The following is a 228,449-nucleotide window of genomic DNA, read 5'->3' as shown; positions in this document are numbered from 1 at the left end:
ACCGCGGGCGGCGCCGAACCCGGCGCGGAGCGGATCATCCAGTCGGACGCCACCTCGGTGGCGTTCCTGCGGTCCGGCTCCTACCGGCTGCGGGTCCGCGCGACCGGCAGGCCCGCGATGGCGGTGCCGCGGTGAGCGAACGCAGCATCGGCGCCGAGGACATCGACGCGCTCACTCTGGGCGCCAAGCTCTCCTGTTCCGGGTCCGGCATCGACTGCATGGACACCTTCGCCGACTGGGTGCGTGAGGTGCTGCACGAGCACGGCCCGGTCCGGCTGGTGACCCCCGACGAACTCGACCCCTCGCTGCGCTGCGCCGCGTTCGGCATGATCGGCTCCGGCATGGCGATCACGGAGCTTCCGGCGGCGGGCGATGAACCGGAACTGCTGTTACGCGCGGTCCGGCAGCGGCTGGGCATCGACCTCGGCGCGGTGACGGCGCTCAACGTCGCGTCCGTGAACGCCTTCTGCCCCATCGTGGTCGCCGCCGTCAGCGGACTGCCTTTGGTGGACTGCGACGGCATGGGCCGGATCTTCCCGATGATGGACCAGACTTCCTACGCCATGGCGAAGCTGCCGATCGGCCCGCTGGCCTCGGTCAGCCGCGCCGGGGACATCTTCACCCTGGAGGCCACCGCGCACCGCGCCGAACAGCTGCTGCGCGCCACCATGCAGGTCTGCGGCGGCTGGATGCTCACCGCCACCTACCCGACCACTGTGGACACGCTGCCCGGGGTTGGCATCATCGGCTCCTTCGCCAAGGCGCTGGCGATGGGGGAGGCGCTGCTGGGTGCCGCCGACTTCGACACCGCCATCCGCAGGCTCTCCGCCAGCACCGGGGTGCGCAGGGCCAGCCTCGGCCGCGGCCGGGTGCTGGAGGTCCGCCACCACCCCAAAGCCGGCGAGGCGGGCCTGCCCGCCGCGCCGATGAGCGTGATCGTCGCCGCCGAAGGACAGCAGCCCCGGCTGATCAGGTTGGAGGCGCACAACGACCTGCTGATCGCCATGGTGGACGGGGCGATCGCGGCGGCGGTGCCGGACCTGATCTCCTTCGTGGACCCGCAGGATGTGCGGGTGATCGACCTGGAACACATCTCGGTGGGCGACCTGGTGGACGTGGTCGTGGTGCCCGCCCCGCCCATCTGGTACACCGAGGCCGGCCTGCGATTGGTCGGGCCGCACGCCTTCGGCTTCCCGATCAGGCATCCAGCGGTGGAGGTCAATGGATGACCCGCTCGGCACGCACCGACCTGCTCACGGTCGGGGAGCTCATCCGGCACGGCCCGCTGGCCCGTGCCACCGGCGTGATGACCGACCATGTGGACCGTCCGGTCGCGCGGGTGAGCCTCATCGCCGACCTGGAACAGCTCCGCTCGGTGCCCCCGCACACCGCCGCCGTGCTCTACGGCGCCGCCGCGACCGGCGGCTGGGCGGTGGAGGCGGCGCTGCGGATCGCCTGGGAGCGCAACCTGTCCTGCCTCATCGGCTCCTCGGATGTGGTGATCACCAGCTCCTGCACCGAACTGGCCGCGCGGCTGCGGATACCCCTGTTCCTGGTGGACGGTGAACCTGCCGAGCACGCCCTGGAGCTGGCCGTCGCGGTGGCCCACCCCGACGCCACCCGCGCCGACCTCGTCGCCCGCTGCGCACGGCTGATCAGCAGTGAGACCACCGTTCGCGGCATCGTGGGCGTCCTCAACGACCAACTCCCCGGCGTTGGCGTGGCACTGGTGGGGGAGGACAAGCAGTTCCTGGCGGGCCGCGCCGCCGTGTTGCAGGGCGTCCCGCCCGCGGGCGGCGGCGAGGTGAAGGTGCCGGTCACCACCGCCGACGGCCGCCGCTGGGCGGTGTTGGTCGGCAGGCTCACGGCTCAATCACTGGCCTGGGCAGGCACCGTCGAGGTGGTGCTGCGCCTGGCAAGGGCACCGCTGGCGATGAGCGTGCTCGGGCCCGCGCTGTCCCTGGGACGCAAAGCCGCCACCGAACAGTTGGTGCTGGAATCCCTGATCGGCGGCGAGGCACAGGAAACCGCCCGCCCCGCCGAAGCACCCGCGGAACACGCGATGGTCGAATTCGCCATGGAGTCCGCGGTGGACCTGGGCTGGCAACTCGGCGGCCCACTGCTGGCCGTGGCCCTGGTGGCGGGCCGCTCGGCGGCCACGATGGACGCCGAGGTGCTCAGCGCCGGCGTCACCGCCTGCTGGCAGCAGGCCTTCGGCGACCGACCGCTGGTCAAACGCGGCAACGCCTGGATCAGCTGGTGGAGCGGCGAGAACGCCAACGTCGACCGGGTCAGCACCGAGCTTGCCCACCGGCTCGGCGCGGCAGGCACCCCGTTCCCGCTGGTCGCGGGCGTGGGGACGGTGGTGGACGAGGTCACCGGCCTGGCGCGTTCGGTGTGGGAGGCGCACGAGGCGGCCACCGCGGCCGTGGACGAGGCCGCCGTGGCGGGGATGCGGCACCACGTGAAGAACTTCGCCGACCTCGGCCCGCTCAGCGTGCTGGCCCGGCTCCCGCACGAGGACCTGCGGGCCGCGGCGTCGATGGCGTTGAAGGAACTGCTCGAATCCCCCGACGCCGCGGTGCTGGTCCGCACCCTGGTCGCGTTCTTCGACGCGGGAGGCTCCACCGGCGCCGCCGCGAAACTGCTCGGCGTGCACCGCAACACCGTGCTCGGCCGTCTGGAACGCATCCGCAGCCACGGCGTCGACCCCGAAAACCCCCGCACCCGCCTTGCCCTGCACGTCGCGGGCTATGTCCTCACGCAGGTAAACCCGTAAGTGGTAACCGACCTCTGACTTCGGTTGCCACTCACCCTGGGCTGCGCACAGGGGCAGAAGCTCGGTAGCCCCTACCGCGTATAAACCGTGCGAGCTGCGTGTTCGGTGATCTGACGGTCGGCGAGGTCGGCCGCCACCGCGTCGGCGTCGCGTTCGGCGGGTGGGCCGAAGCCGCCGCCTCCGCCGACCTGGCAGCGCAGCACGTCGCCTGACTTGAGCGGGATGCCGTTGGCCTTGAGCAGGCGGCGTTCGTCGGGGCGACCGGGGTTGATGATCACCTCGGGCGGGGTGGCGTCGGCGCCGCCGAACAGGCCCCAGGCGGGTGTCACGGAGCGCTCGAACCACAGCGAGACGGTGCAGTCGTGCAGCGACACGTACTCACGGATCACGCCGTTGCCGCCGCGCCAGCGGCCGGCGCCGCCCGAGTCGGGGCGCAGCCGGTATTCGGTGACGCGGAACGGGAAGCGCTTCTCGAACACCTCGACGGGCACGTCCTTCAGCGAGCCGTTGACGCTGTTGATGAGGGCGCTCTCGCCGTCGGAGCCCTCCCAGGCGCCCCAGCCGCCGAGGACGGCCTCCAGGTTGATGTACTCGCGGTTGTAGCGGGGGTCGGTGCCCGCGAACAGCACCACCATGGAGTCGCCGTAGCTCGCGGCCGCCGCCCGGTCGGGCATGGCGGGCGCCAGCGCTTTGACGATCAGGTCGATGAGCAGGCCGAGGTGGGAGAAGTACCACTGGCAGGCCGCAGGGGGACGGGCTCCGAACACCGAACCGTCGCGCACCTGCACGGTCAGCGGACGGAAGGAGCCGCCGTTGCCGGGCAGGTCGGGGCTCACCAGCAGCTTGTACCCGACCCGGCAGGCCGAGATGGCCTGCGCGATCCCGCAGTTCACCGGGCCGACGGTCTGGTCGGCGGATTCGGTGATGTCGAAGTCGATGTCCTCACCCGATACCGTGATCCGCAGCTTGATCGGCACCGGCTCGGCCAGCGTGATGCCGTCGTTGTCGAGGAAGCCCTCCGCGCGGTACTCGCCGTCGGGGATGGCCGCGATCACCGACCGCTCCAGCCGCTCGGTCTGCGCGAAGATCTCATCGCGCGCCGCGCGCAGGGTATCCGCGCCGAAGCGCCGCACGATCTCCGCCAGCCGCTGCTGGCCCATCTTGATGCAGGCGATCATGGCGTGCATGTCCCCGGAGGTGGGGTAGGGGAACCGCACGTTGGTGGCGATCGTGTCGATCACGCTCGCCACGTCGGTGCCTGCGTCGACCAGCTTCTGCGGGCCAAGCCGCAGGCCCTCCTGGAAGATGTTCACCGAGTCCATCGACCCGCCGGGGTCCTTGGAGCCCACGTCGATCCAGTGCGCCCGGCAGGCTGTGAAACCCACCAGTTCGCCGTCGACGAAGACGGGACCGAAGATCGTCACGTCGTTGAGGTGAGTGCCGCCGAGGTAGCTGTCGTTGAGAATCCACACATCACCTGGTTGCCACACCTCGCGGCCGAAGCGCTCCTCGGTGGCCAGCGTGCAGGTCTCCAGGTTGCCAAGGAAGATCGGCAGGCCCGCCGACTGGCCGAGCACCTGGTGCTCGTCGTCCAGCAGCGCGACGACGCAGTCCCCGCACTCGTAGATGATCGGCGTGTACGCCGAGCGGATCAGCGTCACGTTCATGTCCTGCGCCGCCGAGTTCAGGGCGTTGCGGATGATCTCCACGGTGATCGGGTTGACGTATCGCGACCGCTGCTGCGTCAGAGTGGACGTCGACATGGCCTTACTCCCCCTCGGTGCGGTCCGCGCGGATGAGCAGGGCGCCCAGGGTGTCCACCGCGACCCGGTAGCCGGGCGGCACGACGGTGGTCGCGGTCTTCTCCACCACGATCGCCGGGCCGCGGAAGTGGTGCCCCGGCGCCAGTTGCCCGCGGTTCACCACGATCGTCTGGGCTTCGGCGCCGTCGAAGACCACGGCGGCCTTGCGGTGCGGGAAGTCCTGGCCCGCGGCCTGCGCGGGCGGCAGCGGCACCGCCTGTTCCCGCTGCCCGTGCACGGTGGCCCGCAGCGCGACGAACTCCACCGGGGCACCGGGGTTGCCGTGGCCGTGGCGCTGCTCGTGCAGTCGGTCGAAGCGGCGGGTGATCACGTCCAGGAAGTCCGGCCGCAGCGGCTCGTCGCTGTCGATCACCGGCACCGTCAGCGGGTACTCCTGCTGCGCGTACCGCATGTCCACCGCGAGCGCGACCGTCCGCGCCTCCATCGGCACCCGCTGGTCGTCCAAAGAGGACAGTGCTTGCCGCTCCAAGGCGGCCAGCGCGGCGGCGAACCGCTCGGTGTCCACATCGGACTGGTCGACGAAGTAGTTCTCGGTGAAGTCCTTGCGGGCACCCGCCTGCAGCATCCCCCACGCGGAGAAGGCGCCGGGGTGGCTGGGCACGATGACCTCGCGGATGCCCAGTTCCTCGGCCAGGAACACCGCGTGCATCGGGCCCGCGCCGCCGAAGGCCACCAGCGTGTAGTCGCGTGGCTCGATGCCGCGCTGCACGGTGATGGTGCGGATCGCCTGCGCCATCTTGGCGTTCGCCACCGCGCAGATGCCCTCGGCCATCTCGGTCCGGCTCAGCGCCAGTGTGGCGGCCAACTCGTCCACGGCGGTGTTCGCGCGGTCGGGTCGCAGCGTGACCTCGCCGCCCGCGAACCACTCAGGGTCCACCCGGCCCAGCACCAGGTTGGCGTCGGTGACGGTGGGTTCGGTGCCGCCGCGGTCGTAGCAGGCCGGTCCTGGGTCCGCGCCCGCCGACCGAGGTCCGACTCGCAGCCCGCCTGCCTCCAGCCAGGCGACTGAGCCGCCGCCCGCGCCGATGGTCTCGATGTTCACCATGCTGGCCAGCACAGGGAGGCCCTCGAACTCGGCCTCGGTTGCCACGTCCGGTTCGCCGTCCACGATGAGCGAGACGTCGAAGGACGTGCCGCCCATGTCCATGCAGATGAGGTTCGCCCTGCCCAGTTGGTCGGCCAGCGCCGCGCCGCCCATGGTGCCGCCGACCGGCCCGGACAGCAGTGTCTGTAGCGGCCGTTCCCGGGCCGAGCTCGCGGTGAGGATGCCGCCGGAGGACTGCATGACGTGCACGGTCGTGTCCATCCCCCGCTCGTCGAAGCGCTCGCGGAGGCGGCCGAGGTAGCGGCGGATGACGGGGGAGATGTAGGCCTCCAGCACGGCGGAGGAGGTCCGCTCGTACTCCCGCCACTCGTTGGCGGTCTGGTGCGACAGCGTCACGGTGAAGTCGGTGCCCAACTCCGCCAGCAGGATCTCCCTGGTGACCAACTCGTGGGCGGGGTTGGCGAAACTGAACAGGTAGCTGACCGCGACGGCGCCGAAGCCCTCGTCGCGGGCCCGGCGCGCGGCGGCGCGGACCGCCTCGGTGTTCAGCGGGGTGATCTCGCGGCCCTCGGCGTCCAGTCGCCCGCCGATCTCCACGATGTCGCGCAGCGGCAGCAGCGGGCTGGGCTTGCGATAGTGCAGGTCGTACAGCTTGCGCCGCGGCCCCCGCGCGATGTGGTAGACGTCCCCGGCGCCCTGTCCGGCAAGCAGCAGCACGCGGGCTCCGCGGCGCTGCAGGAGGGCGTTGACGCCCTGGGTGGTGCCGTGGACCAGGAAGGCGATGTCGCCGAAGTCGCCGACCATTCCGCCCAACGCGCCCAGCACCCCGTCGGTGAGGTCGTGCGGGGTTGTCGACGATTTGCCCGCGACGAACTCCCCGGAGGATTCGTCGTGGACGACGACGTCGGTGAACGTCCCTCCGATGTCCATGGCGACCCGTAACGGCGGCATGGTGGACGCCCCCTATGCGTGTTGTGCTGCAAGCCCTCGTCTTTCGACGCTAGGGACAACAGACAACCCCACAGTTGTGCTCGACACACAGGACCGCACCACCCCCTGGGCAGCCGGCACCCGGACACGCCGTTCGGATCAACCTGATGGCCCGCGGCCGTGCGGTGCGATATGGGCGTGTTTTGGCCACACTGGACCCATGGAACCGGTGTGGGCGCTGCGGCAGATCGCATTCCACTTGGAACGTTCTCGCGAACCGACGTATCGGGTGCAGGCCTTCCGCAAGGCCGCGGCCGTGGTAGAGGAGTTGGACCGCGCGGACCTGGAACGTCTGGCGGAAACGGGACGGCTCACCGACCTGACCGGGATCGGCAAGGTGACCGCTGCCGTGATCGCCGAGGCGCTGCGCGGCGAGGAACCCGCGTACCTGAACAAGGTGCTGACCGCGGGCGCCGCCCCGGTGGCGGGCGGCGCGGCCCTGCGAGCGGCGCTCAAGGGGGACTGCCACACGCACTCGACCTGGTCCGATGGCGGCAGCCCGATCGAGGAGATGGCCGAGGCCGCCAGGGCACTCGGCCATGAATGGGTGGCGCTGACCGACCACTCGCCGCGGCTCACCATCGCCCGCGGCCTCACCGCGGACCGCCTGCGCGAGCAGTTGGCGGTCGTCGCGGAGATCAACGAGCGGATGGCGCCGTTCCGCATCCTCACCGGCATCGAGGTCGACATCCTGGACGACGGCTCGCTCGACCAGGAGGAGTCGCTGCTGGCGCAACTGGACGTGGTGGTGGCCAGCGTGCACTCCAAACTGCGGATGGAGCGCCCGGCGATGACCAGGCGGATGTGCAAGGCGGTGGCGAACCCGCATGTGGACGTGCTCGGCCACTGCACAGGACGCATCGTGGTGGGCCGCGGCCGAGCGCAGTCCACCTTCGACGCCGAGAAGGTGTTCACCGCCTGCCGCGAGCACGACACGGCGGTCGAGATCAACAGCCGCCCGGAACGCCTTGACCCGCCGATGAAGCTGCTGCAACTGGCCGCGGACCTGGACTGCACGTTCGCGATCGACTCCGACGCGCACGCACCTGGGCAGTTGGACTGGCTGCCGTATGGCTGCGAGCGCGCCGAGAAATGCGGGATCACCGCCGATCGGATCATCAATACCCTCGGTTTGGCGGATTTCCTCGCGCGCAAATAGCTGGCCGCGCATCGAATTAGTTGTTTGCGGAAGCTTCAAAACACTGTTTGGGCATACCTCCTAGAGGGTGTTCTCGGTCAAGCGCTTTCCGTTTTGCTTGCAATGGATCTCCTGCTGCGGCAGTGTCGGTTCCGCTGGGGCGAGCCTGCGTCTGTGGGCGCGCATTTCCGAAACCTTTTTGGGAAGGCTTGATTTTTCATGTCCAAACTGCGTTTTGCTTCTGTTCTGGGTCTGGCGGCCGTGCTGGCGGGCACGATCATGACCGGTCAGGCCTCCGCTGGTGAGCAGGCCGCCAGGTCGTGGCGGAACGTCTCCACCGGCTTCTGCCTGGACTCCAACGCCGCCCAGCAGGTCTACACGCTGGGCTGCAACGGCGGCAACTACCAGAACTGGGAGCGCAGCGGGGAGAGACTCGTCAACGTCTCGACCGGCTTCTGCCTGGACAGCAACGCCAATGGTCAGGTCTACACCCTGGGCTGCAACGGCGGTAACTACCAGAACTGGCAGCGCGTCGGGCAGACGTTCCGCAACCGGGCCACCGGTTTCTGTCTGGATTCCAACGCTGCCCAGCAGGTCTACACGCTGGGCTGTAACGGCGGCAATTACCAGAACTGGGTCTGACGTTCGACCTGCCTTGTATCCGGTAAGATTTTCATATTCCTAGAGGCCATTTCCGGATTACGGTGAGTGCGAAAAGCACCACATTCGGCGGCGCGGTCGGGGCACCCGACCGTGCCGCTCGACCACACCTGGGGCCGCACGTGACAAAGCCAATCCGCGTGCTTCGAACATATGTTCGCGTCAGTGGGGTATTCTTGGCGGTGTGACGGTGGCGTTGCAGGGGTCGCTCTTCGACGAGCTGGAGGCGATGAGCCTGCGGCCGGTGGCGGACGTTCGGCGCACGGTGCTGGGCAGCGGCGCGTGGATCGATCTGCTGCCCGGCTGGCTCGGCGGCGCGGACGCCCTGTTCGACCTGCTGGCCGAGATCGTGCCCTGGCGCGACGAGCGGCGGCGCATGTACGACCGGGTGGTGGACGTTCCCCGGCTGCTGTGCTTCTACCGCGACGGTGACGAATTGCCGCACCCGATCCTGGCCCAGGCACGACGAAAGCTGACCGAGCACTACGCGGGCGAACTCGGTGAACCGTTCGTCACCGCGGGGCTCTGCTACTACCGCGACGGCAACGACAGCGTCGCCTGGCACGGCGACACCATCGGCCGGGGGAGCACCGAGGACACCATGGTCGCCATCCTCTCCGTCGGCGCCCCGCGAGCGCTGTGCCTGCGACCGAGGGGCGGCGGAGAGGTCGTCCGGCTCGCGCTCGGTCACGGCGACCTCATCGTGATGGGCGGCTCCTGCCAGCGCACCTGGGAGCACGCGGTGCCCAAGACCGGCAAGCCGGTTGGCCCGCGCATCAGCATCCAGTTCCGCCCTCGCGGCGTGCGCTGACCCGTGGCCCAGCCCGAACCGAGCAAGCCTGTGCATCAGCATCCAGTTCCAGCCCCGTGATATGCGCTGACGCAGCCACGGGCGGGCCTGCCCGAATCGGGCAGGCCCGAGTCACGTCAGATCAAGCGGCGCACGATGCCCAGCGGCAGGTGGCGGATCGCGAAGGAGAGCGGACGCCAGGGCCACTCCGGCACGTAGGCGTGCACCGGCTCCTTCTCGATGGCGGCGACCAGCGCGCGGCAGCCGGTCTCGGTGTCCACCATCAGCGGCGTCTTCTTCACCCGCTCGTTCATCTCCGAGGCGATGTAGCCGGGGTAGATCGTGGACACCTTGATCCTGGTGTTGTAGACGTCCGCGCGGATGCCCTCGGCGAGGGTGTTCAGCCCGGCCTTGGTCGCCGCGTAGGTGGTGACGTTGCCCTTCATCCCGCGCATCGAACTCACCGAGGAGATCACCGCGAGGTGCCCGACACCCTCCTTGCGGAAGATCTCCATCGCTGCCTCGCATTGCGCCAGCGCCGCGACGAAGTTGGTCTGCGCGGTCTGGACGTTCGCGTGGAAGGCACCGGTGCCGATCGGCTGCCCCTTGCCGAGGCCCGCGTTGACGACGACCCGGTCCAGGTGGCCAAGCTCCTCGCGGAACTCGCCGAACACGGTGAACACCGAATCGTGGTCGTTGACGTCCAGCGCCCGCACCGAGACCGCGATGCCGGGGTGCCTGCCGGTCAGCTCCTCGGCGAGCTTGTCCAGCCGGTCGGTGCGGCGGGCGCACAGCGCGAGGTTGCGACCCTTGGCGGCGAACAGCCGCGCCATACCCTCCCCGAGCCCGGAGCTTGCCCCGGTGATCAGGATGTTCTTCCGTTCGGTCACAGCGGTTTCCCTTCGCCACGCAAAGACATGAAGCGACGCCATGGGACGCGGCCCGGTCCCATGGCGTCGCCCTCGGCCGACAAGCCGTTGCGCGTCGTCTTGTCGGCGAGGCTTTCCCGCTGCGCTAGGTGGTCAGCGGGACGTTGTAGTACTCCCGTGGCCTGCCGCGGGAGTCGAACAGGCCCAGCAGGTTCTGCGCGGTCATCTCGATGAACCGGTAGCTGAACAGCGCCACCGGGATCGACACCGCCAGCAGCACCGCCGCGGTCACCGGGAACGCCCACGGCGAGACCGTCGGCGGCAGCACATTCAGCGAGCCGATCACCCGCAGCACCGGCTCGTGCCAGAGGTAGAGGCTGTAGCTGGCCAACCCGACGGCGATCATCGGTCTGGTGCGCAGGAACCACGGTTCGGCCGCGGTGCTCAGCGCCGACGCCGACACCAGCAGCATCGACGCCATCCCGAACAAGGTGTGCGCGAACGCATCCGGCAGTCCGTTCAGGCGCAGGAAGAAGGTGCCGACGAACAATCCAAGGCCGAACAGGCCCACCGGAATCCGCAGTGCGGCGTGCCGGTAGCGGACGCCTGCGGCGTACACGACCGCGAGCAGCATGCCGAAGGCGAAGACATCCACCTTGGCGGGCGGGCCGAACCACACCGACCAGGCGTCATACGGCGCCTTGAGCACATACAGTGCCCACAGCTTGTATGCCCAACCCAGCACCATCAGCACGGCGATGCCGCCCACCAGCAGCGCCAGCCGCGGTCCTCGGTCGGTGAAGCGGCGGCACAGCCGCTGGATCACCGCGCCGAACACCGCGACCAGCAAGTACAGGTAGACCTCAACGCCGAGCGACCAGGCCGGGCCGTCGGTATAGAAGATCTTGTCGTCGCTCCACACGTGGGTGAAGGTCAGGTGCAGCACCAGATCTCGCCAGTCGCCGGGCAGCACCGGGTTGGTCAGCGCCCACACCACCAGCACCACCAGGAAGTACAGCGGGATGATGCGAACCGCCCGGCGCAGCAGGAACACCCGCGCACTGCGGTGGCTGATCTGCCCGAGCGCCGCCTGTGCGTAGGGCAGCGTGACCAGCAGACCGGACATCACGAAGAACAGGTCCACGAACAGGTCCGCCGACATCAGCACCGGATGCCAGAACGAGTTCTGCAGCGGCCACGTCCAGTCGGGGTGCCGGTTGTACTGGTAGGAGTGGAAGATCACCACCACCAGCGCGCCGAGCGCGCGATAGGTGTCGAAGTAGTGCTGTCTGCCGGTGCCCGCCCTGCCCGTCATGGGGTGGCCTCCCGACTCGCCCGCGGCGTGACCACCCAGTTGCGTTCACCGCTGAGTTCCTTGAGGTGCGCCACCCGGCTGATCACGTTCTTCATCTCGGTGTAGAAGAACGTGGCGAACACCAGGTAGCCCAGGAACCACAGCCGTTTGCGGCGGATCTCCGGCACCGCGAGCCGCCAGGCGAACAGCACCATGGTCGGACCGACGGACAGCGTGTAGAGCGAGGTCAGCAGGAAGGTGGGAATCCACCAGTCCATCTGCGTCAGGCCCTGCGAGTAGATCAGGAACGCGATCACCGGCAGGATCTGGAGTGACAGCCAGGGATAGATCTCCCGCCAGCCCAACAGGAACGCCACCCCGACCTTGTTGCGCACCGTGAGTTCGGGGGAGCGCATCGCCGCTGCCAGGTAGCGGCGGGACACCTGGAACCAGCCCTGCGCCCACCGCATCCGCTGCGACCACAGGCTGCGCAGGGTGGCGGGCGCCAGTTCGCGGGAGAGCAGCGCGGGATCGTAGACCAGCTTGCGCCCGGCCAGCAGCGCCCGGAACGAGGAGTCGATGTCCTCGGTGAGCATCCGCGAGTGCATCCGCGTCTCGTGCAGCACCGAGGTGCGCCAGAACCCGTTGGAGCCGCCGAACAGCCCGAACCGGTGCAGCTTGGACCGCCCGGTGTGGCTCACCGCGTAGATCGCCTCGAACTCCACCGCCACCGCCCGCGCGGTCAGCGACGCCTGGCCGTTGCGGATCACGCAGTGCCCCTGCACGACATCCGCGCCGCCACCCAGCCAGTGCCAGGCCCGCCGGTAGGCGTCCGGGCTGGGGTGGTGGTCGGCGTCGAACAGTCCGACGAACTCGCCGTCGACCACCTGGAGGGCGGCGTTGACGTTCTGCGCCTTGGAGGTCGAGTGCGGGACCTTCAGCACCACCAGCCCCGGGTTGGCCCTGGCCAGCGCCGCAAGCTCCTCCTCCACCGGCATGGCGTAGGGCGTGTTGTAGGCCAGCACGATCTGGAACCGGCCCGGATAGTCCTGCGCCAGGAACGAGCGCACGGTGTCGACGATGGTGGCGGCCTCGTTGGGCAGGTAGGCCGCGATCACCGCCGACGCGGGCGGATAAGGCCCGTGGGGTTTGGCGGGTGGGCGGGGGAACTCCAGCGCGTGCAGGCCCTCCGCCCATAGGAACACCGAGGTGATCACCAACGAGATGGTGACCAGCAGGTACGCCGGGCCCGCCAGGTCCACGCCGACCTCGTACAGCGCCACTAGCACACCGAAGGGCACCACGACGCCGATCAGGAAGGTCAGCAGGCCCTGCACCCAGGTGCGGAGGCTGCGGGGCAGCCGCATCCTGCGCCGTTGCGGCTCGCCTGCCCGCCACCGCCGGGGGACCAGGTCCAGCTGTACGGCGGCGCGTTCGGTGGCCCGCATCGCCCGGTGCATGAGGTCCAGCGGCTGGCTGCGCTCGGGGTCGTCGTCGGCGCTGGTCCAGCCGCATACCGGGGTGAGCCGCACCCGGTCGCCGTAGAGGGTGAGGTCCAACCTGCTCAGCATGATCAGCATGCCGCGCAGCCGCTCGGTGACCCGCCACTGCGCGGTGCCGCGCAGCAGCAGCGCCAGCCCGCCGCGGCCGTCCAAGCCGATCAGCTCGTGCGGACCAAGCTCGCCGCGCAGCTTCTCCACGGCTCGGCTCAGTGCCTGGTTGAGCCCGGCGGCGCCGTAGCGGTTGACCAGCTGGTCGTGCTCGGCGAAGTGGAGCACGGCGACCACCGCGGGTCTGCGGGAGCGCTGTCTGTGGCCGAGCACCTGGTTGGCGTCCTCGACCCACTCGTACCACTCCGACACACCGGGTCTTGGCGGGATCGGGGGGACGGGCGAGAACCAGTTCCATCGGTTGGGTACCCCGCGTAGCGGAGTCTTGGTCGGCTGCACAGACGTGTCAGTCATCGATCAGAGGCGTCCAGACGGAGTAGCAGTACAGGGTGGACCCGTATATCGCTATCCAATTGCAGGAAATGCGGCAACATGTTCGCGGTCACCTGAGGAAAATGTTGCCAGCGCGGCCACAAATCGATAACGCGCAGCTGTGGCGCTGTGCTAACCGTTGATTGAAACCTGATATTAAAATTCCCGCCAGAAATTGTTAACTGCGCGGTTGTGGTGACAAATACTTCTCGCGGAATTGTGCGAAATTGCGAAAAGCTCAGCCGCGGCCGGTGAGTCTGCCGATCAGGGTGGGCGCGAGGCGGTGCAGCCGCCAGGTGAACCGGGCCGCGGCGGGGGTGACCACCAGCGCCTTGTTCCGGTCCACGCCCCGCAGCGCTTGGGCGGCGAGCGCGTCGGCGGTGAGCAGCCTGCCCTGGATCGCCTTGGCGGTCTTGCGGATGTCCTCGGCCGACTTGGCGTCGGCGACCCCGTCGTTGTTGCGGTCCAGGATCGGCGTGTCCACGAACCCGGGGCACAGCGCGGTGACCTTCACGCCGTGCTTGGCGGCTTCGGCCCGCAGCGACAGGCTCAGTGCCACCACGGCGTGTTTGGTCGCCACATAGGGCCCGCCCATCGGCGGGGCGATCAGTCCGAGAAACGAGGCCGTGTTCACGATGTGTCCGGCGCCCCGCTCTTTCATGAGCGGATAAGCATGGTGAATTCCATTCACAACACCGAGCAGGTTGATCTCGATCGCCCGCTGCCAGTGTTCCAGCGAAATATCCTCGAACGCCCCGCCCATGCCGATACCGGCATTGTTGAACAACAGGTCGATTCGTCCGTGCCGGGCGTGCACCGACTTCACCAGCAGGCCGACCGCCTCGGCGTCCCGCACGTCCACCGCGGCCGCGGACGCGCCAGGCAGGCCGTCGGCGACCGCCTGCGCGGCCTCGCCGTTGATGTCCGCCGCGACCACCGTGTCGCCGCGTTCGGCCAGTGCGCTCGCCAGCGCCTTCCCGATTCCCGATGCGGCTCCGGTGACGATCGCGATGCGGTTGTTCATTCGTTCTCCGGGAGACGCGTCATCTGGGCAGCGAGGTCGGCATCGTGGTGCTCTGCGTGGGCGCGGGTGCCGAACTGCTCGGCGGCGGCGCGGGCTTGCTGCTGGGTGGGGGAACCGTACTGCTCGGCGGCGCGGGCTGCGAGGACGGGGGCGGCGGCTGGGTGCTCGGCGGCGCCGGGCTGGGCTGGGTGCTCGGCGGCGCGGGCTGTGACGACGGGGGAGAGGTCGGGGGAGACGGCGGGGAGGTCGGGGGCTGCGACGGCGGGGAGGACGGGGGAGTGCTCGGGGGAGCGGGCGTGTTGCTGGGCGGAGTGGGGGACGTGCTCGGCGGGTTCGGCTTGCTGCTCGGGGGAGCGGGCGCCGGGCCGATGCTGGGCGGCACCGGGCCGGGCTTCGGCGGCTGCACCGGCAGCGCGATGCCCGGCGCGACGTCGGTCTTGTGCACGCCGGAGGCGTAGGAATCGGCCCAGGTCAGCACCGTCCGCACGTATTCGGACGAGTGGTTGTAGCGGAACACCGCGGCGCCGCGCTGGCGGGCGTCGCTCAGGTTGAGTCCGCCCGAGCACAGGTACTTGCCCGCCGCCAGGGTGGCGTCGAAGACGTTGTGCGGGCTGGCGGTGCCATCGCCGTTGCCGTCGGAGGCGTAGCCGCGCCAGGTGCCCGGGATGAACTGCATGGGGCCGACCGCGCGGTCCCAGCGGGAGTCGCCGTCGAAGCGGCCGCCGTCGGTGTCGGCGATCGCGGCGAAGCCGTTGCCGTTGAGGGCGGGACCGATGATCGGCGTCACGGTGTTGCCCGCGGTGTCGGTCCGCCCGCCGCGGGCGTGGCCGGACTCGATCCGCCCGATGCTCGCCAGCAGCGACCAGGGCAGCCGACAGTGCGGCATCGCCTCGGCCATGGCCTTCTCGGCGCGGACGTAGGCCTCCAGCATCGGGCCGGGGATGCCCAGCGGCCCGTTGGGCAGCGCGGCCATCGGCGAGACCACCGTGGCCTGGCCGTCGGGGGTCTTCGGTGCGATGGGCACGTCGACGAAGGGCATCGGGGAGGCGTAGGCATAGCCGTACCCGGACCGCTCGGCGTTGGGGCCGGGCTTGGCCAGTGGAGACGAACCGATAGAGTTCTCCACCACGGCGTCGGCCGCGGCGATGCCGGAGACCAGCATCAGCGTGCCCGCGGTCGCGGCGGCGCCGCGTATCCGTCGGGCGATCTGTTGCTTCCGGTGCTTACCGGTGTGGCCCGTGCCTTTGCGCTGAAGCCGGTGTTTCCCCGCCACGTTCAGCCCCTTTACTGCATTGTTGCGAGCAACCAACCGCTATGCTGGGGCGGTCAAGTAGTCACACTGCCTGATTTATCACTCGATGTCATCAGCCGGAAACATACAAAATTGCACAGCGCGACTATGTTGAGGTGCGAACTACTTGGCATCGTCGCAGGTGAGGGCATCCGCGTTGTGCGCCGTTTACAACGGGTTCCCCGCCCGTACTCACTTCGGTGATGAGAACCGCGGCGTTTCTCGACCCGTCTGGGCGTTTTCACTGCTCCTATTGTGTGGGGTGTTTCACGGCAGTAACGTACCCCCGAGTAACCGGAAGCCAATTCCGGTTATCGCCATGCTTATCCAGGAAATGCCTTCCTTGGGTGCCCAATCTTTGAAAACGCTGTACTTCCAGGAGGTGGACGCCTAGCCATGAAGGCATCGTCAGCCGGTCGTACGACGCGCCGGGTCTTGGCCATCGGCCTGGTGATCGGCATGACCAGTGTGGTGCTGGGCTCCTCGTCCACGGCCGCCGTTCCCGGCCGAGGCGCGGCGACGCTGAACAGCACCTGCCGACTCCCCGACGGCGCGCCCTTGACGGTGCCCGCAGAGGTGGCCGCGACCTTCCCCGGGGCCGCGGCCACCGGTAAAGCGATCGAGGCCGCCGACGCCGAGGTCACCCTCACGCTGAGTGCGGACGCGGTGAAGGCTCTCCGGGCGAAGAACGCCACCACGGTCGAGGGCAAGGTCAAGGCGACCCTGGGCATCGAGCAGAGCGGCACCGCGCAGGAAGCACCGGTCTCCGACCTGGTGGTCAAGCCGACCCCGCTGCCCGAGTCCGGTGAGCTGAAGCTGACCGGCAAGACCGCCTTCCCTTCGGTCACCCCGGCGCAGCCCGGCAATGTCACCTACCACCTGACCTCGGTCACGCCCGAGCTCACCGCCGACACCGGCTCGTTGAGCTGCGCGAAGGCCACCGGCAAGCAGCAGTTGGCCGTGGTGCCCGCGAGCGGTCCCGCCCAACCGGCGCCCCCGGCCGCGGCGGCCGCCGCTCCTCTGGTCGTGTCGTACTGGGTGGACGGCAACACCACGATCAAGAAGATGAAGTCCGACCTGAAGCTGGCCCGCGGCCGCTTCGACGGCGAGGTCGACCTCGGCAAGGGCACGATCAAGGGCAAGCTGACCACCCCGCCGTCCAAGGGCTACTTCGTCGCCTTCGGCTTCGTCCCCAACACCGCCACCGTCAACATCGAGCAGATCGGCGAGTCCGACGGCAAGGTCGTCAACGGCACCATCGACCTGAAGATGAACCTGAAGATGACGCTCAGCGACGTCAAGGTCGACGGGGTGGACGCCAAGGTCGGCACGAACTGCACGACCGCGACGCCGATCGCGGTGCACCTGAAGTTTCCCAACCTGCCGCTGCTGCCCAACCAGGTGGCCAAGGGCGAGACCATGATCGAGATCCCGCCCTTCAGCGGCTGCGGCGCCACCGAGGAGATGGACCCCCTGTTCACCGGCCTGACCTCCGGTCCAGGCAACCGCCTCGTGGTCGAGTTGCGGCTGCGCTGCGCCAACAACGTCAACTGTCCCCCGGAGTAGCCATGACGACCTTGCTCAAGCCCGTCGTCGGGTCGATGCGCGAATTCGGGAGGATGTTCGCCCTCGCTCTCGACGTGGTCCTGGCGATCCCGAAGCGCCCGTTCCAGTTCCGCGAGTTCATGCAGCAGTTCTGGTTCATCGCGAGCGTTTCGATCCTGCCCGCTGCCCTGGTGTCGATCCCGTTCGGCGCGGTCATCGCCCTCCAGTTGGCCAACCTGACCAACCAGATCGGCGCCTCCTCCTTCAACGGCGCGATCAGCGTGCTCGGTGTGATCCAGCAGGCCAGCCCGCTGGTGACCGCGCTGGTGGTGGCGGGTGCGGGCGGCTCGGCCATGTGCGCCGACATCGGCTCGCGCACCATCCGCGAGGAGATCGCCGCCATGGAGGTGCTGGGCGTCTCGCCCATCCACCGGCTGATCGTGCCCAGGGTGCTGGCCTGCATGGGCGCTGCGATCATGCTCAACGGCCTGGTCAGCGTGGTCGGCGTGAGCGGCGGCTACGTGGTGAACGTGTTGGTCCAGGGCGGCACGCCGGGTGCCTTCATGGCCAGCTTCTCCGCCCTCGCCCAGCTTCCCGACCTGATCGTCAGCGAGATCAAGGCGATGATCTTCGGCTTCCTGGCGGGCGTGGTGGCCTGTTACCGCGGCCTGAATCCCAGGGGCGGTGCCAAGGGCGTCGGCGATGTCGTGAACCAATCCGTGGTGATCACCTTCCTGCTGCTGTTCTTCGTGAACGGCGTGATCACCGTGCTGTACCTGCAGCTCATCCCGGCGAAGGGAACGTGAGTCGTGGTAACCCTGCGAGATCGGCTGAGAGGCCCGGGAGACAGCCTTGAGCGGCTGGGCGACCAGCTTCTCTTCTACCTCCGCGCCCTGGCGGCGGCGCCGATCACCATCTCCCGCTATTTCCGCGAGGTGATCCGGCTGCTGGCCGAGGTCAGCTTCGGCACCGGAGCGCTGGCGGTGATCGGCGGCACCATCGGCGTGATGGTCGGCCTGTGCGTGTTCACCGGCACCGTGGTGGGCCTACAGGGCTTCAGCGCCCTGGAACAGGTCGGCGCCGCGGCGTTCTCGGGCTTCATCTCCGCCTTCGTCAACACCCGTGAGATCGCGCCGCTGGTGGCGGGCCTCGCGCTGTCCTCGACGGTCGGCTCCGGCTTCACCGCCCAGCTTGGCGCCATGCGGATCTCCGAGGAGATCGACGCGCTCGAGGTGATGGGCGTGCGCAGCCTGCCCTACCTGGTCACCACGCGGATCATCGCGGGCTTCATCGCGATCATCCCGCTGTACGTGGTCGGCCTGCTGATCTCCTACTTCGCCGCCCGGTTCATCACGGTGGAGTTCTATGGGCAGTCGGCGGGCACCTACGACCACTACTTCAACCTCTTCCTGCCCGCGGGCGACGTGCTGTGGTCGTTCGCGAAGGTGCTGGTCTTCAGCGTGGCGATCATCCTCACGCACTGCTTCTACGGTTACCGCGCCACCGGCGGACCCGCCGGGGTCGGCATCGCGGTCGGCCGGGCGGTGCGCACCTCGATCGTGGTGACCGCGATGCTGAACTTCCTGCTCAGCCTGGCCATCTGGGGTTCGACGATGACGGTGAAGGTGGCCGGATGAACAGGTTCGGCAAACAACTCGTCGGCCTGCTGTTCGTCGCGCTGGCCGTGCTGGGAACGTGGTTCTCCTTCGCCGTGTACAACCGCACCTTCAGCACCGAGTCAAAGGTCGTCGTGCGCGCCGACTCGGCGGGCAACCAGCTGGAGATCGGTTCGGACGTCAAGGCCCGCGGGCTGGTCATCGGCCGTGTCGCCGAGATCCGCAGCCGCGGCGACAACGCCGAGATCACCCTCGCGATGGAGCCGGAGCAGTTGGCGGCGGTGCCGCGCAACGTCACCGTCCGGCTGCTGCCCAAGTCGCTGTTCGGCCAGCGCTACGTGAACTTGGTGATGCCCGAGCGCGCCGACCGCGGCTACCTGCGCGAGGGCGATGTGATCACCCAGGACCGCAGCAGCACCTCCATCGAGGTGGAGAAGGTGCTGACGAACCTGATGCCGCTGCTCCAGGCGGTACAGCCGGAGAAGCTGTCCAGCACCCTCGGCGCGATCTCGCAGGCGCTGGACGACCGCGGCAAGCCCTTCGGCGAAACCCTGGTGCAGATCAATGCCCTGCTGGGTGAGCTGAACCCGAGGATGCCGGAGTTCCAGAACGCGGTCAGCTCGCTGGCCGACGTCTCCGACAACTACAACGAGGTCATCCCGGAGTTGGTGCAGGCGCTGGACGACCTGGGCACCACCACCCGCACGGTGGCCGAGCAGCGGGAGAGCCTCAAGGCCATGATCGCCACCTCCACCACGGCGTCCAACGACCTGGAGACCTTCCTGAGGTCCAACCAGAACAACTTCATCAGCCTGACCGACACCAGCAGACCGACGCTGGAGTTGCTCGCCAAGTACTCGCCGACGTTCCCCTGCGTGCTGGAGGCGGTCAACAAGATGCGGCCCGCCATGGACCGGGTGCTCGGCAAGGGCACCAGCGAGCCGGGTGTGCACGTGGAGATCACGGTGCGGCCCGCGAAGCCCAAGTACGTGCCCGGCCGCGACACCCCCGTCTACAACCGGAAGGGCAGCCCGATGTGCTGGGGCGTGCCCAACTCCCAGGGCGAGAACCAGTTCATCTCCGAGCTCCTCGGCCCCGCCACCGGTGTTGACCCCAGCGAGGTGCCGGAGTGGAGCAGCCTGCTGGCCGGACCGGCGTTCCGCGGCGCGGAGGTGACGCTCAAGTGAAAAGCCTGGCAGGACCCATCTTCAAGTCGATCATCTTCGTGGCGATCACCGGTTTGGCGACCGTACTGCTCGGCATGACGATCGCCAGCAGGGGCGCGAGCGACACCAACAGCTACCGCGCGGTGTTCACCGACGTCACCTCCGTCAACCCCGGTGACGAGATCCGGATGGCCGGTGTCCGCATCGGCCACGTCGAGGAGATCGAGCTGGTGGACCGGCGGCTGGCGCAGGTCACCTTCGCGGTGGACGCGGGACGCAAGCTGTCCGACTCGGTGACCGCCACCGTCAAGTTCCGCAACCTGATCGGCCAGCGCTACATCGCGCTGGACCAGGGCACCGGCGACCCGAACAGGACGCTGCCCCGCAACGGGCTGATCCCGCTGGACCGCACCAAGGCCGCGGTCGACCTCACCGCCCTGTTCAACGGCTTCAAGCCGCTGTTCCGGGCGCTGAACCCGGAGGACGTGAACAAGCTGTCCTTCGAGATCGTGCAGGTGCTCCAGGGCGAGGGCGGCACGGTGGCCAGCCTGATCCGGCACACCGGCTCGCTGACCTCCACGCTGGCCGCCAAGGACAAGGTGATCGGCGAGGTCATCGACAACCTGAACAAGGTGTTGGGCACCCTCAACTCGCGCAGCGACCAGCTCTCCGACCTCGTCATCACCGTGCAACAGCTGGTCAGCGGGCTTGCCGCGGACTCGGCGGCCATCGGCGGCGCGATCGACGGCATGGCCGAGCTGAGCACCAGCACGGCCGGGCTGCTCCAGCAGGGCCGCGAGCCGCTCAAGCGCGACATCCAGGCGCTGGGCGACCTGTCCCGCAACCTCGTCCAGGGCACCCCGGTGTTCGAGCAGTTCGTGAACAACCTGCCGGTCAAATACGAGTCCATCGGCAGGCTGGTGTCCTACGGCTCCTGGTTCAACTTCTACCTGTGCTCGGCCACCGCCGACGTCCAGCCCGCGCCGGGCGGACCGCCGGTGGGCCTGCCCGTCACCCAGCAGAGGTGCAAGCGATGAAGCCGTTCCGCGAACGAAACCCGGTGTGGGTGGGCACCATCGGTGCCCTGGTGATGGCTGTCGTGGTGGCGGGTGCGTTCTTCTTCGAGGAGCTGCCGCTCATCGGCGGCGGCACCACCTATACCGCCTACTTCGGCGAGGCCGCCGGCATCAAGCCCGGCTCGGAGGTCCGCGTCGCGGGCATCAAGGTCGGCGAGGTGTCCAAGGTCGAGCTTGACCCGGCGAAGAAGAGCGTGAAGGTCAGCTTCCACGCCAAGGACACCTGGCTCGGCGACCGGACCACCGCCGCCATCAAGATCAAGACGTTGCTCGGGCAGAAGAACCTGGTGCTGGAGCCTGCGGGCACCAAGGAGATGGACCCGGACATCCCGATCCCCAGGGATCGCACCGTCTCGCCGTACGACGTCAACGACGCCTTCGCCGACCTGTCCAAGACCGTACAGGAGATCGACACCGGTCAGCTGGCGGAGAGTTTCAAGACGCTCAGCGGCATGATGCAGGCGTCCACGCCCGAGGAGTTCCGGGCCGCCCTGGACGGCGTCGCGGCGATCTCCAAGGCGCTGGCCTCCCGCGACGAGGAGCTGGCGAGGCTGCTGGCCAACACCTCCAAGATCAGCCAGCTGATGGCCGACCGGACCGAGACGTTCGACCGGCTGATCAAGGACAGCACCGTCCTGCTGGAGGAGTTCCGCAAGCGCAAGGAGGCCATCAGCGCGCTGCTCGACGGCACCCGCGCGTTGTCGGCCGAGCTCAAGGGCCTTGTCGCGGACAACAAGGAGCAGCTCGGTCCCACCCTGGACCAGCTCCAGCGGGTCACCGAGGTGCTGGTGCGCAACCAGGCCAAGCTCGACGAGAGCCTGCGGTTGGCCGGGCCGTTCTACCGGATGCTCGGCAACACCGTGGGCAACGGCAAGTGGATCGACGCATACATCTGCGGCCTCACGGCACCCGCCGACGGCAGCCCCGGATGTATCCCACCGAAGGGCGGGAGGTAGCCCCATGCGCCGCAACGTGCGCCTGAACGTGCTCCGTGGCGTGGCGGTGGCTGCCGTGGCAGCCCTCGTCGTGACCGGCGGCTGGATCGTGTTCCGGCCCGACAGCCCGACCAAGGTCACCGCCTACTTCAAGGAGGCGGTGGGCCTTTACCCCGGCTCCGACGTCCGCGTGCTCGGCGTCGCCATCGGCGTGGTGGACGCCGTCGAGCCGCAGGGCCGTCAGGTCAGGGTGGAGATGTCGCTGGACCCCGAGTACGCCGTGCCCGCCAACGCCAACGCCATGGTCGTTACGCCAAGCCTGGTCAGCGACCGTTACATCCAGCTCGCCCCGCTGTATGAGAGCGGGCCGAAGATGAGCGACGGCGCCAGGATCCCGCAGGAGCGCACCGCCGTCCCGGTGGAGCTGGACGAGCTGCTCAAGAGCATCGACCAGCTCAACACCGCGCTGGGCCCACAGGGCGCCAACGCCGACGGCGCCCTGAGCGAACTGCTGGAGGCCAGCGCCAAGAACCTCGACGGCAGCGGCAAGAAGATGGGCGACATGATCCGCGAGCTCGGCCAGCTCACCAGGACCATGAACGGCTCGCAGGACGACCTGTTCACGACCGTGGACAACCTCCAGAAGTTCACCACCATGCTCGCGGTGAACGACCGCGAGGTGAACAAGGTCAGCCAGCAGCTTGCCGACGTGAGCGAGCACCTGGCGTCCGAGCGGGACAACTTCGCCGCCGCCCTGGCCGAACTGGCCGACGCGCTGGCCACCGTGCAGGAGTTCGTCAAGACCCACCGCGGCCAGATCAAGTCCAATGTGGACAACCTGGCGCGGATCGCGGAGATGCTGGGCAAGCAGCGCAAGTCCCTCGCCGAGGCACTGGACGTCGCGCCGCTGGCCATCACCAACGTGCTCGATGCCTACGACCCCATCAACCGGCGGCTGGACGGCCGCGGCAACCTGCGCGAGTTCAGCTCGGGCAATGGGAACAACGCCGCCGCGCCGCTGATCCTGCCCTCGACGGGAGGCCGCTGATGAGGCTCCGCAAGGGCGCGCTTATCGCCGTGGTTGCCGCTTTGACCGCGGGCTGCGGCGCCTCGGACGGGTTCACCAGCGTCTACGACGTGACGCTTCCCGGCGGCGCGGACGTGGGGGACAACCCGATCAACATCACCGCGCACTTCCACGACGTGCTTGACCTGGTGCCGCAGGCGGGCGTGAAGGTCAACGACGTCGCGGTCGGCAGGGTGGAGAAGGTGGAGCTGGCCGAGGACGGCCGCAGCGCCATCGTCACCATGGCGGTCCACCGCGACGTGCGGCTGCCGAGCAACGCCGTCGCCCGGCTGCGGCAGTCCAGCATCCTCGGCGAGAAGTTCGTCGAGCTGGACAAGCCCGCGGTCGGCAAGGAGTTCGGCCAGCTTGCCAACGGGGCGGACATCCCGCTGGACCGCACCAACCGCAACCCGCAGATCGAAGAGGTCTTCGGCGCGCTGTCCATGCTGCTCAACGGCGGAGGGCTGGCGCAGCTTCAGGACATCAGCCAGGAGTTGGACGCCGCGCTGGGCGGCAACGAGGCGGAGATCAAGTCGCTGATCTCCCGCGCGAACGAGTTCTCCGCGGGCATCGACGCCCACAAGGGCGAGATCTCCAGGGCCATCGACAGCATCAACCGGCTGTCGGTGACCATGGCCCAGCGCAACGATCAGTTCGCGGGCGCCATCGACAACCTGGGCCCCGGCATGAAGGTGCTGGCCGAGCAGCGCGAGGCGCTGGTGCGGATGATCCAGGCGCTGGACCGGCTGGGCGATGTCGCGGTGGACACGGTGAACAAGACCAAGGACGACCTGGTCGCCGACCTCAAGGCCCTGGAGCCGACGCTGCGTGAACTCGCCAAGGCGGGCCAGAACCTGCCGCAGGCGATGGAGATGCTGCTGACGTTCCCGTTCCCGGACTCGGCGCTCGACGCCATCAAGGGTGACTACATGAACTCCTTCGTCCGGCTGAACGCCCAGACCTCCGGACCGGGGGCCAACCCCGCCGCCGCGCCGGACCCGGCCAAGGCCCCCACCCTGCCGCTGCCCTCGGCGGGCACCCGGAAGGAGGGCTGATGGTCACCAGGCTGGTCCGCATCCAGATCGCGCTGTTCGTGATCATCGCGCTGCTCGGCGTGAGCTTCGTCGGCGTGAAGTACGCGGGTCTTGACGAGATCTTCGGCGGCAACAGCTACCTCGCCAAGGTCCGTCTCGCCGACTCCGGCGGCGTCTTCACCAACGCCGAGGTCACCTACCGCGGCTATCAGGTCGGCCGCATCGGCAAGCTCAGCCTCGTCAACGACGGCGTCGAGGTCGAGATGAAGATCCGCAAGGACGCGCCGAAGATCCCGACCGACACCGACGCCGTGGTCACCAACCGCTCTGCGGTCGGCGAGCAGTACATCGATCTGCGGCCGCGCACCGACAAGGGCCCGTACCTGGCCGAGGGCACCGTCATCCCGCGCCGCGACACGACGCTGCCGATTCCGATCGAGAACGTGCTGCTCAACCTGAACAAGCTGGTCGAGTCGGTGCCCCAGGACGCGCTGCGCACCGTGGTGGACGAGCTGTACGAGATGACCGACGGCACCGGGCCGGACCTGCAGATGCTGCTGGACACCACCGGCCGGTTCACCCAGGCGGCGACCGACCACCTGCCGCAGACCACGAAGCTCGTCGTCGACGCGAACACGGTGCTGAACACGCAGAAGGAGCAGTCGCAGGCGATCGCGACGTTCGCCAACAACGCCAAGCTCATCTCCGAGCAGCTTGAGCGCTCCGACGGCGACATCCGCAAGCTGATCACCACGGTGCCGCCAGCCGCGACCCAGGTGTCCGCGGTGCTCAGGGAGACCGGCCCCAACCTCGGCATCATGATCGCCAACCTGGTCACCACCTCCAAGATCATGGTGACCCGCCAGGCAGGCCTGGAGCAGTTGCTCGTGGTGGCTCCGGCGGTGGTGGGCTTCGCGCCGACGATCATCAAGAACGGCCGGGCCCAGCTGGGCCTCGCGGTGACGTTCTTCGACCCGCTGCCCTGCGTCAGCGGCTACGAGGGCACCACCTACCGCAACGGTTTGGACGTCGCGCCCGTTCCGCTGAACGCCAATGCCCGCTGCACGCTGCCATCGGGCAATCCCTCGAACGTGCGTGGTTCGCAGAACGCGCCCAAGGGCGGACCCGCGCCCGACGTGCAGCTACCGAGAACACCGTCCACCATGCGCGGTCTGCTCGGACTGCCGGAAGCGGGGTGACCAGCCAAGATGACTGAGACGGCGACAGTGGCGAAGACAGCGACAGAGGACAGGCCCGTGACCGAGGAATCGCCCGCGACAGAGCAGCGCACGAGCGGGCGGCCGCTCGGCGCGGTGATCGCGGTGATCGTCGCCGCGTTGTTCGCAGCGGGCGCGGGCGCGTACTGGTACACCGGCGCGACCGACGACTCCACCGAGTACGCGGTGGCCCGCAACGAGGTGCAGCGGGTCGGTTCGCAGAGCATCGCGGTGTTCAACACCCTGGACTACCGCAAGGTGGACGAGGGCATCGAGCGTTGGCTGAGCGTGTCCTCCGGGCCGCTGCACGAGGAACTTTCGCAGTCCAAGGACGGCAGCAAGAAGCAGGTCGAGCAGGCCAAGGCGGTCACCGAGGCCAAGGTGCTGGACTCCGCGGTCACCGAACTGGACACCCGCCAGGGCAGCGCGAAGATCATCGCCTCGGTCGAGCAGAAGGTCAGCGTGGAGGGCCAGGAGCCCGCCACCAAACGGAACCGGTTCTTCGCCGAGCTCACCCGCACCGATCAGGGCTGGAAGCTGGTCGCCATCGGCCAGGTCCCGCTGAGCCCGGTCTGAGGAGTCCCACCATGCGCAAGCTCAACCTGATCCTCATCGTCGCGGCCGTGGTGCTGGCGGGCCTCGGTGGCTGGTTCACCGTGGAGGGCGTGAGCGCCCGTGCCGCCGCCGGTGACAACAAGGCGCTCGTGGACACCGCGCGGACCGCCGAGGTCAGCGGCCAGGTCCGGGAGGGCCTGGAGAAGGTCTTCTCCTACCGCTTCGACGACACCCAGGCGACCGAGAACGCCGCCAAGGACGTGCTCCGCGGCTCGGCCTCCGAGCAGTACAAGGGCCTGATGGACCCGGTCCGCAAGCTGGCCGCCGAGCAGAAGCTGGTGCAGCGCTCCAAGGTCGCCATCGCCGGGGTGTCCATGCTGGAGGGTGACCGGGCCCGCCTGCTGGTGTTCCTCGACCAGGCCGCCGTCCGCGGCGACACGAACACCGATATCGGCGGCGCCGCCCAACTCACCGTCTCCGCCCACTTCGAGGACGGTCGCTGGCGCATCACCGAGCTTCAGCCGTACTGACCCGACCGATTGTCACCAGAATTCCACTCCCCACCGTGTTTCGCTCACCCGACTTCCATAGCGCGAAGCCGCGGCACTGCGAAGCTTTTCGGCCCCTGACCACCACGGATAACGTGGCTTTCGGGGAGCTGATGCGCTTTCACCGGCGCAATTCTTAGGGGAGTGGTGAATGCTTCCGCGGAACCTGCGCGCCGAAGACACTGCGCGTCATGACATCGCCGAGAACGAGCCCGTTGCGGTGATCGGCATCGGTGCCTGGCTGCCCTGCGGCGTCGGTTCCGCGGACGAACTGTGGGAATGGCTGCGCGCCTGCCGAACGGTCAGCCAGTGGCGCCCGGTCACCACGGTCGGCAGGACCCAGCGCCGGATGATGCCCGAGATCGTCCGGCTTGCCATGGAGCAGGCGGGCTTCACCGCCGACGTCCTCCAAGCCGAGCGCACCGCGATGCTCGGCTGCGGCCTGGACGGCGCCTCGCCGCTGCTCGCCGTGCACGACGCGGTCGGCATGCTCCGCACCGACGACGCCGACCTCGCCGTCGCGGGCGGGGTCGCGGGCGACGGGTGCGGGGCGCTGGTGCTCAAGCGGCTGACGGCGGCGCGCCGGGACGGCAACCGGGTGCTGGCCGTGATCCGCGCCGCCGGGGTGCGGGCACTCGACGCCGACGGGCTGCCCGAGCTTTACCGCGAGGCCGACATCGACCCCCGCCGGCTCGACTACCTGGAGTCCCACGGTGCCGAGGTCCTCGCGGGGGCCCAGGTCACCGGCACGGTGTTCGGGCACGAGCGGGCAGCCGACCAGCCGCTGCTGCTGGGCACTACCCCGCGCGGCGCAGGCTCGCTGCTGGGCCTGCTGAAGGTCGTGCTCGCCTTGGCCCACGGCCAGCTTCCACCGCCGCAGGCCGATCAGGTCCAGGGCTGGCCGCGTTACGCGGGCGTCGCGCGGGCCGGGGTGTCCTGCCTGGACTCCGGCGTCCACCTGGTGGCCGAGGAATGGTCGCTGTCGACTGAGGACGGCTCCGACGACTCCGATCCGCAGCTGTTCATGCTGTCGGCCGAGTCCGCCAAGGGGTTGAGCCTTCAGGCGGCGCACCTGTGCTCCTGGCTCGATTCCCCGATCGGGCGGGCGCACTCGCTGCGGGACATCGCGGGCACCCTCGCGGGCCGCCAGGACCACCTTCCGGTACGGGCGGCCATCGTCGCCGACGACCGGCACCAACTCGCCGCGGGCCTGCGCTCGCTCGCCGAGCGGGAGCCCGCCCCGGTCGTCCTCACCGGCCAGGCCCGACCGACGCACCGCGGCACCGTGTTCGTGTATTCCGGCTACGGCTCGCACTACCCGGCCATGGGCCGCAGGCTGATGGCGGGCGCTCCCGCGTTCCGAGCAGCGGTGGATGAACTGGAGCCGACGTTCCTGTCGGAGGCGGGTTTCTCGCTGCGGCGGGCCCTGCGCAGCGAGGACGTGCCGTTCACGGTGTCGGTCAACCAGCCGCTGCTGTTCGGCATCCAACTCGCCCTGACCGGGCTGTGGCGAGCGCACGGCATCACGCCCGCCGCCGTGGTGGGGCACTCGATGGGCGAGATCACCGCGGCGGTGGTGGCGGGCGGTCTCAGCCTGACCGACGCTTTGCGCGTCGTGCTCACCCGCGCCACCCTGCTGTCCGAGTTGGACCGGGCGGGCACGGGCGCGATGGCGGTGGTCGGGTTGTCGGCAGCCGAGTTGTCGGAGCTGGACCGGCAGTTCCCCGGCATCTCGGTGGCTGTCTACTCGTCCCCGACCTCCTGCACGGTCAGCGGCGACGCCGTGAACGTGGCGGCCCTGGTGGCACACGCCGAGGCGCTGGGCCGCACTGCGAGACATCTCCAGGTCGGCGGCGCGGGTCATTCCCAGGCCGTCGGCCCGTTGGCCGCACGGCTGCGTGCCGAACTGCCCTCGCTCGCCCCGCGCAGGCCGGTCCTGCCCTACTACACCAGCGTGTTGGACGACCCCTGGGAGGAGCCCTCCTTCGACGCCGCCTACTGGGCGGCGAACCTGCGTCGACCGGTCCGCTTCACCCACGCGTTGGCCGCCGCCATGGACGACGGCTTCAGCACCTTCATCGAGGTGTCCCCGAACCCCATCGCCGTTCCGGCCATCGAGCAGACCGCGGCCTATCTCGACATCGGCGGCGTCGTGGCACTGCCGACGCTGCGCCGCACCAGTGCCACCGTCTCCACGTTCCTGTCCAGTCTCGCCACGCTGCACACCCAGGGCATCGCCTAGGGCGTGCCGGTCCGGTAGATACCTGCGAGCCAGACCTCCAGCAGCACGTCGACCACGTTGTCCTCGGCCACCGCGGGGGCGGCTTCGGCGAAGGTGGCGGACAGCACCCGCTCGTTCATGGAGTTCAACACGATCGCCAGATCCCGGGCAGGGACACCCGCCGGAGCCGCGCCGCGGGCGCGTTCGGCTTCGATCGCCGCGGTGGTTTCCTGCACCCAGCCCTCCATCACCGACGCCCACAGGGCGCGGACCTCCGCGTTCGTGGCCACCGCCTGCGCGGCGGCGAGGGCGACGGCGCGGTGGGAGCGGAAGGTGCTGAAGTAGGCGGCGATGCACCGCCGCCAGGTCGAGCGGGGATCGGTCTCCAGGTCGGCCAGCACGTCCTCGCTCGCCGCGGCGGCCTCGGCGACCACGCGGTCCAGCAGCGTCAGCAGGACAGCGTCCTTGGAGGGGAAGTAGAAGTAGAACGTCGGCCGCGAGATCCCGGCGCCGCGGGCCAGGTCGTCGATGGAAATGGACGCCAGTGAGCGGGTCGCCAGTAGCTCTTCGGCGGTGGCGAGGATGGCCAGTTCCCGGTCATCGCCCGACGGGCGCAGGCCGCGTCGGCCGCGGGTGAGGGCAGTGTCCGGAAGAGCCACGCCAGCGAGGCTACCGGCCTGGCAACCCGGAGTCGACAGTGTGTTGACTTATTCAACACCGTGTCGATAGCGTCTGGTTCGCACGGTCGGGAGAGCGGAGACGCGCATGTCGGTGGAACACGTTGACGTTCTGATCATCGGGGCAGGGCTGTCCGGAATCGGGTCCGCCTGCCACCTCAAGCGCGAGTGTCCGGACAAGACCTTCGCGATCCTCGAGGCAAGGGACGCCATCGGCGGCACCTGGGACCTGTTCCGCTACCCGGGCATCCGCTCCGACTCCGACATGTTCACCCTCGGCTACTCCTTCCAGCCCTGGATCGAGGCCAAGGCCATCGCCGACGGTCCGTCCATCCTGGACTACATCAACCGGACCGCCCGGGAGTACGGCGTCGACAAGGCCGTCCGGTTCGGGCACAAGGCGATCGGCGCCGAATGGTCCTCCGAGGACGCGCGCTGGACCGTCGAGGTGCGGCGCACCGACAGCGACGAGACCGTCAAGCTGACCTGCTCCTACCTGTTCATCTGCTCCGGCTACTACCGGTACGACAAGGGGTACACGCCCGAGTTCGCGGGCACCGACCGTTTCACCGGGCAAATCGTGCACCCCCAGCACTGGCCCGAGGACCTCGACTACAGCGGCAAGCGAGTCGTGGTGATCGGCAGCGGCGCGACCGCCGTGACGCTGGTGCCCGCCATGGCCACCGAGGCTGAGCACGTGACGATGTTGCAGCGCTCGCCCACCTACATCCTGTCCCGGCCCTCCACCGACGGGCTGGCCGACCTGCTGCGCAAATGGCTGCCCGCGAAGGTCGCCTATCCGGTAGTGCGGTGGAAGAACGTGCTGGGGCAGCTGTTGGCTTTCCAGGTCAGCCGGAAGCAGCCCGGCCTGGTGCGCAACCTCCTGCGCCGGGCCATCGTCGCCCAGATGCCCGCCGGGTACGACGTGGACCGCCACTTCTCGCCCCGGTACAACCCCTGGGACCAGCGCCTGTGCCTGGTGCCCGACGGCGACCTGTTCAGGGTGCTGCGGCGCGGACAGGCCTCGGTGGTGACCGACCAGATCGACACCTTCACCGAGAACGGCATCCGGCTCGCCTCCGGCACCGAGCTACCGGCGGACGTCATCGTCACAGCCACCGGCCTGAACGTGCTGGCCATGGGCGGCATGACACTCAAGGTGGACGACAAGCCGGTCGACCTCGCCGACACGGTGTCCTACAAGGGCATGATGCTCAGCGGCGTGCCCAACATGACGCTGATGCTGGGCTACACCAACGCGTCCTGGACGCTGAAGGGCGACCTGGTCGCCCAGTACTTCTGCAGGCTGCTCCAGCACATGGACCGCGAGGGCAAGCAGGTCTTCACCCCGCTGGCACCGGACCCGTCGATGCCCACCGAACCGTTCCTCGACCTCAAGTCGGGTTACGTTCTGCGCAGTATCGACAAACTGCCCAGGCAGGGACAATCGCGTCCATGGCGGTTGCACCAGAACTACCCGAAGGACGTGCTGTTGCTCCGGCACGGCAAGCTCGACGACGAGGGCATCCGCTTCTCCGCCGCGCCGCGAACCGCACCCAGCAGGGTGTGATCAGGCGAGCCGCGCTGCTGCTCGCCGCGGCACTGGCCGCGGGCTGCACGACCCCCGAACCGACTGTGACCTTCAGCAGGGTCGACCTGCCCGCCGCCCCCGTCATGCTGACGGCCGACGGTGACGCGCTGTTGATCGGCGTCCGCGAGAACGGTGCTCCCGGGCTGCTGCGGCGCTCCTCGGATGGGGCGGTCACGGAGATTCCCGCGCAGGCCGCCACACCCTATGGGCGCCTGGCGCAGTGGTATTCGATCGCCGCCCAGGACGGACGCATCCTCGCGATCGGCGGTGAACGCGGCGGCGCGCACGGCAATGTCCGGTGGAGCGTGTGGACCGGCTCGCAGGCGGGGATCGCTGAGAAACCGCAGGGCTTTAGCACCTTCGGCGGCTGGGGCGCGGGCGAGCTGGTCGACGCGGTGCTCACCGAACCCGAGCCCGCGCTGATCGGTAGCTGGGAAAGCGCCCAGGCGGGCCTCGACATCGCCGTGTGGACCGCCGACGACGACCAGTGGCAGCGCCAGAATTCCGCGGGCACCGCTCTGGAGAACTCCCGGAGCTCCCTCAACTTCCCGATGGCCGCCGCGGCCGCCAAGGACGGTGCCCTGATCGCAGGCTGGCAGCTGGTCTCCGATGCCGACGGCACCCGCCAGGTGCCGGTGGTGTGGAGCTTCAACGGCACCTGGACCAGGACCGCGCTGCCCGACGCCGGTCGTTCCGCCGCCGCGGTCTCGGTTCGCTGCTGGGCATCGGTGTGCGGCGTCGCGGGCCGCGTCGACGGCTCACTCGCGCTTTGGCGCCTGGCCGACCGCGCCTGGTCACGGGTGGACGCCCCGAAGATCCCGGTGGGGGACAAGGACAAACTCGCACCCCCGCTCGAGGTGGACGGCCGACTGGTGCAGGCCATTTCCGACGGCGGCACGATCAAGCTCGGCAACCGCACCGTGACCGGACCGAAGGGCACGGTCACTGCGGCCACCAGACTCGGCGACACCGTCTACCTGCTGGCGGGGGAGGGCGAGGACCGGTCGCTGTGGAGCGGCCCGGTCGGCTGAGCCCGGAAGCATCAGCGATGGCGCCTGGCTACCGCTGCGGCGGAATTCCGCAATGGTGATGACAAGATGATTACCCGCGAGTAGCTTCGAGTGCGTGTCAATTCGGCGGACCTTTCCATGGTGTTCTGTCTCAAAACCGCCGATAGCAAGCGGTATATCACGGGAAAATCACAGTCGTACGTTCACCAACAGGGAGAAACCAGATGATCCGCGCATTCGCGGCCGCATCAGTGCTGGTTCTGGGGCTGTTCACGCCTGCTGTCGCGCAGGTGGAGAATCCGGCTCCGCCAGGTGCGAACAACTGGTCGTGCAAACCTTCGCCCGAACATCCGAGACCGGTGGTGCTCGTGCACGGCACGTTCGAGAACCGGTTCGACAACTGGTTCGCGATCTCCCCGGCACTGGCGCGGCAGGGCTACTGCGTTTTCGCTCTTGACTACGGCGCGCCGCCCGGATCGCCGATCCAGGGCCTTGGGCCGATGGCGGAATCCGCGAAGCAGATCGCGGCGTTCATCGACCGGGTGCTCGCGGCCACCGGCGCCGGTCAGGTCGACATCGTCGGTCACTCCCAGGGTGGCATGCTGCCCCGCTACTACCTCAAGTTCCTCGGCGGCACCCCCAAGGTCCATCGGCTCGTCGGGCTGGCGCCGGACAACCACGGAACGACCTGGGGTGCGATCGGCTGGCTGTTCACCCAGTTCCCCGGCGCGTCCGGCAAGGTCTGCCCGTCCTGCGTCGAGCAACTCCGCGATTCGGAGTTCATCCGGCGCCTCAACGAGGGCGGCGAGACCCAGCCCGGGGTGCGGTACACGGTGATCGCCACCAAGTACGACGAGTTCGCCACCCCGTACACCACCGCGTTCCTGACCGGCCCGGACGTCGAGAACATCACGCTCCAGGACCACAACCCGGCGGCGCTGGTGGGCCATCTGACGATGCTCGCCGAGCCCACCACGATCCGCCTGGTGATCGCCGCGCTCGACAAGGATTGACCCCGGGCGCATCGCCGACCTAGTCTCCAGTCGTTCATTTTAATGAACGATCTGGAGGCGCTGGTGCATTCGGATGTGGTGATCGTGGGGGCGGGTGTCATCGGCGCGGCCTGCGCCGAGGCCTGCACTGCCCGCGGCCTGCGCGTCACCGTGCTGGACCGCGGCGGCCCCGCCTCCGGGGCCACCGCGGCGGGGGAGGGCAACGTCCTGCTCTCCGATAAGGCGCCCGGCCCGGAACTCACGCTCGCGCAGGCCTCCCGCCGCCGCTGGCCCGCGCTGCTCGCGACGCTCCGCGAGGAACTCGGCGCGGACGCCGCAGACATCGAATGGGACGGCAAAGGCGGCCTTGTCGTGGCCACCACGGAACAGGGCGCCGAGTCGCTGGGCGACTTCGCGAGCACGCAGCGCACCTCCGGCGTGGACGCCTGCCCACTGCCCCTCGACGCCGTCCCCGACTTCGAACCCCACCTGACCCGCGAACTCACCGCGGCGGTGCACTACCCGGAGGACGCCCAACTCCAACCCGTCCTGGCGGCCACCGCCATGTTGGCGGCGGTGCGCCGCCGCGGCGGCTCGGTGCGCTCCGGGGTGACCGTGACGGGCCTGCGGCGATCCGCCGCCGGGGTCCGCGCCGTGGTTACCAGTGAGGGCGAAGTGCCCTGCGCCGCCGTGATCAACGCCTGCGGCCCATGGTCAGGGGAGTTCTCCTCGCTCGCGGGCGCACCCATCACCGTCCTGCCGCGGCGCGGAATAGTGCTGGTCACCGCCCCGCTACCGGAGGTGGTGCGGCACAAGGTCTACGACGCGGACTACGTCGGCGCTGTCGGCAGCGGCGAGGCGGATTTGCAGACCTCGGCGGTGGTGGAGTCCACCCGCGCGGGCACCGTGTTGATCGGCTCCAGCAGGCAGCGCGTCGGCTTCGACGAGACGATCGCCGTCGTGGTGCTCCGTGAACTTGCCGCCAAGGCTGTCACGCTGTTCCCGCTGCTCGCCGGGGTGCCGGTGATGCGCGCCTACGGCGGTTTCCGGCCCTATGCGCCCGACCACCTGCCGGTGATCGGCCCCGACCCCCGCCTGCGGGGCCTGTGGCACGCCACCGGTCACGAGGGCGCGGGCATCGGCCTCGCTCCCGCGACCGGCGTGTTGATCGCCGAGCTCATCACCGGCACCGCGCCGCACGTCGATCCAACGCCGTTCCGGGTGGACCGCCCGGCCGTGCTGGGAGGTGCCGCATGAGGGTCACTGTGGACGGACAGCCGATGGCGGCGACGCCCGGTCAGACGGTGGGGGCGCTGCTGATCGCGGCAGGCCGCCGATCTTGGCGGACAACCCGCCACCACGGCAGGCCGCGGGGCCTCTTCTGCGGCATCGGCGTGTGCTTCGACTGCCTCGTCGTCGTCAACGGCGTGCCCGATGTGCGGGCCTGCCAGCGGGTGCTGGCCGACGGCGACGAGATCCGCACCCAGCACGGGGCGGAGCTTCCGTCGTGAAGCACGTCGTGGTGGTGGGCGCCGGGCCCGCCGGGATGAACGCTGCGGCCAGTGCCGCGAAAGCCGGCGCCCGGGTGTCCCTTGTGGACGCGGGCGCGCAGTTGGGCGGGCAGTTTCACCGCAGGCCACCGGGAACGCCTGGCCCCGAAGTCGACCTGGCCGGCGTGCGGTACCTGCCCGACACCACGGTGTGGGCGGTGGAACCCGGCCCCAGGTTGCACCTGCGCACCGGCCCCGCCGACTCGCCGTCGCGAATTGCACAGGTGTTCGATGCGGACGCGCTAATCTTGGCCACGGGCGCACATGACCGAACACTGCCGTTCCCCGGCTGGGATCTGCCTGGTGTCTACACCGCCGGTGCAGCGCAGACCCTCGCCAAAGAACAGCAGGTCGCGGTGGGCGACCGGGTGCTTGTGGTCGGCACCGGGCCGTTCCTGCTGCCGGTCGCCGAATCGCTGATCGGCGTCGGCGCCACCGTGGTAGGGGTGTTGGAGGCGGGTTCACCGCTGGGCTGGCTTAAGGCCCCGCGGGCGATGCTGGCTGGTCGGGCCAAGGTCGCTGAGCTGATCGGGTACCTGGCTCTGCTGCGACGCCACCGCGTGCCGTTTCGCCTGCGGCACACGGTGATCGCCGCACACGGCCACGACGGGGTCACCGAGGTGACCACGGCGCGGCTGGACCGCGACTGGAACGTGGTGCGCGGCAGCGAGCGGCGGCTGTCGGTCGACGCGGTGTGCGTCGGGTTCGGCTTCACCCCGCGCACCGAGTTGGCGGTGGCTGCGGGCTGCGCGCTGCGCGACGGCTTCGTGCAGACCGGTCCCGCGCTGGCTACCAGCGTGCCCGGTGTGTTCGCCGCGGGCGAGATCACCGGCATCGGTGGCGCCGACCTCGCCGCCGCGGAGGGCGAACTCGCGGGGCTGGCCGCCGTGGTCGGCCCGGCGCTCGCCCTGAGCGGCCGGCCCGACCTGGCCCGCGCCGTCCAGCGTGGACGCACCTTCGCCGCGGGCCTGGCCGCCGCGCACCCGGTGCGGCCCGGGTGGCGAGGCTGGCTGCGCGAGGACACCATCATCTGCCGCTGCGAAGAGGTCGACTACGGCGCGCTGCGCCGCGCCGTCGAACAGCACCACCCCCAGGACGCCCGCGCCTTGAAGCTGACCAGCCGCGTTGGGCTCGGCCTGTGCCAGGGCCGCGTCTGCGGCCGCAACGTCGCCGAGTTGACCGCCATCCCCGAATCGTTTCGCCGCCCGATCGCGAGCCCGCTGCGGCTGGGCGAACTGGCCACCACCCCTGTGACACCGGAGGAGAACCCGCAATGAGCAGAGAGCGCCTCGAGGGCGTCATCGTCGCGACCGCGCTGCCCTACGCCGAGGACGCGGCGGCGCCCGCGGGCCTGCGCCCGGACTTGGACCGGTTCGCCGAGCACTGCCGCTGGCTGATCGACAACGGCTGCCGCGGCGTCGGACCCAACGGCTCCCTCGGCGAGTACTCCTCGCTGACCGACGCCGAGCGCCGCGCCGTGGCCCGCACCGCGCTGGAGGCGGTCGGCGACGACGGCGTGGTGGTGATCGGCGTGCACGGCGTCGGCGCCCACCAGGCGCGGCACTGGGCGGAACTGGCCGCCGAGGACGGCGCCGACGGCGTGCTGTGCCTGCCGCCGACCATGTACCGCGCCAACCCCGGCGAGGTCGTGCACCACTTCGAGCAGGTCGCCGAGGCGGGACTGCCGATCATGGTCTACAACAACCCGATCGACACCAAGGTCGACCTCACGCCAGAACTCCTCGCCGAGATCGCCCAGATCGACAACGTGGTCGCCATCAAGGAGTTCAGCGGCGACGTCCGCCGCGTGCTGGAGATCCGCGAGGCCGCCCCCGACTTGGCCGTGGTCGCGGGCGCCGACGACGTGGTGCTGGAGTCCCTGCTGATGGGCGCCACCGGCTGGTTCGCGGGTTTCCCCAACGTCTTCCCCGCCGAATCCGCGCTGCTGTACCAACTCGCGCTGGACGGCAAGCTCGCCGAGGCGCGGGCGCTGTACGAGCCGCTGGTCGCCGCATTCCGCTGGGACTCGCGGGTCGAGTTCGTGCAGGCCATCAAGCACGGCATGGACATGGTCGGCCGCTTCGGCGGCCCGTGCCGCCCGCCGCGCGGCCCACTGTCGAAGGAGAAGCTGGCCAGGCTCACCGACGACATGCACCGCGCCATCGACTCACTGCGGGCGGCCTGACATGCGGGCCAGCCGGTACTTCAGCGCCGTCGACTCGCACACCGAGGGCATGCCCACCCGCGTCATCACCGGCGGTGTCGGTGTGATCCCCGGCGCCACCATGGCCGAACGCCGCGAGTACTTCGTGCAGAAGCTGGACCACCTCCGCGAACTGCTGATGAACGAGCCGCGCGGCCACGGCGCGATGAGCGGCGCCATCCTCCAGCCGCCCACCCGACCCGACGCCGACTGGGGCGTGCTCTACATCGAGGTCTCCGGCTGCCTGCCCATGTGCGGCCACGGCACCATCGGCGTGGCCACCGTGTTGGTGGAGACCGGCATGGTGGAGGTGACCGAACCCGTCACCCTGGTCCGCCTGGACACCCCGGCGGGCCTGGTCGTCGCCGAAGTCGCGGTCGAAGATGGCCGGGCGAAGCACGTGACCATCCAGAACGTGCCCTCCTACGCCCACGAACTGGATGTCACGGTGGACGTTCCCGGCTACGGCGCCGTCCGCTATGACATCGCCTACGGCGGCAACTTCTACGCGATCCTCCCGTTGGCGCAGCTGGACATCCCGTTCGAGCTCGCCAACAAGAACGAGATCCTGCGGGCCGGTCTGTCCATCCTGGACGCCATCAACGCCCAGCGCCGCCCGGTGCACGTCACGGACCCGTCCATCGCGGGCTGCAAGCACGTGCAGTTCACCGCACCGGGCCGCGACGGCAGCCACTCCCGCAACGCGATGGCCATCCACCCCGGCTGGTTCGACCGGTCGCCCTGCGGCACCGGCACCTGCGCCCGCATGGCGCAACTCCACGCCCGGGGTGAGCTCGCGCTGGGGGAGGCGTTCGTCAACGAGTCCTTCATCGGCACCCGCTTCACCGGCCGCCTGATCCGCGCCGCACGGCTCGGTGACCGCGACGCCGTGATCCCCACCGTCACCGGCCGTGCCTGGATCACCGGCATGGCCCAGTACCTGCTCGACCAAACCGACCCGTTCCCCAGGGGGTTCGTCCTGTGACCCGCATCGTCTCCACCTCCCCGCAGCGACCGTCCGAGGTGCTCGCCGACGTGCCCGCCACGACCGGCGAGCAGGTCAACGCGGCGGTCGCCACGGCCCGCAAGGCCCAACGAGACTGGGCGCGGCAGGCGCCCGCCGTCCGCGCCGCCGCGTTGAACGCCGTGGCGGATGCCTTCGCGGGGGCGGACCTCGCCGACCTGGTGGTGCGGGAGGTCGGCAAACCGCGCGCCGAGGCAGTCGGGGAGGTCGCGCGCTGCGTGGCGATCCTGCGGTACTACGCCCAACAGGCCTTCGACCCCATCGGCGAAACCTACGCGGGCGGTTTGACGTTCACCCAGTACCGCCCGCGCGGAGTGGCGGGACTGATCACGCCGTGGAACTTCCCGCTGGCGATCCCCGTCTGGAAGGCAGCGCCCGCGCTCGCCTGCGGCAACGCTGTGGTCGTCAAGCCCTCGCCGGAGTCCACCGCCTGCGCGCTGCGCGTGGGGCAGCTGTTCGCCGAGCACCTGCCCGAGGGCCTGCTGACCGTGCTGCCAGGCGCCGCCGAGACCGGCAGGGCCCTCCTGTCCACAGTGGACCTGGTGTCCTTCACCGGCTCCGCGGCGGTCGGCAACCAGGTCGCCGTTGCCGCCGCGGAGCGTGGTATCCCGGCGCAGTGCGAGATGGGCGGCCTGTCCGCCTCGATCGTCTTGCCCGACGCCGACATCGAGAAGGCCGCGACCACCGTAGCCGCCGCCGCGATGGGCTTCGCGGGCCAGAAGTGCACCGCCACCAAGCGCATCCTCGTCGTCGGCGACGCATCCGCGTTCACCGAAGCCCTGGTCACCAGCGTGCGAGGCCTCGGCTACGGCGACCCCGCCAACGACGGCGTCTCGGTCGGCCCGGTGATCAACACCCCATCATGCAACCGCATCCTCGCGGCGGCCCGCGAGGAAGGCGAGATCCTCACCGGAGGCCCCGACGATGGCCTGTTCGTCCGCCCGATCGTGGTGTCCGGACTGGCGCCGGACGCCCGGCTCAACACCGAGGAGGTGTTCGGGCCCATCTGCGCGCTGCGCTCGGTGTCCACGGTGGAGGAAGCGCTGGCCATCGCCAACAGCGGACAGTACGGCCTGGTCACCTCGCTGTTCACCCGCGACCTCGACGCTGTCCTGTCCTATGTGGAGGGCTGCGAGTCGGGCATGGTGAAGGTCAACGCGCCCACCACCGGCGTGGACTTCCACCTGCCGTTCGGCGGTGAGAAGAAATCCGGCTACGGCGGCCGCGAGCAGGGCAAAGCGGCCATGCGCTTCTACACCTCACCGCGAACGGTGCAGATCGGCCCCGGCTTATGAGCGTCTTCCGCCGCAAGCCGATTGACGACATCGAGGAGCCCCCCGAGACCGGCCTGAAGCGGGAGATGGGCACCTGGCAGCTCACCGCCCTGAGCTTGGGCGGCCTGGTCGGGGCAGGCGTGTTCTCCCTGACCGGCGTGGTCGCCAACCAGTTGGCGGGCCCCGGCGTGCTGCTGTCATTCCTGATCGCGGTGCTGGCCAGCGCCGCCGCCGCGCTCTGCTACGCCGAGTTCACCAGCATGATCCCCAAGGCGGGCTCCGCCTACACCTACGCCTACGCGGTGCTGGGCGAGGTCGTCGGCTGGCTGATCGGCTGGGATCTGCTGCTGGAGTACACCGCGATCGTCGCCGTGGTCGCCATCGGCGTGTCCGGCTACCTGGCCTACCTGGTCGCCCAACTCGGCCTCGACCTCCCGCTGTGGATGCTCGGCGCCCCCGGCACCGGCGCGGGCCACAAGGTCGACCTGTTCGCGGTGCTGCTGTGCCTGCTGCTGGCGTGGATTCTCAACCGCGGCACCAAGTCCTCGGCGCGGGTGGAGACCGGCCTGGTCGTGATGAAGATCGTGCTGGTGCTGGTCGTGGTGGGGGCGGGCGCGTTCCACATCAAGGCGGGCAACTACTCCCCGTTCCTGCCCTACGGCCTGAGCGGCGCGATCACCGGCGCCGCAACCGCGTTCTTCGCCGTCTACGGCTACGACGCCATGAGCGCCGCCGCCGAGGAGACCACCGAGGCCCGCAAGGCGATGCCCCGCGCGATCATCTACTCCCTGGGCATCGCCACGGTGATCTACGTGCTGGTGTGCGTGGTGCTGCTGGGCATGCAGCACTACTCGCAGATCAACCTGCAAAGCCCGTTCTCCTCGGCGCTGGCCTCGGTGGGCTTGCCGTCGCTGGCGATCGTGGTCGCGGTGGGTGCGGTGCTGGGCATCATGACGTCGATGTTCGCCAACATGCTCGCGGTGACCAGGGTGTGGTTCGCGATGAGCCGCGACGGCCTGCTGCCGCGCTGGTTCGCCAAAACCCACCCGATCCGACGGGTGCCGCACCGGGTGACCTGGATCGTCGGCGTCGGCTCGGCGGTGATCGCCGGAGCGCTGCCGATCCGCCAGGCGGCGGAGCTGACCAACATCGGCATCCTCGCCGCGTTCATGGTGGTGTCCATCGCCGTGGTGGTGCTGCGCCGCACCCGCCCCGACCTGGAACGCGGCTTCCGCTGCCCTTGGGTGCCGTTCATCCCGCTGGTCGGCGTGGGCTTCTCGGTGTGGCTGGTCAGCCAGCTCACGGCCACCACGTGGTGGCGCTTCCTGTCCTGGCTGGCCCTGGGCCTCGTCGTGTACTGGGCCTACGGCTACCGCCGGTCCCTGCTGGCGCGATCAGCCCCGGCGAAGCACCTGCAACCGGATTCCGCGTGACATGAGCGTGCCGCCCGCTTGGGGTCCGGGTGCAGATCGGGTCGGTGGTGGATGACCCAGGGGCTGAACACGATGTTGGTACGACTCTCCGCCAAGGTCGGCGTCGGCGGTGGTCTTGCGAGTGGTCATCCAGCCCGGCGGGTAGAGCCGCAGCTTGAGCGAGCAATGATTGCTTACTGCAAGAGCGTTGATGTGCTCACCGAGTGTAGTAGAACCCGTGGGTCAGGGGCGGCGGGATTCGACTACCCAGGCGGCGATTTGGGCTCGGTTGGTGAAGCCCAGCTTCGTCAGGATGTGGTCGACGTGGGTCTCCGCCGTGCGGCGGGCGATGACCAGGTGGTCGGCGATTTCGCGGTTGGTCATGCCGCGGGCGACCAGCTCCGCGATCTCCGCCTCCCGCTTGGTCAGCGGGTCGTCGCCGCGTTGGGGGGCGGCGACCTCCGTTGGGGTCTCCGAGGTGCCGAGGGCGTATTGCACGGCCTCGCTGATGGTGAAGGCGAAGCCGACCAGGAACTCCTTGGTGGCCTGGTCCGGGCCCAACTCGGTGGTGACCTTGGTGATGTCGCGTTGCATCGGCTCGATGAACGCGCCATAGCTGGTGGGTTCCGCACCCAGGGAGCGCCACACGGTGGTGGCGGCGCCGAGCAGCCGGGCGGCACGCACCGGTTGGTTGGTGTGCGTGGCACAGCCCGCCATGACCGTCAGCGAGAACGCGATCACGGCGCGGTCCTCGATGTTGGGCTGCAAACGCAGCAGCTCCAGACCCGCGTCCGTGGCCTCCTGCATGTCGCCGAAGAGGTACTCCGCCGCGCTGCGTGACCACAGCGCCCAGCACCGCCAGAACACCTCGCCGTGTGCGACATAGGTGTCCACGCACTCGCGCAGCACCTCGAGGCCCCGGTCGAGGTGGCCAGCCAGGCTCAGCGCGAGGCCGTAGTTGAACGTCGCCCACAGCTCGGCGGGCAGGTCGCCCTGGTTGCGGAACATGCCCGCCGCGCGGTCGAACAGCTCGGCGGCCAGCGGGCCGTCGTTGCCCATCAGCGCGGCGTAGGCCCGTACGTGGTGCACATAGGCCTGCGCGTTCTCGTCGCCGGACGCCTTGGCTGCCGCGTCCGCCTTGGCCAGCGACGACTCGTAGGCACCGTGGTCGCCTTGGACCAGCGCCAGGAAAGCGGCGTTCCAGTGGGCGGTGGCGATGTCATCGGCATCCGGGCGGGCGACTTCCAGGAGCTTGCCCAGCCAGATGCGGCCCTCGGTGAGGCCGCGCATCAGCCAGAACTCCTTGATATTCCGCACGATCCGCAGTCCGACCACGGCTTCATCGGGGCTGCTGGTGCAGAAGTCCAGCGCGCCACGCAGGTTCGCCTGTTCGCGCCTGATGCGGTTGATCCACTCGATCTGGTTGGGGCCGAACCAGGCCTCTTCGAAGCGGGTGGTCACCCCGAGAACCCAGTCGCGGTGGCGCAGCTTCATGCGGGGCAGGTCGTCGGCGTCGCGCAGCCTGTCCTCGCCGTATTGGCGGACCGTTTCCAGCATCCGGTACCGCGCCACGCCGTGGTGTTCCTCGCGGAGCAGGATCGACTTGTCGATCAGGCCGTCGATCACGTCCAGCACGCTGTACCGGTCCAGGTCCTCGCCGGAGCAGACCTCCTCGGCGGCGTCCAGGTCGAAGCTGCCGGAGAACACCGATGCCCGCGCCCACAGCAGGCGTTCCTGCTCGGTGCACAGCTCGTGGCTCCAGTCGATCAGCGACCGGAACGTCTCGTGCCTGCTCGGTCCCCACTTCGAGCCGCGGCTGAGCAGGGTGAACCGCTCCTTGAGCCGGTCGGCGAGTTGCCGCACCGACAGCGAACGCAACCGCACCGCGGCCAGTTCGATGGCCAGTGGGAGGCCTTCGAGGTGCCTGACCAGCCGGATGACGTCCTCACGGTTGTCGTCGGTGACCGTGAACGACGGGACGACGGCGGTGGCGCGGTCCACGAACAGCTGCACCGAGTCGTACTGCTCCAGGCCTGCCACGGCCTCGCGGGGCTCGGGCACCGGCAGCGGCGGGACCGGCAGCACCCGCTCGCCCGCCACGCCGAGGGACTGGCGGCTGGTGGCCAGCACGACCAGGTCGGGGCAGGCGGACACTAGGGCGTCCACGAAGCGTGCGCAGTGCTCGACGAGGTGCTCGCAGTTGTCCAGCACGAGCAGCAGACGCTGGGTGCGGAGGATGTCGATGAGCAGGTCGATCTGCGGGCGCGTCGAACGGTCGCCGAGGCCGAGGCAGTCCGCGACGGTCGCGACCAGCAGTTCCGGCTCGCGCAACTCGGCGAGACCGACGAAGACGACGCCGTCGGGGAACGAGGGGCGGGCGGCGGCCGCCACCTGGAGGGCCAGTCTGGTTTTGCCGACCCCACCGGGGCCGGTCAGCGTCACCACCGAGGCCGCGCCCAGCAGCCTTCTCACCTCGGCGATCTGGCTGCGCCGTCCGACATAGGTCGTCAGCTCAGCAGGCAGCGAGTCCATCGGAGTGCGCTCCGCGGCCACGCCGGACGCCATCAACACCACCACCAGCCATGTTCGGAGCACCATTGTGACGCATTTGGGACCGTGCTTGTTCCACAGCCGCGCCGATCTCCGCACGGGGTAGAAAGGACGCTGTGGCGATCTTGGAAACCGACCGGCTGCGGCTGGTCCCCCTCAAGCCGGCTGCCGATGGTGCGACGCTGCACGCGGCGTTCTCCGACCCTGACGTCATGCGATTCTGGCACCGTCCGATTTGTACCGCGGTGCGAGAGACGGTGGACTTTCTCACCGAAACCATTGCACACGGCGATCGTTTGTGGACGGTACGTTCCGATATTCCGCTGGGAATGGTCGGGCTGATCGACGCAAGTGTGACAGGCCTCCAGTGGCTGCTGCGCCGGGATGCCTGGGGCCACGGCTACGCGACCGAGGCGATGTCGGCGTTGATCACGCACGCGTTCGGGACGCTGGAGTTGGATCGCGTCGAGGCGTGGGTCGATGCGCGCAACGAGCGATCGCTCGGGGTGGCGCGGCGGGTCGGCCTGACCGAGCGCGGCCGGTTCCCGAAGCGGTACCCGCATGCCGAGCAGGCCGCCGAAACGGTGGTGCTCGGCAGGTCGCGGGTGCCGGAGCCGACGATGGTGCTCAACGTGATCGTGGAACTGCCGGTGCGCGAGGTCGCCTCGACCGTCGAGTACCTGGTTCGGGCGTTGGGCTGCCGGGAGGCGTTCAACCAGGGCGACATCGCAGGGATCACCCTCAACCCCTGGCACGCGGGGCCGCAGTTCTACCTGGTCGCCGCCGGCGAGCCGGTGCACCCGGTCGAACTGAGCTTGGAGACGGTGTCGGAACTGGACACGCTGTACCGGCGGGCGGTCGTGGCGGGCGCCGTGCTGGACGGCCCGCCCGAGGTCAGGCCGTGGGGGAGACGGGAGTTCACGCTGCGCCTCCCCGACGGCCACGGCCTCACGGTGAGCACGCCGTCCTGAGCGGTCAGTCGACGGCCATCTCGCCCAGCAGCGCCCAGTCGTCCTGGGGGACCGAGAAGTTCACGATCCGCGGGGTCTCCGCGAGGTGCGGCGGCAGGGTCCGCTGGGCCTGCTTGAAGTGCTCGGAGTTGACGTGGTCCGCGCCTGCCTGGTCATCCCGGAAGGCCTCGACCAGCACGTACTCCGTCGGGTCGTCGATGCTGCGTGACCAGTCGAACCACAGGCAGCCCGGCTCGTCGCGGGTCGCCTGGGTGAACTCCCTGGCGATCTCCGGCCACCGGTCCGCGTGCTCGGGCTTGATGCGGAACTTGGCGGTAATGAAGATCATCTATCCCCCTGTCGAACTGGGCTCTACCGCGGTCGACACTAGTCGCACAGTGACCGGACCGATCGGGTCAGCCCGCGCGAGTGCAGGGTGTCGCGCCGCTGTTCGTGCAGCACCTCCACGGTCGCCATCGCCAGGTGCGTCGGGCAGGTGGGCGAGTGCCTGGCGTCGGCCGAGGACGCGATGCCGCGCAGGATCAGCTCGTTGACGCGGTCGATCTCCTGCCGGATCACCGCAAGGTCGGGCCGCTGGGTGGGCCGCTCGGCGGGATGCGACCACCACCGCTCGTGCAGGCCGCGCTGCACAAGTTTGTTGCCCTCGATCTGGTCCCGGAAGATCCGCGCCGTGGCCTCCGGGTCGGTGCCCAGCTGGAGGGCGCGGGTGCGGACGGTGTCCAGCACCTGCTGCTCGCGCACCGGGTCGTCGATCGGTGCCCCGGAATGCCATTTCGACGCGGCCACCAGATCCGCGGTGGCCAGCCGCCGATCCGACAGCGATGCCAGCTGTGACAGCGGGGTCGAGGCCGATGCCACTCCGCCGACCATGGTGAGTGCCGTGGTCACGGCGATGATCAGTGCTCGCACGGTGAGTCCTTTCCGGCCGTGCCATGATCGTGCGCATGGCGGAGGTCCAATGGGGCAGCGCCGCGGCTCGGGGCGTGCTGGCCACCACTATTCTGGGCTCTGGCATGGCCATGCTCGACGGGACCGTGGTGAACGTGGCCCTGCCCAAGATCGGCGCCGAACTCGGCGCGTCGGTGGCGGGACTTCAGTGGATCCTGGACGGCTACCTGTTGCCCTTGGCCGCCCTTATTCTCATCGCCGGTTCGCTCGGTGACCGTTACGGCAGGCGCCGCGTGTTCGTGCTCGGCGTGGTGTGGTTCGGCGCCGCGTCCGTCCTGTGTGGTCTGGCGCAGTCGATCGAGATGCTGGTCGCGGCGCGGGTCTTGCAGGGCATCGGCGGCGCGCTGCTCACCCCCGGTTCGCTGGCCATCCTCCAGTCGGCGTTCCGCCGCGAGGACCGGGCCCGCGCCATCGGCGCCTGGTCCGGGCTGGGCGGTCTCGCCGCGGCGGCCGGTCCGCTGGTCGGCGGGCTGCTGGTGCAGCTGTGGTCGTGGCGGCTGGCGTTCCTGGTGAACGTACCGGTCGCGATCGTGTGCGTGTGGCTGGCGCGGCGGCATGTGCCGGAGTCCTGCGACGACTTGCGCGACGGCCGCCCGGCCATCCTCGACTCGGTGCTGTGCGCGCTCGGCCTGGCCGGTGTCACCGCCGCGCTGGTGGAGGCACCGGCCCGCGGTGCGGCCGACCCCATCGTGTTGGTGGGGGCGGTCGTGGGAGTTGTCGCGCTCGCCGCGTTCGTGCGGATGCAGGTCCGCTCGCGCGACCCGCTGGTGCCGCCGGGCCTATTCGCCGACCGCACCTTCCTGGTGGCCAACCTGCTGACGTTCGTGGTGTACGCGGCGCTGGGCGGCGTCTTCATGCTGTTCGTGCTCCAGCTTCAGGTCTCGCTCGGCTACTCGCCCGTGGCCGCGGGCCTGGCCGGGTTGCCGATCACGCTGATCCTGCTGCTCCTGTCCTCCCGTTCGGGCAAGCTCGCCCAGCGCATCGGCCCTCGGTGGCCGCTGGTGATCGGTCCGATGGTGATCGCGGCGGGCATGGTGCTGCTGACGCGGGTGCGGCCCGGCGCGTCCTATCTGGTCGATGTGCTGCCCGCCGTGGTGGTGTTCGGCCTCGGGTTGGTGGCCGTGGTGGCCCCGGTGACCGCGACCGTGCTCGCCGCGGCGCCCGACCGGTTCGCGGGAGTGGCCTCGGGCGTGAACAACGCGATCTCGCGGACCGGCAACCTGCTCGCGGTGGCGGTGCTGCCCCCGCTGGCGGGGCTGTCCGGCGCCGCCTACGCCGATCCGGTCGCCCTCACCGAGGGCTGGCGCATGGTGATGTGGGTGTGCGCCGGGCTCACCGTGGTGGGTGGGCTGCTCGCGTTGAACGTGCGCGGCAACGTGCTTGCCGAACCGGACGTGCCCGTTCAGGAGGAGTCACCGCATCCCGGCGACTGCCTGCACTGCGGAGTGGAAGGCCCACCGACGCACGTCGTACCGCACCGACACGCGGCGGTGGAGTGAGCTTGAGCCACGGACAAAGCCGCTCCGAAGCTAGGCGTGGCGGGGGCCGGTGGAGGTGCCATTCCTGGCTATCGCGATGCCTGCTTGCTCGGAGCGGTCTTCGAAGACCAATCCGGTTTCCTGCTGCCAGCGGCGGAGCACTGCCTGCTCGCCGGGGCGTTCGGTGTCGTCCAGGATGACCGTCGCCGCCGCTGCCAGGCGGTCCTTGAGCACCGGCAGCGCCGGGTACCGGGCCAGGCCGTGGCCTTCCGCGTAGGCCGGTGGGCCGTCCACCAGCAGCAGGTCGATCCGATCCCCGCCGAAGGCCTCGTCGAGCCCCGCTTTGAGGGTTGTGTCGTCATACCAGGCCAGACCCGCCGCCTTCGGATGCTCGGCCAGGGGAGCATGGATCACCGTTACTTGGCCGAGGTGCTCCTGGTCGAGTTGTGCCGTGACCCATTCCGCCCAGTCCGGGTCGTGTTCCACCGCGGCCAGGCGGAAGTCCGCGGGTGCGGGGCGTTGGTGGAGCAGGCGGGCCAGCAGCACCGTGCTCACCCCGCTGCCCAGCTCAAGAATTCGGCTACGTCCATTCAGGACGATGTCGTTGCAGACCGCGGCCAGCCCGGTCGGCCGCATCGCTCCCGCGCCCCACGGCAGGTACGGGCCTGGCAGCGCGGCCAGTGCCTGCCTGGCCGCAGCGTCGGTGAACTCGCGTCCGCTCACGGCACCGACCCTACGTGCCCTGTCTTTCCGGCGGGTTAAGCCGCTTCTCCTGGTGAGTGGCGGTAGAAATCGACGTCCGCAGCGGGCAGGGGAGTGTTGCCGAGGATGAGGTCGGCCGCCTTCTCCGCGACCATCATCACCGGCGCGTAGATGTTGCCGTTGGTGACATACGGCAGCACCGAGGCGTCCACCACGCGCAGGCCGTCCACGCCGTGCACCCGCATCGAGGATGGGTCGACCACCGACATCGCGTCCAAGCCCATCCGCGCCGTGCAGGACGGGTGGTAGGCGGTCTCGCCGTCGCGGGCCACCCAGTCGAGGATCTCCGCGTCGGTGCGGACGCCGGGGCCGGGGGACAGTTCGCCGCCGTCGAACTCGGCGAACGCGGGCTGCGCGAGGATCTCCCGCGCGACGTGGATGGCCTCCACCCACTCGCGGCGGTCCTGCTCGGTGGACAGGTAGTTGAACCGCAGTGCCGGGTGTTGCCGCGGATCGGCCGACCGGATCTTCACGGTGCCGCGGGCATCGGAGTACATCGGCCCGATGTGCACCTGGTAGCCGTGCTCGGCGCCGACCGGCGTGCCGTCGTAGCGGACCGCGATGGGCAGGAAGTGGAACATCAGGTTCGGATACGCCACCTCCGCGTTGCCGCGCACGAACCCGCCCGCCTCGAAGTGGTTCGTCGCGGCGGGCCCGGCGCGACCGAGCAGCCACTTGAGGCCGATCAGCGGGCGGTTGCGCAGCTTCAGCGCCGGGTTGAAGGAGATCGGCCGGGTGCAGGCGTGTTGGACGTAGACCTCCAGGTGGTCCTGAAGGTTCTCGCCGACGCCGGGGGAGGCGTGCACGACGTCGATGCCGAGCGGGCGCAATTCGTCGGGGTTGCCGATGCCCGAAAGCTGGAGAAGCTGCGGGGTGTTGATCGCGCCGCCGCACAGGATGACCTCACCGCCGCGCACCGTGCGCGGCGCTCCGCCGAAACGGCTGTACTCCACGCCCACCGCCCTGGTGCCCTCGAACAGCACGCGGTGCGCCAGCGAGAAGCAGCGGACCGTCAGGTTGGGCCGCGACTTCACCGGGTGCACATAGGCCCGCGCCGCCGACCAGCGTCGGCCGTTGCGGATGTTGCGGTCGAACCGCGCGAAGCCCTCCTGCCGGTAGCCGTTGACGTCCTCGGTGAGGTGGTGGCCCGCCTGTTTCACCGCATCGAAGAACGCGCCGAACAGGGGATTGGCGGCCGGGCCGCGTTCCAGCGTCAGCGGACCGCCGGTGCCGCGCCACTCGTCGCCGCCTGCCAGGCAGTTCTCCATGCGCCGGAAGTAGGGCAGGCAGTGCGCGTAGGCCCACTCCGCCATGCCGGGATCGGCCGCCCAGCGCTGGTAGTCCATGGGGTTGCCGCGCTGGAAGATCATGCCGTTGATGGAGCTTGAGCCGCCCAGCACCTTGCCCCGGCCCTGGGTGATCCGGCGGTTGTGCATGTGCGGCTCGGGCTCCGAGACGTACTTCCAGTCATAGAACCGGTTGCCGATCACCATGGTCAGGGCTGCGGGCATGTGGATGAACAGGTCCCAGATCCAGTCCGGCCGCCCGGCCTCCAGCACGAGCACGCTCGTCGCGGGATCGGCCGACAGCCGGTTCGCCAACGCGCACCCCGCCGAGCCGCCGCCCACGATGATGTAGTCGAACCGCTGGTCCATGACGTCCTCCAGCTTAGGTATTGACTCCCAGCCCGCCCTGACTGTTGCATATAGCGACATGCGAATCAAATAGCGCAACAAACTTGGGAGGTGGGATGTCGGAGTTCGTGTTGACGCTGACCTGCCCCGAGCGGTTGGGGATCGTGCACAACGTGTCCGGGTTCCTTCTCGAGCACTCCTGCGACATCCTGGACAGCAGGCAGTTCGACTCCCGCCAGAGCGACCGGCTCTACCTGCGCGTCCGATTCGCCTCCCGCGGTGAGCCGGTGAGCATCGACCGGCTGCGCGCGGACTTCGCCCGCGTCGCGACCGCCTACGGCATGGAGTGGCAGCTGCACGACGCCGCCGAGCGGCCACGGGTCCTGCTGATGGTGTCCAGGCTGGGCCACTGCCTCAACGACCTGCTCTACCGGTGGCACACCGAGCAACTGTGGATCGACATCCCCGCGATCGTGTCCAACCACCCCGACTTCGAGCCGCTGGCCCGCTCCTACGGCATCCCGTTCGTGCACATCCCCGTCACCGCCGACACCAAACCGCAGGCTGAGGCCCGCCTGCTGGACCTCGTCGAACGGCACGACGTCGAGTTGGTGGTGCTGGCCCGCTACATGCAGGTGCTGTCCGACGAGCTGTGCACGAAGCTGGAAGGCCGCGTGATCAACATCCATCACTCGTTCCTGCCCAGCTTCAAAGGCGCCAAGCCCTATCACCAGGCCTTCGACCGCGGGGTGAAGGTCGTCGGCGCCACCGCGCACTATGTGACGCCCGATCTGGACGAGGGGCCGATCATCGAGCAGGAGGTGATCAGGGTGGATCACTCGCAGGTTCCGCGGGATCTCGCCGTGATCGGCCGCGACGCGGAATGCCTCGCGCTCGCCCGTGCGGTCCAATGGCATGTGGAGCGGCGCGTGCTGCTCGACGGCAACCGCACCGTCGTCTTCCGCTAGAAGGGACCACCATGCCCAACCTCCACGTGGACGGCCGCTGGGTGGCCGCGGCGGCAGGCGGCCGACGGGACGTCATCAACCCCTTCGACCAGCGGGTGATCGCCAAGGTCGATGAGGCCTCCGCCGAGGACGCCAACGCCGCGGTCGCCGCTGCCCGCCGTGCGTTCGACGGCGGCGAGTGGCCACAGTGGACGGCTCGGCGACGCGCGGACCTGCTGCGGCGCATCGCCGACCTGCTGGCCGCCGACCGCGCCAACGTGGCCCGCTGGGAAACCATCGACACCGGCAAGACCCTGGTCGAAAGCGGCATCGACGTCGACGACGTGGTCGCCGTGTTCCGCTACTACGCGGGCCTGGCCGAAGGAGACCCCGGCCGCCTTGTCGACGCGGGCGACCCCGCGGTGGTCAGCCGCATCGTGTACGAGCCGGTCGGCGTGTGCGCGTTGATCGCGCCGTGGAACTACCCGCTGCTGCAAGCCTCGTGGAAGGTCGCGCCCGCGCTCGCGGCGGGCTGCACCATGGTGCTCAAGCCCAGTGAGCTCACGCCGATGACGACAATCAGGCTGGTCGAACTCATCGAGCAGGCGGGCGCCCCGCCCGGGGTGGTGAACCTCATTCTCGGCGCGGGCACCGAAGTCGGCGCGGCGCTGGTGGAAAGCCCCGAGGTGGACCTGGTGTCGTTCACCGGCGGCCTGTCCACCGGCAAGGCGATCATGCGTTCGGCCGCGGAGACGGTGAAGAAGGTGGCGCTCGAACTCGGCGGCAAGAACCCCAACCTGGTCTTCGCCGACGCCGACTTCGACGCCGCCGTGGACTACGCGCTGACCGGCGTGTTCCTGCACGCGGGCCAGGTCTGCTCGGCGGGCACCCGGCTGATCGTGCAGGACAGCCTGCACGACGACTTCGTCGCCGAGCTTGTCCGCCGCGCCGAGACGATCCGGCTGGGCAACGGCCTCGACCCGGAAAGCCGCAGCGGCCCACTGGTGTCGGCCGAACACCGCACCAAGATCGAGCGCTACGTCGAGATCGGCCGCGGCGAAGGCGCCAAGCTGCTCACCGGCGGAGCCCGCCCCACCGACCCCGCCCTGCGGGACGGCTTCTTCTACCTCCCGACCATCTTCGCCGACTGCGACCGCGCCATGCGGATCGTGCGGGAGGAGACCTTCGGCCCCATCCTCACCGTGGAACGCTTCGGCACCGAGGACGAGGCCGTCGAACTCGGCAACGACACCGACTACGGCCTCGCGGGCGCGGTGTGGACCACCGACCGGGCCCGCGCCGAACGGGTGGCGCGCCGCCTGCGCCACGGCACGGTGTGGATCAACGACTTCGGCCCCTACCTGCCGCAAGCCGAATGGGGCGGCTTCAAACGCTCCGGTGTCGGCCGCGAACTAGGCCCGTCAGGACTGGCCGAATACCGCGAGGCCAAGCACATTTACCAGAACACCGATCCCCGTCCCCAGCACTGGTTCGCGTGAGGAGCAAGCACATGAACGAGGTACGCGGCGTCGTGGCCAAGGCCAAAGGCGAGCCCGTCACCATCGAGACCGTCATCGTGCCCGACCCCGGCCCCGGCGAAGTGCTGGTCCGCGTGCAGACCTGCGGGGTGTGCCACACCGACCTGCACTACCGCGAGGGCGGCATCAACGACGAGTTCCCCTTCCTGCTCGGCCACGAAGCGGCGGGCACCGTGGAAACCGTCGGCGACGGCGTGACCGAAGTGGAGCCCGGCGACTTCGTGGTGCTCAACTGGCGCGCGGTCTGCGGCACCTGCCGGGCCTGTCTGCGCGGCCGACCCTGGTACTGCTTCAACACCCACAACGCCACCCAACCCATGACGCTGGCAGACGGCACCCCACTCACCGCAGCCCTGGGCATCGGCGCCTTCGCCGAAAAGACCCTGGTCGCCGCCGGCCAGTGCACCAAGGTCGACCCCGAGGCCTCCCCGGCCGCGGTGGGCCTGCTGGGCTGCGGCGTGATGGCCGGTCTCGGCGCCGCGGTCAACACCGGCGGCGTGACCCGCGGCGACTCGGTCGCCGTGATCGGCTGCGGCGGCGTCGGCAACGCCGCGATCGCGGGCGCCGCCCTGGCAGGCGCCACCACCATCATCGCCGTGGACATCGACGACCGGAAACTGGAGTGGGCCAAGGGCTTGGGCGCCACCCACACCGTGAACTCCGCGGGCACCGACCCCGTTGAGGCCATCCGCTCCCACACCGGAGGCTTCGGCGCCGACGTCGTGATCGAGGCTGTCGGCCGCCCCGAGACCTACGAGGCAGCCTTCTACGCCCGCGACCTGGCGGGCACGGTGGTGCTGGTCGGCGTGCCGACCCCCGACATGCGGGTGGACCTGCCGATGATCGATATCTTCGGCCGCGGCGGCGCACTGAAGTCGTCCTGGTACGGCGACTGCCTGCCCTCCCGCGACTTCCCCATGCTGGTCGACCTCTACCGCCAGGGCCGCCTCGACCTGGAGGCGTTCGTCTCGGAGACCATCGCCCTCGACAACGTGGAAGCGGCCTTCGACCGCATGCACCGCGGCGAGGTGCTGCGCTCGGTGGTGGTCCTGTGAGCGTCAACCTCGTCGTCACCTCCGGCACCTTCAGCCTGGACGGCGGCACCTGGGACGTGGACAACAACGTCTGGCTGGTCGGCGACGACGCCGAGGTGCTGGTGATCGACCCTGCCCACGACGCCGAAGCCATCGTGAAGGCGGTGGACGGCCGCCGCGTCCCCGCCATCGTGTGCACGCACGGCCACAACGACCACATCAACGCGGCCCGAGCCTTGTCGGAGGCGGTCGACGCGCCGGTCCTGCTGCACCCCGCCGACGAGGTGCTCTGGCGGCAGGTCTATCCGGAGTGGACGTTCCAGCCGCTGCACGACGGCGAACTGGTCGCCGCTGGCGGCCTCGCCCTCCGAGTCCTGCACACCCCAGGCCACTCACCCGGCTCGGTGTGCCTGTACGCCCCGGAGCTGGAGGCGGTTTTCACCGGCGACACCCTCTTCGCGGGCGGCCCCGGCGCCACCGGCCGCTCCTACAGCGATTTCCCCACGATCGTCCACTCCATCAGCCGCCGCCTACTCGACCTGCCCCCGACCACCGTCGTCCACACCGGCCACGGCGACTCGACACGCATCGCCGCGGAATCCCCACACCTGGACGACTGGATAGCCCGCGGCCACTGACGCCTGGTTGGTCCTCAGACAACCACTACTTCCAGCATCGATTCGAGACCCGCGAAGTCATCGCCATTTCGGGTGTACAGCGGCAATCCGCGGGATGAAGCGATAGCGGCGATCATCAGATCGGGACGACGGGGGCGGGGGCTGCGATTGGCTGAAATGGTGAGTGCGACGAGCGTTCCGTAGCGCGCCGCCGCATCACCATCGAACGGCAGCGCTTCGAAGTCGACGATCGCCGCGCCCAACTTCTCGGTTCGCGCTGCTCGGGCGGACGCGTCTTTGGCCATGGCTACACCCTGATGCAACTCTGCCAAGGTGATCGCGGAGATCTCGGGTATAGCAGGCAGCGCGCTCGGATCGAGTTGATCCAGATCGATGTAGGTGCACGTGTCGAGCACGCCGGACTCGTGTCGCTCAACCACGATCGGTTCCCCATGGGTCGTCGGCGTCAAGGCGGTCTTCACTACCGAAGAATTCATCCGCCTCGTGGCGAAGGCGCACATAGTCAACTCGTGGCAGTCTCCGGTGACGCTCCACGAGTTCCTCGGCGCTCAATCGCCTTCGGCGGGGGAGGGGGCGCAACTCGGCGACCTCGATGCCGTTGCGGGTGACGTGGTAGGTCTCGCCTGCCTCCACGGCATCCATGACGGCAGCGGAGTTGTTGCGTAACTCCCGCTGAGTGATAACGCGCATGAGCGTCAATGTAGCGCCGTGTAGCGCGTCGTGCTACGGACCCTTTCTGGGTCATTTCGGGCCGAAGTAGCCGATGCGGTAGCTGATTTCGTCGGCGCCCTTGGTGAGGGTGGTTGCGGTCGTGGGGAAGGAGTCGGGGGTGAGGCGGTAGGCGGGGCCGGAGACGCTGACGGCGGCCACGACGGTGCCGTCGGCGCCGCGGATGGGGGCGGCCACGGCGTTGAGGCCGATCTCCAGTTCCTCGTTGGTGCAGCCCCAGCCTCGGTCGCGGATGACCTCCAACTCCGCCAGCAGCTTGGAGCGGCTGGTGATCGTGTTGGAGGTGTAGCGCTCCAGGGTGTCCATGGCGCGGTCGCGGTCCTCGTCGGGCGCCCAGGCCAGCAGGACCTTGCCGCTGGAGGTGGCGTGCAGAGGAGTGCGCTGGCCGATCCAGTTGCGGGTGGTCACCGCGGCGGAGCCGTAGACCTGGGCGATGTTGGTGGCCTGGCCCGAATCCAGGATCGCGATGTTGATGGTCTCGTCCAGTTCCTCGGCCAGGCGCCTGCATATCGGCTCGCTTTCGCGGGCCAGGTCGAGTCGGGCGGTGGTGACACCGGCAAGGCGGACGATGCCGAAGCCGAGGCGGTACTTGCCGCGTTCGCCGATCTGCTCGACCAGCTGGCGGCTTTCCAGGGCGCCGATGAGGCGGAACGCGGTCGATTTGTGCACACCCAGCATCGCGGCGATCTCCGTGACGCCCGCTTCGCCGCGGGCGGCGAGGATGTCGAGGATCTCCAAGGCGCGGTCCACCGACTGGACCTGGACCGCTGGTGCTTCCGGCCGTTCGTTCCTCATTCCGCAACTTTAGCCAAGGAAAGCAATTTCCCCTGGTCGGGCCCTTGACTCCGGTGTGTCCGGGAAGTCACTCTGTTGCGTATAGCACTGCGTGTTGTGTATTGCACAACGGAGGTGGTTATGGTTCCGGTTTGTGCTCTGGGTGACATCCCGGTCGGGGAGGCGGTGTGTACCGAGACCGAGCCGCCGATCGCGGTGTTCAATGTGGACGGAACCCTGTACGCGGTCGATGACACCTGCACGCACCAGGATGCGTCGCTGGCCGACGGCTGGCTGGACGGGTGTCTGGTCGAATGTCCGCTGCACGCCTCGTGTTTCGACCTGCGCACCGGGCGGCCGACCGGGCCGCCCGCGAAGACTCCCGTGCGCACGCATGAGGTCGTCGTACAGGACGGGTACGTCTACGTCCGCGTCGCCGTCACCGAGGTGGCCTGATGGTGATCACCGTCGTGGGGGCGTCGCTGGCGGGGCTGTCCGCCGCGAACGCGTTGCGCGGGCAGGGATTCGACGGCCGCCTCATTGTCGTCGGCGCGGAGCCCCACTTGCCCTACGACCGGCCGCCGCTGTCGAAGGACTTCCTGGCGGGCAAGGCATCGGAGCAGGACCTCGCGCTCACCACGGGCGCGGAAGACGTCGAGTGGCGGCTGGGCCGCACGGCCGTCGCGCTGGAGGCGGCAGGCCGAGCCGTGCTGCTTGACGACGGCGAACGCCTGGTCTCCGACCGCGTCGTCCTGGCCACTGGTGCCCGCGCCCGCCCATGGCCGGGAACCCCACCCGAGGGCGTGCACACCCTGCGCACGCTCGACGATGCCATCAGGCTGCGGGCCGATCTGCGGGCGGGCGGCAGGCTGGTGGTGATCGGCGCCGGGTTCATCGGCGCCGAGGTGGCCTCCACGGCGCGGGGGCTCGGTCTCGACGTGACCGTCGTCGAGGCGCTCGCCGTCCCAATGGCGGGTCCGCTCGGCCCGGAGATGGGCCGGGTCTGCGCCGGGCTGCACGCCGACCACGGCGTACGGCTCCTCACCGGCGCCCAGGTCGACGCGCTGCTCGGCGACACCCGGGTCCGCGCGGTGCGCCTGTCAGACGGCCGCGAACTGCCCGCCGACACGGTCGTGGTCGGGGTGGGCGCGATCCCGTGCGTCGGGTGGCTTTCCGGTTCGGGGCTGGCCATCGACAACGGCGTGCGCACCGACGCGCACGGCGCGACCACGCTGCCGAACGTGGTCGCCGTCGGCGACTGCGCGGTCGCGCACAACCCCTACGCGGGCGCCGTGATCCGCTTGGAGCACTGGACGAACGCGGCCAGGCAGCCCGAACTCGCCGCGGCCGTCCTGCTGGGCCGCCCGCCGCGGGCGAAGCAGGCGCCGCCGTACTTTTGGTCCGACCAGTACGGGGTGCGGTTGCAGTTCGCCGGGTTCCGCAGGCCGGGCGACAAAGTCGACATCGTCGAAGGCGACACCCAGTCGCGGTCCTTCGTCGCCGCCTATCGCCGCGGCGAACAGCTGGTCGCGGTGCTCGCCGTCAACCGCCCCAAGTCCTTCGGCCGCATGCGCCGTGAACTGGCCGACCCCGTTCCCGAAGCAGCCTGAGAGGTCCCGCCATGACGATCAGCACGGAGCTGCCGCCGAGCCTCATCGCCACCCTCCCCGGCGGGCACTACACCGATCCCGAGATCTTCCGCCGGGAACAGGAACGCGTCTTCGAGCAGCTGTGGATCGCCGCCGCCCGCACGGCCGACATCCCGAGCGCGGGCAGCTTCAAGACGGTGGAGGTCGGCAGGGAGAGCGTGATCCTGGTGCGCGGCCGCGACGGCGGGCTGCGCGCCTTCCTCAACGTGTGTCGTCACCGCGGCGCGAAGCTGTGCACGGAGGAGACCGGCGAGGTCCGGCGCAACCTGCAATGCCCTTATCACGCCTGGACCTACGGACTGGACGGCGCGCTGGTCGCGGCCCCGAACCTGACCAAGATGCCCGACATCGACCGCAAGGCCTACGGCCTGGTGCCGGTGCACCTCAAGGAATGGCTGGGCTACGCCTGGGTCTGCCTCGCCGACGAACCGCCGTCCTTCGAGGAAACCGTGGTGGGCGCATGCACGGCGCGGCTGGGGGAGCGGGAGCTGATCGAGGGCTGGGAACTCGACCGGCTCGACGTCGGCCGACGGATCGTCTACGACGTCAAGGCGAACTGGAAGCTGATCATCGAGAACTTCATGGAGTGCTACCACTGCGCCACGATCCACCCCGAGCTCACCGAGGTGCTCCCGGAGTTCGCCGACGGCTACGCCGCGCAGTACTACGTCGGCCACGGCGCCGAGTTCGCGCCCGAGGTCGAAGGCTTCACCGTGGACGGCAGCGCGGGCTTCGACAAGCTACACGGCGTCGGTGATGACCAGGACCGCCGGTACTACGCGATCACGGTGAACCCGCAGGTGTTCATCAACCTGGTGCCCGACCACGTGATCTTCCACCGCATGTACCCGATGGCCGCCGACCGCACGATCGTCGAATGCGACTGGCTGTACAGCAGGGAGGTGGTGGCGAGCGGACGCGACGTCTCGCGGTCGGTGGAGCTGTTCCATCGGGTGAACGAGCAGGACTTCGACGCCTGCGAACGCTGCCAGCCCGCCATGTCCTCCCGCGCCTACCGCGACGGCGGGGTGCTGGTGCCCAGCGAACACCACATCACCGAGTTCCACCGCTGGTTGACGGACCGCCTCGGATAAGCGGCCACGGGTTCTCAACCAAACGGTTGACAAAGCTCGACGTCCCTCCTACCGTTGTATTCAACCAACAGGTTGTGAATGACGGCAGGAGGTGCGCGGTGGTCGAGGACCGGCTTTCCCGAGTGTTCGCGGCGCTGGCGGATCCGACGCGGCGGGACATCGTCGCCAGGCTCACGGCAGGCGACGCCACGGTCGGCGAACTTGCCGAGCCCTACGACGTGTCGGTGCAGGCCGTCTCCAAACACCTCAAGGTGCTGGAGGACGCGGGGCTGGTCACCCGCAGCCGCGATGCGCAGCGCAGGCCCTGCCACCTCGAAGCGGAGGTGTTCGACCTGATGACCAAGTGGATCGAGCGGTACCGCAAGCAGGCCGAGGAACGGTTCAGCCGCCTCGACGCCGTGCTCGCGGCCATGGACGAGCAGGACAAGCCGAAAAAGCGAGGAGCAGCGTCATGAGCACCACCACCAGGAAAGAGACCCGGATCGAGGCGGACCCGAACCTGCCGACGATCACCATCACCCGCGAATTCGACGCCCCGCCCGAGCGCGTGTTCCGGGCCTGGACCGACCCCGACCTATACACCGCGTGGGTCGGCCCGCACAGCGTCACCACCCGCATCGACCGGTGGGACGCCACGACCGGCGGCAGCTACCGCTTCACCAACAGCCGCGACGGGGAGGACGTCGCCTCCTTCTACGGCTCCTTCCACGAGGTGCGCCCCAACGAGCGGCTGGTGCAGACCTTCACCTGGGAGGGCATGCCCGACGGCGTCTCGCTGGAGACGATCACCTTCGTCGACCTCGGCGACGGACGCACCAGGATCGAGACCCTGTCCGTGGTGGACAACATGGAGACCCGCGACGCCATCATGTCCAGTGGCATGGAGGTGGGCGTCCAGGAGGGCTACGACAAGTTGGATGCACTGCTGGCCGACTGATTCGGCCTGATCCGGCGTGAGTGGGCGGCCTGGCGGTCGCCCGCTCACCCGGTGCTCCCTCCCAGGAATAGGCACGATCGGGCAAGCGTTTTCTCCGCTCGAGGGGAAGGGGCACCATGCCGGTGGATCTCACCGGGAAGATCGCACCATTAACCAATTCACCCCAGGCCGTCATGATGCCGCCGGGGGTGCGCATGCTGTCGCCCTAGGCGAACATCATGCCTTCCTGGGAAATGTCGGATCGGAAACGCCTATGCGAATGCCTGCGATCGAGGCGAGGTTTATGGTGCCGCGCCGGGCGGGGACAGCCCCGCCGGTCAGTTGACCTGCCGTTCCTGTCCCGCCCAGAAGGGCTCTCGCAGCCTGAACTTCTGGATCTTGCCGGTGGCGGTGCGGGGGAGCGCGTCCAGGAACTCCACCCGCTTCGGGCACTTGTACCCGGCGAGGTTGTCCCGGCAGAACGTGATCAACTGCTCGGCCGTGACCTCGCTGCCGTCGGTGACGACCAGCGCGGTGACCATCTCGCCCCACTTCTCGTCGGGAATGCCGATCACGGCCACCTCGCGGACCGCCGGGTGGGAGTTGAGCGCGTCCTCCACCTCGATGGACGACACGTTCTCACCGCCGGTGATGATCACGTCCTTCTTGCGGTCCGAGATGGACAGATAGCCCTCGGTGAAGGTGCCGCCGTCGCCGGTGTGGAACCAGTTGCCCTCCTGGACCCGCGCGGTCTCCTCGGGGTTGTCCCAGTACCCCTCGAGGTTGTGGTTGGACTGCGCCAGCACCTCGCCTTCGGGGTCGAGGGCGATCCGCACGCCCAGCGCAGGAGCGCCCGCCCGGCCGAGCAGCCGGGCCTGCTCGTTCGGGTCGCGGTCGGCCCACTCCGAGCGCATGCGGTTGATCGTGAGCAACGGGGAGGTCTCGGTGAGGCCGTAGAGCTGGATGAACTCCCAGCCCAGTTCCTCCCGCACCCGCTCGATGGTGCGCGTCGGCGGCGGTGCGCCCGCCACGATGATCCGCACCTTGTCCCGCCCCGGCACGGGACCGTCCCAGGTCTTCGCGGCGTCCAGTGCCGCGGTCACCACGGCGGGCGCGGCGCACAGCATGGTGACGCCGTGCCGGTCGATGCGACGCAGGATCTCGGCGCCGTCGATCTTGCGCAGTACGATCTGCCTGCCGCCCAGCCCGGTCAGCGCGTACGGCATGCCCCAGCCGTTGCAGTGGAACATCGGCAGCGTGTGCAGCAGCACGTCGTTGTCGCTGACCGTGGTGTGCAGCGCGAACACGGTGGCGTTGAGCCATAGGTTGCGGTGGGTGAGCTGCACGCCCTTGGGCCGCGCTGTGGTGCCGGAGGTGTAGTTGAGGGTGGCGGTCGCCGACTCGTCCCCCGCCCAGGGCGTCGGCTCGGCGGTCGAGCCGAACACCTGCTCGTCGCTCTCGCCCAGCAGCAGGGTGTGCTTCGCCGACACCGTGTCCAGCAGGTGCCGTAGTTCCGGATCGACCAACAGCACGTCGGCGCCCGAATGCTCCACGATGTAGCGCACCTCGGCGGGGGCGAGGCGGAAGTTCACCGGCACCAGGATGCGGCCCCAAACCGAGACACCGAAGAACGAGGTCAGCATGCGGGCTGCGTTGTGCGACACGATCGCCACCCGCCCGCCGACCGGGACGCCAAGGTCGTCCAGCCACGCGGCCTGTGCCCTCGCCCGGCGCGCGACCTCGCGGTAGGTCAGCTCGCCCCAGGACTCCGCGGGCTGGTCGGGTTCGTCCACGACGCCGATGCGGTCCGGATAGACCAGCTCCGCGCGGTCGAGGAAGTCACGGACTCCCAGATCGAAGAACACAGTGCGGCTCCCATCCTCGTTGCCGATCCCACCTCATGATCGCGCACGGCGGGGCGGTCCCAAGAGGTCAGCCCCGACCCTCCCACAGCAGCCGCTCCTCGGCGTGCTCGTCGGTGGTGGTTTTGGAGACGGCGTCGAATCGCATCTCCGTGCGGTCGCCTTGTTCAAAGGCAGGCCAGCCGGGATCGCCGCCGATGGCGAAATCGACCCAGGCGGTGTGCATGACATCGGCGAGTTCCTGCGGCGGCGCGTCGCCCACCAGCGGCGCGTAGCGCGGGCTGTCCAGGTTGTCGAAGACGAAGGCGACTTCCAGCGCGTGGCAGGAGCCGAGCCTGCCGCCGAGGACAGGCGAGGGCCAGGTGAATTCGTACAGGTAGCTGGTTCCCCGGTGCGCCTCCGCCAGCCGAACGGCCGGGATGCGCCAGTAGCCGTCGGTGATCACGGCACTCATCAGGTCGCCGGTTGTCGCGTCCGGCCGGTTCGCGCGGTAGACCTCCAGCGCGTTGGCGGGCAGGCCGTATCCCGCGATCGTGGCATCGAGCGCGGACTGGTCGAGGTGGTCGATGATCCCGCCGGGCACCACGAACAGCCGGTACTCGTCGGCGGTGGTGCCGACGACGAGGTCGATGTCCGCCGAAGCGCCCGCGGCGATGAGCTCCAAAGGATGCGCGGGCAGGGTTTCGCCGTCCACGATCGGCGCGAAGGGCAGTGCCTCCCCCTCCCAGTGCGCCGGGTTGACGGCCATCTCCATGCGCAGCTGCGTCTGCGCGGCCAGCAGGAGGTCCATCGGCACCGCGGCGATGGCCTCCCGGCTCGGCGCCACGCCCAGGATCTCGGCGGTGCGCTCGCCGACCCGGCGCGCGAAGGCGGGAGAGATCACCGTCGACGCCGCGCCGGACTGCGCGATGGCACGCCGGAACAACCCGCGGGCGCTGGGCATCGCCAGCAGCGTGCCGATGCTCATCCCGCCCGCCGACTCACCGAAGACCGTGACGTTGTCGGGATCGCCGCCGAACGCGGCGACGTTGTCCCGCACCCACCGCAGGGCGGCGATCTGGTCGAGCAGGCCCAGGTTGGGCGTGCCGCCGCCGAACCACAGGAAGCCGTCGGCGCCGAGCCGGTAATTGATGACCACCGTCACCACGCCGTCACGCGCGAATCGGGTGCCGTCGTAACCGTCGATGGAGTTGGAGCCCGAGATGAACGCACCGCCGTGCACGTACACCATCACCGGCAGCGAGGCAGTGGTGTCCGGTGTCCAGACGTTGAGGTTCAGGTAGTCGTCGCCGGGAATGATCACGTTGTGCAGCAGCTGGTCCATCGGCGGCGGGTACTGAAGCTGCGGCGCAGTCGGGCCGTACTCGCCCACGTCCCGCACCGAGGTCCACGGCTCGACGGGGCGCGGCGGCTGGAAGCGGTTCGGGCCCACCGGCGGCGCCGCGAACGGGATGCCCTTGAAAGCCAGCGTGCCGAAATCCGATCGGCGGCCGCGCACGGCGCCGCTCGTGGTGGTGACGACGGGTTCGGTGCTCATGCGTTCTCCCTGTTGGTGACGCCGAGGAGGCGGAGCGCGAACTCCGTGTACTCCTTGGCGACCTGATCGCGACTGAAAGGTTGATCGGGGCCGAACCAGTACGCCACCCGCTGCGCCATCCCGCTGATCGCGGTGCCCGCGAGCATGACGTCCGGTACGTGGAAGTCGCCCTGCTCCACCCCTGCGGCCAGCACGTCGAGGCTCTGCTGCATGCAGGCGGCACGCAGTTCCAGGGCGGGAGCCGCCAACTCGGGGGACAGGACGTGCAGTTCGCTGTTGATGACCACCGCGAGCAGCGAATAATCGCAGTGCAGCAGAACCTGGGCGCGCACCAGCGCGGAGAGCCGGGCGGTGGGGGAGTCGACGGAGGCGATGGCCTCGGTGAAACGGTCGTGCAGTTCCCGGTGTCCGATCAGGACAAGCTCGGCCAGGATCTGTTCCTTGGACGGGTAGTGGGCGTAGAGCGTCGCGGAGTTGATGCCCGCCGCAGGGCCGATCCGGCGAATCGAGGTGCCGTGGAAGCCTGCTTCGGCGAAGAGGCCGAGTGCGGCGTGCAGGATGCGGCCGCGGGTGCCGGGCGGCGTGACACCGTCCGGCAGCACAGGTGCTACCGCGGCCAGCCGCCTCGGCTCCCAACCCGGGTCCTTGACCATGGCGCCACGCTATGGCGCCGATGGAGGTCGGTCAACCAATCGATCGGTTGGCTGACAGATTTCAGGAAGACAGGCCCGCCGCCTGTCGCCGCTGAGCGCGCGAGCGCTCTCGAGCGGCCTGGAAACTGCGCAGGTACTGATCACGGAAATTCTCGGTGCCGATAGCCGTCATCGGCTGATCCTCGGCGTGGTCGGTGTCGCGGGCCTCGTCCGGCACCGCGTCACCGGAGGGCTGCTCCGAAGTCGTTTCCGTCTCGTCGATCGTGTCTTGCGTCGTGAAAACAGTGTTCTCTGGTTCGGACACCGCGGGTTCGGGCTCTTCCGCCAGGGGCTCGACCGCGAGCGGTTCCGGCGCGACGGGTTCAGAAACAGGCCCCCCGAGGGCCTGCTGCTGCTCGTCGGGGAAGCGCTCGGGTACGGGCACCTTGACATCGGCCGTGATCGGTGTCGGTTCGGTCCACTGCGATCGAGGCGAGGGCAGCCCGGTCGTAGTGGTGATTTTCCGGATCGGAGTTGCCGCTGACCCGGTCACCAGCGGCGGCGCGGGCGAGGCGGGGAAATATGGCCGCACCGAGGCTTTCGCGGCTGCCACCGGCCTGGTGATCAGGGAGGACAGCGCGGGCGGCGGGGCGGCGGTTGGTGTATGTGCCGTGATCCGACGCACCATCGGCGGCAGGAAGATCACCAGCGTGCAGATGCAGCCCGCCAGGAATGAGGCGAAGCACAGCACCCAGATGAATTCGACGGACAAGGTCACCGATTCCTCCCCACGTCTCACAGGCGCCCGGCTCATGCGGCCGCGCTGTTCTGCTTGCCGGCGCCGCGCTGCGGAGGCACCGGAGTCCCGGCGACCTTCACCCTGCTTTCCGCGCGGCCCCGCCTGCCGTTCCCCTCCTGCGGAATGGGCCCGACGTGACTGCAGGCTTCGACAATCGCGGCCTGCGCGGCGGTGAGCTGCATCGACACCACCTCGTGCAGCTTCTCCAGGTGTTCCTTGCGCTCCACGATTTCCGAAATGCGCTGCTGCGCCTCGTTGGCGGCCATGGAGATGAGGAACTCGGCTCGCTTCGCGCTCAGCGTCTCCCGCTCGGCGAGCTTCGCGCAGACCTCCTGTTCGTGCCGTTCAAGTCGCTCCTCGAAGTCCCGCTCAGCCGCGAGAATGCGCTGCTCGGCATCCAACTCGATCCGGTCGCACTGGGCGGCGGTCTCGACCATCAGCTGCTCGGCATCCCGCTGCGCCTGAGCCATGGCCGCCTCGTGCTCGGCCTTGAGTTCCTCCCGCAACCGGCGGTACTCGGCTTCCAGCCGCTCCGCCTGCTCCCGGTACTCCCGCTCGTACTTCGCCTGTCGCTCTTCCAGATCCGCCGTCAGGTTGGTGGCAAGCTCCCTGGCCTCCCGCGCTTCCTGCTCGGCTTGTCTGCGCATGACCGCCGACTCATGCTCCGCCCGTTTGAGCAGCGACTTGCTCTCGTCCTCTGCCAGCGACATCATCTGCCGCAGCCGCTCGCTCATCCCGGAAACGGTGTTGGGCGACATCTCCAGTCGCTCCAGCCTGCCCCGAGCCTGCTCGAGGTCCTGCCGAGTGATCTCCAACAGCTTCCGCAGGTTTTCGGCCTGCTTCAGCGCGTCGCCGCGTTCCCCGGTGAGCAGCTTCAGTTGATCTTCAACGGATTCGACGTACTCGAGAACCTGCCGACGGTCAAAGCCGCGGAGGGCTACTTCAAATCCCGGATACAGTGGTACCAATTCATTCTCCCTCCCAGACATGCGGGGGATTGAATCACAATTCGTCAAATCCGGTCGTATTGCCCACCGATGCTTGACAAGTGATCAAGGTTGTCCAGTATTTCCTTTTCGCAACGGAAGTCAATGGCCGGCACCACTGATCACGCGAATTGACCAACGCCCGTGCTACAGGCGCCAATATGAACAAAGCTCAAGATCACTCTGAGTTGATCATACCGCTCGGTACTGCTCCGAACCGGTGAGAAACCTGATCACACGGTGGAGTGAACGGCGCGCAGCGTCAAGCGTGGCCGCTCCGACTCCACGCTCAGACGTCCACAAAAGGGATCGCCCGCGGCCCCGAATCCGTTACTGCGGTCGGGGTCCCGTCGGAACCTCGACCCTGCCGGGCGGAGTGGGAACGACTCAAGCCACGTCTCTTCAAGGAGATGAACAAGAAACCTTTCCGAAAGCTTATGACTGCAAGCGTTGAGCTATCCAATACACGGCGCTAAGAATTCGACACCACAGCTGCGCCGACCTTGATTACCCTTCGGCAAAGGGTTTCCCGGAAAACGACTGTCGTAGTGTTGTGCCTGCTAGGACCCCAAGTTTGTGGAGGAGGACGCCGCGTAAGCGACCGCTGGGCGGTCCTGCTTGTCGGTGCGCGGCCGAACCTCACAGCCTTCATTGGCGCGACTCCGACGCTGCGGCAACCGCTCCGGTCGACTGTGGACGATGCCGTCACCTGACTCGTCCACGCCCAGAGTGACGGCTTCAGCACTCGCCTGCCGGTAGATCAGTAGAAGGATGGGCGAACTCTGGGGGAACGGCGCGCCCCGCAACATCTCCCCCAGTTCCTTGCCCTTCGGGGGTCAGGAGGAGGAGCAGGCTGTGCAGCTTGACCTTCGGGCATACCCCTTGCGGACCGCGAGGCGCAGACCGAGCCCACCCAGGCCGAGGCAGGCGGCGACCGCCTTGGACAGCACGGGATCGGGAATCATAGCCGCGGCGATGCCTGCCGCATTCGCGCCGTTGGCGATGTCCTGCGTTTCTTCCTCCGTGTATTTGATGGTCCAGCCTTAGAGATAATTTCCCTTGAGCTTCGCCATTCCTAGTCCTTGGTTTCAGCGCTGGAGCCCCGACGGCGGCTCACCGACCTCGGCACGGTGGCGGGCGGCACGTTCAGCCGCGCCGCCGCGGCCAGTGACTCGGGTGCCGGCGCGTCGAACTCGGCCCGCCGGCCGGCGAAGACGGCTGCGAGGCTCGGGGGTCAACCGCATGGGCGTGATGGCGGGTCCGAACTGCTCATCACCGGTGGACGTGCGGTCCGCCTGCGAAAACCGGGTGACCGCCGTCGTAGGCTGAGGGGCATGGCCCGGAACGCGGGGCCCAGGGCGATTGCGACCAATCGCCGGGCACGTCACGACTACACGGTGCTCGACACGATCGAGGCCGGCATCGCGCTGCGCGGCACCGAGGTGAAGAGTCTCCGGCTGGGGCGGGCGTCGTTGGTGGACTCCTTCGCCACCATCGATGACGGCGAGGTGTGGCTGCGTGGATTGCACATCGCCGAGTACGCGATGGGCACCTGGACCAACCATGAGCCGCGGCGGACCAGAAAGCTGCTGCTGCACCGCAGGCAGATCGACAAGTTGGCGATCAGCCTGCAGAACACCGGCCTGTCGCTGGTGCCGCTGTCGATGTACTTCTCCGACGGCCGGGTGAAAGTGGAGTTGGCGCTGGTCAAGGGCAAGAAGGCATGGGACAAGCGGCAGACTTTGGCCGAGCGCGACGCGCGCCGCGACATGGAACGCGCGTTCCACCAGCACGCCAAGGGCCAGCGGGCGCTCAGCCGGTCACGGCGCTGACGAGCCACCCGGTGCACGATTCCCTGGTCTGGCCGGCCGCATCCGAACATGACGCCCGATCAGTCTTATGCCGCCGCCACAAAAAAGGACCCCTCGCATCTGACGAAATTGCCAATTTCTTTGGGCCTCTTCCGACGGTTGGCTCCCTGCCCGAATCCGCCCCTTTCTAGGGATCAGCCCCTTTCGGCAGGCCCGGCCAACGCGAGTCAGCGCACCGTGAGGAGTCAGAACCCGATACTCGAAGCACTCAATCGACCTTTGACCTGCGGAAATCCAAGCTCGGGGCCGTATCCGCAGGCCCGTTCGGTGCCTGATCGGACGTCGGGCGGGCGTTGGTGGATGGCAGTCCGTGGCGCGAAATCGGCATTTCCCGGGTATTGCCGCGCTTGCCTCTGTTTCAGGCCAAATGCACAATCGGAACAGGTGTGTGAAACGCCGATCCCGGTCGATGCCGAACCGCATCCGGTGTTGCGGTATTCCAGCGTGCAGGCGGGCCGCTGGACGTGATTGGATCGGGTTGCTGCGACCGGCAGGCAACATGAGCCGGCGCAGTTGCGTCTTGGGGGACGGAGGGAGAGCCGCGGATGACGTCGAGGGCACTGGTGCTGGGTGGCGGCGGCGTCGCCGGAATCGCCTGGGAGATCGGCCTGCTCGCGGGGTTGGCCGAGGCGGGCGTCGACGTCCGTGACGCGGACCTGGTCGTCGGCACCTCGGCAGGTTCCGTGGTGGGCATGCTGATCACCGCGGGCACCGACCTCACGGACTTGTACGCCGCCCAGCTCACACCATCGACCGGCGGCAAGGAGAAAGCGGTCTCCTTCAATGGCGAGCGGCTCATGACGGCGATGGCCGAGGCCGTCACCTCGTCAGCGACAGCCGAGGAAGCCCGCATCCGCATCGGCGCGCTCGCGCTGGCGGCCGACACCGGCTCGGAAGCGGAACGCCGCGAGGTCATCGCCGCGCGTCTGCCGGTTCGCGACTGGCCGGTGCAGCCGCTCGTGATCACCGCCGTGGACACCGCGACCGGCGAGTTGGCCGCGTTCGATCGCGGCTCCGGTGTCGGTCTGATCGATGCGGTCGCCGCAAGCTGCGCGGTGCCGGGAGTGTGGCCGCCGGTCACCATCGACGGCCGCCGCTACATGGACGGCGGTGCCCGCTCCATCACCAACGCCGACCTGGCGGCGGGCCACGACCAGGTGCTGATCATCGCGCCGTTCTCCCCGCCGCCGGGCGGCACGATCCGCGGCGCACAGGACGAGGCCCGTGACCTCGAAGCCACCGCTCGCGCACAGGTGGTGGAGGCCGACCGGTCCGCGTTGGCGGCCTTCGGCGTCAACCCGCTCGACCCCGCGACCCGCGCACCCTCCGCCAAGGCGGGATATGCCCAGGCCGCGGCCGTCGCCGATGCGGTCACCGAACTGTGGCGGCGCTGAGGTGATGAACCGCAGGAGCGCGCTGATCGCGTTGGCCGCGGTGCCGCTGCTCGGCGCGTGCGGAAAGGGCTACACCCCACCGTCCGCCACCGTTGTGCCGACGCCCAACGTCGCGCCGCTGCAACTGCTCGAACAGGTCTACACCGCGCGGATCGGGGTGTACGCCGCCAACGCCGCGGGCCGCACCCTGGCGCTGCGCCAGGCGGAGCGGTTCCCGGTGCTGTCGGTGTTCAAGACCTACGCGGCCGCGGCGCTGCTGCGTGCGTACGGACTGGACGGCAAGTTCTTCGACCAGCGCATCCGCTTCGGTGCGGCCGATCTCCTGCCGAACTCGCCGGTCACGCAGACCCGCGCGGGCACCGGGATGACGGTGTTCGAACTGTGCGAGGCCGCGGTGACCAAGAGCGACAACACCGCGGCCAACCTGCTGCTCAAGCAACTCGGCGGTCCCGGCAGCATCACCAGCTTCGCCCGCTCCATCGGCGACAACGCCACCCGGCTGGACCGCTGGGAGCCCGAACTCAACAGCGCCGTGCCCGGCGACGACCGCGACACCACCACTCCCGAGGCCATCGCCACCGGATACCGCGCCCTCCTGCTCGGCGACGCCCTGCCCGAACCGGAACGCAACCGCCTCAAGGCCTGGCTCACCGGCAACACCACCGGCAACAGCCGCATCCGCGCGGGCATCCCCGGAGGCTGGACCACCGCCAACAAAACCGGCACCGGCGCCTACGGCTCCGCCAACGACGTGGCGATCACCTGGACCGACAACGGCTCCCCGGTGGTCATCGCCGTCCTCTCCACCCAATCCACCCCGAATGCCAAATCCGACACCGGCCTCGTAGCCCAAGCCGCCCGAATCGTGGCCGAGGAACTCAAGTAACGGCATTGAGGATCGTGACTGTTCCTCGTGCTCCGTCGACTCGGATGTGGTCGCCGGTGGACAGGCGGGTGGTGGCGTTTCGGCAGCCGACGACGGCGGGGATACCCAGTTCGCGGGCGACGATGGCCGCGTGGGAAAGCGGGGCTCCGACGTCGGTGACGACGGCGGCGGCTCGGGGAAACAGCGGGGTCCAGCCGATGTTGGTCACGGTGGTGACCAGGATTTCGCCCGGGAGCAGCGCTTCGCCTTCGTCCACACTGGACACCACCCGCGCGAGTCCTTCCACGATGCCCGCGGCGCCGGGAAAGCCGGAGATGTCGTCGCCCAGTGAGACAGGCTGAGCGGACTTGTCGTACACATCGGCCCGGCGATCGGGATCGGCGGCCCAGGCGGCAGGGTCGAAGTGACCGCGGATGAATGTGGGGTAGGGCGGCAGAGCGCGATACCCGTCGTAAGCGGCGCGACGGGCCGGGAACGCGACCAACGGAGTGTCATCCCCTTCCAGCACGGCCAGCACTTCGGGGATGGACAGCATGAACAGCTTCTCGCCGTGGCCGGTCAGTTCACCCGCGCGCAGGATGAACGCGCGGAACACCCAGAAGCACCGCACGAACTCGGACCGGGCCAGTTCGCGGGCGCGAGCGGCGGCCACCTGGCGGTCCAGCCTGCGGCGCAGCTTCGCGGCCTTGCGCGGATGCCGCTCCACCAAGCGTTGCCAGGCATCCGAGCGGGTCTTCGCCTGGCGTTCGAGCAACGTGTGCGGGTCCGAGTCATCGCTCGTGAGGTCCGGCCAGGCGGGGTCCTCGCCGGGGCGAGGGGCCGAGATCTCGAACTCGTCGGAGCAGCGGTGCCCCCACGCGTGGACGTAGGCCTCACGCGTGATCTCACCGCGCCGAAGCTGAGCCACGCCCAGCACCGGGCCCAGGCTGACCAACTCCTCGCCATCGCCGTGCAGCCCGGTCAGCAACGCGGTCGCGTCGGCCTCGCCGACGAGCGCGGTCAGCGCCGGCCGGAGCCGGTCGGGACCGGACTGCCGGGCACCGGCGTCCAGGACGCGGCAGGTTTCGTGCAGCAGCGAGTCCACATCGGACCGCCACAGCTCACGCAGCCGCGCGGGATCGTGTGCGGCGCGGAGCTGTTCATGCAGGCGGGCACAGCGCGCGGGAGTCTCCGCCAGGAGAACGGGAAGCCGGGCGCGGTAGGTGCGGGCCTGCCGGAGGAACGCCGCCGCCTGCCTGACGGCGGCTCGCAGCAGAGCCAAGCGGGACAGGGGCAGCGGCGGAACCTCGATGCCCGCGGGAATGGGGCCGATGGTCTGCTCGCTGGTGCGGCGCATGATGCCGCCGAGGCCGAGCGCCTCGCCCAGGGCGAAGGACACACTCAGGTTGAGGTAGAACCGGCCGCCGATGTTGCCGTGCATGGGGTGCGTACCGACCGGTGGCATCGCCAGCGCCTGGATGACCGACCAGGTCGCCGGGCTCATCACGCTGGGGACCGCCTCGCCGAGGTTGGCGGACGTCCACAGGTAGTCGCCGCGCAGGCTGTCGTTCCACACCTCGCGCAGCCCTGTGATCGGACGGGCCTGAAGGATGTGGAGCTGTCCACTGTGGACCGCCCATTCGATGTCCATCGGCACGCCGTACAGCCGCTCGATGCGCCTGCCCAGCGCGGACAACTCGGCGGTCCGCGCGGGGTCCAGGACGGGTGCCCGGCGCAGTTCCTCGGGGACCGGGTCCTCGCGGGTGCCCTCGGCAGTGCGGACCGTCATCACCGCCTTGTCGTTGATCTCGCGGCGCACCTCGCGGTCACCGGACAGCACGTAGGTATCGGGGTTGACGGAGCCGCCGACCACCGACTCGCCGAGGCCCCAGGAGGCGTTGATCAGCACCTCGTCGCGGGCGCCGGTGAGCGGGTTCGCGGTGAACAGGACACCCGAGCAATCCGCGGGCACCAGCCGCTGCACCACCACCGCCATCGCCACGTCCTCGGGCGCGATCCCGTTGCGGGCGCGGTAGTCCACGGCGCGGTCGTTCCACAACGAGGCCCAGCAGCGTTGGACCGCGTCCAACAGGGCATCGGCGCCGGTGATGTTGAGAAAGGTGTCCTGCTGCCCGGCGAAAGACAACTCGGGCAGGTCCTCGGCGGTGGCGGAGGAACGCACCGCGACCGGGCCCTCGTCCATCGCGACGTAGGCGTCGAGGATCGCGGCGCGGAGGGTGTCCGACAGGCCGTTCGCGGTGAATTCGCGGTAGGCGCGGGTGGTGAGGTGGAAACCCGGCGGCACGGGGAGGCCCGCGGCGACGAGCCGGGCCAGCGAGGCGCCCTTGCCGCCGACGGTGGGCAGATCCGCGCGGGCGTCAGCCAGCGCCAACACCAGGTCGGTCACGGGAGAAAAGATTAGGTGGTGGCCCGCGAGTGAGGGGGAGCGGGCCACCGGATCGAAACAGGGGAATTCAGCGAAACTCTATTGTTTCGGCGACAGGGTGATGGTGATGGTGTTCTCCTTGCCGACCACCAGTGAATTGATGATGTCGGTGTCGAAACCGCAATCGGCGAACTTCGGCAGCACATACTTTCCGGTGAGCTTGCCGCCCGTGGTGGGGTTGAAGGTGCCCTCGGACTTGAGGGCGATCGGGGTGGGGGCGGTGGTCTTGCAGTTGGGCAGCGGCATGCCCGCCCCGAAGTGGCCGACCTCGGTGATCTGGGTGTAGTACTCGCCCGAGACGTTCACCGCGCCTGCCTGGAAGGTGCCCTTGAAGTCCCCGGCCTGTGTGATCTTGACCTTGGCATGGGTTTGCAGGAAGCCGAACAGGTTGAAGTCCATCCTGGACTCGGGGAGGGCGATCTTGCCGGTCAGGTTGCCGGAGCCCAGGTCGACCTCGACATCGGTCTGGCCGGGGCCGAGCGGCAGCTTCGCGTCCAGGCCGGTGATGACGGTTTCGCCCGCGGTCGTGTAGGTGATCCGCGTAGGCGCCGCCGAACTCGGCGTGGCCACCATGGCGAATACACAGCACCCCGCCAGTGCGGCCAATAAGGACCGAGACATTCTTCCGTGCATGCGCAACGATTCCAATCTGCTCCAGAAACTGTTGAGTACCTCGGGTACTGTACGTTTTCTGTAGGGGTCGAAGGCAAGAGTGAATGTCATTGCGCGCGTCAATGGCACAAAACCGGGCAGGCGGGGTTGTCGATTCCTGCGTAAGTTCGGCCGCGGGTGGGCGGCTATCGTGCGAACAAGGAGGTGGTGGCGGTGCGGGTTCTCGTGGTGGAGGACAACGACCGGATGGCGCGTCAGCTGGTGACCGCGTTGCGCCACCACGGCCACGAGGTGCGCCGGGTCGGCACGGCCGCGGACGCGCTGGCCGCCGATCCCGCGACCACCGCCGATATCGTGCTGCTGGACCTCGGGCTGCCGGACCGCGACGGTATCGAGGTGTGCCGCAGGCTCCGCGAGGTCGACGGCGTCGCCGTGATCGCGGTGACCGCCCGCGGCGAGGAGCAGGACCGGGTGCTGGGTCTGCGCAGCGGGGCCGACGACTACGTGGTCAAACCGTTCGGGATCAGCGAGCTGCTGGCCAGGATCGACGCGGTGGCCCGCCGGACGCGCACGGCGCGGGCCACCCGCGCCGACGCTGCGGTGCACCGGGTCGGATCGCTTGCGGTGGATGTCGGCAGGCGCGTCGCCGAGGTGGACGGGACGCCGATCTCGCTGCCGCGCAAGGAGTTCGACCTGCTCGCCGCCCTCGCGGCCAAGGCGGGCGCGGTCTGCACCCGCGACCACCTCGTCGACCAGGTGTGGCAGGCCAGCATGGAGGGGCAGAGTCGGACGCTGGACGTCCATGTCGCGGCGCTGCGCGCCAAGCTTGGCGACGCCGTCACCATCGAAACGGTGCGGGGCGTCGGCTACCGGCTGCGGGCCTGACCGTGCTGCGCAGGCTGCTCGTCGTGATCGTGCCGCTGCTCGCGGCACTGTTCGTGGCGTTGGCGGTGCCGCTGGCGGCCAACATCGCGCAGACCGAGACCCAGGAGGTGTACCTGGACCGTCTCGCCGACGCCGAGCGGTTCGCCTCGCTGGCCGACGACGCGCTGCGGCGCGGGCGCACCGATCTGCTCGCCGACGAGCTTCGGCGGTATGAGGAGCTGTACGCCATCCCGGTGGGGTTGGTGGCCCCCGACGGTCGCCTCCTGCTTGCGTCGCGTCCGGACTTCAGCCTGAGCGGCCCCGCGGTCGAGGACGGTCTGGAGACCGCCTTCGCGGGGTATCGCGCCGACCGCATCGAGACGGTGTGGCCGTGGCAGCGGGCGCCGATGGTCGTGGTGGAGCCGGTCGGGCGGGACACCGGTGTGATCGCGGCGGTCGTCACCGTCTCCGACACCGGGTCGCTGCGGTCGGCGGTGCTGGGCTCCTGGGGTTGGCTGATGGCGGCGATCGTGCCGGTGCTGTTGGCGATCGGCGCGGCGATCCCGCTGTCTCGCTGGGTGCTGCGGCCGGTCCGCGAACTGGACGAGGCCTCGGCGGCGCTCGCGGCGGGCAGGCTGGAGGCCAGGGCGGGCACCCTGTCCGGTCCGCCAGAACTGCGGCGCTTCGCGGAATCGTTCAACGCCATGGCCGAGGTCGTGGCCCGCACGCTGCGCCGCCAGCGCACCTTCGTCGCCGACGCCTCGCACCAGCTTCGCAACCCGCTGGCCAGCCTGCGGCTCGCGGTGGAGAACCTCGGCCCCTACCTCACGCCGCAGGGCCGCGAGATCCACAACGACGCCTTGGCCGACGTCCAGGCGATGGCGCAGATCGTGGACTCGCTGCTGGCGCTCACCCGCGTCGAAGGCGTCGGGCCCGCGACAACGCCGCAGCCGGTGGACGTCAGCGGACAGGTGGCGCGGTGGGAACAACTGCTGGGCGAGACCCGGCTGACGGTCGACGTGCCGCCCGGCCTGGCCACCTACGCCCCCGCCGAGACACTCGGCCACGTGCTCGACGAACTGGTCGCCAACGCCGCGCGGCTGTCCGGCGGCACCCAGGTCACGGTGTCGGCCGAGGAGGCCGACGGCGAGGTCGTCCTGCGGGTCCGCGACGACGGGATGGGCCTGTCGGCGGAGGAACGGCTGCGGGCGAGGGAACGGTTCTGGCGCGGACCGTCCCACCAGAACGTGCCCGGCACCGGTCTGGGACTGGCCATCTGCCAGGAGGTGGTGGCGTCCTGGGGTGGCAGGCTTGAATTGCTGCCCGTCACACCGCAGGGCCTGGAGGTGCGGATCGTGCTGCCCAGCGCAGGCGGTGGCTGACCGCGTTGGAGGCAGCCGCGCTGAGGCCTGCTACACACATTTCGATGGGGTGAGTGCAGCACATGGTCCGCTGGATGGAACAAGTGCTGCACTCACCCCGTTCCTGACTGCGCGGCGCTGGGTGCAGGTGCATTCGCGCTGTCTGGTGCTGCTTGGGTCCAGGCACAGGATGCCGAGCACCGGGTGCGAGCGCACCCGTGCTGCCTAGCGCTTGTGACCCCGGAAGTAGCTCACCGCACCGGGATGCAGGCGCACCTGGCCGGTCGCGATGCCGGTGCGGATATTGATCCGGCGCCCCTCCGGGTGGTCCCGCGCCAGATCGGCCCCCTCCGTGAACAGGGTCTCCGCCACCACCTCGACCACCTCGGGCGCCAGTTCCGGCTGGGCCAGCAGCAGCACCGGCACCGTCAGCGTCTCCGTCGACGGCACACCGGGATAGGCGGTCGACGGGATGACAGCCTCGGTGTACGCCTCCCCGTACCGCTCGTTCATCACCTCGCTGAGCCCCGGAAACGGGATCATCCGCAGACCCGTCAGCCCCGACAGGGCAGGCGTCGGCACACCGGTCATGGTGAACAACGCGTCGATGGTGCCGCGTCCCAGCGCGGCGGCGCCCTCGGACTGCCCCAGGTTGACCAGCTTCGGCGTGACCTCCGGCGTCATCGCCAACAGCCGGGCCACCGTGAACTCCGTGCCCGACCCGACCGCGCCCAGCGCCACCGTGCGGCCGTGCAGATCGGGAATCCCCCGGATCGGGCTGTCCGCCCGAACCACCAGGTGCAGCCAGCTGTCGAAGAGCCGGGCGATGGCCGTGACGTCCTTCGGCGTACCCGCGGCCAGCCCCGCGGTGATCGAGTCAAGCTGGGCCAGCGCCACCTCGCACTCGTGCCTGGCCAACAGCTCCAGGTTCGCCACCGACGCCCCGGTGGGGATCGACCGCACCCGGGTCTGCGGCAGGCGGTGGGCCAACTCCTCGGCCAACGCCCCGCCCACGACGATGAACACCCCACCCGGCGGACCCGTCGCGACGCGCAACTGCGCAGGCGGGGTGAAGCGCCGGTCCTCGCAACCCGCCAGCGGCGCGGCAAGCGCCGTGAGCAGCAGAGTTCGGCGAGTCAGCACTCTGAACAGCATATCGGCAATGCCGACATGTAAGCCGAACCTTAAGTTTCCGGACGAACGGTTCCCGCCGAGGCTCGCTGTGGCCACCATCACTGTCATGTCGCAACCACCACGCCGTGATCGCACGCACTACCTCTATGTCGCCGTGATCGTCGCGGTGCTCGCAGGCATCCTCCTCGGGTTCCTGGCACCGGGCGTCGCGAAGTCGCTCAAGCCCATCGGAACCGGGTTCGTTGACCTGATCAAGATGATGATCAGCCCGATCATCTTCTGCACGATCGTGCTGGGGGTCGGCTCGGTCCGCAAAGCCGCCGCGGTCGGCAAGGTCGGCGGCCTCGCCATCGGCTACTTCCTCACCATGTCGACCGTCGCACTGGCCATCGGGCTGATCGTCGGCAACATCCTGCACCCCGGCTCCGGTCTGCACCTGACCAAGGAGACCGCGGGCGCGGGCGCCAAGGCCGCGGGCGACCAGCCCGCGTCCACAGTGGACTTCTTGTTGGGGATCATCCCCGACACCCTGTTCTCCTCACTGGTCTCCGGCCAGATCCTCCAGACGCTGTTCGTCGCCCTGCTCGTCGGCTTCGCCCTCCAGGCCATCGGCGCGAAGGCCGCGCCCGTGCTGACCGCCATCACCCACCTGCAGCGCCTGGTCTTCCGCATCCTGGCCATGGTCATGTGGCTGGCGCCCATCGGCGCGTTCGGCGCCATGGCGGCCGTGGTCGGCTCCACCGGACTGACCGCGCTCAAGAGCCTCGCCGTGATCATGATCGGCTTCTACCTGACCTGCGCGGTGTTCGTCTTCGTCGTGCTCGCCGCGCTCTACCGCGTGGTCACCGGCCTGTCGCTGTTCGTCCTGCTCCGCTACCTGGGCCGCGAGTTCCTGCTGATCCTGTCCACCTCCTCGTCGGAGACCGCGCTGCCCCGCCTGATCGCGAAGATGGAGCACCTCGGCGTCGCCCGCCCCGTTGTCGGCATCACCGTGCCCACCGGCTACTCCTTCAACCTCGACGGCACCGCCATCTACCTGACCATGGCCTCGCTGTTCGTCGCCGAGGCCATGGGCAGCCCGCTGTCCATCGGTGAGCAGATCTCCCTGCTCATCTTCATGATCATCGCTTCCAAGGGCGCCGCGGGCGTCACCGGCGCGGGCCTGGCCACCTTGGCGGGAGGCCTCCAGTCGCACCGCCCCGACCTTGTCGACGGGGTGGGACTGATCGTCGGCATCGACCGCTTCATGTCCGAGGCCAGGGCACTGACCAACTTCGCGGGCAACGCCGCCGCCACCGTGCTGATCGGCTCGTGGACGCGCCAGTTCGACACCGCCCAGGCCCAGCGAGTGCTGAGCGGCGAGGACCCGTTCGACGAGACCACGCTGCTCGACGAGCACGACGCCGAGGAGCCCGAACCCGCCAAGGTCGGCTGAACCGCCAGGCCGCTGAGCGCTCGACCATGAGCGCTCAGCGGTCCGCCTGCCGGCTCGGGTGAACTATCCGCACGTCAGGGGAATCGCACCCGGCCGTCGAAATGAGGTTCGGACACAGTTGAAAACCGGGACTGGCGGTGAGCAGTGTCGGAGGAACCCTGTGCAGGTTGACACCCGCCCGTCCGGGCGCACCGAACAAGCAGGCTCCACCCGTACCCCCTGGGCCGTCCGCAGACGTGGTCTCGTGCCGTTGCTGACCGCGCTGCTCGCCGGGACGGCGGCGGTCGTGGCGCACGGCGTTGAAGAGCGGCTCTCACCCGGCGATGTCGTTCCGGTGGCGGCGGAGTCGGAGCGGGGCCGGACATACCTGTCCGAACACTTCGGGGTCAACTCCGGGCACCTGGTGCTGATCGCCACCGCGGCAGGCTCCGTGTACGAGGCATCGGCGCGAACCGCCGGGCACGAGCAGGGCCTCCGCTGCAACTGGTTCTGGCGCAGGACAGCGAGCGGATCGGGCCGGGCGACCAAGTCGCCCTCCTCGGCATGGCCAGCGGGATCAGCGGCGGGCTGGCCGTCATCCGCCTGTGAAGGTCCGGTGCGGCCGCGAAGGACCGCACCGGGCACGACATCACTTCACCGCATACGCCCTGACGATGGTCTGCTCCACCGTCCCGCCGCGGGAATCGGTGGCGACCGCCTTCAGCGAGATGTACGCCCCGGCGTCGGGGTGCTTGAACAGCGCCTCCCACTGGGACTCGCCCGTGGGCATGGCACCGACGCGCTTCCAGGTGGCGCCGTCGTCGAACGACACCGACAGTTCCAGCTTGCGGATGGAGCGTTCCAGCGAGTCGGGCTGCTGCTGCACGAACACTGGAAGCCGGGTCACCTCGCCCGCCTTGGCGCGGTTGTCCAAGTCCACGGCGGGGGAGTAGCGGACCGCCGACACCGGCAGGTTGACGCGGCCCGCCGAGTGCTCGGAGCGGAACGTCTGCATCAGCTTGACGTGCGTGGAGAACTCCGACATCCCCCTGCGGCGTGCCTCGGACTCCAAGCGGTACTCGGCCGCACCCGCGGGCACCGTGAACTCGCCGTAGCCGGGCCGGTTGGTCTCACCCACCTTCGTTCCGTCCCGGAACAGCGTGGTGCGCGCGGAATCCACCTGGGACGCACCGTAATGGCCGGGCACCCCGTCGCCGAACATCGGAATGGCGGCGAAGATCTTGTCCGCCTCCCTGATGAAGAAACCGGCATTGGGCAGCGCCGGACCGAAGACCGCGACGTTCCAGTTTTCCTGGTAGGACTTGCCCGGCTCGTACCGGATCTGCTGCCCGTCCACCACGGACTCGGTGATCGGGAAGCCGTCCGGGCCTCGACGTTCCTGGTAGAGGGTGCCGGACCAGGTGACGCCCGCCTCGGTCACGTAGTACTCGGTGAGCTCACCGGGAAGAGCCAGACCGCCGCGCCCGAATCCGAAGTCCGCTCGCCTGCCGGGCAGGGCGGGCGCCACCAGCTTGGCCGCCGTCCGGTCCGGTGCCTGGGCGTGCAGGCGGTTGCGAACGGTGGCCAGGTCGCGGTCGGCGACCGTCCGTTGGAGACCGTCGAACATGCGGCCATCGCTGAACCAGGCGACGTTGTAGTTCTCCCCGGCCCGCTCATAGACACCGTTGGCGGACGCGGAGAACTCCTCGGCGGTCAGCACGGGCCCGAGGTGCGCCGATGACACTCCATCGAAACCGAGTGCCAGCAGAGTGGAGCCGACCATGATGCCGGGGGCCCTGCGGGTCGTGCTCAGCGCGACCAGACCCGGTGTGATGCCGTCCCGCTGGAACTTGACGTCGATGGGTTTGCCCTGTCGGGCATCAAGGGTCAGCGCGCCGTCCTTGGTGAACGAGAACTGCGGCTGCACCAGCATGGCCAGGCGGCGATCATTCTCGCCGGTGCCGATGTAGGAAGTCAGGTGGTAGTTGCCCTTGGGCAGCCTGACGGTGCCCTTGCCGTCCGCGTCGTAGAGGAAGTTCGCCCGCAGGGTGTCCAGGTTGAACAGGAACGCGCTGCCGCGGGTCGGTTTGCCGTCGTGGTCGAGCACGGTGAAATCGAGGTTGTAGCTCTCGACCTCCCGGTTGACGCCGAACGGGGTCTCTACGACGGTGTCACCCGCGGTGGCGGTGATGTGTCCGTCGTAGTATCCGTCGGGCGCCGCCACCTTGGTGTCGGCGGTGATGTCCACTGTGGACTCCCCGCCCGCGGGCACGGTGACCTCGGTCGCGCTGAGCCGGAACATGTCGTCCGGTGCCTTCGTGGTGAGCTTCAGCGCGAAGGTCACCGGCTGCGCGCCCGGGTTGCGGTAGGTCACCTTCTTGGTGATCGGTGTGTCGTCGTCGTGCGGCCACAGCGGGCGGCCAAGCGACACAGCCGCGGGATCGGCGTACGCGGTCTGCTTGACCAGGCGCTCGACGTCCACCCGGCCCGCGCCCTGGGCGTAGGCGCCAAGCTCGGGGTTCGGTTTGGCCGAGGCCATCAGCAGGCTCTTGTACTGGGCGGGCGACAGATTCGGGCGCTGAGCGGCCAGAATCGCCGCGGCGCCCGCGACATGCGGTGTTGCCATCGACGTGCCGGACATCGGCTGGTAGCCATCGGGGCCCGGTTCGTTGATGAAGCCGTTGCGTGCCTTGGCGGCCACGATCTTCACGCCAGGGGCGGTGATCTCCGGCTTCAGCGCCGAGTCCCCGACCCGGGGGCCGCGGCTGGAGAACTCCGCGAGCTTGTCCTCCCGGTCCACCGCGCCGACGGCGAGGGCCGCGTCGGCGCTGGCGGGGGAGCCCACCGTCTCGTCGCCGCCGCTATTGCCCGCGGCGATCACGAACAGGGCGTTGTGCTTGGCGGTCAGTGCGTTGACCGCCTCTTCGACCGGGTCCAACTCCTCGGTGTCCATGCCGCCGAGGCTCATGTTCACGACCTTGGCGCCGGATTCCACCGACCACTGCATGCCCGCGAGGATCGCCGAGTCGGGGCAGCCGAACCTGGCGCAGACCTTGGCGTTGAGCAGGGTCGCGTCCGGTGCGACGCCCTTGAACTTCCCGCCGGACTTCGCGCCGCTGCCCGCCACGGTGGACGCCACATGGGTGCCGTGGCCGACCAGGTCGTCGGGGTCGTTCTCGTCGGTGAAGTCCTTCGCGTCGGCGATGCGGCCCGCGAAGTCGGGGTGGGAGGCGTCGATGCCGGTGTCCACGATGGCGACCTTGACGCCCTTGCCGGTCTGCCCGGATTCCCAGGCCTTCGGTGCTCCGATCTGCCTGACGCTGTGGTCCAGGGTGGGTTTGCGCAGCGCGTCCAGCCAGATCCGCTCGACCGAGCCCCGCGCGTTCCACAGCCCAGCGGTCTGCTTGGGCTGGCGGGCGGCCACGGCATTGATGCTTGCGAACTCGCGGTCCACCGCCACGCCGGCACGGGCCACGTTGCCCTTGATGATCACCGGGGTGTCGGGGCGGTTGGCATCGTCATAGCCGCTGTCCAGCAGCAGCTTGACGTCGAACAGGCGGCGGTCCAGCTTTCCGCTGCCGATGTCGTCCACGGCATCCTGCGGCAGGACGTACAGGGCGGATGGCGTCCGCTCCACGCGGAACGCCATCCGCTCCCGGCCCCTGCCCGGCTCCACGACAGGCGTGAGGGTGCCCGCCTTGTCCAACACCGTGACCCGGTCACCGGACAGCAGTGTCACATTCTTGCGGAGGCTTTCCGAGACTGGAGCTTGTGGATTTTCCGCAATTGCCGGATTTGAGAGTACTCCGGTCAACACCAACAGCGACACAAACGGGACAAACGCTCTTCGAAAATGCATCCATTCCCCTAGTGGCATGCCGGGTGGCTGAAACCCCGGGTAAATGATGAAGTGATTCCATGTAACCAGCGGGGACTCACCACGGCACGGAAACGCAACAACTATGTCCGGCCTCTGACATGCCTTTGAGCTAAGGGAAAAACGGGTGAATCAGACGCCTGCCCAGGCCAGGCTGGGGGCGCTCGACGTGAGGAAGCTGCGGCGCAGATAACCCCACCAGGTCACCACGACGCAAGTGAGGTAGAACCCGAGGAACACGAGCAGTGCGGGCTGGAGCGAGCCGTATGCCGTCATCGACATGGCGAACGCCCTGGTGATGAGGAAACCGCCGACGGCCCCGATTCCGCCCGCGATTCCGATGACGGCCGCGGATTCCCGCTTGGCGGCCACAATGGCCTGCTCACCGGCATTGCGTGCCTTCGCGAGGAAGATGGCCGGAATCATGCGGTAGGTCGAGCCGCAACCGACGCCCGCGGTGATGAACAGCCACATGAACGAGCCGAGGAAAAGCCAGAAACTATGCTCGCGCAGGCCTTCGATCACGCCGATGGCGCCGATTCCCATCGCCATGAACGTGTAGAACGTGACCTTCGCACCACCGAGCCGGTCCGCGGCCAGACCGCCGAGCGGTCGGGCGATGGAGCCCACCAGAGCGCCGAGGAAGGCGAAGTAGGCCGCCTTGGACTCGGGGAACGCCTGGTTGATCAGCAGCGGCAGCGCCGCCGAGTAGCCGATGAACGAGCCGAACGTGCCGATGTAGAGGAACGAGACGACCCACGTGTGGCCGCGCCGCAGCCCGTTGGCGTAGGCCTTCGAATCCGATTTCGCCACCGTGAGGCTGTCCATGGACAGCCAGGAGCCGATCGCCACCGCGATGATGAACGGCATCCACATCAGACCGGCGTAGGCCAGGTTGATGCCCGTGCCGATGGTGATGACCAGCGGCACCGACAGTTGCACGATCGGCACGCCGATATTGCCGCCCGCCGCGTTGAGCGCGAGCACGAAGCCCTTCTTCCGCTCCGGGAAGAAGAACGAGATGTTGACCATCGACGAGGCGAAGTTGCCACCGCCGAGACCCGCGGTGCCCGCCGCCAGCAGGAAGAACCAGTAGGGCGTCGCGGTGTCGGTCACCGCGATGGCCAGCAGACCGGTGGGGATCAGCAGCAGCGCGGCGCTGATGCCCGTCCACAGCCTGCCGCCGAAGCGCGGCACCGCGAACGTGTAGGGAAACCGCATCACGGCCCCCACCAGGCTGGGCACGGCGACCAGCCAGAACAGCTGGTCCACACCGAATGTGAAACCCGCCTTCGGCAGGCTCACCACGACGATGCTCCACAGCAGCCACACCGAGAAGCCCAGGTTCTCGGCCAGGATCGAGAACACCAGATTGCGGTTGGCGATCCGGCGTCCGGTCCGCTCCCAGAACGCAGGGTCCTCGGGCCGCCAGTCGCTGATCCAGCGGTCCCTCCCGCTCTTCTGCTCCGGTGCGTGGTCGAGGACCGGAGCCTCGATCTCCGCAGTGCTTGTCATCGAGCGCCTCCTTGGATTGGTAGGTCGCCCGAATTTATTGACGGGGAGTTACTGCCGTATGGCCTTGTGTGACAGCAGGGAAACCGAGCCCGCACGAGACTTGATCGTTGTAGTGAGCAGTTCACGCATCAGCAACACATCACGTGAGAAAGGGGCAGGCCGCGAAGGCCTGCCCCTGGTGGGAGCGTTTGTCAGAGCACGGGCTGGTGCGGCAGGCAGGGTAGGACGCCAAGCAACGGGGGAGTGCCAAGTCCCTGCAGCACATGGCCGACGGCCCGCGGTGAGTACGTCATCGACAGGTGGTCGGAGAGGTCCACCGGGCAGCCGTCCTGGAGCGTCACGTTCTTCACCGTGGCGCCCGGCCCGGCGGTGAGGAACGTCGACTCGTACGGCGTGGTGACCTCGTCGTAACGGGTGGCGATCACCAGGTAGTTGACGCCGGGGACGGTGTCACCGCCCGCGTTGAGCTTGGTCAGGAACTCCGAGCCCCGCGCCTGCTGGGGACCTGCCTCGCCGATCACGATCGGCGCGTAGCCCAGCAACTGGAGGGTCTCGGCGAGGGTGGCGATGCCGCTGAGTGTGGTGCCGTGGTGGGTGGCGCCCAGCGTGATCAGGTTGCGGACCTTGCCGGCGCCGCCCTCGAACTTCAGGTACTGGCGGGGCATCATGCCGCCCTGGGAGTGACCGACGATGTCGACCTGGGCCGCTCCGGTCGCGGCGAGCACCTTGTCCACGAAGGCGCCGAATTCCTTGGCGGAGAGCCGGATGTCGCCGTAGCCCTTCACGGCCGGGTGCTGACCGACGACCGCGGTCCCGGTCTCGCCGTAGTCCAGCGCGAACACGCAGTAGCCCGCGCGCTTCAGGGCCGGGGACATCCGCGCCCAGTTGTTGTAGCGGTTCTCCCACGTGCCGTGGGCGAGTACCACCGGGCGCGGGTGCGCCGTGCTGGGCTTGCACGACCAGTTGTTGGCGCCCGGCGGATCGACATCGGGGTTGACCAGATAGGAGTAGCCGGAGGCGGCCATGAACGAGATCGCCTCGGGGCCTTCTTGAGCGGAGGCCGTCGACTGGGTGCCGAGCAGCAGGATGGCAGCGGTGAGAACGCTCGCCACGCGGGGCAGAGCGCGAGGCAGTGTGACCATCGTCGGACGGTAGAACGGATTTAACCAAGCATTGCTAACAAATGAACCAAAACAGACTCTTTGTCATACAACACACAAAGTTGGCTCATGCGACTGTCACCTGTGCGGCCAACTCTTGTCGCAACGGTGACAACCTGGCGAAACACAGCCCGTGAGTGGCCCAGCGGCTGAATACTCCGCGCTTGCGCAGGATGCGCAGTGGCCGGCCATCCGGGGCAGGATGGCCGGCCACATCGCCTCGGCTGTGGTTGTCAGCTGATCGGAATGCTCGCCAGCGACGGGTCCTGGCCCTCGTTCTGGGTGCAGGACAGGCTGATCTCGCCCAACTGGGTGGGCTGGCCGTTGGCGTCCTTCGGCGTGGTCTTGCCGGTGAACTTCTTGCCGATGGCCAGGGTCGCCGTGCCCGCCTCGTACACGGTGAAGCTGGGCGCCTCACCGGCGATCGGCAGGCTCAGCTGGCCCTCGGTGGGCACCGGGGTGGAGGGGATGGTGAACGGCAGCCCGAGGGTCACCTTGGTGTTGTTGAGCTGCGCGTCGATCTCCGGCTTCGCGGTGCCTTCGATGGTGGCCGCGCCGATCAGCCGCAGCGCGGCGGTGGTGTCGTTGTCCAGGGTGGCCACGGTCTTGAAGTCGGTGACCGAGAGGCTCTCGCCGACCTTGCCCGCGTCGGGGAAGGTCGCCTTGACGTTGGCCGTGATCGGCCTGGGGCCGACCAGCGGCAGTTCGCAGGTGAATGTGATGTTCTTGTCGATCTGACCGGTGACCGATGCGGGGGCACCCGAGGCGGGGCCTGCGGAAATGCCCGCCAGCACCGCGGCAAGGCCCGCGGTGGCCAGTGCGGCGGCGGTACGCATGGACAGGGGACGCAGGGATTCAGACATGGTTCTCCTCAACCGCAATTCAAGGGAAATACGAATTCGAGAGGTGTGCAAAAACAGCGGAACGGGGGTGTCCGTGACGTTACTGACGTGTGATCGAGGCCGCAAGACAGGCCAGAGAATTTGGCGTACGTAACCGTTTTTTAAGAGCGAGGTGCAGGGTTGTCGCCCCGATTTTATCAGCGGTGCCAGCTTTTCCGGGACGGCCTGGTGCGTGCAAAACGTATGATCGTCTTGTCATGTCGGAACAAAGTTGTCATATCCGGGTGAAAGTCTGGGGGTGATATTTGTCCAATCAACGAATGGTTTTTCGACTGTTGTGGAATCGATCGATTCGAGCCTTATGCTGAGAATTCCCCCGCAGCCGCCGAAAGGGTGCACCCAAATGAGTCTGATGAAGCGTTCCGTCGTGCTGCACGGCCAGCGCATCAGTTTCTGGGAGTACCTTCCCGACGAGGGTGTGCCCGAGGCGGAGGACCCGGACGACCGCGTCGTCGTGCTGCTGCACGGTGTCGCGGGCAGCGCGCAGACCTGGCGGTCCACCCTGGCCGAGTTGGAACGGCTGCGGTTCAACCGGCGGGTGATCGCCCCCGACATGCTCGGGCACGGCGAGTCCTCCAAGCCGCGCACCGACTACTCGATCGGCGCCTACGCCTGCTCCGTGCGCGACCTGCTGCTGCGGCTCGGCCACCGCAAGGCGACCCTGGTCGGCCACTCGCTGGGCGGCGGCGTGGTCATGCAGTTCACCTACCAGTTCCCGGAGATGGTCAACCGCGGCATGCTGGTGGACTCGGGAGGCCTGGGCACCGCCGTGAGCATCGCGCTGCGGGCCGCGACCATCCCCGGCTCCGAGATCGTGCTGGCCTTGGCCGTCAACCGGCTCACCCTCGGGCTCGGCAACAGCCTCGGCGCGCTGGCCAAGAGTTTGGGTGCCACCTTCTCCAGCGAACTGGTCGAGTTGGGCATGCACGTAGCCTCGCTGGCCGACGGGAAACGCCGCTCGGCGTTCCTGAAGACGGTCCGCAGCGTGATCGACCTGCGCGGTCAGCGGGTCAGTGCGGTCGACCGGCTGTACCTGGCATCCGATCTGGGTCCGGTGCTCATCGTGTGGGGCGCGAAGGACCGGATCATCCCCGTCGGCCATGGTTACCGCGGTTCGCAGTTGTTGGCGGGCAGCGAGTTGGAGGTCTTCGCCGAAGCGGGCCACTTCCCGCACTGCGCGGATCCTGAGCGCTTTGCACGGCTTCTCGTTGACTTCGTGACGAACACCAAACCGGCAAACGCCGACATGGACGACCTCGTGCTGAAGCTGATCAGAAACGAGTAGCGGCGATCAAGGCTCAAAATTTGTAACGCCGTTGACATCCTGCCTGGCCCAGGCTGTCATCCATGGGCGACGAAGATGCCGTTTCGCCCCTTTTCGGCGTCACTTTTGGGGCTATTCGTTACGACCCTATGACCAGCGTCGTTAACAAGTTATGGTCGAAGTCACAAAAGCGGTCTGGGGGCTACCGACATTTTCGCTCCTCGCGCGGAAAGGACGATCATGTTGACAGGTCAAGGCGCGACCCGCACGAACGGGCACACCCAAACGGGGTTACGGCCCGCCCGCAGCGGCCCGCCGCCCGCGGGCGGTGCCGCCGCGAGTGTGGCGCTCAGCCCGGCGACGAGGCTGTGGGCCTCGGTCCCGAAGGATCTGGCCCAGCGGTTCCGGGTGCACGCGGGCCGGATGGCCAAGGACATGGTCGAGGAGATCCAGAAGGCCGTCCCCGAGTACGCCAAGCCGCTGGAGAGCCAGTACGGCAAGGTCGTCATCGCCGGTGTCGAGCAGGCGATCCTGCACGCCATCGACAACATCGGCAACGTCAACGTCAAGCAGGACGAGTGGGCGAAGTTCTTCCGCTACATGGGCAAGGTCGAGTTCCGTGAGGGACGGACCATGGACAGCTGGCAGACCGCCTGCCGGGTGGGCGGCCGAGTCGCCTGGCGGCACATCAGCGCGTTCGGCCGCAGCGTCGGCACCTCGCCCGACCTGCTGTGCATCGTGGCCGAGGCCATCTTCACCTACGTGGACGAGCTGTCCGCGCTGGCGGTCGAGGGCTACAACAAGGCCCAGGCGAGGGCCGCGGGCACCAGGGAGCGCCGCCGCAAGCGGCTGCTGGAGCTGCTGCTGGCCGACCAGCCCGCTTCGCCACAGGTGCTGGCCGACCTGGCGCTGGGCGCCCAGTGGCAGCTTCCGGAGCGGGTGACCGTGGTCGCTCTGGAACAGCGGGACAACCAAAACCAGCTGCCGACGCCGGGTCTGCACGAGGACGTGCTGATGGACCTGGAGGGCGCCGAACCCTGCCTGCTCACCGCGAAGCCCGAGGAGCACCTGCGCAGGCTTCAGGAGGAACTCCAGGGCTGGCGCGCGGTCATCGGTCCGCCGGTGGCGCTGTCGGAGGCATCGGTGTCGCTGCGCTGGGCCCGCCGCACGCTGGGGCTGGTGCAGCGCCGAATCCTGCCCGACAAGCCGGTCACACACTGCTCGGAGCACCTGTCCACGCTGTGGCTGCTCGCCGACGAGTTCCTGGTCGCCGAGCTGTCCCGCCGATGTCTCGAGCCGCTGGTCGAGCTGACGGTCAAGCAGCGCGAGCGGATGGCCGAGACGCTGCTGGCCTGGCTGGAAACCCGCGGCTCGGCACCCGAGATCGGCAAACGCCTAGGCGTGCACCCCCAGACTGTGCGGTACAGGATGCACCAGCTTGAGGAGCTGTTCGGCGACAAGCTGAACGACCCCGGCGAGCGCCTTCAGATGGAGATCGCCCTGCGCGCCCGCAGGCTCCTCGTCAACGACGAGATGCGCAAGGCGAGTTGATCGTCAGGCGTGCCGCCAATGCCGTCGGCACGCCTTCACAGCTCGTGGCCCGCTCACGAGAGCAGGTCGGCGTCGTGCACCAGCAGCGCGATCTGCACCCGGTTGTTCAGGTCCAGCTTCGTCAGAATCCGCGAGATGTGCGTCTTCACCGTGGGCACGCTGAGGTAGATGGACGCCGCGATCTCGGCGTTGGACTTGCCCGCGCCCACCGCCATCGCCACCTCCCGCTCTCGGTCATTGAGCAGCGCCAGCCGGTCCCGCGCCGCGCGCACCCGCTGGTCCTGATCGGACTCCGCGACCCGGTCCATCAGCTTGCGCGTGATGGCAGGCGACAGCACCGGCGAGCCGGTCGCCACCCGCCGCACCGCCTCCACGATCTCGCCGGGCGGCGTGTCCTTGAGCAGGAACCCCGCGGCCCCGGCTCGCAGCGCCCGCAGCACGTGCGCGTCGGCGTCGAAGGTGGTCAGGATGATCACCTCGGGCGCATCCGACCGGGAGCGCAGCGTCTCGGTGGCGCGCAGGCCATCGGTGCCCGGCATGCGGATGTCCATCAGCACCACGTCGGGGGCATGCTCGGCGACCAGCGCGCCGACCTCGGCGCCGTCCCCGGCCTGCGCCACCACCGCGATATCGGAGGCCCCGCCGAGCATCATGGCCAGGCCCGCGCGCAGCAGCGGATCGTCGTCGACGATGAGCACGCGGATGGTCACGGCGGCCAGGGTAGCCAGGCCGCCAACACGAACTCGCCGGACTCCCGCGCGTGTCGCAGCCGCCCGCCCGCCAGACCGGCCCGCTCCGCGAGGCCGACCAGGCCCCGGCCGTCACCGGGTGGGCCGGGCGGACAGGGATTGCGCACCTCGACGGTGAGGCCGTCGCCCGGACCACCGCCCAGCGACACCGTCACCGGCGCGTCGGGGGAGTGCTTGCGGGCGTTGGTCAGTCCCTCCTGCACGATCCGGTACGCGGCGCGGCCCACCGTGTCGGGGGCGGAGCCAGCGAGGGTGTCGCGCACCTCGACCGCCATGCCCGCGGCGGTCGACTCGCCGATCAGCGCCGGCAGGTCGGCGAGGCTGGGCTGGGGGAGTTCGCCGACGGGCGCGCGGAGCACGCCGATGACCTCGCGCAGGTCTTGCAACGCTTGGTGGGCGGAGGCCCGGATCACCTGCGCGGCCTGCGCGATCTCGGCGGGCGAGGCATCGGGCCGGTACTCCAGCGCGCCGGCGTGCACGCTCAGCAGCGACAGCCGGTGGCCGAGCACGTCGTGCATCTCGCGGGCGATCTCCTCGCGGGCGTTGAGTTGCGCCTGTTCGGTGCGCAGCCGGGCCTCCGTCTCGGCGCGCAGCACCAGTTGGCGCCGGTTGCGGATGTACAGGCCCCAGCCGACCGCCGCGGTGTAGACGCTGATGCCCAGCAGCATGATCAGGAAGGCGGGCGCGTCGGGCTCCGGCCGCAGGTACGCGTAGATCGGGGTGGTCAGCATCGCGGCGGCGGTCACCGCGGCGGTGACCTTGATCGGGCGGTGCACGGCGACGGTGAACAGCCCGATGATGGTGGCACCGGCGATGAACTCGGAGAATGTCGACAGCGCGACGAGGACCAGCGTCAACTGCACGGGCCAGCGGCGCCGCAGCCACACCGCGGCACAGGCCCCCGCTCCGAGCAGCTGGTCGGTGACCAGCACCCACTGCGGGATGTGCGTCTGGCCGATGCGATCCATCGCGGTGATCAGGCCGAAGACCACCGCGAACAGGAACACGCCGGTGTCGACCCACCAGTCACGCCTGCTGCGCCGTGCCTCCATGCAGGTCAACCTACCCGCGGACCCCGCATCCGAACGGCTGCCCTAAGTCGACGGTGGTCGATACTTTGGTCGCGGACGCCTCCCCGCCGCGCAGCCCTTGGTGGCCTCGTCGCAGCCCGAAGACCGATGACCACGGACGACCGGGATTCCTAGCGTTTGGGCATGCGCACTCTCATCCAGATTCTCGGCGTGACCGTGATCCTCCAGGGGATCGGCGGCGTGATCAACAGTCTCGGCGTCGACCTGTGGGGCAAGCTGTTCCTGATCGACCGAATCCCGTTCCTGGACGGGTATGAGATCTTCGCGAGCGCGGGCTTGGCGGTGCTGGGCTTCGTGGTGCTCGCCGTGTCCGACCGCGTCCCGGAGAACAAGGCATGATGACGACCCTCGCCCGCGGCGCGGTTCGTTCCAGCGAACGTTCCCTGGCACCGGACCTGGCGCGCGGCGTCATGCTCCTGCTGATCGTGTTGTCCAACACCGCCTTCCACCTCTACGCCCAGCGGCACGGCGCATCCGGCTGGCATCCGGTGGAGGGCGGCATCGCCGACCGGATCACCCAGTTCCTGATGATCCTGGTGCTGGACATGCGGACGTATCCGCTGTTCGCGTTCCTGTTCGGCTACGGGATGATGCAGTTGTTCCGCCGCCAGACCAGCGCGGGCACCAGCGAGAAGAAGGCCGTCGGCCTGCTGCGCCGCCGCAGCCTGTGGCTGATCGTGTTCGGGTTCGCGCACGCCGCGCTGCTGATGGCGGGGGACATCCTCAGCGCCTACGGCGTCGCGAGCCTGATCATCGGCTGGCTGTTCATCCGCCGCAAGGACAAGACAGTGCTGGTCTGGGCGCTGATCTTCCTCGCCGCGACCGTGGTTTTGGCGCTGCCCGCGATCCGGGCGGTGGTCACCGGTGACCTGGCCGCGCTGGGCACGGCGACCACCGAGCCGTCCACCGTGTACTACGCCGCAGGCGAGACCGATCCGCTGACCGCGTCGGTCACCAGGATGACCACCTGGCTGTTCGTGGCGTTCGTTGGCGGGGTGCTTGGCTTGCCCAACTTCGCCGTCATGCTGCTGGGCTTCTGGGCGGCCCGGCGTCGGGTGCTGGAGGCACCGGGCAGCCATCTGCCGCTGCTGCGCTGGACCGCGCTGATCGGCATCCCGATCGGCTGGCTGGGCTCGCTGCCCGCCGCGCTGGCCCACGTGGGGCTGATCGCCGTGCCACCGCAGGCCGTGTCCGAGGCAGGCGCGCTGCGTGAACTCCAGGACCTCACCGGTGTCGCGTCGGGACTCGGCTACGTCGCGGTGTTCGGGCTGGTGGCGCACTGGCTCGGCACCCGCAGGAGCCTTCCCGTCACGGCGGTGGCCGCGGTGGGCAAGCGGTCGCTGTCCTGCTACCTGACCCACTCGCTGCTCTTCTCCCCGGTGCTTGCCGCCTGGGGGTTGGGGCTCGGCGCTCACCTGAGCAGCGCCACGATGGCGTTATTCGCGTTGGGGGTCTGGCTGCTGACCGTAATCGCGGCGTATGGATTGGAACGGCGTGATCTTCGCGGTCCCGCCGAGTGGCTGCTGCGAAAACTCCTGTACCGGCACGTGGGGCGCACACACGCCACGACGAAAGCCGCGGCAGACGTGTGATCCACCTTGATGCGGGCAACCTCACCTATTAGAAGTCCGTCATACAGGTGAACGCTTACGTGGCGTCCCGCGTTAGATGCCTGTGTGACCTGGGGACGAAGGTGGTGAAGACATGACGGTCGCGGACAACCGTGACGAACTGGTACCTCTGCGAACCGACTTCGATCAGGAATGGCGCGGGTACGACCGAGAACAGGTGCAGCAGTATGTCGCGGCCATGGAGGCCGAGCTCAGATTGCTGACCGCGGACCGGGACTCCGCGGTGTCCCGTGCCGAGGGTATTACCCGCCAGGTCGAGAGTCTTCGCTCCGAGAACGCCCGCCTCAAGAAACACCTGGACCAGGTCTGCCGCCGCCCGATCGACACCTCGGCGTTGCCCGACCGGCTGCGTCGTATGGTCGAGCTTGCCGAGGACGAGGCTTCCGAGATCACCGAACGCGCCCGCATCGCCGCGGACCAGTGCTGGCGGGCCGCCCAGCAGGGTGCGGCGAGACTGCGGGAGCGGCACGAGCGGCTGCTGACCGAGTTCGACACCCGCCGCCGCGAGATGGAGGCCGAGCAGCGCGACATGATGCGGCAGTCGCGGGTTCAGGTGGAGCAGATGACGCGGCAGGCCGCCCAGCGCCGCCGAGAGCTGGACGAGCAGGCGGACAACCAGCGCGCCCAGATCGAAAGCGACTTCGAGATGGCGATGCGTCAGCGCCGCGAGGAAGCCAACCGCTCCATCGCCGAACAGGAGACCGCCGCCAAGGCCAAGGCGGACCAGCTGATCGCCGACGCCGAGGAACACGCCGAACGCATCATGGCGAAGGCCAAGGCCGAGATCGCCGAACTGAACACGGTCCGCGACCAGGTCTCCACCCAACTCCGCACATTGCAGCTACTGGTCGACCAGGCAGGCCCGCTGCTGGACGAACCCAAGGTGCCTGAGCAGCCCGCCACCGTGGACAGAGTCCCGGACCGGGTGCACGAGGAAGTCTTGGTCTAAGCCCGCGAAAGTCCCGACGGGCCGGCCCGCCGACCTCGGCGCGGTCGGTCCGTCTCGGCTAACGGGACTGGAACTCCAGCCGGACGAAGGGGATGTGTTCGCCGACCGCGGCGAAATCCGCGGGGGTCCCGTCGACTTCGAACCCGAGGTACCGGCTCAGGCGCCGGGCGAGCTTGGGCTGGGCGGCGCCGTAGCGCACCATCAGCCGCGCGCCCTCCTCCATCGGAACACGCTCGGCGACCGCGCGAAGTTTGCGGTGGCCGATCTGTACGGTGACGTCCGGGTTGGCGCGGACGTTGCGGAACCAGTCGGAGCGGGTCCCGAAGCCGGAAGGCACCGTGCAGCTGTGCTCGGTGTGCTCGACCGTCTCCAGTACCACCTGCCGGGGCCGGCCTGTTCGCCTGCCGACATGGGTGAGGTGGACGAAGCGGCTGCCCAGCAGGCCGCCCAAGCCGCAGCGGTAGAGCAGGATCGGTGCGCGCAGCAGCAGACGGCGCAGGCCGCGTGGTGGCTCAGGCTGGGAAATCTCTTTCATGGGCACCCCGCCGCCACAGTAGCCTCGCCGTCATGTGGCCGCGTGTCGATGGACTCCGCACCGTGGAACTGGGTTCCCCGGGTGCGCAGCGTGATGAGCTCAACGGCCTGGTCCTCGCGGGGAAGAAGCGGGCCACGGCGGGCCTGCTCGGTTTCGACTACGAACGCGAGGGCGAGGAGGTCGAGCACGTCGGCGAGCGGCTTGTGCTGCTGGACAACGACGGCGCACCGCTGGCGCGCATCGAGGTGACCAGGGTCGAGATCGTGCCGTTCGAGAAGGTCGCCTGGGAGTTCGCACAAACCGAGGGCGAGGGCTTTCGCTCGATCGAGCACTGGCGGGAGGCCCACATCGGATTCTGGGCGGGCGAGGGTCACCAGGTGCGGATGGACGAACCCACTGTGTGCCTGTACTTCCGACTCCTCGGCTGACACGAACCGTGCCGCCTCGGTGGCTGTGGGTTATGCCGAACGCTGCCCTGCGCGCGGATTGTCTTGCACCCCTACGGTGACACCTGTAAACATCGGAATGTCACGACCAATGGGTTCGTGGGTATTGTTGATTGTCGCGTTGGGGGAATCATGCAGCAGCTGATCGCTATTTTTGTGTGCGCACAGGGTCCTGGTGGCGGCGACGGCGACGGCGCTGGCTGGGATTAATGTGAGGTGAAATCGGCATATCGCCGCAGACCCACGAAATAAACTGTTTGCGGCGATTGCCGATTTACGGAGATTCGCAACGGTTGTCCAGCCAGCCCCGCTCACAGGCACGCACGCCCGCCTCGAAGCGGCTGCGTGCGCCGAGCCGGGTGGTCAGGTCGGACATCATCCGCCGGACCGTGCGCAGCGACACCCCGAGCCGCTTGCCCGCGGCGTCATCGGTGATCCCGCAGGCCAGCAGGTTCAGCAACTCGCGTTCCTGCTCGGTCACGCTGTCCGGATCGGTGCGCGTCACCACCGGTTCCAAGGGCTGAGCGGAGTTCCAGACCTGCTGGAACAGCGCGGTCATCGCGGCGATGAAGCCGGGTCCCCACAGCTGGACGGCGCCGCGGCGGGTGTTCTCGGGGTCGATGGGAATGAGCACCGTCTCGCGGTCGAACAACACCATGCGCAGCGGCAGGGTGGGCGCGGTGCGGACCTCGCCGCCCATAGTGGCGAGCCACTGCGCGTAGTGCCGGGTGGCGGGATCATTGCGAATGCTGTCCAGGTAAATCGTGCGAACCGCGACACCGCGGGACAGAAGGGACGCGTCCAGCGGTTTGCTGGCGCGGAGACTGGCCTCGGAATGCGCACCACCCGGCATCAGGGAAAGGCACTCGGTTCGCGCATTTTCAGCCAATTGCTCGAGCCGCTGCTGAATGGCGTCGATGCCTTCCAGGTTCTCGGCTTGATGACGCGTTCCATCGGCGGAGAGCTCGGCGTATTCGGCGGTCAGCTCGCCAATGGCGAGTTGCGCTTCGGCGAACTCGTGCTGCTTTCGGAGCAGTTCGGCCTGCTGTCTTCGCAGCAACAGGCGCAGTCCGATTTCCGGACTGACCGGCCTGAGCTCGCCGGGCCGGTCGATGGAGTCCCGCACCAGGTTCAACCCGGCCAGCGTGCGCAGCGAGGTGCGGACCCGCTGTTCGGGGACGGCCAGCTGGGCTGCGATGTCGGCCGCCGTGCCGGAGCGCCGGCTGATCATCAGCCGGTACACAGCCTCGGCGTGCTCGTCCAAACCGAGCGCCCGCAGCAGCTTTTCGTGATTCCCCATGATCCGATTCAGGCCGCGTGTCGTTTGTGGGCGTTATGGTACCCGTGTCGATCTTTTTTCGACGCCCTCGAAATCGGTTGGCCTGCGCCATCCGGGTGATGCGAAGCTGGCGACATGCTGATTCGAGAAGCCGAGCCGGGGGACTGGCCCCAGATCTGGCCGTTCTTGCGTGAGATCGTGGCCGCAGGCGACACATTCACGTGGGACCGCGATGTCAGCGAGGACCGCGCCCGCTCGATGTGGATGCACTCCCTCCCCGGCCGCACGTTCGTGGCGGTCGACGAGGCGGGCACCGTGCTCGGCACGGCGGAGATGCATCCCAACCAGTCCGGCCCGGGTTCACACGTGGCCAACGCCGGTTTCATGGTCAGCCCGGAACACACGGGCAAGGGCATCGCCCGCGCGCTGTGTGAACAGGTCATCGAGCAGGCCCGCGCCGACGGTTTCCGCGCCATACAGTTCAACGCGGTGGTCGAGACGAACACCCGCGCGGTGGCACTCTGGCGCTCGCTGGGCTTCGAGATCCTGACGACCATCCCCGAAGCCTTCCACCACCCGGTCAAGGGATATGTCGGTCTGCATGTGATGTATCAACGCCTGTAGCAGGCGCTCTGCATGGGAAATCGTTCGACCGCGCTCGCCTCGCCCCGATATGGTCGCGACATTGTTCTCACTGCTGAGAGTAGGTTTCGTCAATGGCATGCCGGATCGGTGAGCTCGTGCTCAAGTGCCACGACCCCGAGGTGCTGGCCCGGTTCTGGTGCGAGGTCCTGGACTTCGTAGAGCTAGGTCGCGAAGCGGAGATCTGGATCGAGATAGGTCCGCGCGAAGGGTTCGGCGGCCCGCAGCCGACGATCTTCATCATCCGCGACGACGAGCCGACGAACGGGCACACCCGGCTGCACATCGACGTCAACCCCACCGACCGCGATCAGAACGCCGAGCTTGAGCGCCTCCTGGCCGCAGGGGCGAAACTCGTCGACATCGGTCAGCCCGCGGAGGCGGACTGGCACGTCCTCGCCGATCCGGAAGGCAACGAGTTCTGCCTGCTCAAGCAACGCATCGCCCCACTCTGATGGTCGCCCCCGATTCACCGCTTAGGCGCTTGAGGTGCCGGTATTGCGGCTCGCCGGGGCGGGACCGCGCAGTTGGTCGATGAGGTGGACGATCTCCTGGCATTCGTCGTTCGGCAGGGGCTTGGCCGCGTCGCGGAGGCGGTTCAAGCGCCGCAGCGCACGGAAGGAGCGGAGTCGACCGCAGTCGGCGATGGTCTGAGTTGCCAGGCGATGGCCTTGGATAATCTCACCGGTTTGCAGCATCAGCGAAGCGATGTGGATGTTGGTGAAGGTCCGCAAGCGGGTCTTCTTCTCGGGTAGCTGGCGGAAGGCCTGCTGATCCAGACTGAGCGCTCGATCGAGCTTCCCATCGGGAAGATGGCAGTGCATCGATGATTCGGCGAACAGCAGATCGGACTCATCGAAGAAGTTGGCCCAGGTGGTCGTGGTGGACTTCGCAGGCAGTTGGCGCCTGCTGTCATCCAGTGATTTGCGGGCGAGGACCTTATGCCCGATCTGGGCATAGGCGATCGTCAACGAGGTGCCGAGCATCGCGTGCAGAGCACGATCGCCGCAGGATTCGGCAGGCAGCGAAGCGAGCTGGAAGACGCGAATGGCGTCTCCGGTGTGCTTGTGGTCGAGCTCAAAGCGGCCGACGGTGAACAGGACGAAGCTGATCAGCCCGTTGTCGTGCAACTCCCGGGCGAACTGCAAGGCGAGCCGGTAGTGGTGGTAGGCGGCGCCGTCCCGGCCGATGTCCGCCGCTATGTAGCCTGCGACCTGGTGGGCGTTGACCAGTGCATACAGCAGGCGCCTGCGCGTCCCCTCATCGCATTGCGCGGACAACAGCCCCTGGGCTGTTCGAACATGGCCCTGAGCCGCACCGAAGACGCCTCCACCACCATGCAGGAAATCCTGGGCGCGGAGCGCCGAAGTCGTCGATTCGATATGCCGCACATCGGCAGCCCCGATTCGTGTGGGGCCTTCGTTGAGGGAGGTAGTGCGCTCACCCCAGTCGAAGTCGAACTCCCGCCCAAGTGCGGCCGCCACCGCTCCGTTGAATAGCTGCCGCCGGTTCACGTCCGCATCCTCCGGAGAGAACACGGCGTGTTGCCGAGGATCGAGACTTGGTCGGTAGGCGAGGCCAACGAGGTCGTAGGGGATTCGAAGCCGGGTCGCAATGCGTTCGAATACCGCGTAGTTGACGATCTGGCGGTTGGCCTTGATGATCTCGCTGATCTCCGACTGCGCCTGGCCGGTGAGGTCCCCGATCCCGCGCTGTGAGAAGCCCTTCGACTTGAGATACCGGTATATCGCGGGGACATCGCGTGCAACGAGAGCGGGGTGCACCGATTCGTCTTCCCATATGTCCGCGGAAAGTTCGATGCGTGGTGGGTTGTCGGGGTTGTCCATGTCATTCGTATCGACCGTCTGTCACGTAGGGAACAGGCCCGCGCACTGACGGTAGACGGGTTTGCGCCGAACGGCACTGCACCCTTCGGGTATAGCGAAGTTGTTGCGTGCCGTTCGGCGCTTGAGTGCTCAGATTCTAGAGTTGGCGTCGTAGAGCTGTTTTGCTGCGGAGCCGAAAACCACGCCTATCGCAGTGGCGCCGGAGCCTGCGGAATGGTTGGCCCACAGGTAGCCGAGGCCCAGGGGAGTGGTAGAGCCGGTGATGTAGCCGCCGCCGCTGGAGCCGCCTTCGGTGTCGCAGGGGGTTCGGGTGCTGCTGCCGCTGCTGGATGTGGGCTGGTTGCAATACGTCATGTCGCGACCGGTCCAGATCCTTGCGGCGGGGTAGCCCCAGATGGTGGTTCGGCCGTTGATCGGGCCGGTGAACCTGATGCCGTTGGCGCCGACCACGTCTTCCAGGAGCTTGCCGTCCAGGGGCGACATGACCGCCACGGCGTGGTCGTTCGAGCTGGTTGCCACCTTGCGGGCGGCCCAGCGGCCGTAGGGGGCGTCGTTGTTGCCCGCGGAGTTGAAGGCGGGCACGAACATCACGTTCCTGGTGCCTGCCAGGCAGTGCCCGGCCGACCACACCAGGCTCTTGTTCGGAGCGGTCACCACGCTGGCCGAGCACCAGCTGTTGGCGCCGTTGCTCTTGGTGTAGAACACCTTGCCGTGCACTCGCACGCCGGGTTCGGTGTAGGGCCTCGGGACGCGGCTCAGTTCGGCCCTCGATTCGGCCGTCTCAACTGCGCCGAAGTGTGTTCCTTCCGGCATAGCGTGAGTCATGCGCTCGGTTGTCCAGTAGGCAAGGGTGTCGACGGAGGAATCTTCGGTGGCGACCGCAGGGGTGGTCGCTGTAGTTGCGGCGAGCATGAGGATGCCCGCGAGCAGGGGTGACACTCGCATGTCGGTACCTCCTGGCTGCGTGCGGCAGGGAGCGCCGCAGCTGGGGCACAAAAACTAAGTAGCCAAAAACATGAAAAAGCTCCACTCGGCGGTAAACCGCCACGGCTCAGTTCCTACGATGCTGAGCGGGAGGGCGGCAAAAGCGATGTCAGAGAACGATGTCTCCTCCCGTTGCCGAGCGACGGGATTCGGTGAACGGCTCCGCTACTGGCGGGAGTCCGCCGGGATGAGCCAGCGGCAGCTTGGCCGCAAGCTCGGGTACGACCACACCTCGATCAGCAAGATCGAGTCCGGCGACCGCTGGCCGCCGCGTGACCTGGTGTCCAAGGCTGACCAGGTGCTGTGCGCGGGCGGCGACCTCGCCGCGCTGTGGCCGCAGGTCGTGGAGGCCCGCAGCCGCCGAGGCGACGAGCCATCGGCCATCCAGCAAGCCGAGGTCGGCGCCCCGACCAGCACCCTGCACGGCTTCGGCGAGCGCATCCCGATCCTGGACCTGCCCGTGCCCGCCGGTCTGCGGCTGCCCGCCTACGGGGTGACCTGCCCGGTGCACGGCCTCGCGGGCTGTCGCGCCACGCTCTCCGCCGATGTGCTGCTGCCGTCCTTCGCCGCGGGCGGCGCGGCCGTGGCCGACGAGCACCTTGTGCACGCTTTCGCCGCGCTGCTCGCGGGACTGATCAAGAACCACCTCGAGGCGGGCGCCGCCAACCTGGTGGTCTCCGTGGAGTGGTGCCTCCAAGTGATCACCCAGTGCATCAACGCCTCCAGCGACTCCATCGCCACCGCCCTTAGCTCGCTCGCCGCTCAGTACGCCCTGCTGGCGGGCTGGATGCGGGTCGAACGCGGCCAGTACGGGCTGGGCACCCTGTGGTTCGGCCGCGGGGTCGACTGGGGCCGCGCCTCCGGCAATGTCGTCGCGACCTGCGAATGCCTGGCGCGCATGAGCCTGGTGGCGCGTCTCGAAGGCGACGGCCCCTGCGCCATCGGCTACGCGGAGGCCATCCGTGGCGCGGGCCTCGGCGAATCGTGGGCGCAGGTGCTCGCCGAGACCTACCTGGTCCGGGCCCACGCCATCGACGGCAACCGGGACGCGGTGAACCTCCACATCCGCCGCGTGCGGGAGTTCCACGAGCGCTGCGCTCCCGATCCGGTCGCCGCGCCCTGGCTGTGCGGCGCCGAGGGTTACGCCTACACCGAGTCCGCCATCGCCGCGGGTCTGCGGGACATCGCCGTCCGCACCGGGGACCGCGGCATCGCGAGCCGGGCGCTGCGCTCGGCGGAGGCCGCGGTGGTCAACGTGCCGAGCCGGATGCGGCCGAGTCAGGTGTTGCTGGGGTTGCGGCTGGCCGACTCCTACGCCTGTCTCGGCGAACTCGACGCCGCCGTCAACGCCGCCGGGCTGGTCGTCGCGGACGCGATCACCATGCGGACCACGTTGATCAGCGAGGAGCTGCGTGGCCTGCACGGACGGCTGGTCGGACGGTGGGGCGGGGTGCCCAGGGTGCGCGAGTTCGCGGAGCAATTCCCGGTCCGCGGCCGTGTTGACATCATTTGACACTCCACATCGGCAACGCCCGGAACGCTTTAGCGTGACTGGCGTGTTACCGCCTAGTCGGAGAGAGCCGGTCATGGATGAATTCGCCGCCGCGGTGCGGTTGCTGACCCGATCGGAGGTCAACGCCTACTGGGAGCTTGTGCACCGGGCGGCGCGGCGCGAGATCTGGTTGCTCGGCGCCGACCACGGCCCGCTCACCGGCTGCGGGGCGGGCGTCGCCCGCCGGACCATGATCGACCGCAGCGCCCTGGGCCGCAGCGACCGCACCGTCGAACTCCTGCGCCGCAGCCGCGGCGGCGAGGCCATCCGGGTGGTCTCCAACATTCCACTGGAAACGGTCATCGTGGACCGCCGCTGGGCGCTGCTGCCGGTGGCCGTCGGCGGAGAGGTCTCCGATGTGCTGCTCGTACGCGGCTCCACGCTGCTGACCACGCTCATCCTCGCCTACGAGTCCTGGTGGCAGGCCGCCGTCCCGCTGGTGGAACTGATCCACGACCGCTCGGCGGCGCCGGTGGACCTGCGGCTGGTCACCCTGCTCGCGGCGGGCCTGACCGACAAGTCCATCGCCCGCGAGATGGGCGTCGGCCTGCGCACCGTGCAACGCCAGGTGCAGCGGCTGCTCGGCAGGCTCCGCTCCCGTACCCGCTTCCAAGCAGGCCTGCAGGTGGGCCGCCTCGGATTGCTGGAGACCGGCACCCGCCAGCCCCACCCCGACCGGGCGCAAATCGGATAATTCCGATCGCTACTCTTTTCGGGTGTATCAGCGGCCATCAATCGGCGTAATCCTGGCTCACACCGGTCGGCTGCGCCCGCTCGGCGAGCCCGTCGAGTACGTCGCGCACCGCATCGCCGCCAGCTGCCCGCACGTTCGGATCACCGTGGTGGACAGCCGGTCCACCGCCGACGGCGCCCGCGAGGCGGTCCGTCACCTGGTCGCCGCGGATACGAGCGTGGCGGTCGCGCTGGGCGGTACCCGCGTGCTTCCGGCCCTGACGGCGGAATGCGAGCGCCTGGCGCTGCCCTGTGTGTCCACAGCCCTGCCCTGGCAGGTCTACCGGGCACCGAAACGCACCTACGACTGGACCTTCCACTTCTGCTGGGGCCTCGACGACATCGCCCGCACCTTCACCGATCTGTGGTCCCAGGTCGGCACCCGCGTCGGCCTGCTCTGGAACGACGGCCCCCAAGGCGCGGCCCTCCGCGACCCCGCCCAAGGCTTCCTCCCCGCCACCGAGGGCTACCACCTCACCGACCCCGGCGGCTACCCCGAGCCCGCAACCCGCTTCGACCACCACCTCGCCGCCTTCCGCGCGGCGAACATCGACATCGTCAGCAGCGCCGCCGAAACCACCGACCTGGCCCGCTTCCTCACCCAGTCGGCCTCCCACCGCCCCCGACTGGTCACCTGCTCCCGCTGGCTGGCCTACCCCTTCGGCATGGACCACCCCGCCCTGCGCGACGTCGCCACCGTCGTCGCCTGGACCCCCCACCACCAATACCAGTCCAGTGTGGACACCACGACCCCGGAGGCCCTGGCCACGGCCTACGAACGCGACACCAACCGCCCGTGGCTGCCCCCACTCGGCCTGGCCCACGCACTCCTGGAAGCCGCCATCCACGCGGTGGCCGATAATCCTGACCGCGAAACGGTGCGCAGGCGTCTCACCCAGACCCGCCTCGACACCATCGCAGGCCCCCTGGACTGGACCGCCTCCCACGCACCGGGAGTCGCCACCGTCCCGTTGGCCGCAGGCCAATGGCGCCACGACGACACCGGCCCATCGCTGGTCGTCATCGACAACCGTCGCGCCCCCGCCGCCCCGATCCAGGGCGATCTTCGCACTTGGGAGGCTTGAGCGCTAAGGACACTCAGCCCAGGAGTGACGTGCCGGGGGCGGTGGGGTCGGAGCTGATGAACAGTGCTCGGGAGCCTGCCTCGTATTCCTCGCGGGTGATGCGGCCGTCCTCGTCGGAGTCGAGTTGGTCGAAGGCCTGGCCTGCGATCTCCGGGCCACCGTCCCAGGCGTGATAGATCCGCTCGAACTGCTCGCGGTGCAGGAAGCCTGTGTGCTCGCGGTCGAGGGCGTCGAAGACGGCATCCGCCGAGGCGCTCAAGGTGTCGAGGAACTCCTGGGAGGAGAGCAGGCCGTGCTCCGCCGCGCGCATCAGCGCGGGCAGCGTGAGGATGCCGTCCCCGTCGGTGGTCGTGCTGCCACTCAGCACCCGCCACCGCTGGGCGAACGCCGCGTGCAGGGCGGTGCGGTGTGGGGACTCCGGATCGACGCCGATGCTGTCGCTGATGCGGTCGGCCAGGTCGTGGAAGTCCTCGGCGCGGATCACGCCGTCACCGTCCCGGTCGAAAAGTGCGAAGACCTTCGAGAGGTTGTCGGCCTGCAACTGGGTCGTCATGACGAAACTCCCTGGTGATCAACCCAGCGTGATGCCCGGGTGCGCGGTGCGCCTGAGTTGGATCAGGATGCCGAAGCAACCGGCTCAAGCGCACCGCTCATGGGGTGATCAGCCCAGCATCGAGGCGCCGGGAGCAGCCGCGTCGGATGACGTGAACAGCGTTCGGACGCCTGCCTGGTACTCCTGCAACGTGATCTGCCCGTCGCCGTCGGTGTCAAGCTGGTCGAACGCCTGACCTGCGATGTCTGCCGAGACACCGCCGCCCTGGAAGGCCTTGATCAGCTCATCCCTGCTGATGGACCCGTCGGAATTCAGGTCGAGTGCGCGGAATACCGCCTCCACCGAGGAATCCACCACGGCCAGGAATTCCGGTGAGGTGAGCGCTCCGCGCTCGGCCGCCGCGGCCAGTTCGGTGCGGCTGACCTTGCCGTCGTCGTTCTTGTCGGTGGCCATCGCGAAGAAGTCCCACCACTCGGTGAGAGAGTTGAGGATGTTCTCCCGGTGCAGAGTCTCGGTGGTCACGCTCTCGCCGACCTGTCGGCCCATGATGCGAAAGTCCTCGGCGGTGATGTTGCCATCGCCGTCCTTGTCGAATACCGCGAATACCTTGGTGAAGTTGTCGGCCTGCAACTGTGATGTCATGCGTGTGCCCCATTCTTCTCAATGACGGTGATCAGCCGAACATCGACGCGCCGGGTGTTCCCGGCGACGAAATGGTGGGTGCCGCGGGCAGCGGCACCCATACGTTCACCCGGTGCTCAACCGAACAGGTTGGAACCCGGTGCCGCTCGGTCGGAACTCGTCCATAGGGCATTGACGGCGGATTTGGCCTCCCAGCGGGAGATCTCCCCGTCGCCGTCGGTGTCGATCCGGTCGAAGCTTTCGTCGGCGACCTCCCGTGGAAGGTCGACACCGGTGTAGATCCGCGCCCACTCGTCCGCGGACAGTGATCCGCTGTCGTCTTTGTCCAGCGCGTCGAAGATCGCGTCCACCGCGTCGTTGGTGGCGTCGGTGAACGCCGCGGTCGACATCAGGCCTTGCCTCGCGGCGGTGATCAGCTCGTCTGGGCCGATCTCACCGTCCCGGTCGGCGTCCGCGGCGGCGGCGAACATCTCCCACCAGCGCTCGAAAACGCCGATGAACTTCGTCCTGCTCTTCGTGCCGTCCGCCGCGCCGATCGCGTTGCACACGTTCCGCGCGATGACGTAGAAGTCCTCCAACGAGATCCGCCCGTCGGAGTTGCGGTCGAACAACGCGAACACCCTGGTGAGGTTGTCCGTCTGGACCGGTGAGGTCACGTGCTCTCCTAGGGCGTCAGGGTGATGGTCCACTTGTAGCTGATCGGGTCGACGGGGGTGCCGGTGCCGGACTTGGCCGTCGTCGCCTCGCCGCGGGCGTTCTTGTAGTCGCCGGTGCCGCCAACGACCGCCATTGGTCCGTCCTTGAAGCCCTTGATGCCCTCGTAGGTGCGCAAGGACGACATGTGGATCTCGCCCTTGCCGATCCGCCCGCCCGCGTCGATGCGGAAGGTGGTGTGGCACTGCGCGATGATGTTGGGTATCTCGACCTTGGCCACCACACAGCCGGAGTATCCCTGGCCGAGCTTGGCGCCCTTCTCGTCCACCAGATCACCGCCGCCGACGAAGCTGACCCCCGGCGTCGGTGCCTCCGGCAGGCTCAGCACGGCGCGCTTGCCGACAACCACGATCGGTTCCTGCTGCGAGGTGGTGGGGGCCGCGCTTGCCGTCGCAATGGGCAGCACGGCGATCAGCGCGCAGGCACCCGCGAGCCGTCGCCAGCGGCGAGCATTGTTCGGCATCGGTATCTCCTTATTCCGGTGGTGTCTTGCCCATTTGCACCAAGGCGGTCTTGAACGCATCGGGTTGCACACTGATCTCGCCGCTATACGCGTGGTCCATGATGTAGGTGAAATACAGCGACGCGCTCACGAGAACGGCCAGTACTCCGATCATCAGCGCGTGCGGCAGGAATTTCGGCACCCCGAAGAACAGCGCGAAGCCGATCACCAGACAGCCGCCGAAGATCAGGCCCCACCAGAAGAAGTTCGGAATGGAGGGCTCGGCGTCGTTGAGCCGGTCTCTTCGGGCGCTGCTGATCGTGTTGACCCGCTCGATCATCGCGCTGTACAGGCCCTCCTGTCGGGACGTCTCCACGTCCATCGACACGATGGCCCGCCGCATCTCCTTCGAGACCGCCTCCACCCTGGGGCTGGCCTCGCCGTGCGCCAGCCTCGGCCACTCGTCCACGATCACCGCCGTGGCGTACTCCACCGAGATACGCTGGAACGCGGCCTTGTCCTTCTCGGAGAAATCGGTCGACGCGAAATACAGCCCAGGTATCGCATTGGCCTCGACATAGGTGTTGTCCTTGGCGGTCTGGAGGTCTTCCCATACGGCGACCACCACGAACGCCACCAGAATGGCGTAGAACGCGCCGACGGCGGCGAAGAAGTGTCCGCCGACGTCGTTGTACCGCTCCCGATGCTCGTAGTTGACCAGCCGGTGAATGAGAAACGCCGCCAGGATGCTGACGGCGGCGGTGCCGCCGATCGCCAAAAGGGCTTCCCAGAGCATGAGACGCCTCCATCAGTGATCGCGTCGAGCAGCCAACCTGGCCAAGGTTTCCAGCTCCGCCACGGTCTCCGCCGGATGAGCAGGGGTTGATTCGCTCGAAGGTGCGAGGGCCGCGGCGGCCCGAAGCTCGTCCAGACAGGTCGCGAACAGCTCATCGGCCCGCCGACGGGTCCACTCCCGACCGCCTGCCCGCTCCACCAGCTGAGCGATGTGCGCCAGTTCGGGACCGGTGAGCGGGCGGCTCCCTCGGTACAGCGAAGCCAGCGTGGACGCGACAGGCGTGTTCGCCGTCAGCGCGGCCACCACGGGGAGGGACTTCTTGCGACTGGTGAGGTCGGAGTACACCGACTTGCCGGTCACGGCGGGGTCGCCCCAGATGCCCAACAGGTCGTCGGCGTGCTGGAACGCCAAGCCCAGCGTGGAGCCGAAGGCCTTCAGGTGCCGGATCTGCTGTTCGCCCGCACCGCCGAACAGTCCGCCGAGCGCGCAGGCGCCGCCGAGCAGCGCCCCCGTCTTGGCCTGGGCCATCAGCGTGCATTCGTCGAGGGTGACGTCGTCGCGCTCCTCGAACGACAGGTCCTTGGCCTGCCCGTCGATCAGCGCGATCACCGCGGTCGACAGCATCCGCATGCCGTCCTGGGCCTCGGGTACGGCGCTGTCGGCCAGCACCTCGCAGGCCAGGTTCTGCAGCGCGTCACCCGCCAGGATCGCCGCACCGACGCCGTACACCGCCCATGCGGTGGGCCGGTGCCGCCGGGTGGTGTCCTTGTCCATCACGTCGTCGTGCAACAGCGAGAAGTTGTGCACGAGCTCCACCGCCACCGCGGCGGGCACCGCGACCTCGGGCTCCCGCCCCGCCAACCGGGCGCACAGGAGCACGAGTGCGGGCCGCAGTACCTTGCCGCCTTCGCCGCTGGTCGGCTCACCGTTGGCGTCCCACCAGCCGAAGTGGTAGCCGGTGATCTGCCGCATGGAGCCGGGCAGGGTGTCCACCGCCGCGCGCAGCGCGGGGTCCACCATGCGCCGGCTCCATGCCAGCAGTTCGGCTGCACCACGGCCGGTCGTGCTGACCGGAGTGGTCGTCATCGCCTGCTCCTCAGCGTCCGATTTCGACGTTCTCGAGTACGCCGAGGGCGTCGGGGACCATGATCGCGGCGGCGTGGTAGGCGCTGACCAGGTAGGACATGATGCCCTTGTCGTCGACACCCATGAACCTGGCGTTGACGCCCGGCTGGATCTCGTCCGGCAGGCCCGTCTGGTGCAGGCCGATGACGCCCTCGTCCTCCAGCCCGGTACGCATGGCAAGGACCGAGCTGGTGCCCTGGTCGCTGATCGGGATCTTGTTGCTGGGCAATATCGGGATGCCGCGCCAGGTGGTGACCTTGGTGCCCTCGATGTCCATCGCGTCCGGGTAGATGCCGCGCTTGCTGCACTCCCGTCCGAACGACGCGATGGTGCGCGGGTGGGCGAGGATGAACTTGGTCTTGCGGCGGCGGCTGACCAGCTCGTCCATATCGTCAGGGGTGACCGGGCCGGTGCGGGTGTGGATGCGCGACTTGAGGTCGCAGTTGTGCAGCAGGCCGAAGTTGGTGTTGTTGAGCAGCTCGTGCTCCCTGCGCTCCAGCAGCGCGTCGACGGTCAGCCGCAGCTGCTCCTCGACCTGGTTGAACGGGCCGTTGTACAGGTCGGCGACGCGGGTGTGGATGCGCAGCACGGTCTGCGCCACGCTCAGCTCGTACTCCCGGGGCGTGACCTCGTAGTCGACGAACGTGCCGCCGATGTCGGCTTCCTGCTCGTGCCCCGAGGTCAGCTCGATCTCGGCTTCGCCGTGCTTGTTGGACTTCTTCTTCGGCATGTTCACGTAGCGCTGGACATGTTCCTGGAGCGCCTCGGACTGGCTGCTCACCCGCTCGAAGTCCTGTTTGGACAGCGTCAGCACCTTCAGCGGGGTGACGGCCTTGTATGTGTGCTCCCACAGCGCCGAGTCGTCGTACAGCTCGCGGGTGCCGAAGTACTCGCCGTCGGCCATCGTGTCCACCACGACGGTGTCGCCGTACTGTCCGGTGCCCAGCTTGTTCACCTTGCCGTGTGCGATGAGGATCAGCGAGTCGGTCGGGCTGCCGAACTCCGCGATGACGTCACCGGGTTCGTACTCGCGCTGCTGGAAGCGGTCGGCGATGGCGCCGAGCACGTCCGGGTCGTCGAAACCGCGGAGAATGCCCAGCTCCTGGAGCTCCAGCGGGACGACGCGGATGTCATCGCCGACGTTGGTGAAGGTGATCAGCCCGTCGCCGAGGGTGTAGGTCGCCCGTTGGTTGACCCGGAAGGTGCCACCCTTCGTCTCCACCCACGGCAGCATGCGGACCAGCCACCGTGGCGTGATCTCCTGGTTCTGCGGAGCCGACTTGGTGGTGGAGGCGAGGTTGCGCGCGGCCCGCGTGGAAAGGCTCTGCCGCGGCCGGTCCTGCACGTTGATGTCTGGCTGCTCGGTGGTGGTCACAATGTCCGCCTATCTGTCGTGCGTGAAGTGCTGTCGTGCGTTCAGGCAGTAGCGGTCGCCGGTGCCCGGAAACGTCGTGCGAGCTCGGTGCCGATTCCGGTCGGACCGCGCAGCACCCGTGGTTCCACTGCCTGAACCTTGCTGCCGGTGTTGGCGTATCGGCCGGTGCGGCCCTTCCATTCGTCGTGGCCTGCCACCCAGGTGCGCAGCGCCTCGACGTAGCGGTCGAGGTGCTTGCGGGCCTTGGCGTTCAGCGAGAACTCCTCGTGCAGCACGGGTAGCTCGTTCTCCGCGATCTGCTGGAACTCGCGCAGCCGGGACGCGGTGAGGTCGTTGAGCACGTTCACCGCGTGGGCCAGGTCCGTGTCGAAGAAGTTCTGGACGACCAGTACGCCGTTGTTGATCTCACCCTCGAACTCGATCTCCCGGTTGTAGGAGACGATGTCGTTGCGCAGCGGGCCGATGTCCGACCACGCCTTGGTGAGTGCCTGCATGGTTCTGCTCTGGTGGATCTCCGGTGGTACCTCCTGTCCGAGGGTGAGTTGCGCGAGCATGAGCGAAAGGTCGCTCGCGGAGGTTCTGCGCCGCATCTCCACGTAGTCCACGGGGTCGGGGATCCGCCCCTGGACCAGGTTCGACAGCTCCCACAGGAAGCTCTCGATCCAGTTGGTCACCGCTGCGGTGATGGCGGAGCGCTGGTCCCCGTTGAGGTGCGGTGCGGTCCTGGTCCACAGGTCGGCGAGCCCGCGTTCCACCGGGTTGGTCGGCGCCGCGGGTTGCCCGTCCGCGGGCATGAAGGCCTGGAAGCTCGCCGCGAACGCTTTGGCACCCGCCATGTCCCGCGGCCGTTTGAACCGTTCGACGAAGAAGTCGTCGACGAACCAGCCGAACAGGTGCCAGTCGCTGACAAGCTCCAACGCCGGTGCGCTCAGGTCTGGGTGCGTGAGCGCGGCGAACAACGCGTAATCCGCGGCGTCGAACCCCGCCTCGTCCCAGATCCCCGAGCCCACGACCAGGCCCATTTCGGTCGCCCACCGCTTCGAGTGGTTGCGCGCCTGATCGACCCGGGGGTTCACCCTGGCCTGGAAGGGCATGTGGAAATCGGGCACGGCGTCCAGGTGCTCGACCGGGCGCGCGACGGGCTTTCCGCCGCGGCCGACGCCGACGATCGCCGCCGAGGCGCCGAACCCCACCGGACCGCCGAAGAACCGTCCTGGTCGGATGGTCTTGACGTCGCCCTTGTTCATGTAGCGGCCCGCGGTCAGGTGCCACTCGTGGCCGCCGGACTGCCAGTCCTGCAACCCCTGCACGTAACGCACGGTCTGCCGCTGCGCGGCGGGGTCCAACCCATGCTCGAGGAACATCGCGGGCATCTCGGTCAACGCGGTGTTCTCGAACTGGCGTAGGCGAGAGGTCAGCACGTCGTTGGTGAGGTCCGCCGCCGCCTGCTTGTCCAGGTCGAAGTAGCGCTCCATGACCAGGACGCCGTTGTTGATCTCCCCTTCTTGCTCGGTTTCCCGCTGGTAGGAGAACAGGTCGTTACGCAGGTGCACGCCGTCGGCGAAGGTGTCGCGCAGCACCCGCATCGGGCGGGTGCCCGCCACGGAGGCGGGCACCTCGGCCCCGATCGAGTACTCCACGAGGTTCGCCGACCACGGTGCGCCGCCGACCCTGCGGCGCATCTCGATGTACTCGATGGGGTTCGGCACCCGGCCGGAGTTGATGTTCGCAAGCTCCCACACGCAGTCGTGCAGCAGCTTCTCGGTGCTGTCGGTGTAGCGCCTGCGCCAGTCCATCGACATCGCCGGGATGGTCCTGGCCCACAGGTCGCCCAGTCCGCGCTCCACCGGGTTGACCGGCTCCGGTGTCTCCCCGCCGTCCATCGGCATGAACAGTCGGAGCCGGTCGAGGTGGTGCTTGGCGCCGGCCATATCGCCGGTCTTCTTGAAGGCCTCCAGGAAGTAGTCGTCGAAGATGAACACCCAGACGTACCAGTCGGTCACCGTGTTCAGTTCCTCCGGTGGCGCGTCCGGATGGGTGTACGCACACAGGAACCCGTAGTCGTCGGCGTCGAACTGCTCCTCGGTCCAGACGAGCTTGCCGTCGACCTCCGCGTCGAGGATGCCCATCTCGCGCGCCCACGTCTTCGTGTGCGCGCGAGCCGCTTCCATATGCGGATTCACCCGTGCCGCATACGGCATGTAGAAGTCGGGCAACTGATACGGCTGGGACATGAGAATTACTCAGCCGTCCTTGCCGAGTTCCACGTTCTCGAGGATCGCGAGAGCGTCCGGCACGAGAACCGCGGCGGAGTAGTAGGCGCTGACGAGATAGGAGATGATCGCCTTCTCGTTGATTCCCATGAATCGCACCGAGAGGCCGGGCTGGTATTCGTCGGGAATCCCGGTCTGGTGCAGACCGATGACGCCCTGTTGCGACTCGCCGGTCCGCATCAGGATGACCGAGCTGGTCCGGTGGTCGCTGATCGGGATCTTGCTGCACGGCAGCAGCGGCACACCGCGCCAGGACGGCACCTTGTGGCCGTTGAGGTCGATGCTGGTCGGGTAGATGCCGCGCTTGGTGCACTGCCTGCCGAAGGCCGCGATGGTCCTCGGGTGCGCCAGCAGCACGCTCGGGTCCTTCCAGACCTTCGCCAGCAACTCGTCGAAGTCGTCCGGAGTGGGAGCGCCGGAGTGGGAGTGGATGCGCTGCGACAGGTCCGCGTTGTGCAGCAGGCCGAATTCCTTGTTGTTGACCAGCTCGTGTTCCTGGCGTTCGCGCAGGGCCTCGATGGTCAGCCGCAGCTGCTGTTCGACCTGGTCCATCGGCTCGTTGTAGAGGTCGGCGATCCGGGTGGAGACCCGCAGCACCGTCTGCGCGACGCTGAGCTCGTACTCGCGCGGGGTGACCTCGTAGTCGACGAACGTGCCCGGCACCTCGTCTTCCTGCTCATGGCCCGCCGCCAGGTCGATCGCGGCCTCACCGTGCTCGTCCTGGGCGCGGCTCGGGCTCGCGGTGAACCGCTCGATGTGCTCCCGCAGCACATCCGACCGGTCGATCATCTCCTCAAACGCGCTCTGCTCGAGCACCAGCACGGTGCCAGGGGTGGCCGCCTTCGCGGTGAAGGTCCAGTGGTCCGACGATTCCAGGATCGCCCGATAGCTGAAATGATCACCGTCGGCGAGCACGTCGAGCACCGTTTGCCCGCCGTACTTGCCCTTGCCGATCCGCTCGATCTTGCCGTGTGCGATCAGGAAGATCTTGTCCGCGGGCGACCCCTCTTCCGCGATCACATCCCCAGGTTGGAACTCCTGCTGCTCGAACCGCTCCGCGAGTGCGTTGAGCACCTCGTCGTCATCGAAGTCACGCAGCATGGGCAGTTCGCACAGCTCGCGCGGAATGACCCTGATGTCGGCGCCGATGTTGGTGAAGGTGACCCTGCCATCACCCACGGCGTAGCTCAGCCTGCGGTTGACCCGGTAGGCACCCCCCTTGGCCTCCACCCAGGGGAGCACTTTCAACAGCCACCGGGAGGTGATGCCCTGCATCTGCGGAACGGACTTGGTCGTGGTCGCCAGATTCCGCGCCGCGGTGGTGCTCAAGCTCAGACGTGAGCGCTCACCGTTAGTGCTAAATTCGGCTGACGCCGATGCCGATTCGGTTACAGTCACAACCGTTCCCGCCAATCACTTTCTTGCGCGCCAATAGAGATGCGAAATGAGAACGCCCGGAATCCCGGTGCGTGCTGGACCCCTGCGCGGGGCACGCCCGGTTAATTGAGGCACACTGATCCAGAAATTCTGAATAGTGCCGGTTTGTTGCCGTGGAGGACTATGTACTGTCGCTGACAACTGCGAAGCTAGCACCGACCGTCGTTGCTGAGTAAGTCAACCGAATGGGTGGCCTTGAGTGCTCGGAAATCCCGAATGATGCGTAGGCAGAACACCTAATCGAGTGCATATTGTGGGACTTAAAGTAGCCGAGAAAACACCCGCTTCACTCAACAATACCAACAGAAGGGCGACGTATGCGCAGCGGCACCGGAAACGGGTGCACCGCGTACCGTTTCGTTAGGCCAACAGTGGCGGGCGGGCACCGTCACTCGGGGTGCCGCCCTGCGCCGTTCGCGAACACAGGGTAAGGGGCCGACAGGTCGCCCTGTCGGCCCCTTCTCTCGACGCCTGTCGGGGGGTTCCGGCGTCAAGCTTTCACTGGTTATTCTTTGCGGTATCGGGAAATTCGCTACGGGTGGTCAACGCCCAGCCGGTAGCCGCCGGTCCCGCTGTAGGCGTGCACCTGCCAGCGGTAGTAGCCCGCGGTTCCGTTGTAGGACACGGTTTCGTTGGCCGCGTTCGTGGTGCCCTCGGCGACCTTCGACCAAGCCGAGCCGTTCCACTTCTGGAGGTACAGGTCGAAGTCCGAACCGGACGGTCCGGTGAGGCAGCCGCGGTGGGTGCCCGACACCGTGCTCTGGTAGTAGCTCCCGTTCGGCTGGTAGGCCACGGCGCCGGAGTTCAGCGAACCGTCGTAGGCGGCCCGTGAGCAGGTTCCCGACGGCGGCGTGGTGGTCGTGGTCGGCGGGGTGGTGGTGCCGCCCGCGCCGCCGTAGGGGTTGGCCGCCTTCTTGGCCGCGTACATCAGCATCGGCTTGACCTTCGGCCAGTGCGTGCTGTTCTGGCAGGAGTACGAGGGCAGGAAGCCGCCGCAGCTACCGCTGCCCGAGCCGATCTCCCACACGAAGCTGGCCACGCCGAGGTCGTCGTAGACCCAGTCGTCGGTGGCACCGGAGGCGTTGTAGAGCACCTCGCCGGGCTGGCCGTACTGCCAGCCGCCCGCCAGGTTGGCCATGTCCCGCGCCATCGCGCGCAGCGGCGCGTCGTTGCCACTGTCCGTTGTGGAGTAACCCCACGGGAACAGCACCAGGTTCGAGTAGCTGTGCATGCTGACCACGACACCCTTGGTGTCGGCGGGCGCGGCTGCGTTGCCGGTGCCGCGCTTGTCCGGGTAGAGGTCACGCCACAGCTGCTGGAGCGCCCTGGTCTCCACTTCGGAGTTGGCCTGCGGCCCCTTGTACGTCTGGTCGCACACGTTGCTGGAGGTGCCCGACTCGCCCCAGTGCGAGTTGGTGTTGCGGTTGAGGTCGATGCCGTAGTGGCTGGAGCTGGTGCCAGAGCAGTTCGAACCGTTGCTGGTGTTGGCGTTCTTGCGGTGCAGCGCGGGGGAGGTGCCGTTCTGCTGGACGATGTTCACCCCGTCGGGGTTGGCGATCGGCACCACCCAGATCTCGGTGGAGTCCAGCAGCGCGGTCACCTCGCTGTCGCTGCCGTAGCCCGCGGTGAGATGGTCGATCCAGCGCCAGGCCATATCGCCGGTGGTGATCTCACGGGCGTGCAACTGGCCCATGACGAAGAACCGCGGCTTGGCCGAGTTCGGGTTCCGCGCGCAGTCGCCGGACTGCTTCTTCGTGATGCAGATGGCCTTCAGGTCGTAGCCGCCGTTGCCCTGGGACTTGCGCCAGGAGTCGCCGTAGTCCACGACCGTGGCCAGGCTCGAGTAGTTCGCGGCGACCTGGTCCAGGTGGGCGTACTGCGCGTTGATCGTGCGGTAGCCGCCGTAGTAGGTCTCGTTCACGTCCTCCGCGGTCAGCACCGAGGGCTGGGAGCGCTTGCCGGGCGGCGCCCACTTGGGAGCTTCCAGCACCTGGTCGACGGTGGCGGCGTAACCTGCCTCGCGCAGCTTGTTCCCGGTGTCGCTGTCGCCGAGCACGAACAGGTCGTTGCCCTGGCGCTGTTCCAGGACGTCGAAGCCGCGGCCGAGCAGCTTCTGGGCGGGTTCGCCGAGTGGCGCGGGCACCCGGTACACATAGGCGGGCCCCTTGGCGGGCGGGTTGGCCGCGGTGCTGGGCCACGTCGTGGCCAGCAACGCTCCCACTGTGATCGCTGTGGCGCCGAGCGCCAGCAGGGTACGGCGTCGTGATGACACGGTGGTTCTCCTCTTGAGCAGGGTGCTCCGAGGGTTGCTGGACCATTCTCTCGTCGGATACATCCCATTCGGGCATAGCACATTTCGATTCGGAAACGCCTCGAAACCCGCCTTACGCTGCGGATTTGTCTGCGCTGTTCACCCATTGGACGGTCTTATGACGCGGAGTACCAATCCGTTATCGACTCGTGCCCGGTGAACGACTTCGCCGCTCGGCTGCGTAGTACCGGGTAGTCGCGGCGAGGAGGTCTTGCGGAATGCGCGTGCACCGGGTGGTTCTGGTGAGTCTGGCACTGCTGGTCGCCGCGGCGGGTGAGGCGTTCGCGCATGGCGCGCCGCTATCGCCGATCAGCCGGTCCTTCGCCTGCGGCACCGAGGGCGGCAACCAGGCGCAGACCCCGGCGTGCCAGGCGGCCATCGCCGCGAGCACGCCCGGCGCGATGCGCGAGTGGGACTTCATCCGCGTGCCGAATGTGGATGGACGGGACCGCGAGGTCATTCCCGACGGCAAGCTGTGCAGCGCGGGCATCGCCAAGTTCCGCGGTCTCGACCTGCCCCGCTCGGACTGGCCGAGCACGACCTTGACCGCCGGTTCGAGCTTTACTCTGCGGTATCGCACCACGATCCCGCACCAGGGCCAGTTCCGGCTGTTCGCCACCCGCGACGGCTACGACCCGTCGCGGCCGCTGCGGTGGTCGGACCTGGACGCCAAGCCGTTCCTGGTGGTGGACAACCCGCCGGTGCGGGAGGAGGCCTACGTGGTGAACGGCAAGCTGCCCGCAGGCAAATCCGGTCGGCACCTGATCTACACGGTCTGGCAGAACTCCAGCACTCCCGACACCTACTACTCCTGCTCCGACGTGGTTTTCCGCGCCGCGGCGGGAACGGGTGGCGGTGCGGCGGCGAAACCGCCGGTGTCGCCATCGGCCGCGCCATCGCCGACTCCCTCTCCCTCCGTCACCACCATTCCCGCTCCCGTGTCGGAAGACACCCAGCCGGTGGGATTCGCGAAATCCGAGAAGCGCGACGTGACCACCACGCTGCTGCTCGGTGGCGGTGCCCTGGTGCTGGTGATTCTCTCCGCCGCATTGGCGGTAATGCGAATCCGCCGCCGGGACTGACTGCTCGATAACCGCTACTCGCGTCCCCATGAAGGTGAAGCGAATATCCTCATCTGTGTGCATTCCGTGAGCGGTAGTTTATCGAATCGAGATCACGCGTACTCTTCCTCCGGCATGCGCTTCCCGTTTACGGAGGAAAGTGATCTCGATGAGGATCAAGACTGTGCTTCTGGCGGCGGTTGTCGCTGCTCTCGGCCTGCTTCCTGCCACTTCGGCAGGTGCCGAAGACCACGAGATGATCGAAAGCGGAATTCGCGGACTGTGTCTGGACGACAGCCGGGAATACCTCCACGGCACCGGGCAGTTCAAGGTCCATCTGTGGAATTGCCACGGTAACGACAACCAGCGCTGGGACCTGGTCCGCCACACCGGTGAGATCAAGCGCGGCAATCTCTGCCTGGACGGTTTCAGCAGACAGCCCGGCGGTGACGTGGTGTTGTGGCGGTGCAACGGCGGCGCGCATCAGCAATGGTGGCGAGACGGCATGCACTTCCGCAACGGTGCGCGGCAGGATCTGTGCCTGGACGCCGATGCCCGGAACGGATTCGGGAACGGGACCAGGGTGCAGTTGTACTGGTGCCGAGGCGCCAGCCAGAACCAGCACTGGTTCGTGCGTGACATGGACGATGACTGAGTTGTGAGAAGGGCGGGTGAGCGTGGCATCTGAAGTCCGTCACCCGCTCGCACCACGTGTCCGCGACGGGGTCCTGGCCGGGGCCGTCGCAGGCGTGTTGAGTGGATTGCCCTCGACAGTGCACGCCATCGTGACACGCGCCGATCCCGCCGCGGCCACCGTCGCGGCGGGATCACTGGTGCTGCCCGCCGAGTCCCGGCGCCCGGTGTTGGTCGCAGCCGCCGTGCCGGTGCACTTCGGGCTCTCGCTCGGCTGGGCGGTCGTGCTGTCGCTGCTGCTGCCCCAACGCCGCCCCGTGGTGTGGGGATCGCTGACGGGCCTGGCCATCGGTGTGCTGGACCTGTGTCTGGGCCGCCGCTTTCCCCGGATCAGGGCGCTGCCGCTCGGCCCGCAGTTGGCCGACCACCTCGCCTACGGCGCGATCGTCGGCGCCGTGCTGCGCCGCCGCCGGGTAATTCGGTTGGCGCCGGACCGCGGTGACTGATCTGATCCGACGCTGTGGATGTGTTTCTCCGGACTCCCCGACTGGTGCTGCGCCGTTTCACCGCAGCCGATGTCGACAACCTGGTCGAGTTGGACAGCGACCCCGAGGTGATGCACTACCTCACCGGCGGCCAGCCGACGCCGCGGGATGAGATGGAGCACGTCATCCTGCCGAGGCTCTTGGCCGACTACGAGCGCTATCCCCACCACGGTAAATGGGCCGCGGAAGAAGCGGCGACCTCGGAGTTCATCGGCTGGTTCTCGCTGGACCGCCAGGCAGACGGCCCGCCGGACGAGGCTGATCTCGGCTACCGCCTGAAGACCCGCGTCTGGGGAAAGGGCTACGCCACCGAGGGGGCGCGGGCACTGGTCGACGTGGGCTTCGCCGACTTCAACCTCCGCCGCATTTTCGCCACCACCATGGCGGTCAATTCGAGGTCAAGGCGCGTGATGGAAAAGGCCGGACTCCGCTATGTCCGCACCTTCCACCTCCACTTCGACGACCCCATTCCAGGCACCGAACTGGGCGAGGTCGAGTACGAACTGAACCGATCCGACTGGGCGCAACGCCGAAACCAGGTGTCTTAGCCGAGAAGGCGTCCAAACGGTGTACTCGCGTACTTCCGGTGGCGATGCTCCACGCGGCCGGTCAGACCGGGTTGAAATCCTCGGGTTCGTAGCGGGGATTGCCGACGATGCTCTGCCAGCAGGCGGCCAATTCCTCGACGGTGTTGGCCCTCAGCAGTGAGACCTTGGCCTTGCGGCTTCGCAGTGCTTTCTTGGCCGCGGCCTCGGCCATGGCGATCAGCTCGCCGGTGGGCGGGCGCTTCTTGGCGCCGGAGGCGTGCAGCACCATTGCGTAGGTGACGATCCGACGCTTGGGGCGCGGATCGACGGCGAGCGTCACCGGTCGAGGAATGGGGGATTCCAGCGGGGCGACCTCGGCCGTCATCGGCCATTCCGTGTGGTTGGCGATGGCGCCCGCGATGACGGCATCCAGGCTCGCCACGTCGTTGTCGTCATTGGTCAGGACGGTGACCAACACCGGAACGACAACGATCTTGCGCGCACGTGAGTGCGGCATACGCCCCTCCTCCATGCGGCCGGGGCTACGGGTTCAGCTTCAGCCGGTCGCCCTGTCGGCGGCGCTGAAGAATACCGCTGGGATTGGTGCGGGGGCCGCCTTCTTCGGTTGTTCCTGACGCAGTGATGACTCTGAGATCTCCGTCACCTCGGCGGCGTGGCCGTTGTCCGTGATGATCGGCAGCACGGCGGTCTCCTCGGCCTCCGCCGGGGCAGGGACCTCCGGTTTTGCCTGGTCCGGGTCCGGCGGCGTGAGTGCACGCCGGGCCTTGGCGATCCAGACCTCCCACATCGCGGCGTCGCGGTGGGTTTTCATCTGGGTGCGAAGCGAGGAGAGGATGCCTCGGACCCTGGCGGCAAGCTTCTGGTCGGTAAGCACTGCCTCCCAGGTCTTCTGTGTCTCTGCCCCGGAACTGCGGACGGTGTGCCGAATCTCTTCGGCCAACTCCTCCCGAGAGAGGGCCCACCACCGCTCGACGAGTTGGTTCGCGCGCGGCACGAACACGTCCTTCCTGTTGTGCACTTTATTACCGGATAGCAACGATGTGGCTAGGGGACCATTCTCCATCCCAATTACCGGTGTTTTTCCAGTCGCCATCCGCAACGGTAACCAATTTGAGTCCAGTGGTTGCAGCGAGGGTCGTTAACTGCGCGTAGTGGACCCTGCCACGGGTGGTGCTCACCCGCGGCTTGACCGCTGGCCCGAGTGTACCGCTGTCAAACTGCCAGGGTGGGGAATCACGCGCCGACGTGTCGGCGTTGTGACGATCACGCACAACCTGGAGGGGAAAGCGCATGTCCGCGACCACCATGTCCGTTGAGGAGCGCCAGGAGTTCCTGGCCCAACCCCACGTCGGGATCATCGCCGTCGACCGACCCGGGCGCGCGCCGCTGGCCGTGCCGGTCTGGTACGACTACGAGCCCGGCGGCGAGGTGCTTGTGTGGACCGATCGGGGTTCGCTCAAGGAGCGGCTGATCCGGGAGGCGGGGCGCTTCAGCCTCTGCGTCCAGTTTGCGGAGCCGCCCTACAAGTACGTCACGGTGGAGGGCCCGGTCGTGGAGTGGGTGGAACCCGTTCCCCGGGAGACCGTCGTCAGCATTGGCACCCGCTACCTGCCTGCCGACCGCGCCGAGGCCACGGCCGACGACTACATCACCCCGAACAGCCTGCTGATCCGCATGAAGCCCGAGCGCTGGCTCAGCCAGGACCAGTCGAAGGAGTAGCTGGCTTCGGGCCGCTCCTTCGGGCCAGACGACGGTGACCGGGATGTCACGTCGGCCTGCCGCGTCGACCACGTCGGCGGTGCCGCCGAACCCACCGGGTGGCTCGCCGTCCCACCCGGCCAACAGCGGCGATCCGCCCGCGATCGTGTGGGAACGCCGCAGGGGCCTCGCCGAGGGGGTCGACGCGTTGATCTTCCTGCCCAGCCCGGACGCGCGCAGCGCCCCGCGCCTGGTGGTGGCCAGCGCGCGGGGCATGCTGTGGACGCCGTGACCGGTGGCCGTCCGGCAGGGGGCCGGACGGCCACAGTGCGGTACTACAGGCCGAAGGCGAGCATTACGTGGCCTCGGTCGTTGGGATAGGCGGGCAGCCAGTAGCCGGACTGGACGTAGACCATGCCGTTGGCGACCACCGCGCCGCCGCCGCCGGACACCGAGCCGCCGCGGCCCGGTAGGCCGTTGACGCCCTGCACGTCCTGCATGGTGTCGTACTCCCACAGCACCTTGCCGTTGCGCGCGGAGAACGCCCGCATCTTGCCGTCCCCGCCGCCCTCGAAGACCAGACCCGGGCTGGTGGTGACCGCGGGCGCCATGGCCAACTCGCAGAGGTCCTTGTACTTGGCCGCGCCGCCCCAGTCGCAGCCGTTGGACGGCGTCGGCGTCTTCCACAGCAGGTCGCCGGTCGCCGGGTCCAGGGCGTGCAGGGTGCCGGGGTCGGCTCGCCAGGTCGCGATGTACAGGGCCTTGCCGTCGTAGCTGGTGCCCCACTGGATACCGGTCAGACCGATGTTGGGCTGCGGCGTCGAGAGCTGCCGCCGCCACACGACCTCGCCTGTGGCCGCGTCGAACACGTGGTAGACGCCGCTCTTCTGGCCGATGCCGACCATCTTTCTGCCCTTCGCCGTGAAGATGTTGGCGGTGGCGCCCAGGTCGTAGTCCAGCGCCGTGCCGTCGTTGATGCCGGGGCAGTGGCCGGGCGGCGCGTTCGGCATGACACAGATCAGCCGCCAGGTGTCGGCCTTGGTGACCTGCTGCTTCCACCGCACCGCACCGGTCGCGGTGTCCAGGGCCAGCAGCGAGTCGAAGTCACCGGCGCTGCCGGTGTAGTTCTGGCCGGTGCCGACGAACACGGTCTTGGACGCGGGGTCGATCACCGGGGAGCTCCACACGGCCGCACCGGAAGGCTCGAATTTGGGTGCCCCGCTGGGCCAGTTGCCGACCCGCTTCGCCTCGGGCACGGTGTAGTAACGCCAGGCGAGCTTGCCGGTGTGGGCGTCGAGGGCGTCGAGGTGGCCGCGGAAGGTGCAGCAGGCGCTGTGCTCATCGCCCGCGTTGTCCCCGCTGGACACGCCGACGTACACCTTTCCGCCGAAGACGATCGGCGAGCTGGTGAGGAACGTGATGGGGTTGGGGTCCAGGCGGTTGGACCAGAGGAGCTTGCCGGTGCGCTGGTCCAGCGCGTACAGGTAGCCGCGGGTGTCGCCGAAGTACACCTTGCCGCCGACTACGGCGGGACCGTTGCGGGGCGTTCGCTCCTTCACCTCGGGGTCCACCGTGGACAGGTTGAATTCCCAGCGCTTCGCGCCGGACCTGGCATCCCGCGCATGGAACTTGCCGTCGGTGGCGCCGAAGTACACCGTGTCATCGACCACGGCGGGCTGACTGCGGGGCGCGTCGAGCTCCTCCTTGGGGTAGGCGAAGGCCCACTTGAGCTTCAGTTTGCCGACCGTGGCCGGGGTCAGCTGCCGTTCGGCGGCGTTGTGGCGGGAGCCGGACAGGTCCTTCGTCCACGTGGGCCAGTCGGCCTTCGGCGGACCGGCCGCGGCCAGGGTGCTGCATAACAGCAGCAGGGACAGGGCGGCAGCGGCGCCGCCGAGCACACGTCGGTTGATCACGCTGGTTCCCCCAATGCAGACCATGGTGGATCGCCCAATTCGACAGCAACCGGACGGGGAGCAACAGTCGGAAAATTGCGTGATTGGGTGCAATCAAAGTCGCGTGGTCTATACGACCTTTGTCGTTATTACCTCGCGGGCGGTGGGGGTGGACGCGGCGAGGAACGTCAGCATGCTGCGGGCCACCGCGTCGTTCTGGCGGAACGCGGGCGCATTGGTGCGGGGGCGGGCGAACGCGGCGTAGCTGCGGTTGCTGGTGAAGGCGCCCACCGCGAACCGCCGCGGATGCGGCCTGCCGCGGGCGTCGGTGATCCGGCTGTCCGACGCGGCGACTTGGAGCAGTCCGGTGCCGCCTGCTCCAACGGGCACCTCCTCCACCGCCTCGCCCGCGTCCAGCAGCGCACGCAGCACGCTGTCCTGTGTGGACAGAATCGCGTCAGCGGGCAGCCGGGCCTCCACCAGCGCGGTGGCGCGGACGGTGTCCGGCGCGCTCGGGCTGCCCGCGACGAACACACCGTGCTCGACATCGGGCTCCACCCACATATCGGCACCGATGAACCGCACGATGCCCGCGCGGGACAGCGCGAGAAGTTGCTCCAACCGGTGTGGCGGCGGGCCGCTGGCGAGGGAGTTGAAGTAGCCGGACCACCAGCCGTCCACCTCACGCAGCGACGCGCCCGTCAGCGCGGGCCGCAGCCGCCCAAGCTGCCCGTACACCGACAGCAGCGCCGTGAACGCACCGAGGTCGGCGCTGTGCGTCGCCGAGGAGCGGCGGTCCACATCCGCCCTGATGTGGCTGCGCAGATGTTCCTGTAGTGACTCGGCATCGGGGAACCGCCAGCCCGCCAGCGGGCGGTCCAGCGCCGCCAAGTCGATGCGGTCCTCCTCCCGTGGGACCGCCCACTCGATCAGCGCCCGCATCTCCGGGCCTGCGAAGTCCAGCGGCGCGAACCGGGCGGCGAACGTCGGCAGGTCGGTCCGCACCCGGCCCGGGTGCCCGGTGATCAACTCGTGGTAGTGGCCCCAGGCGATCTCCTTGGCCATCAGCGGCCACACGTCGGAGCGGAAGTCCAGCGGGCCGGTGAGGCGGTCGGCGTGGAAGAACCGGGGCAGCGGCGGCAGCGGTCCCCGCAGGCGGTAGCCGGTCTTGGAGTGGTACGGCACACCGCGCCGCGAGCCGACGTGCAGCCGAGGCTCGGCACCCGATGCCCGGTACTCCAACCCTTTCGGCCCGCTCACATACCGCCCGCCGCGGCCCTCGGTGAGCAGCACCATCAGATCGATGAACCCGAGCCCGAAGCCCCGCATGATGACGTCGGTGCCGGGCTTGATGCCCGAAAGGTCCACATCGGAGGAGTAGGCGGGCGGCAGGTAGTACAGCCCGCGCTCGGCGGCGAAGGACGCGAGCGGCGCCAGCGAGTCCGGCAGGCCGGTGTCCAGGTGGCCTTGCGTGAGCACCACCAGGTCGGCGAGCAGCGGCTGGTCCTCATCGGCCAGCCACACCCGCTGCCTCGACTCGGGCGTGCCGGTGACTCTGGTGGCAGTGCTCCGGTGCACCCGCACGCTCGCGTTGCCGGGCAGGCGCTCCCGTACGTGCTCGAATACCCAGGTCAGGTACTGGCTTTGCAGTCTGCGGGTGGCGAACGACCGGCCGGTGAGGGCATGCAACTCAGGCACCACATCGGGTTCCACCGCGAACGGCAGGGTGCCCGCGCGCACGGCGGCGGCCCAGTCGAACAGCGACGGGCCGGGCCGGATCGGGCCCTCGCAGACCACGCTGTCGTCGGTGAACATCGTGACGTCCTCGGCCATCGAGTTCATCCGCAGCAGCGGCGACATCGCATGCCGCCACACCCGGCCCGCGCCCGCGGGGTAGGGGTCGACCATCTCGAACCGCACGGAACGGTCCGGCAGCAACTCGGGCAGGTTCGCCGCGAGGCGTTCCAGCAGACCCGTGCCGCGCGGTCCCGCGCCGATGATCGCGACCACCAGCGGACCCTGCGAAGGAATTGCGAGCAGATCGGGAGAGGAGCGCATGAATAGCCTTTTCGTCTGAAATCGTTGCGGGCTGATCAATTGCTCATCACGCGCGCCGTGCCCCTCAACACGACGATGCATCCAGATAAGCCGGATAGCTGCCGAAAAGTCAAGGACGTGTGTTGGGAATAGTCGTCCAAAGTAAGGTGTTGACGCCGACATGCAGCCCCTGGTCCACTGAAGGCGTGGGCACACTCGTGCTGGTCACCCGCGACCACATCGACTTCGGTCGGGTGTGGTCAAGCTCCTGTCCGCGCTGACTTCTCCCGCGGCGCCGCCCACCCCTTGACGTCGACAGACGTGGGCCTTCCGCCGCTGGTGGTTATGCCTCCGGGCTCCTCACGCGCAACATTCCCGTAATCAGGTTACGTATTTGAGAAAGGTCTACTCGGCATGCCCGTGGAATTTCTCGGCATCGGCGGAACCAACGACGGATCGGAAATCGCCGCGCGTTCCGGCGCGGCCTTCGACAAGGCGTACACCCTGCGACTGGCCCGCGCCCACGAGGACAACGGCTGGGACCGTGTCCTGTTCGCCTACGGCTCGGGCTCCCCCGAACCCGCGCAGGCCGCCGCCTACGTCGCCGCCACACTGGACACCCTGCAGATCCTGCTCGCCCACCGCCCCAACGTCTCCTACCCGACGTTCGCCGCGAAGACCTTCGCCACCCTCGACCAGATCAGCGACGGCCGCCTGACGGTGCACTTCATCACCGGCGGCAACGACCACGAGCAGCAGCGCGAGGGCGACTACCTGAGCAAGGACGAGCGCTACACGCGCACCCGGGAGTACATCCAGATCGTCAAGCGCGCCTGGACCTCGCGCGAACCCTTCGACCACGAGGGCACCCACTACCGCTTCGCCGACTTCGTCAGCGACATCTTCCCCGTCCAGCAGCCCCGCCCGCTGGTGTCCTTCGGCGGCTCATCACCCGCCGCCTACGCCGCGGGCGGCGCCGAGGCCGACATCTACTGCCTCTGGGGCGAGTCCCTCGCCGAAACCGCGAAGCAGATCGAGTCGGTCCGCGCCGCGGTCCGGGCAGCGGGCAGAACCGACCAGCCCAAGATCCAGGTCGCGTTCCGCCCGATCATCGCCCCCACCGAGGAACTGGCCTGGGAGAAGGCCTACCGGACACTCGCGGCGATCAAGGCCCGCAACGAAGGGGCACCCGTGTCCCGTCGCCACCCACTGCGCGACCCGGAGAACACCGGCTCCCAGCGCCTGCTCGCCCTCGCGCAGCAGGGCGAGCGATTCGACCGTGCACTGTGGACACCCACCGCGGCGGCCACCGGCGGCGCAGGCAACTCCAACGCGCTGGTCGGCACCCCGGAAACGGTCGCGCAGGCGCTGTTGGACTACTACGACCTCGGCGTGGAGATCCTGTCGGCACGCGGCTACGACATCCTCGACGACGCGATCGACTTCGGCCGCTACGTGATCCCGATCGTCCGCGAAGAAGTCGCCAAGCGCGACCGCGAACGAGCCGCGGCGTGATCACGGGTGGGACGCAGAACACGGTTGACACCGCGAACTCGGGAGTGGAAGTCTCGTGACCATGACCGGTGGCCAGCGCCTCGTAGGGCGCATCGAAGTGGACCTGCGCAGGCAGGCCAGCGCCATCTGTTCGTAGCCCCGCCCCCTCCGTCCGACCGATCCATTCGGTCGTAGACGTTGATGCGCAGTTCCTCATGGCGATGTGGCTGAGTGGTTTAGGCAGGGGCCTGCAAAGCCTCGCACCCGGGTTCGATTCCCGGCTTCGCCTCGATTTGTCCATCAGTTCGACCCGATCGGCAACCACCCCGATTAGCGTCCCCGCCCGCGGCTAACCTCGTAAGAGGGGTCAGATCTGTCGAGGGTGCGGGGAACTCATGACAACGGCGTTGATCATCGGTGGAGGCATTGCGGGCGCGGTGACGGCGATGGCCCTGCGGAAGGCGGGCATCACGGCCACCATCTACGAGGCCTATCCCACCGGGGCGGATGACGTCGGTGCCTTCCTCACGCTGATGAACAACGGGTTGGACGCGCTGGACGCCATCGACGCGCGGCGGATGGTGGCGGACAACTCCTTCGCCGCCAACAACCTGCACCTCTACAGCGGCACCGGCAAACACCTCGGGGTGATGCCGATCGGCAAAGCCGGGGTGGAAGGTCCGCGCACCCTGCGCAGGGCGGAGTTGTACCGCGTCCTGCACCGGGAAGCGGCGGACCGCGGCATTGTGCTGGAGCACGGCAAGCGGCTGACCGGGGCGGCGACGCGGCCCAACGGCCGGGTGATCGCGTCGTTCCAGGACGGGTCCAGCGCGGAGGCCGACATTCTGATCGGCGCGGACGGCATCCACTCGACGACGCGCACCATCATCGATGCTTCGGCGCCTAAACCGCGCTTCACCGGGCACAACACGGTCTGCGGCTATGCCTCGAAGGCGAGCGGCACCGAGCCGGAGAGCTACGCGATGATCTATGGGCGGCGGGCGTTCTTCGGGTATACGACCGCGCCGACCGGGGAGACCTGGTGGTTCGCCAATGCGCCCGGCGACGAGTTGGGGAAGCGGGAGCTTGCCGGGACGCAGTGGAAGGACCGGCTCGCGGAGCTGTTCGCCCGGGACAGGGGACCTGCGTCGGGGATAGTGCGGGCCAGCGAGGAAATCGTGGCCTCCAATTCCTATGACCTGGCCACCGTCCCGACCTGGCACACGAAGTCGATGGTGATCATCGGCGATGCCGCTCATGTCGCGGCGCCCAACGCTGGGCAGGGGGCCTCGATGGCCATCGAGGATGCCGTCGTGCTGGCCCAGTGCCTTCGGGATGTGCCGGGTGGTGCTTTCGAGGCGTATGAGCGGTTGCGCCGGGAGCGGGTGGAGCGGCTGGTGGAGACGAGCGCCAAGATGGGCAACACCGCCGTGCCGGGGCCGTTCAAGCGGTTTTTGCGGGACCTAGTGCTGCCCGTTGTGCTTCGCCGTCCGCCGCGGGGCACGGCCGACTGGCTTACTCGGCACCACATCGAATGGGACCGCTCGGTCGCTGATCCTGGGCCGGGCTGATTGTCGGTGGCGGGTGGCAGACTGCCGGGTGTGATCGAAAAGGCTGATCTCCATCTCTACCTGCGGACAGGTCGCGAAGCCCTGCTGTGGAAGCTCGACGGGCTGTCGGAGTACGACATCCGCCGCCCCGTGACGCCGACGGGAACGAACCTGTTGGGCTTGGTCAAACACGTGGCCAGCATGGAAGTGGGGTACTTCGGCGAGGTCTTCGGGCGGCCGTTCGACCAGCCGCTGCCGTGGCTCGACGACGACGCGGAACCGAACGCGGACATGTGGGCGACCGCCGACGAGTCACGCGAGGACATCGTCGATTTCTACCGCCGAGCCTGGGCACACGCCGACGCGACGATCGACGCGCTGGCCCTGGACGCGCCCGGCCAGGTGCCGTGGTGGAACGCCGAGCACCGTGATGTGACGCTGCACCGCATCCTCGTGCACGTGATCGCCGAGACTCACCGGCACGCCGGGCACGCCGACATCGTCCGGGAACTCATCGACGGGGCAGCGGGCCTGCTGAAGGGCAACGAGAACCTGCCGCCCACCGATCAGGCGTGGTGGGAGAGCTACCGGGAGCGGCTGGAGCGCGTAGCGCAGGGATTCAGCCAAGGCTGACAGCAGACCCGCGGAAGGCCGCTCCCAACCGCATCAGCGGAGGGTGATGTGGACGCCGCTGGGCAGCAGAAGGAGTTTCATGTCCCAGGCCGAATCCGCCCGCGTTGTCACAGTCGCCGCGGGCCTTCAGCACACCGACCGGGCAGCGCCGGTCCGCGACAGCCGCCACGAAGCGCTCGCGGTGCTCATCGGTAACTGGATCAACGAAGGCCACACGATCGCGACCGATGAGGTCCCGTCGGTGCAGATCCTCACCAGCGATGTCTACGAGTGGGCGCCCGGCGGGTTCTTCATCGTCCACTCGGCCTTCGGCAGGATCGGCGACACGAGCGTCGGCGGCGTCGAGATCATCGGCGTGGACGGCGAGGCATACTCCTCCACGTTCCACGACAGCTTCGGCAACGTCCACCGCTCTCGGCTGGAGATCGAGGGCGACGTGTTCCGGTGGATCGGGGACCGGACGCGGTGCACAGTGACGATGACCGACAACGGCATGACCCAGGTCGCCCGCCACGAGTCCAGCACCGACGGTGTGAACTGGGCTCCGTCGATGGACGTGACCCTGCGCAAGATCCCCTAGCCGTCTGGAGGTTTCTCCAAAGGCGGGCCGGTGGGCGGGGCCGGAGGTTCGGACGTTTCTCGCTATGCGGGCGAGGCTCCGACTGTGTGTACTTGCCGGGTGCTGTCGTTCAACACCGTCGGGCGGGATGAGCTGGTTACCGCGCTGCTGGACTGCTGTGCGGAGCGGGGCTGGGCCGAGCAGGTCGCCGACGGGCGCCCCTACTCGGACGCCGCCGCGTTGCGCAGGGACGGCGTCGCGGCGCTGCACCGGCTGGACTGGCCCGCGGTGCTCACCGCCCTGGAGGGCCATCCGCGGATCGGGCAGCGCGCCGGCGGCGAGGACACCGCGGCCCGCTGGTCACGGGGTGAGCAGGCCGCGGCCCAGGGCGGTGACCAGGACGAACTGCGCAAGCTCAACGCCGAGTACGAGGAGCGGTTCGGGCACGTCTTCCTGATCTGCGCGACCGGCCTCGACACCGACGCGGTGCTCGCCGAACTGCGCAGGCGGCTGGGCAACTCGCCCGCCGACGAACGTGCCGAGGTCCGCCGCGAGTTGGCGGGCATCGTGGACCTGCGACTGGGGAAGCTGGTCGGATGAGCCTGTCGACACATGTCCTGGACGCCGCTCGTGGCCAACCCGCCCGCGGCGTGTCCGTTCGGCTGGAACACCTCGACGGTTCGACCCTCGCCGAGGGCAGCACCGACGACGACGGCCGGTGGCGACCCGAGGTGGACCCGCCCGCCGGGACGTACCAACTCGTGTTCGACACCGGCGGCTACCTGGGGCCGAAGGCGTTCTTCCCCGAGGTGCGGATCGCCTTCCGGATCACCGACCCCGCTGAGCACCACCATGTGCCGCTGCTGCTCAGCCCGTTCGCGTACTCGACGTATCGAGGGAGCTGAGCATGGGAGTTGTGCTGGGTGCCAACCAGTACGGCAAGGCCGAGACCCGGCTGGTGCGCGTCGACCGCGGCCCCGACCGGCATCGCATCACCGACCTGACGGTGACCACCGCCCTGGCCGGTGACCTGGCGGACACGCACCTGACCGGCGACAACTCCCACGTGCTGCCCACCGACTCGCAGAAGAACACGGTGTTCGCCTTCGCCCGCGACGGCATCGGCGAGATCGAGGATTTCGGGCTGCGGCTGGCCCGGCACTTCGTGGACAACCAAGGCCCCATCCACCGGGCCAGGGTCGGCATCGCCCAGCACTCCTGGGAACGGCTCACCGTCGACGGGCACCCCGCGCACCACTCCTTCGCCCGGACCGGCGGCGGTGACCGGACCGCGGTCGTCACCTACGACGGCGACCAGGCGTGGGTGGTCTCCGGCATCACCGACCTGGTGCTGCTCAACACCACCGGCTCGGAGTTCCACGGCTTCGTCAAGGACCGGTACACGACGTTGCCCGAGGCAAGCGACCGCATCCTGGCCACCGCCGTGGACGCCCGCTGGCGACACTCCACAGCGGACGTCGACTATGGACAGTCCTATGCGGACGCGCATGCGGCGTTGTTGTCGGCGTTCGCCGGGACGCACAGCCTGTCCCTGCAACAGACGCTGTACGCGATGGGGGAGCGGGTGCTCGCCGACTGCCCCGAGGTCGCCGAGGTGCGGCTGTCCCTGCCGAACAAGCACCACTTCCTGGTCGACCTGACCCCGTTCGAGCTGGACAACCCCGGCGAGGTGTTCTTCGCCGCCGACCGCCCCTACGGGCTGATCGAGGGCACCGTCCTGCGCGAAGGCGCCTCCGAGCCCGGCTTGGCCTGGGCCGATGGAGCTTGACCTGGTCGTGCGCTCTCGCCGGGCGGTGCTGCCCGACGGTGAGCGCCCCGCCGCGATCGGGGTCGCCGGGGACCGGATCGTGCTGGTCGCGGAGTACGACGAGCGGCTGTCCGCCGGGGTCGACGTGGACCTCGACACGGTGGCCCTGCTGCCGGGGCTGGTGGACTCGCACGTGCATGTCAACGAGCCAGGCCGGACCTCCTGGGAGGGTTTCGCGACGGCCACCGCCGCGGCCCGCGCGGGCGGGATCACCACCGTCATCGACATGCCGCTGAACAGCATCCCGTCCACTGTGGACGTCGAAGCGCTGGAGACGAAACGCGCGGCCGCCGCCGGACAGTGTTCGGTGGACGTGGGGTTCTGGGGCGGCGCCGTGCCCGGCAACCTGGACCAGTTGGCTGGGCTGCACGCGGCGGGCGTCTTCGGGTTCAAGTGCTTCACCTCGCCCTCCGGCGTTGCCGAGTTCCCGCCGCTGAGTTGGCCGGAGGTCATCGAGGTGATGGAGGTCCTCGCCGGTCTGGACGCGCTGCTCATCGTGCACGCGGAGGAACCGGCGCGGCTCACCGAACCGACGGGTGGCGGCTATCCGGAGTTCCTCGCCTCCCGGCCGCCCGGCGCGGAGGAGTCCGCCATTTGCAGGCTCGCCGGGCTTGCGCTGGCCGCGGGGAACCGCACCCACGTGCTGCACCTGTCGGCGGGCGGTGCGCTTCCGCTGCTGGCGTGGGCCAAGCAGAGCGGCGCCAGGATCACCGCGGAGACCTGCCCGCACTACCTTTCGCTGACCGCCGAGCAGATTACCGACGGCCGCACCGAGTTCAAATGCGCCCCGCCCATCCGCGAGGCCGCCAACGCCGACCTGCTGTGGACCGCACTCGCCGACGGCCTGCTGGATTGCGTGGTGTCGGACCACTCGCCGTGCCCGGCCGAGCTGAAACAGGGCGGCTTCGCCGACGCGTGGGGCGGGATTTCCTCGCTCCAATTGGGGCTGCCCGTGGTGTGGACCGAGGCCCGACGCCGCGGCCACTCGCTGTCCACGGTGGTCGGCTGGATGGCCGCCGCCCCGGCCCGACTGGTCGGTCTCGCCGACCGCGGGTCGTTGGCGGCGGGAAAGCTCGCGCACCTGATCGCCTTCGACGCCGACGCCGCGTTCACGGTCGACCCGGCGCGGCTGCACCACCGGCATCCGGTGACGCCCTACGCGGGCGCCGAGTTGTTCGGGACCGTGGAACGCGTGTGGCTGCGGGGTTCCGAGCAGGCAGCGGGCGAGTTGCTGCGAAGGGGAAGCGCATGAGCCGGGACCTGCCGGACCTGGCGAGCCGCCTGTTCGGCGGGTCGGTGATCGCCGCCAACGACGAGTTCTTCGCGGCAAGGGAGAACCTGATCAAACCCGAGGACCCGGCGTTCCGGCCGCTGACGTTCACCCCCAAAGGGCAGGAGTACGACGGCTGGGAGACCCGGCGCCGCCGCGACGACGGGCACGACTGGGCGATCATCCGCCTCGGCGTCCCCGGCGTGCCGCACCGCGTCGTCGTGGACACGGCGTGGTTCAAGGGCAACTACCCGGAAAGCGCCGCGGTCGAGGGAGCGGGCATCGAGGGCTACCCCACCGAAGCCGAGTTGGCCGCCGCGGCATGGGTCGAGTTGGTGCCGCGGAGCCCGCTGGCGGGGGACACCCGCAACGAGTTCGAGGTGCCTGCGGAGGTGCGGATCACCCACGTGCGCCTCAACATCTTCCCCGATGGCGGTGTGGCCCGGCTTCGGGTGCACGGTGAGCCGCTGCTCGATCCCCGCGACCTCATCGGCCTTCCGCTGGACCTCGTCGCCGCGCGCAACGGCGGCCGCGTCGTCGCGTGCAGCGACAGTTTCTACTCCCCGCCGGACAACATGCTGCAACCCGGCGAGTCCCGTTTCATGGGCGACGGCTGGGAAACCGCACGCCGCCGCGGCCCCGGCCACGACTGGGCGGTGGTCGCGCTCGGCGCCCCCGGCATCCCGAAGGTGGTGGAGTTGGCGACCACCCATTACAAGGGCAACTATCCCGACAGCGTCGTCGTTCAAGGCGCGGACGGCACCACGTCCGATGTGAACGACCCCGACTCCTGGTTCCCGCTGCTGAACCGCACCCCCGGCCATCCCGACACCACCTACCGCTTCCGCGTCCCCAATCCCCGCCCGGTGACCCATGTGCGGTTGGAGATCCACCCTGACGGCGGCATCGCCCGGTTCCGGGTCTACGGCGACCTCACCGAGAACGGTTTGAACGCCCACGCCCTCCGCTGGTTCAACCTGCTGCCCGCCAACCAGGCCCGCCGCCTGCTGGCAGGGACACCCGATGCGGATGCTTTGGTCGGCACTCGCCCCCTGACGGAAATACCGCCCGCCATCCGGACGCTGATGGCCGACTGACAACGCGCCTGTTGTTTGGCGGAAAACAGTTTTCCCAGTTCATGTGCCGTATCCGGGTCGCCCCCATGCAAGGGATACGGCGAACTCTCCCGATGCCATGCCGTTGTGCTGAAGGCTCACGGCGCCAGATTGGCATTCACGGGGGAGTTCTGAAACATGCCGGAAAGATTCATCGCGCCACTGCCGCGCGACATTGCCCGCCCTGGTGATCCTGTTTTCCGACACGGGAAAGAGCGGCGCGGTGTTGTCAACGAGAACTGACGAACAAGCCGGTACGAGCACGACGCGGCGTGTCCCGGGGAGACCGGCGCTCTACTCCGTGTTCTTCCTCAATGGTTTCATCCTGGCGAGTTGGGCGCCGCGCATTCCGCAGATCAAGTCGGAACTCGGCCTTTCCGAAGCGCAGATGGGCATCGCCCTGCTCGGAGTGGCGCTGGGTTCGCTGCCCGCGATGCCGACAGCGGGCGCGTTGGTGAGCAAATTCGGTAGCCGATTGGTGTCCAGACTCGCCGCGTTGGGCTATGCGGCGGCGCTGATGCTGCTGATGGGCGCGGATTCACTGCTGACACTGACCGCCGCGTTGTTCGTACTCGGCGCGACGGTCGGCACCTTGGACGTCGCGATGAACGCGCACGCCTTGGCGTACGAGCGGAGCGCGGGCCGACGCGTTCTCGCGTCTTTTCACGGCGTCTACAGCATCGGGACGCTGGCGGGCGCCTCGGTCGGAACTCTCGCCGCGGCGGCGGCGATCACACCGCGCTCGCAGTTCCTCGGCACGTCAGTGGTGTTCGTGATCCTCGCTGTGGTGGCGGGTGCGAGGTTGCAGCCCGACACGACTCACAGCGAGCCCGCAGGCCGGTTCCCGTTCACCCTTCGGCTTCCGCCGCAAGTGCTCCTCTTGGGCGGCGTGGCCTTCTGCGTCCTGCTCATCGAAGGGGTGATGACGGACTGGACCAGCGTGTACCTGGCCGAAACGCTGCATGCCTCCCCTGGCATGGCCGGGGCGGGCTACACGGCGTTCGCCCTGGCGATGACCTGCGGGAGGCTCGCAGGCGATCGGGTCGCCGCCCGGTTCGGGCCGGCTTCCACCGTCCGCGCAGGCGCGTTGGTGACCGCCGGGGCGCTGGTGCTCGGCCTGTTGGCTCCGCACCCGGCCGTCGTCGTGACCGCTTTCGCGATCGCCGGGGTGGGGATCGCGGCGTCGTTCCCGCTGGTGATCAGCGCAGCAGGCCGTGTCACGACCGTGTCATCGGGGCTGGCCGTCGCCGGGGTGTCGACCATCGGGTACTTCGCCCTCCTCGCCGGACCCGCCTTGATCGGCTTCCTCGCCTCCGACTTCACCCTGAGGCTGGCCCTGGTCGTGTTGCCGATCGTGGCTGTCGCCACCGCCGTGCTGACCACTCTGCTCGCTACCCGGACCACGGAACCGGCGCCGGTTGCCCCCGGGACGCTCACGCCGGTCTCGCTTGCGGACACACCGATCTCCCGGTTGGAACCCGTGGTGGGGGCCGCACGGATTGCCGAGGTCCGCGCCGCGTTGCAGACCGCGCGGAAGCACCTGGCAGGCCGAGCGGTCTGGCACGTCAGCGACAACCCGACCCGCGGAGGAGTGGCCGACCTGCTGCGCGCCAACCTGCCCTATCTACAAGCCGAGGGCATTTCCTCCCGCTGGGTCACCCTCGACACCGATCCCGAATTCAAGGCGTTCGTCAAAACGCTCTCCTACTGCCTGTGCGGCATCGCGCCGTCGTCGGCGGGGGAGGACCTGCATCGCCACCGGGCCAGGTACGAGGCCGTGTGCCGTGCCAACGCGGCCCGCGTCATCGCCTCCGCCGACCGGTCGGCGCCGATCGTCGTCCACGACCACCAAGCCGCCGGGCTGGTGCCCTTTCTGCGCGAGGCCGGGTACACGGTCATCTGGCGAGTGCACCTCGGGCTGGCACAGGACAACGAGGCGGCTCGGTACGGACGGGAGTTCCTGCGACCGTATGTGTCGGCCGCGCACGCCACCATTTCGTCCTACCCGGGGATGCTGCCACCGGACCTGCGGGCGGGTCGGAGCTACGTCATCCGACCGTCCATCGATCCGCTGGCCATCAAGAACCTCCCGCTCGGACACAACGTGGACCCGGCACATCTCGCGGCCAGCGCTGGGGTGATCCGGCCACCCAAGACCAGCACGATCGGCCTGCACACCTACAGCGACCTGCTCGTCCGGCACCCCGCCACCGTGGTTCGCGGCGGCGAGCCGATACCGGCGAAGGCTCCGTTGGTCACCCAGGTCTCGCGATGGGACCGGGTCAAGGACATCCCCGGCGTAATCCGGGCGTTCGTCGACCACACCGATCGCGAGTTGGACACCTATCTGGCATTGGTGGGCCCGCAAACCACGCACGACCCGAATGGGGACAAGGTGTTTCGAGAATGCGTGGATGTCTGGTCGCGACTCAGTCCCACGCAACGCGACCACGTGCACCTCATCCAGGTGTCCACCGCGAACCGTGTCGAACACAACCTCGTCATCAACGCGATCCAGCGCCATTCCACGGTGATCGTCCAGAAAAGCCTCGCCGAAGGCTTCGGTCTCACCGTCGCCGAAGCCTCCTGGAAGGGAAAGCCCGTGGTGGCCTCGCCGGTCGGCGGAATCCGAGACCAGGTCGAAGATGGCGAGACCGGTTTGCTGATTTCCCGACCGACCGACTTGGAAGGCTTCGGCCAGGCGATCGACCGGCTCATCTCGGATGGTCATTACGCCGATTCGCTTGGCCAAAACGGCCATGACCGCGTACTGCGGCGCTTCCTCACCGACAGCCAACTCCACAGCGCGGCCCAGGTCATCTCCGATGCCGCCACTCGGCGCTGAACCCAGGAGACATCCCATGCGTGTTCTTGCGATAGGCGCACACCCCGACGACGTCGAATTGCTGTGCGCGGGCACCCTCGCGCACTACATCGCCCAGGGCGCCGAGGTCACCATCGCGGTGCTCACCAACGGCGAACTCGGCTCCCGGCACCTTTCCCGCACCGAAACGGCGCAGGTCCGGCGAGCAGAGGCCGAGCGTGCGACCCGCGTGCTCGGCGCGAAGCTGATCTGGGTCGGCCAACCGGACGGATTCCTGTTCGACAGCCGCGAAACCAGACTGCTGGTCGTCGACGTGCTGCGTCAGACCCAACCCGACATCGTCTTCGCCCACCATCCCGAGGACTACCACCCGGATCACCGAGCCGTCGGACAACTCGCCAAGGCCGCCCGGCTGCTGGCCCGGGAGCCCGCGCTGGTCACCGTGCACCCCCCGACCAGCCGGGTGCCGCACCTGTTCTTCATGGACACCCTCATGGCCGAGGGCGCGCCGATCCCGGAGGTGTGGATCGATGTCACCGCGACCATGCGGCACAAGGAGGCCATGCTCGCCGAGCACGTCAGCCAGAACGACTCCCGGCGCCAACGCAGAGGGTCCGACTTCCTGGACGTGATGCGCACCCAGGCAGCGCTGCGGGGCGGGCAGGTCGACGTCCGGTACGCGGAGGTGTTCTGCACCGCCACGACCTACCCCGCGAGTTCCGCCGCGGACCTCGGCCTGCCGGTCCTGACCGCGACGTCATCCGGGTAATGCGCGGCGATACCGGCTTCCCTCTCGCGGACGCCGAAAACGACTTCATCCGAGTTCGGCGTCGACAGGTGCTGTCCCGGCTGGCCGCCTGGCTGCGCCGGGAGCCTGCCGACGTCAACGCCATGCTGCGCTACGACGACGTGGTCGCCGCCCTGGGCCGGGTGAGCGAACGGCACCTCGGACTACGCCCGATCCGGCTGGACTCGATCGTCGGCAGCGTGGACCGCGGGCACGAATTCGACCGCCGGTTCCGGCCCACCTCGACCCGGGTACGCGAGCGGTGGCAGCGGCTGGCCCTGGCGCACCGACGCGGCGAACCCATCCCGCCGATCGACGTGTACCGGATCGGCGACCTGCATTTCGTGCGCGACGGCCACCACCGGGTCTCCGTCGCTCGGGCGCTCGACCTGCACGGCATCGACGCGCGGGTCACCGAGGTGGTGACCCGGCTGGACGCCAACCGGTACCGGGGCGATCGGGCCGTCCTCACTAGCTGATCAGGGTGCGAAGTCGGGATGGGGGTCGCGGTTGGCGGCGGCGCGGCCCTTGGGCTCCTCCCAGGCTTCCTGCCTGCCCAGCGCGGTGAGGTCCAGATAGTAATAGGAGCCACCCACCGTCTCCGCGCCGCGACCGTACATCGAGTACGTGTGGTAGATGTCCTCGCCGTCACGGAGGAAGCAGCTCAGGCCGTGCCGTTCCAGGGAGCCCCCGGTGTAGAAGGGGATGCCCATGGCGTCCCACTCGGCGGCGGTGCGGTAGTTGTAGGTCACCGGGGCGACGGACTCGTCGAGGGTGACGTGGTAGTCGTAGTTGAAGTCGCTGCCGTAGGCGGAGTACCAGGGGAAGGTCCAGCCGCGGCTCGCCTTGTACGCCTCGATCTTGTCGATGGGCGCCCGGGAGACGTACGCCAGCGTGGTGTCGCGGACGTGCAGGTGCGCGAGCTTGCCGTCGGACATCTCGTCCGCGCCCGCCGTGCAGCTTCCGCAGCCCGCCTCCCAGTCGGGGTCGAACATGAAGTGGCAGACGATCAGCTGGCTGCGGCCGTCGAACAGCTCCGCCAGACTCGCCTTTCCGTCCGTGCCTTCGAACACGTAGTCCTTGTCGACCCGCACCATCGGCAGGCGCCGCCGCTCGGCGCTGAGGGCGTCTCGGGCCCGGGTAAGTTCCTTCTCCTTGACCAGCAGCTCTTTGCGCGCGGCCACCCACTCGTCGCGGGATACCACCTGCGGCAGGCTCATGTCGCTCCTCGGTTCGTTCCTGACGTGTCAGTCATGAAGACGAACGAACCGGCGGCAAATCATTGGTCGGGCAGCACCCAATACCGGTACTCCGACATATTCCTGAAAGAAGCCCTGCTGTAGAGCCTGTTCGCGGACTCGTTCGCCGCCACGACCTGGAGCCAGGCCCGCTGAATCCCCCGTGTCGACACCGCCGCGAGAAGGGCGCGCAGGATCGCGGCGCCGTAGCCGCGGCGGCGGGCGTCGGGCCGGACCCCCATGCAGTAGACGCCTGCCCAGCCGTCGACCAGCGCCAGTCTCGCGACGGCGGCGGTGCCATTGTCCTCGATGCTCGCGTACAGGCTCGGCGTCGCCAGCAGGATGCGGCGGGCGATATCGGCTTCCCGATCGCCGCCGCGGCCGTCGAGCCGCCACCACAGATCGAACCAGCCGTCGTCGGGCTGGTCCTTGATCGTCACGTCGGCCGCTGCCGTCAGCCTGCTCAAGGACTCCGGGATGGTGGCCGTCCGGACAAGCGTGGGGGAGTGCTCCCGATAGCCGCGTTCGGCGAGGGCGGCGGCCAGACCGCGGGGTCGGGTCGCCGGGCTGACCTGGAACGCCGGCGCCAGACCCTGCTCCCGGTAGAGGCGCTCGACCTTGCCGATCGCGGCGTCGACATCGGGCGGTGCGGCGCTCGGGAGGACCGAGTTCGCCCGCTTGGTGACCCCGGACGACAGGCGCGCCAGCCAGCCGTCCACCGGGACCGTCGTCAACGCCTGCCAGCCTCGGCTGGTCAGGTGGTCCAGGTCGGTCAGCACGGGGTGGGTTCCTTCTCCGGCGGGTCCAGGCTCGGCGCGGCCAAGCGACGGCCGAAGACGAGGTTGAGCAGCACGGCGGCGATGCAGCCGACGCTGATGCCCGATTCCAGCACGGTCTGGGTGGTGGCGGGAAACCGGTCGTAGAAGGTGGGCAGCGCGATGGGGATCAGGCCGAGCCCGAGCGACGCGGCGGCGATGGTGCCGTTCACGGGGCTGTCCAACGCGTCGTGGGCGAGGATCTTGATACCGCTGACGGCCACGCTGCCGAACAACACCACACCCGCTCCGCCCAGGACGGCCTGCGGGACGAGCGCGATGACGCCGCCGATCACCGGGAAGATCCCCAGCAAGACGAGGATGCCGCCGCAGACCGTGACCACATAGCGGCTGACCATCCCCGTGAGCGCGACGAGCCCGACGTTCTGCGCGAACGCCGTGCACGGAAAGCCGCCGACCAGGCTGCCCGCGGCGGAGGCCAGCCCATCCGCGCGCAGGCCGTCGGCGATGGTTCGCGAGGTCGCGGGTTTCCCGGTGATCTCGCCGAGGGCGAGAATGCTCGCGGTGCTCTCGGCCATGATCACCAGCATCACGATGACCATCGAGATGACCGCGGCCCAGTCGAATCGCGGTGCGCCGAAGTGGAATGGGGTCACGGTGGTGAGCACCGGCATGTCCCCCAGTGTGGCGATCTCGCCCAGCGGCCAGGCCAACAGCGTTCCGGTGACGATGCCGATCAGCAGCGCGGCCCTCGTGGCGAAACCCGTCAGGTACCGGTGGGCGATCAGGATGGCGAGCAGCGTGGCCGCCGCCAACAGGAGGTCGGTCGGGCGGGGAGTTCCCGTGCTGCCCGCTATCCACCGAGTCGCCACCGGTAGCAGGGACAGCCCGATCAAGGTGATCACGGTGCCGGTCACCAGTGGCGGGAAGAACCGCACGATCCGGCTGAAGAAGGGAGCCGCGAGAACCATGACGGCGGCGCCGATGAGCACCGCGCCGTAGATCACCGCGAGCGCATCGCCGTCCTTGTGCTGCTCGGCGATTGCCAGCATCGGCGCCACCCCGGCGAAGGTCGCCCCGTTGACCAGCGGGAGCCTGGCGCCGAACCGCCACAGGCCCAGGGTCTGGAGCAGCGTCGCCGCACCCGCCGTCAGCAGACAGGCGCTGATCAGCAGCAACTGCTCCCGGGTGTCCAGCCCCACTGCGCCTGCGATGATCAGCGGCGGCGCCACCGCGCCCGCGTACATGGCGGCGGTGTGCTGGAGTCCGCCCACCACCAGTTGGGGCCAGGGCGGAACTCGGTCCACTGCGTACACCGCAGGCTCCCTTGTGCGCACTGTCTACGCTCGGACGGTGGTGCCGAAGCGCGTTATCCAGCGCCGCTGCCACGGCGTTTCGACAGCGTGCCGGTGATGATGAGCGCGAGTCCAGGCAATTACCTCATCAGCCGGAAGTCCACTCAGGATGGCAAGGCAGGCGATAACGGTCCCGGTCCTGCCGACCCCGCCGCCGCAGGCGATTTCCACCCGCTGTCCGGAACCGGCGAGCCGGTGCACCCGGCGAATCGCGGCAGCCGCGGCCTCGAAATCGGACGGCACCCAGAAATCCGCCCACCGAACCCATTCATGCGGCCACCCAAGCGACGGCTCGTGACGACGGCGCAGCCGGGGAGAACCCAGGTAAAGGCCGAATTCCGGCGCAGGCCCGGCAGGCAGTCCCCGGCGCAGCCCCCGTCCCCGCACTCGCACACCATCGGGAAGCTCGATGCTCCCCACGAATGCCGAATTGTCTGGTTCACCCACGCCGACCCCCATTCCTGAAGTCACCTTTATAGGGCACCCGCTCAATACCGGTGGGCCTACACCCGCCAGGGAGGCCAAGCTGGATGGCGGGTGTCACCAGGTTGAGGAGGAGGCCCGCGCCCACCCGGCTCGGCCCTTGCCCGGTCTTGATCATGATGGTGTGCTGTGTGGTGCGAACGACACCAACCGGAGGCACCGATGGGCAAGCACACCCCGGACCGGGACGGCGACGTCCACCCCGATACCGCGGCGAACCTGGACCCCAAGGCGTTCGAGCAGAACGCGCGCCCGGCGACGGAAACAGATGCCGATGACGACGATTGATCGGCTCGTCGCCGAACTCGACGGGGCGAACCTGCTGCCCGGCGAGTGGCGGCAGGCGTTCCACGCGGTACGGCGGGAGCATTTCCTGCCCGCCCAAATCTGGGTGGACGACGACCACGGCAATCCCCAGCCAGTGGACCGCGAGCAGCACCCCGACCGCTGGTTTGAGGCCGCGTACTCGAACGTGCCGATCCTGCTCCAGTTCGATGACGGCCGGACCGTCTGGCCCGCGACCGATGGTGAGCTCTGTACCAGCTCCGCGAGCAAACCCGACCTCGTATTGCGCATGCTCGCCGCCCTCGACATCCACCCCGGTCACCGAGTGCTGGAGATCGGGGCAGGCAGCGGCTACAACGCCGCCCTGCTCGCCGTCCGCACCGGCCCGGAGAACGTGACCACGGTCGAAATCGACCCCGACCTCGCCGCGGCGGCCCGTTCCGCCCTGCACACCGCCGGGTTCCCGGTCGAGGTCGTCGTGGGCGACGGCACCAAGGGCCACCCGACCAACGCTCCATACGACCGCCTGATCGCCACCGCGGCGGTCCGCGCGGGCGAATTGCCCTACGACTGGATCGCGCAGCTGCGGCCCGGCGCGGTGATGGTGGTCCCGATGCGCACCGACTTCGGTGGCGCGGCGCCGCTCGTGCGGTTCACCGTGGACCAGGAAGGCACCGCGCGAGGGGTTCCCATCGGACGCGTGGGGTTCATGGCGCTCCGCAGTCACCGCACCCCCGATCGGGATCTCGACCACCCGGACCCCAACGACGGCGAGCAATCCTGGACCAGGCTGAAGCCCTGGAGGGTCGCGGAAACCCACGATGTCCGATGGGCCATCGGCACCCGCGTACCCAGCTGTGTGTGGGAACACCAGCCTCCAGCCGGAGGCCGGCGACACCACGGGCTATGGCTTCGCGATCCCGCCGGCGACTCGTGGGCTGTGGCGATCTACGACGACGGCGCCGGGCCGAGGGAGGTCCGCCAGTACGGGCCGCGTCGGCTGTGGAGCGAAGTCGAGGGGGCGTTCCGGCAGTGGGCTGAGCAGGGCAAGCCTGCCATCGAATCAACCGTGATCACCATCGGGCCGGAACAGCAATCGATTGGGAGCCCGGCGAGTCCTTGATCCGGCAGGCCGCCGCCGACCGGGTCCGCGCCCTGCTCCCGGTCAGATGACCTGCGCCAGGTCGGCGAGCAGTGCCTGTTTCGACTTCGCGCCCACGATCTGCTTCACGACCTTCCCGTCCTGGAACAACAGCAGCGTCGGCACCGACATGATCTGGTAGTCCCTGGCGATGGTGGGGCTGGTGTCGATGTCCACCTTCGCGACCGTCAGCTTGTCGGCGTGCTCGGCCGCGATCTGCTCCAGAACCGGGGCGACCATCTTGCACGGGCCGCACCAGGTCGCCCAGAAATCCACCAGCACCGGCTTCTCGCTGCGCAGCACCTCCTCGGCGAACGAGGAGTCGGTGACCGCTTTTGTGTTGCCTGCCATGGAAACTCCCTCAGTGGTGTTCGGCGAGCAGGCGCTCGGCGTCGATGGCGGCGGCGCAGCCGGAGCCCGCCGCCGTGATGGCCTGCCGGTAGGTGCGGTCCACCAGGTCGCCCGCGGCGAACACGCCCGCCAGGTTCGTGGCGGTGGTGGGCGACCGGACCAGCACGTAGCCGTCGTCGTCGGTCTCGACCTGGCCCTTGACCAACTCGCTGCGCGGAACGTGGCCGATCGCGACGAACACCCCGGTGACATCCACGGCGAAATCCGTGCCGTCCGCCTTGCGCAGACGCGCTCCGGTGACCTTGTCCTCGCCGAGCACCTCGGTCATCACGGCGCCCGTGCACCAGCGGATCTTGGGATTGGCCCGCGCCCGTTCCAGCATGATGCGGGAGGCGCGGAACTGCTCGCGCCGGTGGATCACCGTCACGCTGCGGGCGAAGCGGGTGAGGAAGGTGGCCTCCTCCATCGCCGAGTCCCCGCCGCCGACAACGGCGATGTCCTGGTCGCGGAAGAAGAAGCCGTCGCAGGTGGCGCACGAGGACACCCCTCGTCCCAGCAGTTCCAGCTCGCCCGGGATGTTCTGGTAGCGCGGCGCGGCGCCCATCGCCAGGATCACCGCACGCGCCTCATGGGTCACCCCGTTGGCGGTGACGGTCTTGACCTCGCCGGTGAGGTCCACCGAATCGACGTCCGTGGCGCGGAGGTCCGCTCCGAACCGCTCGGCCTGCGCCCGCATCTCCGCCATCAGGTCGGGGCCCATGATCCCCTCGCGGAAACCCGGGTAGTTCTCCACCTCGGTGGTGGTCATCAGCGCACCGCCGTACTGGGTGCCCTCGAAGACCAGCGGCGCCAACTGGGCGCGCGCCGCGTACACCGCCGCCGTGTAACCGGCGGGGCCTGAACCCACAATGATCAGCTCGTGCAACTCCAGCCTCCCGAAGCCTGTGTGTGCCGACCACAATGCGGCCCCCGGCCCGGGTTGGAATGCCCATACCCAATAAATGGGGGGTGCGCAGGGTTTTGTTGGGTGCCCGCACGCATTGAGCCGGGCCGGTGCGTGGCGGATGGTCCACACCATGACCATCGTCGCTGCTGCCCGCCCCGTCGTCCCTGCCCAGCGGGTCGCCGGGTTCCCCGCACTGCTGTCCGCGGCGCTCGATCAGACCGGCCTCACGCTGCAAAGCATCCAGCGCAAGCTCGGTCAGCGCGGCATACCCATCAGCGTCGCCACCCTCAGCTGCTGGCGCCGAGGCGTCACCCGGCCGGAACGTCCCGAGTCCATGCGCGCGGTGCGCGCTTTGGAGGAGATCCTCGGCCTCGCACCGCACTCGCTCGCCGCCACGCTGGGTCCGCGCAGACCTCGCGGCCGGAAACCGTCCATCACGCAGCTATCGCACGCGTTGGGGCTGGAGACCCGGCATGCCTGCCTGCTGCGCGACCTGCTGGCCGAGCTTGGCGCCGAGCCGGAAACCCACCAGCTCAGCTTCGACAGCGTGCACCTGCGGCACCGCGTGGATGAGCACCGGATGCACCGCGTCACCCGCGCGCACAACGTGATCCGCTCGGAGGTCGGTGGCCTGACCAAATGCGTCGTCCTGCACCGCTGGGACGACACCGACGCGGGGCCGCCGCTGATCGCCGCCGCCGAGGGCGGCCTGCTCGGCGACATCGCGGTGAACCACGAGGCCCGGCTGCTGCTGGCCGCCATCGACTTGGAGGCCACCCTCCAGGTGGGGGAGACCGCGGTGCTGACCTACGACCTGAGCTGGCGGCCGACCGAGCCCGCCCGGCAGTTCGTGCACTGCGTCCAGCAGCCCGCCCAGCACTATCTGCTCCAGGTACGGTTCCATCCCGACGCGGTGCCCGTGCGGTGTTGGACCACCCTGGGCGCGGCTGTCGAGCTGGGTTCGCGGCGGCTGCCCATCGCCTCCGACGGCACCCATGTTTTCGCCAAGAACATCGGACAGGGAATGGCGGGCATTCACTGGGCGTGGTGAAAAAGCCTGGAACTCACTGTAAAACACCCCGCCCATTTCCCATTGTCGAAGAGTTCTCCAATCGCCAGGATTGGGACGTAACCGGATCCGCATCGAGACAGTCCATTCCTGCGACCGACTGTGCGGACCCTGCACCGTGGTCGGGAATTTCCTCGGCCCTGTCCGGAAGGAAATGACAGTGATAAGGGGTATTTCGCGCGCCCTGGGCATTGTGCTCGGGATCGCGGCGCTGGCCATGGGCCTGTTCGCGGGCACATCGGCCGCCGCGCCCGCCGTTGCCAACGAGAACATCGTGGTGGTCACCGCGAGCAATTACAACCAGGTGGTGGCGCAGTCCGACACCAAGCTGGTCATCTTCTACTTCGGGCACGAGGGCTGCCCGCCGTGTCGAAAGCTCAAGCCGGAGATCGAGCGGCTGGCGAAGGCCAACGGCGGCAAGTGGCTGTTGGCAGAGGTTGACACCAGGCAGCAGCGTGAGATCACGCGGCGGCACAACATCAAGGGCACCCCGACGCTGATCAGCTTCAAGAACCGCGCCGAGAAGGCCCGTGAACTCGGCTACAGCGGCGATCCCGCGGAGCTGAAGGCCTGGATCGACGCGCAGGTCCGCGCCCACGGCGGCGTGGGTACGCCTGCGGACGAGAACATCGTGGTGGTCGACAGCCGGACCGTCTACGACAACGTGATGGCGCAGTCCGACGACAAGCTGGTCATCTTCTACTTCGGATATGTGGGTTGCGGCGCCTGCGACCTGCTCAAGCCCGAGTTGGAGAAGTTGGCCAAAGCCAACGGCGGCAAGTGGCTGCTGGCCGAGGTCGACACCCGGAAGAACCCGGAGCTGGCCAAGCTGCACGACTTCAAGTACGTCCCGACCCTGATGTCCTTCAAGGCTCGCGCCGAGAAGGACCGCACCGTGGGCTGGGACGGCGCGGAAGCGCTCAAGGCGTGGGTCGACAAGCAGGTCGCCGAGCACGGCACGAAGCGCTGAGGAACTCGGGGTCCGGCCGGCGCGATCCGGCCGGACCTCCGAGCGAATTCATTAACGTTCTGATGATTTCTATGAATGGAGAATCCGTTGTATAACCGCGACCCATAAGCAATTCTTTGTTGTCGCGATGCGACCAATTAGATATTATCTTGTGACAATGGGGATCAACGGGCATTATTCGGACACGTCCCACGGCGCGCACGTGATGATCGGGCGCAGCCGGGAGGTCCGCGATGTCCTGCGCGCCGTCCTCAACCCGCCTGCCGTCGTGCACCTGCAGGGCGAGGCGGGCATCGGCAAGACCCGCCTGCTGCGTGAGCTATTGGCCCAGCCCGCCCTGCACGGCAGGCAGGCCTTGGTCGGCAAATGCCACCTGGTGAAGGAGCCCTTCCCGCTCGGACCGGTGCTGGACGCCCTGCGCACCGGCCTGTCCCCGCGGTGGGCAAGCACCGGAAATCCGCTGCTCGGCGCGCTGCGCCCGCTGCTGCCCGAACTCGACGCCGTCCTCCCGCCCGCGCTGGACCCGCTGTCCGACTCCCGCGCCGAACGCCACCGCCTGTTCCGCGCGGTGCGTGAGGCGCTGGCCTGCTGTCCCACCGTGCTGGTGCTCGACGATCTGCACTGGGCCGACGACGCCACCGCCGACTTCGTGACGTTCCTCAGCGGCTGCCTGCCCGAGCACCTCGCGCTGGTACTGAGCTACCGCTCCGACGGCCTCGACGCCGAGGTCGCCGGTGCCGGTCCCGAGCGTGCGGTCACCGGCGGCGGCACCACGACCAGCGTCCTGTTGCGGGCACTGCGCCCCGAGGACGTGCGTGAGCTGGTCAGGGCGCGGTTCGGCGCCGACCTGGGCCGGGCCGCGACCGAGGTGCTGCACGAGCGCACCGGCGGGGTGCCGTTCGCCATCGAGGAGGTGCTCCGCGCGCTGCTGGTCCGGCTGGGCGCCGGCGCCGATCAGCCCGATCTGGCGCGTGCCCTGGACGAACTGCCGGTGCCCTCCGGTTTCCGCGCCGCCATCGCCGAACGCATCCACCGCCTCGGACCCGCCGCCCGCCGAGTGCTGCACGCCGCCGCGGTGCTGGGCACGCCCTCCACCGAGCAGCAGCTCACCTCGCTGGCGGCGCTGGGCATCGGCGGCCCGAAAGCTCTGGTCGACGCGCTGCGCAGCGGGCTGCTCCGCGATCACGGCACCGACCGCTACGAGTTCCGCCACGCTCTCGCCTTGGACGCCGTCTACCAGGGCATTCCCTCACCGGAACGACGCGCCATGCATGCGCGGGCGGCGGACCTGCTGTCCCAGAGCCCGCAGGTGCCGCACGTGTTGATCGCGCGGCACCGGCGCTGCCAGGGGGACCGCGCGGGCTGGCGGCGGCACACCGAACTGGGCGCGGACCGGGCGTTGGCCATGGGGGACACCGCGACCGGGGTTCGGCTGCTGCGGGACCTGTTCGCCGACTCCGACGAAACCGAGCCCGACACCGCGCGGATCGCGGCCAAGCTGGGCCGCGCAGCGGTGCAGGGCCTGGAGTACGACGAGACGGTGGAGGTGCTGCGCCGCATCCTGGTCAACCCGCGGATCTGCACCGAGGTCAGGGGAGAGCTTCGGCTCCAACTGGCGATCCTGCTGCTCATGCACGCGGGCGATTACCGCCACGGCTACTGCGAACTGGAACGCGCCGTCAAGGAACTGGACGAGCGTCCGGACCTGGCGGTGATGGCCTTGTCCCTGCTGGCCCGCCCCAACCTGGGCCGCCGCCAGATCGGTGTGCACCAGCGCTGGCTGGCCGAGACGGAACGGGCCATCGAGACCGTCGCCGATCCGGTGGTGCGCACCTATGCCGAGGTCAACGTGGCGGCGGCGCTGTTGTCCAGCGGACAGGCCCGCGGCTGGGAGGTCGGCAGGCGGTTCCTCGAGGCACCGCCCAACGAGGAAATCGGCACGCAGTACTACCGAGGCTGCGTGAACATCGTCGACAGTGCCAACTGGCTCGGCGACTACGACCTGACCCGCCGCTACCTCGACCGCGCCGCGGAACTCGCCACCTTCAACGTGCCCTTCAGCGAGTTCTCCTTCAAGGTCTGCTCGGTCGTGCTGGACTGGCTGTCCGGCCGCTGGCAGGGCCTTGCCGTCCGCGCCGCGGAGGTGTGCGAGCGGTATGCCGACCAGCCTCACAGCGTGGAAAGCCGACTGGTCATCGGGGCGCTCGCGTTGGCCGCGGGTCGCATCGAGGAGGCAACCGAGCAGCTCACGGGCGTGGACCCGGATGTCGGCACCGGCCCGGTCGCGGCCACCGGGTCGGCGCTGCTCGCCGAGCTGTACTGGCTGCGGGGCGTGCAGCCGTCGGCGCTCAACCGCCTGCGGCACGCCCTGGAGATCGTGGATGTCACCGGCAACTGGGTGTGGGCAGGCGAGGTCGCACCCATCGCCGTCGACCTCTACCTCCGCGCGGACCTTCCCGACAGCGCCCGCGACGTGGTCGAACGGTTCCGCAACGGCATCGCGGGCTGCCAAGCGCCCGCGGCCGAGGTGTCGCTCGCGCTGTGCGAGGCGACACTGGCCCGCGCGAGAGGGAACATCCCCGCCGCACTGGTGGCCTACCAACGTGCCGAGGACGCGTTGGCGGTGTGCCCGCGCCCGCAGTACCGCGCACGGCTGCGCCTTGATCGCGGCACGCTGCGCTACGACCTCGGCGAGGACGGCTCGGCGGATCTGTTCGCGGCGCTGCGGGGGTTCACCGAACTCGGCGCGAACTTGTGGGCCGCGCAGTGCAGGCAGCACCTGCGGGAACGGCAGGCGCTGCCGCAGACCAGGGGCCGCCCCGGCTACGGCGACCGGCTGTCGCCCCGTGAGCTTGAGGTCGCCCAACTCGCCGCGGACGGCGCGTCCAACAACGACATCGCCGAACGCCTGCACCTCTCGCCGCGCACCGTGGAACGCCACATGTCGCAGATCCTCCGCAAACTCGGGGTGCGTTCCCGCTCGGGCGTCGTGACGGCGCTGCTCGCCGAACACCTCGAACTCCAGGAATTCACGGGCTAGCACTAAAAATCACCAAAAAACCGTCTGTTGCCCCGATCGCAATTCGGTGAATAGTCTCGAACCGTTGATCGGTCCCCTGCATTTTCAATTTCCCTGCGACGGAATGGTTTCACTATGTTCGGCGATGCCTCATTGCTGGCCGTTGCCATCGGCGCGGGCCTGATGGTCGGATTCAGCCCCTGTGCGTTCGGCCTGCTTCCGCTGTATCTCACCGCGCTGGTCTCCGGCGGCGACGCGAGCCGCGGCACGGCCATCGGCAGGGCGTTCGCCTTCACCGGCGCGGTGACGCTGGGCTTCGGCCTGGTCAACCTGCTGGTGGGCCTCGTGATCGTGCCGCTGGCCGCGGGCCTGCTCAGCGAGTCCAAGTGGCGCATGGTCGAAAGCGGCGTGCTGATGGTGCTCGGCGTCCTCATGCTCGGGCTGGGCGCCTGGTTCCTGTCCGGCCGCGCGCTCAAGATCCCGATGCCGAAGTTCCTGGTCGGCAACAAGCTGACCATGTCGTTCCGCTCCATGCTCCTGTTCGGCATCGCCTACACCTTCGCCGCGCTGGGCTGCTCCCTGCCGCCATTCCTGGGTGTGGTCGCCGCGGCGTTCCAGGCCGAATCGTTCCTCGGCGGCCTGGCCGTGTTCGTGGCGTTCACCATCGGCATGGGCCTCGTCATCGCCGCCGCCTCACTGGCGGTCGCCCTGGCGCAGAACGCGATGGTCGGCGGACTGCGCACAGCCAGCCGCTGGGCGCCCTACCTCGGCGGCGCGTTGATCCTCGTCATGGGCGTCTACACGACGTTCTTCGGATTCCTCCAGACCTGGGTCCAGTACGACCCGGAGGTCACCAACCCGGTCGTCGCCTCGCTGAGTCAGGTGCTGCTCAGCGGACCGAACTGGGTCGCCGACCACCTGATGGCGCTCGGCGTGTGGGGATTCATCGGCGCGGTGACGGTGCTCGCCGCGCTGCTCTACGGCACCACCGTGATCGGCCGGAAGCGGCGGCGGTCCACCGAGGCCGCGACCTCGGCCTGACCGCGTCCGCCTCCGCCCTGCCTCCCCGCCAACCCTGCCGGGGAGAACCGAAGAGATTGGGAGAACACACCATGAAGAAGACCTACGAGCGCCCGATGCTGGTGGCCCGCGGTGGGTTCCGCGCCGTGACCGCGGCCAGCGGTTGCTACGGCCGGGACTCCATCGGCGGCCGCAGCTACTGCTGAGACGAGGACGCCTGATGTGGGACTGCGGCGGGCACCAACTCATGGTCTTCCCCGACTCCGAGACCGCGCTCGCCGCGGTCCCACTTTCCCTTCCCGACCGACTGAACCACCCCTCCGGACGCCCGTTCCTGGTCGGCCGCTGGTCCTCCTCGATCGAGGCCACCGTGGGGGACACCACGATCGCCGTGATCGGCACTTGTTCACTCACCCGGCCCGAACTCCGCCGAGCCGCCGCGCGGATGCGTGACCTCGACGATGTCGACCGGCTGACCGCTTCGATGGCAGGCAGTTTCCACCTCATCGCCCGCGTCGGGGGCAGGCTGCGGGTACAGGGCACCCTGGCAGGCCTCCGACGCGTGTTCTACCGCTCGCTGGGCGAGGTGGTGGTCGCAGCGGACCGCGCCGATCTGCTCGGCACCGACGTCGACCCCGAAGTGCTGGCGTGCAGGCTGCTGGAGCCGGTGCCGCATCCGTTGGCCGACGAGCCGCTGTTCCGCCAGGTTGCCGCGGTTGCGCAGGACCATTGCCTGATCGTGGATGCCGACGGCAGGACCTGCCGCACGGTGCGCCGCTGGACCCCGCCCCCCGCGACGCTGGGACTCGCCGAATGCGGCCGCGCGCTGCGTACCGAACTCACCGCCGCCGTCGCGGCCCGCACCGCGGCGGGCGGCGTGGTGACCAGCGAACTGTCCGGCGGGCTGGACTCCGCCGCCATCACCTGCCTTGCCGCCCAGGGCGATGCGCGGCTCATCGCGCACACCGTGCAGGCCGTGGACTCCCACAACGACGACTTCGGCTGGGCGCTGCTGCTGGCCGCGTCGCTGCCCGGCGTCACCCATGACGTGCTCCCCGGCGCCGAACTGCCGCTGGTCCACGCCGGGGTGTCGGCCCCGCGGCGGCGCCTGGATGAGCCGTCCATCGTGCTCAGCCACCAGGACCGCATGCTGACGATGCTGTCGTGGTGCCAGGGCCTCGGCTCCCGGTTGCACCTGACCGGCTACGGCGGCGACCAGGTGCTCACCGGCCCCACCGGCCTGCTCCGGAACCGGCTGCCCCGGCCCGCGGCGATTCGCGCGCTGGCGGGCTACCGCGCGCTGCGGGCCTGGCCGCTGGGGGCGGTGCTGCGGCAACTCGCCGATCGCCGCCCCTACCACCGCTGGCTGCGGCGAGCCGCCGACCTGACCGGCACCCCCGACCCGCGGACACCGTTGCTGGGCTGGGGAGTGGCGCCGCCGCGCCGATCCTGGTTCACCCAGGACGCGGTGGCCGCGATCGGCGACACCATCCGCGGCCGGGCGGGAACTCCGCTGGCCGCCACGCCCGGCAGGCATGTCGACCTGTACTTCCTGCGCGACGGCGCCCGCATGATCCGCGGCCTCGACCAACTCGCCGCGGGCATCCTTCCGGTGGCCGCGCCGTTCTTCGACGACCGCGTGGTCGACGTCTGCCTCGCGCTGCGGCCGGAGGACCGGGTCACGCCCTTCGCCTACAAGCCGCTGCTGGGCGCGGCGATGCGCGGCATCGTGCCCGCCGCCGTCCTCGCCCGGCGCACCAAGGGCGAAGGCTCCCGGGACGTCGCCGCCGGGCTGCGCCGACACCGCGACGAGTTGGTGTCGCTGTGGGACGACTCCCGGCTGGGGCGGCTGGGACTCGTCGCGGAGAAGCGACTGCGTGAGCTGTGCGCCAGCCCCTACTCGCCGGAACTGGACGACGGGGCGCTGCTGCCCACCGTCGAATGCGAGTTGTGGCTGCGCGGACTGGAACTCGAGCCTGTGAATGGGAGGAACCATGAGCCTGCGGCTGCGCGCTGACATCAGCCTCGCCGAAACCGACTACGGCGCGGTCCTGCTGGATGAGCGGACCGGACAGTACTTCCAGCTCAACCCGTCCGCCGTGGTGATCATCCGCACCCTCTGCGACGGCGGTACCCCGCAGCAGGCGGTGGCCGCGCTCGTGGGCGGCTACGAGGTCTCCGCCGAGGAGGCGCAGGCCGATGTGGACGCGCTGGTCCGCGGCATGCGTGAAGCCGGGCTGGCGGAGCCGTCATGAGCGAGATGGTCCTGCCCGACAAGGCGGCGAGGCCTGCGTGGGGCCGCCGCCGGGTGGTCGGCGTCGCGGTCACGGTGGCCCGGCTGCTGGCGGTCCTGCCGCCACGCAGACTCAAGGCGGTGGTCGCCAGGATCGGCCGCGGCGCGGCACCCGCCGACCCCGCCCAGACAGGCCGGGTACGGGCCGAGGTCGTCGCGGTGAGCGCGCACTGCGCGGGCTGGTACGGCTGCCTGCCCCGCTCACTGGCGGTCGTACTGCTGTGCAGGCTGTCCGGCACCGTGCCCACCTGGTGCGTCGGCGTCCGCACCCAACCGCCGTTCGGCGCGCACGCCTGGGTCGAGGCCGACGGCGTCCCGGTGGGGGAGACCGGCGACACCGGCAGCTTCGCCAAGCTCATCAGCGTCGGCACGTGAGCACCCTCCGCGGGCTGCTGCGCCTGATGCGTCAGGACCGCAGGGTCCTGGGCATCGCCGCGGCCCTGACCGTGCTGAGCTCGGCCTGCGCACTGGCGCATCCGCTGGCCGCGCGCGCCCTGATCGAACGGGTCGGCGACGGGCGCCCGGTGGTGGGGTTCGCCGTCGTCATGGCCGCGTTGATCGCGGGGCAGCTGGTGTTGTTCGCCGTCGCCCAGTACCTGCTGGAACGCGCGGGCGAAGGTGTGGTGCTGCGGTTGCGCACCCGGCTCGTCGGCAGGCTGCTGTGGTTGCCGATCCCGCTGCTGGAGCGCAGCCGCGTCGGCGACCTGATCTCCCGCACGGTCACCGACACCACCCTCTTGCGCAGCATCGTGGTCCGCGCCGTCACCGGCAGCGCGCAGGCGGTGATCTCCGGGCTCGGCGCGGTGGCGCTGATGATCTGGCTGGACCCCGCCCTGTTCGGACTGGTCGCCCTGATCCTGCTGGTCACCACGCTGGCGGTGGCCCGCAACCTGCGCGGCATCCGCGCCGCCACCGAGCAGGCGCAGGCCGCGGTCGGGGAGATGACCTCCGACCTGGAACGCGCCCTCACCGCGATCCGCACCGTGCGCACCTGCCGGGCCGAACCCCGCGAACAGGCCCGCATCGGCGCCGCCGCCCAGACTTCCTACCGCTCGGGCGTGCGGGTGGCCCGGCTGTCCGCGCTGGCCGCACCCGCGGGCGAACTGGCGGGCATCGGCGCGTTCCTGCTGGTGCTGTTCGTCGGCGGGCTCGGCGTCGCCCGCGGCACCATGCCCATCGGCGACCTGATCGCGATGCTGATGTACGCCATGTACCTGGCCGCGCCGATCGGCGTCCTCTTCGACACCGCCACCGTCGTCCAGCAGGCCTCCGGCGCACTGCACCGGGTCGACGAGGCGCTGCGCTTCGACGTCGAATGCGAGCACGCCCACCTCGACCCGCTGCCCACCCGCAGGCCGACGCTGCTGGAGTTCCGCGACGTCTCCTTCGGCTATGAGAACCGCCCGGTGCTCCGCGGGGTGTCCTTCGAGGTGCCGCACTGCGCGCACATCGCGCTGGTCGGCCCGTCCGGCGGTGGGAAGTCCACGATCTTCGCGCTGGTCAACCGCTTCTACGACCCGACGGCCGGGGTCATCCTCTTCGACGGCCAACCCGCCGACGCCCTGGGCCGCGCGGCCTGCCGCGCGATGGTCGGCACCGTGGAGCAGAACGCGCCGCTGCTGCATGGCAGCATTCGCGACAACCTCACCTACGCCAACCCGGACGCCTCCGAGGACGAACTGGCGCGGGTGATCGGCCTGGTCAACCTCGGCGGTCTGCTCGATCAGCTACCGCGCGGGCTGGACACCCAGGTCGGCGAGCACGGCGTGAACGTCTCCGGCGGGGAGCGGCAGCGCATCGCGATCGGCCGCGCGCTGCTGGCCCGGCCGAAGCTGCTGCTGCTGGACGAACCGACGTCCAACCTGGACACCGTCAGCGAGGCGGCACTCACCGACACCATCGAGAAGGTCTCCCGCGAATGCGCACTGCTGGTCATCGCGCACCGCCTGTCCACAGTGCGGGACGCCGCGAAGATCCTCGTGCTGGACCGCGGCGAGATCACCGCGGCGGGCACCCACCACGAGCTCATGGCGGGCAACACCGCCTATCGCGAACTCGCCACTTTTGCCCATCGGACATAGCACCGCGTTATGTCCGATTGGGATGGGCGACTTCCGAAGTGGACACGCATGCTCCGCATACAGGTCATTCACCTTTCCCCTGCTTGTTGAGGGAATGACGCGAGGGAGATCGAGGAAAACACATGTTGACAAGACAACGGGCCGGTGCCCTGGCCGGCGCGCTGATCGCGGCTGCCGTCGCCGTGGTGTCCGCGGTGAGCGTCGCGGGCGCCGTTCCTGACGAACCGGTGAAGCCGGTGCAGCCCTACATCGTGGGCGGGGAGCGGGCGAGCATCGCCGACCACCCGTGGACCGTGGACGTCATGCGCAACGGCCGAGGCTGGTGCGGCGGGACGCTGGTGGCGCCCAACAAGGTCGTCACCGCCGCGCACTGCACCTCCGGCCAGAGCGCGAGCGCCTTCACCGTGTACGCGGGCCGCGAGGACCGGCAGAGCACCGCGGGACACTCCGCGAAGGTGTCCAAGATCTGGGTGCACCCGCAGTACAAGAGCACCGCCGAGAACGAGATCAACGACTACTCGGTGCTCACCCTGTCGTCCAACCTGGACTACAAGACCCTGCCGCTGGCGGGCCCGCAGGACGGCAACCTGTACGCGGCGGGCACCAACTCCACCGTGCTGGGCTGGGGTGACCTGCGCGAGGGCGCCAACGCGGGCTCCCGCTACCTGATGAAGGTCACCGTGCCGCTGGTGAGCGACGCCGACTGCACGACGGCGTACGGCCAGTACTACGAGAAGGCCAACATGGTCTGCGCCGGGTTCAAGGACGGCGGCAAGGACTCCTGCCAGGGCGACTCCGGCGGGCCGCTGGTCGCGGGCGGCAAGCTGATCGGCATCGTGTCCTGGGGCCACGGCTGCGCCCGGCCCGACAAGTACGGCGTGTACGCCAGGGTCAACGCGCAGTACGACCTGCTGATGCAGCAGATCGGCAGCACCCCGACCACCACGCCGCCGACGAGCACCACCCCACCCACCACGACCCCGCCCACCAGCACCACCCAGCCGCCGACGACCACGCCCGCACCGGGCTGCACCGCGGCGGCGTGGCAGGCCAACCGGATCTACTGGTCCGGCGACAAGGTGTCTCACCAGGGCCGCCAGTGGCAGGCCACCTGGGCCTCCTACAACAGCCCGCCCGCCGCGGGCAACTCGCGGTGGAAGGACCTCGGCGCCTGCTGAGAGCAATAATTGGGTAGCTGTACCTAGGGTTTCGGCATTGTTCGGGCTCGCTCATCGGCCGCAGAGTTGATGTCGATGAGCGAGCTTGAACTGCGGCACCTGCGCACCGTTGTGGCGATCGCCGACGAGGGCAGCCTCGGCAGAGCCGCCGTGCGGCTCGGCCTGAGCCAACCCGCGCTGTCCCTGCAACTCCAGCAGGTGGAGCGGCTGGTCGGTGGCAAGCTGTTCCTGCGCAGCCACCTCGGCAGCAAGCCGACCAGCCTCGGCCAGGTGATCATCTCCGACGCCCGCCCCATCCTGGCGAACCTGGACGCCTTGTTCGGCCGGATCAGCGCCGCCACCAGCATCGGCAAGATCCGCTTCGGCTCGGTGCCGCAGCCGTTCCTCGCCGACGTCGTGCGCGAGTGGGAGTCGGTGCTGCCGGACGCGGGCTTCGTCCTGGAGAGCACCGCCTCTTCGGACCACCTGGCCCGCCTGCTGCTCTCGGGCGAACTGCACCTGGCGCTGCTGGCCCGCGACGCCCGCATCACCGCACCCGGCTTCCTGGTGCGCAGGCTGGTCACGGAGCCGGTGTTCGTCTCGCTGGCCGCATCGGACCCGCTGTCCCGCTGGGAGCGCATTCCGCTCGTCGCGCTGGCCGAACGCGAATGGCTGGTCTCCGCTGAACACGCCGCCACGCTGCGTGTTCGTGCTCGCGAGGCGGGTTTCACCCCGAAACTGCACCACCTCGGCACCGGCTCCGAGACCCGCGAGGCACTCGCCCTGGGTGCGGTGGCCTTGGTACCGGCCACCCACCTGCCCGCGGCGGGCTGCGTCACCAAGCCGATCGCGGGCGACCCGATGTCGGTACAGCTGGTACTGGCGGCCTGCGCCGATACGCCGCCCGCGCGCCACAACCCGCTGCTGTACCGGGTGTTGGCGTGGATCTACCGCCGCCAGATCGCCGAGAACCCCACCTACCGACGCTGGTGGCAGCAGAACCCGCAGTGCCACCGAGAACTCGACGCCGCGCTCAAGGCGCGCCGCTGCTGACGGTGAGGTGCGTCGTGCGCTCGCGGAGCGCACGACGCACCTGGTCAACGCAGGAACTCCTGCACCTTGGTCTTCACGCCCTGGGTGATCATCTGCCAGGCCTCCGGATCACCGCGCAGGATCGACTCGGTGGTGGACTTGACCTGTTCGAACGTGGCGTGCGGCGGGATCGGCGGCACGTTCGGATCGCAGCGCACATCCAGCACCGCGGGCCGATCCGCCCGCAGCACCCGATCCCAGGCGCCGCCAAGGTCGTCGGGGGAGTCCACCCCGATGCCCTCCAGCCCGATACCGCGGGCAAAGGCCGCGTAGTCCACATCCGGCAGCACCTGCGACTCGGTGAACTTCGGTGCCCCGCCCATCGCCCGCAGTTCCCAGGTGACCTGGTTGAGGTCGTTGTTGTGGAACACGCACACCACGCACCGCGGGTCCGCCCACAACTCGTAGTACCGCGCGATGGTGATCAACTCGGCGAGCCCGTTCATCTGCATCGCGCCGTCGCCGACCAACGCCACCACCGGGCGGTCCGGGTGCGCGAATTTCGCCCCGATCGCATACGGCACCGCAGGCCCCATGGTGGCCAGCGTGCCGGAGAGGGTGCCACGCATCCGCCCGCGCAACTTCAGGTTCCGCGCGTACCAGTTGGCCGCCGACCCCGAGTCCGCGGTGACCAGCGCGTCCTCCGGTATCCGCTCCGACAGCTCCGACACGATCCGCATCGGGTTCACCGGGTCGGCGCTGACCTGCGCCTGCCGGTCCAGGGTCTCCCACCACTCGGCCACGTTCGCCTCGATGGCGTCCCGCCAGGACCGGTCCGGTTTGCGGGTCAGGCGCGGCAGCAGCGCCCCGACGGTGGCCTTCGCGTCGCCGAGGAGGTTGACCTCGGTGGGGTAGCGCATGCCGATGAACCGGCCGTCGATGTCGATCTGCACCGCGCGGGCCTGCCCGTACTCCGGCAGGAACTGCGTGTACGGGAAGTTCGAGCCGATGATCAGCAGCGTGTCGCAGTCCCGCATGAGCTCCCAACTTGGCCGGGTACCCAGCAGCCCGATCGACCCCGTCACATACGGCAGGTCGTCGGGCAGCACGTCCTTGCCAAGCAACGCCTTCGCGATGCCCGCGCCGGTGATCTCGGCAAGCTGCTTGACCTCCTCGGCCGCGCCCCGTGCGCCCTGCCCGACGAGTATCGCCACCTTCTCACCGGCGTTGATCACCTCAGCGGCCCGGCCGATCTCCTCGTCGACGGGGGTGAGAGTGGTCAGGGGGTGACTGGGCGGGCTGGACGGCACGTGCTTGAACTCGTGCTGCGGCGGCGTGTACTCCTCTTCCTGCAAGTCCGCCGGAATGATCACCGCGGTGGGCGCCCTGGCCGCCTCGGCGGACCGGATCGCGCGGTCCAGCGCGTTGGGCAACTGCTCGGAGACGTTCACCTCGACGAGGTACTCGGAGGCCACGTCCTTGAACAGGCTCTGCAGGTCCACCTCCTGCTGGTAGCTGCCGCCCATGGCGCTGCGCGCGGTCTGCCCCACGATCGCGACGACCGGCACGTGGTCCAGCTTCGCGTCGTACAGCCCGTTGAGCAGGTGGATCGCGCCCGGACCCGAGGTGGCCATGCACACCCCGACCCGCCCGCTGAACTTCGCGTACCCCACGGCCTGGAACGCCGACATCTCCTCATGCCGCGACTGCACGAACCGCGGCTTGTTCTCGGCCCGCCCGAAGGCTGTCACCAGGCCGTTGATGCCATCACCCGGATAGGCGAACACCTGCTCGACGCCCCATTCCCGCAGGCGCTTGAGCACGTAGTCGGCAACGGTCTCGGACACGTTTCCTCCCGGGGTTTACTCGGCAATCTCTTACCGGCTACCCCGGGTCTCGCGTCCGACACACCTCCGCCGGGTCATCGGACAGCATCATGCCCAGCAGCGGACCCACCACCTGGAGCGCGGCGCTCACCAGGTCCGCACCGTCGTCGCTGAACGCCGCCCGGAGGCCGAGGTTGCTCATTCCCGGTCTTCCAACCGGGACAGCACCCGCTCCGCGAGAGTGCCGAGCGTGTCGAGTTGTTCCGGCGTGATGTGGTCCAGGAACAGCTCGCGGACGGCCTCCACATGCATCGGCGCCGCCTCTTCGATGGCCTTCCGGCCCGCGGCGGTGACCACGATGAACGCGCCCCGCGCGTCCGAGGGGCACTCCTGCCGGTCCACCAGCCCCCGGCGCTGCATCCGGCCGAGATGGTGGGAGAGCCTGCTTTTCTCCCACTGGAGCTCCCGCGCGAGCTCGACCACTCGCGCCCGGTCGTCCGGCCGGTCGGTGAGGTGCACCAGCACCTCGAAGTCGGTGATCGACAGCCCGGAGTCGGCCTGCATCTGCCGGGCGAGCCGGGCGTTGAGCTGTGCGTTCATCGCCAGGTACGCCCGCCAGGCGCGTTGTTCCCGCTCGTCAAGCCATCGAGTCATATCCGCAGTCTACGGGAATAGTTGACACATCACCATCCTTGGGTAGAGTGCATGGTGACACGTCAACTACTTGGAGGACCGACATGACCACCGCCGTCGATTACACCCCGCTGACCGGCGAGTACACCCTCGACACCGCCCACAGCCGGATCGGTTTCGTCGCGCGTCACGCGATGGTGACCAAGGTGCGCGGTGCGTTCAACGACTTCACCGGCACCGCGAACATCAACGGGGAGAACCCCGGCGCGTCCTCGGTGCAGGTGACGATCAACGTGGACAGCATCGACACCCGCAACGCCGACCGCGACGCCCACCTTCGCGGTAACGACTTCCTGTCGATCGCCGAGCACCCGAGGATCACCTTCACCTCGACCGAGATCGCCCAGACCGGCGAGAACACCTTCGACGTGACCGGCGACCTGACCATCAAGGGCGTGACCAAGCAGGTCACCGTCCCGTTCAGCTACGAGGGCACCGCCCAGGACCCGTTCGGCAACACCCGCATCGGCCTGGAGGGCTCGACCGCCATCAGCCGGAAGGACTTCGGCATCACCTGGAACGCCGCCCTGGAGACCGGTGGCGTCCTGGTGGGCGACAAGATCGTGCTGGAGTTCGAGATCTCGGCGATCAAGACTCCCTGACACTACGCTCCCGCGAAGGGAAGGACTGCTCATGAGTGTGGACATTCGACGGGCCGCCGACCGGGTGGCCACCAAGCTGGACTGGCTGGACTCGAAGCACTCCTTCTCCTTCGGGCGGCACTACGACCCGGCCAACACCCACCACGGCCTGCTGCTGGTCAACAACGACGATGTGGTGGCGCCCGGCACCGGCTTCGAGACCCATCCGCACCGGGACATGGAGATCGTCACCTGGGTGCTCCGCGGTTCCCTGGTCCACCAGGACTCCGAGGGCCACTCCGGCCTGATCTACCCAGGCCTGGCGCAGCGGATGAGCGCGGGCACGGGGATTCTCCACTCGGAGAAGAACGACGCCTGGCGCCTCCAGCCGGGTTCGGCCGAGGACCCCGTCCACTTCGTGCAGATGTGGGTGGTGCCCGACGAGCCCGGCATCGCACCCGGCTACGAGCAGCTGGAAATCCCGGACGCGGAGCTCTCCGGAAAGCTCGCCCCGGTGGCCTCCGGCATGCCCCAGCACGAGGGCGATACAGCCATCCGCATCCACAACCGGTACGCCGCACTACACGCCGCACGCTTGCAGCCGGGCGAGTCGGTGCAGCTCCCAGAGGCGCCAATGCTGCACCTGTTCGTGCCGCGCGGCACGGTCGTGCTCGAAGGCGCGGGCGAACTGGCCTCGGGGGACGCGGTCCGCTTCACCGGAGTGGGTGGGCACCGCGTGACAGCGGTCGCCCCGGCGGAGATCCTGGTGTGGGAGATGCACGCGAGGCTCGCCTGAGAGGACCGGCATGAGGATCGTTTTCGGCGCCGATGACTCCAACGAGTGCACGCAGGCGGTCCTCGACCGCCTGCGCGAACTAGGCGAGGTGCGCGTATTGGACAGCACCAGCTGGCCGGAGTTCTCCCGCAACGTCGGCGAAGCGGTCGCCGAGGGTGAGGCCGACTATGGCGTCCTGATGTGCTGGACCGGAACGGGAACCGCCATCGCCGCGAACAAGGTCAAAGGCGTGCGCGCGGCGCAGGCCTGGGAGCCGTGGATCGCCAGGAACGCCCGCCTCTGGAACGACGCGAACGTCCTGACCCTGAGTCTGAAACGCCTCGCCCCGACGGTCGCGGTCGAGTGCGTGAACGCGTTCCTGGAGACCCCGGCGGAAGACCCGGAGGAAACCGCCACCATCGACCGGATCAGGCAACTCTGACCCCGTTCAGCTGATCGATCCGGTGCACGATTTCTCGGCATTCGTCATTGGGCCGTGGCTTTGCCGCTGCTCGTATCCTGCTGAGGCGTTGCAAAGCACGGCGTGAGCCCAGTGCGCTGCACTGTTCGATCGTTTCGATCGCCAGCCGATGACCTTGGATGATCTCGCCGTGGCGGAGCATGCATACCGAGTTGTGGATGTTGAGGAAGGCGTGAGTCACGCCCTGCTCAGGGGGTATCAGGCGGCACGCCTGCTTGCCCAGGTTGATGGCCTGCTCGAGGTTTCCGCCAGGTAGGAACTGGTGCATGACGGCCTCAACGATAACCAGGTTGCCCTCATCGACGAGTCCTGTCCAGCTGCTCGGTCGTGGCTTCTTCAACAAGTTCTTGCGGGCCACGCCCAACGACCGTTTGGCAGCGTCCGGTTCGCCCAGCATCGCGTATGCGGACGTCATCGCGGAGTTGATCAAAGCTATCAGCTGCCTATCGCTCGCGGTGTCCGCAGGCAGGAGGGCGAGTTGGAACGCCTTGACAGCAGCTGCGGCCTGGTGTTGTTCGAACTCGAGCCGTCCGATCGAATAGACGATGAAGGCCATCAATCCGCTGTCGCCCAGTTCCTTTGCCACCGAGAGTGCTTGGCGGTAGTGGCGGTATGCCGCGCCGGTGCGGCCCGAGTCGGCAGCCGCGTACCCCGCGAACTGGTGTGCGTCCGCGAGGGCATACATCAGGCGCCATCGCACTTCCGTCGCACACCGTGAGGCCAGCAATTGCCGGATTGTCTGGACATGCCCACGCGCCGCCCCGAGCACGCCCATACCGCCATTACTGAAGTCCTGCGCCCTGAGTGCTGACGTTGTTGCCTCGATATGACGCACATCTGTCAGACCGATGTGATCCGGGCGTTGCTCCAGATGAGTTCCGCGTTCACCCCAGTCGAGGCCGAAATCGTTGCCGAGAACCGCGATCCCGGTTGCGCGGAGGACCTGTCGCCGGTTCACGTCGTCGTCCTCGTCCGAGGAAACCGGAAGAACCCGGGGGTCGGCATCCGGTGGATAGCCGAGACCCATGAGCGCGTGCGGGATACGCAGGCCAGTGGCAATGCGGTCCAAGACGTCGTATTGGTAAACCGGCCGGGCCTTCTTGATAATTTCGCTGACCTCGGACTGCGACTGTCCGGTGAGATCGGCGATATGCCGCTGAGAGAAGCCCCTCGTCTTGAGGTATCGGTAGATCGTGTGAATGTCCCGCACGGCGAGCGCCGAGCGCACGGCGTCGTCTTCCCACAGGTCGGCTGGAAGCTCGACACGGATCGGTATGTCCGGGTTGTCCATGTCATGCGTATCGGTCGCTTATCGCCTGGGGAACAGCCTTGCTCACCGACGGTAGATCGCCGTGCGCCGAACGGCACTGCAACGTTTGGGTGGAGCGAAGTCGTCAGGACCGTTCGTCGCAGGTCCTCGAAAGCCTGCCGTGGGGGTCGACGGGCCGCCCGCCGGATCGCGGGCGGCCCGCCTGCGATCATCGACAGGGGGGTCGGTAGGGCAGGCCGGGGAAATGCTGACCCCAGTCCTGGAGCGAGATGGCGCGTTGGCTGACCTGGCAGATCCGGGCGGCGACCTGGTCGAGGTTCGTCTCCCACGTCCGCACGGTGTAGTCGTTGCTCGCGCTGGCCAGGGTGTGGCCATCGGGGCTGAACATCACCGAGGGAACGTCCGAGGTGTGCCCGGTGAAGTTCGCCAGCACCTCGGGGTTGGCGGGATCGGCGATGTCCCACAGGCGGACCACGCGGTCCGCACTGCCGGTGGCCAGTTGCCTGCCGTGGGGCCCGAAGGACACCGAGTAGACGACCTCCGGGTAGCCCGCGAGCATCCCCACCTGGCGGGGGTTGCGGATATCGCTGATGTCGAGCAGGCGCACCGACTTCTGGTTGACCACCGTGGCGAGCAGCTTCCCATCCGGGCTGAACGGCCTGGCGGGAAACACATCAGTGCCGCTGTACGGGAAATCGATCTGCGTCGGCTTGCGGGGGTCGCTGACATCCCACAGCAGGGACTTGGTGTCGAGTCCGGCGGTGGTGGCCAGCATCTTGCCGTCCGGGCTGAACGCCACCGCCCACAGCTGGTGCTCGTGACCGCGCAGGCGCGCCAACTCCACGGGTGCGGCCGGGTTGGACACGTCCCACAGCACGGCATGGCGGAAACTGCCGGTCGCCAGCAGCCTGCTGTCGGGGCTGAACACCGCGGACACCAGTTGGTAGGCCTCGTTGTGGCTGACCGTGGCGAGATGTCGCGGCTGTCGGGGATCGGACACGTCGTAGAGGTACGCCCTGCCATCGTCGGAGGACGCGGCCAGCAGCCTGCCGTCGCTGCTCAGCGCCACCGACCGGACGAAGTTGGTCGGTTCGGTGAGTGTCGCGAGTGGACGCCGGTACCTGGGGTCGGAGACATCCCACAGCCGCACGGCGTGGTCCCAACTACCGCTGGCCAGCATCCTGCCGTCGGGGCTGAACACGGCGGAGCTCACCACGTCGTGGTGGCCGAACAACGGCATTTCGCGGAGGTCCTGCAACCGGGCTCCCCTGCCGCTCGTCGCGGCGATGGTGTTGCCATCGGGGCTGTAGGCCACCGTGTAGACCCCGCCGGGGAAGCTGGTCAGGCCACGGGCGTGCGGCGGATCGGTGACGTCCCAGAGCCGCACCTTGCCGCCACCGTTGGAGGCCAAGGTCCGACCGTCCGGGCTGAACGCCACCGACCACACCAGCGCGTTGTGGCCGGACAGCTTGGCGACGCCCTGCGGCCGCGCCGGGTTCGTGACGTCCCACAGCCGAACATCGTGATCCCAACTCGCGGTGGCCACGGTGTGCCCGTCCGGACTTAGGGTGGCCGCCACCACGACTCCACTGTGGCCGGTCATCGTGCTCAGCGGCCGGGGCTGCCCGGAACCCGCCGATTCCCCGAGATCCCACAGCTGCGCCGTGTGCCCGCCCGAGGTGAGCAACGTTCTGCCGTCCCGGCTGAACTCGACGGAGTTGACGACGTCGTCATGGGCCGGGACCGTCCACAGCGGACGGGGAACGCGCGGATCGGAGAGATCCCAGCCGCTCAGCGACTTGTCCCCGTTGCCGGTGATCGCCGTGCGCCCGTCCGGCGCCCACACGACCGCGCCGACCGTGGAGGTGCTGTTGGTGAAGGTGGACAGCCGCTCGGGACGGGACGGATCGGTGAGATCCCACAGCATGGCTCTGGTGTCCCCGACGGTGGCCAGCAACCGGCCGTCGGGGGAGAACGTGACCGCCTTCTGGTTCTCCGGCAGGTGCAGCGTGGTCAGCTCCCGCGGATTGTGCACATCGCTGACATCCCACAGCTTCGTGGTGCGGTCCCAGCTCGCGGTGGCCAGCAGCGGCCGCTTCGGGTTGTACGCCAGCGACGGCACATCACTGGTGTGCCCGCCGAGCAGGGTGCCGTAGGGCTCGGCGAACGAGGACAGCAGACGGTCCCTGGTTTCGGGCAGCGGAGCCAGCCGGTAGGCGGCCAGCCCGAGTTGCAGCGACAGCTCCGGATTCGTGTCCCGCAGCGCCGCGGCCTGGTCCGCCGCCTTGCGGGCGATGGCGACGTTGCGCTCGTCGGCGACCGTCCGCCGCGAGTGCACCGCGTAGGCCACCGACCCCGCCGCCACCAGCAGCAGCGTGGTGAGCAGCACGACCACCTGCCGCAGCCGCCGCGCCCTGCCCCTGGCGGCGGCCTGCTCCCTCGCCTCGCCCGACAGGCTGGCCGCGAGGAACCGCTGCTCGCGTGGGGTCAACGCGGTTCGGTTGACCGCGACCCAGTCCCTGGCCAGCGCCAGCCGAACACCCCGGTACAGGGTGCCGGAGTCCTCATCCAGCGCCTCCCACGCATCGGTGGCCTCGGTGAGCTGGCGGTGCAGCCGCAGCCCCTCCCGATCGTCGGACAGCCAGTCCCGCAGCCGCGGCCAGCACCGGATCAACGCCTCGTGGGTGATCTCCACGCTGCCGTGGTCCAGCGTGACCAGCCTGGCGCGGCCAAGCTTCTCCAAGACCGCGCCGGTGGCCGGGTTGTCGAGGTCCAGGCTCTCGGTATTGATCCGGCGTTTGGTGTCCTCGGTGCCCTCGCCGAGCGCGGTGAGCCGCAGGAACACCTGCTGCGCCACGGCCTGGCCCGCGGCGTCCAGCCCGGTGTAGACGTCCTCCGCGCTGCGGGCGATGGCGTGCTGGATGCCGCCCGCCTCCTCGTAGCCCTCCACGGTGAGCCGGGTGCCCCGCCGCCTGCGCCAGGTCTCCAGCAGCGCGTGCGACACCAGCGGCAGCGCCGCGGGCTGCCCGGAGGCCTCGGCGATGAGCCGCGAGACCAACGCCGACTCGATCACGCAGCCTTCCATCACGGCGGGTTTGGTGATCGCCTGCCGCAGTTCCTCGGCGCTCATCGGACCGACCAGCACCTGGCCGTCCTGGAGCGCCTCGACCAACTCCGGGTACTGCCCGCAGTGGCCGTAGAAGTCGGCGCGTACGCCGAGCACGACGCGGACCCGGCTTGTGTCGCAGCCGGTGGCGGCGACGAGCGCCTCGACGAACCAGGTCCGTTCCCCTTCATCACCGCAAAGAGTGAAGACTTCCTCGAACTGGTCCACGACCAGCAGCAGGTCGGTGTCCTCCTGCCTGCCCACCAGCGCCTTGCGGATGTAGAGGTGCAGATTCGACGGGCTGTCCGCCAACTCCGCGCGCACCTCGGCCACCGGGCTGTCGGTCAGCACCGCCAGTTGCAGCGCGCATTCCTCCCGCGGCCGCGGGCCCGGCGTGATGACCATGGTCGGTTGGCGGCGTCCCAACCTGGCCACCAGGCCCGCCCTGAGCAGCGAGGACTTGCCGGAGCCCGAGGCGCCGAACACGCCGAGCAGCCGCTGCCCGCGCACCCGCTCCACAAGGTGGTCGACGAGTCGTTCCCGGCCGAAGAACCGGTCGGCGTCGCCGGTCTGGAACGCGTTCAGCCCGAGGTACGGCGGACGGCGATCGCCCGCCTCCACCTCGGGCATGCTGGCGAAGGCCAATTCGGCGGCCACCGCGTGCCACCGGCCACGCCATTCCTCCGAGTCGCCGCCGCAGGCGGTCACATAGGCCAGTGTCACGGCGAGGCTGGGCAGTTTGCGGCCGCCCGCGGCCTCGGAGAGCACCGTGACGGAGTAGTGGGCGGCGTTGCTGAGCTGTCGGTAGGTGGGCTTTCCGGCTTTTTCTCTGAGCAGCCTCAAGTCCGCCGCGAACGCCAACAGGGCACTGCCCTCCGACGCCAGCGGCCGTTCCGGTCGTGGCACCCCAATCCCCCTTTTATCCCCCGCGGACGCTCCCAAGTCCCCACTCGAACGTGCCCGCGGGCAGCAGGTTATACGGCTGTTGTTTGTCCGTCGTGTGCATTACGGAACCAAACAACCCATTCGCAGTAGACAGTGCGAACGGAGCTTGAGTGTGGCGACGGTCGACGAGGGGGAGACGATGGACTACCTGATCGACGTTTCCGGTCACAACGATGTCAGTGACTGGAACGCGGTCCGCGGCAACAACATCACCGGCAGCTGGGTCAAGCTGACCCAGGGCGACTACTTCCGCAACCCCAAGCGGGACGGACAGGTCGGCGGCGCCAGGGCGGCAGGCGTTGCGGTCGGCGGCTACCACTTCGCCGATCCGCGGATCTCCGTCCGGCTGAACGTCGCCTACTACCTGTCCGAGGCCCGGCGGCTGGGTCTGCTGGAGCCGTCCTCGCTGATGATGCTGCTCGATGTCGAGAACTCGCCTCGCGACAAGATCGCCTGGAACGCGCAGGGCGCGAACGCCTTCGTCTCCGAGTGGATCAGGGTGTATCGGGCGGAGACCGGGCTGGCGCCGGTCGACGTCTACGCCAACCGGTCCTTCTACCAGGACGTGCTGCGTCCCGACGAGTGGGCGGACGACTCGGTCACCCTGCACCTCGCCCTGTACAACGGCGACCCCGGCAACACCGGCGGCTTCCAGCACCGCAGGCTGGGGCTGCACCAGCACACCGACCAGGGCAAGGTGCCCGGCATCCCCGGCTTCGTGGACCGCAACGTCACCCTCAACGGCCGCGGCGTCGGCGGCCTGACCAACGGCAACGGCGGGGCGCCGACCCCGCCGCCCAGCCCGTCCTGGGTGGACTACACGGTGCGGCCGGGCGACACCCTGTCGGTGATCGCGCAGCGGCACCGCACCACCGTGGCCGAACTGGCCAGGATCAACAAGATCATCAACGCCAACCACATCCGCGTCGGTCAGGTCATCAGGGTGCCCGGCGGCCGGACCTACACGGTGCGGGTGGGCGACACGCTCTCCGGCATCGCCGCCGCCCACGGCACCAAGGTGCAGGCGATCCTGGCCGTCAACCCGCGCATCGCCAACCCCGACCGAATCGCCATCGGTCAGGTGCTGGTTCTGCCCTGAGTCACCTGTTCGCACGAATTCCGCCACTCTCCAGCAATATTCGCTACATCTGTAGCGCACCGGGTGTAGCTTATTCATGGAGCGATGAAAAAGACAAGATCGGAGGCAAGATGACCGACATCGGCACTGATGTGGACGTCGCGGTCGTCGGGGCGGGCCCCACCGGTCTGATGCTGGCCTGTGAGCTGGCGTTGGCGGGGGTGCGTTGCCGGGTGTACGAGCGGCGGGCGAAGGAACCGAACATCACCAGGGCGTTCGCGGTGCACGCGCGGACGCTGGAGCTTCTCGACGCACGGGGTCTCGGCGACGAACTCGTCCGGCACGGCGTCCAGATCCGGGAGGCACAGCCCATGCCCGGGGCCGTGCTGCCGCTCAACGAGTTGGACAGCCGGTACCCGATGGTGCTGATCGTCCCGCAGAGCGGCACCGAGAAGCTGCTGGAGGCCCGCGCCCGCGAACTGGGGGTGGAGATCGTCCGCGGGGCCGAGTTGGTCGGCTTCGACCAGGACGTCGATGGCGTATCACTGGGGGTCGCCATGGACGACGGCAGGCGGATCGATCGCGCGTCCTACCTCATGGGCTGCGATGGGGCGCATAGCGCGGTGCGCGGGCTGGCGGGCGTGGAGTTCATCGGCAAGCAGTACGCCACGCACATCATGCTGGCCGATGTGCAGCTGAGGTCGGCCCCGGACGAAACCCTGTTCGCCCGTAACAGCCCGGACGGTGTGGTGTTGATCGTGCCCTTCGGCGACTCCTGGTTTCGGGCCATCGCCTGGGACCGGCGGCGGGAGGACGTGCCGCTGGACACTCCCATTACCAGGGCCGAACTGGCGGACGCCTTCGACCGGATCGCGGGGGAGGACTTCGGCATGGGCGAGCCGCGCTGGATGTCGCGGTTCCTCAGCGAACGCCGCCAGGCCGAAAGCTACCGGGTGGGACGGGTGTTCCTGGCGGGCGACGCGGCACATGTGCACTCGCCGATCGGCGGCCAGGGCATGAACACCGGCATCCAGGACGCGGTGAACCTGGGCTGGAAGCTGGCCGCCGTGTTGCACGGCTGGGCGGGGGACGACCTGCTGGACAGCTACGAGGAGGAGCGCCACCCGGTCGGAGCGGCGGTGCTGCGCATGACCGACGCGTTGAACGACATCGTGCTGGGCAGGTCGTGGCTGCGCCGGAAGCTGCGCGGGCTGGCGATCCGCAGCATCGTCACCGTGCCCGCGGCGCGCAAGGTGCTCACCGGCCGGATGACCGGTCTCGGTATCGCCTACCCCGGCCAGGGCAAGGCAGGGCAGCGCATGCCCGATGTGCGGACCGACCGGGGACGGCTCTACGAGCTGCTGCATGCGGGCAAGTTCGTCCTGCTCGGAGTCGCCCCGCGGCTGGCGGAGCAGTGGTCGACGCGGGTCACCACCGCGATCGTGGAGGCTGAAGAGGACGCGGGCGCGGTGCTGGTGCGGCCCGACGGCTATGTGGCCTGGGAGTCCCAACGCTGGTCGGAGGCCGAGGTGACCGAGGCGCTTCGGAACTGGTGCGGATCGCCGTCCTCGGCGGCCCTGTCAGGCTGATACCCATGCCGCCACCCAACCCGGCACGGCGCCGACAACTCGCCGACGCCGCGATCGAGGTACTTGCCCGCGACGGCTCGCGCGGCCTCACCCACCGTGCGGTGGACATCGAGGCCGTGCAGCCGCCGGGTACCACCTCCCGCTACTTCCGCACGCGGGAGGCGCTGCTGACCGGGGTGGTGGAGCGCGCCAAGGAGATCCAGCTGGCGGAGATGGCGGCAAACTCGGCGGAGGTCGTCGGCGCGGACGAACTGCCTGCCCAGTTGGGGAAGCTCGCCCGGCACATCCTGACGGTCGGCCGCTCGCGCCAGCAGGCTCTGCTGGAGCTGTTCCTGGAGGGCACCCGCCGCCCCGAGCTGCGGGCCACCCTCGCCGAGACCGCGGGCTGGATCATGGCGGCGGTCGAGCACATGTACGCGGCCGCGGGCGTGACCCTCGGGCCGCGGAAGGTCCAGCAGGTGTTCCTGTTCTTCAACGGCCTCGTCTTCACCCTGCTGACGCTGCCCATGGACGCGGTCGGCATGAGCTCCCTGGACGACGCCGAGGCCGCGGTCCAGGACTTCGCGACCCGCCTCGCCTGGCCGGACCGCGGTGACCTCGGCGAGGGTGGAAACCGATGACCAGCGCAGGAGGTTCGATGGACAAGCTACCGATCATCGACGTGAGCCCCTTCGCGTCCGGCCGCAGGTCCGGCCGCGACGGCGACGAGGTCGCCGCGTTGATCGACGAAACCTGCCGGGACATCGGGTTCTTCCTGATCACCGGCCACGGGCTGGACGATGACGTGAAGTCGGCGATGCTGGCCGCCGCCCGCGAGTTCTTCGCACTGCCGCAGGCGGACAAGCAGGCCATCGCGATCGACAAGTCGGCGGCGCACCGCGGCTATGTCGGCATGGAGACCGAGGTGCTCGACGGCTCCGCGGGCGACCTGAAGGAAACGCTGGACACCGGCGGCGAGCACGGCCCAGACCACCCCGAGGTGCTGGCGGGCACCCCGCTGTTCGGGCCCAACCAGCTACCGGACCTGCCGGGCTTCCGCGCGGCGCTGACGACCTACCGCATCCAGGCCATCGAGGCCGCCGAACGCGTCCAGCGCGCCATGGCCAGGGCGCTGGGCCTGCCGGACGACCACATCATCACGTTGCCCGGCGGCGAGACGATGTACCACCTGCGGCTGATCCACTATCCGCCGCAGGAGACGCTGAGCCCCGGCCCGGGCCAACTCGGCTGCGGCGCCCACACCGACTACGGCACCGTCACGGTGCTGGCCGATGACGGCATCGGCGGCCTCCAGGTGATGCGCCGCGACGGCACCTGGATCGACGTGGGGGTGCCCGCCGACGCGCTGGTGGTGAATCTCGGCGATCTGATGTCGATGTGGACCAACGACCGCTGGGTGTCCAACCCGCACCGGGTGGTTAATCCGCCCCACACGGACCGCTACTCGATCCCGCTGTTCGTCACCCCGCCCTTCCACGCCGAGATCCGCCCCCTGCCGAGTTGCCTCGCCCCCGGCGAAACCCCCCGCTACCCACCCCAGCAGTCGGGCCCATACCTGCTCTCCCGCTTCGACGCCACCCACAACTACCGCAACCCACTCCTCAACACCTGACCTGACCGCCGTGTCGGGTGCGCCTGGGACGGCGGAAGGTCCGTGAGTGCGCCTCGGGGGCGGCGTGCTCACGGACCTTCGTGGTGGGTCGGGGTCGTTGGGGGCGGTCAACCCGCCTGGTCGGCCTTGGTGCTGGCGAGCAGGCGCCGGGCGCGGAGGGTGATTTCCAGTTGCAGGCGGTGGTCGGGGTCGTTGAGGCGGTCGCCGAACAGCTCCTCAAGCTGGTGCATCCGGTAGCGGACCGTCTGGGGGTGGATCCCCAACAGTTTGCCGATCTCCGGGGCGCCGCCGCGGGTCTCCAGCCAGGCCAGCAGCGTCTCGGCCATCCGCTCGCGCTGCTTGACGGTCAGCCCGTTCAGCGGCTCGAGACAGCGTCCGGCCAGTTCGGCGACCAGGAACTCGTCGTTGAGCAGCCACAGCGTGGACAGGTGGTCCGCGCAGTCGGTGACCGGCAGGTCCGGCAGCACCCCGCGCTGCACCAGGCTGAGCGTGTGCCGGGCGCGGCGCAGCGAGACCAGGCCCTCCTGCAACGGCACGCTGGGGCCGATCACGGCACGCCAGCCCTGAAGCTTGTCGCCGAGGTCCCGGAGGTGATGCTCCGGCTTCGCGGTGACCAGGTAGGGCTCGGCGCCCTCCAGGTCCATCAGCACGTCGTCGTGCAGACTCGGCGTCGGAAGCTGGTGCTGGTTGTCACGCTGCTCCAGCGCCACGACTGTGATGCGCTCGGGCAGCTCCCACTGCGCACCTGCGGCAAGCTCCTCCAGCGTCTTGGCCGAGGCGGGCCTGCCGGACAGCAGCAGCTCCAGCAGCTTCTTGCGGCGGCGCTCGCGGGTGCCCGCGGCGCGGTTGCGGGCGTCGTTGTAGCCCTCCACCGCCAGCGCGGACAGCTCCTCGACGTAGGTGAAGATCGCCTCCGCGTAGGTGCACAGCAGGTCGGGGGAGGCTCCCGCGGTGCGCGCGAAGGCGGACAGGTGCCGCCAGGCGACCCGGCCGCCGATGCGGCAGGCGCTCTGCCAGGCGTCCATGGTGCGGCCCTCGCGGAACTCGACCTTGCCGAGTTCGCGGAAGAACGCCGCCCACTGCTCCTCGCGGGCGTTGCGGTTGCACGACTTCTCGATGGCGTGCAGGACGGCCTGCTCCACGGCCTGCACGACGGACTTTCCGTACTTGGTCTCCAGCGGCGCGGAGTAGGCGGGTACGGCCTGCTGGATCTCCGTGACCATGTCCCTGGCCATCCGGGCGACGTGCGGGCGGAATCGCAGCGCCAACTCGCGCGGCATGGAGCCGAAGCCCCTGACCTGGCCGCTCGGCGCGGTGGGTGCGACCTGCGGTTGCGGTCGTGTGCTCGTCAACATGGCGTCCTCCCCGTGGCAAGGTGCACTGAGGACAACGCGCAGGTCATCGGGCGGTCACGCTACGACCGCCACAGTTCACCCATTAGGGTTCTGGAACCCCCAAAAGCAAGACGGTGGTAACAGAGAGCGGGCACCGGAGTGCTCACGCGCATGACAAAGTCCGGTAAGCGTTTCCATCGAAAAAACTGCCCCGCCGATGCGGATTTGAAATCCCTCGCTTATCTAGAAGTCGCATTCTCGTAGGTACCGTCTGTGGCGAGGGTGCTTTATCGGGAGCATTGTGGGGGAATTTTTGCTTTCGTCGGGCGTCGGGGGCGCTACGTCCTGTTTGCCTGCATTCCCTTGACTGACAAGGGAAGCAAGAAACCTGCAAGACCGCTCGGTTGAAATTCCTCCAGGTAGTTGACTATGCGGCGCTGCGGCCGCCAGAAGCAGGAGGCGACGGTCTTGAATCCCATCGTGCTGGAAAACCAGAAGCCCGGGAATCCCCAGTCGGAATGGGAACTCGCGGCGGGTTCATCCACGAGTATCGAAGGCTTCGCCACCCGCATGAGCGTCAACCGGGGCACCACGGTCGAGTTCAAGATCGACTGCGGTGCGGCCAACTGGCGGATCGACATCTACCGGATGGGCTGGTACGGAGGCCTCGGTGCCCGCAAGGTGCACACGATGCAGCGCACCGGCACCTCGTTGCAGCCGCCTGCCATCTTCGATCCGGCCACCAAACTGCTCGACGCGGGAAACTGGCAGGTCACGGCCACCTGGGCGGTGCCGTCCGATGCCGTCTCCGGGGTCTACCTCGCCAAGCTGGTCCGGCAGGACGGGGTGGCGGGGGAGAGCCACATCCCGTTCATCGTGCGCGACGACGGCACCCCGCGGGACATCGTGTTCCAGACCGCGGACACCACCTGGCACGCCTACAACGGCTGGGGCGGCCCCAGCCTCTACGGCGACGGCAATCCCGACACCATCAACAACCGGGCGTTCAAGGTCAGCTACAACCGCCCGATCGTCACCCGCGACGGGGTCGGCACCGACTCGGGGCCGCAGGACTTCCTGTTCAGCGCCGAGTACCCGGCGATCCGCTGGCTGGAGCGCAACGGCTATGACGTCACCTATGTCTCGGGCGTCGACGTCGGCCCCGGCAACGCGACGCTGACCAACCACAAGGTTTACCTCTCCGTCGGCCACGACGAGTACTGGTCCGGCGACCAGCGCGCCAACGTAGAGGCCGCCCGCGACGCAGGCGTGCACCTGATGTTCCTCAGCGGCAACGAGGTCTACTGGAAGACCCGCTGGGAGGCCGACGTCAACGGCGTGCCCAACCGCACGCTGGTCTGCTACAAGGAGACCAGGGCAGGCGAGAAGATCGACCCCAGCCCGCAGTGGACCGGCACCTGGCGCGACCCCAGCTTCACCCCGCCGTCGGACGGCGGCCGCCCCGAGCAGACCCTGACCGGTCAGATCTTCCAGGTCGACTCGCACCGCAGCGACAGCATCAAGGTGCCCTTCGCCTACTCCCGGCTCCGGTTCTGGCGCAACACGCCGGTCGCGAACATTTCGTCCGGCTCGACGTACACCATGGTCAACGGCATGCTCGGCTACGAGTGGAACGAGTCCTCCCCGCATTTCCGGCCCGCGGGCCTGATCCACCTGTCGTCCACGACGATCGACGTGCTGAAGTACCTGGTGGACTACGGGCGGGCCACCGCGGCCTTCCCGGCCACCCACAAGATGAGCCTGTACCGCGCGCCCAGCGGCGCGCTGGTGTTCGGCGCGGGCACCGTGTTCTGGACCTTCGCCCTGGACATCAACCACGACTACTCCAACAGCGGGCCCGCCAACCCGACGCCGGAGGACCCGGTTACGCAGCAGGTGATGGTCAACCTGTTCGCCGATATGGGCGTGCAGCCGCTGACCCGGCAGCCGAACCTGGTCGTCGGCGCCGCCTCCACCGACACCACCCCACCCACCGCCTCGATCTCCGCGCCGCTCAACGGCTCCAATGCCCAGCAGCAGGAGAAGCTGACGATCACGGGCACCGCGAGCGACGTGGGCGGCCGGGTCGCCGCGGTGGAGGTCTCCACCGACGGCGGGACCACCTGGCGAATGGCCAACGGGACGACCAGTTGGAGCTACGACTGGTGGCCGCTGACCCCCGGCGACTACAACATCAAGGCCAGGGCCATCGACGACAGCCTCAACATCGGCAATCCCGGCGCGGGCGTCACCGTCACGGTGACCCCATCGACGCTGGTCAGCCTGTTCACACCCGCCGACGTCCCATTCACCGTCACCAGCTTCGACCTGAGCGCGGCGGAGGTCGGGGTCAAGTTCAAGGCCAACGTGCCGGGCCGGGTGCGCGGCGTGAAGTTCTACAAGAACAAGTTCAACACCGGCGCCCACAAGGCCCGGCTGTGGAACGCGGCAGGCGCCCTGCTCGCCGAGGCCAACTTCACCGGAGAGACCGCGAGCGGGTGGCAGCAGGTCAACTTCACCACCCCGGTGACGCTGACCGTCGGCCAGACCTATGTCGCGACCTACCACGCGCCATCGCACTACTCGGCAACGCAGATGTACTACGCCAACGAACGCACCGCCGGGGCGATCACCGCTTTGGCGGGCGCCAACGGCGTGTACCGCTACGGCGCGGGCGGGGTCTTCCCGACCGACACCTTCCAGTCCACCAACTACTGGGTGGACGTGGTCTTCGAGCGGACCGGTGGCGGCGGCACCACGCCGACCGCGACCAATGACAGCGGAATCGTCGTCGACCACAACACGACCCGCAACATCCCGGCCGCCACGCTGTTGGCCAACGACACCGACCCGAACGGCTTCCCGCTCAGCATCACGGGCGTGAGCAACCCCTCGGGTGGCACCGTGAGCTACAACGCGGGAACCCAGGTCGTGTCGTTCGTGCCGACCACGAACTACTCCGGGGCGGCGAGCTTCCAGTACTCGATCACCAACGGCCAGGGCGGCAACGCTTCGGCGACGGTCTCCCTCACGGTGAACCCGCCGCTGACCACACGCACCCTGTTCGCCCCGTCCGACGTCCCCGCGACGGTGACCGTCAACGACTCCACCGACGTCGAACTGGGCGTGAAATTCCGCTCCACGGTGGCTGGCAAGATCACCGGGGTCCGCTTCTACAAGGGGCCGCAGAACATCGGCACGCATGTGGCGAACCTGTGGTCCGCCTCGGGCAGCCTGCTGGCCTCGGCCACCTACACGAACGAGACGGCGAGCGGCTGGCAGTCGGTGAACTTCGCGTCGCCGGTGACGATGACCGCGAACACCACCTACATCGCCTCGTACCACAGCCTCGGTTTCTACTCGGCCAACTCGAACTTCTTCGCAGGCACCTTCACCAACGGCCCGCTACAGGCACCGTCAAGCGGTTCCGTCGGCGGCAACGGCGTCTTCGCCTACGGCGGGGCGGGGACGTTCCCGAACCAGACGTTCAACGCCACGAACTACTGGGTCGACCCGATCGTGCAGACCCCCACCGGAGTCACCACCCAGCAGCTGTTCACGGACAGCTCCACCCCTGCGACGATCACCGGTAACGACACCAACCCGGTCGAGTTGGGCATGAAGTTCCGGACCACCGTGGCCGGACTGGCCACCGCGGTCCGCTTCTACAAGGGGCCGCAGAACACCGGCACGCACGTCGCGCGCCTGTGGACGAGTTCCGGCACGCTGCTCGCCACCGCCACCTTCACGGGCGAGTCGGCCAGCGGATGGCAGACGGTGAACCTGTCGTCGCCGGTGTCCCTGACCGCCAACACCACCTATGTGGTGTCGTACCACACCGGTGGTACGCGGTACTCGGCCAGCGTCAACTTCTTCGGCGCCACCCACACCAGCGGGAACCTGTCGGCACCGTCCAGCGCGTCCAGCGGCGGGAACGGGGTCTTCACCTACGGCCCGTCGGGCAGCTTCCCCACCAACAGTTTCGATGCCAGCAACTACTGGGTGGACGTGATCGTCCAGTACACGGCCTGACCGGTTCCGGGGCCGCCCGCGCGGGCGGCCCCGGCCTCAGTCGAGCTTGGGCACAGAGCGGCTTAGACGGCGGGCTGCTGCTGGGTCGCGCAGTGGATGCCGCCGCCGCCGTGGGCCATCGACGTGATGTCCACCTGCACGATCCGCCGTCCCGGGTACAGGTCCCGCAGGATGCCCGAGGCCCGGTCGTCGGCGGGGTTGTCGCCGAACTTCGGTGCGATCACGCCGCCGTTGCAGACGTAGTAGTTCACATAGGACGCCAGGAAGTTCTCGTCCTCCACATCGGGCTCCGCCGAGGGCAGTTCGACGATCTTCAGCTTCCGCCCGCGGGCGTCCGTTTCGGATTGCAGGATGCGCCTGGCCTCGTCCGCGCTGCGGCTCCACACATCCGGCTCGCTGCCCGCGGGTGCCTTGTCCAGCACGACAACGCCGGGCCGGGCGAAGCGGGCCAGCGAGTCCACGTGGGCGTCGGTGATGTCCTGGCCGCGCACCCCCGGGAACCAGATCACCTTCTCCAGCCCGAACAGCTGCTTCAGCGACTGCTCGACCCGCTCCTTGGACCAACCCGGATTGCGGTTGTCGTTGACCAGTGAGCTCTCCGTGGCCAACAGGGTGCCCTCACCGTCGACCTCCAGGCAGCCACCCTCGCCGACCAGCGGCGCCGGGATGCGCTTGATGCCGTAGTGGTCCAGCACCCGCTGGGCGAGCCTGGCGTCCTCACCGTGGTCCTGCGCCTTGTTGCCCCAGGCGTTGAAGTTCAGGTCGACGCCCGCCAGCCCGTCGGGGCCGAGCACGAACGTGGGTCCGGTATCGCGCGCCCACAGGTCGTCGGTGGCGATCGGCACCACCTCGGCCGCGCCGCCGGTCGCGGCTTTGGCCTGCTCCAGGTGCCGCGGTGCGGCACAGAGCACTACCGGCTCGAACTCGGCGATGGCCTTGGCGATGGCGGCGACATCGCGCTGGACGCCGGGCAGGAAGTCCTCGCCCCACACCGAGGTCCGCACCGGCCAGCACATGAGCGTCCGCTCGTGGCGCTGCGACTCCTCGGGCATCCGGTACCCGCCCGGCGCGCCTGCTGTGCTCATCCCCGGCTGCTCCTTCAGCTCGTTCCCGCACGCCGGCGCGGCGCCGAGGAGCGCCAGCGCCCCACCTGCCCGTAACAGCTGCCTGCGCGAGTACCCGCTCATCAGAGCCTCCCTTGTCGTTACCCCGCAGACGCTAGCTCCGTACTGAAAATTTAGTCAAATCAGTTCAGTGTTGAACCAGAGAAGTGCCTGTTCAGCGACTTGCGAGTTCGCGGTCGACGGCCTCGCGCAGCAAGCGGTGCACGGTCGGCGTGTCGATGAGGCGGGCCAGCCAGCGGTTGGACATGCCCTCCACAAGGGCGGTGCAGCGCAGCGCGGTGGCGTGCGGGTCCACGTCCGCCGGGATGCTGCCGTCGGCTTGGCCCTCCTGGATCATCCACTCCAGGTCGGTGACCCACCGCGCGGTGGCTTCCTTGACCATGGACCGCAGCGTCGGGTCGAACACCGCCGAGGCCCGCAGCTCACCCCAGACCGTGGAGTTCTCCCGCACGGCCTTGGTGTTCTGGAACTCCCGCAGCAGCGTGCTCAGCAGCTGCTCGCGGCCGGTGCGGCTGGGAGCGGTGGTGTAGGCGGTCGCCCGGTCGTGCACGAACTCCATCGCCGCCGCCAGCAGACCCTTGCGGTTGGTGAAGTAGTAGTAGATGAGCGTCGTGGACGCCCCGGCCTCCTGCGCGACCTCTTCCACCCGCAGCCCGCGAACGCCGCGCTGTGCGATCACCCGGCAGGTCGCCTCCAGCAACGCCCGGCGCCGATCCTTGCCTTCCGCCACGATCGTGAACTTACCCGTCCACCCGCCGGGTCTCCTCCTGAAGGAAGGTGCCGAACTCGGGTCCGTCCAGCCTGGCGTCGGTCCAGCCGTTCTTGGCGAGCGTCTGCGTCCACTGGGGGCTGTCCTGCAGCCGCCGCACGGCCTCGCGCAGGGCGTCGGTGTCGGCGGGTGCCAGGCCGGGCGGCGCGACGATGCCGCGCCAGTTGGCGAACACCACGTCGATGCCCGCCTCGCGGAAAGTGGGCACGGGCTGGGTGGGCACCCGTTCCGGGGTGGTGACGGCCAGCGCCCGCAGCTGCCCGGAGCTGATCTGCTCGGTGTACTCGTCCAATCCGGACACTCCGAACGCGACCTGGTGCCCGAGCAGCGCCGCCAGCAATTCGCTGCCGCCGTCGTAGCTGGACGAGGAGACCGACGGGATGCCCGCCGCCTTGGCGATCAGGCCCAGCGCAAGCTGGTCGGGGCCGCCGGGCTGCGAACCGATGCCCACCCGGAGGGCGGGGTCGGCCCGCCACGCCGCGATCAACTCGCCCACCGTCCGGTAGGCCGAGTCGCCGGGCACCACGAGGATGCCGGGCTCGCTGATCAGCCGCCCGATCGGCGTGGTGTCCCGGACCGTCACCGAGGATTGCTGCGCCGCCTGTGCGCCGACGGTGCCCAGGCCCATGACCATGACCAGCCGCGGATTGCCGCGCTCGGCGGCCAGCCGGTGCAATCCGAGCGTGCCGCGGGCGCCGGTCAGGTTGAACACCTCGGCGTCGCGCACGATGCCGGTGTCGTTCCAGGTCTTGGCCAGGGTGCGCGCTGTGCCGTCGAACCCGGAGCCCGGGGCGTTCGGCACCATGATCCGCAGGCCGTCCAGGTGTGGCTGCGCGCTGCCGCACCCGGCGGGCAGCAGCACCATGCTCAACACTGACAGCACCGTGACCAGGCGACGCATGCGCCTCAACCTACTCTGGGCGGACGAGACGGAGGTGGCGAATGCGCCCAAGGCTCACCCTGGCCGGGCGGTTCCTGATGCTCCAGTTGGGCATCGTGCTGCTCGTGGTGTGCGCCGTCGCCGGGGTGTCGCTGGCGCAGGCCGACGCCTCGTTCCGCCGCGACGAGGGCAGGCGGCTGCTGGCCGTCGCCGAGAGCGTCGCCGCGAACCCCGGTGTGCGGGTGGCCGTCACCGATCCCGCGGGCAACCAGGCGCTGGCCGCCTTCGCCGAGGCCGCCCGCAGCGGCTCCGGCGCCTCCTACGTGTTGATCGCCGACCCGGCAGGCGTGCTGCACACGGGCGCGGAGGCAGGCCATCCCGCGACGCTTGGCGACAGTCCGGTGCGGCAGGGCAGGGCGTGGGTCGGCATCGTCGACGACGGCAGCAAGTCGCTGGCCGCGCACAGCCCGGTGCTGGCCGACAACGGCGCCGTCATCGGCCTGGTCATCGCGGGCCGCCGCTACCCGACGCCGCTCGAGCAGCTGGCCTCGGCCACCCCCAACCTGCTGACCTACCTGCTGCTGGGCGGCGCGCTCGGGCTGGCCGGTTCGCTGCTGCTGGCCCGGCGGGTCAAGCGCCAGACGCTGGGCCTGGAGCCGAGCGAGATCACCGATCTGGTGGAGCGCCGGGTCGCGATGCTGCACGGCATCCGCGAGGGCGTCCTCGGTGTGAGCCCCGCGCACCGGGTCACCCTCGCCAACGACGAGGCGGTCCGCCTCCTGAACCTGCCTCCCGACGCGGTGGGCCGCCCGCTGAACGACCTCGGGCTGGAGCCGCTGCTGCTGGAGGTGCTGACCGGCCGCGTCGAAGGCCCCGACCAGGTGGTGCTGCGCGGCGACCGGGTGCTGGTGCTCAACCGGATGCCGGTGGACGTGCGCGGCAGGCCGGTGGGCGCGGTGATCACCCTGCGAGATCGCACCGAGCTCACCGCGTTGCAACGCGAGCTGGACGTCAGCCGCAACGCCACCGAGACGCTGCGGGCCCAGGCCCACGAGTTCTCCAACCGCCTGCACACCATCGCCGGGCTGATCGAGCTGGGGGAGTACGAGGAGGTCGTCCGCTACGTCAGCCGCGCGAGCCGCGCACATGAGGAGCTGACCACGCGGGTCACCGACCGGATCGCCGACCCGGCGCTGGCGGCGCTGCTGATCGCCAAGGCCAGTCTCGCCACCGAGCAGGGCGTGACGATGCGCATCGCGCCCGAGTCGGCGCTGCCCGTGTTGGACGAGGATCTGACCGCCGACTTGGTTACGGTGATCGGAAACCTGATCGACAACGCGTTGGAAGCACTGAGCGGGACCGGCTGGTTCGAGGTCGAGGTGCGCGCGGCCGGGAACGAGGTGATGGTGCGGGTGACCGACTCCGGCCCCGGCGTGCCCGCGGGCTTCGCCGAGGACGTCTTCCGCCGCGGCTACAGCACCAAGGAGGGCAGCCGCGGCGTCGGGTTGGCGTTGACCAGGCTGATCTGCACCCGCCGCGGCGGCGACGTCGCCGTGAACGGCCCGGTGTTCACCGCGCGGCTTCCGGTCGGGGAGGCGCCGTGATCCGGGTGCTGGTGGTGGACGACGACTTCATGGTCGCCAAGGTGCACGCGGGCTTCGTGGCCAAGGTGCCGGGCTTCGCGGTGGCGGGCGCGGTGCACACCGGCTCCGCCGCCATCGACGCGGTCCGCAAACTGCGCCCCGACCTGGTGCTGCTGGACATCTACCTGCCCGACATGTCCGGCTTGGAGGTGCTCCAACGCCTCCGCGAGGGCGCCGAGCCGGTGGACGTCGTGGTCATCACCGCCGCCCGCGACCTGGCCACCGTGCGCACCGCCCTGCGCGGCGGCGTGGTCAACTACCTGATCAAGCCGTTCACCTTCGACGCCCTGCGGGAACGCCTGGAGCGCTACGCGAGCGCCCACCACCGCCTGGCAGGCCCCACCGAGGTGGCGCAGCAGGACGTGGACCGCCTGTTCGGCGCCCTGCGCCCCGGCAAGACCGAACTGCCCAAGGGCCTGACCGGGCAGACCGCCGACCTGGTCGCCCGCGTGCTGCGCGAGTCGGAGACGGACCTGTCCGCCACCGAATGCGCCGAGCGCGCAGGCCTGTCCCGCGCCAGCGCCCGCCGCTACCTTGAGCACTTCGTGGACACCGGCCGCGCCGACGTGCGCCTGCGCTACCAGGCTGCGGGCCGTCCCGAACGCCGCTACTCCTGGCTGGACATGGCCTAGCTACCCGAGGCCCCAGAACGCGCCGATGAGCCCCACGCCGCGCAGGTAGTCGCCCGCCTCGGCGGGCTCGCGGCGCTGGTAGCCGCGTTCGAGCCGTCCCCGGTACCAGCCGCTCGCCAGCCACCACAGCGTCGACAGGTCCATCAGGTGACCCCGCTCGTTCCCGGTGGCGGCCAGCCAACTGTCCACACAGCCGGGGGAGCAGAAGATCCGCTGGTGGGCACACGTGTGGACCACGTCGTCCCACATCCGGGCCACCGGCACCAGGAAGTGCGCCACCTGTGTACCCGCGGGTGGGGACTGGGCGCCGACGTTCCAGGCGTGCGCGGCCGAGCAGGCCGGGCAGCGCGTCGCGATCAGCACCTCGCCTTCGGCGGGCAGCAGGTGGGGCAGCGCGAAGGAGTCCCACGCGCAGCCGCCCCACCACAGCGTTCGCCGTCCCATCACGGAGAACCCCAGCGGCACCGCGGAGAACGGGTGCGCCATGACGATCCGGTCCTCGGCGTCCAGCACGAGGTGCCGGTCCGCGGCCAACCTGCGCAGCCCGGAGCGCACCTCCGCGGAGTCGCCGAGGTCGGGCGGGGAGCCGGTGGCGGCGAACGCGGCGTACACCGCCAGCCGGAGGTCCTCCAGGTCCACTCAGCCGCCGATCTCCGACAGCCGGGGCACGAGTTCGCCGATCCGCTCGGCGAACTCGACCGGGTCGCGGTCGGGCATCAGGTCGAAGACCTCGATGCCGAGCGCGGCGTACTCCCGCGCCGCCGCCAGGAAGCCGTCCACGTCGTCGAGCACCGGCTTGGTGTACACGGCGGTCTTGGTGATGGCGTCGTAGTCGGTGCCCTCCGCGGCACAGTGTCGGCGGAGCACGTTCAGCTTGTGCGCCACTTCCTCGGTGCCGGTGGCGAACAGGTTGCAGGCGTCGGCGTAGCGGGCGGCCAGCAGCAGCGTCTTCCGCTCCCCACCGCCGCCGACCATGATCGGCGGATGCGGCCTGCTGATCGGCGCGGGTACGCACAGCGTCTCGGCCAGCCGGTAGTGCCTGCCCTCATACGGGCCGTTGTCGGCGCTCCACATCTGCTTGACGATCCGGATCGTCTCCTCCAGCCGCTCGAAGCGCTCGGCCACCGGCACCACCGGCACGCCGAGGCCGCGCTGCTCCCGCTCGTACCAGGAGGCGCCGATCCCGAAGAAGGACCGCCCGCCGGACAGCACGTCCACGGTGGTGACGATCTTGGCGAGCAGCCCGGGGTGCCGGTACATCACGCCGGTGACCAGCACGCCCAGTGTCATCCGCTCGGTCACCGCGGCCAGGTAGCCCAGCGCCGTGTACGACTCCAGCATGGGCTCGTCGGCGCTGGACCGGCCCGTCTGCATCTGGAAGAAGTGATCCATCACGGTGAACGAGTCCACCCCGGACTGTTCGGCGATCCGTGCCGTCGCACCAAGAGTGGGCGCGATCCGGCTCGGGTCATCGGGCTTCGAGAAGTTCCAGTAGTGCAGGCTGAGCTTCACCAGGTACCCCCTGCGTGCGGATGGGCGGCCAAACTCAGCATAGGCACAACCCGGCCTGTCCACAGTGGACCAGGTCGGTGTGGAATTCCCCTTAGAAGCCCGCCATGTTCGCGAACAGCCGCAGGCGTTTGGCGCGGAAGGTGCCGGGGGCGTAGCGCTGCTGCCAGCTGTCGTCCTCGGTCAGGAACAGACTGGGCTGGTTGGCCTGGCGCCGGTGCCGAAGCTGCTCGGTGACGCTGCGGTAGTAGTAGTGGTTGAACAGCCGGTTGAACTCGGTGAGGTAGATGTCGGCCACCCGCAGCGAACCGCGGATGAGCAGCATGTTCTCGTCGTTCTCCTTGGTGGACGCCGCGCTGAAGTTGGCCGACCCGGTGACCACGATCGGATCGGCCGACAGCGGGTCCACCAGCATGAACTTGGAGTGGATGTAGGCGACGTGGGTGTTGAGCTGGAGCTGTTTGGCGTTGGTCTCCCGCACCCACTGGTACACCGGGTCCTGGAGGAACGAGCCCCACGCCTTGTAGACGTTGTTCGCGGCGTTGACCCGGATGAACGGCGCCGTGCCGCGCCGGTTCGGGCGGTCTTCCTTCTCCAGCAGCATGAACACCAGGTGGTTCGCGTCGGTGTTGTCCTTGAGCAGGTCCTTGAACACCGGGTTGATGCCGAATGCCAGCGTGATGCACGCCTGGTCTTGTGCCGAGTCCAGCAGCCGCGCGTAGGAGTCCAGCACCGTCGCGTCCGGGCGGGGGCTGAACGCGGTCGTGATGCCGACGGGGATGCCCGCCAGGTCCGCGGGCACCGGGGACAGCGCGAGCACGGCCTCGCGGAGCGCCCGGTTCTTGCGGGTCTTCTCCGGGTTCGCGTCGCCTGCCAGCCCGCCGGGGTCCTCGGCCAGTAGCTCCCAATACTTCGCGTAGAGCGAGGCCGTCGCGGTGTCCCGGACCCAGTGCCCCACGTTGGTCTGGCCGTGGATGCCGCCGAGGGAGAGGTTGGTGGAGCCCGTCCACACCTCGAGCGGTTCCCCGCCGATGACCCGCACCATGAACTTGTTGTGCTGGATATTGGACTTGCGTGCCTGGCGCAGGGTCACGTTGGCGGTCAGACCGGCAGCCGCGACGAGCTTGAGGTTCTCCTCGCGCGGGAAGCTGGGGTGGAAGACGCCGTCCTTGTCGGTGAACTGGTTGACCTTGCCGTCCACGATGAGCCGCACGTCGACGCCGCGGTCCACGGCCTGCTTGAGCGCCTCGGCGACCGGCGGGTAGCGGAACTCGTAGAAGCAGCCCAGCAGTTGGTCGCCCGGCAGGCAGTCGCCGATAAACTTCAGCATCGCGTCGTCGAGGTCGCGACTCAGCCAGGCCAGGGCCTGCTCCCGCTTCTCCGGCGGCAGGTCGGCGATGCGCTTGGTGCCGAACTTGCGCTCGTAGGCTTGACTGCTGGCGACGCCGCGGTTGAAGAACACATCGTGCTCGCCGGTGGTGAACAGCGGCTCGGTGCGGACCTTCACCGAGAGCGGGCGGCCTGCGCGCTTGAGGTCACCGGGCACGCCGGTCAGCGGGTGGAACCGGTAGACGTATTCGTGGTCGGGCTTCGCGGTGAAGTCGTCCCACACGAAGCTCTGCACCGGATGGTCCAGGGTGCTCACCGCGGGACCGGACTTCGGTTCCGGTACCACCGACTTGAACACCTTGAATCCGGACATGAAACCGCCGCGGCCCGTCGCCGCGTCCATTCGCTCGACCGCGAAACCCAGCAATCCGGGTTTGAGTTCGTCCGCGACAAGAATCGCGAACGACACCGTGTTGACCCCGCTCACCGCGAACACCCGGCCCGCGGCTGCCTCCCTTGACCGGAACCTCATTTGGCACCGCCTCCCCGTCTTCCGACGGTAGCGGCGTATCGAGGCCGGTAGGCAGGGTATTCCCCGGAATGCAGCAAAGACTGTCTCGAAATGTGATACCGGTGAGACGCCATGGTCGCGGGGAATCCGGCAATTCCCCGCGACCTGGCCGCCGGGCAGCTCCGAGGGAGAGCGTGATCGGCCGGGAAGGTGAAGACATAACCAAGGAAGGGCGAATTCAGTATGTCCCCCAGGGCAAAACCGGTCCATCCCTCAGTACGGTCTTTCGATAATTACGCACAGTAATTGACCATTGCGGCCAGTATCTAGTATTCGGAATGAGTACTCACCGGTTTCTCCTTCCACCCGCCGGGTATGCCGCAGTCGGATTGCCGGACGGAAGGGGAGAGGTGCTGTGCGCGAGGAAATCCTGGTGCGGGAAATGTCGAACGGCGAGTTCGCCGCGGAGGTGGTCGAGGGTGACCAGACGACCCACCACCGGGTGGTCCTCACCGAGGAACTCGTCGACGAGCTGAATCTGCCTGGTCGGGAGGAGGACCGCATCGCCAGGGAGGGTGTCAAGTACCTGCTGGACCGCGAGCCCAACGCCGCGCTTCCGCATGACATCGACCTGGGTGTGGTTCGGGAATCCGATCCCGACTTCCTCGAGGAACTGCGGCTCCGCCTGGTCTGAGCGGTTCCGCCGACGAGGAGCGCCTACGGCGCCGCTAAAGCCCGCTCGGGAAGGTCTCCAACTCGGCGGCGGGTTCCTCCACCGCGTGCAGCGGCGTCAACGCCGTGGTGCGGTCGCAGTGCACGAAGGCGTGATAACGGCGGGCGGGCACCGTCGGCACGTAGTTGCCGCGCCGCTCGGCGTCGGGGTTGTAGACCACGCCGACGGCGCGGTGGCCCACCACCCGCGTGTCCTCAAGCCGCACGTACAGGGTGTCGGTGTCGGGCGCCGCCTCGTGCAACGCGGCCTCCAGGCTGCCCGGGCGGGCAGGCGGCAGTTCCATCTCCCACACGGGGCCGCCCCAGTACGGCGCCGCGGTGACCGTGCCCTGGTAGCTGCCGAAACCGACGCACACCACGCCGTCACCGGAATGGCGTTCCCGCATCAACTGGCCGAGGTTGACCATCCCGGCCGCGGCCATATCGGTCGCGCGGGCATCGCCGATATGGGTGTTGTGCGCCCAGACCACCGCCCTGGCTTCCGGGCCGTAGTGCTCCACCAGCCGGTCGAGGGTGTCGGCCATGTGGTGGTCGCGGATGTTCCAGGACTCCGGGCCGCCCTGCATCATCGCCCGGTAGTAGCGCTCCGCGCCCGCCACCGCCTCGGCGTTCTGCACGGCGTCGAAGTCCTCGCCCAGCATCGCGGTGAGCAGGTCGACGACCTCCCGCTCGCAGCCCTGCGGCACCAGCCGGGTCGCCATCGCGTAGTTCTGCGGGTCGCGGTCGTAGGGCTGGAAGCACAGGTAGGCGTCCAGCGCCGTGTCCAGGTGTTGCGGGGCACGCGTCCGAAGGTATTCCAGCACCGCGCGCAGCGAATCCCACAGGCTGTACACGTCGAGGCCGTGAAAGCCGACCGGGCGGCCGAGCCCGCCGCGGTTGTGCTCACGCAGCCACCGGGCGAACTCGGCGACCTCCTCGTTGGCCCACATCCACCGCGGCCAGCGGTCGAAGCGCAGCAGCGCCTCCCGCGGGTCCTCGACACCGGCCGTCACAGCCCGGTTCACCGCCTCGCAGTCCGGCCAGTCGCCCTCCACCGCGACGAAGGAGAAGCCGCGTTCCTCGATCAGGCGGCGGGTGATGGCGGCCCGGTGCCGGTAAAACTCCGCGGTGCCGTGGGTCGCCTCGCCCAGCAGCACGTATCGGGCCGATCCGATGGTCTCCAGCAGCGGCGTGAGGTCCATGACCGGGGAATACCCGCTCGCCGGTCGGGTACTTGCGCTGGTTTTGCCGCGGCCGGACATGGTTACGTCAAGAACATGACTTCGTGGTGGCGCAGCGCGGTGATCTTCCAGGTCTACATCCGCAGCTTCGCCGATTCCGATGGTGACGGCACCGGCGACATCCAGGGCATCCGGTCCCGGCTGCCGTACCTGCGGGCACTCGGCGTGGACGCGGTCTGGATCACCCCCTGGTATCCATCGCCGATGGCCGACGGCGGCTACGACGTCTCCGACTACCGGGCCATCCAGCCCGAGTTCGGCACCCTCGCCGCAGCCGAGGAGTTCATCGCCGAGGCACACCGCTGCGACCTGCGGGTGATCATCGACCTGGTGCCCAACCACACCTCCGACCGGCACGCCTGGTTCCAGCGTGCGCTCGAGGCGGGACCGGGCGCTCCGGAGCGCGAGCGGTACATCTTCCGGCCGGGCCGTGGACAGGCGGGGGAGGAGCCGCCGAACGACTGGTGCAGCGTGTTCGGCGGGCCCGCGTGGACGCGGGTGGCCGACGGCCAGTGGTACCTGCACCTGTTCGCGCCCGAGCAGCCCGACCTGAACTGGCAGCACCCCGAGGTGCGGGCGGAGTTCCTGGACATCCTGCGGTTCTGGCTGGACCGCGGCGTGGACGGCTTCCGCATCGACGTGGCGCACGGCTTGCTCAAGGACCCCGCCCTGCCCGATATCGGCGCCCACCACGAGGACGTGATGGAGCCGCCCAGCCGTGCCGACCACCCGCACTGGGACCGCGATGAGGTGCACGAGGTCTACCGCGAATGGCGGCGAGTGGTCGACGGCTACCCGGGGGAGCGGATCTTCGTTGCCGAGGCGTGGGTGGCCAAGCCGAGCAGGCTGGCCCGCTACGTGCGCGCCGACGAACTGCATACCGCGTTCAACTTCGACTTCCTGCGCTGCTCATGGCACCCCGAGCGGCTGCGGCAGGTCATCGACACCAGCATCGAGGCACTGCATGGCGTTGGCGCTCCCGCCACCTGGGTGCTGTCCAACCACGACGTGACCAGGCATGTCACCCGCTACGGCCGGGACGAGCACACCAGCGGCCACGGTCCGCGCAGCGAATTGCCGGAGCCGGTGGACCTGGAGTGCGGTCTGCGGCGGGCCAGGGCGGCGGCGCTGCTGATGTTCGCGCTGCCCGGCGGGGCGTATGTGTACCAGGGCGAGGAGCTTGGCCTGTGGGAGGTCGAGGACCTGCCGGTCGAACTGCTCCAAGACCCGACCTGGGAGCGCTCCGGGCGGACCGTGCGGGGCCGCGACGGCTGTCGGGTGCCGATCCCGTGGTCCGGGGAGGAACCGCCGTTCGGCTACGGACCCGACGGCAGCCGCCCGTGGCTGCCGCAGCCCGCCGAGTGGAAGGACTACACGGCGCAGGTGCAGACCGGCGACCCGCGTTCCATGCTCGAGCTGTACCGCTCCGCGCTGCGGCTGCGCCGCGAACACCCGGCGTTCGGCGACGGCACGATGAGGTGGCTGGACAGCCCGCCGGAGGTGTTGCTGTTCGCCCGTGAACCGGACCTGTGCTGCGCGGTGAACTTCGCCGCCACGCCGTTCCCGCTGCCTGCGGGCGCGGAGGTGCTGTTGGCCAGCGCCGCACTGGAGGACGGCGCGCTGCCGGAGGACGCCGCGGTCTGGTTCAGGGCGAGCGGTGCAGCCTGATCCAGCGGTAGCCGTACCCGTTGAGCTTCAGGTCGTCCAGGTCGACCTCATTGCCGTAGTCGGAGTCGCCCGCGAGGTTGAGCGGGGTGCTGTCCGCGGCCAGTGCCTTGCCCGGTGAGCAGACGCAGGGCTGGGTGCCGAGGTTGTGCAGGAACAGGATGCTGCCGCGGTCGCTGTTCGCGGTGTGCATCAGCACCTGTGGGTTGTCGCCGGTGATGATCGTGTGCTCGCCGGTGCCGATCTCCTCGCATTCGCGGCGGGTGTGCAGGATGCGCTCGAACCAGGTGAGCAGGCTGTGTGGATCTAGGCGCTGGTCGGTGACGTTGACCGCGGGGAACCCGTAGGGGCCCTCGGCGATCGGCGGCGCCGTGAGGCTGCCTTCGGGTGCGCGGGAGAACCCCGCGTTGCGGGTATTGGACCACTGCATGACCGTGCGGATCGCCTCCCGCTCGGGCAGCGACAGGTCCTCGCCCATGCCGATCTCGTCGCCGTAGCGCAGCACCGGGGTGCCGGGCATGGTCAGCTGCAGGCTGTAGGCCATCTCGATGCGCTTGCGGTCGCCGCCCAGCATGGTGGCCATCCGGCGGCGGATTCCCCTGTCGTACAGCTGCATTTCGGGTTCTGGGCCGAACTCGGCGAAGACGTCGGCGCGTTCCTCCTCGGTCAGCCGCCCGAGATCCACCTCGTCGTGGTTGCGCAGGAACGTCGCCCACTGCGCGTGCCGCGGCAGTTCCGGAAGCTGGTGCAGGATGTCGCGGATGGGAGTGGCGTCCTGCCTGGCCAGCGCCAGCATGATGGCTTGGTTCAGGCGGAACGCGAAGACCATCATCACCCGGCTGGCCTCGCCGTCGGCCTCCCCGAAGTACTCCAGCAGTTCACCGTTCTCGACGTTGGCCTCAGCCAGCAGCACCGCGTCCGCGCGTCGCCAGGACAGGGTTTCGCGGATCTCCCGCAGCAGCCCGAAATCGTGCTTGATCTCCTCATCATCGGGATCGTGCGTCTCGATCAGGAACGGGGCGGCGTCGATCCGGAAGCCCGCGACACCCAGTCGCATCCAGAACCCGATGATCTTGCGGATCTCCTCGCGCACCTCGGGGTTGTCGGTATTGAGCTCGGGTTGGAAGCGGTAGAAACGGTGCCGGTACCAGGCGTCGGCCTTCTTGTCGAAGGTCCAGGTCTCCTTCTCCACCCCGGGAAACACACTGCCCGCCCAGCGGTCGGCGGGTTCGGTGTCGGACCAGACGTACCAGTCGCGGTAGGGCGAGTGCCTGCTCTTGCGGGCGGAGCGGAACCACGGGTGCTGGTCGCTGGTGTGGTTGACCACCAGGTCCAACATGATCCGCAGGCCCCGCTCGTCGGCTTCGTTGAGCAACTCGGAGAAGTCGCCGAGGCTGCCGAACTTGGGGTCGATCGAGTAGTAGTCGGTGACGTCGTACCCGCCGTCCTGCCGCGGCGAGGGGTGCACCGGCCCCAGCCAGATGGTGCCGACGCCCAGCCGGGAGAGGTAGTCCAGCCTGCTGACCAGACCGCGGATATCGCCGAGCCCGTCATCGTCGGAGTCTTGGAAGGCCGAGATGTCGAGCGAGTAGATCACCGTGTTGCGATACCAGCGGTCTGCCATGCGTCAACTCCCGAATCGGCGCTCCCGCCTGGGAGGTAGCCCGATCCGGTTTGGACAAAACCGGCTTCAGCCGAACGTTTCGTTCTCCTCGGGGCGTCGGAGGGTCAGCGTCCACGCGAGCAGCACGCAGACCAGCGCGACGATCCCGAACCCGATCAGCCAGCCCTGGTCGAAAACCAGGCCGAGGATGAACAGGATGAAGCCGCCAGCGGCGGCACCCCAGATCCAGGTCTGACGGCGCACAGCCGACATGAGGTCTCCCTTCGCAGTCGAACCACCCTGGCGTATACCCACTTCGCCTGCCACCTCAACAACCCCCTCCGGGTGATTTGGCCCGGAGGCGCAATGCCAGGAATTGAATTGTATTGTCGTGGCTTCGCCGTTACCGAATTTCACACGGCAGGCGCAGCATTGTCCGGCCAAGCATACCTAGACTGATCCCCTCGTCCTGGACCTGGCCAGACCTGGACGATCCGTGGATGCCGCAAGCGCTTCCCTGCGGGACGCGCACCCGACAGCATGCCCACGTCGGCGGAAAAAATCGATGTGGGAGGTAATAGTGAAAAGAATTGTCAAGGCTGCTCGATTGGCGGGAACAATCGCGCTGGCTTTCGGTGGAATGGCAGTGCCGACATATGCCCACGCGGCGCCGGAGACCTGCAACGGCTGACCGCCACGCAGGTCGGCGGCGCGGGGGACGATGTACTGGTCGGTACCGCGGGCCGGGACGTGTTCGTCACTCTTGCGGGCGACGATGGTGCTGGGTCTCGCGGGGAACGACGTGGCCTGCCTCGGCGCGGGTGAGGACGTGTTGCTGGACGCGGGCGGCGCCACCACCGACACCGCCAACGGGGGAGCGGGCGCCGATGACCGCTGCCAGAACACCTTCGACGTGACCGTCGACTGTGAACTCGTCTTCTGAGGCGACCGTTCGGGTCTGCTGAGTTCACTGACGCGGCGGGGTCGCCCTGTCCGGCCCCGCCGCGTCTTCTTTCACCCCATTATTTCGTGCAAACAATGGCTTCAGTGATGAATGAAAACAATCGGTCCGCCGAGCCGAATGTGTGGAGGTGGCTGAAGCGCCTGACGGCGCTAGGGCAAGGGGCAGAGGAGGTCCGCTGATGTACGGCGGTTGTTTGTCCGTCGCGGTGTTCCGGGAACGGACAACACCGCGACGGTAGACATCGCGGTGCGGCGGGCGCTCGGCCAGCCGTTCACGGCGGCACGGGAGCGCCGCCCCACAGGCACGACGGGGGCCGGATCAGCATGACCAACAGACCACCCAACCTCGAGAAGTTCAAATACACGCTGCCCTACGCCAGCGAGTCCTTCGGTCTGATCCAGCCGTTACTGGGCTGGCGTTCGCAGCGCACGGTGGCTCGGTTCATCGAAGGCCTGCAACGCGCCGACGACGCCTTGCTCGCCACGGTGTCCCAGGTTGTCGCCCCGCAGGCCACCTATGTGAAGGGCGACGGCGGCATTCACCTGGCGGGCGAGGCGGCGGAGACCTTGGAGGCCGCCGCGGCCGACTCGCTGGTGCTGAAGACGGGCAGCACGCCGGTCCTCAAGCCGTACAGCCCCCTGATCGTCTCGGTGCTCGCCGACCTGGTCCACGCGCAGGTCAAGAACAAGGACCTGCGCGACCCGGCGACCTGGCTGCCGATGCTGAAGCGGGAGAACCTGGACGCCGTGCTGGCCACCCAGGTCGCGCCGGAGTTGTTCACCCGCGCCGCGGCGGTCGAACCGGACGGTGCCAAGCGCCAAGTGCTGATCACGACCATGGCGGCCAAGGAATCCCTGGTCGCGGGTCTGCTCAACTACCTCGCCGAGCAGAACCTGATGCCGACGCTGGCCGATCTGTTCACCCCGCCCGCCCAACCGGTGGTGGACGCCCAGCAGTACCGCGGCATCCAGCAGATGCTGGACCCGCTGGCGAACCTCAACCGGGCGGAGGCGGTCAACCGGGTCAGTCTCTCGCCGATCGGCATCGTGCACCTGTTCCGCCAGTACTTCTTCGAGTTCGACACCTTCCTCGGCCCGCCGGTCCAGCACGTCTGGCTCAGCCCCGGCGGCACCGTCGAGCTGATCGAAGCCACCACGCGGCGCACCCTGGTCGAGCGCACCGTGGAGGAGAGCCAGGAGATCACCGAGCAGCGGGAACGCGAGAGCAGCGTCGAGGACGAGGTCTCCACCGCGATCAAGCAGGAGAACGAGCAGAGCACCAAGCTGGGCTTCTCGGTGTCCTCCAACCAGCGCTGGGTCTGGGGCGACGCCAACGAGACCGCGACCATGGACCTGAGCAACACCCAGAAGCAGGCCAGGGAACAGGCGCACAAGCAGATGCGCCAGCAGAGCGAGCGGATCAGCACCGAGATCAAGCGCAGCTTCAAGACCACGTTCCGCACCGTCACCGAGACCACCGACTCGACCAGCCGCCGGTACGTCCTGCAGAACACCACCGACAAACTGCTCAACTACGAGCTGCGCCGCAAGATGCGCAGGGTCGGGGTGCAGGTGCAGGACCTGGGCACCCAGCTCTGCTGGCAGTCCTTCGTCGACGACGCGGGCGCCGCGCTGGGCCTGTCCAAGCTGGTGCACATCGCCGCGCCGCCGGACGCCACCGCGGTCGCGCCCGCCAACGAGCTGCCGGTGCCGGAGGAGTACACCGAGGACGTCAACGTCCGCTTCGGCTATCCCTTCAGCGGCTACATCCGCCCGGTGGGCGGCTCGGGGCTCGGCCTTTGGATCGCCGACGTCGAGCTGAGCCCGAGGGACGGCTACGAGCCGCTGAAGGTCGGCGAGCCGCGGTGGACGGCGGAGGCCGCCACGGTGAAGCTCAAGCTGAACCGGAAGAAGGAGGAGGCGCCAGAAGGCGTTCCGGAGCCGAGGCAGCCCGCGCTGTCGGTCTACATCTACGACGCGCACGGCAAGAGGAACGAGCTGTTCGCGTTCACCGTTCCGGTGACCTACCGGCCCACCGCGGACAAGCTCAAGCAGATCGCCGACCAGAACAAGCTGTTGGCGGCCAAGCGCGACCTCGAACTGGACCAGAAGCAGCGCGAGGCCTACCTCAAGGCCGCCGCCGAGCGGGTCGCCGCGGCGAGCAAGATCCAGGTGCGGGACTACGACGTGCTCCGCGAGGAGGAGCGGGTCGTGGTCTACCGAAGGCTGCTGGAGCAGCTGATGACGGTCAACGGCCGCACCCCGACGCAGCCGGTGGTGCTGCACAAGCTTTCGGAGCTGATCAGCTCGATCTTCGACGTGGAGGCGATGCTGTACTTCGTCGCGCCGGAGTGGTGGCGGCCGCGCCTGCACGAGGCCCATCCGAGCTTCGCCCCGGAACTGGACCGGCTCGGCAACCCCAAGCTGGAGACCCCGGGCGGCATCCCGGTGCGCGACCCCGCCATGAAAATGGCCGTGGAGCGCGTGATCCGCAACAGCCCGACCAGCCTCGACCGGCACACGGTCGGCTGGGCGAGCAACGAGGACATGCAGCGCAGGGACAACTACTTCATCACCGCCGACTCCGCGCCCGCCCGGATGGGTTCCTCGCTGGGCTGGCTGATGCAGCTCGACGGCGACCACCAGCGCAACGCCTTCCTCAACGCGCCCTGGGTCAAGGCCGTGGTGCCCATCCGCCCCGGCAAGGAGCTGGCCGCGCTGAAGTGGCTGTCCGACCCCAGCATCGAGGGCTCCGACGGGTTGGACGACCTCTACCAGCCCGCGTCGGCGGGGGAGAACGCCCAGATCCTCAAGAGGCTGCGCGAGTATCCGTGGACCGATCCGGCGCTGGTGACCCGCTACCGCACCCTCGACCCGTCCCAGCTGACCATCCGGGACGTGCTGCGCTACGTGGCGATCACCGTGACCGCCAAGCACGCCGACGGCCAAGAGGTCGTCTCCGAACGGCTGGAGCCGGGCGTCACGCTGAACTACCTGCGCCCCGACATGGTGTACGAGAAGGGCTTCGACCCGCTGGACAAGGGCTTCAAGGCCGAGAGCGAGGACGGCTACGAGGTCTTCGACCAGTGGATCGAGGTGCTGCCCACCGACCAGGTCGCCGTGGTCGAGGTCAAGTACGACCCCAAGACCGGCCAGCAGGTCTGACCGGCGATGGCACCCATCCAGCCACCACGCATCGAGCCGCCTGCCACGCCCGCTCGGCCGCTGCCGCGGTTGGTGACGGCACCCTCGGCGACCCCATCGCCGAGGGTGCCAGCCCCGCCGCGCAACCGCCGGTTCCTGCCCGACCTGACCGGGTTCTGGGAGGCCGACGGTGACCGGGACAACCCGGTGTGCCCACTGCTGGTGCAGATCAACCAGGTCGGCGGCGCGCTGGCGATCTGGTTCAGCCGCCCGCCCACCGGACTGGCCGGGTTCCGGTCGGTGCCGGTGCGGGGCCGAACGGACTGGACGCACGGCGTGGCGCGGGCCTTCGCGGTGGACCGCAGCGGGGCCAACCTGGTCGAGAAGGTGGGCCTGATCCCGGTCGGCTGGTTCATCGCCGAGTCGCGGCCGGGGCCGCCCAACCCGCTGGATGCGGCCGCCACCGACCGGTTCAACCCACTGGACCCGTGGCTTGCGGACGGGCCCGAGCTGGTGAAAGGGTTCCGCGGGCAGGGCTTCCTCCAGTACGTCCCCGGACGGCAGCCCCGGCTGCTGCTGAACTTCGAGCGCGGTGGCCCCACCCTGCGGCTGAGGTGGGTCTCCTCCGTGGTGCGGTGGCCACGGCGGCTGATCGGCAAACTGCCGGAACCGCTGCGCACCCAGGTGCTCATCGACCAGAGCCGTCCGGTCCCGACCGGTGTCGAGACGGAACGGCTCTCGCTGCTCACCAGTGAGCGCGTCGGCCCGGACGCGGTGCTCGTCAAGCCGCGCCTCGACGTCGAACTGGAGGCGTGGAAGCGGGAACTGGACCGTGGCGAGGACCAGCGCAGGACGGCGACCCGCGCCCGCATCGCCAAGCTGCTCCAGTTCGGGCTGGAGGAGCCGTGGCGGACCCGGCTGCTGGGCGTGATGGCGATGTACGGGCACACGCACGTGCTGGACCTCGGCGGCACGAGCCGCACCTACTACCAGTGGCTGCACGAGGTGCTGGCCGATGAGGTCAAGTTCGCCGACAAGGCACATGAGACCGCCATGCCGACCCAGCGGGTGCAGGAGGCCATCCGCGCGCTGGGGGTCGGCGCCGAGGCGACGTTTCTGTACCGGTTGACCTTCCACGATGTCGGGAAGCAGCACACGGTGCTGGCGGCCAGGCTCGGCGTCTTCCTCGCGAAGGTGGACATCGAGAAGTTCAAGCTCAGGTTCAAGCTCAACGACAAGGGCGAGCGGATCTACGACAAGTACGGCAGGCCCGAGACCGAGCCGCCGGAGCAGGTGGCCTGGAAGAAGGCGTTCACCGGGATGTGGGCGGTCCTCGGCAGGATGGACGCGGGCCTGTCGATCGAGCACGGCTTCGAGACCAAGCCCAAGCTCAAGGATGTCGCGCGGGAAAAGCACATCGACATCAAGGAGATGACGCTGGAGGAGGTGCAGGCGGCGACCAAGCGCGAGCCGTTCAAGACCAAGAACCTCGACCTTGGCAGCGTCGATTTCCGCTCCGAGCTCGACCTCGAATCGCCGGTGGACTTCGGCGGCTCGCTGCTCACCGTCGCCTCCACGGTCATCGGCAAGGTCAAGGCGGGCAACATCATCTCGTCCAGCCTCGTCGACAGCTCGCTGTGGCAGTTGCGTGTTCCCGACCACGGCTGGATGACCGCGATCGTGGACAAGGACGGTCTCTCGCTGCTCAAACCGCCGTCCAACTGGGGCAACCTGCTGGTGAAGAGCTGGTGGGAGGACTTCGTGCCGCAGTCCTACGAGCTGACCGGCTTCCGCATCGGCATGAGCGTCGGGGTCATCGCGACGCTGGACCAGCTTCGCGACAAGCCGTATCGCGGCGCGACCCGCCCGGAGTTCGCGGACGAGAAGAAGTCGCTGGATGCCAGGGCGTCGGCGATGTTCCAGTACTACTCGGCCAACCTCGACGCGGACGAGCCCGGCGACAGCACCGGGCGGATGCGCTTCGAACGGGACCTGGCCGAGATCAGGGCCGTGCTCGACGCGGAGGGGCCCGCCCCGATGCTGCTCGGCTTCACCTCGCCGGAGGGGCGGGAGCCGCTGAACGACCAGCTCGCCGAGGACCGGGTGAGAGCAGCGGCGCAGGCGATGGCCGACGCGCTGGGAGCGTTCAGCCACCGTCCGCCCTCCCTCGGCGTCTCGCACGGCGAGTACCCCGCCAAGGCGGAAGGCCAGCTCATCATCTCGGGCATCCCGGTCACCGGTGGCGGGCTGCCCGATCCGGAGAAGTACCCCTCGCTCGAAGCGTTCCGGCGGTCCAAGGACGGCCCCACCGAGCGGGAATGGCCGCGCTGGCGACGCGTTGACCTGTACGTGGAGGGGGAGTTGGTCAGCCGCTACCTGACCGCGGCACCACGGCCGTCCCCGCCATGATGGTCCGGGATCTCACGAAGGAGTGGGTTGGGTGGATCACGACGAGCTGTCGCGGCGGTTCTCCGCGTTGACCACGGCGCACATCGCCGATGGGTGCATTCGGGCTCAGGTGCCGGTGCGGTGTGTTTCGCTGCGGGCGGTGGAGCCCGGTGGTCGGGTGGCAGGTCGGGTCGTGCCCGCTCGGCATGTGGGCAGCGTGGACGTCTTCCTGGAGGCCTTCGAGGGTGCCGAAGCCGGTGACGTGTTGGTGGTGGACAACGGAGGGCGTCGGGATGAGAGCTGTGTCGGGGATCTGGTGGCGCTGGAGGCGCGGGCGGCGGGGCTGTCGGGTGTCGTGATCTGGGGGCTCCACCGGGACACCGCGGACATCCGGGCGATCGGGCTGCCGGTGTTCAGCCTCGGCTCGATTCCCACCGGTCCGCTCAGCCTCGACGTTCGGCCCGATGGCGCCTTGGAGCGGGCCGCGGTGGGGGAGTGGACGGTAGGTCGGGAAGACGTGGTGTTCGGCGATGACGACGGCGTGGTGTTCGTGCCTGCCGACCGCGTCGGCGAGGTCGTGGCGCTGGCGGAGTCGATCCGGGACACCGAGCGGCGGCAGGCGGACCGGATCCGCGGCGGTGAGCCACTGCGGAGCCAGGTGCGATTCGACGACTTTCTCGCCGCGCGCCGGGAAAACCCGGACCTGACCTTCCGCGAGCACCTGCGGGCGGTGGGCGGGGCGATCGAGGAGTAACACTGCTCATTGCGTGGCGCAGCAACAAGTTGACTGGAGCGTGGTCGAGACTTAGCGCTATGTGGCGTCGGCGTGGTCTCGCCTCACCGACGGGTAAAGGGTTTCCCGCGGTCTGGCCTGGCCCGAATTCGGCGGCTATTCCTGGTAGGCGGTTTGTCCGCTTGGGTCGCGATGGTGTTGTCGCGAGCGGAAAAGCCGGGAAGTGAGCCGTCTCAAATGCGAAATCGTTTTCGTTCCGTATTGGCCGCACTCGCCGTGACTGCGGCGGTTCTGCCCGCGGCCGCGGGCGCCGCCCATGCCGAGGGGATCACCCTGACCTTCACCGCGGTGGAGGGCCCCACTCCCACTACGTTCACCTTCACCGGCCTGAAGGCCGATGAGTGCTACAAGGTGAAGTCACCTGCCCTGGTGCCCGCGGGCAAGTCCTCCGTCGATGGCGGCGACGCCACCCTCTTCGCCACGCCGAACTGCCACGAAGAGGGCGAGGAGAACGAGAACGAGGAAGGCGAGAACGAGAACGAGAACGAAAATGAGAATGGCGGGCTCGCCGTTCCCAACCAGAAGGACATTCGCGTCATGTCGTTCACGGTCGCCGAAAAGGAAGCCGACCGCGTCTGACGCACGGCCTTGAGTGGGTGCCCCTGCGCGATCGCGCAGGGGCACCGCTTGCTCAGCGCCTGCCGTAGGTGAGGCCGTGGCCGAACGGGAACAACGCGGCCTTGCCGTCGCCGGTGTTGATGGGTTGTTGGGTCGCCGACCGCATCCACGTGACCGGCAGCTTGCCGGTCGGTCGGGTGTCGCCGAAGAGGACGTCGGCGACGCCCTGGCCCTCGGTGCCCGGCAGCCAGGCCGCGAGCAGTGCGTTCCACTCCGGCAACTGGGCGGCGATGTCCAGCGGCCTGCCGGACACCAGCACCACCACGACCGGTTTGCCCGCCGCCTTCACCTTCGCCAGCGTGGCCAGGTCCTCGGCGTCCAGGCCCATCTCGCCGGGCCGGTCGCCCTCGTACTCGGCGTAGGGCTTCTCGCCGATCACCGCCACCGCCACGTCGTAGCTTGCGTCCATGCCGTTGCCGCCGCGCTCGTAGGTGATGTTCGGGTTGAGCGCCCGCATGCCCTGCAAGATCGTGGTGCCGGGCGTGATCGGTCCGCTGGAACCCTGCCAGGAGATGGTCCAGCCGCCGCTCTGGTTGCCGATGTCGTCGGCGGACTTGCCAGCCACGAAGATCTTGCCCGTCTTGGACAGCGGCAGCACCCGGCCGTCGTTCTTCAGCAGCACTTGAGACTCGCGGACCGCCTGCCGGGCCAGCGCTCGGTGCTCGGCGGAGCCGATGGTCGCGGTGAATGACCGGTCGGTGAAGGGCCGCTCGAACAGGCCGAGCTGGAATTTCTTGGTCAGGATGCGGCGGTTGGCGTCGTCGATGCGGGACATCGGGACCCGGCCGGAGCGCACCTCGTCGAGCAGGATGGCGATGAACTTCCGGTAGTCGTACGGCACCATCACCATGTCGATGCCCGCGTTGATCGCGGTGCGGACCTCCTCGGGCGTGAAGCCCTCCTGGCCGTCGATCTTGTCGATGCCCTGCCAGTCGGAGACCACGAACCCGGTGAAGCCCAGTTCGCCCTTGAGCACGTCGGTGATCAGGTAGCGGTGGCTGTGCAGTTTGACCGCGTTCCAACTGCTGTAGGAGATCATCACCGACCCGACGCCGCGTTCGATCGCGGACTTGAACGGCGGGAGGTGGATCGCCCGCAACTCGCCCTCGTCGACCTGCGTGTCGCCCTGGTCCTTGCCGCCCGTGGTGCCGCCGTCGCCCACATAGTGCTTGGCGGTGGCCAGCACCGAGGCCGGGCGGTCCAGCGCCTTGCCCTGCAGCCCGGTCACGATGCCGCTCATCGCGCTCGCCAACTCCGGGACCTCGCCGAACGACTCGTAGGTGCGCCCCCACCGGTCGTTGCGGGCCACGCACAGGCACGGCGCGAAGTCCCAGTCGATGCCGGTGCCCGCGATCTCCTTGGCCACCGCCCCGCCGATGCGTCGCACCAGCGCGGGATCGCGGGTGGCGCCGAGTCCGATGTTGTGCGGGAAGATCGTCGCGCCGTGCACGTTGTTGTGGCCGTGCACGGCGTCGATGCCGTAGATCAGCGGGATCTTCAGCGGACTGGTCAGCGCGGCGCGCTGGAAGCCGTCGTACATGTCCGCCCAGGACTGCGGGGTGTTCGGGTTGGGTGCGCTGCCGCCGCCGGAAAGCAGGGAACCCAGCCGGTAGGTGGCGATATCGGCCGGGTTGGCCGCCACCGCGCTGCGCTCGGCCTGGGTCATCTGCCCGACCTTGTCCTCAAGGGACATCCGCGCCAGCAACTGCTCGACGCGGTCCTTCACAGTCGGGCGGTGCGCCTCTGCGGGCACAACGGTCGCGAGCACCGTGACCAGGGTGATGCCCAGCGCCGCGAGTCGAATCGGTGGAAACGTCATGCAGGGCCTCCGTGGGAGCGAAGGGACAAAACGCCGGACCCACGTTAGGTTTTGTTTCGACCCACAACAAACATCTTCACTGAGATGGCCTAGACCTTCCGCGGCCGAACGGCGAACCGCCGTCTTGGCGCCGCGACCGTGGCGCAGGCGCCGCTCGGATCAGGTCCGCCGAGACGCACCTCCTGGCGGTCAGCCGAGCTTGGCCGCCTCTGCTGCCAGTCCGGCGATGCGAGCCCAGTCCTCGGCTGCCATCGCGTCCGCAGGGGTGAGCCAGGAGCCGCCGACGCAGCCGACGTTGGGCAGTGCCAGGTACTTCTGCGCGGTCGCCTGCGTGATGCCGCCGGTCGGGCAGAACCTGAGCTGGGGGAGCGGCCCGTGGGCGGCCTTGAGGAACGCCGCCCCGCCGACCGCCTCGGCGGGGAAGAACTTCGCCTCGGTGATTCCGCGCTCGAGAAGTCCCAGCATTTCCGACAGGGTGGACACCCCCGCCAGGAACGGCAGTCCACTGTCCTGCATCGCGTCCAGCAACGACGGTGTGCACCCCGGGCTCACCAGGAATCGTGCACCCGCATCCACGGCCTGTGTCACCTGCTCCGCCGAGGTGATCGTGCCCAGCCCGACGAGTACATCGGGCAGCTGCGCCGCGATCCGCTCGACGCCGCCCAGCGCGGCGGCCGTGCGCAACGTGATCTCGATGATCCGCACCCCACCGTCTCGCAGCGCCCCCGCCAGCGGGACGGCGTGCTCGACCTCCGACAGCACAACCACCGGGATGACGGGGGAGACGTCCAACGGACTGGTCACTTGCGGGTCCTCTCCATCAGGGCCGGGTCAGGACGAGAAAACGCTGGCGCCGCGGTCGGCGGGGCCGACGGCGTGCCGGAACGAGGCGAACAGCTCGCGGCCGGTGCCGGTTTGCGGGGACAGGCTGGGGGCCTCGACAGGGCGAGCGGCGAATTCGGCGTCGTCCACCAGGACGCGCAGGGTGCCAGTCTCGGCATCGAGTTCCAGTGGGTCGCCATCGCGGACGCGGGCCAGCGGTCCGCCCGCGGCGGCCTCGGGGGTGAGGTGGATGGCGGCGGGCACCTTCCCGGAAGCGCCGGACATCCGGCCGTCCGTGACGATCGCGACCGCGAAGCCCCTGTCCTGCAACGAGCCCAGCGCGGGGGTGAGCTTGTGCAACTCCGGCATGCCGTTGGCCCTGGGTCCCTGGTGACGCAGCACCGCGACGAAGTCCTGGTTCAGCTCGCCCGCGCGGAACGCGGTCAGGAACTCGGCTTGGTCGTCGAACACCCTGGCCGGGGCACGCACGGTCCGGTGCTCGGGCTTGACGGCGGAGGTCTTGATGACCGCCTGCCCCAGGTTCCCGGTGAGCAGCCGCAGACCACCGGTGAGCGAGAACGGATCGGCGGTGCCGCGCAGCACGTCCTTGTCCAGGCTCTCCCGCGGGCCGTCCCTCCACACGAGACGGTCGCCGTCCAGCGCGGGCTCGGTGCGGTAGTTCTCCAGGGTGCCGCCGCCGACAGTGCGGGCGTCGCCGTGCAGCAGGCCCGCGTCGACCAGATCGCCGATGAGGAACGCCATGCCGCCCGCGGCGTGGAAGTGGTTCACGTCCGCGGTGCCGTTGGGGTAGATCCGGGTGAGTAGCGGCACCACCTCGGACAGCTCAGCGAAGTCCTGCCAGGTCACCGTGATCCCGGCCGCCGCGGCCATCGCCACCAGGTGCAGGGTGTGGTTGGTGGACCCGCCGGTGGCCAGCAGCGCGACCACGCCGTTGACGACAGCGCGTTCGTCGACAAGCTCGCCGATCGGGGTGTACTCGCCGCCCAGCGCGGTGAGGCCCACGACGCGGCGGCCCGCGGCATCGGTCAGCGCCTGCCGCAGCGGGGTGCCGGGGTTGACGAAGCTGGCGCCGGGCAGGTGCAGGCCCATGACCTCCATCAACAGCTGATTGGAGTTCGCGGTGCCGTAGAAGGTGCAGGTACCGGGCCCGTGGTAGGAGGCGGACTCGGCGGCCAGCAGTTCGTCCCGCCCGATCCGGCCCTCGGCGTGCAGCTGACGCACGCGGGCCTTCTCGGCGTTGGGCAGCCCGGAGGTCATCGGCCCGGCGGGCACCAGGATGACCGGCAGGTGCCCGAAGGACAACGCGCCGATCACCAGCCCCGGCACGATCTTGTCGCAAACGCCCAGCAGCAGCGCGGCATCGAACATGTCGTGGGAGAGCGCGACCGCGGTGGACATGGCGATCAGATCGCGGCTGAACAGCGACAGCTCCATGCCCGCGCGGCCCTGGGTGATGCCATCGCACATGGCGGGCACGCCGCCCGCGAACTGCGCGACCCCGCCCGCCTCGCCGACCGCCCTCTTCAGCAGGCGGGGGAAGTCCTCGAAGGGCTGGTGGGCAGAGAGCATGTCGTTGTAGGCCGACACGATCGCCACGTTGGGCTTGACCGCGGCGCCGAGGATCAGCTTGTCGCCGGGCGCGCAGGCGGCGACGCCGTGGGCGAGGTTGGCGCAGCCAAGCGAGCCCCGGGCGGGGCCGGTGGCCGCGGCGGCGCGGATGCGCGCCAGGTAGTCGAACCGGTGTTCCACACTCCGCGCGGTGATCCGTTCGGTCACCGCGGCGATCGTGGGGTGCAGGGTCACGGAAGCTCCTCCTCGTGCCAGGTTCGGCCGTCGCGTTCGATCAGTGCGGTGGCGGCGGTGGGACCGCTGGTGCCCGCCGCATAACGTTGAGGGACAAGGCCGGACTCGGCCCAGGCGGCGAGGATCGGCTCGGTCCACTCCCAGGCGGCCTCCACCTCGTCGCGGCGCATGAACAGGGTGGGGTTGCCGCGCACCACGTCCATCAGCAGCCGCTCGTAGGCGTCGGGCAGCCGGGCGCCGAAGGTCTCGGCGAAGCTCAGGTTCAACGGCACCTGCCGCAGCCGCACGCCACCGGGCCCCGGCTCCTTGGTGACCAGGTGCAGCCGCACGCCCTCATCGGGCTGGAGCCGCAACACCAGCCGGTTGGGGGCGATCGAGGAATCGCCGATGCCGGGGAAGATCGAGTGCGGCACCTGCCGGAACTGCACCACGATCTCGGATGCGTGCCGGTCCAGCCGCTTTCCGCTGCGCAGGTAGAACGGCACCCCGGCCCACCGCCAGTTCTGGATCTCTGCCTTGAGCGCCACGAACGTCTCGGTATGGCTGACGTGGCCCTCAAGCTCGTCGCGGTAGCCGGGTACCGGCTTGCCGCCGACCAGCCCGGCGACGTACTGCCCGCGCACCACGCGGCCGCGGACCTCGCCGCCGGTCATCGGGCGCAGCGCCTGGAGCACCTTGAGCTTCTCGTCGCGGACGGCCTCCCGGCCAAGCTGGTTGGGTGGCTCCATCGCGACCAGGCACAGCAATTGGAGCAGGTGGTTCTGCACCATGTCCCGCAGCGCGCCCGCGGTGTCGTAGTAGCCCGCCCGGCCGCCCGCGCCGATCGACTCGCTCACGGTGATCTGCACGTGGTCGATCTGACTGGAGTTCCACAGTGGCTCCAGCAGGGCGTTGGCGAAGCGCAGCACCAGCAGGTTCTGCACCGTTTCCTTGCCGAGGTAGTGGTCGATGCGGAAGATCTGCTGCTCGGTGAACACCTCGCCGACCTGGTCGTTGATGCGCCGTGCGGATTCGAGGTCGTGGCCGATCGGCTTCTCCAGTACGACCCGCGACTCCTCGGTGACCAGCCCGTTGCTTTGCAGCCCAGCGCAGATCGGCCCGAACAGCCGGGGCGCGGTGGACAGGTAGAACACCCGCACCTTGCCCGGCGCGTCGAGCAGTGCGGTGAGTTCCGACCAGCTGTTGGGTTCGGCCACGTCGATCGTCACGTGGTGCAGCCGCGCCAGGAAACGGTCGGTCGCCTCGGGGGTGATGGTGTCCGCGGGCACGAAGTCCAGCAGCTCGGACGTCACCTTGTCGCGGTAGCCCGCGTCGTCAAGACCCGCCCGTGAGACGGCGATGATCCGCGAGTCCGGTGTGAGCTGGCCGTCCCGATCGCGCAGGTAGAGGGCGGGCAGCAGCTTGCGCCTCGCCAGGTCCCCGGTGCCGCCGAAAACAACGATGTCGCAGGGCGCGACCAGTGGCGCGACCGGCATGGGGCGTCTCCTTATAGACCAGTTCTGCTTCGTCAAGTACCACGTTAGAGATACTTCGTCACTCTATCAAGCAAACTTAGGTACTTTAAAAACATAAGCACAACGGTATGGTGCATGAACGAGTCATAACCGAGTGAAATTCAGGTGAACGGGTTGGCGAGACGACCGTCATGGACGCCGGTCGCATCGGCCGGTGAGGTGTTTCGGCTGATCAGGAACGGCGATGCGACCACAAGAGCCGACATCGGCCGCCTCACCGGGCTGTCCCGCACCGCCGTCTCGCTGCGGTTGACCCAGCTTCTCGACCAGGGCTTGGTGGTGGAGCGGGCCGAGGCCGAGTCGACCGGCGGCCGCCCGCCCATGCGCCTGGACTTCAATGCCGAGGGCGGCATCGTGCTGGCCGCCGCGATCGGCGCCAGCCGCGCCCAACTGGCCGTCTGTGACCTGCACGGCGCGGTGCTCGCCGAAACCGATCTGACCGTCGACTTCCACGACGGCCCCGGCGCCGTCATGACCTCGGCCGTCAAACACCTGGACACCCTGCTCGCCGACACCGGCCACGCCGACGCGAAGGTCCGCGGCATCGGCGTCAGCGTGCCCGAGGCGGTGGACGTCCGCACCGGCCGGGGCGTCCAGCCGCCGCTGCACCCGGATTGGGAGAACATCGCGGTGCCGGAGTTCTTCACCCGTCGCTTCCCGGTCCCGGTCATGGTCGACAACGACGTCAACGTGCTCGCGCTGTCCGAACACCGCCGCCATCCCGGCGTCGACGACGTCCTGGTCGTCAAGGCCTCAACCGGAATCGGCGCGGGCATCATCGCGGGCGGCCGCCTGCAACGTGGCGCACTGGGCGCCTCCGGCGAGATCGGCCACATCAAGCTGGCGGCGTCCGAGGTGGTCTGCCGCTGCGGCAACACCGGCTGCCTGGAAGCGGTCGCGGGCGGCTGGGCACTCGCCCGCACGCTGACCGACCTCGGCCGCCCGGCCCCCGACGCCAAGGCCGTCGCCGAACTGGTCCGCGCGGGCGACCCCGAGGCGCTGCGCCTGGTCCGCGAGGCGGGCCGCCGGATCGGGGAGGTCGTGGCCGCGGCGGTGAACCTGCTCAACCCGGCGCTGATCATCGTCGGCGGTGACCTCGCCCAAGCGCACGACCCCCTGATGGCGGGCATGCGAGAGCTGATCTACCAGCGCGCCAACGCCATGGCCACCCGCAGCCTGCTCATCGAACCCGCCCTCTCCGACGATACCGCCGCGGTCTCGGCCTGCGCCGTGATGGTCCTGGACGACATCCTGTCCCCCCGTTCGGTGGACGCCACCATCGCCCAGCAACACCCCTGAGCGCCCGGCCGATGCCCACGACGCCGCTGCCGGTCGCCGAACCGGTTGTGAGCCGGTGGCGCAGGCACGGTCGGTGCCTGGACGACTCTTCCTGCGCTGAACCGTTCAGTCCGGTGAGCGCCAAGCACGACGTGAAGAAGGACGAGTGAGCGACAGGAGGATCGGGCCGTAGTGCAGAACCTGTTGTCGAGCAGTCGTTCCAGGAGCAGCTGCGCTTGGCCTCCCGCGTCGATCCGCACTTCGGGGAAGACCGCCGCGCGATCTGTTTGAGCGCATTCACCGTCCGCGACGAGTACCGGCATCAGCAGCCGGCCGCCGTCGCAGTTCGCCGAATCAGTTGTGGACGGGATGCAACAACCGGGCGACCGCCTGCCGGCAAGGGCTTCCCTCCCCCCTCTCCCTCTCCGCCAAGGGGGACGGTTCGAACCCATCGAACCGGGAACACCTGCGGTCGATGTGTGAGGACGGCAGTGCGGCGCTGGACGCCTCAATCCGGTGAGCGCCGGGGATACCGGCCGGTGAGGCGACCCAGCTTCAGCGCCAGATGCAGGCAGAGCCGCTGGCTGCCGTCCTTGAGGTCGGCGCCGGCCAGCCGCTCGATCCGACGCAGCCGGTAGTACAGCGACGCCCGATGCAGATGCAGCCGCTCGGCCGCGGCAGGCACATTTCCCGCGAGGTCCAGATAGGTCTCCAGCGTACGCAGCAGCGACTGGTTGGCCTGGTCGCCGAACAGCCGCTCCAACTCGGGGTGCACGCTCGCGGTGGCCAGCGTCGCGGCCGGGAGGTCGGCGAACATCCGGTAGATCCCCAACTCCTGCCACCGCACGACCCGACCCGACTCCGGCAACCTGGCCCCGATCCTCGCCGCGGCCAAGGCTTCCCGGTAGCTTTCCCGCACGCTGTGCAGCCGCCGCCGCGGCTCCCCGATGCCGACGACCACCTCCGGCGAGTCCGTCCACCGCTCGGCGAGCATCCGTGGGCAGGTGTCGGCCCAGGTCTGCACGATCACGCTCGGGCAGGCCAATTCCACGGCATCCGGTGCCAATTCGAGGGCCAATCCGGAGAATTGGCCCCTTTCCAGCGAAATCCCGGCCACCACCAACGCCACCACAGGCGTCGCCCCCAGCCGGGGATGGCTGTCGGCGAGCCGACGCGCCGCCCGTAACCGCCCGGGCTCATCCTCGCCGAGCAGCATCCGAACCAGCGCGGCCTCCCCGGCTTCGCGACGAGGGGGTATGGGCGCCAGTACGGCGTTGAGGCTGGCAATCGCCTGACGCACCGTCGCCAGGGTGTCATCGGGCAGGGAGGCGGCGTTCTCGAGCACAGCTGACCTCGCCGGGTTTCACACGCAGGGACCGCCCACGGTAGGTGCTGTCACCCGCCGGAAGCAGCCCCGCGACCCGTCCTGTCAACCTCTGTCAAACCGATGGCCCGCGGTCCCGGTGATCCCCTTGCGCTGCTTCCGCATGTTTCTCGGAGATGCCGCCGGGCAGCACCAACCCGTCGCTCACGCTGAACCGTTCACGCCGATCGAGATTCGCAGGAAATGCGCACCGGGCACCCCAGTGACCGCACCGATGGCCCGCCTTGCCGTGGCCGAACCGACCAGCGGGGGGGGGGGGGAGTCAAGCCCATCTCGCCGGTGAGTTTGGAACCGATGCGATCGGACAGCGCCACCAGGGTGACACTCCTGCATTCCGCCTTCTACCTCGAGTCTGTGACCACACGGCCGAACCCGGCGGCATGGTGAGCCGATCTCGCCACGCTTAACATCCGTCCGTCAACCGAGAACCGGTCCGGGGCGGCGGTATTCCGCGGCCCCGGACCGGTGGCCCCGGTGATCAGCCCGCGAGCGGAATGGTCACCGTGCTTCCCGTCGGGGTGAGGCGCAGGCGGGAACCCGCCAACGGGCGGAGGGTGTAGTCGTAGTCGGTGGAGATCACCACCAGCCCGATCCGTCTGCCCGCGGCGAAAACGTGGTCCTTGGGCTGCATGTCGAAGCGCATGGCATAGGTCTGGCCCTGGGTCACCTTCTCGCCCGCGGTGACGGAGTTGCGATTTTGCGGGTCCAGCCAGCCTCGGGTGACGATCACCGGGGCCGCGCTGCTGCCCGCGGGGCCGTAGTCGACCAGCAGGGCGGTGAGGTTGGCGTCGTTGCGGTTCTCGATCGCGACCCGGAGGTCGACGGTCACCGTGCCGGACAGCCGTTTCGCGGTCGGCAACGGGTCCGAGCGGTACACCAGCCGGGCCGCGTTCGCGGCGTCCGGACCGGACACCAGGTTGCCCGCCGCGGTGCTGCGGCCCTGGTCCACAAAGGACTGATCGGCGCCGCCTGCCTGCGCGGGGGCGAGGCGACCGGGGGCGGTGGCCGAGTCGGTGCCCAGGTGGTAGGTCACCTGACGGGCGGCGGGGTCCGGCCAGTCGGCCATCGTCCGCCAGTTGCCGTCGGCGTGCTGCACCTGCGCCATCGGCTCGCGCATGATGCCGTTGTCGGTGCCCTTGAGCCAGTAGTCGAACCAGCGCAGCAGCGTCGACTGGTAGTCGCTGCGGGACGGCGGACCGTGACCGCCGCGGTGCAGCCAGATCTTGCGCGGCACATTGTGTTGGCGCAGCGCCTCCCACCACTGCGAGTACTGCTTGCCCTTGACGTTCCAGTCCGAATGGCCGTGCACCACGAACACGCTGGCCTTCACCTGGCCCGCCAGCCTGGTGTAGTCGCGGTCGGCCCAGAACTTGGTGTAGTCACCGGTCACCCGGTCCTGGCCGCGGGTCAATTCGGCGATCTCGTCGTCGCAGCCGCTGCGGGTCACCACGCCCTTGGCCAGGCCGTCGGTGTCCTCGCCCTGCCAGCCGCCGGGCGCGACGACCAAACCGTTGGCGCGGTAGTAGTCGTACCAGTTGGACAACGCGGCGACCGGCACGATCGTGCGCAGACCGTCAACACCGGTGGTCGCGGCCATATTGGGCAGCGTGCCGTTGTAGGACACCCCGGTCATGCCGACCTTGCCGGTGCTCCAGGTCGCCGTCACCGGCCGCCCGCCGGAGTCGAAGGCCTTGGCGCGGCCGTTGAGCCAGTCGACCACCGCCGTGGTGCTCAGCGTCTCCTTGGCATCGCCGCTGGTGGGGCAGCCCTCGGAGGCTCCGGTGCCGATGCTGTGGCCGTGCACGACGGCATAGCCGCGCGGCACGAAATAGTCCACCATCCAGTCCGGTGCCATCGCCTTCGCGGCGGTGCCCGGCTCGGGCTGAGACAGGCTGCGGGGGAACAGGCCCTCCTGCGGCAGCCGATCCACATTGACCTGGTGCCGGGGCACCGGGCCGAGGCCCGAACGGTACGGGCTATGCTCGAAGATCACCGGCACCTTCGTGCTGCCCGATGGGCGGCTGATGTCGATGGCCACCCGGTCCGGGCGGCCATTGCGGTCACTGTCCACTGTGGTCTCGACGAAGACCCGCTCCGCGACGGCGCCAGCATCGGGCGCGGCGGAGGCGACCGGCGCCACCGCGTGTCCTGCGATGAGGAGCCCCGCCACGACCAGGCGGCTCGTGGTACGAACCATGTTCATTCCCTTCTGGGGACTCGTGAGTGCGGAGTCGCGTTTCACGGCGACCCCGCACTCACGACTCAACCGAAGCGCCAGGTCAGGCCGCCGCGGGCAGGTGGACGGGGGGAGCGGTGGCGCCTGCCAGCTTCCAGCCGGTGTAGGCGGCCGCGTTGGTGCTCACGCCCATCACCTTCGCCGCGATGTTGTTGATGTTGTCGCAGCGCGAGTGGTAGCAGGGGTCGTTACCGCTGGAGATGCCGCCGATCGGCACCCCGATCCGCTGGAACGACGCGTGGTCGGAGTTGCCCGCCACGTTGCTCAGCCGGTACGGGATGTTCTTGCTCCGGAAGTACTCCACGAAGGTGTCCCGGATACTCGCCGTCGAGTTGTAGACATTCCAGGTGGTGGTGGCCTTCGCGCCCACCATGTCGAAGTTCAGGTACGCCTTGATCTTGGCGCGCTCGGACTGCGGCAGGTTGTTGGTGTGATACCGGGAGCCGACCAGCCCCTGCTCCTCGGTGCCCCACCAGCCGAACCGCAGCCGCTTGGTGGTTTTCAGGTTGGACTTCGCCGTGGTCAGCGCGGTCTCCAACACCGCGGCCGAACCGGTGGCGTTGTCGTTGATGCCAGGGCCCGCGGCCACGCCGTCGAGGTGACCGCCGAGGAAGATGATCTGGTTCGGGTCGCCGACCGGCCAGTCGGCGGTCAGGTTCCAGCTTGTCGCGCCGTTGTAGGTGAACGACTGGAGCACCGTCTTGTAGCCCGCGGCTTCCAGGGTGGACTTCACGTAGTCCACGGATGCCTTGTAGCCGGGTCGGCCGTGTGTCCGGTTGCCGCCGTTGCGGTCCGCGATGGACTGGAACGCCCGCAGGTGCACCATCAGGTTCTCGGCCGGAATCTCCGGCAGCGCGGCGACCGTGGCGATCGTGTCGTTGGTGGAGGTGGGTATGGCGGTGGCGGACGGTGCGGTCAGCCCGAGTACGACGACCGAGGCGGCCACAACCGCGCCGCCGAGCCGATCGAGGAATCTCATCGCTTTCTCCTTGCAGCAGGGATGGAGCAGGCGAAAACCCAACGAATCACGGGTGGGCGGGGGAGAGCACCAGCCTGTTGTCGCGAGTCCGGCCGCCCGCTTTCGACAGGTGCCGAAACTCCCAGCCCGCGCGCCGGTAGTCCCAAAACCGCCACCCGCGTCCTCTGGTGGCGGGTCTACCGTGAAAATCCCTGCAAAACAAAGACATTTCCGACCGCGACCTTGCCTGCGGCCGGGAAGGGAGTCTCTGTGCGTCGCACACTGTTCGCCGCCATCAGCGGCATCGTGTTGGGCACGACCCTGAACATGGTCGGCCCTGCCCCCGCCATCGCCTCCGACGACATCCAGCCCTACATCGTGGGCGGAGAGAACGTCGCCTCCGCGCCCTGGGCCGCGGCCGTCTACATCAACGGCCGCTTCACCTGCTCCGGCAGCGTGATCGGCACCCAGTGGGTGCTCACCGCCCGACACTGCCTCGGCTCCAACATGAGCGTCCGGGTTGGCAACGTGGTCAAGGAGCAAGGCCAGCAGGCCAGCGTCGCGAGCACCCACGGCTACAGCCGGGGCGACCTCGCACTGCTGCGCCTGTCCACCACCGTCAGCGCCACCCCCGCCGCGCTGGCCAGCCAGGATCCGCCGCGCAACTCCACCAACCAGATCTACGGCTGGGGCGGCGAGAACTGCAACGGCACCCTGCCCCGCCAGCTCAAGCGCGCGAACGTGACCTTCACCAGCATCGGCCAGGACGCCTACAACGGTCCCGCGCTGGCCAGCCGAGGCCAGAACGGCTACGCATGGAAGGGCGACTCCGGCGGTCCGCAGATGTACAACAACACCATCGTCGGCGTTGCCTCCACTGCCAACTGCAGCGGGAACCAGTGGTACGCCAGCGTGGCCTCCGGCCGCGCCTGGATCCGCCAGACCTCGGGCATCTGAGCCCGGCGCCCTGGGGAGCCGCCACGGCGCGGCTCTCCAGGGTCAGGCGTCCATGACGTCCCACCAGGAGGCGATGGCCGGGATGGGGAGAGTGGCGCCCTCGGACACCGTCGGTGTGGTGGTGCAGCCCGAGGCGCCCGCCGGTTCGGGGCCGGTTTGAACTCGGGGTCGGTGTAGCTGGTGTAGCGGGGGGCCTTCAGCGCCCAGTCGATGTTGCCGCGGATGGCGTGGCCGAGGCAGGCCAGGTACATGCGCAGGGCGCGGCTCACCCGCCGGTTGGCGATGCGCTCGCGCAGCCGTAGGAACATGTCCATCACCTGGTCGCGCAGCGCGAACGCCTCGAACACCGCGTGCTCGAGGCTCCAGCCGAACTCCGCGATCAACACGTTCACCAGGTTCTGGTCGGCGTGGTCGAGGTCGGCCTCCTTGCGGTAGGAATGCAGGTCGTTGTCCCAAGCCGCGACGAGTGTGGCCATCTCGGTGACCGCGCGGACCTGCGGCGAGTCGAACTCCTTGGCGGGCACCTCGGCATCGTTGGCGATCTCCAGCATGGCCAGCGTCGGCGGTCCGCCGCAGCTGCACAGCCGCATCGAGGTGTACTCGTTGAGCGGGGGCATCCGGTCCCGGGCTCGGTTGCCGATCTGCCACGCCACGCCGTAGAGCCATTTGCGGTGGGCGTTGACGTACCGGGTCCACTGGGTCGGCGTCGCGCAGGACTCCAGGCTGCGGCCGATGTCCTGCATGCCCGCGACATACCTGTTCACCGCGGGCAGCGGCCGCCACGGGTTCTTCAACGCGCGCTGCGTCATGCCCGCCATCGACTACGGAGGCGGTCTCGCCTTCGCGGGCGACGGATTGCACCGGCTGTCCATGGATCTGGCCACCGGCGCCGCGGGCGTGGTGCTGGCACTGGCCACCGTGCACGACCGGGAATGCGAGTTTCTCCCGCTGCTGGACTCCCACAGGTCCCCTACCAAGCGACCGGGCGCGAACCGCGCCCGGCCTCGGTGATCCCAACGGAAAGAAACCAAGATGGAGCAGGTTTTAGCACTACAGGAGCTGGACGCCGAACCCGAGCGGCCCGGGCTTGAGATGAACAGCTATTTGAGTCTGTTGCTCTGTTTCCCTGACGACGGCAACGGGGATGGAGTGCGGCGCTGACCGAGGAGCCGATGAGCCGAGGCGCCCGGACCCGCCCGTCCGGGCGCTCTCGACACGAAACGAACTGTCGAGTAACTTACCCGCAGTAACCTCGTGGAGGTGATCATGCGGGTGACAGCCACTCCGATGGTGCGGACCGGCAGCGGCGAGCCGGTGCTGCTGATCCACGCCTTCTCCCTGTCCCACCACGTGTGGGACCGCGTCATCGAAGAACTCGCGCCGAACCACGAGGTCATCGCCGCGACCATGGCCGGGCACTGGGGCGGCCCGAAGACCCGCTTCCGCGAGGTCAACATCCGCAACTACGCCGACGCGCTGGAACGTGTCATGGACGAGGCGGGCTGGGACACCGCGCATATCGTCGGCAACTCCCTGGGCGGCTGGGTCGCGTTCGAACTGGAACGCCGGGGCCGCGCCCGGTCCGTCACCGCCATCGCCCCAGCGGGCGGTTGGCGTCAGATCTCGCTGGCCTCCACCCGCATCGGCCTCTGGTTCCTGCTCCGCTTCCCGGCCGCGGTGATCGGCCGCCTGCTCGGCGACCGCATCCTCACCAGGCGCTTCATCCAGCAGCAGGTGCTGCGCGCGCTGGTGGTCAACGGCGCCGCGGTCAGCCCGGAGGTCGCGCTGCGGCTGCTGCGGGCGTCCACGAACTGTCCGGCGTACCTGGGCACCCTGTGGTCGGGGCTGCGCGACGGCGGCATCACCGGCCTCGACCTGGTGAAGGCGCCGACGCTGCTCGCCCTGTGCGAGCGTGACGTGCTGCTGCCGCCGCGGGTGTACGGGCGGATGTTCCAGGAACTGCTGCCCGCCTCAGCCGAGCGGACCGTGCTGCCCGGCGTGGGGCACGTGCCGATGTTGGAGAACCCGTCGCTGATCGCCTCCACGATCTCCGAGTTCGTGGCCAAGCACGCTCAAGGCACCAGCCGCGCTGGCCGCGCCGAGGTTGTCCCTGATGACACGGCCGGATTGACCTGACACATCAGCACTCTTGCGGCGCCGCGAGTGACCCCTCATCACGACTCCGACTTGAGGACACGACGGGACCTACCGCGAGCCGGTGGCCACCGCCCTGCGCATCAAGATCACCGGCTACGCGCAGCTAGCGGGCAAGGAACTCCCGCACCTCGCGGCTGAACTCCGCGGGCCGCTCCAGGTTCAGCATGTGGCCCGCATCGTCGAAGGTGACCTTGCGGGCGTTCGGGGCGTCGTGGATCAGCAGTTCCACCATGGCATGCACATCGGCGTTGTCCACGCTGCCCACCAGCACCAGCACCAGCGTGTCGGCGTCCAGTTCCTGGAGTCGGGTGACGGCGTCGAGTTCGGTCGAGAACTGGCCTGCCCGCCCGTGGATTCGCACGGTGTCCGCGATCATCTCCCGGCTGCGCGCCCGCACCTCGGAGTCCACCTCCTCCGGTGGCCGGTGAGGGCCGTCCACCCACATCCGCAGGATGTTCTCCACCACCCCCGCCTCGTCGCCCGCCGCCCTGGCCTCGCCCAGCCTCCGCAGGTGCTCGGTGACGAACGGGTCGCGGAAGGTCATCCCGCTGAGCACCGGGGCCACCAGCACCAGCGCGGCCACCCGGTGCGGGTGGGTCAGGGCGTAGTCCACCGCGATCCTGGCGCCCATCGAGTGCCCGACCAGGGTGGCCCTGTCCATTCCGAGGGCCGCCGTCAAGACGCGGAGGTCCTCGTGGTGGCTGAACTCCGCGGTCGGTGTGTCCGAAGAGCCCTGGCCTCGCAGGTCGTAGTTCAGCACCCGGTGGCGTCGCGCCAAGGCCGGGACCTCCGCGGTCGAGGTCCTGCTGTCGGTGGAACCGCCGTGGATCAACACCACCGGTTCACCGTGGCCGGTCACCGTGTGACTCAACGTCATCCGCACGCCCTTTCCCCAGCCGAGCCTAGCGATGCCTGCGGACAAACGAACGCCAATGGACTAAGGACAGCCCATTGGGAGAAATGAGAGCATCCGGGGCAACCCTGCGAGGCGAGGAGTGATCGGTGGCGACGGACAAGCTGCAGGTCGGGGGAGCGGAGTACGAGCGCGTCGATGCCGGGTACCTGGAGCGACGCCAGTTGAAACGGGGCGCGGCGGGCTGGGTCCTGCTGGCCGGGCTCGGTGTCTCCTACGTCATCTCCGGTGACTTCGCCGGCTGGAACTTCGGCCTGAACGTCGGTGGCTTCGGCGGGCTGCTGATCGCCACCATCCTGATGGCCACCATGTACACCTGCATGGTGTTCGGCCTCGCCGAGCTGGCCTCCGCCATCCCGGTCGCGGGCGCGGGCTACGGCTTCGCCCGCCGAGCCTTGGGCCCGCTGGGCGGGTTCGCCACCGGCACGGCCATCCTCATCGAGTACGCCATCGCCCCCGCCGCGATCTCCGTGTTCATCGGCGGCTACGTCGAAGCACTGGGTCTCTTCGGACTCACAAACGGCTGGCCCGTCTACCTCGCCTGCTACGCGATCTTCGTCGGCATCCACCTGTGGGGCGTTGGCGAGGCGCTGCGGCTGATGTTCGTCATCACCGGCATCGCCGTCGTCGGCCTCATCGTCTTCGTGGTCGCGATGATCCCGCACTTCCGCATCGACAACCTGCTGACCATCGCCCCCACCGACGCCGCGGGCGCCAGCGCGTTCCTGCCGTTCGGCGTCACCGGCATCCTGGCCGCGCTGGTCTACGGCATCTGGTTCTTCCTGGCCATCGAGGGCGTCCCGCTGGCCGCGGAGGAAGCCCGCGACCCCAAGCGGGACATGCCCCGCGGCATCATCGCCGCGATGCTCGTGCTTCTCGCCTTCGCCGCACTCATCGTGGTGACCGCCCCCGGCGGCGCGGGCGCGGAAACCATCCGGTCCTCCGACAACCCGCTGCCGCTCGCCCTGCGCACCGCGCTTGGCGACGGCAGGCTCGCGGCCTTCGTCAACTACGTCGGCCTGGCGGGCCTGGTCGCGAGCTTCTTCTCCATCATCTACGCCTACTCACGTCAACTCTTCGCGCTGAGCCGCGCCGGGTACTTCCCGCGCTGGTTGTCCGTCACCGGTTCCCGCAAGACCCCGTACCTCGCCCTGCTGGTCCCCGCCGGGATCGGCTTCACGCTGGCCGCCATCACCAGGGACGGCGCGCTGCTGATCAACATCGCCGTCTTCGGGGCGACCGTCTCCTATGTGCTGATGATGCTGGCGCACATCGTGCTCCGCATCCGCGAGCCGGAACTGGACCGTCCATACCGGACGCCCGGCGGTCTCGTCACCACCTCCATCGCGCTGGTGCTCGCGGTGGCCGCGGTGGTGGCGACGTTCTTCGTCGACGAGGTGGCCGCCGCGATCACCGCGGGCATCTTCTGCGTCGCCATCGGCTACTTCTGGCTGTACAGCCGCCACCGCCTGGTGGCCGACGCCCCAGAGGAGGAGTTCGAGGCGATCGAAAAGGCGGAGGCGGAACTGGAACGATAGGACCATGGGCGACGATCACGCACTGGCCGGAAACCTCGCCGCGGTCGCCGGAGATCTGTTGCTGGACCTGCGGCATGCGCACCCGCCTGGCCCCGAGCTTGGCCGTATCGCCGACCGCGCGGCACACGAGTTCATCGTGGGTGCGCTCGCCGAGCACCGCCCCGGTGACGCGGTGCTGTCCGAAGAGGGAGCCGACTCCGCGGCGCGGCTCGACGCGCGGCGGGTGTGGATCGTCGACCCCTTGGACGGCACCCGTGAGTACAGCGAGGCAGGCAGGCGGGACTGGGCGGTGCACATCGCGCTCTGGGAGAACGGCGACCTGACCGCCGGGGCACTGGGGCTGCCCGCCCGCCAGGTCGTGCTGTGCACCGACAATCCGCCTGCACCCGCGCCGACACACGCCACACCCGTACGGATCGCGGTCAGCCGCACCCGACCGCCCGCGGTGCTCGCAGGCTTGGCGAGGCTCCTGGATTTCGAGGTGGTGCACATCGGCTCCGCGGGCGCCAAGACTGCCGCCGTGATCACCGGCGAGGTGGACGCCTACCTCCACGCGGGCGGACAGTACGAGTGGGACAGCGCCGCCCCCGTCGCGGTCGCCAGGGCAGCGGGCTTCCACGCGTCCAGACTGGACGGCTCACCCCTGGTCTACAACAACGCCGACCCCTATCTGCCGGATCTCATCGTCTGCCACCCGGCGCTCGGCGCCGCGCTGGTGGCGGCGGTGCGTGAAGTGAGCAGCGAAGACGCCCCTGAGTGACCGCCCGGCCGTCCGGTCCATCCCGATCGGGTCATTGACCACTTGCGTCCCTGCGCAGCAGGCTGACAACTGCCCTGCAGTACCTCCGTGGCCACGACGATCAGCCCAACTGACTCGACCTTCCGGCTTTGGACCGAGTCGGCTCACAAGGAGTAGGCGCGCTCATGCAGGCGTTCACGCTGCCCGATTTCTACATGCCCTATCCCGCCCGCCTGAACCCGAACGTGGAGCGCTCCCGCGCGCACACCATGGAATGGGCCCGCGAGATGGGCATGCTCGACTACCCGGCGCCGGGCGGCGGCGTGGTGTGGACCGAGGACGCTCTCGCCGCGATGGACTACGGCCTGATGTGCGGCTACACCCACCCGGACTGCGACGGCCCCACCCTTGATCTGATCACCGACTGGTACGTGTGGGTCTTCTTCTTCGACGACCACTTCCTCGAGATGTACAAGCACACCCGCGACCTCAAGGGCGGGCAGGCCTATCTGAACCGGCTGGAGCGGTTCATGACCCGCAGGGGCGGGCGGTCGCCGAAGGTGACCAACCCGGCCGAGGCGGGCCTGAAGGACCTGTGGGCGCGCACCGTCCCGGCCATGTCCGACCAGTGGCGGGAGCGGTTCATCCGCAGCACCCACAACCTCATGGTCGAGTCCATGTGGGAGTTGGTGAACATCGACATCGGGCGCATCGCCAACCCGATCGAGTACATCCAGATGCGCCGCCGCGTCGGCGGGGCGCCCTGGTCGGCGAACCTGGTGGAGTACGCCGTTGGCGCCGAGGTGCCCGACGCGCTGGCCGCCACCCGGCCGCTACAGGTGCTCACCGACACCTTCGCCGACGGCATCCACCTGCGCAACGACATCTTCTCCTACCAGCGCGAGGTGCGGGAGGAGGGCGAGAACTCCAACGCGGTCCTGGTGTTCGAGCGGTTCTTCGACTGCTCCACTCAGGACGCCGCCGAGCTCACCAACCAGCTGCTGACCTCGCGGTTGCAGCAGTTCGAGAACACCGCACTGACCGAGGTGCCCACGCTGCTGGCGAGCACCGGCACTCCGTTGCCGGAGGCATTGGCCGTCGGCGCCTACGTCAAGGGCCTGCAGGATTGGCAGGCGGGCGGCCACGAATGGCATGTCCGCTCCAGCCGCTACATGAACGCCGAGGCCGTCGGCACGCACCCCGGCATGGGCGCCCGCGACGGAATCGGCACCTCCGCGATGCGGGTCGGCCCGGAGAACCTGGGCCTGCGGGAACGCTGGCGCGCGCACGGCTACATCCCGTTCCAGGACACCGGTCCGCTGCCGCTGCCCGACTTCTACCTGCCGTATCCGTTCAAGACCAGCCCGCACCTGGACGAGGCCCGCCGCTACACCGAGGAATGGGCCCGCGACATGGGCTTCTTCGACACGCCGCCCGGCGCGGCGCGGCCGGTGTGGGACGCCCGCCGCTTCCAGGTCTTCGACCTCGTGCACTGCGGCGCGATGATCCACAACGAGGCGTCCAAGGAGGAGCTGTTCCTGACCGGGGACTGGCTGTCCTGGGGCACCTACGGCGACGACTACTACCCGTTCGTCTTCGGCCTCGCCCGCAACGTGCCCGCGGCGATGGCCACCACCGAGCGGTTCTCGCTGTTCATGCCGCTCGACGATGAGCCGATGCCCGAGCCGGTCGGGCCCATGGAGCGGGGGCTGGCCGATCTGTGGCGGCGCACCGCGGGGCCGATGAGCCGCGAGGCGCGGCGGGTGTTCCGCAAGGCGGTCGAGGACATGGCCGAGGCCTGGGTGTGGGAGGTCGCCAACCAGTCGGAGAACCGGGTGCCGGACCCCGTCGACTACGTGGAGATGCGCCGCAAGACCTTCGGGTCAGATATGACCATGTCGCTGCGCAAACTGGCCGACTTCGACGTCCTCGACCCGGAGATTTTCCACCACCGCACCATCCGCGAGATGGAGACCGCCGCCCAGGACTACGCCTGCTTCACCAACGACGTCTTCTCCTACCAGAAGGAGATCAAGTACGAGCTCGAGGTGCACAACATGGTGCTGGTCGTGGAGAGGTTCCTCGACATCGACCGCATCCAGGCCCGCGACATCGTCAACCGGCTGATGACCCAGCGCATGCAGCAGTTCGAGCACATCGTGGCCAACGACCTGCCCAAGCTGTTCGAGGACTTCGGACTGGACGAGGAGTCCCGCGCCGCGCTGAACCGGCATGCCGAGAAGCTCAAGGACTGGATGGCCGGGATCATGGAGTGGCACGTCCAGTGCAGGCGCTACCGGGAGAACGAGCTCAAGCGTCACCACGAAGGCCTGCTCCGCGAGGCGTTCACCCTTGCTCCGACCGGCCTCGGCACCTCCGCCGCCCGGCTTAGCCCGTCGGCAGCCCCTCACTAGCTGCTCGACCGCTACTCGACGCTTCGCCGGGACGGCGCCCGGACAGCCACCTGCCGCACGCATTCGCGGCAGGTGGCTGTTGGCGTTGATGCGCCATGACAAGATGACCGTCATTTTCGAGCCGCGCCACTAAGAATGGTGGTGTATTCACCGGCTACATTTCGCGCCGTTGTGTCGCCTGGTTACGGAACCATAAAGTTGTCCTCGGTACCTCGCCGTGCGAAAAGTCCGATTTTCGTTTCGGCCAGTCGGTATTGTGAAACAGGAGGACACCCGTGAACAAATCCACATACCGGCCGAGCAGATTTCGGCGTATGACGATTGCCTCGGTTATGGTGACCGCACTCGGAGCGGCGATAACCGGCTTCGCAGGGACGGCCAATGCCGCGCCCGCCCAATTCACCTACGAGATCATCGGTAGCACCCACCTGGCCAAACCCAACGCCGACATGGCACTCGGGCCTGGCAGACTGGTGGCCAACATCGACCTGAAGACCGGTGACTTCACCGGCGACCTGGAGCTTCCGCCGTCGACCGCGGCGTTCAACGCGTTCCTCTTCATGCCGGTCTCCTCCGATGTGGAATTCATTCCCGTCGGTCCGGTCAAGGGCAACCTGAAGGACGGTAAGGTCACCGCCACGCTGGGGATGAATATCCGACTCAGCAACGTCCGGGCGGGATTTGTTTTCCCGGTGCCTGCCGGAAATGACTGCGGCCTGTCCGAGCCGTTGAACATTCCGCTGGTTTCCGGTAGTGCTTTCGACCCGACCAAGGGTGGCATCATCGAGTCGAAATTCGATATCGGTGGCTTCGCCAACTGCGGCATTGTCACCCCGATCGTGTCGATGCTGGCCTCCGGGCCGGACAACACGCTCAAGGTGGAGCTCAAGCTCAAGAAGTAGTCCGTGAACGCGAAGGTGGGGCGGCTCGGTCGAGCCGCCCCACCTTCGTTTTCTACCTCCGGACTGCTTGCCCCAGGTTCGAGGCGAGCAGGCGCTGTGCCCGGAGGGCGATCTCGAGCTCCAGACGATCGTCGGGGTTGTTCAGGCGGTCGCCGAACAGGTCCTCGATCTGGTGCATCCGGTACCGCACGGTCTGCGGGTGCACGCCGAGGCTCTTGCTGACCTCGGGCGCGCTGCCCCGGTTCTCCAGCCAGGACAGCAGCGTCTCCGCCAGCCGCTTGCGCTGGTTCATCGACAGCGCCGCCAGCGGAGCCAGACAGCGCTGGGAGACCTGGCTGGTGAGCGACTCGTCGGAGAACAGCCACATGGTGACGAAGTGGTCGGTGCACCGGACCACCGGCATCTCCTGGATGATCCCGCGCCGCACCAGGCCCAGTGCCCGGCGAGCCAGCCGCAGTGAGGTCGGCGCCTCGGCCAGCGGCATCTCCGGTCCGGTGGCCAGCCACCAGCCGGGCAGCAACTTGCCCAGCTGCTTGAGTTGGTCGAGGTCCGGGACCAGCAGATAGGGCTCCGGGTGGTCCAGATCGGCCAGCACGGTGTCCGGCAGTCGCTCCGCGCTCCGGCCGCCGCGGGACTCCAGCGCTACTGCGGTCACCCGCTCCGGCAGCGCCCACTGGGTCTCCTCGGCCAACTGGGCGAGCGCCTCCGGCGCGGCCGCGGGCTCGGCGAGCAGCGTCTCCAACAGCTGCCGCCGCCTGCGTTCCCGGGATGCCGCGGCCTTCGCCTCTGCCGAGGAATAGCCGTCAACGGCCAGGGAGTTGAGCTCCTCGATATAGGTGAAGATCGCCTCACCGATGAGGAACAGGAGGTCGGCGGAGGCGCCGGTGTACTTGGCGATGGCCACCGCGTGCCGCCAGGCCACCCGCCCGCCGATCCGACAGGCGGTGCGCAACGGCTCCAGCGAGCGGCCCGCCTCGTACTCGGCGCTGCCCAGCTTCTGGATGAGCTCCGCCCACTTGTCCTGGCACTGGTTGGGGTTGCCCACGTTGCCGAGCACATGCGCGATCGCGCCCTCCACCGTGGCTACCATCGTCCTGCGGTAGTGCTCGATCCGGCCGTACTCCGGTACCGCCCGTTGGATCTCCTGCACCATGTCCCGGACCATCCGGGCGGAGTGCGCCCGATACTGCGGCACCAGCTCTCGGGGCAGCGAGGCCCACAGCTGGGTCGCCCTGCTCGCCGCGCCGTTGTTCTGCCGGATCGCCCTGGGGCGTCGGCTGACGTGTCGTGACTGGACAGCGGCTGTGCCGGCCGGGGATTCCCGGTCAACCAACATGATCGTCCTTCCGCCGAGAACAGCACTGAAATCGGCAAACTGGGGAACGTCGGCCATGCCTTGGTAACGGGTCAGCTTGAACACAGTGACGGTCGACACCGTAGAAACCTTGGACGCCTGTGCCAGTCGTAAAGTGGTCACAGACATTTTCATGCTTCGACCCCGCCGAGTTCGGCCCGCGCCCGATTTAGGCGATTGCCGCGACACGTATTCGATTGCGGCGGAAACCGCCGTTTACACGCTTTACTCCAGGCCGGATCCGTAAGGGAAGGCGTAACGGCCACCGCCGTTTGTGCCGTCCTGACAAGACGTGCTGGATCGCGCAACCCGGATAGCCGCAATTCGTTGCCTGCCTTGCGAGGCGTGCGGCGCCGAAAGTAGCGTTCACGCCGAACGTGAAGGAATTTCACCTGGTGGTTTTCGTCTGAGGAGATTGGCATGCCCACAACTCTGCGCATTTCCGGTGCCCTGCGCGGCGCCGCGGCCCTGGCCGCGCTCGGCATGGCCGTACTGGCCGCCACCGTCGCCGCGGCAGCGCCCCAGGCACCGGTGCGGGCCACCGCGGCCGTGGAGAAGCCGGTGACGTTCAACTGCACGTTCCCGCTGATCGGGCAGAAGCCGGTCAAGGCGCTGGTGAAAATCACCTTCCCCGACTCGGGAAAGGTAGGCGAAAAGATTCAGCCCACCGACTTTCTCACCGCGGTCACCATTGACGCGGATGTGTCGAACGCGATGCGCCTGATCGGCGCCGATTCCGTCGAAGGCACCGGGTCGACCGATGTCGACGTCAAGGTCATCGACACCGAACTCGGCGTCACGCTCAACGGCCTCGTCATTCCCAAGACGAAGGTTCCCGCCGAAGGCGAGACCGTCGTCAACGTGACCGGCCCGATTCCGGGCCTCAGCGTGAAGAAGCCAGGCGAGATCTCCTTCGCCATCGGGCAGCAGTTCAACGGCACTGTCACCCCGCGCCGCGCGGACGGCTCCGAAACCGACCTCGGCACATTCGACCTGCCGTGTGTCGTCGCGGAGGGACAGGACCTCGCATTGGCCACGATCGCGGTCAGCTAGCGGAAAGGGTGGTCGGCGTGAACAGATTGTGCGCGGTATTCCTGGTGATCATCGTGATGGCCGTCGGAGAACCCGCTACCGCGTTCTCCGCGCCGACCACCCACGCCAGTTCGCTCGGCCCTTTCCCTGGCGATTTCATCCCGATCTCGCAGGCCGCGGTGATCAGGACGGTCCAGCCGGGGCCGAACGCCTCTCGGGGCACCGTGGTCATCGACTGCGGGACCAACCTCAACAACCACCACAACGGCGACAACTTCATCGCCGCCCCCGGCAAGTTCAACGGTGCCGAGCACCTGCACGACTACGTGGGCAACCTGTCAACGGACGCGTTCTCCGACGACTTCAGCCTCTCCTCGGCGGGCACCACCTGTGAACGCGGCGACCAGTCCGCCTACTTCTGGCCGGTGATGCGGCTCAACAACCGGGGCTCCTCCGACCCGGACCCCGACCTGAGCCACAACGTCGGCGCCGTGGTGAAGGCGGCGGTGGCCAGAATCGAGTGGCGTGGCAGCCCGGTGCAGAAGGTGCGGCAGATGCCCCGCTTCCTCAAGATCCTCTACGGCGATGCCAAGGTCAACGAGAACGGCCCGACCTTCGCCCGCGCGTCCTGGACCTGCACCGGTTTCGAGAACCGCATCTCCAACAAGTACGCGGTGTGCCCCGCGGGCAGCAGCCTGCTGCGCGTGCACGACTTTCCAAGCTGCTGGGACGGCCGCAACACCGACAGCGCCAACCACCGATCCCACGTGACCTTCGCCCAGCGCAACGGCTTCTGTCCGCCCGGCTTCGTGCCGATCCCGCAGCTGCGCATCACGCTGCGCTACGACATCCCCGACGACGCCATGCGGGCCAGGGCATTCGCGGTGGACGGCTTCCCCTCGGCCAAGCACAGCCCCTTCTCCGACCACGACGACTTCGCCAACGTCATGCCCGACTCGCTGTCCCGCGAACTGGTCGACCGCATCAACAACGGCTAGGGCTGCCAGTCGACGAGGGTGCGCAGCGCGGCGGAGGTCTCCGCGAACCCGGCATCACCGAGCAACGCGCGCAACTCGCGGTTGAACTCCGTGATCACGGGCCGGACGTCGGCGAGTGTCCTGGTGCCTTTCGCGGTCAGCTCGAGCACCACGGCCCGGTGCTCGCTGGGATGCGCGGACTTGGCCACCCATCCGCCGTCCACCAGCCGTCCGACCATCGCGGTGATCGCCGACTCCCGCTGGCCGAGCTCGGCGGCGAGTTCCTGCTGCCGCAGCCCCGGCCGCTCGGCCAAGGCGAACAGGGTGCCCAACTGCGCGGTGGTGATCCCCGCCGCGTCCAGGCACCGCCGGTCCGCGATCACGCGCAGCTGGTGCGCCGCGCGCTGCAGCAGGAAATACAGGCGGTGGTCCTGGGTCATGGAGACGATGTTGACACCCCTTCGCCCGGGTTGCCATCATCAATTCACTAGTGAAGTGAGCACCATGGGGGAGCAGAATGCAGCTGGATCTGACAACCGCACAGCAGGGGCTGGCTGCGCAGCCGTTCAGCGTGCTGCTCGGGGCCCGGCTCACCGCGTTCGGAGACGGCGCGGCCACGCTGGAGCTGGACATCCGCGAGGAGTTGCGGCAGCAGAACGGGTATGTGCACGGTGGCGTGCTGGCCTACCTCGCCGACAACGCGCTGACCTTCGCGGCGGGCGCCGCGCTGGGGCCAGCGATCCTCACCAGCGGGTTCGCCATCGACTACCTGCGGCCCGGAGACGGTGTGCGGCTGCGGGCCGAGGCTTCGGTGGTGAGTGCCGGGCGCAGGCGGGCCACCTGCCGGTGCGAGATCCGGGCGGTGGCCGAGGACGGCGCGGAGACGCTGTGCGCGGCGGCGCAGGGATCGGCGATGACTGTCGGGGCATAAAACGGTCAAATGTCCGTAGTTTGAGAGTTAAAGTTAAAGAGGCCACCCGTTCAGTGGGTTGGTCAATTCTGTCAAATTGACGAAACTTTGATCTGGCCATAGCCCTGGTGACCTGGGCTGCGGCTTGCAATGCTGTTTTCGCAGGTCTTCGGCAATGGAGCTGAAAGGGAGCGCAGTGCAGCTTGCCAGTCGAATGCAACGTCTCGGAACCGAATCCGCCTTCGAGGTATTGGCCAAGGCGAAGGCCTTGGAGAAGACCGGGAGGCAGATCATCCACCTGGAGATCGGCGAGCCGGACTTCGACACCCCAGCCCATATCGTGGCCGCCGCCCAGGAAGCGGTGAGCAAGGGCCACACCCACTACGTGCCCGCCCCCGGCATTCCGGAATTGCGCGAGTCGATCGCCGGGTTTTTGGACCGGACCGGCCGGATGACCGCCGAGCCCGGCCAGGTGATCGTGACCCCCGGCGCCAAGCCGATCATGTTCTTCACCATCCTCGCGCTGTGCGAGGAAGGCGACGAGGTGCTCTACCCCGACCCCGGCTTCCCGATGTACGCCTCCATCGCGCGGTTCGCGGGCGCCACCGCGGTGCCCATCCCGCTGCGGGAGTCCAACGGCTTCAACATCGACCCCGACGAGCTTGCCTCACTGGTCACCGACCGGACGAAGCTGCTGATCCTGAACTCCCCGCACAACCCCTGTGGCTCCTCGCTGACCAAGGAGCAGGTGCGGGCGATCGCCGAACTGGCCATCGAGCGCAACCTCACGGTGCTCTCCGACGAGGTGTACTGGGCGCTGCAGTACGACGGCGTGCACGAGAGCGTGCTGGACGTGCCCGGCATGGCGGAGCGCACGATCCTGCTGGACGGCTGGTCCAAGACCTTCGCCATGACCGGCTGGCGGCTGGGCTACGGCGTGTTCCCGCCCGCACTGGTCGAGCCGATCAGCAGACTGGTGATCAACTCCGTGTCCTGCACCTCGGCGTTCAGCCAGCACGCCGCTATCGCGGCGCTGGAGGGCCCGTGGGACGAGGTGGACCGGATGCGGACCGCCTTCGCCGAGCGCAGCGAGGTGATCACCGACGGCCTCAACGCCATTCCCGGCGTGTCCGCGCTGCGGCCGGGCGGTGCGTTCTACTCTTTCGCCAACATCACCGAACTGGGCATGCCCGCGCAGAAGCTGTCCGACCTGCTGCTGGAGCAGGCCGGGGTGGCCGCGCTGCCGGGCACCGCGTTCGGCGACCACGGGGAGGGCTACCTGCGGTTCTCCTACGCCAACTCCACCGAGAACATCCGGGCCGCGCTGTCGGCATTCGAGACGCTGGTGAGCGAGGTTTCCCATGGCTGATCTGCCCCATGTGCTGCTCACCCGCGAACTGGTGCCCGAGGCCATGCGGGCGCTGGAGGGGCGCTGCGAACTGGACCTCTGGGAGCGTTCGCCGGAGGCCATGCCCCGCGAGGAGTTGCTGCGCCGCGCCAAGGACAAGGACGGCCTGCTCACACTGCTGACCGAGAAGGTCGACGCCGAACTGCTGGACGCCGCGGGCCCTCGGCTGAAGGTCGTCGCCAACCACGCGGTCGGCTTCGACAACATCGACGTGCCCGAGTGCACCCGCCGCGGCATCCTCGTCACCAACACGCCCGACGTGCTGACCGAGGCCACCGCCGACCTGGCGTGGGCGCTGGTGCTGGCGAGCATCCGCAAGGTCGCCGAGGGCGACCGCTTCCTGCGCGCCCGCACCCCGTGGATCTGGGACCCGCAGATGATGCTGGGCCACGACCTGTTCGGCAAGACCTTCGGCATCGTGGGCTGCGGCCGCATCGGCCAGGCCGCCGCCCGCCGGGCCGCGGGCTTCGGCATGCGGATCGTCTACTCCGACGCCTTCCGCCTGCCCGCCGAGGTCGAGCAGCGCCTTGGCGCCGAGTACCTCACGCTGGACGAGTTGCTCGCCCAGGCCGATGTGGTCTCGGTGCACGCCCCGCTCACCCCGGAGACCCGCCACCTGTTCGGCGCCGAGACCTTCCGCAAGATGAAGCGCACCGCGGTCCTGGTCAACACCGCCCGCGGCCCGATCGTCGACGAGGCCGCGCTGGCCGAGGCGCTGCGCGCGGGCGAGATCTTCGCCGCGGGCCTGGACGTCTACGAGCGGGAGCCGCAGGTCGAGGAGGCCCTGCTCGACCTGGACTCCGTCACCCTGCTACCGCACCTCGGCAGCGCCACCGTCGGCACCCGCATCGCCATGGGCCTGCTCGCGGTGGACAATCTCTTCGCCGCCATCGCGGGCGAGCGCCCCCGCACCCCGCTCAACCCCGAGGTGCTCGACAAGTAACGTGCGATGGGGCCGTGAGTGATTTGTTCGTAGTTATCCAACAAATCACTCACGGCCCTTTGTGTGGGTTCCGTCGTATATGCGCCAGGCAGTTCCGAGGATTATTCGCGTCTGTCAGGGTGGGGTGGCCTGGGGGATGACGCTATCCGAGGAGAGCGAATATGACCCGGACCTGGCGATTACCTCTGGCCGCGGCGATCCTGCTGCTGGGGCTGACCGTCGCGCCCGTCGGAACCGCCGCCCCCGCCGCCGTCGACTGGGCTGCACCCGGCCCGCACCAGGTGGCGGTACAGGACTTCCCCGACCACGTCGTCTACCACCCCGCCACGCTCACGAAGCATCCCGTGGTCATCTGGGGCAACGGCACCTTCGCCACGCCGTCGATGTACAACGCACTGCTGCGGCACTGGGCGAGTCACGGCCTGATCGTCGCCGCGGCCAAGACCACCCAGGCGGGCAGCGGGGTCCAGATGCGGGCGGGCATCGACCTGCTCGCCAAGTTGAACCAGGAGGCAGGCCCCTTCCAGGGCAAGGTCGACCTCGACCGCATCGGCGCCTCGGGACATTCGCAGGGCGGTCAGGGCACCATCAACGCGGGTGCGGACCCGCGGGTGGACACCACCGTGCCGATCCAGCCCGGTCCCAAGCCCAGCCCGAAGATCCTGCGCGGTCCCAGCTTCATCGTCTCCGGTGAGAACGACGCGATCGTCACCCCCGCGGGCGTGAAGGCCTTCTACGAAGGCGCCTCCCACGTGGTCGCGATCTACGGCGAACTGGCGGGCGCGGGCCACTTCGTGCCGTTGGGCGATGCGGGTGGCTACCGCGGCCCGAGCACCGCGTGGTTCCGGTTCCACCTGGCCGGTGACGAACGCGCCAGGGGAGTCTTCTTCGGCAAGGCTTGCGGCCTGTGTGCCGACAAGGCCTGGAGCGAGGTTGCCCGCAACGCCAAGGCGCTCGAGGTGCCCGGACCGGACGGGCGCTGAGCACAGGGGAATGCCGTCCCGTGCCGCAACGGGACGGCATTGCCTTGCCGGGATCGCTCAGTTGTCGAAGTAGTCGTCGGTGTTGTCCGGGAAATCGTCGGCCCGACGCGGAATCGTCGGGGCCTGTTCCTCGGTCGGGAATCGTTGGGTGGCTGCGCTTGTACGGGGGAGGAGTGCGGGGGGAATTTCCCCCACTGTGACGGGGAAGAAGCCCATGATGGGTCCAATCGCCTGTGGTGCGGTGTGGCGCGAACAGGCTGACATGGCCGAATTCCGTTGGGCAGTCACCTTTTCCGGCGGGTTTCCTACCTCTGGCAGGTGTTACCGGCGGTCGAAACCCGTGCGGCCGTTCACGAATCGGTGAATTCGCAGGAGTCGACGGTCCTCGCGCGCGCCTGGTCGGTGAGCGTGATGCTCAGACCGGGGCGGTTCGGCACCAGCATGCGTCCGTCGCGGATCTCCAGCCGCTCGGTGAACAGCGGCTCCAGCCATTCGAAGTGCTCCACCCACGGCTCGCTCGGATAGGCGGCGGCGAAGTGGAGGTGGATCTCCATCGCGAAATGCGGCGCCAGGCCGAGGTGGTGGGTCTCGGTCGAACTGGACGAGTCACGCGTGGCCGAAGCCCACGAGCTGTACCTGGAGCACGGGCTGTCCGGTCGCGACGACTCGGTCGCGATGCGATACCTGATCCCGGACTGGTCCTTCGACCCCAAGTCCCCCTGCCTGGTCCGGGAGAACTCGGCGCTGCTGGTCTGATCAGCCGAGGCCGCGCCGCCTGCTCAGAGGTGGCACCGAAAGTTCAAGGCCTGGCCAGCCTTTGCCGCAGCAGCATGCCGACCAGGTACAGCCCGCCGAGCGCCGCCGCGACCACGCCCACCGGCAGCAGGGACGCGGCGAGGATGCGCTGACCCGTGTAGTCGGCGGAGACGACCAGCACCCCGCCGAGGCACATCGAGGCGATGAGGTTGGGGCCGGGCGCTTTGGTGAGGCCGCGGGCCAGCCGTGGAGCGGCCAGTGCCACGAACGGGATCGGTCCCGCCGCCGCGACGGCCACCGCGGTCAGGCCGGTGGCCAGCCCGAACAACGCGGGCCGCAGGCGGTGCACGCCGACGCCCAGGCCCATCGCGAGGTCATCGCCCATCTCCAGCATCCGCATCGGTCGCGACCCCGCCAGCACCATCGGCACCAGCACTGCCATCGCGGCACCAATCGTCACCAGGTACGTCCAGTCACGGCCCGCCAGGTTGCCCACCAGCCAGGTGGTGGCCTGCGCGGCGCTCTCGGTGCGCGCCTTGCTGAGCAGGAACGCGTTCACCCCCGCCAGCACCGAGCCGATGGCGATGCCGAACAACACGATCCGCCCGCCGCGCAACCCGTGCGGGGCGCACAGTGCCGTCACGATCAACGCGGTCAGCAGCCCGCTGGTCAGCGCACCCGCCGCGATCAACGCGGGGGAGGCGCCGAGCAGCAGAATCGCCGCGACCCCGCCGGTGGCCGATCCGGTGGTGAAACCGATGATGTCGGGGCTGCCCAGCGGGTTGCGGGTCAGCGACTGGAACACCGCCCCCGCCAGCCCGAGCGCCGCCCCCACCAGCAGACCCACCAGCGCCCGCGGCAGCCGCCCCATCACCACCAGGTACTGCGCCTTGGTGCCCTCGCCGGACAGCGTGGCCAGCACCTCCGCGGGGCTGAGCCGAAACTCGCCGGTGCCCACGGAGAGCACCACACCGAGGCAGGCCGCCAGCAGCAGGCCCAGGATCGTCCACAGTGACCTGCTCATCGCGACACCGCCAGCCTGCGGACGACCAGCACGAACGCCAGCCCGCCCACGACGTCGGCCATGATCCCCACCCCGATCTCGCCCGGCGATCCGGCGACCCGGCCCGCCACATCGCACACCAGCAGCAGCACCGGCCCGAGCAGCAGCGACATGCCCAGCACCCACCGCTCGTCCTGACCCACCAGCAGGCGCGCCAGGTGCGGGATCATCAGTCCGATGAACGCGATCGGCCCGCAGGCGGCGGTGGCCACCGCGCTCAGCAGCCCCACCGCCAGCACACTGCCCAGCCGCGTCACCGCGGGATTGGCGCCCAGCCCCCGCGCCGCGTCCTCGCCCAGCGCCACCGCGTTGAGCCCGCGCCCCAGCACCACGGCCACCACGACGCCGACGACGAAGAACGGCAGCAACCCGGTGAGCTGCTCGGGTGAGCGGTTGGCCAGCGAGCCGACCAGCCAGAACCGCATCTGGTCCAGGTTGTGGGTGTTGATCACCTGCATGCCCTGGTTCAGCCCGACGAACAGCGCCTGGATCGCCACCCCCGCCAGCGCGAGACGGATCGGGCTGACCGCGTCCCGCACCCCGCCCACGGCGTACACCAGGAAAGTCCCGCCCAGCGCGCCCGCGAAGGCGAACCACACCAGTTGATCGGGTGCGGTTATGCCGAACAGGGCCGAGGCCGCCACGATCAGCACCGCGGCACCGTGGTTGATCCCGAGCAGCCCGGGGTCGGCGATGGGGTTGCGGGTGACGGACTGCATGAGCGCCCCGGCCAGTCCCAGCGCCATCCCCACGGCCAGCCCCAGCAAGGTGCGCGGCAGCCGATCGTCCCTGATCACGGCGTCGTCGTAGCTGCCGTCATAGGCGAACAGCCCGTGCAGGACGGCGTCAAGGGAAAGCCGGTTCGAGCCGACCGCGATCGACAGCAGCACCGTCGCGGCCAGCACCAGCAGCGCTCCGAACAGCGCCGATCTTCGTGGCGGGGAGGCGATCATCACCATGCGCACAGGTTAAGGCAGGCTAACCTAATGGCATGAATCACGTTCGTCTTTCGCGTCGTTCCCTGCTGCTCGGCGCCGCCGTGCTCGGCGCGGCCACCGCCTGCGGCTACCGGGAGGACGGCGCCTCTGGCGGCACCGGCTGGGAGTTCACCGACGACCGCGGCCGCAAGCTCTCCGGCGCCCGCCCCACGAAGATCGTCGCCCAGGTCACGGCCGCGGCAGCGCTCTGGGACTTCGGCATCAAACCCGTCGCCGTGGTCGGCCCGTCCAAGCTCCCCGACGGCAAACCCGACCCGCAGGTCGGCTCGGTGGACATCGGCACCGTCACCTCCCTGGGCAACGTGTGGGGCGAGTTCAACTACGACCGCTTCGTCGCGCTCCAGCCCGATCTGCTGGTCAGCGTCATGTACGTGGCGGACGAACTCTGGTACGTCCCCAAGGAGCAGGCAGGCCAGATCGACAAGGCCGCCCCCAGCGCAGGCCTGATGCTCAAGGGTGTCGCCATGCCCGACGGCATCGCGAAGTTCGCCAAGCTCGCCGAGGCGCTCGGCGCCGACCTCAACGCCCCCGCGGTGGTGGCCGCCAAAGCCGCCTACGAGAAGGCCAACACCGAGTTCGCCGCCGCGGCCACGGCGCTGCGGGGCAAGAAGGTGCTGGTGGTCGCCGCCGCCAAGGACGCGTTGTACGTGACCAACCCGGCGATGCTGCCCACCATCAAGCACATGGCCGCCATGGGCCTGCCGCTGGTCACCCCGGACAACTCCGATGCCACCGGCTACTACGAGCAGCTGAGCTGGGAAAACGTCGACAAGTACCCGGCGGACATCATCATGTACGACAACCGCTACGGCGCCCTGCTCCCACAGGACCTCACCACCAGCCCAACCTGGTCCCGCCTGCCCGCGGTCCAAGCGGGTCGGCTCATTCCGTACAACAGCGAAACCCCGTACAGCTACCAGCTTTTCGCCAAGCTCCTGACCGACCTGACCACCGCGTTCCGGGGTTATGCCGTCTGAAATCCCCTATTGACAAATCCGCGGAATTTTTTGCTAGACGTGTCAGCCGACCACGACGAATGGGGGTTCAGTGCTATCGCTGATCACGGTGACCGGAGTTCGACGAATCACCCCGCACACCGCTCGCATCACCTTCGCGGGCGGCCACCTCGGCAGCCTCACCTCGGACGAACCGGACCAGCAGGTGAAGCTGTTCTTCCCCAAACCAGGCCAGACCGAGCCGGTGTTGCCGGACGCCGAGGGTGACGCCTGGAGTTGGTACCGGGCCTACACCGCCATGCCCGAGGATCTGCGCCCGTGGATGCGCAGCTACACCATCCGCGCCCGCCGGACCGAGGCCGCGGAGGCCGACGTGGACTTCGCCCTGCACGGTGCCGCCGGGCCGGCCACCCGCTGGGCACAGCAGGCCAAGCCAGGTGACCGCATCGGCATCTTCGGCCCGTCCGCCGAATTTTCCCGCCGCACCCCGCTGTCCACCTCGGTCCGCAACGCCGACTGGGTTCTGCTCGCGGGCGACGAATCCGCCATCCCGGCCATCGCCACCGTGATCGAGTCCCTCCCGCACGGCACCCGCGCGACCGCCTACCTCGAGGTGACGGACGGCGCAGAGGAACTGCGCTTCACCACCGACGGTGAGGTCACGGTCCACTGGCTGCACCGCGGCCCGATCGCCCCCGGCCGCAGCAGCCTGCTCCTGGACGCGCTACGCACCGCCGAGTTCCCGCCCGGCATGGTGTTCGCCTGGCTCGGCGGCGAGGCGGGCACGGTCCGTGCCCTGCGCCGCCACCTGGTCACCGACCGCGGGGTCGACAAGCGCTCGATCGACTTCACCGGCTACTGGCGCCTCACCATGAGCCAGGACGACGACCCCACCGAGGCCGATTTGGCAGACGCCCAGGAGATCCTCGCCCAGCAGTACTGATCACGCTGCGAACAGGACCGCGAGGCCCAGTTCGGTGAGCTCTTCCGCCAAGGCGGGGCGGGACTGGAGGTGCCGGGTGCGTGCCACGTCGTTGATCATCGTGAGGACGGCGTTGACGATGACGAGCGGTTCGTTGCCGGTGAGGTCGGGGCGTTCGGCGGTGAGCAGGCGGACCCATTCCTCGGTGAAGTCGCGATGGGACTGGGCGACGGCGTCGCGCTGCTGTTGGGGGAGGTGCGGCACCTCGCTGATCAGGGTGCCGATCAGGTCGCGGTGCGCGAGCGTGAACTCCGCATAACCCGCGACCAGCAGGCGCAGGCCGTCGCGCGAGGTGTCGGCGGCGGACAAGGCCCGAGACGCGGTCAGCTGAAGACCCGCCACGGTCCGGGTGAGCACCTCCGCCAACAATTCCGACTTGGCGCCGAAGTGGTGGTAGACGCTGGGGCCCGCGATGCCGACCGCCGCGCCAAGGTCATCGACGCCGACGGCGACATAGCCGCGCCGGTGGAACAGCCGGGCGGCCGCCGCGAGCAGCGCCTCCCGCCGAGACGCCCTCGGCAGACCCGCGGGCCGCGCGGCCGGAGCGGGCGCGGCGGCCGAGGGCGAGACGCGGCAGAGCGCCGTGCCCAAGCCGTGCATGAGGTGGTCGAAGCCAGGTCGGGGCAGGTCGAGGTCGTGGAAGGCGGGACTGCCGAACACCGGCAGCACCGCCCACACCAACAGGTCGGCGTCCGCGGCGGAGAGCTCGGGGCGGGCCTGACGCAGGGTGCGGCCGATCTCGGCGCCCATCCGAGCGAACAGCATGCGCAGCTGGTCACGCCGCTCGGCGGGCAGGTGACGGGCCTCACGCTGCCACAGCCCGCTGATGTCGCGGCGGTCCAGGATCGCGGTGGCCAGCCCCCGCAGCATCGAGTCCAGGTCCGGCTGTTGGCTGGCGGCGAACATGTCCAGGCCGCCGTCCAGCACCGCGCGTTCCAGCAAGTCCTGTTTGCCGCGGAAGTGCCGGTAGAGGGCGCCGACGGTGATCCCGACCGAACCGGCGATCTCCTCCATGGTGACGGCGTGGAAACCGGAGCGGTGAAAGGCCTCCGCGGCGGCCGCGATGATCTGCGCCTTGCGGTCGCGGGGGCGGGCCTGCACCGTTGTCACCAGCCCATCCTAATGCGAGCCTTGTCAGGCTAACGAGCGCTTACTTATGCTCGCCTCGCACTCTGCACGTCGCAACGAAGCGGCCGGTGCGGACTATCGACGACTTACAAATGGAGTATCCGCATGGGCATCCAGCACGTCGAAACCGGTCCGGCCACCCTCGGCGGGCTGGCCTCCTGGGCCGGTCGGACCTTCACCGCGGCCCCCGCGCTGCGGTACAAGGGCGACGACGGCTGGCAGGACATCTCCTACGCGGACTTCGCCGAGATCGTGACCGAGGTGGCGGCGGGCCTGGTCACCCTCGGCGTCCAACCAGGGGACCGGGTCGCGATCATCTCCGAGACCCGCCCCGAGTGGACGCTCTGCGAGTACGCGGTCTTCGCCATCGGCGCGGTCGTGGTGCCCGTCTATCCGACCAACTCCGCGGGCGAATGCGAATGGGTGCTCGGCGACTCCGGGTCCACCGTGGTCATCTGCGAGACCGCCGAGCACCTGGCCCGCGTCGCCGAGATACGCGACAGGCTGCCCGCGCTGGCCCACGTGGTGTCCATCGATGACTCGGCGGAGTTGACCCTGGCCGCGCTGCGCAAGCGAGGCGGACCCGACGAGGTCGCGGAGGTGCTGCGGCGCAGCGAGGCCATCGACCCCGCCCAGCTGTCCACGCTGTCCTATACCTCCGGAACGACCGGAAACCCCAAGGGCTGCATGATCAGCTTCGCCAACTGGAATGCCCTGTTGGAGGCGATCCGCGCCGAGTTCGAGGACGGCGAAGGCGACGTGTTCTACCTCTACCTCCCGCTCGCGCACCTGCTGGCGCGGATGTCCACCGCGGTCATGCTGAGCCAGGGCGCCACCGTCGCCTACTTCGGCGGCGACATCCGCGCGGTCGCCACCGAGTTGGCGGAGGTCAAGCCCACGGTGCTGGTCACGGTGCCGCGGCTGCTGGAGAAGGTCTACACCCGCGTCTCGGGCCTGTTCGGCACCGAGATGGAGGCGCGCCTGCCCGAACTGGTGCGCGCCGCCACCGGCGGACGGCTGCGGTACGTGCTGTGCGGGGCCGCGCCGATCGCCATGGAGGTGCTGGAGTTCTTCCACCGCTGCGGCGTGCCCGTGTACGAGGGGTACGGCATGACCGAGAACACCGGGCTGACCTCGCTGAACACCCCGGCGGCCACCCGGCTCGGCTCGGTGGGCCGCCCGGTGCCGTCGATGGAGGTGCGCATCGCCGAGGACGGCGAGATCCTCACCCGAGGCCCCGCCGTGTTCCTCGGCTACTACGCCAACGAGCAGGCCACCGGAGAGTCCCTTGTGGACGGCTGGCTGGCCACCGGCGACCTCGGCCGGGTGGACGAGGACGGCTATCTGCACATCACCGGCCGCAAGAAGGACATCATCATCTGCTCCGGCGGCAAGAACCTCACGCCCGCCAACCTGGAGAACGACCTGCGCCGCTCCCGGTGGATCTCGCACGCGGTGATGGTGGGGGACCGGCGCCCGCACCCGGTCGCGTTGATCACCCTGGACGCCGAGGAGATCGTGCCCTGGGCCACCGCCGAGGGCCTGCCCACCGACCTGTCGGCGCTGGCCGAGCATCCCCGGGTGCACCGGCTCATCGAGGAGGTTCTCGCCGAGGCCAACGCCAAGTACGCCCCACCCGAGCGCATCCGGGCGTTCGCCCTGCTCGACGCCGAC

General features: G+C 68.8%; 205 protein-coding genes, 1 tRNA gene and 2 pseudogenes (2 of these 208 cut by a window edge). 123 read left to right on the top strand and 85 right to left on the bottom strand.

The features are described from left to right. The 3 genes in view from ACU6XJ_RS27615 to ACU6XJ_RS27605 are tightly spaced (each overlapping or abutting the next) and all read left to right on the top strand, a layout consistent with a single transcriptional unit that may run on beyond the window. Window positions 1-135, top strand: partial view of a hypothetical protein gene (locus tag ACU6XJ_RS27615; RefSeq protein WP_476317917.1) — the end only. The gene continues 1,251 nt to the left of window position 1, outside the view; only the last 135 of its 1,386 coding nucleotides appear in the window; its start codon lies beyond the left edge, outside the window; the stop codon is at window positions 133-135. Continuing rightward, window positions 132-1,229, top strand: a complete 1,098-nt coding sequence (locus ACU6XJ_RS27610) for a DUF917 domain-containing protein (RefSeq protein WP_476317914.1) — start codon at window positions 132-134, stop codon at window positions 1,227-1,229. Before ACU6XJ_RS27615 ends, ACU6XJ_RS27610 begins: the two co-directional genes overlap by 4 nt. Further along, a complete protein-coding gene (locus ACU6XJ_RS27605; protein ID WP_476317911.1) occupies window positions 1,226-2,779 on the top strand; it encodes a PucR family transcriptional regulator in 1,554 nt (517 codons plus the stop codon). The genes ACU6XJ_RS27610 and ACU6XJ_RS27605 overlap by 4 nt, the downstream gene beginning before the upstream one ends. 71 nt (window positions 2,780-2,850) lie before the next feature. Here the strand turns inward: ACU6XJ_RS27605 and ACU6XJ_RS27600 are convergent, their stop codons facing one another. Together ACU6XJ_RS27600 and ACU6XJ_RS27595 are read right to left on the bottom strand one after the other, a co-directional pair. Beyond that, complete coding sequence (locus ACU6XJ_RS27600) at window positions 2,851-4,542, bottom strand: hydantoinase B/oxoprolinase family protein (RefSeq protein ID WP_476317909.1); 1,692 nt, start codon at window positions 4,540-4,542, stop codon at window positions 2,851-2,853. 4 nt (window positions 4,543-4,546) lie between these two features. Beyond that, complete coding sequence (locus ACU6XJ_RS27595) at window positions 4,547-6,598, bottom strand: hydantoinase/oxoprolinase family protein (RefSeq protein WP_476317906.1); 2,052 nt, start codon at window positions 6,596-6,598, stop codon at window positions 4,547-4,549. Window positions 6,599-6,797: 199 nt separating this feature from the next. Here ACU6XJ_RS27595 and ACU6XJ_RS27590 point away from each other — a divergent pair, with 199 nt between their 5' ends. The 3 genes from ACU6XJ_RS27590 (at window position 6,798) to ACU6XJ_RS27580 (ending at window position 9,246) form a co-directional block, all read left to right on the top strand. Further along, window positions 6,798-7,796, top strand: a complete 999-nt coding sequence (locus tag ACU6XJ_RS27590; RefSeq protein WP_476317903.1) for a PHP domain-containing protein — start codon at window positions 6,798-6,800, stop codon at window positions 7,794-7,796. A 198-nt stretch (window positions 7,797-7,994) separates the two neighbouring features. Continuing rightward, a complete protein-coding gene (locus ACU6XJ_RS27585; protein WP_476317900.1) occupies window positions 7,995-8,417 on the top strand; it encodes an RICIN domain-containing protein in 423 nt (140 codons plus the stop codon). A gap of 202 nt (window positions 8,418-8,619) precedes the next feature. Beyond that, the gene (locus ACU6XJ_RS27580; protein WP_476317898.1) at window positions 8,620-9,246 is read left to right on the top strand and encodes an alpha-ketoglutarate-dependent dioxygenase AlkB; all 627 of its coding nucleotides are present in this window, start codon (window positions 8,620-8,622) and stop codon (window positions 9,244-9,246) included. 116 nt (window positions 9,247-9,362) lie between these two features. Here ACU6XJ_RS27580 and ACU6XJ_RS27575 read toward each other — a convergent pair whose 3' ends face one another. The 5 genes from ACU6XJ_RS27575 to ACU6XJ_RS27555 all read right to left on the bottom strand — a co-directional run bounded on the left by ACU6XJ_RS27575 (window position 9,363) and on the right by ACU6XJ_RS27555 (window position 15,667). Beyond that, the gene (locus ACU6XJ_RS27575; protein ID WP_476317895.1) at window positions 9,363-10,115 is read right to left on the bottom strand and encodes an SDR family oxidoreductase; all 753 of its coding nucleotides are present in this window, start codon (window positions 10,113-10,115) and stop codon (window positions 9,363-9,365) included. Between the two features lie 124 nt (window positions 10,116-10,239). Next, complete coding sequence (locus ACU6XJ_RS27570; protein WP_476317892.1) at window positions 10,240-11,409, bottom strand: acyltransferase family protein; 1,170 nt, start codon at window positions 11,407-11,409, stop codon at window positions 10,240-10,242. Next, complete coding sequence (locus tag ACU6XJ_RS27565; protein WP_476317890.1) at window positions 11,406-13,352, bottom strand: glycosyltransferase; 1,947 nt, start codon at window positions 13,350-13,352, stop codon at window positions 11,406-11,408. The genes ACU6XJ_RS27570 and ACU6XJ_RS27565 overlap by 4 nt, the downstream gene beginning before the upstream one ends. Window positions 13,353-13,608: 256 nt before the next feature. Continuing rightward, window positions 13,609-14,394: an SDR family NAD(P)-dependent oxidoreductase gene (locus tag ACU6XJ_RS27560; protein ID WP_476317887.1), complete on the bottom strand. Its 786-nt coding sequence runs from the start codon at window positions 14,392-14,394 to the stop codon at window positions 13,609-13,611. Between the two features lie 19 nt (window positions 14,395-14,413). After that, on the bottom strand, window positions 14,414-15,667 hold the full coding sequence (locus ACU6XJ_RS27555; protein ID WP_476317885.1) for a lytic transglycosylase domain-containing protein: 1,254 nt from the start codon (window positions 15,665-15,667) through the stop codon (window positions 14,414-14,416). A 414-nt stretch (window positions 15,668-16,081) separates the two neighbouring features. On the opposite strand from ACU6XJ_RS27555, the gene ACU6XJ_RS27550 reads away from it, so the two are divergent. From ACU6XJ_RS27550 to ACU6XJ_RS27495, 12 genes are all read left to right on the top strand, one after another. Further along, window positions 16,082-17,251, top strand: a complete 1,170-nt coding sequence (locus tag ACU6XJ_RS27550) for a DUF6801 domain-containing protein (RefSeq protein ID WP_476317883.1) — start codon at window positions 16,082-16,084, stop codon at window positions 17,249-17,251. Window positions 17,252-17,253: 2 nt separating this feature from the next. Further along, on the top strand, window positions 17,254-18,036 hold the full coding sequence (locus ACU6XJ_RS27545; protein WP_476317880.1) for an MlaE family ABC transporter permease: 783 nt from the start codon (window positions 17,254-17,256) through the stop codon (window positions 18,034-18,036). Between the two features lie 3 nt (window positions 18,037-18,039). After that, window positions 18,040-18,867, top strand: coding sequence for an MlaE family ABC transporter permease (locus ACU6XJ_RS27540; protein ID WP_476317877.1), 828 nt, complete (start codon window positions 18,040-18,042; stop codon window positions 18,865-18,867). Then, window positions 18,864-20,033 (top strand): MCE family protein, encoded by a 1,170-nt coding sequence (locus tag ACU6XJ_RS27535; RefSeq protein WP_476317874.1) that lies wholly within the window; start codon window positions 18,864-18,866, stop codon window positions 20,031-20,033. Before ACU6XJ_RS27540 ends, ACU6XJ_RS27535 begins: the two co-directional genes overlap by 4 nt. Next, on the top strand, window positions 20,030-21,049 hold the full coding sequence (locus tag ACU6XJ_RS27530; protein ID WP_476317871.1) for an MCE family protein: 1,020 nt from the start codon (window positions 20,030-20,032) through the stop codon (window positions 21,047-21,049). The genes ACU6XJ_RS27535 and ACU6XJ_RS27530 overlap by 4 nt, the downstream gene beginning before the upstream one ends. Then, a complete protein-coding gene (locus ACU6XJ_RS27525; protein WP_476317869.1) occupies window positions 21,046-22,044 on the top strand; it encodes an MCE family protein in 999 nt (332 codons plus the stop codon). Before ACU6XJ_RS27530 ends, ACU6XJ_RS27525 begins: the two co-directional genes overlap by 4 nt. A gap of 4 nt (window positions 22,045-22,048) precedes the next feature. After that, on the top strand, window positions 22,049-23,071 hold the full coding sequence (locus ACU6XJ_RS27520) for an MCE family protein (RefSeq protein ID WP_476317867.1): 1,023 nt from the start codon (window positions 22,049-22,051) through the stop codon (window positions 23,069-23,071). After that, window positions 23,071-24,144: an MCE family protein gene (locus ACU6XJ_RS27515; RefSeq protein ID WP_476317865.1), complete on the top strand. Its 1,074-nt coding sequence runs from the start codon at window positions 23,071-23,073 to the stop codon at window positions 24,142-24,144. The genes ACU6XJ_RS27520 and ACU6XJ_RS27515 overlap by 1 nt, the downstream gene beginning before the upstream one ends. Beyond that, the gene (locus ACU6XJ_RS27510; RefSeq protein WP_476317863.1) at window positions 24,144-25,322 is read left to right on the top strand and encodes an MCE family protein; all 1,179 of its coding nucleotides are present in this window, start codon (window positions 24,144-24,146) and stop codon (window positions 25,320-25,322) included. Before ACU6XJ_RS27515 ends, ACU6XJ_RS27510 begins: the two co-directional genes overlap by 1 nt. Window positions 25,323-25,379: 57 nt before the next feature. Continuing rightward, window positions 25,380-25,916 carry a hypothetical protein gene (locus tag ACU6XJ_RS27505; protein ID WP_476317861.1) on the top strand — a complete coding sequence of 179 codons (537 nt, stop codon included), beginning with the start codon at window positions 25,380-25,382 and terminating at the stop codon, window positions 25,914-25,916. Between the two features lie 11 nt (window positions 25,917-25,927). After that, on the top strand, window positions 25,928-26,425 hold the full coding sequence (locus tag ACU6XJ_RS27500) for a hypothetical protein (RefSeq protein WP_476317859.1): 498 nt from the start codon (window positions 25,928-25,930) through the stop codon (window positions 26,423-26,425). 169 nt (window positions 26,426-26,594) lie between these two features. After that, window positions 26,595-28,685, top strand: coding sequence for an acyltransferase domain-containing protein (locus ACU6XJ_RS27495; RefSeq protein WP_476317857.1), 2,091 nt, complete (start codon window positions 26,595-26,597; stop codon window positions 28,683-28,685). On the opposite strand, the gene ACU6XJ_RS27490 is transcribed toward ACU6XJ_RS27495, so the two are convergent. Further along, on the bottom strand, window positions 28,682-29,323 hold the full coding sequence (locus tag ACU6XJ_RS27490; RefSeq protein WP_476317855.1) for a TetR/AcrR family transcriptional regulator: 642 nt from the start codon (window positions 29,321-29,323) through the stop codon (window positions 28,682-28,684). The genes ACU6XJ_RS27495 and ACU6XJ_RS27490 overlap by 4 nt on opposite strands. Window positions 29,324-29,429: 106 nt before the next feature. Between ACU6XJ_RS27490 and ACU6XJ_RS27485 the strand changes: the two genes are divergently transcribed. The 10 genes from ACU6XJ_RS27485 to ACU6XJ_RS27440 all read left to right on the top strand — a co-directional run bounded on the left by ACU6XJ_RS27485 (window position 29,430) and on the right by ACU6XJ_RS27440 (window position 40,418). Next, window positions 29,430-30,911, top strand: coding sequence for a flavin-containing monooxygenase (locus tag ACU6XJ_RS27485; RefSeq protein ID WP_476317853.1), 1,482 nt, complete (start codon window positions 29,430-29,432; stop codon window positions 30,909-30,911). Continuing rightward, on the top strand, window positions 30,908-31,963 hold the full coding sequence (locus ACU6XJ_RS27480; protein ID WP_476317851.1) for a hypothetical protein: 1,056 nt from the start codon (window positions 30,908-30,910) through the stop codon (window positions 31,961-31,963). The genes ACU6XJ_RS27485 and ACU6XJ_RS27480 overlap by 4 nt, the downstream gene beginning before the upstream one ends. Window positions 31,964-32,166: 203 nt before the next feature. Then, window positions 32,167-32,955 carry an esterase/lipase family protein gene (locus tag ACU6XJ_RS27475; RefSeq protein ID WP_476317849.1) on the top strand — a complete coding sequence of 263 codons (789 nt, stop codon included), beginning with the start codon at window positions 32,167-32,169 and terminating at the stop codon, window positions 32,953-32,955. Window positions 32,956-32,997: 42 nt separating this feature from the next. Continuing rightward, entirely contained in the window at window positions 32,998-34,191 is a 1,194-nt protein-coding gene (locus ACU6XJ_RS27470; protein ID WP_476317846.1) for an NAD(P)/FAD-dependent oxidoreductase, read from the top strand. Further along, window positions 34,188-34,445 (top strand): (2Fe-2S)-binding protein, encoded by a 258-nt coding sequence (locus ACU6XJ_RS27465; RefSeq protein ID WP_476317843.1) that lies wholly within the window; start codon window positions 34,188-34,190, stop codon window positions 34,443-34,445. The genes ACU6XJ_RS27470 and ACU6XJ_RS27465 overlap by 4 nt, the downstream gene beginning before the upstream one ends. Continuing rightward, the gene (locus tag ACU6XJ_RS27460; RefSeq protein WP_476317840.1) at window positions 34,442-35,761 is read left to right on the top strand and encodes an FAD-dependent oxidoreductase; all 1,320 of its coding nucleotides are present in this window, start codon (window positions 34,442-34,444) and stop codon (window positions 35,759-35,761) included. Before ACU6XJ_RS27465 ends, ACU6XJ_RS27460 begins: the two co-directional genes overlap by 4 nt. After that, window positions 35,758-36,669, top strand: a complete 912-nt coding sequence (locus ACU6XJ_RS27455; RefSeq protein ID WP_476317837.1) for a dihydrodipicolinate synthase family protein — start codon at window positions 35,758-35,760, stop codon at window positions 36,667-36,669. The genes ACU6XJ_RS27460 and ACU6XJ_RS27455 overlap by 4 nt, the downstream gene beginning before the upstream one ends. A 1-nt stretch (window position 36,670) precedes the next feature. Continuing rightward, window positions 36,671-37,672: a proline racemase family protein gene (locus ACU6XJ_RS27450; RefSeq protein ID WP_476317834.1), complete on the top strand. Its 1,002-nt coding sequence runs from the start codon at window positions 36,671-36,673 to the stop codon at window positions 37,670-37,672. Next, the gene (locus ACU6XJ_RS27445) at window positions 37,669-39,006 is read left to right on the top strand and encodes an aldehyde dehydrogenase family protein (protein ID WP_476317831.1); all 1,338 of its coding nucleotides are present in this window, start codon (window positions 37,669-37,671) and stop codon (window positions 39,004-39,006) included. The genes ACU6XJ_RS27450 and ACU6XJ_RS27445 overlap by 4 nt, the downstream gene beginning before the upstream one ends. Next, the gene (locus tag ACU6XJ_RS27440) at window positions 39,003-40,418 is read left to right on the top strand and encodes an amino acid permease (RefSeq protein ID WP_476317828.1); all 1,416 of its coding nucleotides are present in this window, start codon (window positions 39,003-39,005) and stop codon (window positions 40,416-40,418) included. The genes ACU6XJ_RS27445 and ACU6XJ_RS27440 overlap by 4 nt, the downstream gene beginning before the upstream one ends. Before the next feature lie 222 nt (window positions 40,419-40,640). Here the strand turns inward: ACU6XJ_RS27440 and ACU6XJ_RS27435 are convergent, their stop codons facing one another. Continuing rightward, window positions 40,641-42,962 carry an ATP-binding protein gene (locus ACU6XJ_RS27435; RefSeq protein ID WP_476317825.1) on the bottom strand — a complete coding sequence of 774 codons (2,322 nt, stop codon included), beginning with the start codon at window positions 42,960-42,962 and terminating at the stop codon, window positions 40,641-40,643. Window positions 42,963-43,063: 101 nt separating this feature from the next. On the opposite strand from ACU6XJ_RS27435, the gene ACU6XJ_RS27430 reads away from it, so the two are divergent. After that, window positions 43,064-43,918 (top strand): GNAT family N-acetyltransferase, encoded by an 855-nt coding sequence (locus ACU6XJ_RS27430; protein ID WP_476317822.1) that lies wholly within the window; start codon window positions 43,064-43,066, stop codon window positions 43,916-43,918. A gap of 4 nt (window positions 43,919-43,922) precedes the next feature. Here the strand turns inward: ACU6XJ_RS27430 and ACU6XJ_RS27425 are convergent, their stop codons facing one another. Both ACU6XJ_RS27425 and ACU6XJ_RS27420 read right to left on the bottom strand, forming a co-directional pair. After that, window positions 43,923-44,246, bottom strand: a complete 324-nt coding sequence (locus ACU6XJ_RS27425) for a putative quinol monooxygenase (RefSeq protein ID WP_476317819.1) — start codon at window positions 44,244-44,246, stop codon at window positions 43,923-43,925. Between the two features lie 38 nt (window positions 44,247-44,284). Continuing rightward, on the bottom strand, window positions 44,285-44,827 hold the full coding sequence (locus ACU6XJ_RS27420) for a chorismate mutase (RefSeq protein WP_476317816.1): 543 nt from the start codon (window positions 44,825-44,827) through the stop codon (window positions 44,285-44,287). Between the two features lie 35 nt (window positions 44,828-44,862). Between ACU6XJ_RS27420 and ACU6XJ_RS27415 the strand changes: the two genes are divergently transcribed. Continuing rightward, a complete protein-coding gene (locus ACU6XJ_RS27415; protein ID WP_476317814.1) occupies window positions 44,863-46,365 on the top strand; it encodes an MFS transporter in 1,503 nt (500 codons plus the stop codon). A gap of 30 nt (window positions 46,366-46,395) precedes the next feature. Here ACU6XJ_RS27415 and ACU6XJ_RS27410 read toward each other — a convergent pair whose 3' ends face one another. Beyond that, a complete protein-coding gene (locus ACU6XJ_RS27410; RefSeq protein WP_476317811.1) occupies window positions 46,396-47,067 on the bottom strand; it encodes a class I SAM-dependent methyltransferase in 672 nt (223 codons plus the stop codon). A 35-nt stretch (window positions 47,068-47,102) separates the two neighbouring features. Further along, entirely contained in the window at window positions 47,103-48,761 is a 1,659-nt protein-coding gene (betA, locus tag ACU6XJ_RS27405) for a choline dehydrogenase (protein WP_476317808.1), read from the bottom strand. Between the two features lie 95 nt (window positions 48,762-48,856). Here betA and purU point away from each other — a divergent pair, with 95 nt between their 5' ends. The 4 genes from purU to ACU6XJ_RS27385 are packed head-to-tail and all read left to right on the top strand — an operon-like array spanning window position 48,857 to window position 52,897. Then, window positions 48,857-49,708, top strand: coding sequence for a formyltetrahydrofolate deformylase (gene purU, locus ACU6XJ_RS27400; RefSeq protein WP_476317806.1), 852 nt, complete (start codon window positions 48,857-48,859; stop codon window positions 49,706-49,708). Window positions 49,709-49,719: 11 nt separating this feature from the next. After that, window positions 49,720-51,186, top strand: coding sequence for an aldehyde dehydrogenase family protein (locus ACU6XJ_RS27395; RefSeq protein WP_476317803.1), 1,467 nt, complete (start codon window positions 49,720-49,722; stop codon window positions 51,184-51,186). 11 nt (window positions 51,187-51,197) lie between these two features. Continuing rightward, the gene (locus ACU6XJ_RS27390; RefSeq protein ID WP_476317800.1) at window positions 51,198-52,280 is read left to right on the top strand and encodes an S-(hydroxymethyl)mycothiol dehydrogenase; all 1,083 of its coding nucleotides are present in this window, start codon (window positions 51,198-51,200) and stop codon (window positions 52,278-52,280) included. Next, window positions 52,277-52,897 carry an MBL fold metallo-hydrolase gene (locus ACU6XJ_RS27385; RefSeq protein ID WP_476317798.1) on the top strand — a complete coding sequence of 207 codons (621 nt, stop codon included), beginning with the start codon at window positions 52,277-52,279 and terminating at the stop codon, window positions 52,895-52,897. Before ACU6XJ_RS27390 ends, ACU6XJ_RS27385 begins: the two co-directional genes overlap by 4 nt. A gap of 14 nt (window positions 52,898-52,911) precedes the next feature. Here ACU6XJ_RS27385 and ACU6XJ_RS27380 read toward each other — a convergent pair whose 3' ends face one another. From ACU6XJ_RS27380 to ACU6XJ_RS27370, 3 genes are read right to left on the bottom strand one after another with little or no spacing between them, the layout of a single operon-like run. Next, on the bottom strand, window positions 52,912-53,316 hold the full coding sequence (locus ACU6XJ_RS27380) for a type II toxin-antitoxin system VapC family toxin (RefSeq protein ID WP_476317795.1): 405 nt from the start codon (window positions 53,314-53,316) through the stop codon (window positions 52,912-52,914). Continuing rightward, the gene (locus tag ACU6XJ_RS27375; RefSeq protein ID WP_476317793.1) at window positions 53,309-53,587 is read right to left on the bottom strand and encodes a type II toxin-antitoxin system Phd/YefM family antitoxin; all 279 of its coding nucleotides are present in this window, start codon (window positions 53,585-53,587) and stop codon (window positions 53,309-53,311) included. Before ACU6XJ_RS27375 ends, ACU6XJ_RS27380 begins: the two co-directional genes overlap by 8 nt. Window positions 53,588-53,638: 51 nt before the next feature. Continuing rightward, window positions 53,639-54,421 (bottom strand): IclR family transcriptional regulator, encoded by a 783-nt coding sequence (locus ACU6XJ_RS27370; protein ID WP_476317790.1) that lies wholly within the window; start codon window positions 54,419-54,421, stop codon window positions 53,639-53,641. A 120-nt stretch (window positions 54,422-54,541) separates the two neighbouring features. On the opposite strand from ACU6XJ_RS27370, the gene ACU6XJ_RS27365 reads away from it, so the two are divergent. The 5 genes from ACU6XJ_RS27365 to ACU6XJ_RS27345 all read left to right on the top strand — a co-directional run bounded on the left by ACU6XJ_RS27365 (window position 54,542) and on the right by ACU6XJ_RS27345 (window position 58,080). Then, entirely contained in the window at window positions 54,542-54,856 is a 315-nt protein-coding gene (locus ACU6XJ_RS27365) for a bifunctional 3-phenylpropionate/cinnamic acid dioxygenase ferredoxin subunit (protein ID WP_476317787.1), read from the top strand. Beyond that, window positions 54,853-56,010, top strand: a complete 1,158-nt coding sequence (locus ACU6XJ_RS27360) for an NAD(P)/FAD-dependent oxidoreductase (RefSeq protein ID WP_476318666.1) — start codon at window positions 54,853-54,855, stop codon at window positions 56,008-56,010. The genes ACU6XJ_RS27365 and ACU6XJ_RS27360 overlap by 4 nt, the downstream gene beginning before the upstream one ends. Before the next feature lie 11 nt (window positions 56,011-56,021). Continuing rightward, a complete protein-coding gene (locus ACU6XJ_RS27355) occupies window positions 56,022-57,143 on the top strand; it encodes an aromatic ring-hydroxylating oxygenase subunit alpha (protein ID WP_476317784.1) in 1,122 nt (373 codons plus the stop codon). A 98-nt stretch (window positions 57,144-57,241) separates the two neighbouring features. Then, window positions 57,242-57,598 (top strand): ArsR/SmtB family transcription factor, encoded by a 357-nt coding sequence (locus tag ACU6XJ_RS27350; protein ID WP_476317781.1) that lies wholly within the window; start codon window positions 57,242-57,244, stop codon window positions 57,596-57,598. Further along, on the top strand, window positions 57,595-58,080 hold the full coding sequence (locus tag ACU6XJ_RS27345) for an SRPBCC family protein (protein WP_476317778.1): 486 nt from the start codon (window positions 57,595-57,597) through the stop codon (window positions 58,078-58,080). The genes ACU6XJ_RS27350 and ACU6XJ_RS27345 overlap by 4 nt, the downstream gene beginning before the upstream one ends. A 317-nt stretch (window positions 58,081-58,397) precedes the next feature. Here the strand turns inward: ACU6XJ_RS27345 and ACU6XJ_RS27340 are convergent, their stop codons facing one another. The 6 genes from ACU6XJ_RS27340 to ACU6XJ_RS27315 all read right to left on the bottom strand — a co-directional run bounded on the left by ACU6XJ_RS27340 (window position 58,398) and on the right by ACU6XJ_RS27315 (window position 64,840). Then, on the bottom strand, window positions 58,398-59,924 hold the full coding sequence (locus ACU6XJ_RS27340) for an AMP-binding protein (RefSeq protein ID WP_476317775.1): 1,527 nt from the start codon (window positions 59,922-59,924) through the stop codon (window positions 58,398-58,400). A gap of 67 nt (window positions 59,925-59,991) precedes the next feature. Next, window positions 59,992-61,458 (bottom strand): carboxylesterase/lipase family protein, encoded by a 1,467-nt coding sequence (locus ACU6XJ_RS27335; protein WP_476317772.1) that lies wholly within the window; start codon window positions 61,456-61,458, stop codon window positions 59,992-59,994. After that, on the bottom strand, window positions 61,455-62,111 hold the full coding sequence (locus ACU6XJ_RS27330) for a TetR/AcrR family transcriptional regulator (protein ID WP_476317769.1): 657 nt from the start codon (window positions 62,109-62,111) through the stop codon (window positions 61,455-61,457). Before ACU6XJ_RS27330 ends, ACU6XJ_RS27335 begins: the two co-directional genes overlap by 4 nt. Before the next feature lie 61 nt (window positions 62,112-62,172). Further along, complete coding sequence (locus tag ACU6XJ_RS27325; protein ID WP_476317766.1) at window positions 62,173-62,868, bottom strand: hypothetical protein; 696 nt, start codon at window positions 62,866-62,868, stop codon at window positions 62,173-62,175. 32 nt (window positions 62,869-62,900) lie between these two features. Next, on the bottom strand, window positions 62,901-63,857 hold the full coding sequence (locus ACU6XJ_RS27320; protein ID WP_476317764.1) for a hypothetical protein: 957 nt from the start codon (window positions 63,855-63,857) through the stop codon (window positions 62,901-62,903). An 854-nt stretch (window positions 63,858-64,711) separates the two neighbouring features. Further along, a complete protein-coding gene (locus tag ACU6XJ_RS27315; RefSeq protein WP_476317761.1) occupies window positions 64,712-64,840 on the bottom strand; it encodes a hypothetical protein in 129 nt (42 codons plus the stop codon). A gap of 369 nt (window positions 64,841-65,209) precedes the next feature. Here ACU6XJ_RS27315 and smpB point away from each other — a divergent pair, with 369 nt between their 5' ends. From smpB to bla, 3 genes are all read left to right on the top strand, one after another. Beyond that, window positions 65,210-65,707 carry an SsrA-binding protein SmpB gene (smpB, locus tag ACU6XJ_RS27310; protein ID WP_476317758.1) on the top strand — a complete coding sequence of 166 codons (498 nt, stop codon included), beginning with the start codon at window positions 65,210-65,212 and terminating at the stop codon, window positions 65,705-65,707. Between the two features lie 584 nt (window positions 65,708-66,291). Further along, on the top strand, window positions 66,292-67,140 hold the full coding sequence (locus ACU6XJ_RS27305) for a patatin-like phospholipase family protein (protein ID WP_476317755.1): 849 nt from the start codon (window positions 66,292-66,294) through the stop codon (window positions 67,138-67,140). A 4-nt stretch (window positions 67,141-67,144) separates the two neighbouring features. Further along, entirely contained in the window at window positions 67,145-68,026 is an 882-nt protein-coding gene (bla, locus tag ACU6XJ_RS27300) for a class A beta-lactamase (protein ID WP_476317752.1), read from the top strand. On the opposite strand, the gene ACU6XJ_RS27295 is transcribed toward bla, so the two are convergent. Beyond that, window positions 68,019-70,412, bottom strand: a complete 2,394-nt coding sequence (locus ACU6XJ_RS27295; RefSeq protein ID WP_476317749.1) for a PEP/pyruvate-binding domain-containing protein — start codon at window positions 70,410-70,412, stop codon at window positions 68,019-68,021. The two genes, bla and ACU6XJ_RS27295, sit on opposite strands and share 8 nt — an antisense overlap. A gap of 78 nt (window positions 70,413-70,490) precedes the next feature. Next, on the bottom strand, window positions 70,491-71,072 hold the full coding sequence (locus tag ACU6XJ_RS27290; protein ID WP_476317746.1) for a hypothetical protein: 582 nt from the start codon (window positions 71,070-71,072) through the stop codon (window positions 70,491-70,493). Between the two features lie 204 nt (window positions 71,073-71,276). Between ACU6XJ_RS27290 and ACU6XJ_RS27285 the strand changes: the two genes are divergently transcribed. Together ACU6XJ_RS27285 and ACU6XJ_RS27280 are read left to right on the top strand one after the other, a co-directional pair. Further along, the gene (locus ACU6XJ_RS27285; RefSeq protein ID WP_476317743.1) at window positions 71,277-71,948 is read left to right on the top strand and encodes a response regulator transcription factor; all 672 of its coding nucleotides are present in this window, start codon (window positions 71,277-71,279) and stop codon (window positions 71,946-71,948) included. Window positions 71,949-71,950: 2 nt separating this feature from the next. Beyond that, on the top strand, window positions 71,951-73,309 hold the full coding sequence (locus ACU6XJ_RS27280; protein ID WP_476317740.1) for a sensor histidine kinase: 1,359 nt from the start codon (window positions 71,951-71,953) through the stop codon (window positions 73,307-73,309). Between the two features lie 204 nt (window positions 73,310-73,513). Here ACU6XJ_RS27280 and ACU6XJ_RS27275 read toward each other — a convergent pair whose 3' ends face one another. Continuing rightward, window positions 73,514-74,431 (bottom strand): TAXI family TRAP transporter solute-binding subunit, encoded by a 918-nt coding sequence (locus tag ACU6XJ_RS27275; RefSeq protein WP_476317737.1) that lies wholly within the window; start codon window positions 74,429-74,431, stop codon window positions 73,514-73,516. Between the two features lie 97 nt (window positions 74,432-74,528). Here ACU6XJ_RS27275 and ACU6XJ_RS27270 point away from each other — a divergent pair, with 97 nt between their 5' ends. Then, complete coding sequence (locus ACU6XJ_RS27270) at window positions 74,529-75,857, top strand: cation:dicarboxylate symporter family transporter (RefSeq protein ID WP_476317734.1); 1,329 nt, start codon at window positions 74,529-74,531, stop codon at window positions 75,855-75,857. A 628-nt stretch (window positions 75,858-76,485) separates the two neighbouring features. On the opposite strand, the gene ACU6XJ_RS27265 is transcribed toward ACU6XJ_RS27270, so the two are convergent. The 4 genes from ACU6XJ_RS27265 to ACU6XJ_RS27250 all read right to left on the bottom strand — a co-directional run bounded on the left by ACU6XJ_RS27265 (window position 76,486) and on the right by ACU6XJ_RS27250 (window position 83,251). After that, window positions 76,486-79,575, bottom strand: coding sequence for a S8 family serine peptidase (locus ACU6XJ_RS27265; RefSeq protein ID WP_476317732.1), 3,090 nt, complete (start codon window positions 79,573-79,575; stop codon window positions 76,486-76,488). A 270-nt stretch (window positions 79,576-79,845) separates the two neighbouring features. Next, on the bottom strand, window positions 79,846-81,228 hold the full coding sequence (locus tag ACU6XJ_RS27260) for an MFS transporter (RefSeq protein ID WP_476317730.1): 1,383 nt from the start codon (window positions 81,226-81,228) through the stop codon (window positions 79,846-79,848). A gap of 191 nt (window positions 81,229-81,419) precedes the next feature. Beyond that, entirely contained in the window at window positions 81,420-82,370 is a 951-nt protein-coding gene (locus ACU6XJ_RS27255) for an esterase/lipase family protein (protein WP_476317727.1), read from the bottom strand. 251 nt (window positions 82,371-82,621) lie between these two features. Beyond that, window positions 82,622-83,251: a DUF6801 domain-containing protein gene (locus ACU6XJ_RS27250; RefSeq protein WP_476317724.1), complete on the bottom strand. Its 630-nt coding sequence runs from the start codon at window positions 83,249-83,251 to the stop codon at window positions 82,622-82,624. A 382-nt stretch (window positions 83,252-83,633) separates the two neighbouring features. Here ACU6XJ_RS27250 and ACU6XJ_RS27245 point away from each other — a divergent pair, with 382 nt between their 5' ends. Then, complete coding sequence (locus tag ACU6XJ_RS27245) at window positions 83,634-84,575, top strand: alpha/beta fold hydrolase (RefSeq protein ID WP_476317721.1); 942 nt, start codon at window positions 83,634-83,636, stop codon at window positions 84,573-84,575. A gap of 321 nt (window positions 84,576-84,896) precedes the next feature. Further along, window positions 84,897-86,105 (top strand): PucR-like N-terminal domain-containing protein, encoded by a 1,209-nt coding sequence (locus ACU6XJ_RS27240; RefSeq protein ID WP_476318664.1) that lies wholly within the window; start codon window positions 84,897-84,899, stop codon window positions 86,103-86,105. A gap of 53 nt (window positions 86,106-86,158) precedes the next feature. Here ACU6XJ_RS27240 and ACU6XJ_RS27235 read toward each other — a convergent pair whose 3' ends face one another. Continuing rightward, the gene (locus tag ACU6XJ_RS27235; RefSeq protein ID WP_476318662.1) at window positions 86,159-86,824 is read right to left on the bottom strand and encodes a response regulator transcription factor; all 666 of its coding nucleotides are present in this window, start codon (window positions 86,822-86,824) and stop codon (window positions 86,159-86,161) included. Further along, the gene (locus ACU6XJ_RS27230; RefSeq protein WP_476317718.1) at window positions 86,812-87,906 is read right to left on the bottom strand and encodes a sensor histidine kinase; all 1,095 of its coding nucleotides are present in this window, start codon (window positions 87,904-87,906) and stop codon (window positions 86,812-86,814) included. The genes ACU6XJ_RS27235 and ACU6XJ_RS27230 overlap by 13 nt, the downstream gene beginning before the upstream one ends. A 162-nt stretch (window positions 87,907-88,068) precedes the next feature. Here ACU6XJ_RS27230 and ACU6XJ_RS27225 point away from each other — a divergent pair, with 162 nt between their 5' ends. The 3 genes from ACU6XJ_RS27225 to ACU6XJ_RS27215 all read left to right on the top strand — a co-directional run bounded on the left by ACU6XJ_RS27225 (window position 88,069) and on the right by ACU6XJ_RS27215 (window position 90,525). Next, window positions 88,069-88,284 (top strand): hypothetical protein, encoded by a 216-nt coding sequence (locus ACU6XJ_RS27225; protein WP_476317715.1) that lies wholly within the window; start codon window positions 88,069-88,071, stop codon window positions 88,282-88,284. Further along, on the top strand, window positions 88,281-89,537 hold the full coding sequence (locus ACU6XJ_RS27220) for a DUF418 domain-containing protein (RefSeq protein WP_476317713.1): 1,257 nt from the start codon (window positions 88,281-88,283) through the stop codon (window positions 89,535-89,537). Before ACU6XJ_RS27225 ends, ACU6XJ_RS27220 begins: the two co-directional genes overlap by 4 nt. Window positions 89,538-89,649: 112 nt before the next feature. After that, on the top strand, window positions 89,650-90,525 hold the full coding sequence (locus tag ACU6XJ_RS27215; RefSeq protein ID WP_476317710.1) for a hypothetical protein: 876 nt from the start codon (window positions 89,650-89,652) through the stop codon (window positions 90,523-90,525). 58 nt (window positions 90,526-90,583) lie between these two features. Here ACU6XJ_RS27215 and ACU6XJ_RS27210 read toward each other — a convergent pair whose 3' ends face one another. Then, window positions 90,584-91,060 (bottom strand): nitroreductase family deazaflavin-dependent oxidoreductase, encoded by a 477-nt coding sequence (locus ACU6XJ_RS27210; protein WP_476317707.1) that lies wholly within the window; start codon window positions 91,058-91,060, stop codon window positions 90,584-90,586. Window positions 91,061-91,092: 32 nt separating this feature from the next. Between ACU6XJ_RS27210 and ACU6XJ_RS27205 the strand changes: the two genes are divergently transcribed. After that, window positions 91,093-91,488 carry an ASCH domain-containing protein gene (locus tag ACU6XJ_RS27205; RefSeq protein WP_476317704.1) on the top strand — a complete coding sequence of 132 codons (396 nt, stop codon included), beginning with the start codon at window positions 91,093-91,095 and terminating at the stop codon, window positions 91,486-91,488. A gap of 292 nt (window positions 91,489-91,780) precedes the next feature. Here the strand turns inward: ACU6XJ_RS27205 and ACU6XJ_RS27200 are convergent, their stop codons facing one another. Then, on the bottom strand, window positions 91,781-92,806 hold the full coding sequence (locus tag ACU6XJ_RS27200; protein ID WP_476317701.1) for a helix-turn-helix domain-containing protein: 1,026 nt from the start codon (window positions 92,804-92,806) through the stop codon (window positions 91,781-91,783). Between the two features lie 114 nt (window positions 92,807-92,920). Here ACU6XJ_RS27200 and ACU6XJ_RS27195 point away from each other — a divergent pair, with 114 nt between their 5' ends. Both ACU6XJ_RS27195 and ACU6XJ_RS27190 read left to right on the top strand, forming a co-directional pair. After that, window positions 92,921-93,409: an N-acetyltransferase family protein gene (locus ACU6XJ_RS27195; RefSeq protein WP_476317698.1), complete on the top strand. Its 489-nt coding sequence runs from the start codon at window positions 92,921-92,923 to the stop codon at window positions 93,407-93,409. Window positions 93,410-93,501: 92 nt separating this feature from the next. Next, on the top strand, window positions 93,502-93,882 hold the full coding sequence (locus ACU6XJ_RS27190; protein ID WP_476317695.1) for a VOC family protein: 381 nt from the start codon (window positions 93,502-93,504) through the stop codon (window positions 93,880-93,882). A gap of 21 nt (window positions 93,883-93,903) precedes the next feature. Here ACU6XJ_RS27190 and ACU6XJ_RS27185 read toward each other — a convergent pair whose 3' ends face one another. Continuing rightward, window positions 93,904-95,274 (bottom strand): hypothetical protein, encoded by a 1,371-nt coding sequence (locus ACU6XJ_RS27185; protein WP_476317692.1) that lies wholly within the window; start codon window positions 95,272-95,274, stop codon window positions 93,904-93,906. Window positions 95,275-95,403: 129 nt separating this feature from the next. Then, window positions 95,404-96,219 (bottom strand): trypsin-like serine peptidase, encoded by an 816-nt coding sequence (locus ACU6XJ_RS27180; RefSeq protein WP_476317689.1) that lies wholly within the window; start codon window positions 96,217-96,219, stop codon window positions 95,404-95,406. A 145-nt stretch (window positions 96,220-96,364) separates the two neighbouring features. Here ACU6XJ_RS27180 and ACU6XJ_RS27175 point away from each other — a divergent pair, with 145 nt between their 5' ends. The 3 genes from ACU6XJ_RS27175 to ACU6XJ_RS27165 all read left to right on the top strand — a co-directional run bounded on the left by ACU6XJ_RS27175 (window position 96,365) and on the right by ACU6XJ_RS27165 (window position 99,627). Continuing rightward, on the top strand, window positions 96,365-97,771 hold the full coding sequence (locus ACU6XJ_RS27175) for a helix-turn-helix domain-containing protein (protein ID WP_476317686.1): 1,407 nt from the start codon (window positions 96,365-96,367) through the stop codon (window positions 97,769-97,771). Window positions 97,772-97,844: 73 nt separating this feature from the next. Continuing rightward, window positions 97,845-98,504, top strand: a complete 660-nt coding sequence (locus ACU6XJ_RS27170; protein ID WP_476317683.1) for a helix-turn-helix transcriptional regulator — start codon at window positions 97,845-97,847, stop codon at window positions 98,502-98,504. Between the two features lie 22 nt (window positions 98,505-98,526). Then, window positions 98,527-99,627 (top strand): ABC transporter substrate-binding protein, encoded by a 1,101-nt coding sequence (locus ACU6XJ_RS27165; protein WP_476317680.1) that lies wholly within the window; start codon window positions 98,527-98,529, stop codon window positions 99,625-99,627. 13 nt (window positions 99,628-99,640) lie between these two features. Here the strand turns inward: ACU6XJ_RS27165 and ACU6XJ_RS27160 are convergent, their stop codons facing one another. The 10 genes from ACU6XJ_RS27160 to ACU6XJ_RS27115 form a co-directional block, all read right to left on the bottom strand. Next, entirely contained in the window at window positions 99,641-100,180 is a 540-nt protein-coding gene (locus tag ACU6XJ_RS27160) for an EF-hand domain-containing protein (RefSeq protein ID WP_476317677.1), read from the bottom strand. A gap of 108 nt (window positions 100,181-100,288) precedes the next feature. Then, complete coding sequence (locus ACU6XJ_RS27155) at window positions 100,289-100,822, bottom strand: EF-hand domain-containing protein (protein ID WP_476317675.1); 534 nt, start codon at window positions 100,820-100,822, stop codon at window positions 100,289-100,291. Window positions 100,823-100,938: 116 nt separating this feature from the next. Then, window positions 100,939-101,478 (bottom strand): EF-hand domain-containing protein, encoded by a 540-nt coding sequence (locus ACU6XJ_RS27150; protein ID WP_476317673.1) that lies wholly within the window; start codon window positions 101,476-101,478, stop codon window positions 100,939-100,941. A gap of 8 nt (window positions 101,479-101,486) precedes the next feature. Then, window positions 101,487-101,999, bottom strand: a complete 513-nt coding sequence (locus ACU6XJ_RS27145) for a hypothetical protein (RefSeq protein WP_476317670.1) — start codon at window positions 101,997-101,999, stop codon at window positions 101,487-101,489. A gap of 10 nt (window positions 102,000-102,009) precedes the next feature. Continuing rightward, entirely contained in the window at window positions 102,010-102,774 is a 765-nt protein-coding gene (locus ACU6XJ_RS27140) for a bestrophin-like domain (RefSeq protein ID WP_476317668.1), read from the bottom strand. 12 nt (window positions 102,775-102,786) lie between these two features. Next, window positions 102,787-103,860 carry a family 2 encapsulin nanocompartment cargo protein polyprenyl transferase gene (locus ACU6XJ_RS27135; RefSeq protein ID WP_476317665.1) on the bottom strand — a complete coding sequence of 358 codons (1,074 nt, stop codon included), beginning with the start codon at window positions 103,858-103,860 and terminating at the stop codon, window positions 102,787-102,789. 10 nt (window positions 103,861-103,870) lie between these two features. Beyond that, the gene (locus ACU6XJ_RS27130) at window positions 103,871-105,277 is read right to left on the bottom strand and encodes a family 2B encapsulin nanocompartment shell protein (protein WP_476318659.1); all 1,407 of its coding nucleotides are present in this window, start codon (window positions 105,275-105,277) and stop codon (window positions 103,871-103,873) included. Window positions 105,278-105,315: 38 nt separating this feature from the next. After that, entirely contained in the window at window positions 105,316-107,508 is a 2,193-nt protein-coding gene (locus ACU6XJ_RS27125; protein ID WP_476317662.1) for a terpene synthase family protein, read from the bottom strand. 9 nt (window positions 107,509-107,517) lie between these two features. Beyond that, on the bottom strand, window positions 107,518-108,945 hold the full coding sequence (locus ACU6XJ_RS27120; protein ID WP_476317659.1) for a family 2B encapsulin nanocompartment shell protein: 1,428 nt from the start codon (window positions 108,943-108,945) through the stop codon (window positions 107,518-107,520). Window positions 108,946-109,516: 571 nt separating this feature from the next. Then, window positions 109,517-111,256 (bottom strand): M14 family zinc carboxypeptidase, encoded by a 1,740-nt coding sequence (locus ACU6XJ_RS27115; protein WP_476317656.1) that lies wholly within the window; start codon window positions 111,254-111,256, stop codon window positions 109,517-109,519. 281 nt (window positions 111,257-111,537) lie between these two features. On the opposite strand from ACU6XJ_RS27115, the gene ACU6XJ_RS27110 reads away from it, so the two are divergent. The 4 genes from ACU6XJ_RS27110 to ACU6XJ_RS27095 all read left to right on the top strand — a co-directional run bounded on the left by ACU6XJ_RS27110 (window position 111,538) and on the right by ACU6XJ_RS27095 (window position 114,082). Next, entirely contained in the window at window positions 111,538-112,377 is an 840-nt protein-coding gene (locus tag ACU6XJ_RS27110; RefSeq protein ID WP_476317653.1) for a lytic polysaccharide monooxygenase auxiliary activity family 9 protein, read from the top strand. 148 nt (window positions 112,378-112,525) lie between these two features. Continuing rightward, on the top strand, window positions 112,526-113,011 hold the full coding sequence (locus ACU6XJ_RS27105) for an RICIN domain-containing protein (protein WP_476318657.1): 486 nt from the start codon (window positions 112,526-112,528) through the stop codon (window positions 113,009-113,011). A 16-nt stretch (window positions 113,012-113,027) separates the two neighbouring features. Beyond that, on the top strand, window positions 113,028-113,495 hold the full coding sequence (locus tag ACU6XJ_RS27100) for a hypothetical protein (protein ID WP_476317650.1): 468 nt from the start codon (window positions 113,028-113,030) through the stop codon (window positions 113,493-113,495). Window positions 113,496-113,515: 20 nt separating this feature from the next. Beyond that, entirely contained in the window at window positions 113,516-114,082 is a 567-nt protein-coding gene (locus ACU6XJ_RS27095; RefSeq protein WP_476317647.1) for a GNAT family N-acetyltransferase, read from the top strand. A 61-nt stretch (window positions 114,083-114,143) separates the two neighbouring features. On the opposite strand, the gene ACU6XJ_RS27090 is transcribed toward ACU6XJ_RS27095, so the two are convergent. Both ACU6XJ_RS27090 and ACU6XJ_RS27085 read right to left on the bottom strand, forming a co-directional pair. After that, complete coding sequence (locus tag ACU6XJ_RS27090) at window positions 114,144-114,578, bottom strand: hypothetical protein (RefSeq protein WP_476317644.1); 435 nt, start codon at window positions 114,576-114,578, stop codon at window positions 114,144-114,146. 39 nt (window positions 114,579-114,617) lie between these two features. Then, a complete protein-coding gene (locus ACU6XJ_RS27085) occupies window positions 114,618-115,175 on the bottom strand; it encodes a hypothetical protein (RefSeq protein WP_476317641.1) in 558 nt (185 codons plus the stop codon). A 197-nt stretch (window positions 115,176-115,372) separates the two neighbouring features. Between ACU6XJ_RS27085 and ACU6XJ_RS27080 the strand changes: the two genes are divergently transcribed. Both ACU6XJ_RS27080 and ACU6XJ_RS27075 read left to right on the top strand, forming a co-directional pair. Next, window positions 115,373-115,801, top strand: a complete 429-nt coding sequence (locus ACU6XJ_RS27080; RefSeq protein ID WP_476317638.1) for a pyridoxamine 5'-phosphate oxidase family protein — start codon at window positions 115,373-115,375, stop codon at window positions 115,799-115,801. 43 nt (window positions 115,802-115,844) lie between these two features. Continuing rightward, complete coding sequence (locus tag ACU6XJ_RS27075) at window positions 115,845-116,072, top strand: hypothetical protein (RefSeq protein ID WP_476317635.1); 228 nt, start codon at window positions 115,845-115,847, stop codon at window positions 116,070-116,072. A 43-nt stretch (window positions 116,073-116,115) separates the two neighbouring features. On the opposite strand, the gene ACU6XJ_RS27070 is transcribed toward ACU6XJ_RS27075, so the two are convergent. Both ACU6XJ_RS27070 and ACU6XJ_RS27065 read right to left on the bottom strand, forming a co-directional pair. Further along, window positions 116,116-117,693: an outer membrane protein assembly factor BamB family protein gene (locus ACU6XJ_RS27070; protein WP_476317632.1), complete on the bottom strand. Its 1,578-nt coding sequence runs from the start codon at window positions 117,691-117,693 to the stop codon at window positions 116,116-116,118. Window positions 117,694-117,801: 108 nt separating this feature from the next. After that, window positions 117,802-119,682 carry an FAD/NAD(P)-binding protein gene (locus tag ACU6XJ_RS27065; protein ID WP_476317629.1) on the bottom strand — a complete coding sequence of 627 codons (1,881 nt, stop codon included), beginning with the start codon at window positions 119,680-119,682 and terminating at the stop codon, window positions 117,802-117,804. Window positions 119,683-120,123: 441 nt separating this feature from the next. Here ACU6XJ_RS27065 and ACU6XJ_RS27060 point away from each other — a divergent pair, with 441 nt between their 5' ends. From ACU6XJ_RS27060 to ACU6XJ_RS27000, 13 genes and pseudogenes are all read left to right on the top strand, one after another. Beyond that, entirely contained in the window at window positions 120,124-121,224 is a 1,101-nt protein-coding gene (locus tag ACU6XJ_RS27060) for an LLM class flavin-dependent oxidoreductase (RefSeq protein WP_476317627.1), read from the top strand. Between the two features lie 196 nt (window positions 121,225-121,420). Next, window positions 121,421-121,492 (top strand) — tRNA-Cys (locus ACU6XJ_RS27055). Window positions 121,493-121,598: 106 nt separating this feature from the next. Next, on the top strand, window positions 121,599-122,774 hold the full coding sequence (locus tag ACU6XJ_RS27050; protein ID WP_476317624.1) for an FAD-dependent oxidoreductase: 1,176 nt from the start codon (window positions 121,599-121,601) through the stop codon (window positions 122,772-122,774). 21 nt (window positions 122,775-122,795) lie between these two features. Next, window positions 122,796-123,386, top strand: a complete 591-nt coding sequence (locus ACU6XJ_RS27045; protein ID WP_476318655.1) for a DinB family protein — start codon at window positions 122,796-122,798, stop codon at window positions 123,384-123,386. A gap of 79 nt (window positions 123,387-123,465) precedes the next feature. Then, entirely contained in the window at window positions 123,466-123,966 is a 501-nt protein-coding gene (locus tag ACU6XJ_RS27040) for a DUF1579 family protein (RefSeq protein ID WP_476317621.1), read from the top strand. 99 nt (window positions 123,967-124,065) lie between these two features. Then, the gene (gene uraD / locus ACU6XJ_RS27035) at window positions 124,066-124,545 is read left to right on the top strand and encodes a 2-oxo-4-hydroxy-4-carboxy-5-ureidoimidazoline decarboxylase (protein ID WP_476317618.1); all 480 of its coding nucleotides are present in this window, start codon (window positions 124,066-124,068) and stop codon (window positions 124,543-124,545) included. Beyond that, window positions 124,542-124,850, top strand: coding sequence for a hydroxyisourate hydrolase (gene uraH, locus ACU6XJ_RS27030; RefSeq protein ID WP_476317615.1), 309 nt, complete (start codon window positions 124,542-124,544; stop codon window positions 124,848-124,850). Before uraD ends, uraH begins: the two co-directional genes overlap by 4 nt. 2 nt (window positions 124,851-124,852) lie before the next feature. Beyond that, on the top strand, window positions 124,853-125,734 hold the full coding sequence (gene pucL / locus ACU6XJ_RS27025) for a factor-independent urate hydroxylase (protein ID WP_476317612.1): 882 nt from the start codon (window positions 124,853-124,855) through the stop codon (window positions 125,732-125,734). After that, window positions 125,724-127,025, top strand: coding sequence for an allantoinase AllB (gene allB, locus ACU6XJ_RS27020; protein WP_476317610.1), 1,302 nt, complete (start codon window positions 125,724-125,726; stop codon window positions 127,023-127,025). Before pucL ends, allB begins: the two co-directional genes overlap by 11 nt. Continuing rightward, entirely contained in the window at window positions 127,022-128,140 is a 1,119-nt protein-coding gene (gene alc, locus ACU6XJ_RS27015; RefSeq protein ID WP_476317607.1) for an allantoicase, read from the top strand. The genes allB and alc overlap by 4 nt, the downstream gene beginning before the upstream one ends. 319 nt (window positions 128,141-128,459) lie before the next feature. Continuing rightward, complete coding sequence (locus tag ACU6XJ_RS27010; RefSeq protein WP_476317605.1) at window positions 128,460-131,003, top strand: MFS transporter; 2,544 nt, start codon at window positions 128,460-128,462, stop codon at window positions 131,001-131,003. Window positions 131,004-131,019: 16 nt separating this feature from the next. Further along, on the top strand, window positions 131,020-131,751 hold the full coding sequence (locus tag ACU6XJ_RS27005) for a PIG-L deacetylase family protein (RefSeq protein ID WP_476317602.1): 732 nt from the start codon (window positions 131,020-131,022) through the stop codon (window positions 131,749-131,751). Then, window positions 131,751-132,236: pseudogene (locus ACU6XJ_RS27000) on the top strand (chromosome partitioning protein ParB); the annotation flags it as partial. The gene ACU6XJ_RS27005 and the pseudogene ACU6XJ_RS27000, both read left to right, overlap by 1 nt. A gap of 12 nt (window positions 132,237-132,248) precedes the next feature. Here the strand turns inward: ACU6XJ_RS27000 and ACU6XJ_RS26995 are convergent. The 4 genes from ACU6XJ_RS26995 to ACU6XJ_RS26980 are packed head-to-tail and all read right to left on the bottom strand — an operon-like array spanning window position 132,249 to window position 135,597. Next, entirely contained in the window at window positions 132,249-132,989 is a 741-nt protein-coding gene (locus tag ACU6XJ_RS26995; protein WP_476317600.1) for a DUF899 domain-containing protein, read from the bottom strand. A gap of 59 nt (window positions 132,990-133,048) precedes the next feature. After that, the gene (locus tag ACU6XJ_RS26990; RefSeq protein WP_476317597.1) at window positions 133,049-133,786 is read right to left on the bottom strand and encodes a GNAT family N-acetyltransferase; all 738 of its coding nucleotides are present in this window, start codon (window positions 133,784-133,786) and stop codon (window positions 133,049-133,051) included. Beyond that, window positions 133,780-135,099, bottom strand: coding sequence for a nucleobase:cation symporter-2 family protein (locus ACU6XJ_RS26985; RefSeq protein WP_476317595.1), 1,320 nt, complete (start codon window positions 135,097-135,099; stop codon window positions 133,780-133,782). Before ACU6XJ_RS26985 ends, ACU6XJ_RS26990 begins: the two co-directional genes overlap by 7 nt. A 24-nt stretch (window positions 135,100-135,123) precedes the next feature. Then, entirely contained in the window at window positions 135,124-135,597 is a 474-nt protein-coding gene (locus ACU6XJ_RS26980) for a protein-tyrosine phosphatase family protein (protein ID WP_476317592.1), read from the bottom strand. A 186-nt stretch (window positions 135,598-135,783) separates the two neighbouring features. Between ACU6XJ_RS26980 and ACU6XJ_RS26975 the strand changes: the two genes are divergently transcribed. Further along, a complete protein-coding gene (locus tag ACU6XJ_RS26975; protein ID WP_476317589.1) occupies window positions 135,784-135,909 on the top strand; it encodes a hypothetical protein in 126 nt (41 codons plus the stop codon). Continuing rightward, window positions 135,896-137,029, top strand: coding sequence for a methyltransferase domain-containing protein (locus tag ACU6XJ_RS26970; RefSeq protein WP_476317587.1), 1,134 nt, complete (start codon window positions 135,896-135,898; stop codon window positions 137,027-137,029). Before ACU6XJ_RS26975 ends, ACU6XJ_RS26970 begins: the two co-directional genes overlap by 14 nt. 42 nt (window positions 137,030-137,071) lie before the next feature. Here ACU6XJ_RS26970 and trxA read toward each other — a convergent pair whose 3' ends face one another. Together trxA and trxB are read right to left on the bottom strand one after the other, a co-directional pair. After that, window positions 137,072-137,398, bottom strand: coding sequence for a thioredoxin (trxA, locus tag ACU6XJ_RS26965; protein WP_476317584.1), 327 nt, complete (start codon window positions 137,396-137,398; stop codon window positions 137,072-137,074). Between the two features lie 10 nt (window positions 137,399-137,408). Further along, window positions 137,409-138,329: a thioredoxin-disulfide reductase gene (gene trxB, locus ACU6XJ_RS26960; RefSeq protein ID WP_476318653.1), complete on the bottom strand. Its 921-nt coding sequence runs from the start codon at window positions 138,327-138,329 to the stop codon at window positions 137,409-137,411. Between the two features lie 145 nt (window positions 138,330-138,474). Between trxB and ACU6XJ_RS26955 the strand changes: the two genes are divergently transcribed. From ACU6XJ_RS26955 to ACU6XJ_RS26905, 11 genes are all read left to right on the top strand, one after another. After that, complete coding sequence (locus ACU6XJ_RS26955) at window positions 138,475-139,395, top strand: hypothetical protein (RefSeq protein ID WP_476317581.1); 921 nt, start codon at window positions 138,475-138,477, stop codon at window positions 139,393-139,395. A 178-nt stretch (window positions 139,396-139,573) separates the two neighbouring features. Continuing rightward, on the top strand, window positions 139,574-140,383 hold the full coding sequence (locus ACU6XJ_RS26950; protein WP_476317578.1) for a thioredoxin family protein: 810 nt from the start codon (window positions 139,574-139,576) through the stop codon (window positions 140,381-140,383). Between the two features lie 157 nt (window positions 140,384-140,540). Continuing rightward, complete coding sequence (locus ACU6XJ_RS26945; RefSeq protein WP_476317575.1) at window positions 140,541-143,423, top strand: ATP-binding protein; 2,883 nt, start codon at window positions 140,541-140,543, stop codon at window positions 143,421-143,423. Window positions 143,424-143,537: 114 nt separating this feature from the next. Next, a complete protein-coding gene (locus ACU6XJ_RS26940) occupies window positions 143,538-144,443 on the top strand; it encodes a cytochrome c biogenesis CcdA family protein (protein ID WP_476317573.1) in 906 nt (301 codons plus the stop codon). Between the two features lie 71 nt (window positions 144,444-144,514). After that, window positions 144,515-144,628 (top strand): keywimysin-related RiPP, encoded by a 114-nt coding sequence (locus ACU6XJ_RS26935; RefSeq protein ID WP_476317570.1) that lies wholly within the window; start codon window positions 144,515-144,517, stop codon window positions 144,626-144,628. Between the two features lie 14 nt (window positions 144,629-144,642). After that, entirely contained in the window at window positions 144,643-146,439 is a 1,797-nt protein-coding gene (locus ACU6XJ_RS26930) for an asparagine synthase-related protein (protein WP_476317567.1), read from the top strand. Then, on the top strand, window positions 146,417-146,677 hold the full coding sequence (locus tag ACU6XJ_RS26925; protein WP_476317564.1) for a lasso peptide biosynthesis PqqD family chaperone: 261 nt from the start codon (window positions 146,417-146,419) through the stop codon (window positions 146,675-146,677). The genes ACU6XJ_RS26930 and ACU6XJ_RS26925 overlap by 23 nt, the downstream gene beginning before the upstream one ends. Next, window positions 146,674-147,090, top strand: coding sequence for a lasso peptide biosynthesis B2 protein (locus ACU6XJ_RS26920; RefSeq protein WP_476317562.1), 417 nt, complete (start codon window positions 146,674-146,676; stop codon window positions 147,088-147,090). The genes ACU6XJ_RS26925 and ACU6XJ_RS26920 overlap by 4 nt, the downstream gene beginning before the upstream one ends. After that, window positions 147,087-148,796: an ABC transporter ATP-binding protein gene (locus tag ACU6XJ_RS26915; protein ID WP_476317559.1), complete on the top strand. Its 1,710-nt coding sequence runs from the start codon at window positions 147,087-147,089 to the stop codon at window positions 148,794-148,796. Before ACU6XJ_RS26920 ends, ACU6XJ_RS26915 begins: the two co-directional genes overlap by 4 nt. A 122-nt stretch (window positions 148,797-148,918) precedes the next feature. Beyond that, window positions 148,919-149,974, top strand: a complete 1,056-nt coding sequence (locus tag ACU6XJ_RS26910) for a trypsin-like serine protease (protein WP_476317556.1) — start codon at window positions 148,919-148,921, stop codon at window positions 149,972-149,974. Window positions 149,975-150,049: 75 nt separating this feature from the next. Then, window positions 150,050-151,006 (top strand): LysR family transcriptional regulator, encoded by a 957-nt coding sequence (locus ACU6XJ_RS26905; RefSeq protein WP_476317553.1) that lies wholly within the window; start codon window positions 150,050-150,052, stop codon window positions 151,004-151,006. 44 nt (window positions 151,007-151,050) lie between these two features. On the opposite strand, the gene ACU6XJ_RS26900 is transcribed toward ACU6XJ_RS26905, so the two are convergent. From ACU6XJ_RS26900 to ACU6XJ_RS26890, 3 genes are read right to left on the bottom strand one after another with little or no spacing between them, the layout of a single operon-like run. Further along, on the bottom strand, window positions 151,051-152,832 hold the full coding sequence (locus ACU6XJ_RS26900; protein WP_476317550.1) for a thiamine pyrophosphate-requiring protein: 1,782 nt from the start codon (window positions 152,830-152,832) through the stop codon (window positions 151,051-151,053). 37 nt (window positions 152,833-152,869) lie between these two features. Next, window positions 152,870-153,013 (bottom strand): hypothetical protein, encoded by a 144-nt coding sequence (locus ACU6XJ_RS26895; RefSeq protein ID WP_476317547.1) that lies wholly within the window; start codon window positions 153,011-153,013, stop codon window positions 152,870-152,872. Beyond that, the gene (locus tag ACU6XJ_RS26890) at window positions 153,010-153,465 is read right to left on the bottom strand and encodes a MarR family winged helix-turn-helix transcriptional regulator (RefSeq protein WP_476317544.1); all 456 of its coding nucleotides are present in this window, start codon (window positions 153,463-153,465) and stop codon (window positions 153,010-153,012) included. Before ACU6XJ_RS26890 ends, ACU6XJ_RS26895 begins: the two co-directional genes overlap by 4 nt. 83 nt (window positions 153,466-153,548) lie before the next feature. On the opposite strand from ACU6XJ_RS26890, the gene ACU6XJ_RS26885 reads away from it, so the two are divergent. The 3 genes from ACU6XJ_RS26885 to ACU6XJ_RS26875 are packed head-to-tail and all read left to right on the top strand — an operon-like array spanning window position 153,549 to window position 155,302. Continuing rightward, window positions 153,549-154,106 carry a YceI family protein gene (locus ACU6XJ_RS26885; RefSeq protein ID WP_476317541.1) on the top strand — a complete coding sequence of 186 codons (558 nt, stop codon included), beginning with the start codon at window positions 153,549-153,551 and terminating at the stop codon, window positions 154,104-154,106. A gap of 31 nt (window positions 154,107-154,137) precedes the next feature. After that, window positions 154,138-154,881 (top strand): pirin family protein, encoded by a 744-nt coding sequence (locus ACU6XJ_RS26880; RefSeq protein ID WP_476317538.1) that lies wholly within the window; start codon window positions 154,138-154,140, stop codon window positions 154,879-154,881. A gap of 10 nt (window positions 154,882-154,891) precedes the next feature. After that, window positions 154,892-155,302, top strand: coding sequence for an RpiB/LacA/LacB family sugar-phosphate isomerase (locus ACU6XJ_RS26875; protein ID WP_476317535.1), 411 nt, complete (start codon window positions 154,892-154,894; stop codon window positions 155,300-155,302). Here ACU6XJ_RS26875 and ACU6XJ_RS26870 read toward each other — a convergent pair. Together ACU6XJ_RS26870 and ACU6XJ_RS26865 are read right to left on the bottom strand one after the other, a co-directional pair. Continuing rightward, entirely contained in the window at window positions 155,289-156,632 is a 1,344-nt protein-coding gene (locus ACU6XJ_RS26870; protein WP_476317533.1) for a helix-turn-helix domain-containing protein, read from the bottom strand. The two genes, ACU6XJ_RS26875 and ACU6XJ_RS26870, sit on opposite strands and share 14 nt — an antisense overlap. Window positions 156,633-156,819: 187 nt before the next feature. Next, window positions 156,820-160,623, bottom strand: a complete 3,804-nt coding sequence (locus tag ACU6XJ_RS26865) for an nSTAND1 domain-containing NTPase (protein WP_476317530.1) — start codon at window positions 160,621-160,623, stop codon at window positions 156,820-156,822. A gap of 151 nt (window positions 160,624-160,774) precedes the next feature. Between ACU6XJ_RS26865 and ACU6XJ_RS26860 the strand changes: the two genes are divergently transcribed. The 4 genes from ACU6XJ_RS26860 (at window position 160,775) to ACU6XJ_RS26845 (ending at window position 164,941) form a co-directional block, all read left to right on the top strand. Further along, window positions 160,775-161,761, top strand: coding sequence for a LysM peptidoglycan-binding domain-containing protein (locus ACU6XJ_RS26860; protein WP_476317527.1), 987 nt, complete (start codon window positions 160,775-160,777; stop codon window positions 161,759-161,761). 110 nt (window positions 161,762-161,871) lie between these two features. Further along, window positions 161,872-163,329 (top strand): FAD-dependent monooxygenase, encoded by a 1,458-nt coding sequence (locus tag ACU6XJ_RS26855; RefSeq protein WP_476317524.1) that lies wholly within the window; start codon window positions 161,872-161,874, stop codon window positions 163,327-163,329. Window positions 163,330-163,334: 5 nt separating this feature from the next. Beyond that, window positions 163,335-163,949, top strand: a complete 615-nt coding sequence (locus ACU6XJ_RS26850) for a TetR/AcrR family transcriptional regulator (protein ID WP_476317521.1) — start codon at window positions 163,335-163,337, stop codon at window positions 163,947-163,949. 17 nt (window positions 163,950-163,966) lie between these two features. After that, window positions 163,967-164,941, top strand: a complete 975-nt coding sequence (locus ACU6XJ_RS26845; protein ID WP_476317518.1) for an isopenicillin N synthase family dioxygenase — start codon at window positions 163,967-163,969, stop codon at window positions 164,939-164,941. Between the two features lie 107 nt (window positions 164,942-165,048). Here ACU6XJ_RS26845 and ACU6XJ_RS26840 read toward each other — a convergent pair whose 3' ends face one another. Next, window positions 165,049-166,296: a PucR-like N-terminal domain-containing protein gene (locus tag ACU6XJ_RS26840; RefSeq protein WP_476317515.1), complete on the bottom strand. Its 1,248-nt coding sequence runs from the start codon at window positions 166,294-166,296 to the stop codon at window positions 165,049-165,051. Window positions 166,297-166,845: 549 nt separating this feature from the next. On the opposite strand from ACU6XJ_RS26840, the gene ACU6XJ_RS26835 reads away from it, so the two are divergent. Further along, a complete protein-coding gene (locus ACU6XJ_RS26835; protein ID WP_476317512.1) occupies window positions 166,846-170,307 on the top strand; it encodes a DUF4082 domain-containing protein in 3,462 nt (1,153 codons plus the stop codon). A gap of 62 nt (window positions 170,308-170,369) precedes the next feature. Here ACU6XJ_RS26835 and ACU6XJ_RS26830 read toward each other — a convergent pair whose 3' ends face one another. The 3 genes from ACU6XJ_RS26830 to ACU6XJ_RS26820 all read right to left on the bottom strand — a co-directional run bounded on the left by ACU6XJ_RS26830 (window position 170,370) and on the right by ACU6XJ_RS26820 (window position 173,101). Beyond that, window positions 170,370-171,494 carry an agmatine deiminase family protein gene (locus tag ACU6XJ_RS26830; protein WP_476317509.1) on the bottom strand — a complete coding sequence of 375 codons (1,125 nt, stop codon included), beginning with the start codon at window positions 171,492-171,494 and terminating at the stop codon, window positions 170,370-170,372. Between the two features lie 91 nt (window positions 171,495-171,585). Further along, window positions 171,586-172,161 carry a TetR/AcrR family transcriptional regulator gene (locus ACU6XJ_RS26825; RefSeq protein WP_476317506.1) on the bottom strand — a complete coding sequence of 192 codons (576 nt, stop codon included), beginning with the start codon at window positions 172,159-172,161 and terminating at the stop codon, window positions 171,586-171,588. Window positions 172,162-172,171: 10 nt separating this feature from the next. Further along, window positions 172,172-173,101, bottom strand: a complete 930-nt coding sequence (locus tag ACU6XJ_RS26820; protein WP_476317503.1) for a Bug family tripartite tricarboxylate transporter substrate binding protein — start codon at window positions 173,099-173,101, stop codon at window positions 172,172-172,174. A 41-nt stretch (window positions 173,102-173,142) separates the two neighbouring features. On the opposite strand from ACU6XJ_RS26820, the gene ACU6XJ_RS26815 reads away from it, so the two are divergent. After that, entirely contained in the window at window positions 173,143-174,684 is a 1,542-nt protein-coding gene (locus tag ACU6XJ_RS26815; protein ID WP_476317500.1) for a sensor histidine kinase, read from the top strand. Beyond that, a complete protein-coding gene (locus ACU6XJ_RS26810; RefSeq protein ID WP_476317497.1) occupies window positions 174,681-175,355 on the top strand; it encodes a response regulator in 675 nt (224 codons plus the stop codon). Before ACU6XJ_RS26815 ends, ACU6XJ_RS26810 begins: the two co-directional genes overlap by 4 nt. On the opposite strand, the gene merB is transcribed toward ACU6XJ_RS26810, so the two are convergent. From merB to ACU6XJ_RS26795, 3 genes are all read right to left on the bottom strand, one after another. Further along, a complete protein-coding gene (gene merB / locus ACU6XJ_RS26805) occupies window positions 175,356-175,994 on the bottom strand; it encodes an organomercurial lyase (protein WP_476317494.1) in 639 nt (212 codons plus the stop codon). Continuing rightward, window positions 175,995-176,867: an LLM class F420-dependent oxidoreductase gene (locus tag ACU6XJ_RS26800; RefSeq protein ID WP_476317491.1), complete on the bottom strand. Its 873-nt coding sequence runs from the start codon at window positions 176,865-176,867 to the stop codon at window positions 175,995-175,997. A gap of 91 nt (window positions 176,868-176,958) precedes the next feature. Continuing rightward, the gene (locus tag ACU6XJ_RS26795) at window positions 176,959-178,725 is read right to left on the bottom strand and encodes a phospholipase D-like domain-containing protein (protein WP_476317488.1); all 1,767 of its coding nucleotides are present in this window, start codon (window positions 178,723-178,725) and stop codon (window positions 176,959-176,961) included. A gap of 394 nt (window positions 178,726-179,119) precedes the next feature. Between ACU6XJ_RS26795 and ACU6XJ_RS26790 the strand changes: the two genes are divergently transcribed. Then, the gene (locus tag ACU6XJ_RS26790; protein WP_476317485.1) at window positions 179,120-179,398 is read left to right on the top strand and encodes a hypothetical protein; all 279 of its coding nucleotides are present in this window, start codon (window positions 179,120-179,122) and stop codon (window positions 179,396-179,398) included. Window positions 179,399-179,432: 34 nt separating this feature from the next. Here ACU6XJ_RS26790 and ACU6XJ_RS26785 read toward each other — a convergent pair whose 3' ends face one another. Then, window positions 179,433-180,617 carry an erythromycin esterase family protein gene (locus ACU6XJ_RS26785; protein ID WP_476317482.1) on the bottom strand — a complete coding sequence of 395 codons (1,185 nt, stop codon included), beginning with the start codon at window positions 180,615-180,617 and terminating at the stop codon, window positions 179,433-179,435. A gap of 75 nt (window positions 180,618-180,692) precedes the next feature. Here ACU6XJ_RS26785 and ACU6XJ_RS26780 point away from each other — a divergent pair, with 75 nt between their 5' ends. Beyond that, complete coding sequence (locus tag ACU6XJ_RS26780; RefSeq protein WP_476317479.1) at window positions 180,693-182,324, top strand: glycoside hydrolase family 13 protein; 1,632 nt, start codon at window positions 180,693-180,695, stop codon at window positions 182,322-182,324. Here ACU6XJ_RS26780 and ACU6XJ_RS26775 read toward each other — a convergent pair. Together ACU6XJ_RS26775 and ACU6XJ_RS26770 are read right to left on the bottom strand one after the other, a co-directional pair. Continuing rightward, window positions 182,302-183,945: an alpha-amylase family protein gene (locus ACU6XJ_RS26775; protein ID WP_476317476.1), complete on the bottom strand. Its 1,644-nt coding sequence runs from the start codon at window positions 183,943-183,945 to the stop codon at window positions 182,302-182,304. The two genes, ACU6XJ_RS26780 and ACU6XJ_RS26775, sit on opposite strands and share 23 nt — an antisense overlap. A 66-nt stretch (window positions 183,946-184,011) precedes the next feature. Then, window positions 184,012-184,197, bottom strand: a complete 186-nt coding sequence (locus ACU6XJ_RS26770; protein WP_476317473.1) for a hypothetical protein — start codon at window positions 184,195-184,197, stop codon at window positions 184,012-184,014. A 490-nt stretch (window positions 184,198-184,687) separates the two neighbouring features. On the opposite strand from ACU6XJ_RS26770, the gene ACU6XJ_RS26765 reads away from it, so the two are divergent. The 5 genes from ACU6XJ_RS26765 (at window position 184,688) to ACU6XJ_RS26745 (ending at window position 191,791) form a co-directional block, all read left to right on the top strand. Next, window positions 184,688-184,867: a hypothetical protein gene (locus tag ACU6XJ_RS26765; RefSeq protein WP_476317470.1), complete on the top strand. Its 180-nt coding sequence runs from the start codon at window positions 184,688-184,690 to the stop codon at window positions 184,865-184,867. Between the two features lie 344 nt (window positions 184,868-185,211). Next, a complete protein-coding gene (locus tag ACU6XJ_RS26760) occupies window positions 185,212-188,052 on the top strand; it encodes a hypothetical protein (RefSeq protein ID WP_476317467.1) in 2,841 nt (946 codons plus the stop codon). Window positions 188,053-188,058: 6 nt separating this feature from the next. Continuing rightward, window positions 188,059-190,440, top strand: coding sequence for a hypothetical protein (locus ACU6XJ_RS26755; protein WP_476317464.1), 2,382 nt, complete (start codon window positions 188,059-188,061; stop codon window positions 190,438-190,440). 31 nt (window positions 190,441-190,471) lie between these two features. Then, window positions 190,472-191,173 (top strand): RraA family protein, encoded by a 702-nt coding sequence (locus tag ACU6XJ_RS26750; protein ID WP_476317461.1) that lies wholly within the window; start codon window positions 190,472-190,474, stop codon window positions 191,171-191,173. A 255-nt stretch (window positions 191,174-191,428) separates the two neighbouring features. Continuing rightward, the gene (locus ACU6XJ_RS26745) at window positions 191,429-191,791 is read left to right on the top strand and encodes a hypothetical protein (protein WP_476317459.1); all 363 of its coding nucleotides are present in this window, start codon (window positions 191,429-191,431) and stop codon (window positions 191,789-191,791) included. A gap of 52 nt (window positions 191,792-191,843) precedes the next feature. On the opposite strand, the gene ACU6XJ_RS26740 is transcribed toward ACU6XJ_RS26745, so the two are convergent. From ACU6XJ_RS26740 to zwf, 4 genes are all read right to left on the bottom strand, one after another. Beyond that, window positions 191,844-193,649: a glycoside hydrolase family 3 protein gene (locus tag ACU6XJ_RS26740; RefSeq protein ID WP_476317457.1), complete on the bottom strand. Its 1,806-nt coding sequence runs from the start codon at window positions 193,647-193,649 to the stop codon at window positions 191,844-191,846. A gap of 189 nt (window positions 193,650-193,838) precedes the next feature. Beyond that, window positions 193,839-194,453 carry a bifunctional 4-hydroxy-2-oxoglutarate aldolase/2-dehydro-3-deoxy-phosphogluconate aldolase gene (eda, locus tag ACU6XJ_RS26735; protein WP_476317454.1) on the bottom strand — a complete coding sequence of 205 codons (615 nt, stop codon included), beginning with the start codon at window positions 194,451-194,453 and terminating at the stop codon, window positions 193,839-193,841. 27 nt (window positions 194,454-194,480) lie between these two features. Next, a complete protein-coding gene (gene edd, locus ACU6XJ_RS26730; protein WP_476317451.1) occupies window positions 194,481-196,295 on the bottom strand; it encodes a phosphogluconate dehydratase in 1,815 nt (604 codons plus the stop codon). After that, window positions 196,292-197,770: a glucose-6-phosphate dehydrogenase gene (zwf, locus tag ACU6XJ_RS26725; protein WP_476317448.1), complete on the bottom strand. Its 1,479-nt coding sequence runs from the start codon at window positions 197,768-197,770 to the stop codon at window positions 196,292-196,294. The genes edd and zwf overlap by 4 nt, the downstream gene beginning before the upstream one ends. Window positions 197,771-197,923: 153 nt before the next feature. Here zwf and ACU6XJ_RS26720 point away from each other — a divergent pair, with 153 nt between their 5' ends. Continuing rightward, window positions 197,924-199,108 (top strand): ROK family protein, encoded by a 1,185-nt coding sequence (locus ACU6XJ_RS26720; RefSeq protein ID WP_476317445.1) that lies wholly within the window; start codon window positions 197,924-197,926, stop codon window positions 199,106-199,108. Window positions 199,109-199,595: 487 nt separating this feature from the next. On the opposite strand, the gene ACU6XJ_RS26715 is transcribed toward ACU6XJ_RS26720, so the two are convergent. The 3 genes from ACU6XJ_RS26715 to ACU6XJ_RS26705 form a co-directional block, all read right to left on the bottom strand. Then, window positions 199,596-200,432, bottom strand: a complete 837-nt coding sequence (locus ACU6XJ_RS26715) for a PucR family transcriptional regulator (RefSeq protein WP_476317442.1) — start codon at window positions 200,430-200,432, stop codon at window positions 199,596-199,598. 517 nt (window positions 200,433-200,949) lie between these two features. Further along, on the bottom strand, window positions 200,950-202,668 hold the full coding sequence (locus ACU6XJ_RS26710; RefSeq protein ID WP_476317439.1) for a Xaa-Pro dipeptidyl-peptidase: 1,719 nt from the start codon (window positions 202,666-202,668) through the stop codon (window positions 200,950-200,952). Window positions 202,669-202,750: 82 nt separating this feature from the next. After that, the gene (locus tag ACU6XJ_RS26705) at window positions 202,751-203,686 is read right to left on the bottom strand and encodes a M28 family peptidase (protein ID WP_476317436.1); all 936 of its coding nucleotides are present in this window, start codon (window positions 203,684-203,686) and stop codon (window positions 202,751-202,753) included. Between the two features lie 249 nt (window positions 203,687-203,935). Between ACU6XJ_RS26705 and ACU6XJ_RS26700 the strand changes: the two genes are divergently transcribed. Beyond that, entirely contained in the window at window positions 203,936-204,622 is a 687-nt protein-coding gene (locus ACU6XJ_RS26700; RefSeq protein ID WP_476317433.1) for a S1 family peptidase, read from the top strand. 374 nt (window positions 204,623-204,996) lie between these two features. Here ACU6XJ_RS26700 and ACU6XJ_RS26695 read toward each other — a convergent pair. Further along, window positions 204,997-205,365: pseudogene (locus ACU6XJ_RS26695) on the bottom strand (terpene synthase family protein); the annotation flags it as partial. Here ACU6XJ_RS26695 and ACU6XJ_RS26690 point away from each other — a divergent pair. Both ACU6XJ_RS26690 and ACU6XJ_RS26685 read left to right on the top strand, forming a co-directional pair. Beyond that, window positions 205,364-205,633, top strand: coding sequence for a hypothetical protein (locus ACU6XJ_RS26690; protein ID WP_476317431.1), 270 nt, complete (start codon window positions 205,364-205,366; stop codon window positions 205,631-205,633). The pseudogene ACU6XJ_RS26695 and the gene ACU6XJ_RS26690 sit on opposite strands and share 2 nt — an antisense overlap. Before the next feature lie 255 nt (window positions 205,634-205,888). After that, the gene (locus ACU6XJ_RS26685) at window positions 205,889-206,758 is read left to right on the top strand and encodes an alpha/beta fold hydrolase (RefSeq protein WP_476317428.1); all 870 of its coding nucleotides are present in this window, start codon (window positions 205,889-205,891) and stop codon (window positions 206,756-206,758) included. 124 nt (window positions 206,759-206,882) lie between these two features. On the opposite strand, the gene ACU6XJ_RS26680 is transcribed toward ACU6XJ_RS26685, so the two are convergent. Next, window positions 206,883-207,656, bottom strand: a complete 774-nt coding sequence (locus ACU6XJ_RS26680) for an alpha/beta fold hydrolase (RefSeq protein ID WP_476317425.1) — start codon at window positions 207,654-207,656, stop codon at window positions 206,883-206,885. A gap of 125 nt (window positions 207,657-207,781) precedes the next feature. Between ACU6XJ_RS26680 and eat the strand changes: the two genes are divergently transcribed. The 4 genes from eat (at window position 207,782) to ACU6XJ_RS26660 (ending at window position 213,285) form a co-directional block, all read left to right on the top strand. Further along, window positions 207,782-209,230: an ethanolamine permease gene (eat, locus tag ACU6XJ_RS26675; RefSeq protein WP_476317422.1), complete on the top strand. Its 1,449-nt coding sequence runs from the start codon at window positions 207,782-207,784 to the stop codon at window positions 209,228-209,230. 4 nt (window positions 209,231-209,234) lie between these two features. Continuing rightward, a complete protein-coding gene (locus ACU6XJ_RS26670) occupies window positions 209,235-209,990 on the top strand; it encodes a 3'(2'),5'-bisphosphate nucleotidase CysQ (protein ID WP_476317419.1) in 756 nt (251 codons plus the stop codon). Window positions 209,991-210,154: 164 nt separating this feature from the next. Then, window positions 210,155-212,383, top strand: coding sequence for a terpene synthase family protein (locus ACU6XJ_RS26665; RefSeq protein WP_476317416.1), 2,229 nt, complete (start codon window positions 210,155-210,157; stop codon window positions 212,381-212,383). Window positions 212,384-212,697: 314 nt separating this feature from the next. Further along, on the top strand, window positions 212,698-213,285 hold the full coding sequence (locus ACU6XJ_RS26660) for a hypothetical protein (RefSeq protein ID WP_476317413.1): 588 nt from the start codon (window positions 212,698-212,700) through the stop codon (window positions 213,283-213,285). Between the two features lie 52 nt (window positions 213,286-213,337). On the opposite strand, the gene ACU6XJ_RS26655 is transcribed toward ACU6XJ_RS26660, so the two are convergent. After that, complete coding sequence (locus ACU6XJ_RS26655) at window positions 213,338-214,621, bottom strand: PucR-like N-terminal domain-containing protein (protein WP_476317410.1); 1,284 nt, start codon at window positions 214,619-214,621, stop codon at window positions 213,338-213,340. A 438-nt stretch (window positions 214,622-215,059) separates the two neighbouring features. Between ACU6XJ_RS26655 and ACU6XJ_RS26650 the strand changes: the two genes are divergently transcribed. After that, window positions 215,060-215,692 carry a DUF6801 domain-containing protein gene (locus ACU6XJ_RS26650; RefSeq protein ID WP_476317407.1) on the top strand — a complete coding sequence of 211 codons (633 nt, stop codon included), beginning with the start codon at window positions 215,060-215,062 and terminating at the stop codon, window positions 215,690-215,692. A gap of 17 nt (window positions 215,693-215,709) precedes the next feature. Beyond that, window positions 215,710-216,669 (top strand): DUF1996 domain-containing protein, encoded by a 960-nt coding sequence (locus tag ACU6XJ_RS26645; protein ID WP_476317404.1) that lies wholly within the window; start codon window positions 215,710-215,712, stop codon window positions 216,667-216,669. Here ACU6XJ_RS26645 and ACU6XJ_RS26640 read toward each other — a convergent pair. Beyond that, complete coding sequence (locus ACU6XJ_RS26640; protein WP_476317401.1) at window positions 216,666-217,088, bottom strand: MarR family winged helix-turn-helix transcriptional regulator; 423 nt, start codon at window positions 217,086-217,088, stop codon at window positions 216,666-216,668. The genes ACU6XJ_RS26645 and ACU6XJ_RS26640 overlap by 4 nt on opposite strands. 77 nt (window positions 217,089-217,165) lie before the next feature. Between ACU6XJ_RS26640 and ACU6XJ_RS26635 the strand changes: the two genes are divergently transcribed. The 4 genes from ACU6XJ_RS26635 to ACU6XJ_RS26620 all read left to right on the top strand — a co-directional run bounded on the left by ACU6XJ_RS26635 (window position 217,166) and on the right by ACU6XJ_RS26620 (window position 220,892). Continuing rightward, window positions 217,166-217,579 (top strand): PaaI family thioesterase, encoded by a 414-nt coding sequence (locus ACU6XJ_RS26635; protein WP_476317398.1) that lies wholly within the window; start codon window positions 217,166-217,168, stop codon window positions 217,577-217,579. Window positions 217,580-217,772: 193 nt separating this feature from the next. After that, complete coding sequence (locus ACU6XJ_RS26630) at window positions 217,773-218,927, top strand: pyridoxal phosphate-dependent aminotransferase (RefSeq protein WP_476317395.1); 1,155 nt, start codon at window positions 217,773-217,775, stop codon at window positions 218,925-218,927. Further along, entirely contained in the window at window positions 218,920-219,909 is a 990-nt protein-coding gene (locus ACU6XJ_RS26625) for a 2-hydroxyacid dehydrogenase (protein ID WP_476317392.1), read from the top strand. The genes ACU6XJ_RS26630 and ACU6XJ_RS26625 overlap by 8 nt, the downstream gene beginning before the upstream one ends. 161 nt (window positions 219,910-220,070) lie before the next feature. Further along, window positions 220,071-220,892, top strand: coding sequence for an alpha/beta hydrolase family protein (locus tag ACU6XJ_RS26620; protein WP_476317389.1), 822 nt, complete (start codon window positions 220,071-220,073; stop codon window positions 220,890-220,892). A gap of 350 nt (window positions 220,893-221,242) precedes the next feature. Here the strand turns inward: ACU6XJ_RS26620 and ACU6XJ_RS26615 are convergent, their stop codons facing one another. Then, a complete protein-coding gene (locus ACU6XJ_RS26615; RefSeq protein WP_476317386.1) occupies window positions 221,243-221,446 on the bottom strand; it encodes an enolase C-terminal domain-like protein in 204 nt (67 codons plus the stop codon). A 58-nt stretch (window positions 221,447-221,504) separates the two neighbouring features. Here ACU6XJ_RS26615 and ACU6XJ_RS26610 point away from each other — a divergent pair, with 58 nt between their 5' ends. After that, entirely contained in the window at window positions 221,505-221,648 is a 144-nt protein-coding gene (locus ACU6XJ_RS26610) for a hypothetical protein (protein WP_476317383.1), read from the top strand. Window positions 221,649-221,691: 43 nt separating this feature from the next. On the opposite strand, the gene ACU6XJ_RS26605 is transcribed toward ACU6XJ_RS26610, so the two are convergent. After that, complete coding sequence (locus ACU6XJ_RS26605; protein WP_476317380.1) at window positions 221,692-222,672, bottom strand: FecCD family ABC transporter permease; 981 nt, start codon at window positions 222,670-222,672, stop codon at window positions 221,692-221,694. Next, window positions 222,669-223,670 (bottom strand): FecCD family ABC transporter permease, encoded by a 1,002-nt coding sequence (locus ACU6XJ_RS26600; RefSeq protein WP_476317377.1) that lies wholly within the window; start codon window positions 223,668-223,670, stop codon window positions 222,669-222,671. The genes ACU6XJ_RS26605 and ACU6XJ_RS26600 overlap by 4 nt, the downstream gene beginning before the upstream one ends. 32 nt (window positions 223,671-223,702) lie before the next feature. Here ACU6XJ_RS26600 and ACU6XJ_RS26595 point away from each other — a divergent pair, with 32 nt between their 5' ends. Together ACU6XJ_RS26595 and ACU6XJ_RS26590 are read left to right on the top strand one after the other, a co-directional pair. Continuing rightward, window positions 223,703-224,686: an ABC transporter substrate-binding protein gene (locus ACU6XJ_RS26595; protein WP_476317374.1), complete on the top strand. Its 984-nt coding sequence runs from the start codon at window positions 223,703-223,705 to the stop codon at window positions 224,684-224,686. A gap of 70 nt (window positions 224,687-224,756) precedes the next feature. Beyond that, window positions 224,757-225,608, top strand: coding sequence for a siderophore-interacting protein (locus ACU6XJ_RS26590; RefSeq protein ID WP_476317371.1), 852 nt, complete (start codon window positions 224,757-224,759; stop codon window positions 225,606-225,608). On the opposite strand, the gene ACU6XJ_RS26585 is transcribed toward ACU6XJ_RS26590, so the two are convergent. Continuing rightward, window positions 225,609-226,757, bottom strand: a complete 1,149-nt coding sequence (locus ACU6XJ_RS26585) for a TetR/AcrR family transcriptional regulator (protein WP_476317368.1) — start codon at window positions 226,755-226,757, stop codon at window positions 225,609-225,611. It lies immediately after the preceding gene. 123 nt (window positions 226,758-226,880) lie between these two features. Between ACU6XJ_RS26585 and ACU6XJ_RS26580 the strand changes: the two genes are divergently transcribed. Continuing rightward, window positions 226,881-228,449, top strand: partial view of an AMP-dependent synthetase/ligase gene (locus tag ACU6XJ_RS26580; protein ID WP_476317365.1) — the 5' portion only. The gene runs 99 nt beyond the window's last position; only the first 1,569 of its 1,668 coding nucleotides appear in the window; its start codon is at window positions 226,881-226,883; its stop codon lies beyond the right edge, outside the window.

The organism is Actinorectispora metalli, from assembly GCF_056323685.1.
Note: the sequence above shows the minus strand (reverse complement) of the source record. Positions and strands in the feature narration are given on the sequence as shown.

Coding starts and splice junctions, on each gene's coding strand:
- ACU6XJ_RS27605 (WP_476317911.1), top strand. CDS start 1,226: ATGACCCGCTCGGCACGCACCGACCTGCTCACGGTCGGGGAGCTCATC.
- ACU6XJ_RS27600 (WP_476317909.1), bottom strand. CDS start 4,542: ATGTCGACGTCCACTCTGACGCAGCAGCGGTCGCGATACGTCAACCCG.
- ACU6XJ_RS27595 (WP_476317906.1), bottom strand. CDS start 6,598: ATGCCGCCGTTACGGGTCGCCATGGACATCGGAGGGACGTTCACCGAC.
- ACU6XJ_RS27590 (WP_476317903.1), top strand. CDS start 6,798: ATGGAACCGGTGTGGGCGCTGCGGCAGATCGCATTCCACTTGGAACGT.
- ACU6XJ_RS27585 (WP_476317900.1), top strand. CDS start 7,995: ATGTCCAAACTGCGTTTTGCTTCTGTTCTGGGTCTGGCGGCCGTGCTG.
- ACU6XJ_RS27570 (WP_476317892.1), bottom strand. CDS start 11,409: ATGACGGGCAGGGCGGGCACCGGCAGACAGCACTACTTCGACACCTAT.
- ACU6XJ_RS27565 (WP_476317890.1), bottom strand. CDS start 13,352: ATGACTGACACGTCTGTGCAGCCGACCAAGACTCCGCTACGCGGGGTA.
- ACU6XJ_RS27560 (WP_476317887.1), bottom strand. CDS start 14,394: ATGAACAACCGCATCGCGATCGTCACCGGAGCCGCATCGGGAATCGGG.
- ACU6XJ_RS27550 (WP_476317883.1), top strand. CDS start 16,082: ATGAAGGCATCGTCAGCCGGTCGTACGACGCGCCGGGTCTTGGCCATC.
- ACU6XJ_RS27545 (WP_476317880.1), top strand. CDS start 17,254: ATGACGACCTTGCTCAAGCCCGTCGTCGGGTCGATGCGCGAATTCGGG.
- ACU6XJ_RS27535 (WP_476317874.1), top strand. CDS start 18,864: ATGAACAGGTTCGGCAAACAACTCGTCGGCCTGCTGTTCGTCGCGCTG.
- ACU6XJ_RS27525 (WP_476317869.1), top strand. CDS start 21,046: ATGAAGCCGTTCCGCGAACGAAACCCGGTGTGGGTGGGCACCATCGGT.
- ACU6XJ_RS27520 (WP_476317867.1), top strand. CDS start 22,049: ATGCGCCGCAACGTGCGCCTGAACGTGCTCCGTGGCGTGGCGGTGGCT.
- ACU6XJ_RS27515 (WP_476317865.1), top strand. CDS start 23,071: ATGAGGCTCCGCAAGGGCGCGCTTATCGCCGTGGTTGCCGCTTTGACC.
- ACU6XJ_RS27510 (WP_476317863.1), top strand. CDS start 24,144: ATGGTCACCAGGCTGGTCCGCATCCAGATCGCGCTGTTCGTGATCATC.
- ACU6XJ_RS27500 (WP_476317859.1), top strand. CDS start 25,928: ATGCGCAAGCTCAACCTGATCCTCATCGTCGCGGCCGTGGTGCTGGCG.
- ACU6XJ_RS27495 (WP_476317857.1), top strand. CDS start 26,595: ATGCTTCCGCGGAACCTGCGCGCCGAAGACACTGCGCGTCATGACATC.
- ACU6XJ_RS27485 (WP_476317853.1), top strand. CDS start 29,430: ATGTCGGTGGAACACGTTGACGTTCTGATCATCGGGGCAGGGCTGTCC.
- ACU6XJ_RS27475 (WP_476317849.1), top strand. CDS start 32,167: ATGATCCGCGCATTCGCGGCCGCATCAGTGCTGGTTCTGGGGCTGTTC.
- ACU6XJ_RS27470 (WP_476317846.1), top strand. CDS start 32,998: ATGAACGATCTGGAGGCGCTGGTGCATTCGGATGTGGTGATCGTGGGG.
- ACU6XJ_RS27465 (WP_476317843.1), top strand. CDS start 34,188: ATGAGGGTCACTGTGGACGGACAGCCGATGGCGGCGACGCCCGGTCAG.
- ACU6XJ_RS27455 (WP_476317837.1), top strand. CDS start 35,758: ATGAGCAGAGAGCGCCTCGAGGGCGTCATCGTCGCGACCGCGCTGCCC.
- ACU6XJ_RS27450 (WP_476317834.1), top strand. CDS start 36,671: ATGCGGGCCAGCCGGTACTTCAGCGCCGTCGACTCGCACACCGAGGGC.
- ACU6XJ_RS27440 (WP_476317828.1), top strand. CDS start 39,003: ATGAGCGTCTTCCGCCGCAAGCCGATTGACGACATCGAGGAGCCCCCC.
- ACU6XJ_RS27435 (WP_476317825.1), bottom strand. CDS start 42,962: ATGGCGTCCGGCGTGGCCGCGGAGCGCACTCCGATGGACTCGCTGCCT.
- ACU6XJ_RS27425 (WP_476317819.1), bottom strand. CDS start 44,246: ATGATCTTCATTACCGCCAAGTTCCGCATCAAGCCCGAGCACGCGGAC.
- ACU6XJ_RS27415 (WP_476317814.1), top strand. CDS start 44,863: ATGGCGGAGGTCCAATGGGGCAGCGCCGCGGCTCGGGGCGTGCTGGCC.
- betA (WP_476317808.1), bottom strand. CDS start 48,761: ATGGACCAGCGGTTCGACTACATCATCGTGGGCGGCGGCTCGGCGGGG.
- purU (WP_476317806.1), top strand. CDS start 48,857: ATGTCGGAGTTCGTGTTGACGCTGACCTGCCCCGAGCGGTTGGGGATC.
- ACU6XJ_RS27395 (WP_476317803.1), top strand. CDS start 49,720: ATGCCCAACCTCCACGTGGACGGCCGCTGGGTGGCCGCGGCGGCAGGC.
- ACU6XJ_RS27390 (WP_476317800.1), top strand. CDS start 51,198: ATGAACGAGGTACGCGGCGTCGTGGCCAAGGCCAAAGGCGAGCCCGTC.
- ACU6XJ_RS27375 (WP_476317793.1), bottom strand. CDS start 53,587: ATGCGCGTTATCACTCAGCGGGAGTTACGCAACAACTCCGCTGCCGTC.
- ACU6XJ_RS27370 (WP_476317790.1), bottom strand. CDS start 54,421: ATGAGGAACGAACGGCCGGAAGCACCAGCGGTCCAGGTCCAGTCGGTG.
- ACU6XJ_RS27365 (WP_476317787.1), top strand. CDS start 54,542: ATGGTTCCGGTTTGTGCTCTGGGTGACATCCCGGTCGGGGAGGCGGTG.
- ACU6XJ_RS27355 (WP_476317784.1), top strand. CDS start 56,022: ATGACGATCAGCACGGAGCTGCCGCCGAGCCTCATCGCCACCCTCCCC.
- ACU6XJ_RS27345 (WP_476317778.1), top strand. CDS start 57,595: ATGAGCACCACCACCAGGAAAGAGACCCGGATCGAGGCGGACCCGAAC.
- ACU6XJ_RS27335 (WP_476317772.1), bottom strand. CDS start 61,458: ATGAGCACCGAACCCGTCGTCACCACCACGAGCGGCGCCGTGCGCGGC.
- ACU6XJ_RS27330 (WP_476317769.1), bottom strand. CDS start 62,111: ATGGTCAAGGACCCGGGTTGGGAGCCGAGGCGGCTGGCCGCGGTAGCA.
- ACU6XJ_RS27315 (WP_476317761.1), bottom strand. CDS start 64,840: ATGATTCCCGATCCCGTGCTGTCCAAGGCGGTCGCCGCCTGCCTCGGC.
- smpB (WP_476317758.1), top strand. CDS start 65,210: ATGGCCCGGAACGCGGGGCCCAGGGCGATTGCGACCAATCGCCGGGCA.
- ACU6XJ_RS27305 (WP_476317755.1), top strand. CDS start 66,292: ATGACGTCGAGGGCACTGGTGCTGGGTGGCGGCGGCGTCGCCGGAATC.
- bla (WP_476317752.1), top strand. CDS start 67,145: ATGAACCGCAGGAGCGCGCTGATCGCGTTGGCCGCGGTGCCGCTGCTC.
- ACU6XJ_RS27290 (WP_476317746.1), bottom strand. CDS start 71,072: ATGTCTCGGTCCTTATTGGCCGCACTGGCGGGGTGCTGTGTATTCGCC.
- ACU6XJ_RS27270 (WP_476317734.1), top strand. CDS start 74,529: ATGTCGCAACCACCACGCCGTGATCGCACGCACTACCTCTATGTCGCC.
- ACU6XJ_RS27260 (WP_476317730.1), bottom strand. CDS start 81,228: ATGACAAGCACTGCGGAGATCGAGGCTCCGGTCCTCGACCACGCACCG.
- ACU6XJ_RS27255 (WP_476317727.1), bottom strand. CDS start 82,370: ATGGTCACACTGCCTCGCGCTCTGCCCCGCGTGGCGAGCGTTCTCACC.
- ACU6XJ_RS27250 (WP_476317724.1), bottom strand. CDS start 83,251: ATGTCTGAATCCCTGCGTCCCCTGTCCATGCGTACCGCCGCCGCACTG.
- ACU6XJ_RS27245 (WP_476317721.1), top strand. CDS start 83,634: ATGAGTCTGATGAAGCGTTCCGTCGTGCTGCACGGCCAGCGCATCAGT.
- ACU6XJ_RS27230 (WP_476317718.1), bottom strand. CDS start 87,906: ATGGAGGCACGGCGCAGCAGGCGTGACTGGTGGGTCGACACCGGCGTG.
- ACU6XJ_RS27225 (WP_476317715.1), top strand. CDS start 88,069: ATGCGCACTCTCATCCAGATTCTCGGCGTGACCGTGATCCTCCAGGGG.
- ACU6XJ_RS27220 (WP_476317713.1), top strand. CDS start 88,281: ATGATGACGACCCTCGCCCGCGGCGCGGTTCGTTCCAGCGAACGTTCC.
- ACU6XJ_RS27215 (WP_476317710.1), top strand. CDS start 89,650: ATGACGGTCGCGGACAACCGTGACGAACTGGTACCTCTGCGAACCGAC.
- ACU6XJ_RS27210 (WP_476317707.1), bottom strand. CDS start 91,060: ATGAAAGAGATTTCCCAGCCTGAGCCACCACGCGGCCTGCGCCGTCTG.
- ACU6XJ_RS27205 (WP_476317704.1), top strand. CDS start 91,093: ATGTGGCCGCGTGTCGATGGACTCCGCACCGTGGAACTGGGTTCCCCG.
- ACU6XJ_RS27200 (WP_476317701.1), bottom strand. CDS start 92,806: ATGGGGAATCACGAAAAGCTGCTGCGGGCGCTCGGTTTGGACGAGCAC.
- ACU6XJ_RS27195 (WP_476317698.1), top strand. CDS start 92,921: ATGCTGATTCGAGAAGCCGAGCCGGGGGACTGGCCCCAGATCTGGCCG.
- ACU6XJ_RS27190 (WP_476317695.1), top strand. CDS start 93,502: ATGGCATGCCGGATCGGTGAGCTCGTGCTCAAGTGCCACGACCCCGAG.
- ACU6XJ_RS27185 (WP_476317692.1), bottom strand. CDS start 95,274: ATGGACAACCCCGACAACCCACCACGCATCGAACTTTCCGCGGACATA.
- ACU6XJ_RS27180 (WP_476317689.1), bottom strand. CDS start 96,219: ATGCGAGTGTCACCCCTGCTCGCGGGCATCCTCATGCTCGCCGCAACT.
- ACU6XJ_RS27175 (WP_476317686.1), top strand. CDS start 96,365: ATGTCAGAGAACGATGTCTCCTCCCGTTGCCGAGCGACGGGATTCGGT.
- ACU6XJ_RS27170 (WP_476317683.1), top strand. CDS start 97,845: ATGGATGAATTCGCCGCCGCGGTGCGGTTGCTGACCCGATCGGAGGTC.
- ACU6XJ_RS27160 (WP_476317677.1), bottom strand. CDS start 100,180: ATGACGACCCAGTTGCAGGCCGACAACCTCTCGAAGGTCTTCGCACTT.
- ACU6XJ_RS27155 (WP_476317675.1), bottom strand. CDS start 100,822: ATGACATCACAGTTGCAGGCCGACAACTTCACCAAGGTATTCGCGGTA.
- ACU6XJ_RS27145 (WP_476317670.1), bottom strand. CDS start 101,999: ATGCCGAACAATGCTCGCCGCTGGCGACGGCTCGCGGGTGCCTGCGCG.
- ACU6XJ_RS27140 (WP_476317668.1), bottom strand. CDS start 102,774: ATGCTCTGGGAAGCCCTTTTGGCGATCGGCGGCACCGCCGCCGTCAGC.
- ACU6XJ_RS27135 (WP_476317665.1), bottom strand. CDS start 103,860: ATGACGACCACTCCGGTCAGCACGACCGGCCGTGGTGCAGCCGAACTG.
- ACU6XJ_RS27125 (WP_476317662.1), bottom strand. CDS start 107,508: ATGTCCCAGCCGTATCAGTTGCCCGACTTCTACATGCCGTATGCGGCA.
- ACU6XJ_RS27105 (WP_476318657.1), top strand. CDS start 112,526: ATGAGGATCAAGACTGTGCTTCTGGCGGCGGTTGTCGCTGCTCTCGGC.
- ACU6XJ_RS27090 (WP_476317644.1), bottom strand. CDS start 114,578: ATGCCGCACTCACGTGCGCGCAAGATCGTTGTCGTTCCGGTGTTGGTC.
- ACU6XJ_RS27085 (WP_476317641.1), bottom strand. CDS start 115,175: ATGGCGACTGGAAAAACACCGGTAATTGGGATGGAGAATGGTCCCCTA.
- ACU6XJ_RS27080 (WP_476317638.1), top strand. CDS start 115,373: ATGTCCGCGACCACCATGTCCGTTGAGGAGCGCCAGGAGTTCCTGGCC.
- ACU6XJ_RS27075 (WP_476317635.1), top strand. CDS start 115,845: ATGTCACGTCGGCCTGCCGCGTCGACCACGTCGGCGGTGCCGCCGAAC.
- ACU6XJ_RS27060 (WP_476317627.1), top strand. CDS start 120,124: ATGCCCGTGGAATTTCTCGGCATCGGCGGAACCAACGACGGATCGGAA.
- ACU6XJ_RS27050 (WP_476317624.1), top strand. CDS start 121,599: ATGACAACGGCGTTGATCATCGGTGGAGGCATTGCGGGCGCGGTGACG.
- ACU6XJ_RS27040 (WP_476317621.1), top strand. CDS start 123,466: ATGTCCCAGGCCGAATCCGCCCGCGTTGTCACAGTCGCCGCGGGCCTT.
- uraH (WP_476317615.1), top strand. CDS start 124,542: ATGAGCCTGTCGACACATGTCCTGGACGCCGCTCGTGGCCAACCCGCC.
- pucL (WP_476317612.1), top strand. CDS start 124,853: ATGGGAGTTGTGCTGGGTGCCAACCAGTACGGCAAGGCCGAGACCCGG.
- allB (WP_476317610.1), top strand. CDS start 125,724: ATGGAGCTTGACCTGGTCGTGCGCTCTCGCCGGGCGGTGCTGCCCGAC.
- alc (WP_476317607.1), top strand. CDS start 127,022: ATGAGCCGGGACCTGCCGGACCTGGCGAGCCGCCTGTTCGGCGGGTCG.
- ACU6XJ_RS27005 (WP_476317602.1), top strand. CDS start 131,020: ATGCGTGTTCTTGCGATAGGCGCACACCCCGACGACGTCGAATTGCTG.
- ACU6XJ_RS26995 (WP_476317600.1), bottom strand. CDS start 132,989: ATGAGCCTGCCGCAGGTGGTATCCCGCGACGAGTGGGTGGCCGCGCGC.
- ACU6XJ_RS26980 (WP_476317592.1), bottom strand. CDS start 135,597: ATGGGGGTCGGCGTGGGTGAACCAGACAATTCGGCATTCGTGGGGAGC.
- ACU6XJ_RS26975 (WP_476317589.1), top strand. CDS start 135,784: ATGGGCAAGCACACCCCGGACCGGGACGGCGACGTCCACCCCGATACC.
- ACU6XJ_RS26970 (WP_476317587.1), top strand. CDS start 135,896: ATGACGACGATTGATCGGCTCGTCGCCGAACTCGACGGGGCGAACCTG.
- trxA (WP_476317584.1), bottom strand. CDS start 137,398: ATGGCAGGCAACACAAAAGCGGTCACCGACTCCTCGTTCGCCGAGGAG.
- ACU6XJ_RS26955 (WP_476317581.1), top strand. CDS start 138,475: ATGACCATCGTCGCTGCTGCCCGCCCCGTCGTCCCTGCCCAGCGGGTC.
- ACU6XJ_RS26945 (WP_476317575.1), top strand. CDS start 140,541: ATGGGGATCAACGGGCATTATTCGGACACGTCCCACGGCGCGCACGTG.
- ACU6XJ_RS26940 (WP_476317573.1), top strand. CDS start 143,538: ATGTTCGGCGATGCCTCATTGCTGGCCGTTGCCATCGGCGCGGGCCTG.
- ACU6XJ_RS26935 (WP_476317570.1), top strand. CDS start 144,515: ATGAAGAAGACCTACGAGCGCCCGATGCTGGTGGCCCGCGGTGGGTTC.
- ACU6XJ_RS26930 (WP_476317567.1), top strand. CDS start 144,643: ATGTGGGACTGCGGCGGGCACCAACTCATGGTCTTCCCCGACTCCGAG.
- ACU6XJ_RS26925 (WP_476317564.1), top strand. CDS start 146,417: ATGAGCCTGCGGCTGCGCGCTGACATCAGCCTCGCCGAAACCGACTAC.
- ACU6XJ_RS26920 (WP_476317562.1), top strand. CDS start 146,674: ATGAGCGAGATGGTCCTGCCCGACAAGGCGGCGAGGCCTGCGTGGGGC.
- ACU6XJ_RS26910 (WP_476317556.1), top strand. CDS start 148,919: ATGTTGACAAGACAACGGGCCGGTGCCCTGGCCGGCGCGCTGATCGCG.
- ACU6XJ_RS26905 (WP_476317553.1), top strand. CDS start 150,050: ATGAGCGAGCTTGAACTGCGGCACCTGCGCACCGTTGTGGCGATCGCC.
- ACU6XJ_RS26895 (WP_476317547.1), bottom strand. CDS start 153,013: ATGAGCAACCTCGGCCTCCGGGCGGCGTTCAGCGACGACGGTGCGGAC.
- ACU6XJ_RS26890 (WP_476317544.1), bottom strand. CDS start 153,465: ATGACTCGATGGCTTGACGAGCGGGAACAACGCGCCTGGCGGGCGTAC.
- ACU6XJ_RS26885 (WP_476317541.1), top strand. CDS start 153,549: ATGACCACCGCCGTCGATTACACCCCGCTGACCGGCGAGTACACCCTC.
- ACU6XJ_RS26880 (WP_476317538.1), top strand. CDS start 154,138: ATGAGTGTGGACATTCGACGGGCCGCCGACCGGGTGGCCACCAAGCTG.
- ACU6XJ_RS26875 (WP_476317535.1), top strand. CDS start 154,892: ATGAGGATCGTTTTCGGCGCCGATGACTCCAACGAGTGCACGCAGGCG.
- ACU6XJ_RS26870 (WP_476317533.1), bottom strand. CDS start 156,632: ATGGACAACCCGGACATACCGATCCGTGTCGAGCTTCCAGCCGACCTG.
- ACU6XJ_RS26855 (WP_476317524.1), top strand. CDS start 161,872: ATGACCGACATCGGCACTGATGTGGACGTCGCGGTCGTCGGGGCGGGC.
- ACU6XJ_RS26850 (WP_476317521.1), top strand. CDS start 163,335: ATGCCGCCACCCAACCCGGCACGGCGCCGACAACTCGCCGACGCCGCG.
- ACU6XJ_RS26845 (WP_476317518.1), top strand. CDS start 163,967: ATGGACAAGCTACCGATCATCGACGTGAGCCCCTTCGCGTCCGGCCGC.
- ACU6XJ_RS26840 (WP_476317515.1), bottom strand. CDS start 166,296: ATGTTGACGAGCACACGACCGCAACCGCAGGTCGCACCCACCGCGCCG.
- ACU6XJ_RS26835 (WP_476317512.1), top strand. CDS start 166,846: ATGAGCGTCAACCGGGGCACCACGGTCGAGTTCAAGATCGACTGCGGT.
- ACU6XJ_RS26830 (WP_476317509.1), bottom strand. CDS start 171,494: ATGAGCGGGTACTCGCGCAGGCAGCTGTTACGGGCAGGTGGGGCGCTG.
- ACU6XJ_RS26820 (WP_476317503.1), bottom strand. CDS start 173,101: ATGCGTCGCCTGGTCACGGTGCTGTCAGTGTTGAGCATGGTGCTGCTG.
- ACU6XJ_RS26815 (WP_476317500.1), top strand. CDS start 173,143: ATGCGCCCAAGGCTCACCCTGGCCGGGCGGTTCCTGATGCTCCAGTTG.
- ACU6XJ_RS26795 (WP_476317488.1), bottom strand. CDS start 178,725: ATGAGGTTCCGGTCAAGGGAGGCAGCCGCGGGCCGGGTGTTCGCGGTG.
- ACU6XJ_RS26785 (WP_476317482.1), bottom strand. CDS start 180,617: ATGGACCTCACGCCGCTGCTGGAGACCATCGGATCGGCCCGATACGTG.
- ACU6XJ_RS26780 (WP_476317479.1), top strand. CDS start 180,693: ATGACTTCGTGGTGGCGCAGCGCGGTGATCTTCCAGGTCTACATCCGC.
- ACU6XJ_RS26775 (WP_476317476.1), bottom strand. CDS start 183,945: ATGGCAGACCGCTGGTATCGCAACACGGTGATCTACTCGCTCGACATC.
- ACU6XJ_RS26770 (WP_476317473.1), bottom strand. CDS start 184,197: ATGTCGGCTGTGCGCCGTCAGACCTGGATCTGGGGTGCCGCCGCTGGC.
- ACU6XJ_RS26760 (WP_476317467.1), top strand. CDS start 185,212: ATGACCAACAGACCACCCAACCTCGAGAAGTTCAAATACACGCTGCCC.
- ACU6XJ_RS26755 (WP_476317464.1), top strand. CDS start 188,059: ATGGCACCCATCCAGCCACCACGCATCGAGCCGCCTGCCACGCCCGCT.
- ACU6XJ_RS26740 (WP_476317457.1), bottom strand. CDS start 193,649: ATGACGTTTCCACCGATTCGACTCGCGGCGCTGGGCATCACCCTGGTC.
- zwf (WP_476317448.1), bottom strand. CDS start 197,770: ATGCCGGTCGCGCCACTGGTCGCGCCCTGCGACATCGTTGTTTTCGGC.
- ACU6XJ_RS26710 (WP_476317439.1), bottom strand. CDS start 202,668: ATGGTTCGTACCACGAGCCGCCTGGTCGTGGCGGGGCTCCTCATCGCA.
- ACU6XJ_RS26705 (WP_476317436.1), bottom strand. CDS start 203,686: ATGAGATTCCTCGATCGGCTCGGCGGCGCGGTTGTGGCCGCCTCGGTC.
- ACU6XJ_RS26690 (WP_476317431.1), top strand. CDS start 205,364: ATGCCCGCGACATACCTGTTCACCGCGGGCAGCGGCCGCCACGGGTTC.
- ACU6XJ_RS26685 (WP_476317428.1), top strand. CDS start 205,889: ATGCGGGTGACAGCCACTCCGATGGTGCGGACCGGCAGCGGCGAGCCG.
- ACU6XJ_RS26680 (WP_476317425.1), bottom strand. CDS start 207,656: ATGACGTTGAGTCACACGGTGACCGGCCACGGTGAACCGGTGGTGTTG.
- ACU6XJ_RS26670 (WP_476317419.1), top strand. CDS start 209,235: ATGGGCGACGATCACGCACTGGCCGGAAACCTCGCCGCGGTCGCCGGA.
- ACU6XJ_RS26665 (WP_476317416.1), top strand. CDS start 210,155: ATGCAGGCGTTCACGCTGCCCGATTTCTACATGCCCTATCCCGCCCGC.
- ACU6XJ_RS26660 (WP_476317413.1), top strand. CDS start 212,698: ATGACGATTGCCTCGGTTATGGTGACCGCACTCGGAGCGGCGATAACC.
- ACU6XJ_RS26655 (WP_476317410.1), bottom strand. CDS start 214,621: ATGTTGGTTGACCGGGAATCCCCGGCCGGCACAGCCGCTGTCCAGTCA.
- ACU6XJ_RS26650 (WP_476317407.1), top strand. CDS start 215,060: ATGCCCACAACTCTGCGCATTTCCGGTGCCCTGCGCGGCGCCGCGGCC.
- ACU6XJ_RS26640 (WP_476317401.1), bottom strand. CDS start 217,088: ATGACCCAGGACCACCGCCTGTATTTCCTGCTGCAGCGCGCGGCGCAC.
- ACU6XJ_RS26635 (WP_476317398.1), top strand. CDS start 217,166: ATGCAGCTGGATCTGACAACCGCACAGCAGGGGCTGGCTGCGCAGCCG.
- ACU6XJ_RS26630 (WP_476317395.1), top strand. CDS start 217,773: ATGCAACGTCTCGGAACCGAATCCGCCTTCGAGGTATTGGCCAAGGCG.
- ACU6XJ_RS26625 (WP_476317392.1), top strand. CDS start 218,920: ATGGCTGATCTGCCCCATGTGCTGCTCACCCGCGAACTGGTGCCCGAG.
- ACU6XJ_RS26620 (WP_476317389.1), top strand. CDS start 220,071: ATGACCCGGACCTGGCGATTACCTCTGGCCGCGGCGATCCTGCTGCTG.
- ACU6XJ_RS26615 (WP_476317386.1), bottom strand. CDS start 221,446: ATGGAGATCCACCTCCACTTCGCCGCCGCCTATCCGAGCGAGCCGTGG.
- ACU6XJ_RS26605 (WP_476317380.1), bottom strand. CDS start 222,672: ATGAGCAGGTCACTGTGGACGATCCTGGGCCTGCTGCTGGCGGCCTGC.
- ACU6XJ_RS26600 (WP_476317377.1), bottom strand. CDS start 223,670: ATGGTGATGATCGCCTCCCCGCCACGAAGATCGGCGCTGTTCGGAGCG.
- ACU6XJ_RS26595 (WP_476317374.1), top strand. CDS start 223,703: ATGAATCACGTTCGTCTTTCGCGTCGTTCCCTGCTGCTCGGCGCCGCC.